The sequence below is a fragment of the Halobium salinum genome (assembly GCF_026586625.1).
GTDB classification, from domain to species: domain Archaea; phylum Halobacteriota; class Halobacteria; order Halobacteriales; family Haloferacaceae; genus Halobium; species Halobium salinum.
Genome location: NZ_JAODIW010000008.1, coordinates 610290 through 777756 on the forward strand (window position 1 = coordinate 610290; position 167467 = coordinate 777756).

General features: G+C 69.3%; 157 protein-coding genes, 6 tRNA genes, 1 other RNA gene and 3 pseudogenes (1 of these 167 running past the window's edge). 73 read left to right on the top strand and 94 right to left on the bottom strand.

From position 1 onward, the window contains the following. From N5095_RS15230 to N5095_RS15240, 3 genes are all read right to left on the bottom strand, one after another. A protein-coding gene (locus N5095_RS15230) for a formyltransferase family protein (protein ID WP_267623837.1) crosses the window boundary here: on the bottom strand, positions 1-199 show its start. 683 nt of this gene lie to the left of the window's left edge; only the first 199 of its 882 coding nucleotides appear in the window; the start codon lies at positions 197-199; the stop codon falls past the left edge of the window. Next, the gene (locus N5095_RS15235; protein WP_267623838.1) at positions 196-1263 is read right to left on the bottom strand and encodes a polysaccharide deacetylase family protein; all 1068 of its coding nucleotides are present in this window, start codon (positions 1261-1263) and stop codon (positions 196-198) included. The genes N5095_RS15230 and N5095_RS15235 overlap by 4 nt, the downstream gene beginning before the upstream one ends. A gap of 408 nt (positions 1264-1671) precedes the next feature. Then, complete coding sequence (locus tag N5095_RS15240) at positions 1672-1866, bottom strand: cold-shock protein (protein ID WP_267623839.1); 195 nt, start codon at positions 1864-1866, stop codon at positions 1672-1674. A 181-nt stretch (positions 1867-2047) separates the two neighbouring features. Between N5095_RS15240 and N5095_RS15245 the strand changes: the two genes are divergently transcribed. Beyond that, positions 2048-2674 carry an Hcp family type VI secretion system effector gene (locus N5095_RS15245; protein WP_267623840.1) on the top strand — a complete coding sequence of 209 codons (627 nt, stop codon included), beginning with the start codon at positions 2048-2050 and terminating at the stop codon, positions 2672-2674. A gap of 134 nt (positions 2675-2808) precedes the next feature. Here the strand turns inward: N5095_RS15245 and N5095_RS15250 are convergent, their stop codons facing one another. Further along, positions 2809-3003, bottom strand: coding sequence for a cold-shock protein (locus N5095_RS15250; RefSeq protein WP_267623841.1), 195 nt, complete (start codon positions 3001-3003; stop codon positions 2809-2811). A gap of 234 nt (positions 3004-3237) precedes the next feature. Beyond that, positions 3238-3723, bottom strand: a complete 486-nt coding sequence (locus N5095_RS15255) for a histidine kinase (RefSeq protein ID WP_267623843.1) — start codon at positions 3721-3723, stop codon at positions 3238-3240. A gap of 186 nt (positions 3724-3909) precedes the next feature. On the opposite strand from N5095_RS15255, the gene N5095_RS15260 reads away from it, so the two are divergent. Beyond that, positions 3910-4404 (top strand): hypothetical protein, encoded by a 495-nt coding sequence (locus N5095_RS15260; protein WP_267623844.1) that lies wholly within the window; start codon positions 3910-3912, stop codon positions 4402-4404. Between the two features lie 33 nt (positions 4405-4437). Here N5095_RS15260 and N5095_RS15265 read toward each other — a convergent pair whose 3' ends face one another. Both N5095_RS15265 and N5095_RS15270 read right to left on the bottom strand, forming a co-directional pair. Then, complete coding sequence (locus tag N5095_RS15265; RefSeq protein ID WP_267623846.1) at positions 4438-4752, bottom strand: DUF7521 family protein; 315 nt, start codon at positions 4750-4752, stop codon at positions 4438-4440. Then, positions 4749-5093, bottom strand: a complete 345-nt coding sequence (locus N5095_RS15270; RefSeq protein WP_267623847.1) for an ArsR/SmtB family transcription factor — start codon at positions 5091-5093, stop codon at positions 4749-4751. The genes N5095_RS15265 and N5095_RS15270 overlap by 4 nt, the downstream gene beginning before the upstream one ends. Positions 5094-5206: 113 nt before the next feature. On the opposite strand from N5095_RS15270, the gene N5095_RS15275 reads away from it, so the two are divergent. After that, on the top strand, positions 5207-5530 hold the full coding sequence (locus tag N5095_RS15275; protein ID WP_267623849.1) for a hypothetical protein: 324 nt from the start codon (positions 5207-5209) through the stop codon (positions 5528-5530). A gap of 81 nt (positions 5531-5611) precedes the next feature. On the opposite strand, the gene N5095_RS15280 is transcribed toward N5095_RS15275, so the two are convergent. The 4 genes from N5095_RS15280 to N5095_RS15295 all read right to left on the bottom strand — a co-directional run bounded on the left by N5095_RS15280 (position 5612) and on the right by N5095_RS15295 (position 10026). Further along, on the bottom strand, positions 5612-7615 hold the full coding sequence (locus tag N5095_RS15280; protein WP_267623851.1) for an alpha-amylase family glycosyl hydrolase: 2004 nt from the start codon (positions 7613-7615) through the stop codon (positions 5612-5614). A gap of 224 nt (positions 7616-7839) precedes the next feature. Continuing rightward, positions 7840-8781 (bottom strand): Gfo/Idh/MocA family protein, encoded by a 942-nt coding sequence (locus tag N5095_RS15285; RefSeq protein WP_267623852.1) that lies wholly within the window; start codon positions 8779-8781, stop codon positions 7840-7842. 428 nt (positions 8782-9209) lie between these two features. Further along, a tRNA-Phe gene (locus N5095_RS15290) sits at positions 9210-9283 on the bottom strand. Positions 9284-9339: 56 nt separating this feature from the next. After that, on the bottom strand, positions 9340-10026 hold the full coding sequence (locus N5095_RS15295) for a hypothetical protein (RefSeq protein WP_267623854.1): 687 nt from the start codon (positions 10024-10026) through the stop codon (positions 9340-9342). Between the two features lie 213 nt (positions 10027-10239). Here N5095_RS15295 and N5095_RS15300 point away from each other — a divergent pair, with 213 nt between their 5' ends. Continuing rightward, complete coding sequence (locus N5095_RS15300; protein ID WP_267623856.1) at positions 10240-10494, top strand: hypothetical protein; 255 nt, start codon at positions 10240-10242, stop codon at positions 10492-10494. A 38-nt stretch (positions 10495-10532) separates the two neighbouring features. Here the strand turns inward: N5095_RS15300 and N5095_RS15305 are convergent, their stop codons facing one another. After that, the gene (locus N5095_RS15305; protein ID WP_267623857.1) at positions 10533-10778 is read right to left on the bottom strand and encodes a hypothetical protein; all 246 of its coding nucleotides are present in this window, start codon (positions 10776-10778) and stop codon (positions 10533-10535) included. A gap of 428 nt (positions 10779-11206) precedes the next feature. On the opposite strand from N5095_RS15305, the gene N5095_RS15310 reads away from it, so the two are divergent. The 4 genes and pseudogenes from N5095_RS15310 to N5095_RS15325 form a co-directional block, all read left to right on the top strand. Continuing rightward, positions 11207-12151: an FAD-dependent oxidoreductase gene (locus N5095_RS15310; protein WP_267623858.1), complete on the top strand. Its 945-nt coding sequence runs from the start codon at positions 11207-11209 to the stop codon at positions 12149-12151. Between the two features lie 589 nt (positions 12152-12740). Next, complete coding sequence (locus N5095_RS15315) at positions 12741-13133, top strand: DUF7522 family protein (protein ID WP_267623859.1); 393 nt, start codon at positions 12741-12743, stop codon at positions 13131-13133. Next, positions 13130-13606: a cation:proton antiporter regulatory subunit gene (locus N5095_RS15320; RefSeq protein ID WP_267623860.1), complete on the top strand. Its 477-nt coding sequence runs from the start codon at positions 13130-13132 to the stop codon at positions 13604-13606. The genes N5095_RS15315 and N5095_RS15320 overlap by 4 nt, the downstream gene beginning before the upstream one ends. A gap of 116 nt (positions 13607-13722) precedes the next feature. Next, a pseudogene (locus N5095_RS15325) lies at positions 13723-14022 on the top strand (sodium:calcium antiporter); the annotation flags it as partial. A 419-nt stretch (positions 14023-14441) separates the two neighbouring features. Here the strand turns inward: N5095_RS15325 and N5095_RS15330 are convergent. The 9 genes and pseudogenes from N5095_RS15330 to N5095_RS15365 all read right to left on the bottom strand — a co-directional run bounded on the left by N5095_RS15330 (position 14442) and on the right by N5095_RS15365 (position 24267). Then, on the bottom strand, positions 14442-15608 hold the full coding sequence (locus tag N5095_RS15330; protein ID WP_267623861.1) for a site-2 protease family protein: 1167 nt from the start codon (positions 15606-15608) through the stop codon (positions 14442-14444). Positions 15609-15683: 75 nt separating this feature from the next. Next, positions 15684-15755: pseudogene (locus tag N5095_RS22445) on the bottom strand (hypothetical protein); the annotation flags it as partial. 598 nt (positions 15756-16353) lie between these two features. Then, positions 16354-16707, bottom strand: coding sequence for a type II toxin-antitoxin system PemK/MazF family toxin (locus N5095_RS15335; RefSeq protein WP_267623863.1), 354 nt, complete (start codon positions 16705-16707; stop codon positions 16354-16356). After that, positions 16704-17075 carry a MarR family transcriptional regulator gene (locus tag N5095_RS15340; RefSeq protein ID WP_267623864.1) on the bottom strand — a complete coding sequence of 124 codons (372 nt, stop codon included), beginning with the start codon at positions 17073-17075 and terminating at the stop codon, positions 16704-16706. Before N5095_RS15340 ends, N5095_RS15335 begins: the two co-directional genes overlap by 4 nt. 204 nt (positions 17076-17279) lie before the next feature. After that, positions 17280-17453 carry a hypothetical protein gene (locus N5095_RS15345; RefSeq protein ID WP_267623865.1) on the bottom strand — a complete coding sequence of 58 codons (174 nt, stop codon included), beginning with the start codon at positions 17451-17453 and terminating at the stop codon, positions 17280-17282. 160 nt (positions 17454-17613) lie between these two features. Continuing rightward, complete coding sequence (locus N5095_RS15350) at positions 17614-18276, bottom strand: helix-turn-helix domain-containing protein (protein ID WP_267623866.1); 663 nt, start codon at positions 18274-18276, stop codon at positions 17614-17616. 64 nt (positions 18277-18340) lie between these two features. Beyond that, positions 18341-18676 (bottom strand): DUF7344 domain-containing protein, encoded by a 336-nt coding sequence (locus tag N5095_RS15355; RefSeq protein ID WP_267624506.1) that lies wholly within the window; start codon positions 18674-18676, stop codon positions 18341-18343. 69 nt (positions 18677-18745) lie between these two features. Continuing rightward, positions 18746-18910 (bottom strand): annotated as a pseudogene (locus tag N5095_RS15360) (helix-turn-helix domain-containing protein); the annotation flags it as partial. Positions 18911-19077: 167 nt separating this feature from the next. Continuing rightward, positions 19078-24267, bottom strand: coding sequence for a GAF domain-containing protein (locus N5095_RS15365; RefSeq protein WP_267623867.1), 5190 nt, complete (start codon positions 24265-24267; stop codon positions 19078-19080). A gap of 556 nt (positions 24268-24823) precedes the next feature. Here N5095_RS15365 and N5095_RS15370 point away from each other — a divergent pair. From N5095_RS15370 to gdhB, 3 genes are all read left to right on the top strand, one after another. Beyond that, a complete protein-coding gene (locus N5095_RS15370) occupies positions 24824-27697 on the top strand; it encodes a bacterio-opsin activator domain-containing protein (protein WP_267623869.1) in 2874 nt (957 codons plus the stop codon). A 136-nt stretch (positions 27698-27833) separates the two neighbouring features. Further along, on the top strand, positions 27834-27977 hold the full coding sequence (locus N5095_RS15375; protein WP_267623871.1) for a rubrerythrin-like domain-containing protein: 144 nt from the start codon (positions 27834-27836) through the stop codon (positions 27975-27977). A 14-nt stretch (positions 27978-27991) separates the two neighbouring features. Beyond that, positions 27992-29302, top strand: coding sequence for a glutamate dehydrogenase GdhB (gene gdhB / locus N5095_RS15380; RefSeq protein WP_267623873.1), 1311 nt, complete (start codon positions 27992-27994; stop codon positions 29300-29302). Positions 29303-29584: 282 nt separating this feature from the next. Here gdhB and N5095_RS15385 read toward each other — a convergent pair. Both N5095_RS15385 and N5095_RS15390 read right to left on the bottom strand, forming a co-directional pair. Beyond that, positions 29585-29659, bottom strand: a tRNA-Ile gene (locus tag N5095_RS15385). Between the two features lie 67 nt (positions 29660-29726). Next, a tRNA-Asn gene (locus N5095_RS15390) sits at positions 29727-29799 on the bottom strand. A gap of 138 nt (positions 29800-29937) precedes the next feature. On the opposite strand from N5095_RS15390, the gene cca reads away from it, so the two are divergent. Further along, positions 29938-31413 (top strand): CCA tRNA nucleotidyltransferase, encoded by a 1476-nt coding sequence (gene cca, locus N5095_RS15395; protein ID WP_267623874.1) that lies wholly within the window; start codon positions 29938-29940, stop codon positions 31411-31413. A gap of 470 nt (positions 31414-31883) precedes the next feature. Here cca and N5095_RS15400 read toward each other — a convergent pair whose 3' ends face one another. The 4 genes from N5095_RS15400 to N5095_RS15415 form a co-directional block, all read right to left on the bottom strand. After that, positions 31884-32891 carry a histone deacetylase family protein gene (locus N5095_RS15400; protein WP_267623875.1) on the bottom strand — a complete coding sequence of 336 codons (1008 nt, stop codon included), beginning with the start codon at positions 32889-32891 and terminating at the stop codon, positions 31884-31886. Between the two features lie 4 nt (positions 32892-32895). After that, complete coding sequence (locus N5095_RS15405) at positions 32896-33327, bottom strand: histone (protein ID WP_267623876.1); 432 nt, start codon at positions 33325-33327, stop codon at positions 32896-32898. A gap of 232 nt (positions 33328-33559) precedes the next feature. Next, on the bottom strand, positions 33560-35074 hold the full coding sequence (locus N5095_RS15410) for a single-stranded DNA binding protein (RefSeq protein ID WP_267623877.1): 1515 nt from the start codon (positions 35072-35074) through the stop codon (positions 33560-33562). A 264-nt stretch (positions 35075-35338) separates the two neighbouring features. Further along, entirely contained in the window at positions 35339-35914 is a 576-nt protein-coding gene (locus tag N5095_RS15415) for a hypothetical protein (protein ID WP_267623879.1), read from the bottom strand. 179 nt (positions 35915-36093) lie between these two features. Between N5095_RS15415 and N5095_RS15420 the strand changes: the two genes are divergently transcribed. Then, a tRNA-Arg gene (locus N5095_RS15420) sits at positions 36094-36166 on the top strand. 494 nt (positions 36167-36660) lie between these two features. On the opposite strand, the gene N5095_RS15425 is transcribed toward N5095_RS15420, so the two are convergent. Continuing rightward, the gene (locus N5095_RS15425) at positions 36661-36963 is read right to left on the bottom strand and encodes a DUF7564 family protein (protein WP_267623880.1); all 303 of its coding nucleotides are present in this window, start codon (positions 36961-36963) and stop codon (positions 36661-36663) included. Between the two features lie 277 nt (positions 36964-37240). Here N5095_RS15425 and N5095_RS15430 point away from each other — a divergent pair, with 277 nt between their 5' ends. After that, the gene (locus N5095_RS15430; protein ID WP_267623882.1) at positions 37241-37405 is read left to right on the top strand and encodes a zinc ribbon domain-containing protein; all 165 of its coding nucleotides are present in this window, start codon (positions 37241-37243) and stop codon (positions 37403-37405) included. Between the two features lie 53 nt (positions 37406-37458). Beyond that, positions 37459-38079 carry a DUF309 domain-containing protein gene (locus tag N5095_RS15435; protein ID WP_267623883.1) on the top strand — a complete coding sequence of 207 codons (621 nt, stop codon included), beginning with the start codon at positions 37459-37461 and terminating at the stop codon, positions 38077-38079. A gap of 30 nt (positions 38080-38109) precedes the next feature. Here N5095_RS15435 and N5095_RS15440 read toward each other — a convergent pair whose 3' ends face one another. Then, positions 38110-39075 carry a hypothetical protein gene (locus N5095_RS15440; protein WP_267623884.1) on the bottom strand — a complete coding sequence of 322 codons (966 nt, stop codon included), beginning with the start codon at positions 39073-39075 and terminating at the stop codon, positions 38110-38112. A 137-nt stretch (positions 39076-39212) separates the two neighbouring features. Beyond that, complete coding sequence (gene azf, locus N5095_RS15445; protein WP_267623886.1) at positions 39213-39998, bottom strand: NAD-dependent glucose-6-phosphate dehydrogenase Azf; 786 nt, start codon at positions 39996-39998, stop codon at positions 39213-39215. A gap of 118 nt (positions 39999-40116) precedes the next feature. Here azf and N5095_RS15450 point away from each other — a divergent pair, with 118 nt between their 5' ends. Continuing rightward, positions 40117-40548: a dihydroneopterin aldolase family protein gene (locus N5095_RS15450; RefSeq protein ID WP_267623888.1), complete on the top strand. Its 432-nt coding sequence runs from the start codon at positions 40117-40119 to the stop codon at positions 40546-40548. Positions 40549-40626: 78 nt separating this feature from the next. Further along, positions 40627-41145 carry a DUF5790 family protein gene (locus tag N5095_RS15455; RefSeq protein WP_267623889.1) on the top strand — a complete coding sequence of 173 codons (519 nt, stop codon included), beginning with the start codon at positions 40627-40629 and terminating at the stop codon, positions 41143-41145. 44 nt (positions 41146-41189) lie between these two features. Here N5095_RS15455 and N5095_RS15460 read toward each other — a convergent pair whose 3' ends face one another. The 5 genes from N5095_RS15460 to N5095_RS15480 all read right to left on the bottom strand — a co-directional run bounded on the left by N5095_RS15460 (position 41190) and on the right by N5095_RS15480 (position 45539). Beyond that, entirely contained in the window at positions 41190-41945 is a 756-nt protein-coding gene (locus N5095_RS15460) for a creatininase family protein (RefSeq protein ID WP_267623891.1), read from the bottom strand. A gap of 429 nt (positions 41946-42374) precedes the next feature. After that, the gene (locus N5095_RS15465; protein ID WP_267623892.1) at positions 42375-43145 is read right to left on the bottom strand and encodes a protein-L-isoaspartate O-methyltransferase family protein; all 771 of its coding nucleotides are present in this window, start codon (positions 43143-43145) and stop codon (positions 42375-42377) included. A 26-nt stretch (positions 43146-43171) separates the two neighbouring features. Beyond that, positions 43172-44110 (bottom strand): class I SAM-dependent methyltransferase, encoded by a 939-nt coding sequence (locus tag N5095_RS15470; protein WP_267623894.1) that lies wholly within the window; start codon positions 44108-44110, stop codon positions 43172-43174. Between the two features lie 86 nt (positions 44111-44196). Then, on the bottom strand, positions 44197-44865 hold the full coding sequence (locus tag N5095_RS15475) for a protein-L-isoaspartate(D-aspartate) O-methyltransferase (protein WP_267623896.1): 669 nt from the start codon (positions 44863-44865) through the stop codon (positions 44197-44199). Between the two features lie 23 nt (positions 44866-44888). After that, on the bottom strand, positions 44889-45539 hold the full coding sequence (locus N5095_RS15480) for an HVO_0476 family zinc finger protein (RefSeq protein ID WP_267623897.1): 651 nt from the start codon (positions 45537-45539) through the stop codon (positions 44889-44891). A gap of 297 nt (positions 45540-45836) precedes the next feature. On the opposite strand from N5095_RS15480, the gene N5095_RS15485 reads away from it, so the two are divergent. Then, positions 45837-46277 carry a protein-tyrosine phosphatase family protein gene (locus N5095_RS15485; protein ID WP_267623899.1) on the top strand — a complete coding sequence of 147 codons (441 nt, stop codon included), beginning with the start codon at positions 45837-45839 and terminating at the stop codon, positions 46275-46277. 66 nt (positions 46278-46343) lie between these two features. On the opposite strand, the gene N5095_RS15490 is transcribed toward N5095_RS15485, so the two are convergent. After that, the gene (locus N5095_RS15490; protein WP_267623901.1) at positions 46344-47336 is read right to left on the bottom strand and encodes an aminopeptidase; all 993 of its coding nucleotides are present in this window, start codon (positions 47334-47336) and stop codon (positions 46344-46346) included. A 232-nt stretch (positions 47337-47568) separates the two neighbouring features. On the opposite strand from N5095_RS15490, the gene N5095_RS15495 reads away from it, so the two are divergent. Beyond that, positions 47569-48627 carry a type II glyceraldehyde-3-phosphate dehydrogenase gene (locus tag N5095_RS15495; RefSeq protein WP_267623902.1) on the top strand — a complete coding sequence of 353 codons (1059 nt, stop codon included), beginning with the start codon at positions 47569-47571 and terminating at the stop codon, positions 48625-48627. A 123-nt stretch (positions 48628-48750) separates the two neighbouring features. Here the strand turns inward: N5095_RS15495 and N5095_RS15500 are convergent, their stop codons facing one another. The 4 genes from N5095_RS15500 to gap form a co-directional block, all read right to left on the bottom strand. Beyond that, on the bottom strand, positions 48751-49239 hold the full coding sequence (locus N5095_RS15500) for a metallophosphoesterase (RefSeq protein WP_267623903.1): 489 nt from the start codon (positions 49237-49239) through the stop codon (positions 48751-48753). A 57-nt stretch (positions 49240-49296) separates the two neighbouring features. Continuing rightward, positions 49297-50526 carry a phosphoglycerate kinase gene (locus tag N5095_RS15505; protein WP_267623905.1) on the bottom strand — a complete coding sequence of 410 codons (1230 nt, stop codon included), beginning with the start codon at positions 50524-50526 and terminating at the stop codon, positions 49297-49299. Positions 50527-50610: 84 nt separating this feature from the next. After that, positions 50611-51444 carry a class I SAM-dependent methyltransferase gene (locus tag N5095_RS15510; protein WP_267623906.1) on the bottom strand — a complete coding sequence of 278 codons (834 nt, stop codon included), beginning with the start codon at positions 51442-51444 and terminating at the stop codon, positions 50611-50613. Positions 51445-51656: 212 nt separating this feature from the next. Further along, positions 51657-52706, bottom strand: coding sequence for a type I glyceraldehyde-3-phosphate dehydrogenase (gene gap, locus N5095_RS15515; RefSeq protein WP_267623907.1), 1050 nt, complete (start codon positions 52704-52706; stop codon positions 51657-51659). Positions 52707-52918: 212 nt separating this feature from the next. On the opposite strand from gap, the gene N5095_RS15520 reads away from it, so the two are divergent. Next, entirely contained in the window at positions 52919-53290 is a 372-nt protein-coding gene (locus N5095_RS15520; protein ID WP_267623908.1) for an Hsp20/alpha crystallin family protein, read from the top strand. A gap of 171 nt (positions 53291-53461) precedes the next feature. Here the strand turns inward: N5095_RS15520 and N5095_RS15525 are convergent, their stop codons facing one another. After that, positions 53462-53908 carry a DoxX family protein gene (locus tag N5095_RS15525; protein ID WP_267623909.1) on the bottom strand — a complete coding sequence of 149 codons (447 nt, stop codon included), beginning with the start codon at positions 53906-53908 and terminating at the stop codon, positions 53462-53464. Positions 53909-53979: 71 nt separating this feature from the next. Then, the gene (locus N5095_RS15530) at positions 53980-54876 is read right to left on the bottom strand and encodes a CPBP family intramembrane glutamic endopeptidase (RefSeq protein WP_267623911.1); all 897 of its coding nucleotides are present in this window, start codon (positions 54874-54876) and stop codon (positions 53980-53982) included. A gap of 126 nt (positions 54877-55002) precedes the next feature. Here N5095_RS15530 and ubaA point away from each other — a divergent pair, with 126 nt between their 5' ends. The 4 genes from ubaA (at position 55003) to N5095_RS15550 (ending at position 57455) form a co-directional block, all read left to right on the top strand. Next, positions 55003-55815, top strand: a complete 813-nt coding sequence (gene ubaA, locus N5095_RS15535; protein ID WP_267623912.1) for an SAMP-activating enzyme E1 — start codon at positions 55003-55005, stop codon at positions 55813-55815. Between the two features lie 201 nt (positions 55816-56016). Then, the gene (locus tag N5095_RS15540; protein ID WP_267624493.1) at positions 56017-56343 is read left to right on the top strand and encodes a NifU family protein; all 327 of its coding nucleotides are present in this window, start codon (positions 56017-56019) and stop codon (positions 56341-56343) included. Between the two features lie 242 nt (positions 56344-56585). Beyond that, positions 56586-56789, top strand: coding sequence for a hypothetical protein (locus tag N5095_RS15545; protein ID WP_267623914.1), 204 nt, complete (start codon positions 56586-56588; stop codon positions 56787-56789). Positions 56790-56999: 210 nt separating this feature from the next. Further along, entirely contained in the window at positions 57000-57455 is a 456-nt protein-coding gene (locus N5095_RS15550) for a PaaI family thioesterase (protein ID WP_267623916.1), read from the top strand. Positions 57456-57546: 91 nt separating this feature from the next. Here the strand turns inward: N5095_RS15550 and fdhF are convergent, their stop codons facing one another. Both fdhF and N5095_RS15560 read right to left on the bottom strand, forming a co-directional pair. Continuing rightward, a complete protein-coding gene (gene fdhF / locus N5095_RS15555; RefSeq protein ID WP_267623917.1) occupies positions 57547-59712 on the bottom strand; it encodes a formate dehydrogenase subunit alpha in 2166 nt (721 codons plus the stop codon). 50 nt (positions 59713-59762) lie between these two features. Next, positions 59763-61343, bottom strand: a complete 1581-nt coding sequence (locus N5095_RS15560) for an SLC13 family permease (RefSeq protein WP_267623918.1) — start codon at positions 61341-61343, stop codon at positions 59763-59765. A 104-nt stretch (positions 61344-61447) separates the two neighbouring features. On the opposite strand from N5095_RS15560, the gene N5095_RS15565 reads away from it, so the two are divergent. Continuing rightward, on the top strand, positions 61448-61756 hold the full coding sequence (locus N5095_RS15565; protein WP_267623919.1) for a DUF6360 family protein: 309 nt from the start codon (positions 61448-61450) through the stop codon (positions 61754-61756). Between the two features lie 9 nt (positions 61757-61765). Here N5095_RS15565 and N5095_RS15570 read toward each other — a convergent pair whose 3' ends face one another. The 3 genes from N5095_RS15570 to N5095_RS15580 all read right to left on the bottom strand — a co-directional run bounded on the left by N5095_RS15570 (position 61766) and on the right by N5095_RS15580 (position 63925). Then, positions 61766-62908, bottom strand: a complete 1143-nt coding sequence (locus N5095_RS15570; protein ID WP_267623920.1) for a S1C family serine protease — start codon at positions 62906-62908, stop codon at positions 61766-61768. Positions 62909-63027: 119 nt separating this feature from the next. Further along, the gene (locus N5095_RS15575) at positions 63028-63462 is read right to left on the bottom strand and encodes a hypothetical protein (RefSeq protein ID WP_267623922.1); all 435 of its coding nucleotides are present in this window, start codon (positions 63460-63462) and stop codon (positions 63028-63030) included. Between the two features lie 43 nt (positions 63463-63505). Then, complete coding sequence (locus N5095_RS15580) at positions 63506-63925, bottom strand: DoxX family membrane protein (protein WP_267623924.1); 420 nt, start codon at positions 63923-63925, stop codon at positions 63506-63508. 148 nt (positions 63926-64073) lie between these two features. On the opposite strand from N5095_RS15580, the gene N5095_RS15585 reads away from it, so the two are divergent. Both N5095_RS15585 and N5095_RS15590 read left to right on the top strand, forming a co-directional pair. Next, the gene (locus tag N5095_RS15585; protein ID WP_267623925.1) at positions 64074-64460 is read left to right on the top strand and encodes a winged helix-turn-helix transcriptional regulator; all 387 of its coding nucleotides are present in this window, start codon (positions 64074-64076) and stop codon (positions 64458-64460) included. Between the two features lie 11 nt (positions 64461-64471). After that, positions 64472-64690: a hypothetical protein gene (locus tag N5095_RS15590; RefSeq protein WP_267623926.1), complete on the top strand. Its 219-nt coding sequence runs from the start codon at positions 64472-64474 to the stop codon at positions 64688-64690. A 49-nt stretch (positions 64691-64739) separates the two neighbouring features. Here the strand turns inward: N5095_RS15590 and N5095_RS15595 are convergent, their stop codons facing one another. The 3 genes from N5095_RS15595 to N5095_RS15605 form a co-directional block, all read right to left on the bottom strand. After that, positions 64740-66167, bottom strand: a complete 1428-nt coding sequence (locus N5095_RS15595; protein ID WP_267623928.1) for an FAD-dependent oxidoreductase — start codon at positions 66165-66167, stop codon at positions 64740-64742. A gap of 109 nt (positions 66168-66276) precedes the next feature. Further along, complete coding sequence (locus tag N5095_RS15600) at positions 66277-67821, bottom strand: hypothetical protein (protein WP_267623929.1); 1545 nt, start codon at positions 67819-67821, stop codon at positions 66277-66279. A 64-nt stretch (positions 67822-67885) separates the two neighbouring features. Then, positions 67886-68920 (bottom strand): alpha/beta fold hydrolase, encoded by a 1035-nt coding sequence (locus tag N5095_RS15605; protein ID WP_267623931.1) that lies wholly within the window; start codon positions 68918-68920, stop codon positions 67886-67888. An 83-nt stretch (positions 68921-69003) separates the two neighbouring features. Here N5095_RS15605 and N5095_RS15610 point away from each other — a divergent pair, with 83 nt between their 5' ends. Then, entirely contained in the window at positions 69004-69681 is a 678-nt protein-coding gene (locus tag N5095_RS15610) for a helix-turn-helix domain-containing protein (protein ID WP_267623932.1), read from the top strand. 10 nt (positions 69682-69691) lie between these two features. Here N5095_RS15610 and N5095_RS15615 read toward each other — a convergent pair whose 3' ends face one another. The 3 genes from N5095_RS15615 to N5095_RS15625 all read right to left on the bottom strand — a co-directional run bounded on the left by N5095_RS15615 (position 69692) and on the right by N5095_RS15625 (position 73332). After that, complete coding sequence (locus tag N5095_RS15615) at positions 69692-70924, bottom strand: MBL fold metallo-hydrolase (protein WP_267623934.1); 1233 nt, start codon at positions 70922-70924, stop codon at positions 69692-69694. A gap of 132 nt (positions 70925-71056) precedes the next feature. Beyond that, the gene (locus N5095_RS15620; protein WP_267623936.1) at positions 71057-72370 is read right to left on the bottom strand and encodes an MFS transporter; all 1314 of its coding nucleotides are present in this window, start codon (positions 72368-72370) and stop codon (positions 71057-71059) included. A gap of 80 nt (positions 72371-72450) precedes the next feature. Then, positions 72451-73332 (bottom strand): winged helix-turn-helix domain-containing protein, encoded by an 882-nt coding sequence (locus N5095_RS15625; RefSeq protein WP_267623937.1) that lies wholly within the window; start codon positions 73330-73332, stop codon positions 72451-72453. A 144-nt stretch (positions 73333-73476) separates the two neighbouring features. Here N5095_RS15625 and N5095_RS15630 point away from each other — a divergent pair. The 3 genes from N5095_RS15630 (at position 73477) to N5095_RS15640 (ending at position 75377) form a co-directional block, all read left to right on the top strand. After that, positions 73477-73562 (top strand) — tRNA-OTHER (locus N5095_RS15630). Positions 73563-73945: 383 nt separating this feature from the next. After that, entirely contained in the window at positions 73946-74503 is a 558-nt protein-coding gene (locus N5095_RS15635) for a SprT family zinc-dependent metalloprotease (protein WP_267623938.1), read from the top strand. Positions 74504-74585: 82 nt separating this feature from the next. Beyond that, positions 74586-75377, top strand: a complete 792-nt coding sequence (locus N5095_RS15640; RefSeq protein WP_267623939.1) for an HpcH/HpaI aldolase family protein — start codon at positions 74586-74588, stop codon at positions 75375-75377. A 41-nt stretch (positions 75378-75418) separates the two neighbouring features. Here the strand turns inward: N5095_RS15640 and N5095_RS15645 are convergent, their stop codons facing one another. The 4 genes from N5095_RS15645 to rnpB form a co-directional block, all read right to left on the bottom strand. Continuing rightward, entirely contained in the window at positions 75419-75706 is a 288-nt protein-coding gene (locus N5095_RS15645; RefSeq protein WP_267624494.1) for a WNWW family protein, read from the bottom strand. 72 nt (positions 75707-75778) lie between these two features. Then, positions 75779-76933: a zinc metalloprotease gene (locus N5095_RS15650; protein WP_267623941.1), complete on the bottom strand. Its 1155-nt coding sequence runs from the start codon at positions 76931-76933 to the stop codon at positions 75779-75781. 192 nt (positions 76934-77125) lie between these two features. After that, positions 77126-79918, bottom strand: a complete 2793-nt coding sequence (locus N5095_RS15655) for a heavy metal translocating P-type ATPase (RefSeq protein ID WP_267623942.1) — start codon at positions 79916-79918, stop codon at positions 77126-77128. 126 nt (positions 79919-80044) lie between these two features. After that, an RNA gene (rnpB, locus tag N5095_RS15660) (RNase P RNA component) lies at positions 80045-80430 on the bottom strand. Positions 80431-80567: 137 nt separating this feature from the next. On the opposite strand from rnpB, the gene N5095_RS15665 reads away from it, so the two are divergent. Beyond that, entirely contained in the window at positions 80568-81170 is a 603-nt protein-coding gene (locus N5095_RS15665) for a TIGR00296 family protein (RefSeq protein WP_267623945.1), read from the top strand. Positions 81171-81317: 147 nt separating this feature from the next. Here the strand turns inward: N5095_RS15665 and N5095_RS15670 are convergent, their stop codons facing one another. From N5095_RS15670 to N5095_RS15685, 4 genes are all read right to left on the bottom strand, one after another. Next, positions 81318-82475, bottom strand: a complete 1158-nt coding sequence (locus N5095_RS15670; protein ID WP_267623948.1) for a nicotinate phosphoribosyltransferase — start codon at positions 82473-82475, stop codon at positions 81318-81320. Positions 82476-82822: 347 nt separating this feature from the next. After that, positions 82823-83569 (bottom strand): helix-turn-helix domain-containing protein, encoded by a 747-nt coding sequence (locus N5095_RS15675; protein WP_267623949.1) that lies wholly within the window; start codon positions 83567-83569, stop codon positions 82823-82825. 78 nt (positions 83570-83647) lie between these two features. Beyond that, positions 83648-84577 (bottom strand): D-2-hydroxyacid dehydrogenase, encoded by a 930-nt coding sequence (gene ddh, locus N5095_RS15680; RefSeq protein ID WP_267623951.1) that lies wholly within the window; start codon positions 84575-84577, stop codon positions 83648-83650. A 288-nt stretch (positions 84578-84865) separates the two neighbouring features. Then, positions 84866-86320 (bottom strand): eIF2B alpha/beta/delta subunit family protein, encoded by a 1455-nt coding sequence (locus tag N5095_RS15685; protein WP_267623953.1) that lies wholly within the window; start codon positions 86318-86320, stop codon positions 84866-84868. Between the two features lie 154 nt (positions 86321-86474). On the opposite strand from N5095_RS15685, the gene N5095_RS15690 reads away from it, so the two are divergent. Together N5095_RS15690 and N5095_RS15695 are read left to right on the top strand one after the other, a co-directional pair. Further along, positions 86475-87230, top strand: coding sequence for a coenzyme F420-0:L-glutamate ligase (locus N5095_RS15690; protein WP_267624495.1), 756 nt, complete (start codon positions 86475-86477; stop codon positions 87228-87230). Then, positions 87223-88224, top strand: coding sequence for a 5,10-methylenetetrahydromethanopterin reductase (locus N5095_RS15695; RefSeq protein WP_267623954.1), 1002 nt, complete (start codon positions 87223-87225; stop codon positions 88222-88224). The genes N5095_RS15690 and N5095_RS15695 overlap by 8 nt, the downstream gene beginning before the upstream one ends. Here the strand turns inward: N5095_RS15695 and N5095_RS15700 are convergent. The 3 genes from N5095_RS15700 to N5095_RS15710 form a co-directional block, all read right to left on the bottom strand. Next, the gene (locus N5095_RS15700) at positions 88187-88426 is read right to left on the bottom strand and encodes a DUF8024 family protein (RefSeq protein WP_267623955.1); all 240 of its coding nucleotides are present in this window, start codon (positions 88424-88426) and stop codon (positions 88187-88189) included. The genes N5095_RS15695 and N5095_RS15700 overlap by 38 nt on opposite strands. A 106-nt stretch (positions 88427-88532) precedes the next feature. Continuing rightward, positions 88533-89393 carry an extracellular solute-binding protein gene (locus tag N5095_RS15705; RefSeq protein ID WP_267623957.1) on the bottom strand — a complete coding sequence of 287 codons (861 nt, stop codon included), beginning with the start codon at positions 89391-89393 and terminating at the stop codon, positions 88533-88535. Positions 89394-89471: 78 nt separating this feature from the next. Continuing rightward, positions 89472-89951, bottom strand: a complete 480-nt coding sequence (locus N5095_RS15710; RefSeq protein WP_267623959.1) for a deoxyuridine 5'-triphosphate nucleotidohydrolase — start codon at positions 89949-89951, stop codon at positions 89472-89474. Positions 89952-90209: 258 nt separating this feature from the next. Here N5095_RS15710 and N5095_RS15715 point away from each other — a divergent pair, with 258 nt between their 5' ends. The 5 genes from N5095_RS15715 (at position 90210) to N5095_RS15735 (ending at position 95480) form a co-directional block, all read left to right on the top strand. Further along, positions 90210-91247, top strand: coding sequence for a YeiH family protein (locus tag N5095_RS15715; RefSeq protein WP_267623960.1), 1038 nt, complete (start codon positions 90210-90212; stop codon positions 91245-91247). Between the two features lie 168 nt (positions 91248-91415). Next, a complete protein-coding gene (locus N5095_RS15720; protein WP_267623961.1) occupies positions 91416-93395 on the top strand; it encodes an aconitate hydratase in 1980 nt (659 codons plus the stop codon). Between the two features lie 481 nt (positions 93396-93876). Beyond that, the gene (locus tag N5095_RS15725) at positions 93877-94461 is read left to right on the top strand and encodes a GNAT family N-acetyltransferase (protein WP_267623963.1); all 585 of its coding nucleotides are present in this window, start codon (positions 93877-93879) and stop codon (positions 94459-94461) included. Between the two features lie 34 nt (positions 94462-94495). Continuing rightward, positions 94496-95020, top strand: coding sequence for a DUF5810 domain-containing protein (locus N5095_RS15730; protein WP_267623964.1), 525 nt, complete (start codon positions 94496-94498; stop codon positions 95018-95020). A 22-nt stretch (positions 95021-95042) separates the two neighbouring features. Next, positions 95043-95480 carry a DUF5809 family protein gene (locus N5095_RS15735; RefSeq protein WP_267623966.1) on the top strand — a complete coding sequence of 146 codons (438 nt, stop codon included), beginning with the start codon at positions 95043-95045 and terminating at the stop codon, positions 95478-95480. A gap of 91 nt (positions 95481-95571) precedes the next feature. Here the strand turns inward: N5095_RS15735 and N5095_RS15740 are convergent, their stop codons facing one another. From N5095_RS15740 to N5095_RS15760, 5 genes are read right to left on the bottom strand one after another with little or no spacing between them, the layout of a single operon-like run. After that, positions 95572-96609 (bottom strand): AbrB/MazE/SpoVT family DNA-binding domain-containing protein, encoded by a 1038-nt coding sequence (locus N5095_RS15740; RefSeq protein ID WP_267623967.1) that lies wholly within the window; start codon positions 96607-96609, stop codon positions 95572-95574. A 2-nt stretch (positions 96610-96611) separates the two neighbouring features. Then, positions 96612-97607, bottom strand: a complete 996-nt coding sequence (gene pstB / locus N5095_RS15745) for a phosphate ABC transporter ATP-binding protein PstB (protein WP_267623968.1) — start codon at positions 97605-97607, stop codon at positions 96612-96614. Continuing rightward, positions 97600-99195, bottom strand: a complete 1596-nt coding sequence (gene pstA / locus N5095_RS15750) for a phosphate ABC transporter permease PstA (protein WP_267623970.1) — start codon at positions 99193-99195, stop codon at positions 97600-97602. The genes pstB and pstA overlap by 8 nt, the downstream gene beginning before the upstream one ends. After that, positions 99192-100271, bottom strand: coding sequence for a phosphate ABC transporter permease subunit PstC (gene pstC / locus N5095_RS15755; protein WP_267623971.1), 1080 nt, complete (start codon positions 100269-100271; stop codon positions 99192-99194). The genes pstA and pstC overlap by 4 nt, the downstream gene beginning before the upstream one ends. Before the next feature lie 54 nt (positions 100272-100325). Beyond that, positions 100326-101519, bottom strand: coding sequence for a PstS family phosphate ABC transporter substrate-binding protein (locus N5095_RS15760; protein ID WP_267623973.1), 1194 nt, complete (start codon positions 101517-101519; stop codon positions 100326-100328). Between the two features lie 452 nt (positions 101520-101971). Here N5095_RS15760 and N5095_RS15765 point away from each other — a divergent pair, with 452 nt between their 5' ends. The 10 genes from N5095_RS15765 (at position 101972) to N5095_RS15810 (ending at position 109618) form a co-directional block, all read left to right on the top strand. Then, positions 101972-103213: a translation initiation factor IF-2 subunit gamma gene (locus tag N5095_RS15765; RefSeq protein WP_267623974.1), complete on the top strand. Its 1242-nt coding sequence runs from the start codon at positions 101972-101974 to the stop codon at positions 103211-103213. 9 nt (positions 103214-103222) lie between these two features. Continuing rightward, positions 103223-103612: a type II toxin-antitoxin system VapC family toxin gene (locus N5095_RS15770; protein WP_390203328.1), complete on the top strand. Its 390-nt coding sequence runs from the start codon at positions 103223-103225 to the stop codon at positions 103610-103612. A gap of 4 nt (positions 103613-103616) precedes the next feature. After that, entirely contained in the window at positions 103617-104189 is a 573-nt protein-coding gene (locus tag N5095_RS15775) for a DNA-directed RNA polymerase (protein ID WP_267623975.1), read from the top strand. Continuing rightward, positions 104190-104387 (top strand): transcription elongation factor subunit Spt4, encoded by a 198-nt coding sequence (gene spt4, locus N5095_RS15780; protein WP_267623977.1) that lies wholly within the window; start codon positions 104190-104192, stop codon positions 104385-104387. 4 nt (positions 104388-104391) lie between these two features. Then, positions 104392-104943 (top strand): GTP-dependent dephospho-CoA kinase family protein, encoded by a 552-nt coding sequence (locus N5095_RS15785; protein WP_267623979.1) that lies wholly within the window; start codon positions 104392-104394, stop codon positions 104941-104943. Between the two features lie 159 nt (positions 104944-105102). Beyond that, entirely contained in the window at positions 105103-106497 is a 1395-nt protein-coding gene (locus N5095_RS15790) for an outer membrane protein assembly factor BamB family protein (RefSeq protein ID WP_267623980.1), read from the top strand. A gap of 115 nt (positions 106498-106612) precedes the next feature. Continuing rightward, positions 106613-106930 carry a 30S ribosomal protein S24e gene (locus tag N5095_RS15795; RefSeq protein ID WP_267623981.1) on the top strand — a complete coding sequence of 106 codons (318 nt, stop codon included), beginning with the start codon at positions 106613-106615 and terminating at the stop codon, positions 106928-106930. Between the two features lie 9 nt (positions 106931-106939). Further along, on the top strand, positions 106940-108565 hold the full coding sequence (locus tag N5095_RS15800) for a bifunctional N(6)-L-threonylcarbamoyladenine synthase/serine/threonine protein kinase (protein ID WP_267623982.1): 1626 nt from the start codon (positions 106940-106942) through the stop codon (positions 108563-108565). 152 nt (positions 108566-108717) lie between these two features. Beyond that, the gene (locus N5095_RS15805; protein WP_267623983.1) at positions 108718-108996 is read left to right on the top strand and encodes a DUF5808 domain-containing protein; all 279 of its coding nucleotides are present in this window, start codon (positions 108718-108720) and stop codon (positions 108994-108996) included. 277 nt (positions 108997-109273) lie between these two features. Next, positions 109274-109618 carry a DUF7573 domain-containing protein gene (locus tag N5095_RS15810; protein ID WP_267623984.1) on the top strand — a complete coding sequence of 115 codons (345 nt, stop codon included), beginning with the start codon at positions 109274-109276 and terminating at the stop codon, positions 109616-109618. 16 nt (positions 109619-109634) lie between these two features. Here the strand turns inward: N5095_RS15810 and N5095_RS15815 are convergent, their stop codons facing one another. Beyond that, positions 109635-110381: a PspA/IM30 family protein gene (locus N5095_RS15815; protein WP_267623985.1), complete on the bottom strand. Its 747-nt coding sequence runs from the start codon at positions 110379-110381 to the stop codon at positions 109635-109637. 153 nt (positions 110382-110534) lie between these two features. On the opposite strand from N5095_RS15815, the gene N5095_RS15820 reads away from it, so the two are divergent. Next, entirely contained in the window at positions 110535-110840 is a 306-nt protein-coding gene (locus tag N5095_RS15820; RefSeq protein ID WP_267623986.1) for a putative quinol monooxygenase, read from the top strand. Positions 110841-110891: 51 nt separating this feature from the next. On the opposite strand, the gene mutL (N5095_RS15825) is transcribed toward N5095_RS15820, so the two are convergent. Beyond that, positions 110892-112595, bottom strand: coding sequence for a DNA mismatch repair endonuclease MutL (gene mutL, locus N5095_RS15825; protein WP_267623987.1), 1704 nt, complete (start codon positions 112593-112595; stop codon positions 110892-110894). After that, positions 112592-115426 carry a DNA mismatch repair protein MutS gene (gene mutS, locus N5095_RS15830; RefSeq protein WP_267623989.1) on the bottom strand — a complete coding sequence of 945 codons (2835 nt, stop codon included), beginning with the start codon at positions 115424-115426 and terminating at the stop codon, positions 112592-112594. The genes mutL (N5095_RS15825) and mutS (N5095_RS15830) overlap by 4 nt, the downstream gene beginning before the upstream one ends. Before the next feature lie 311 nt (positions 115427-115737). Here mutS (N5095_RS15830) and N5095_RS15835 point away from each other — a divergent pair, with 311 nt between their 5' ends. The 4 genes from N5095_RS15835 (at position 115738) to yciH (ending at position 120506) form a co-directional block, all read left to right on the top strand. Then, positions 115738-116709, top strand: coding sequence for an AAA family ATPase (locus N5095_RS15835; RefSeq protein ID WP_267623990.1), 972 nt, complete (start codon positions 115738-115740; stop codon positions 116707-116709). 33 nt (positions 116710-116742) lie between these two features. Further along, on the top strand, positions 116743-117771 hold the full coding sequence (locus tag N5095_RS15840) for a DUF58 domain-containing protein (RefSeq protein WP_267623991.1): 1029 nt from the start codon (positions 116743-116745) through the stop codon (positions 117769-117771). Further along, positions 117768-120059 carry a transglutaminase TgpA family protein gene (locus N5095_RS15845; protein ID WP_267623992.1) on the top strand — a complete coding sequence of 764 codons (2292 nt, stop codon included), beginning with the start codon at positions 117768-117770 and terminating at the stop codon, positions 120057-120059. The genes N5095_RS15840 and N5095_RS15845 overlap by 4 nt, the downstream gene beginning before the upstream one ends. A 153-nt stretch (positions 120060-120212) precedes the next feature. Further along, positions 120213-120506, top strand: coding sequence for a stress response translation initiation inhibitor YciH (gene yciH / locus N5095_RS15850; protein ID WP_267623993.1), 294 nt, complete (start codon positions 120213-120215; stop codon positions 120504-120506). A gap of 117 nt (positions 120507-120623) precedes the next feature. On the opposite strand, the gene N5095_RS15855 is transcribed toward yciH, so the two are convergent. Together N5095_RS15855 and N5095_RS15860 are read right to left on the bottom strand one after the other, a co-directional pair. Further along, positions 120624-120989: a rhodanese-like domain-containing protein gene (locus N5095_RS15855; RefSeq protein ID WP_267623994.1), complete on the bottom strand. Its 366-nt coding sequence runs from the start codon at positions 120987-120989 to the stop codon at positions 120624-120626. 64 nt (positions 120990-121053) lie between these two features. Beyond that, a complete protein-coding gene (locus N5095_RS15860; RefSeq protein WP_267623995.1) occupies positions 121054-121638 on the bottom strand; it encodes an NUDIX hydrolase in 585 nt (194 codons plus the stop codon). A 342-nt stretch (positions 121639-121980) separates the two neighbouring features. Between N5095_RS15860 and N5095_RS15865 the strand changes: the two genes are divergently transcribed. Then, positions 121981-122295 carry a DUF5789 family protein gene (locus N5095_RS15865; protein ID WP_267623997.1) on the top strand — a complete coding sequence of 105 codons (315 nt, stop codon included), beginning with the start codon at positions 121981-121983 and terminating at the stop codon, positions 122293-122295. 280 nt (positions 122296-122575) lie between these two features. On the opposite strand, the gene N5095_RS15870 is transcribed toward N5095_RS15865, so the two are convergent. Beyond that, the gene (locus N5095_RS15870) at positions 122576-124453 is read right to left on the bottom strand and encodes an ABC transporter ATP-binding protein (RefSeq protein ID WP_267624497.1); all 1878 of its coding nucleotides are present in this window, start codon (positions 124451-124453) and stop codon (positions 122576-122578) included. Between the two features lie 189 nt (positions 124454-124642). Between N5095_RS15870 and N5095_RS15875 the strand changes: the two genes are divergently transcribed. Continuing rightward, positions 124643-125344 carry an adenine nucleotide alpha hydrolase family protein gene (locus N5095_RS15875; protein WP_267623998.1) on the top strand — a complete coding sequence of 234 codons (702 nt, stop codon included), beginning with the start codon at positions 124643-124645 and terminating at the stop codon, positions 125342-125344. A 238-nt stretch (positions 125345-125582) separates the two neighbouring features. Here N5095_RS15875 and N5095_RS15880 read toward each other — a convergent pair whose 3' ends face one another. Then, positions 125583-126065, bottom strand: a complete 483-nt coding sequence (locus N5095_RS15880) for a DUF192 domain-containing protein (RefSeq protein ID WP_390203453.1) — start codon at positions 126063-126065, stop codon at positions 125583-125585. A gap of 298 nt (positions 126066-126363) precedes the next feature. Here N5095_RS15880 and N5095_RS15885 point away from each other — a divergent pair. Beyond that, positions 126364-126437 (top strand) — tRNA-Val (locus tag N5095_RS15885). Between the two features lie 329 nt (positions 126438-126766). On the opposite strand, the gene N5095_RS15890 is transcribed toward N5095_RS15885, so the two are convergent. Then, positions 126767-127387 carry a DUF8147 domain-containing protein gene (locus N5095_RS15890; protein ID WP_267623999.1) on the bottom strand — a complete coding sequence of 207 codons (621 nt, stop codon included), beginning with the start codon at positions 127385-127387 and terminating at the stop codon, positions 126767-126769. 132 nt (positions 127388-127519) lie between these two features. Here N5095_RS15890 and N5095_RS22395 point away from each other — a divergent pair, with 132 nt between their 5' ends. After that, positions 127520-128602 carry a PfkB family carbohydrate kinase gene (locus N5095_RS22395; RefSeq protein ID WP_267624001.1) on the top strand — a complete coding sequence of 361 codons (1083 nt, stop codon included), beginning with the start codon at positions 127520-127522 and terminating at the stop codon, positions 128600-128602. A 25-nt stretch (positions 128603-128627) separates the two neighbouring features. Here N5095_RS22395 and N5095_RS15900 read toward each other — a convergent pair whose 3' ends face one another. From N5095_RS15900 to kdgK1, 7 genes are all read right to left on the bottom strand, one after another. Beyond that, positions 128628-129299, bottom strand: coding sequence for a DUF6663 family protein (locus N5095_RS15900; protein WP_267624003.1), 672 nt, complete (start codon positions 129297-129299; stop codon positions 128628-128630). Positions 129300-129508: 209 nt separating this feature from the next. Then, a complete protein-coding gene (locus N5095_RS15905; protein ID WP_267624004.1) occupies positions 129509-130393 on the bottom strand; it encodes a universal stress protein in 885 nt (294 codons plus the stop codon). A gap of 60 nt (positions 130394-130453) precedes the next feature. Next, on the bottom strand, positions 130454-130984 hold the full coding sequence (locus N5095_RS15910; protein ID WP_267624006.1) for a VIT1/CCC1 transporter family protein: 531 nt from the start codon (positions 130982-130984) through the stop codon (positions 130454-130456). 154 nt (positions 130985-131138) lie between these two features. Next, positions 131139-132731, bottom strand: coding sequence for a Na+/H+ antiporter NhaC family protein (locus N5095_RS15915; RefSeq protein WP_267624007.1), 1593 nt, complete (start codon positions 132729-132731; stop codon positions 131139-131141). Positions 132732-132868: 137 nt separating this feature from the next. Next, positions 132869-134341 (bottom strand): dihydrolipoyl dehydrogenase family protein, encoded by a 1473-nt coding sequence (locus N5095_RS15920; protein WP_267624008.1) that lies wholly within the window; start codon positions 134339-134341, stop codon positions 132869-132871. 81 nt (positions 134342-134422) lie between these two features. Further along, on the bottom strand, positions 134423-135865 hold the full coding sequence (locus N5095_RS15925) for a hypothetical protein (RefSeq protein WP_267624009.1): 1443 nt from the start codon (positions 135863-135865) through the stop codon (positions 134423-134425). Between the two features lie 65 nt (positions 135866-135930). Next, entirely contained in the window at positions 135931-136890 is a 960-nt protein-coding gene (kdgK1, locus tag N5095_RS15930; RefSeq protein ID WP_267624011.1) for a bifunctional 2-dehydro-3-deoxygluconokinase/2-dehydro-3-deoxygalactonokinase, read from the bottom strand. A gap of 138 nt (positions 136891-137028) precedes the next feature. Between kdgK1 and N5095_RS15935 the strand changes: the two genes are divergently transcribed. Further along, complete coding sequence (locus tag N5095_RS15935) at positions 137029-137505, top strand: hypothetical protein (RefSeq protein ID WP_267624013.1); 477 nt, start codon at positions 137029-137031, stop codon at positions 137503-137505. 30 nt (positions 137506-137535) lie between these two features. On the opposite strand, the gene mutL (N5095_RS15940) is transcribed toward N5095_RS15935, so the two are convergent. Together mutL (N5095_RS15940) and N5095_RS15945 are read right to left on the bottom strand one after the other, a co-directional pair. Next, positions 137536-140019, bottom strand: a complete 2484-nt coding sequence (gene mutL, locus N5095_RS15940) for a DNA mismatch repair endonuclease MutL (protein ID WP_267624015.1) — start codon at positions 140017-140019, stop codon at positions 137536-137538. After that, positions 140016-140441 (bottom strand): NUDIX hydrolase, encoded by a 426-nt coding sequence (locus N5095_RS15945; RefSeq protein ID WP_267624017.1) that lies wholly within the window; start codon positions 140439-140441, stop codon positions 140016-140018. The genes mutL (N5095_RS15940) and N5095_RS15945 overlap by 4 nt, the downstream gene beginning before the upstream one ends. Positions 140442-140648: 207 nt before the next feature. Here N5095_RS15945 and N5095_RS15950 point away from each other — a divergent pair, with 207 nt between their 5' ends. Then, on the top strand, positions 140649-141668 hold the full coding sequence (locus tag N5095_RS15950) for an NADP-dependent oxidoreductase (protein ID WP_267624018.1): 1020 nt from the start codon (positions 140649-140651) through the stop codon (positions 141666-141668). A gap of 6 nt (positions 141669-141674) precedes the next feature. Here the strand turns inward: N5095_RS15950 and N5095_RS15955 are convergent, their stop codons facing one another. Then, entirely contained in the window at positions 141675-142568 is an 894-nt protein-coding gene (locus N5095_RS15955) for a hypothetical protein (RefSeq protein ID WP_267624019.1), read from the bottom strand. A 181-nt stretch (positions 142569-142749) separates the two neighbouring features. On the opposite strand from N5095_RS15955, the gene N5095_RS15960 reads away from it, so the two are divergent. The 5 genes from N5095_RS15960 to N5095_RS15980 all read left to right on the top strand — a co-directional run bounded on the left by N5095_RS15960 (position 142750) and on the right by N5095_RS15980 (position 147245). Next, positions 142750-143292: a hypothetical protein gene (locus N5095_RS15960; RefSeq protein ID WP_267624020.1), complete on the top strand. Its 543-nt coding sequence runs from the start codon at positions 142750-142752 to the stop codon at positions 143290-143292. A 200-nt stretch (positions 143293-143492) separates the two neighbouring features. Beyond that, a complete protein-coding gene (locus tag N5095_RS15965; protein ID WP_267624021.1) occupies positions 143493-144311 on the top strand; it encodes a DUF8081 domain-containing protein in 819 nt (272 codons plus the stop codon). Positions 144312-144549: 238 nt separating this feature from the next. Beyond that, on the top strand, positions 144550-145386 hold the full coding sequence (locus N5095_RS15970) for an FxLYD domain-containing protein (RefSeq protein WP_267624022.1): 837 nt from the start codon (positions 144550-144552) through the stop codon (positions 145384-145386). A gap of 95 nt (positions 145387-145481) precedes the next feature. Continuing rightward, positions 145482-145853, top strand: coding sequence for a hypothetical protein (locus N5095_RS15975; RefSeq protein WP_267624024.1), 372 nt, complete (start codon positions 145482-145484; stop codon positions 145851-145853). Between the two features lie 129 nt (positions 145854-145982). Continuing rightward, positions 145983-147245: an ABC transporter substrate-binding protein gene (locus tag N5095_RS15980; protein WP_267624025.1), complete on the top strand. Its 1263-nt coding sequence runs from the start codon at positions 145983-145985 to the stop codon at positions 147243-147245. 33 nt (positions 147246-147278) lie between these two features. Here N5095_RS15980 and N5095_RS15985 read toward each other — a convergent pair whose 3' ends face one another. The 4 genes from N5095_RS15985 to N5095_RS16000 form a co-directional block, all read right to left on the bottom strand. Further along, positions 147279-148295, bottom strand: coding sequence for a DUF7544 domain-containing protein (locus N5095_RS15985; protein ID WP_267624027.1), 1017 nt, complete (start codon positions 148293-148295; stop codon positions 147279-147281). A gap of 119 nt (positions 148296-148414) precedes the next feature. Next, positions 148415-148612, bottom strand: coding sequence for a hypothetical protein (locus N5095_RS15990; protein WP_267624028.1), 198 nt, complete (start codon positions 148610-148612; stop codon positions 148415-148417). A 153-nt stretch (positions 148613-148765) separates the two neighbouring features. Next, entirely contained in the window at positions 148766-151513 is a 2748-nt protein-coding gene (mutS, locus tag N5095_RS15995; RefSeq protein WP_267624030.1) for a DNA mismatch repair protein MutS, read from the bottom strand. Positions 151514-151892: 379 nt separating this feature from the next. Continuing rightward, a complete protein-coding gene (locus tag N5095_RS16000) occupies positions 151893-153317 on the bottom strand; it encodes a S8 family serine peptidase (protein WP_267624031.1) in 1425 nt (474 codons plus the stop codon). A gap of 283 nt (positions 153318-153600) precedes the next feature. Here N5095_RS16000 and N5095_RS16005 point away from each other — a divergent pair, with 283 nt between their 5' ends. The 5 genes from N5095_RS16005 to N5095_RS16025 all read left to right on the top strand — a co-directional run bounded on the left by N5095_RS16005 (position 153601) and on the right by N5095_RS16025 (position 158375). Next, entirely contained in the window at positions 153601-154056 is a 456-nt protein-coding gene (locus N5095_RS16005; protein WP_267624033.1) for a DUF6789 family protein, read from the top strand. A gap of 156 nt (positions 154057-154212) precedes the next feature. Beyond that, a complete protein-coding gene (locus N5095_RS16010; RefSeq protein ID WP_390203342.1) occupies positions 154213-155982 on the top strand; it encodes a cbb3-type cytochrome c oxidase subunit I in 1770 nt (589 codons plus the stop codon). Positions 155983-156051: 69 nt separating this feature from the next. Beyond that, positions 156052-157023: an oxidoreductase gene (locus N5095_RS16015; protein WP_267624037.1), complete on the top strand. Its 972-nt coding sequence runs from the start codon at positions 156052-156054 to the stop codon at positions 157021-157023. A gap of 185 nt (positions 157024-157208) precedes the next feature. After that, positions 157209-157838: a DsbA family oxidoreductase gene (locus N5095_RS16020; RefSeq protein ID WP_267624038.1), complete on the top strand. Its 630-nt coding sequence runs from the start codon at positions 157209-157211 to the stop codon at positions 157836-157838. Between the two features lie 153 nt (positions 157839-157991). Then, positions 157992-158375, top strand: coding sequence for a hypothetical protein (locus tag N5095_RS16025; RefSeq protein WP_267624039.1), 384 nt, complete (start codon positions 157992-157994; stop codon positions 158373-158375). On the opposite strand, the gene N5095_RS16030 is transcribed toward N5095_RS16025, so the two are convergent. After that, a complete protein-coding gene (locus tag N5095_RS16030) occupies positions 158372-160000 on the bottom strand; it encodes an alpha-amylase family protein (protein WP_267624041.1) in 1629 nt (542 codons plus the stop codon). The genes N5095_RS16025 and N5095_RS16030 overlap by 4 nt on opposite strands. A 478-nt stretch (positions 160001-160478) precedes the next feature. Here N5095_RS16030 and N5095_RS16035 point away from each other — a divergent pair, with 478 nt between their 5' ends. Together N5095_RS16035 and N5095_RS16040 are read left to right on the top strand one after the other, a co-directional pair. After that, positions 160479-162503 (top strand): glycoside hydrolase family 15 protein, encoded by a 2025-nt coding sequence (locus N5095_RS16035; protein ID WP_267624042.1) that lies wholly within the window; start codon positions 160479-160481, stop codon positions 162501-162503. Between the two features lie 118 nt (positions 162504-162621). Further along, on the top strand, positions 162622-163158 hold the full coding sequence (locus N5095_RS16040; RefSeq protein ID WP_267624498.1) for a sugar O-acetyltransferase: 537 nt from the start codon (positions 162622-162624) through the stop codon (positions 163156-163158). Positions 163159-163509: 351 nt separating this feature from the next. Here the strand turns inward: N5095_RS16040 and N5095_RS16045 are convergent, their stop codons facing one another. Beyond that, positions 163510-164277 (bottom strand): NAD-dependent epimerase/dehydratase family protein, encoded by a 768-nt coding sequence (locus tag N5095_RS16045; protein WP_267624044.1) that lies wholly within the window; start codon positions 164275-164277, stop codon positions 163510-163512. 118 nt (positions 164278-164395) lie between these two features. Here N5095_RS16045 and N5095_RS16050 point away from each other — a divergent pair, with 118 nt between their 5' ends. Then, positions 164396-166576, top strand: a complete 2181-nt coding sequence (locus tag N5095_RS16050) for a beta-glucosidase (protein WP_267624045.1) — start codon at positions 164396-164398, stop codon at positions 166574-166576. A gap of 29 nt (positions 166577-166605) precedes the next feature. Here the strand turns inward: N5095_RS16050 and N5095_RS16055 are convergent, their stop codons facing one another. Then, positions 166606-167274 carry a DUF998 domain-containing protein gene (locus tag N5095_RS16055; protein WP_267624047.1) on the bottom strand — a complete coding sequence of 223 codons (669 nt, stop codon included), beginning with the start codon at positions 167272-167274 and terminating at the stop codon, positions 166606-166608. Positions 167275-167467 lie beyond the last annotated feature (193 nt).

Here is a 167467-nt window from a genome sequence, read left to right on the forward strand (position 1 = left end):
AGTCGACGACCGACCGGTCGTGCTCCGCCTCGCTGATGACGAGGTGCGTGACGGTCGCGTCCGTCTCGGCCACCATCCGCTCGACGGCGGCGGCGGCCCACCCCGGGAGCGTCTCCCCCGGGAGGAGGAGGTGGACCGAGCGCACGTGGGCGGTCCCGTCCCCCTCGGTCGTCTCGTTCGTGACTTCTGTCCCGTTCATGAGTCCGTCCCCCCGTCGGTCGCGGTGCGCCGCAGCTCCTCGCCGGCGGTGTCGACGGTCCGTTCGGCGAGACGGGTCGGCGTCCCGTCCGAACCGGTCGCCGCGTCGTCGCCCGTCAGCCTGACCGGGAGCCGACCGTCGCGGGCGCGCTCGTTCAGCTCTTCCATGGTCAGCAGTTCGATGCGACCGGCGTCGGCCTGTTCTCCCAGCCACCCGAGGAACGCCGCGATGCCGACCCACTGCTCCTCGTTGGCCATGTCGTGGAGGTGACACCAGAGGTGGAGCGGTTCGCCGGTCTCGATAGCCTCCTCGACGCTCCGCCTGAGCGTCCCGAGGTGGTGACGCTGGCGCTGGCTGGTCGAGAGGGGAAGATACCGGAGTGCGGGGTGTGTCTCCTCCTGTCCCTTCGGGAGGAGCGAGGAGATGAGCGAGGCCCGCTTCGAACAGTAGGTGAACACGATTCCGTCGCGGTACTCGAGCGACATCCCATCGTGGGTGCCGAACAGGTGGTCGGAGAACGTCCGCAGCGGCGACTGCTCGGGGGGCGTGCGGGCCATCCGGACGATCTCAATGCCGGCCGCGCGGAGGGCGTCGGTCGGCGGCGTGTGGTGACGCGGCGGGACGAACGAGACGGTGCGCTCGCCGAGGTCGCGCTCGTGAACCGCCTGTGCGAGTTCGAGGTCGCGTCGGACGGTGTCGGCGTCGAACCGACTGCAGTCGATGTGTGAGTACGAGTGCGTGCAGATTTCGTGGTCGACGTCGGTGGCGGTCATCGCCCGGACCATGTCCGGCGCGTAGAACTCCGGGTTCCGTTCGGCGTCGGTCCCGGGGTCGGCGTCGAACCAGTCGGGCGAGCAGTGGTCGCCGTGGGTCCCGTCACAGGACGCCTCGAACAGGTGGCCGACCACGTCGAAGCTGAACGGGACGCCCGCCTCGTCACAGCGCGCCAGCAGGCGGTCGAAGAACTCGGACTCGGCCCGGCGGCCCGGACTGATTCGTTCCTCGTCCATGTCGTGGACCCCCCACGCAAGCTCGACCTCCATGCTCAGTGTGACGACAGTCATGGACACCGAAACGAGCGGTGCGGATAAAAAGCGGTCTCACCGTTCACGTCGGTATGGAGCCGTTACCGCGGATTCGAGCGTCGAGGGCCCGAAGGCGCGGTCGGGTAACCGAACGCAACCTGGCTGCCGGCGGGCGGTACCGAACACCCGAGCCCTTTCGGCGCCGAACGGCCGAGACCGCGGTGGCAGCAGGAAACGGCCGAACGACCGAGACGAGCGGGGAGAAGGCCGGGAGGGGCTCGGTAGGACGTGTCGGCGGTGGGTCGGCGACGAGAGGCGGGCCTCGGTGAGCGTCGTCGACCGAGGACTCGGCGGGCATCGTCGGCTGGGTCGACCGAAGCCGTCGCTTGCCGGTCGGTTCGAAAGAAAACGGGAGTTCGTTCGGTGCCGATTCGGGCGGTGAGCGCCTTACAGGCGCTGCAGGTTCGTCGCGCGCGGGCCCTTGTCGGCCTGCTCGATGTCGAACTCGACTTCCTGACCCTCTTCGAGGTCCGGACCGCCGACGTCCTCCATGTGGAAGAACACGTCCTCGTCCGCATCGTCCGTCGAGATGAAACCGTAGCCGCCAGTGTCGTTGAAGAAGTCAACCTTCCCTTTCGCCATTGCCTCTGGATACAATCGGAGTACACGGATAACCCTTGCGGGATTGGTCTGTGCATGTCAACGGGCGTATCACCCGGTGGCGAACGGTCAGTCCGTACAGACCGCCCTGGAGCGCGTTCCGGGCGACAGAAGACCCATAATCCCGTGGAGCGCTTATTTCTCTCCGTCGCCTTCTCTCCTCGTGACAATCGAGACACCCACCCGGCGAGAGTTCATGGTGTACACCGGCGGTGCGACCGCGGCCACGGGGCTCGCGACTCCCGTCCGGGGGGCTCCCGGCGGCGGCACGGGCCGCTCCGCGGCGCTTCCCGTCGGTGGCACGGGACTACAGATCGGACAGAACAGCACGGGGTACTTCCTCGACGTGCCCGACGTTCCGGGGGAGTCGACGGACAGCGCCCACAGAGACGAGATCGACGTCCTCGCGTGGAGTTGGGGGATGCGAAGAGCTGTCGACGCCGGTACGGGCCGATTGAGCAAACCGGAGTACGATACCCTGTTGGCCACGAAGTACGTCGACCGGTCGACGACGGAGTTGATGCGTCGCTTCGTGGACGGAACCGTGATACGGGAGGACGTGCGACTCAGCGCCGCCGCCCCGGTGGGAGAGAGCCGAGTCGACTACCTGACCGTTCTCCTCTCCAACGTGCTGGTCGTGTCACACGACGTGTCGACCGTCGAAGGCAGTGGTCCGGTCGAGGTCGTCGGTCTCGCCTTCGAGGCCGTCGACGTCACGTACCGGCTCTTCGGGGCCGGCGGGAGCGTGATAGAGGACCGCAACACCGTCTGGGAGACGGCGACCGGATGAGGCGACTCGCGGCCGGGATGGATGCCACTCGAGGCGTGAGTCCGTCCGACCGGCGACGACAGCGGTCGCTATCGGGTCAGGTTCTCGCTAAAATCGTGGGGTCCGTCGGCCGCGGATGCGGCGTCGAGACGTGTTTACAGACGCTGCAGGTTCGTCGCGCGCGGGCCCTTGTCGGCCTGCTCGATGTCGAACTCGACTTCCTGCCCCTCTTCGAGGTCCGGACCGCCGACGTCTTCCATGTGGAAGAACACGTCATCGTCCGCATCGTCCGTCGAGATGAAACCGTAGCCGCCAGTGTCGTTGAAGAAGTCAACCTTCCCTTTCGCCATTGCTCTTGAACACAGCAGAGGACGAGGTATAAGGCTTGTGCGAGACGCGCTACCTCGGAGGTAGGACCGCGGCGGGTTCCGTTCCGCGGGTTCCGCACTCGTAATTCGGTCGGGTCACCGGTTCCAACTCCCTATCGGTCCGCAACGACCGCTTATCCTCCTGGAAACCGCCGAGCCAGCAGTTGTTGTCCTCTCCACTTACTGTCAAATATAAATTGCTTTGGGTCAGGCAAATCACAGCCCTTCGAGGAAGTAGAAGGTGCCCCCGAGCACTGCGCCGTAGATGAGATGCCACGCGAGCAGGGAGGCGGTGACGTTCGGAATCGTCTGAGTCGAGAGGCCGACGGCGTCGAGCCAGATGGGCATGATGGTCCCCGCCGCGAACACCGCGAGCACGAGTCCGTAGACGACGCCCGCGAACACCGTCTTCCAGAACCAGTCGCTCACGCGGAACAGCCCGGGGTCGGCGAGGGTCGCGGCGAACAGCAGGCCGAACAACGTCCCGTGAACGAGGTGGACCGCCCACCCGGCGAGCAGGCTCCCCTCGAACCCGTACAGACCGGCGATGGCGACCCTGAGCGTCTCCAGTTGGACGAGACTGATGGCGACACCCATCACCAGCGCGGCGACGAACCCCGCGACGGCACCGCCCCGCCAGGCCCACCGCGTCTCGAACGGCGACTCTCCCGCGACGTGTTTCTCCCGATGCAGGACTGCCATGGTCGTCTCCGGGCGCAACGCACACCCTATGATAGAGTTTAGCACTCCCGAGAGATAAGGCCGTTCGACGGCCGGTTGGTGAGTTCGACCGCGTGACGGGTCCCAAGCATCGAGGCCGGAACCGAAACGGGAGTCCCCGGACGGCACGACACCCACGCTCTTGGTCGCGCGCCGAGGAGGGGGGACATGCTCCGTAGGCTTCGCGAGACGGCGCCCGCCGGTCTCGTCCCGCTCGCGTGGACGTTCGCGACCGCCGCACACCTCGAACTCCTCGCCGTCCGGACGGTGCTCGCCGGCCACGTCGTCATGGACGTGCTGCTCCTCGCCTTCGCCGTCCTCTCGTGGGACGACATGCGCGACCACCTCGTGCTCCGAGCCTGGTTGGGCGTCATCGTCGTCGGATTCGGTGTCACGCTCGTCGGTACCTACGCGCTCGCGGTCGGGGACGAGAGCCTCGCTCGACTCACGGTGCTCGGCTGGATGCTCCTTCCCGCGCTCGCGCTCCTGTACACCGGACGTGTCCTCCCGGCGGCGGAGCGGGCGTCGCTCTACACGCTGGGCGGCGCGCTCTCCGGCGTCGGCGCCGTCGCGTTCGCCGTCGGCGTCGCACCGGTCGCCGCGCTCGTGGCTGTCGGCGTCGGTCAAACGCTGGGCATCCTCGTCGCGGTCGTCGAGTACTAACGGGCTCGCGTCGTGGTTCGCCGCCCTCGGCTCTCACATCCAGCGGACGGAGAGCACGAGGAGTGCCAACCCGACCGCGATAGTGACGCCCTCGACGGTCCGCAGGAGGAACAGTTCGCGGCCGACGGCGTGCGAACCGGGGTTGAGAAGAAGCTCGTAGGTGGCCTCGACGACGGTTCCGAGCGTGAGACACGCGAAGCCGCCGGCCGCGAGCAGCAGCGCTCGGGCCCGTTCGCGGCGGTAGGCCCGATACGCGACGGCGGAGAGGCCGGCGCCCACGAGGAACGTGAGCAGGTTCGAGGCGACGAACGCCCACAGCTCCGGGGACTGACCGGCGTGTGTCGTCACGACGACCCTCCGAGCGACCGCCACAGCCTGGCGAACTTATCGTCGTCCCGGCGGACCTCGACGTCCACTCGGAACTCCCCGTCCTCGACGGTGAACGTGATTCGGTGGAGGCTGGTCTCGTAGGAGCTGTAGTGGTCCCCGTCGTCGGCCACCTCGGTCCGCTCTTCGAGGAACCCCTGCCCGGTGAGTTCGTCGGTGCGTCGGTACACTGTCGCGAGCGACACGCCGACCTCCGCCTCGAACTCGTCGACGGACATCGGCTCCCGGGACGCCAGGGCGAGGATTTCGCGCGCGTCCTCGCTGTCGATAGACTCGACGACTGACTGGGGGTCGGGGTCCATCCTGCTGTGCTCGTCAACCCGGCCCAGCCCCATGACGCTTGTCGCCACCGTCGCGTTCGCAGTCGTTGCGAACGCGGCCCCGATTGATGTGTCCGACGCTCCGCAGGTCACGTGTGGACACGAACTGGGACTCGGTCACCTGTGACCGCGGCCGCACGGCGGACCGACCGACGCACGTCTCGCTCGAAGGACACGTCGACGACCTCGAGTTCGGCGACGCGCTAGTCGGTGGCGACGACGGTGTCGCCCTCGAACGCATCACCCTCTTCCCCGAACGCGGACCGGCGGACGGGATGGGCGTCGTCGTCGAGGGCCGGGTCGAAGGTGACGACGAGGGGGGCGACGGCACCGAGCGCCGGAAGACCGACCGTGCACCGTCCGGGACGACGGCCGCCGACGCCCGGGAACCACGGTCGGGCGAGCCCGCGAACGACTGAAGCGGCGGGCCGGACCCGGGACCGAACGTCGACGAGACGGGCGAATCCCGGGCGAGCGTCGTCCGAACCCTCTCGGCCTTCTCACACCGAGAACACGCGCACGCCGAAGGGGGCGAGCGAGAGGGTCGCCGTCCCCTCGTCGGCGTCGAACGCGGCCGTCGACTCTCGAATCGGCCCCCCGACCTCGGTCACGTCGTCTTCGTCGCCCCAGTGCCAGGGGAGCTCGTAGTCGTCGTAGCCTCGGGGCCCCACGTTGGCGACGACGACGACCTGCTCTGCCTCGGCTTCGCTCTCACCTTCGTCACTGGGTTCGCCGAGGTCGGCCCCGCCGGTTCGACAGTAGGCGAACACGCGCTCGCCGTCCTCGTCGTCGAGGGTCGGGTCGGTGTGGAAACACTCGACCTCGTTGCGCTGGAGCGCCGCCGTCGAGGTGCGGAGGTCGACGAGGTCGGCCACCGCCTCTCGGAGCTCGGCGTGGCCCGGGTACTCGGCGCGGTGCCAGCGAATGGGGTCTTCCATCTTCGCCTGCCAGTCGGTGTAGTCGAGGTCGTGGAGCTCGCCGAACTCCTCGCCGGCGAGGAACATCGGGACGCCGACGCTCGTCAGGAGGAGGGCGAACGACCCGCGGAGGCGGTCGACCGCCTCCGTGTGGGCGTCGATGCGCACCCCGTCGCCGGCGGCGACGAGGTCGTCGACAAGGTAGCCGACGTTCTCGACGGAGCCGTCGCCGAGTCCCTCCTCGCGAACGACCTCCCCGAGGAAGTGGTTCATCAGGCGCTGTTCGCCCGGTTCGCCCATGTCGTGGGAGGTGAGGTAGTTGACCGCCATCGAGAGGTCTTCGAACCCGGCCTCGAACTCGCGGTCCATCTCGTCCCACGTCCGGTCGCCGGAGACGAGCGCCTCGACTCGGTCGGTCCGGGTCGGCTCCTCTACGTCCGTGTCGACATCGTCGAACAGCAGCCGTCGCGCCTCGTCGCGGAAGTCGAAGTTCCACATGCTGTCGACGACGCTGCGCCCGTCGGGGTTCTCCTCGCGGTCGTGGACGATGTCGGTCCGGCCCCACGAGTCCTCCGCGATGACGACGAACGGCCGGTCCGGAAACGCCTCCTCGTGGGCCGTCCGGACGCGGTCCCGGAACTCCTGGACGAACTCGGGGTGGGCCATCCCTTTGTACTCGTCGACGCGGAACCCATCGACGTGGTACTCCTCGACCCAGAACTCGGCCATCTCGACGAGAAACTCCCGGGCAGGGAAGTAGCCGTCCACCTCCGCGTCGAAGTCGAAGCGCCGCCCGCCCCACTGTGGTCGGTCGGGGTCCTCGTCGGGGTGGAGGAAGAAGCGGTCTCCCGCCAGCGACTCCAGCGGGGAGTCGGTCGCGTGGTTCGGCACCACGTCCATCAGGACGCGAATCCCGCGGCGGTGACACTCCTTCACGAGGTACTTCACGTCGACCGGGCCGCCGAAGTCGAGGTCCGGCGCGAAGAAGAAGCGCGAGCCGTACCCCCAGTTGATGCTCACCGGCGCGTCCTGGATGGGGAGCAGCTCGATGGCGTTGACGCCGAGGTCGGCGATGCGGTCGAGGTGGTCGGTCAGGAGGGCCTGCACGTCGCCGTCGGGGACGTCCCGACGGTGCTCGCCCGACACCGAAGTCGCCCAGCGCAGCGGCAACTCGTAGATTACCATCTCGTGGTTGGCAGGGAGGTCGCCGTCCTCGGGGAGTTCGTCGTCCCACGAGAACGGGGGGCGGAACCGCTCGCCGTCCCTGACGCGGAACGTCCCCCGACGCCCCCGGAACTCGGTCAGTTCCTCGGCGAAGGGGTCGGGAGCGACGGTCGGGTCGTCCTCTCCCTCGCGGTGGACGACGAACTCGTACTCGTAGCGCCCGTCCGTGAGGTCGAGGTCGGTCAGGTCCAGTTCGTACCAGTCGGTCGCGTCCGCGACCGGGGACAGGTCCTCGCGACGCCACTCGTCGGGGTCGAACTCGTCGCGTGCGAGGAGCGGGGCGAAGCGGAGTTCGACTCGCTCGGCGTCCGTCGCGGGCACGCGCAACACGTCGTCTTCTCGAACGTCTGGGTAGGCACTCATCGGTAGGGTCGGAGTTCGACGCTTCTGCCGTCGCGGGTGAAAGCGTACTGGCTGTATTTACGGTGGTAACGGTTTATCGTGCGAGTTTTGCGGACGAACCCTGCCTCCGACGGCGAGAGCCGCTCGGCCGTGTCGCGTCCCGAACGGTCCCCCGTGGAGTTCGGAGCCACGTCTGCCGAGCCTCGGCGACGAGTCGACGCCGTCCCGAGTGTGGTCGGCGGGGCTCACGACCCGTCGAGGGCGGCGTCGACGTCGAGGGTCAGTTCGAACGTCCGGAGGGCGTCGTGATACGGCGACCGGGGGCGCGACGGCTCTCCCGCCTCCACGGCGTCGAGGAACGCTCCGAGCTGGTCCGCGTAGTGCGTCTCTGCCGCCTGCTGTTCGACCGACTCGCCGTCGACGCTCCCCCGGAGCGTGTGCGCGGCCAGATCGAGTTCGAGCCGGCAGCCCTCGCCGGCCAACTCGAGGCTCACGTCCTTCTCCGGCGACGCGGACGTCGACGCGACCTGACTGACGGCCCCGCTCTCGTGGCGCATCGCCGCGACGGAGGAGTCCGCGAAGTCGATATCGTCCGTGACGACGCGCTGCCCACCGTACGCCGAGACCTCCGACACGTCGCCCACGAAGTGCCGAATCAGGTCGAACACGTGGGTCGACTGCTCGACGAGCTGACCGCCCGACTCGCCTTTCTGTGTCCACCACGGGAGCGGGGCGACCGCGTCGACCCACCGTCCCTCCACGAGCCCGAGGGTCCGGTCCTCGACGAGGTCGACCGCGCGCTCGACGACGTCGGCGTAGCGGAACTGGTGACCGACCTGCGTGACGACTCCTGCGTCCCCGACGGCCGCGGCGACCTCGCGGGCGTACTCCCGCGAGAGGGCGAGCGGCTTCTCGACGAGGAAGTCGATGCCGCGTTCCGCCGCCGACAGCTCCTGGCCCGTGTGCGCGAACGGCGGGACGGCGATGAGGACCGCGTCCGGCGCGGTCTCATCGTAGAGCCGCTCGTGGTCGGTGAAGGCCGGCGCGTCGTGCGGCCCCGCCATCGCTGCCGCACTCTCCTCGGTGCGCGAGCAGACGCCGACGACGTTCGCGTCGTGGTCGACGAGGTTCGAGCGGTGGACCTCCATCATACCCCCGGCCCCGACGAGTCCGATGTCGAGTGTCACGCCACCCCGTCGGGGCCCCAAAGGGTTGAAAGGTGGGTCTCCGTCCGTCCTCTCGGCGCGAGGACCCCCTTCGGAGACGAATCGCTCGCTGGTGCCCGCCTCACTCCCCGATTCAAATCCGGTCGGGGGTTTACGTCTCCCCGGCCAACGGTTCACTCGCTTCGCTCGTTCACGATGTCGGCCGTAGAAGGATGCTGTCTCCCGGATTCTGAACCACGGTCGGTCCGCTCGCTGGTTCAAATCCGCTCGCGCAGCACTCCCGGTTCAGACGGCTCGCCACGCTCGCCGGTCGGAGTCAGAGAAGTGCCGCTCCCGGATTTGAACCGCGGTCGCTCGCTGGCGCTCGCTCCCTGATTCAAATCCGGTCACGGATCATTTTCACCGCTCGCAGCTCGGTCGCGTCGCTCCCTCACTGGTTCGCGGGAAAATGCCGCCTCCCGGATTTGAACCGGGGACAGCTCGATCTTCAGTCGAGTGCTCTCCCAGTCTGAGCTAAGGCGGCGCGCACTCTCACCGACGACGATAGGAGCAAAAAGGATTTCGGAATACGGCGGCGGCCTACGCCACTTTCCGCCGCTCGGAGAACGACTGCCGGCCGCCGTCCCAGGTGATGGTCGTCTCGATGGTCACGTATCCGTCGTTGGCCTGGATGCGGGCGCCGTCGAAGTAGCCGATTTCGACTCGGCGCGTCACCGTACGCGACTCCCCGGCCTCGACCCGGTCGAACGGCTGGGTCCCCCGCCACACCTCGTCGCCGTCGGCGAGGAGCCGAACCGCCATCTCGACGTTCTCCGCGTCGGTGCCACCCCGGTTGCGCACCGAGAGGGTCACGTCCCGGCAGGTGGTGCCACAGTCCTCGACGCGGTCCACGTCGAACCGGAAATCCGCCGGCTCCGGCGTTCCGGTCTCGGCGTCGGTCGTGGCGTCTCCGCCGTCGGTGGTGGGCCCCGACTCCGACTCGGTGGCGGGCGCTTCGCCGCTGGCGCCGGCGTCGGTTCCGCCGGTCGTGTCACCGTCGCCGGCGTCGCTCTCGTCGGTCGCTCCACCGTCACCGTCCGACCCCCCGGAGTCGTCCGTAGATTCACCGACGGCCGAGTCCCCGGTCGTCGCCGAGTCGTTCGAATCACCGGGCGTCGGCGACGTCGAGCCGAGCAGTGGCCCGTCGACGATGACCGCGCCGGTGACGAGCGCGGAGAGGAGGACGAGACCGACGACGAGGGGTGTCGAGAGGTCGCGGCCGTTCACGGTACGGATGCCTCCCTCGGCAGGGTCGTGCGGGGTACCATTGACACGTAGTACCGCCCGTCGAACCAAAGACCTGTTGCCGGTTCGCAGTCCGCGCTCGGGGACCGGCGTCTCCGGCCGACACGCGGCGGTCGAGAGCCGACGACACTCGCCGGACCGGCACGGCTCTCGAACCGAAACGTTCACCAGACGACGTGGTCCATCGACCGGTCGATGTCCGAACGCGACCGCTCGCCGTCGACCCGACGAGGGAACACAGCCGCCACACCTGCCACAGCCACCGCGGGCGCCCTCGGCGCCGTCGCGGTCGCGGTCGTCGCCGGCGTCCCGGTCGGCGGGTGGCTGGCGTTCGAGACCGCGTACTGGCGGGGGTTCAAATCAGTCGTCGAGGGGGCGCCGCTCGGGGGGCTCTCCGTGACGGGACTGCTCCTGCTCGTCGCGGTCGGACTGGTCGTCGCCTCGCGCTGAGTCGGCGGAGGTCGGGGCAGTCGGCTCGACAGGTGCGGTCAGTCCGCGGCGGCCGGCGCGTCGCTCCCGCAAGCGTCGTCGACGAGTCGGTCGCCGCGGAGTTTCGGGAGCACGCCGCGACCGTTGAGGTCGAGCGCGTGGTCGTACACGTCGGCGTGGCGGACGGGGTGTTTGTCTGGGTAGTCCGGCCCCTTCGCGACCTCGACCTGCCGGGCGAAGAGATCGAGTTCGGCGTCGGCCGGCGGGAGTCCGTCGAGGTAGCGACTGACGGGCGTCGCCCCCACGAGGCCCTCGACCGCGCGGTCGCCTCCGGGCCAGCGGCAACGACGTACACCGGACCCGCGTCTACCGGCACATGCTCACGGAGCACGACGGGCCGGTCGACCCGACCGACCTGTGCTACTTCTCGCTCCCGGCGTGACCACGACGGCCATCGTCGGCCCCGGACCGCTGAACGAGCGGCCACCGTCGGAGCGGTCGTACGGCCGCACGCCAGACGGTCCTGACCCCGGAGTGCACACCGCAGTCGGACCCGGCTACGACACCCCCTCGAAGCTTTTCGGTCCGCCTAAAATCCGGTACTACTATGTCGTTTTAGGCCAGCCAAAAGGACGTGTTCACCCAGCGGCTCGCCGGCGCGCTGTACGGGGTCGAAGAGCAACTGTGCGACTCGAATCGGGTCACAGAAAGCGTAAGCGGAGGCGTCTGACCCGTGAGTACCCCAGCATCCCGGAGTGAGCGCAACGGGTTCGACTACGACGTCGTCGTCGTGGGTGGCGGCCCCGCCGGCTGTTCGGCCGGCGTCTTCACCGCCCGATACGGGCTCGACACCGCCATCTTCGACCGGGGGCGTTCGTCGCTCCAGCGGTGTGCCCACCTCGAGAACTACCTCGGCTTCCCGGCGGGCATCGACATCGAGACGCTGTACGGCCTGCTACACGACCACGCCGAAGAAGCCGGCTGTGCGGTCGCCCCCGACCTCGTAGAGTCGGTCACGCGAGTCGACGGCGACGGTGACCGTGACGGCGGCGACGGTGGGTTCCTCGTCGAGCCACAGGAGGGCGAGGCCGTCACTGCCGCGCGGGTCGTCGCCGCGACGCGCTACGACGGCGAGTATCTCCGGCCACTCGACGGCGACGAGATGTTCGAGTCGTCCGAACACGACGGCGAGGAGTACGAGCAGTTCGACCGGTCGTACCCCGACGCCGACGGGACGACGCCCGTAGAGGGGCTGTACGTCGCCTCGCCGTCCGCGGAGGCCGACCGCCAGGCCATCGTCGCGGCGGGCCGCGGCGCGCGGGTCGGATTGACCCTCGTCGACGACGTGCGCCGCGAACGTGGCTACTTCGACCCGTTCGACACCCACCACGACTGGGTGCGCAAGGAGGCCGAACTCAACCCCGAGTGGGCGGACCGGGACCGGTGGCGTGAGTACGCCGACGGACAACGGCCCGAGGACCACGACCTCGACGACGAGCGGTGGGCGGCGCTGCGCGAGGAGCAGATCGACCGCCGGTTCGCGGCGTACATCTCCGACGAGGAGGTCGAACGACGCCGCAGACGAGCCCAGAAGCGACTGCTCACGCACCTCGACGACGACGCGGTTCTCGAACGCGCCCGCGAGATAGCGTCCGAAGGTGAAGGCGACCGGGAGTAGCATCCTTCGGAGGCGTCCAAGACGATGCCGAGCCGGGAGCGTCGGAGGCGTGCCCGCTCTGGGCACAGGTGTACCTGTATCTGTTCGGCGAGTCCGAACGGGAAGACGACGAGTCGGAGACGACACAGGGCCGCCCACGGTCGACAGACGAGGCGGACCGAGAGGGGAGTGGCCACCGGGCGGGTACAACCCAGCGCCTCGCCGTCGCTCGGCGCTTCGGATAGGCCCTGACGGATTCGAACCTCGGTCGTTCCGCTCACTTCGTTCGCTCCACTCCCTGGTTCGAATCCGCAGCACGTAGGGTTCGGCCCTTCGCTGTCGCTCGGGGCACTCACACGGGCCCTGACGGATTCGAACCATCGACCACTCGATTATGAGGCGAGACGTGTTCGGAACCGGACGGGTACAGCCGACCCGTGCTCATGGCTACCTAGAGTGGCGTTTTGCCGGCAAGTACTGAGCATTGCTGTGGAAGGCATGCAACCGAGTGCTCCTTGGAACCGATAGTGAGAGCAGTGGTTGTGTGGCCCCCGAAACCGACGAGCGAATTCTCCCACCGGTTTTTGTCTTCGTCCGACGACACACTAGCATGTCGAAGCCGCAGTACGCCACACCCGTCGACTGGCTCCGAGAGGAGCACGACGACCAACTCCGGTGGGTCGCCTCCTTCAACAGCAGGAGCCACTCCTACAAAGTCCAGTACATCCGCGAACACCTCGAGACGGAACTCACCGGTCACCAGCCCGACACCATTATCGACCGGTCGATGGCGGTGTTCAACCGTCGGCACGTCGAAGACGTGTACTCCCACCTCGGCGAAGCGGAGTGTTTCATCGCCCGCCACGAACGGGCAATGGCGGTCCACATCTACCTCTCGGACGTAACTGGCGCCGTCGTCAAGCTCGAGCCGGAGGCGTCGGTCACGCTCCCGGACTTCGTCGAGACGTGTCCGGAGAAACTGCACCCGGAGGGTGTACGATGAGAGTCTTCGAGACGCAGCTTCCGGGCGTCGGGGACCGGTTCACCGTCGAGTTCGAGGGTGGCGGGGAACTCGTGGTCGTCATCCACAACGAAGGGAATCAGGACGTCTACTGGCGGCCGCATCCAGACGACGAGAAAGAGCGCCTGTTCGAGGCCACCGAGCGACAGGCCAGAACTATCGCCGAAATCTTCGACGGGAGCTACTTCGAGCCCGTCGACGAGACGTTCGAGAACGCGCTCCAAGACGCGGCCGTCGAGTGGGTCGAAGTCGCCGCCAACGCCCCCGTCGCCGGTCGAACCATCGGCGAGGCCGACATTCGGAGCGAAACCGGCGCCACAGTCCTCGCCATCCGGCGGAGCAGACAGACGTTCTCGAACCCGGACGCCGGGTTCGGTATCGAGGCTGGCGACGTACTGGTCGTCGTCGGTGACGACGAGGCCCACGACGCGTTGGAACGGTTGCTGGCTGGCTAACTGACTCGTCGGTTCCGTGAGAGCGAAGGGACGATGGTCGACGGAACTCTCCCTGCCTAGTCGTCTTCGCGCTCAGCGTAGGGGCACTCTGGGCCGGTGCGGAACGTTTCGTCAACGACGCGGCGCCCAAGGCGCGCCACTTCGGCCTCTCGGAACTCGTCGTCGGACTCACCGTCGTCGCACTCGGGACGTCCGCCCCGGAGGTCGCGGTCGGCGTGGACGTCGCATTGGTCGGAACCGGTTACATCGCCGTCGCCGACGTCGTCGGCTCGAATCTCTTCAACATCGGCATCGTCCTCGGAGGCATCGCGGCTGCCGTCGAGGTTCGGAGCTCCGGTCACGTAGTCCACCGTGACGGCGCCGTGATGGTCGGGTCGCCCGCGTTGGTGCTGGTGTTCCTCCTCGACCTCCGGCCCACCCGTCTCGTAGGTCTCGTCCTGCTGCTCTACTTCGGAGGGTACCTCACCGCGTTGCTCTTCGGGTCGGGAGGGACCGCCGGTGACGACCACGAGGGGGACCGGCACCAAGGAAGTCGGTACAGTGGGCGTTCGTCTCGTTGTTCGTGGGCCTCGGCGTCGTCGGTAGCGCGCATTTCCTCGTCGAGTCGGCTGTCTCCGTCGCCCGTCTCGCCGACTCCTAATAACCCCGCTCTCGGTCGTCGACACCGCTATCGGGACCACGGCGTGGTTGCTGGGGCTCTCGATGTTGACGGCAGTCCTCCTCGGGACCAGGGGTCGACTCGGTTGCCTCAAAGGAGTCGTCCTCGTGCTGATCAATTCGACCCGGTGGGTACTCGGCCTGCTGTAGTATTCTCACACGGGACGTGCTCTCCGGATCAGGCGAACCCGCCGCGTGCGAGCCCCTTCGGGTCGCGGCCCCGGATACCCTCGATGACTTCGAGTGCCTCGGTGAGGTCCGTCTGCGTGACGATACCGATTAGTCGGTCGTCCTCGGTCACCAGCGCACGGTTGGTCCGATTTTCGGAGAACCGCATCAGCACGTCGAAGGCGTCGGCGTCAGCGTCGATGGTGGCTGGTTCACGGTCCATCACGTCACGAACCGACTTGAAGTACCGCTCGTGGGCGGGCACCGACCGGACGTGGTCGATGGTGGCGAGCCCGAGGATATCGCCGTCCCGGTCGACAACGGGGTAACCGGTGTGACGTTCGGCGAGCATCCGGTCGACTAACTCTGCGATTGTCAGCTCCGCGTCGATGGTCTTGACCTCGCGAGTCATGAGGTCAGATACCTTCACGCCCCGAAGGAGTTCGCGGACGACGGTCGTACGGGATTCGCTGGTCGCTGCGACGTACACGAACATCGCGACCAGCACGAGGATGACGTTGAACGTGAACACGCCGAAGATGGCCATGAACAGCGCGAACACCTTCGCGACGCTGGTCGCGATACTCGTCGCGACGACGTATGGACGTGACCGTGCGAGCAACGCGCGGAGGATTCGGCCGCCGTCCATTGGGAACGCGGGGATCATGTTGAACACCGCGAGCGTGAGGTTGACCAGCCCGAGCCAACCGAGGACGAACGCCACCATCGGGAGCGACTCGGGGACGAACCGCAGCGAGACGAGACACGCGACTCCGAGCAGGACGCTCGTGACCGGCCCGGCGAGGGCGATCCAGAACTCCGCGTCCCAGTTTTCCGGAAGCTCCTTGATGTGTGCGAGTCCGCCGAAGATCCACAGCGTGATCATCGACGTCTCGACGCGGAAACGTCTCGCCGTGAGAGCGTGACCGAGTTCGTGCAGGAGGACGCCCGCGAACAGCCCCAGTGCCCCGACGACGCCGACGAAGAGGAGCCCACCGTTCGTGGCTAACGCTGCCGGGTCGATAGTGTACGGCGACAGCAACGAGACGAGCGCCGCGTAGAACCCGAGTTGGTCGGGTCGCGTAATCAGCCACCCGATGACTGGGAGGAACAGCAAGAGGGTGAGGTTGATGTAAATCGGGATTCCCGAGATAGTCCCGACTCGGAAGCTCTTCATGCCCTATAGACGACCGCTGAGTGAATAAACTAGACAGACGACAGGTGGTTCGGGCCCGCCTCCGACACGTGGCGGCTACTGCTCAGGTCGACCCCGGACGCTCAGCACCGGAATCGCGGACGACCGGACGACGCGTTCGGCGACACTCCCGAACGCGAGACGTGAGAGTCGACTCCGGCCACGGCTCCCGACGCATCTACGAGGTCTCGCCCCCGAGCGTCAACTTCGTCGGCCGCACTCTTCCAGGTGTGCGTCGATGCTCCGTGCGTGGTGAATCTTCCCTTGTCGACGACATGAACGACGTGAACCGTCGCATCGAACGTGGACGCGAGGTCGAGAGCGAAATCGACGGGGGGCACCCGGAGCCGAGCCCGAGAGCACTCGGCACAGTACTTTGCACTCTCTTTTTATCCAATTATCCAATGTAGTGACAGCTCGGGGCACTCACATAGGCCCTACGGATTCGAACCTCGGTCGTTCCGCTCACTTCGTTCGCTTCACTCCCTGCTTCGAATCCTCAGGTCGTGCAGTTCGGTCCCTCGCTGTCGCTCGGGACACTCACATGAGCCCTGACGGATTCGAACCATCGACCACTCGGTTATGAGGCGAGACGTGTTCGGAACCGGACGGGTACAGCCGACCCGTGCTCGCGGCTACCTAGAGGACCGTTTTCCCGGCAAAGAGTGTAAGCATTGCTGTGCAAGGCATGCAGCCGAGTGCTACTCAGGTGCTGTACAGCGTAGCATCAGCCGAGGTAGTCGATGAGCGACTGAACCGCGTCGTCGACGACCGAATCGTCCAGTGTTCCTTGCCAGTGGTCGATGTCCCCACTTCCAATCGACTGGACGCTCCACGGGACGACGCGACTCTCGGCAGGCGTTCCACCGCGAACCCAACTCGCTTCGGGAATCTCGATGAAGTCCTCGTGCCACGTCTTCGTCGTCAGGGTCAGCGCGATGTACTGGTCGCCGTGAAACGGCTGTCCCTCGTGATTCGAGACGACGAGCCACGGACGAGCAGCTTCTCCACCTTTGAACGGGTCGTCACCGTAGACGACATCACCGGGTTCGTAAGTCGGGGACGGCTCTTCGTCCGTCACTCCGTATCCTCCAGACTCGGATGTGGCTCTTCAGGGGCGTGTTCCTGCCACTCGTCCTTGTTCTCACGGCCGAGCCGTTCGTTGTAGAGCGCCGTCGCGCGTTCGTAGCCACTGTACGACCGAAGTCGGTCGTCGTCGGTCGTTACGGCCCAGTAGGTCGCCTTGTGTTCGACGAGGCCGCGTCCCTTCAGCCGAGTCAGTGCGGTACTTACTGCGCTCTCGTCGGGGTCCGTCTGGGCTGCGATCTCGCGTGCTTGGAACGCACGGTCATCGTGTGCGACGAGGAATCCGAGAACCTGGTCCGGAACGGAGAGTTCCGTGAGTTCGTCTTCGCTCGTGTTCTCGAAGGTTTCCCGGTCGATCGACATCGTCGAGTGAAAGTAACGGAGCCTACGGTAAGAGTGTAACTAGTGAAATCGCTGTGAATCAGGTACAGGCCGGCCGTCACTTCTCGTTACCTCTATCGTAATATCGACTACCGGACAACAGTCGCGTGAAACGCACAGAGAGCGTATTCACCACCGGGATCGAGCTAATACGGAACTCGGTGAAAACTCTCCGTCGACACTCCGTCACTTCTTCTCTTTGACGACCGGGAAGAGTTCCATATCCCAGTCGTAGTCGCCATTCGTTGATCGAAGTACGTACCCTCCTTCGATGTCGAGGCCGTTCGACTCTGCGCCGTGAATGAGGGCTTCTATTCGCTCGGCGAACTCCTCCTTGGTCTGCGGTGCTTTGGAGGTCATTGCTATTTATTAGATAGCTTGTCGCATAAACGTCGTTCCTAACGAGTCGAGTATGACGACCTCGGATACGAGAGGAACGTCGCTATCGGCTCCCTCGGGTCCGAATCGTCTCTGCCCACATTCGTGGAACTCTGACCCGAAAGAGCACTCGCTGTGGTCGTCAGTATCGGTCCGAATCCGTCTCGAACACGTCCGCCTCGACGAGGCGTTCGATTCCGCGTCGAAGGCGCTGGGAGAGCGCCGAGTCCGAGATACCCATCTCCTCTGCGAGGGAGGTCAAAGACGCCCTACGTGGAACTTTGAAATAGCCGGCGCTGTAGGCTCGCACGAGTGCTTCCCGCTGGGGCGGCGTGAGCTTGGTCTCCCTACCTTCTGTCGGCGGCACCGCCGGATTGTGAATCGACCTGACGTCCAGCGAGATTCCTCGGTCGGTCGCTCGTTGTTGAAACTCCGACGCCAGTTCGTGGTCTGCGAAGCGAGTCACGAACCGCCATTCGTCGTTCCGACCGACGGCTTCGAGAACCGTCGCCTCCGTCTCGACCAGGCACTCGATGAGGCCGCCGACCTCTTCGCGAAACTCGATGCGGTACAACGACTCGTCGTTCCCCGTGACGAGTTTCTCGGCGTCGACGACGTCGGGGTCCGAGACGAGCCTGTAGCCGATACCGTCCGAGTCGTCCCCCGAGACCCAGATGAACGGTGAGACGACGTTGCCCAAGGGAACTACGCGTTCGATGTGGACCGTCGTTTCGGGGTTGTCAGCCAGCAACTGTCCGAACACGAACTCGTCCGCCGACACGGTCAACGTGACTGTGACTGTCATCGGCTTCTTCGGGTCCCCAGCACTACGTCGAGGCCGACTACATCTGCTGTGAGAGATGGTGTGTTCACGGCCATCCGCTGGGAAGTTCGTCCCGATGGTCGTGCATCAACCGAAGCAGTGGCGCGATGTCCTCGAAGTTCGGCCCCCGTCGAATCGTTTCGGTGTCTTCGTTCCACTCGATGTAGCCTGCGTCGGCTAACTTCGGGAGATGTATTCGGTACAGTTCGTCGGTGAGCATCTCGAGGTCGTCGTCCTCGGTCGCCAACTCGTCGACGGAGAACTCGTCTTCGTCACGAGGATTGTGCTCACTTACGAGTAAGAGGATACGGCGACGATACGGGTGTCCGAGTACGTCGAACATCCTATCGAGGTGACGGGGTGTCTCACTCCCGTCTGTCATGATGGTGGCCGGCGGAGCGGCAAGAACGTCCGTTCCCAACAGGGCCGCACGTATCCCCTTCCGTATCGTCCGGGAGACATCGACTGTCGGTTGGTCGAGGTCGTCGGCGACGTCGACTAACGATGCCGCTCTCGGGTCGTCGAAGTAGCCGAGTTCGAGCGCACGTCGAAGGGTTTCTCGTTCCTTGGCGGTCAACTCGGTCGGATGTTCCGTATCTGATGTCCTCATTTTCATTGGGTTCTCTGAGCGATGGTTCGGGACGGTACCAGCCGGGTGGTTTTAGCTGATTCCCAGGGTGAGCTGAGTACCGAGAGTAGTGCGTGAGGCGAAAGCGTTCGTTCTAGAATATCGGAGTCGGAACTACCGTGTATCGTGATGATGGGAAACTGGCTGTCGACTCGCTACGACGAATTCGGCTCCGTCCCTTCTGACTCGGCGGGAGTGGTCTCGTCGAAGAGGAACTCACAGAGCTTTCGCTCGGCTTCTCGCAAGTGATACGAGAACGTCGACTGAGAGATGTCCAAGAGCTCGGTGACGTCCGTCGCCGAGTTCACACGCGGGGACTCGAAGAACCCGCTCCGGTAGGCCGTCTGGAGGACTTCTCGCTGTCTGTCGGTCAGTTCAGCACCGATCACGGCCGAGATCGTCTGCTGGGTCGAAGGCACCCGCTGACGAGTCCTGCGTGTGAGAAGCTCGAGCTCGGGATAGAACGTACGTAGGTCGTCGAGGAGCGCACCGACTTCGACGGAACTCGAGAGATCGACGACGGCCGTCGCAGTCCCCGCGTCGACCGTGAGCGAGCGGACCACCGCACCGCCAGCGACCAGTCGTGAGGCGATCGTCGGCTCGACCACCCGAGCCTTGAACAGCGTCTCGTCCGCACGCTCTAGAACTGTCTGTACAGTATCGAACACGAGGAGCTGCTCGGCGACGGAGCGGACCCTCTCCGCCGACGTCTCGCTCACCGTGAAGAACACGTCCGGTTCGCCGTCCGAGCGAGAGACGAGTCCCTCGAATTCGATTACGCATTCGGCGCGGCGCGAGAGCTGGCAGAGCGGTGTGTTCGCCTCCGGGAACCGAAGCGTGAGTTCGACCACCGTGTCCGTCTGCCGCGTCGTTGCAGTCTCGGTCGCAGTGATGGCGTGAGCGATGGTCTGCCCGAGCTCCGCCAACACCTCGGTTTCGCGCTCGTCGGGCTGTGGGGTCCGTCCGTACACCACCAGAACGCCGAAAACCGACCCCCGGTACGAGAGCGGGACCGCGACAAGCGAGCGTGCACCCCCTTCGAGCGCCAACTTCCGCCAATCCGCTGCCCGACTGTCCGTTGCGATGTCGGAGACGGTCTGCATCTCGCCGCTCCGGACAGTGGCCGTGAACGGGTTCGTCTCTGGCGTCGACGAGTGTGACGCGTCGATGAGTGTTTCCAGCCGGTGGCTCTCGATACCCGCCCACGCTCGCGGTTCGACCGACTCCGTCCCCGCGTCGTAGTCGCCGATCCACGCGAACCCGAACAGTTCCGAGCCCGCCAGTTGATTACAGACCGCTTCGTCGATTTCATCGACAGTACTGGCCCTCACGAGTCCTTGGTCGATTGCCCGAATGAGCGTGTTGAGGCGGTCGAGCCGGGTCAGCTCCTCGTTCCGTTGTGCTAGCTCCTGCTCGCTGTCGGCGCGATCCCACGTGGTCTTGACGGTGGAGACGACCATCTGCAGGAGGTCGAGGAGCCGAGTGTCGAACGTCTCGGAGTCCTCCGAGCCAACACAGACCACGCCGTGCCGGCCTAACGGCGCGAACACTCGACTTCCCAGCCCCGACGGCCACGGGTCACCGTCAGCGATGTCGAGCGCATTCTCGACGTTGAGTTCGTCACCGACGAACGTCTCCCAGACCTGCCCGTGGGAGACCTCCGCCGGACGAATCGCATCGAAGTCGGTTCCGGGGACCGCGTGTTCGGTGTCCAGTTCGATGTCGCCAGTCCGCGCGTCGTACCTCCAGAGCGCTGCGTACTCGACGTCGAGGACATCGACGACGAGTTGAGCCACCCTCTCGCTGATCGTCTCCGGGTCGGCGTCGATCAGCTGACGACTCACGTCGTTGAGTCGTTCGAGGGACTGATTGGAGCGAGTCAGCGCCTGCTCGGCGCGGGCGCGTTCCACCACCGTCCAAGTACGGTCCGCTACCTCCTCTAGCAGTGATATTTCGGCGACGGTCCAGTCGTGTGAATCGCTGTAAACCGCGTACAACGCCCAGTCTACACCTTCCTCGTCGGTCCGGATCGGCGCGCCGATCCAGGCACCGAAATCGAGTTCGAGGAGCGCCTGCCGTTCTGCCTCGGGGAGCGTCGAATCGTTCGCGACGTCGTGGTATACGGGCGTCTCCGTCCCGATCTGTTGGATGGCTTCTGGAAAGGCCGAGAACGGGTACAGGCCGCTGACCGGGTCAAGGGTGGAAGAATGGTACTCCGGCCCGACCAGCGCCTCTTCGGCGTCGGCGTCGAACCGGACGAAGTAGGCCCTGTCGAGTCCCAACTCCTCGGCGAGCAGTCGCGTACAGGCCTCCCCGATCTCCTGCTCGGTGGTGAGTGTGTGTAGCTGGTCGCTGAGTTCGAGCAGGAACTGTTCGTGCTTCTCTCGGCGCTTGCGCTCGGTGATGTCGTCGTACAGCGCGGCGATCACGTCCCCCTCGCGGGGGAATAGGCGCACGTCGTACCACCGGTCGTTCGCGGGGACGTAGGTCTCGACACGCTCGGGCTCGCCCGTCTCGACGACTCCTCGGCACTGCTCGAAGAGGGACTCGTCCTGTCCGGGGAACACCTCCGTCAAGAGCCGCCCTTCCGCGTCGGTCCGACCGACGCCGGTCAGCTCCTCGAAGGCTTCGTTCAGCTCGAGATACTGCAGATCACTAACCGTTCCGTCGGCGTCACGAACGAGTTCACAGAGGGCGAACCCTTCGTCGATCTCCTCGAACAGCGAGCGATATTTCTTCTCACTCTCCTCGAGAGCCTCGTAGGCCGCCCGCTGCTGCATGAGGTCGGCGACCTGCCGGGAGATCACGTCCAGTAAGTGGAGGTCTCGCTCGGACGGCTCGTGCGTGTCCGCCCAGTGAGTCGAGAACATTCCGAGTAGCTCTCCGCTTCGCGAGACCAGCGGCGTGGACTGCACCGATCGGATTCCGGCCCGGTTGAAGGCTTCGAGGTCGTCGCCGTCTTCGATGAACTCGCACGACTGGACGTCCGGAACGACGACGCGCTCCTCCGTCTGCAGGGCTCTCGCACAACTGCTCGACGTTTCGACACCGACCCGGTCCCAGTGCGCGATCATCTCTCCCGAGAATCCCCGGTAGGCGAACATGTCGAGTTCGCGCGCCTGGGGGTCGAGTCGCTGTATCGTCCCGAACTCGGCGTCCACGAGGTCCATACCGGTGTCGAGAACCGATTCGTACAGGCCATCACCGTCGTCGTGCTGGATCGACCGGGTGCTGACCTCCTGGAGTTGCTTCATTGCCTCCAGTTCGGCAGCGAGTTTCTCTTCGGCCTGTGCCCGCTGGACTGCCTCCCAGGTCCGGTCGACCGTCTCTTCGAGCAAGGCGATGTCCGCCTCAGTCCACTCCCGGGGCACGGAACTGGTCACCGCCATGACCACCGCCGGCTCGCCGTTTTTGACCAGGGGAGTCGACAGCGTGGCACGAACCCCGCGTTGGGCCATCCCGGTCCGTTCACTCTCGCTCAACGCGGGGTCACGTTCCGCGTCGTTTACGATGAGCGAGCGACGACCGAGCCACGCTTCCGCGTGCGCCGGAAAGTCGTCGAAGTGGTATTCACCCACGAGACTCGGGAGCTCGTCGACGTCTTGTCCGCCCCGGTAGTAGTCTCGCGTGATGTCGATGACCGCTCGGTCGAGATCGAGCTCGCCGTACTGCGCTCGCTTGACGTCGAGATGCTCGCCCAAGACGCGACACGCTTCCTCCTGGATCGCTACCGGATCGGTGAGCGAGCGGAGCGCATCGTTCAACTCGACCAGATAGGACTGCCGTTCCTCGCTCTCGCGGAGTTTCTCTTCTATCTCCTTGCGCTCGGTGATGTCGATACCAGTCCCGAAGACGCGAACCGCCCGCCGGTCCTCCCCGTCTCCCTCGAAGAACACCTCGCCGTTCGTGAGCACCCACCGTTCGCTCCCGTCGGGACGCGTCGCTCTAAACTCGAACTCGTAGTCCCCGCTAGACTCGGACTCGAACACCTCTTCCAATCGGTCGACGACCCATTCGTGGTCGTCCGGATGGACGCGCTCCTCGAGCAACGCTGGGCCGACGATAGTCTCGTCCTCGTCGTATCCGAACAGCTCGTTCATTCGCTCGTTTCCACTCACGAGACCCGTCTCGAGATTCCACTCGAAGACAGCGACGTTCGCGATGTCGGTCGCGAGTCGAAGCCGCTTTTCGCTCGTACGTAACGCTGTTTCGGTCTCCTTTCGCTCGGTAACGTCCTGAAAGACGACGGCCACCCGTCGGGGCCCCGCCCCCTCGGGCCTGAACACGTAGAAGTCGTACCAGATGCCGTCCGGCTCGGTGTACAGTTCGTGTCGCTCGTCCTCACCCGTTGTGGCGACGCGGCCGAACACCTCGTACAAGTACTCCTCGTAGTCTGTATCGATCTCGGTCAGCCAGCGCCCCTCGAACTCTTCGCCGACCATCTCGGTCGCCGCCGGGTTCGAGTCTCGATAGAAGATGTCGAGTGGCTCACCGTCGCTGTCGAAGACCACGTCGGCCAGGAAGAACCCCTCGTCCATCGAGTCCAGAACGGTCTGATAGCGCCATTGGGTCTCCTGTTTGCGTTTCTGAAGCGCTGCCTCAGCTTTCACGCGGCCGGTGACCTCCACCGAGACGTTGAACACTCCACCGATGGACCCGTCCGCGACTGGGATAGGGTTGAAACTGGAATCGAACCAGACGTCCTCCACTGTCTCACCACGTTCGAGCGGGAGGTACTTCTCTTCGACTCGAACTGCTCCCTCCCCGGCCATCACCTGCTCGTGCATCGAAGCGAGCGTCTCCCACGCCTCCGGAAACACCTCGCGAGCAGGCCGTCCGAGTGCATCCGGGTGTTTCTTCCCGATTTGCTCCCGCGCAGCGTCGTTGTACAGCAGTATGAGGTCCGTCCCCCAGTAGATGCCAATGGCCTCATCGGACCCCAGCATGATGTCGACGGCGACCCGCAATTCGGGAGGCCACTCGTCTATCGGACCAAGTGGCGTGCTGGCCCACTCGAACTCTCGGATACGCTCGGCCATTTCGCTATCGACAGTAGACGAGGGTGCCTGCCCATCTCGGAGTGAGACCGGGTGAAGTCGGTCACGAGCGCCACCGTTCCGTAGGGCATCACCGTCGACGGGTCGCCACCAGACGCGACTTTTCGCACCGACCTTCTTGGTCTGTAGAATTCCGTCGTCGACGAGCGCGTCCAATCGGTTGTAGATGGTCCGCTGGGTGCAGTCGAACCCGTCGGCGACTTCCGGAGTCGTCACCGGGGTGCCGGGTGGGCCGAGAGCGTCGACCTTCTCCAGCACGTCTTCGGGCGCTGGTGTGGCCGGTGTCATACGGTGGCCACGCTACGGGCGAGTAAAAGCGTTCTGTGGATGGAAAACGTATCGCCAGTTCTCGGAGGTATAGACGGGTATCTCGGAACGACGGACCTTCGGACAGCAACCCAGTACGAGGAACTCAGATTCAAGAACTGAGTGGCGACGGAACGTGGAGAGGTGCCGAGACGGTTCGTTTCGTATGTCATCAGGCGCTGGTGCAGTGGCCGCAAGCGCTCGGCTCGGTGCCTTGCGCTCCGACTTATATGTACTGTCAGGATCGGAGAGAACTCGGCTAATCGATCTCAGAACTCGAATCGCCGAAAATCGGGACGTATGGGCCCTGACGGATTCGAACCATCGACCACCGGTTATGAGGCGAGACGTATTCGGAACCGGACGGGTACAGCCGACCCGTGCTTACGGCTACCTGAACCGTTGATTTGCCGGCAAGTAGTGTAAGCACTGCTGTGCAAGGCATGCAACCGAGTGGTCTTCGCGGCCCAATTCTGGAGGCCTACTCCGACACCCCGACACGAGTGAGGTTTAGTCAGTCGATGACAAAGGGTCGCCAATGGTGACGGCGACAGGTCCCTCGAAACCCCTCTCCGACCGACTATCCGTCCTCGTCGTCGATGCAGCGACCGACGGAAACGATGTCTATAGACACCTCGTCGGAACCGAAGGGATCACCGCGACTAGAGTTACGAACGGTTCGGACTGTCTCGCTCGGCTCGGTTCACGGGGAGAGACAGTCGACTGCATTCTGCTCACCGACGACCTCGCAGAAATGCCATCTACCGAACTAATCGAGGAGGTTCGGGAGGAACACTCGGGGATACCGGTGGTGCTGGTGGCAACAGAGGGTAGCGAAGACCTCGCGAGTCGTGCGTTGGCCGCCGGGGCCACCGACTACCTCCCCGCAGATGCAATCGGCGACGACTTCGATGTAGAACTCCGTAATCGGTTGACGCGGGCTGTAACGACCTATCGAGCCAGGAGAGAGACGACACGGCACGCAAATCAGTTCGACGCGCTGTTCGACGATCAAGATACGTTCCTCTGGGTGGTCGGAACGGACGGTCGAATCAGCCAGGTCAACGATACGGCGACGGCAGCCGTCTCGGAGAACAGAGCGAATCTACTCGGCACGCGATTCGAGAAGTCGCGTTGGTGGGACGGCTCCAGAACCGACCGAGAGACGGTCGAGAACGCGTTTCGGTCCGCGATGGACGGGGACGTCGTTCGGTTCGAGACCGATGTCCGAGCGGCCGAGCGGTTCGTGGAACTCGACCTCTCGTTTCGGCCAGTAACCAATGGAGTCGGTGAGGTAACCAGCGTCATCGTCGAGGGGACGGACATCAGCGAACGTGTCCAACTGGAACGGGACCTTCGGCAGTCGGAGGAACTCCACCGGGTCACGCTCAACAACATGACCGACACGGTCCTCGTGACCGACGACGAGGGTGCGTTCACCTACATCTGTCCCAACGTCCACTTCATCTTCGGCTACTCGGCCGGGGAGATTCGAGAGATGGGGAACATCGACGAGGTGCTCGGTGCGGACCTGTTCGAGGACGAAGAGCTCGAATCGGAAGGTGTCCTCACGAACGTCGAGTGTACCGCGACCGACAAACGAGGGCGCGAACACACACTTCTGGTGAACGTTCGGGACGTCTCGATTCAGGGCGGAACGACCCTCTATAGTTGCCGTGACATCACGAAGCGGAAGGAACGAGAACGCGCACTCACCGCTCTCCACCGGACGAGCCGTAACCTCCTGTACGCGGAGACTGAGGCGGAGGTCGCCGAGATAGCGATCGATGACGCGACCGAAATCCTCGACCTGGACGCCTGTGGCGTCTACCTCTTCGATTCCGAGGCGAACGAACTGTGGCCGGCGGCGGTGACCGGTCGGCGGTTATCCGAATCTGTCTCGCGGCTGAGCTTGGAAGAACCAGGCCCCTCCGGAGAGGCGTTCGTGGAACAGACGGCACGACGGTTCGGCGAAGGTAACCGAGGTGTCGGGGGGACTGCTCCCGACGTCGCCTTCGACGAGGGGATAGCCGTCCCACTGAGCGACCACGGCGTTCTCGTGGTCGGCTCCGACGGCCCCGAGGGGTTCGACAGCGTGACGGAAGAGATCGTCGATCTGCTCGCCGCGACGACCGAAGCGGCCCTCGACCGCGTCGAGCGGGAGACGGAACTGAGAGAACGAGACGTGGAGCTCGAACAGCGGAACCGCCAACTCCTCGAGCTCGACCGGACGAACGAGATCATCAGGGAGATCGACCAGACGCTGATCGCGGCGGACTCGCGTGCCGAGATCGAACACGCCGTCTGTGATCGGCTCACCGGAGACGGCCGGTTCGCGTTCGCGTGGGTCGGCCGTGTCGAACCCGGGTCGGATCGAGTACATCCGAAAGCCTGGTCCGGGGACGGACGAGGCTATCTCGACAGCGTCCGACTGTCGAAGACCGAGAGTCGGGAACCATCCGTGCTGGCGACTACAGATGGCGACACGACTGTGGTTACGAGTGTCGGGAAGGACCTCTCTACAGCTCCGTGGCGGAGGGAAGCGCTCTCCAGAGGGTACCAATCCGTCGTGAGCGTACCACTCTCGCGCGGCGATGCAGCGTATGGCGTACTCACCGTGTACGCCGACCGGCCGGACGCGTTCGAGGACCGTGGGACGGCAATCCTCTCCGAACTCGGCGAGACGACTGCCGCCGCGATTCAAGCCATCGAACGAAAGGAGGCCCTCGTCAGCGACCAGGTGACCGAACTCGACTACCGTCTCACCGACTCGAACTGCGTCTTTCGGACGATGGCCGCCGCAGCGTCGTGCGACATCGAACTGGTCGGCGGCGTACAGCAGACGGAGCACGGCGTTCGACTGCTGGCCAGCCTCGACTCGGCGGAACTGCGCCACGCTATCGAAGCGATGGACGAACTCACGCAGATACAGTCGGTTCGACTCGTATCCGACGACGAGTGCCTGATACAGGTGACGATAGCTGGGGAGTTCGTCGCGACGTTCTTGGCGGAACACGGAGCCGCCGTCGAATCGCTACGTGCGACTCCGGATGCGGCTCACCTCTCCGTCGTCGTTCCACGACCCGTCGACGCTCGAACGATAGACCGTGTACTCACCGGACGGTATCCGAACGCGGAACTCCTCGCACAGCGCACGAACGACCGACCTGCTCTCACAGGTGGACGGTTCCGGGCGCGTATCACCGACCGGCTAACCGACCGGCAGCTGGAAGTCGCACAGATGGCCCACCACAGCGGGTACTTCGAGACTCCACGACGAAACGGCGGTGAAGAGGTCGCGAATCGTCTGGGAATCTCCTCGACCGCCTTCTACGACCACGTCCGGAACGTGCAGCAGAAACTCTTCACAGAACTGTTCAGCGAAACGCAGACCCACCGAGTCGAGGGTTGACTATCCAACCCACCTAACGACTTCCACCGGATAATCCAACTGGTTGCTTCAGGGGCTCTCGCAAATACTGCCAACCGTGGTTCCGCTCGGACAGCACGACGACCGAGAGTCGAGCGGGGAAAATACCACGAACTCCATGAGAGACATCGAATACGACCCGACAACAGAGACGGCGTACGAATGTTTGAACTGCGGAACTGTAATCTCCGTTTCGACCTCTCCGGGCCGGTGTCCGGACTGTGACGGCTCCCTCCGCAACCGCGAGATGCCGTTCGAGTAGTCGGGCGCGAAACCATGTCATCCGATACAGTCAGTTCCGAGACTCCGACTGGGGAGACGTTCGAGGAGTCGAACAGCCGAGACGATGCAGAGTCGGTACTCGCTACCGCGAAGCGACAGTTAGAGCGAGCGGCGGCCCATCTCGACATCGACCCGAACACGATCGAACGACTCCGGCACCCTGCACAGGTGCATCAGGTCACGGTTCCGCTCCGTCGGGACGACGGGTCCGTGGAGATGTTCACCGGCTACCGAGCACAACACAACGGTGTCAGAGGACCGTACAAAGGAGGTCTGAGATACCACCCGGAGGTTACAGCCGAGGAGAGTGTCGGTCTCGCGATGTTGATGACGTGGAAGTGTGCGGTGATGGACCTCCCGTTCGGCGGTGCGAAAGGTGGGGTCGTCGTCGACCCGAAGTCGCTCTCGACCGAGGAGACGGAGCGGCTCACACGGCGGTTCGCACAGGAGCTCCGGTCGGTCGTCGGGCCGAACCACGACATTCCCGCACCGGATTTGGGGACCGACGCCCAGACGATGGCTTGGTTCATGGACGCGTACTCGATGCAGGAGGGCGAGACGACGCCGGGTGTCGTGACCGGGAAGCCACCGCTCATCGGCGGGTCCCACGGCCGCGAGGAAGCGCCGGGCCGAAGTGTCGCGCTCGTTACGAGGGAGGCCTGTGAGTACTACGAAATCGACCTCGGCTCGGCGACGGTCGCTGTACAAGGGTTCGGGAGTGTGGGAGCTACTGCGGCGAAGCTCCTCGACGAGTGGGGGGCGACTATCGTCGCGGTGAGTGACGTGAACGGGGCGGCCTACGACGAATCTGGGCTGGACGTCCAGTCGATTCCGTCTCACGACGTGGAGCCGGAGGCCGTGACGAAGTCCGCCCCCGAGACGATTCCCAACGGAGAACTGCTGACACTCGATGTCGACGTGCTGATTCCCGCCGCCGTCGGGAACGTTCTCACCGAGGCTAATGCCTCGGAGGTCGGGGCGGAACTGATCGTCGAGGGCGCGAACGGACCGACGACGAGTGATGCCGACGAGACGTTCGTCGAACGAGGGATTCCAGTAATTCCGGACGTCCTCGCGAACGCTGGTGGGGTGACCGTCTCGTACTTCGAGTGGTTACAGGACATCAACCGCCGGGCGTGGTCGCTCGAACGGGTCAACCGCGAGCTCGAAGCGGAGATGATGGCGGCGTGGACAGACGTTCGAGCGGTCTTCGACGACCGGGACGTCACCTGGCGCGAAGCGGCGTACGTCGTGGCATTATCTCGGTTAGCCGACGCTCACCGGTTCCGAGGACACTGGCCGTAGGTTGTTCTCGTTCGGCTTCTTTCGCCAGGTGTGTCTTCCGGTGTTGCTCCGAGCCCGTCTTCAACACTCGGCTCGATGCCTTGTCCTCTGACCTATATGCACTATCCGGGTCGGAGAGAACTCGGCTGATTACTCTCAGAATGCGGAACGCCGGAAATCGGGACGTATGGGCCCTGACGGGTTTGAACCTCGGTCGTTCCGCTCACCTCGTTCGCTTCACTCCTTGGTTCGAATCCGCAGCACGTACGGTTCGGCCCCTCGCTGTCGCTCGGGGCACTCACATGGGCCCTGCCGGATTTGAACCAACGACCACTCGGTTATGAGCCGAGCGCTCTAACCAGACTGAGCTAAGGGCCCTCGTCTGTCACAACCCGGGCACGCGTTTTAGCCTTGACGCTCGCCGGCCGACCGACGAAGAAGTGGACGCCGTCGCCAGGGCTCGAACCTGGGACCACCTCGTTAACAGCGAGGTGCTCTACCAACTGAGCTACGACGGCTTCCTGCACTCAACAGTATTCGAGGTTATTTGAAAGGGCTTTCGTTTTCGCCGACGGCGTGCGATTCCGTGACGCAGTTCCACCGCCCCTCCGGTCTACACCGACACCCTTTCGCCCGGCGACGGAAAACGCCGGGCAATGACCGAAGACGACGCCGGCGACGACGCTGACACCGGCACCGACGCCGGCGCCGAAGACGACCTCTCCCGCGTCGTCGCCGGCGTCCGGGACCGGGTGACGCCCGACGTCGAGGAGGCGACGCGCCTCGCCGAGGCCGCCGACGACCTCGTCGCCCGCGTCGAGGCGGCACTCGCGGACCTCCCGGTCGACGTCGAGGACGTCGACACCGTCCAGGTCGGCTCGACCGCCCGCGGGACGTGGCTCGCCGGCGACCGCGATATCGACCTCTTCGTGCGCTTCCCCGGTGAACTCCCGCGAGACGATTTGGAGTCGTACGGTCTGCAGGTCGGCCGCGCGGTGCTCCCGGACGGTCGCGAGGAGTTCGCCGAACACCCCTACGTCACCGGCGCGTACGACGGGTTCGACGTGGACCTCGTCCCGTGTTACGACGTGCCGGACGCGACCGGCATCCGCTCGGCGGTCGACCGGACGCCGTTTCACAACGCCTACCTCGCGGCGAGGCTGGACGAGGACCTCGCCGGCGACGTGCGCGTCTTCAAGCGCTTCCTCAAGGCCATCGGTGCGTACGGGAGTGACCTCCGGACGGAGGGGTTCTCGGGCTACCTGGCCGAACTGCTCGTGTTCGAGCACGGCGGGTTCGTTCCCCTTCTGGAGGCCGCCGCCGACTGGCACCCGCCGGTTCGATTCGACCCGGAGGACCACGGCCGGGCCGCGTTCGACCACCCGCTCGTCGTAATCGACCCGACGGACCCCGAGCGCAACGTCGCCGCCGTATGCTCCGCGGAGAACGTCGCTCGCCTCCAGCACTACGCCCGCGACCTGTTGGCCGACCCCCGGGAAGGGCTGTTCTTCCGGGACGAGTCCGGACCCGAGCATCTCGACGCCGACGCCGTCCGCGAGCACGTCCGGCGACGTGAGACGACCCCGGTCGCCGTCGTGTTCGACACCCCGGACGTGGTCGAGGACCAGCTCTACCCCCAACTGCGCAAGTCCCTCGACGGAATCCAGTCGGAGCTAACTCGTCGCGGGTTCGGTTCGATTCGGGCCGAGACGTTCGCCGCGGAGACGACCGACGAACTCGGGCGACAGGCGTTCGGGCGCGCCGTCCTCCTCGTCGAACTCGAAGTCGCCAAACTGCCGGCCGTCGAGCGCCACGAGGGGCCGCCGGTCCACGTCGACGAGCACGCCCGCGGCTTCTACGAGGCCTACGCCGACGACCCGGACGTGTACGGGCCGTTTCTCGACGGTGACCGCTACGTCGTCGAACGCGAGCGGGAGTTCACCTCCGCGGTCGGGTTCGTCGAGAGCGACTCACTGTTCGACGTCGCGCTCGGCGTCCACGTGGCGGAGTCGCTGAACGAAGGGTACGAGGTCTTGGCGGGGGAGGAGGTGGCCGAGTTGGCCGAACACGACGGTGTCGACGGCGAGGCGTTCGGTGTCGAGTTGGCGCGGTACCTCGACCCCGAGCCGTAGTTCTTCGTTGTTCCCGTCGTCGGTTCTCGGTGGGTTCGTGTTCGGGTGTTTCGAGAGGCACCGGGTCACCGGTTCCGAGCGGAATCACGAAAGTCCCCGCCGTCTCGGCGGTCCCTTTCGGAGTCCCACCCAGCAGTACCGCCGCCTCACGCCTTCCCAGCCTCCGGGCGACCGCGACGAAACGCGGCCGCGGTCCCTCGCACGATTCCTCGCGGCAACGCGAGACCTTCGGTCTCGCTGGCCTCCGTTCGCTTCCTCACAGAGACGACAAGCCGCCGGCGACGAAGCGAGTCTTTCGGTAGATGAGCGACCGAAGGGAGCGAATCGGTTGAGGGGTTGGTCGTGCGGCCGGGTGGAGCTTTCGTGAAGCATCTCGGCGATTCCTCTCCATCTCGAGCAACGGCTAACTACTCCACAGTTCACTCACCGAGAATTCGAAACGGGCCCACCACGAGCGACTACGAGAAAGCTCAGTCCAGTCCGTGTACGCCGCGAACCTCCTCGACCAGCTCGATAACGTCCTCGTCCACGTCCTCGTCCGGTTCGATGGGCGAGCGTCCGTCGAACGTCTCGTGGACGGTCGCCACACCTTCCGAGAGCGTATCCAGCCCGTAGCCGCCCTCGAGGACGAACGCGAGCGGGGCGCCGACCTCGTCGCCGACCGTCTGCATCCGGTCGGTGAGCAGCGCGTACCCCTCGGTCGAGACCCGCATCCGCGAGATGGGGTCGTGACGGTGGGCGTCGAACCCCGCGGAGACGATGAGGAGGCCGGGGTCGAAGCGCGCCAGCGCAGGGAAGAGCACCTCGTCGACGACGTGGACGTAGTCGGCGTCGCCGGCGCCGGCCGGGAGCGGAACGTTCAGCGTCGCCCCCTCGCCGTCGCCGTCGCCGGTCTCGTCGACCTCGCCGGTACCCGGGTAGAGGCCGTCCTCGTGAGTGGAGGCGTAGAACACGTCGCCGCGGTCGTAGAAGATGTCCTGCGTGCCGTTGCCGTGGTGGACGTCCCAGTCGAATATCGCGACGCGCTCCGCTTCGCCCGCGTCGAGTACGTCCTGAGCCGCGACGGCGGCGTTGTTGAAGAAGCAGAAGCCCATGGCGTCGTCTTCGACGGCGTGGTGGCCCGGCGGGCGCCCGAGCGCGAAGGGGGTCTCGCGGCCGTCGGCGCCGTCGAGGGCCTCGTGAGCGGCCCACTGACAGAGCCCGGCGCTGGCGAGGGCGGCGTCCCACGTCTCCGGACAGGCGACGGTGTCGGGGTCCCAGTTGCCGCCGCCGTCCGCACAGAACGACTCGACCTCGTCGACGTAGTCGGCGTCGTGGACGGCGCTCACCGCGGCCTTGTTCGCCGGGTCGGCGTCGACGTACTCGACGCCGTGTTTCTTCTGGAGGCCCCGTCTGATGGCCCGGAGTCGGTCCGCCGTCTCGGGGTGCCGGCCCCCGGTGTCGTGTTCGAGGCAGGTGTCGCTGTAGCCAAAGCGCATGGGTCTATTCGAAGAGCGCGAAGTACGTCTCGATGTCTTCGGCCTGGATGGTACGTCTGTCGGCGTGACGGGCAAGTGTTGCGGCCGCGCCCGCGACGTTGTCGGCGTAGTCCTCGAGGATGTCGGCGAGCGCGATGCGAGCCTCCATCGCCACCCGGTAGCGGTCGCCGATGTGGAGTCGCGCGATACGGTCCACCGGCGCGACGGGCAGTTCGAGCGACGAACGCTCGACCACCTGCTCGACGCCGAAGTCGTCCGCCATCAGGGTCTTGCGGCCCTCGGCCGCGGCCTGCTCGGCGGCGCTCTCGGCGAGCGTCGCGCCGTGGGTCTGGATGCGACGGGCGAGTTCCTCGGCGGCGTCGGCGCTCACCCGGAGGTCGCCGGCGTTGCGCCGGATGATGGCGTCGACCGGGGCGAACGGCAGCTCAACGCTCATGACCTCATACCTGCACGTGCCGGGTATAATGCTTTCCGTTACGGCGTTTCTCCGTCCCCGAGAGCCGATATCGGCGACGCTCGTCGCTCCGCTCGGACCGGGACGAGTGAGGCGAGTACCGCGAACGACTCGGCGGGCTTCAGGGCCTGACGGCCGCGACGAGCCGCCTCAGAACACTCCACGGTGGCGAACGTTCGCGCCACGAAGGCGCTCGCGTCGCGACCGTTCGGGGCTAGAACACCTCGTCGGCGTCGATTCGGCCGTCGCGGACGGGGCCGCGCACCGTCACCTGTTCGCCGAGGCGAAGCTCCGCGTCGGTGTCGACGCTCCGAGTCTCGGTGCCGTTGTCGAGGACGACCGGGGTGCCCGCCTGGACGACGGTGCCGGTGAACTCCTCGGACTCGTCGTCGGCGTCCGCGGTCGAGTCCGACTCGCCTTCGTCCATCGTGACGGCCGCGGCCTCGGCACCCACGTCGCGGCCCGTGTCGCTGTTGCTACTGCCGCCGCCACTTCCGTCACTGTCGCCGCTGAACGCCGACAGTCCCTGGTTCGCGCTGCCCGACCCGCCCGACCCGCCCGAGCCGGCTCCACCCGCGGCCGCGGCGGCGGTGGCCTCCACGTCCACGTCGGCGTCCGCGTCCTGAAGCACGCTCACCGTCGAGCGCCAGCCGGCGGAGGCCTCTAGGTCGTCGCGCCAGCCGTCCTGAATCTCCACGTCGGTGAAGACGACCGTGTCCGCGAGGTCGACGTCCTTGTCGGCCTTGTCACCCCACAGCGCGACGCGTATCTCGCCGGTCTCGTCTTTCAGGCGGACGTTGCGCACCTGCCCGGTCGAGCCGTCGTCGCGGTCGAACGTGCGCTTCTCGTCGACCTCGATGATTCCGCCGGCGATGTCGACGGTCTGGTCTATCTCCAGCGAGCCGATGTCGCTGGTCTCCGGGACGTACTCGATGGTCTCGTCGATCTCCTCGACGGCGCCCCGGTTGCCGACGTGGAGTTCGAGGGACCCGTCGCGCTCGCGGACGTACCCGTCGACGACCTCGACGGAGACGCCGGACTGGAGCTCCTCGACGAGGTCCGCCTTCTCGTCCCAGAGCGTCACCCGAACCCGGCCCGTGGGGTCCCCGAGCGTGAGGTTGGCGACGCGCCCCTCCGAGCCGTCGTCGCGGTCGAACGTCCGAATCGAGTCGGTGTCGAGCACCTTCCCTTTGAGGTTCACGTCCGAGAGGCCGAGCGAGAGGTCCTCGACGCGGTAGCTGTCGAGCACCTGCACTTCGACCGTCTCCTCGGGCGCCGGCTCGGTCTCGTCGACGTTCACCTCGACGCCGTTGTACCCCTCCTTCGGCCGCCCGCCGATGCGGATGACCTGTCCCACTTCGAGTTCCTCGATGGCGGCGTCGGCGAGTTCGTCCCACATCGCGATGCGGATCCGGCCCGTCTCGTCGGCGACCTCGACGTTGACGACGCGACCGTCCTCGGCGTCCTCGCCGTCGCGTTCGAAGGTGCGTTTCTCGCCGACGCTGACGACCTTCCCGAGGAACTCCACCTCGTCCATCCCCGGCTCGATGTCGGCGATGCCGCTCACCTCACCCCCCTGGTCGTCGAGTTCGTGTGCGATGAGCATCGCCGCCGTCTCCTCGTCGGCGAGGCCCCCCATCTGCTCGACTTTCTCCTCGACCGCCTCCCGGAACTCGTCGAGGGATACCTCGGCGTCGAGGTCCTCGTAGACGTCCTCTATCGCACCCATAATCTTGTCAAGAGGCAGGGGAACGCCGCGCTTAAGCGTTGTCCTTGCGCCGATACCACCGCGCTGTCGGGCGATTCCGGGTCACCCGCTCGGCCGCGTCTCCGGGGTCTTCCGTGGGGAGTCACGGGGTGACTGGTACCGTCACCGTACAAAAGTGTCAGCTCGGGTGAGGGCCGGCCGTCGGCGGGGTGGCGAAGACGGCGAAACGACCGAGACGGGGAAACGAGATTACGAGAGCGGCGAGGGCCGGGGCGGTACGCCGCCTCAGCGCTCGACGGTCGCGACCGTCTTCGTCTCACCCATCGCGACGTGGACAACCTCGACCGTCGCCGGCATCCCACCGGACAGCGACACGGTGGCCTCGTAACCGCGGTCGACGATGGCCTGCGTGCAGGCCGTGTCGGCGCCGCCCTCTTTCTCGGTCGTCACCGTAATCCGGAGCGTCTCACCGCTCATCGCCGCGTCCTGCAGTTTCGGCACGTGACAGCCGTTCGGCCCCTGGATACAGCCGACGGCCGTCACCGCGTCGGAGACGAACTCGACGCTGGCCCCGTCGGCCCCGCCGCACTCCTGTTTGGGAGTGAGTTCGGTGTTCGCGACGCTGGGGTTCGACCCGCCGCCGGAGTCGTCGGAACCGTTTCCTCCACCGGTACCGTCGTCGCCTCCACCGGTGCCGTTGTCACCTCCGCCGGCGTCGCCGGCGTCGGAGCCGTCCGTCGGCTCGTCGGTGGTGGCACCCGATTCGTTTCTGGCGTCGCTGCCGCTGTCGCCGGCGATACACCCGGACACCGCGGCGGCGGTGCCGGTCACCATCGCCGCGACGAAGCTACGGCGCTTCATACCCCGACCGACGGGAGGGATTTTGAAAGCGGTTCCGTACGCACAAAGAGCTCTTTGTGCTATGTGGGGCGCCGAGGTCGTCGGCCGGGCGTGAGGCGGCCGGTGGCCGCGTGTGGGCACGGCTCACTGCGGCGGCGGACCGTAACCGACTTATGTGGGTCGGGTGTACTCGAAGATGAGTCCTGGTAGGGTAGTGGACTATCCTCTTGGCTTGCGGAGCCAGGGACCGGAGTTCAAATCTCCGTCAGGACGTTTTCGCGAGACCACAACCGCGAGCGACCTCTGTGTCGCTCGCGCGTTCTGTCGAGCGTATTCGGACGCTATGGAGATTTGAGCAGCGAGCACGCGAACGGAGTGAGCGTGCGAGTGAGTTCAAATCTCCGTCAGGACGTTCACTTCGTTCACGACCTGACGTGCCCCACGCTCACTGCGTTCGCGTGGGACTCCGTCAGGACGTTTCTGCGGGACGCAACGTGACGAGCGCAGCGAGGAACCTGCGTCCCACGAACGGATACTCGGCGATTTGAGCAGCGAACGTGCGAGCGTCGCGAGCGCGTGAGTGAGTTCAAATCCCCGAGAGAGCACGCTCTCACGTGCCCCACGCTCGCTTCGTCGCCGGCGGCCGCGCCGCAGGCTTCCAGCGGGACCGGATGTCCCGCACGGCTCGCGTCGGACTCCGTCAGGCCGTTTTGCTGTCGGTAGAACCGAAGTAGTCACTCACGGCCACCCCCACCGAAACCACAATTTCAGGCGACGACCGGGTCGTCCTCGGTGTCCTCGTCCGGAGCGCCGACCGCCGGCAGGTCGACCGTCGGAGCGTCAACCGACGGCACGTCGAGCGTCCCGTGCTCGTCGGACGGTGGCTTACTCGGCGAGTCGTCGGCGCGCCCCCACCGACGCGACCGACGGTAGCCGGCGCCGACGCTCCGCGGCCGGCCACGGGTCATCGGATGGGTGTCGAGCCAGGTGCGCTGGCACGTCAGGCAGTAGTTCCCCTTGTAAGTGTTCGTGAAGCTGTACGTCGTTCCACAGGCGATACACTGTGACATCCTTCTCACTGGACAGGTCATCCGTCGGCGATGCGCGGTACCTTGTCTCCACGTTCTACTACGCGCCTGAGGTATTCATGCTATCGTGGGACATGCGTCGGTGGCGCACTCCCCCGGAAGCCACGTCCCGGAGCGACCGCGCGGTATCGCGGTTTCCTTGGCCTCACGCCGTTCCGTCGGGGGGAGCGTCGACACGTCGGCACGACGTACGGCCGTCAGGTGGGCCCGCGGTACGTTCTTGCTCGCCCGAGCAGTATCTTCGAGCGAGGTGTGACTCATGGGAATCGTGACCCGAGTGCGGGCGGCCATCGGCCGTGACGGCGACGAGCGGTCGGCGGTGTACCGCTGTGTGACCTGTCAGAGTACGTTCGACGGCCCGGCGGCCGAGGACCGACTCGTCTTCTGTCCGAACTGCGGCTCCGACGCCGTCAAACCGGTCTGAGTCGGTCGCCGCCACACGAAACCGGTTTTTCCGCGGCGGTCCACACGACGACTATGGACGACGCGCTTCGAGCCGGCGTCGCCGTGTTCAACGCCAGCGACTACCACGACGCCCACGACGCGTGGGAGGCGGTCTGGCTCGACCTGCCGGAGGGGAGCGACGACGAGCGCTTCCTCCACGGGCTGATTCAGTTCACCGCCGCCGTCCACCACGCCCGGAACGGGAACTGGACCGGCGCGACCGGACTCGCCGAGAGCGCCCGCGAGTACCTCGCAGCCCTCCCCGACCCCTACCGTGGCGTCGACGTAGGGCGGGTCCGCTCGTACCTGAGCGCTCTCCGCGCCGACCCCGAACGCGCCGAGCGCGCCCGCCCGCCGCGACTCCGAGTGGACGGGCGACCCCTGGCGCCGACCGACCTCGGCTTCGACGCCACCGTCCACGTCGCCCGCCTCCGAGCCGAGGCCGGCGGCTACGACGCGTCGACCGTCGAGACCGCAATCGACCTCGCACGGGAGGAAATCGCAGACGACGCCGGGAGTCGCACTCGCTTCACCGCGCTGGTGATGGACTTCGCCACCGACGGCGTCCACCGCGACCTGGTGTACCAGCGGCTGTCGGAACACGTCGCTCGCCGCGACCGGCGGCGCTCCGACGTGGAGGGCCTCTTCGAGTGAACTCTCCCCGTCGCGCCGAGAGCGGCCGGGTCAGGCCGTCTTCGAGGGAGACGTTCGGGAGAGGCGCCCGCCGGCCGGCTCGTACCCACCGGGAGTGAGCGTGTAGCGGTATCGGCCCTCCGCTCGGACGACGCCCGGGAGCCGTTCGAGCACGTCGAACAGCGGGCCGTGGAGCCACGCGTCGCCGAGGGTGTCGTCGCCCGCCGTCGCCGCGGCGGCGACCGTCAGGAGCGTCTCGCCCGGGACGCCTCGCGGGTCGGTCCGACGGTCGGTGGAGCGACTCCCGTCGGCGGCGTTCGCCCGCCGCTGTTCGCGCTGGAGCCGACCGAGCGCCGCCGCGACGGCGAGCCGGCGGTCGTCGGTGACGCCGAGGTGGACGAGCGCCTCGGTCGCGCAGGCGTAGCTCCGGGGGGTCGTCTCGCCGCGGCCGAAGACGAGGCGTCGACCCGGCTCGTCGAGGTCGGCGACCCCCGGCCGACCCGCGAAGCGCCAGAGACCGACCCCCGCGCTCTCGACGGCGGCGTCGGGCGTCTCGACGCCCGGGAGCCCGACGAGCTGGTCGCGGACGAACCCCTCCCACCACGCCGCCGGCGTCTCGTAGCCGAGGGGGACCTCGCTGAATACGCCGTCGGCGATTTCGGGGCCGGTCGCCGTCCCCCAGTAGCGCAGGAACCCGTAGGCGGCCTCGACGGCGGCCCGCCGGTCGGCGACGAGTCCGCGGTCGTCGAGGGCGCGGACGACCGGGTCGGGAAGCGCCACCGCGTCGTCGGCGTCACCCTCGCTCGGTGCCCGGAGGAGGCGTCGGCCGTCGGCCGTGAGTTCGTACGCGGCGCCCTGACGTCGAACCAGCCCGTTGTCGGCGAGGTAGCGGAGCCGGGCGTGGACGGTCGGACCGCCGGCGTCGCTGACGGCGACGAGCGACGCCGGGGGCGCGGGACCGTCACCGAGGACCCCGAGCAGCTGCCGGTCGGCGGCGGTGAGGGTCGGGTTGTACATACCCACGGTACGTGGTCGACGCGCTTGAGCGGTCGCTATCGTCGGGTAACCGACCGGTCCGGCGGAGGGTAGAGCGAGAGGAAGGGGCGGAAAATCAGGGGTATTCGCCACGCAGCTACCACCCCCACGGCCGGGCGTTACGAGGAAGACGTGGGCTGCTGGTCGGCGAAGTCCGCGGAGTTGTCCGCCGGCTCGTAGCCGAGCACCTCGCGGGCGCGCTCGAGCGAGTAGTACTTGCGGTCGTTGTCGCTGATGCCGTAGACGATTTCGTAGTCGTAGTCGGCGAGCAGACAGCGCTCGAAGAGGTGGGCACAGTCGCGGTAGGAGAGCCACATCGCCTGGCCGCGCTCGTAATCCCACGGGGGGTGTCCGCGGGTGAGGTTGCCGATGCGGACACACACCACGGAGAGCTCGTACTCGTCGTGGTAGTACCGCCCGAGCGTCTCGCCGGCGGCCTTGCTCACGCCGTAGAGGTTGCTCGGTCGGGGGAGTTCCGTCCCGTCGAGGCGGTACTCGTCGTCCGTGCGGTACATCTCCGGAGTTCGCTCGTCGGTCTCGTAGGCGCCGACGGCGTGGTTCGAGGAGGCGAACGCCACCTTCTGTACGCCGGCGTCGACGGCCGCCTCGTACACGGTCTGTGTGCCGTCGATGTTGTTACGGAGCACCGAGTCCCAGGGCGCCTCCGGCCGCGGGTCGCCGGCGAGGTGAATCACCGCACCGACGCCGTCGAACGCCTCGTCGAGCTTGTCGTCGTCGGTGACGTCGGCGACGAACACGTCCGACTCGTCGACGTCGGCCGGGATTCGCTCGCTCGGCAGCGGCTCGCGGTCGAGGAGCCGCCAGTCGAACTCGCCCGCGAGGTCGCGCAGGATGGCCTGTCCGACCCGACCTCCGGCACCCGTGAGCAGCACCGGCTCGTCCATTCACTCGGTGGTCTGCGATGTGAGGCTAAGTAAGGTGCGGTTTCCCCCGGCCGAAGCGGACGCTACTGCCGGTTGTGAGACCCACAGAGCCTTGGACGTTCCCCGTCTCGACACGGATATGGCCGACGACGGAGCGAACACGGATGCCGAAGCCGACGACGCCGAGGCTGGCGAGGCCGACGCGGACGCCTTCACCCCGACCGACCCACAGCAGGCCTGCTTCGAGGCGGGCATCAAGTTCGGCTCGCTGTACCACCAGTTCGCGGGTACGCCCGTCAGCCCGGCGAGCGCCCGGAGTCTGGAACGCGCGATGGCGGAGGCGATAGGGAACCAGCCCCACTGCGAGTCGGTGGCCGTGGAGATTCTCGACGACCGCGTCCGCGAAGCCATCGCGACCGGCGGTGACGCCGGCTACACCGAACTCACGGGCGCCCTGATGAGGGTGGAGATGCACGTCGAGTACGGGACCACGGGGGTCGAGACGCGCATGGAGATGGAAGACGGCTACCCGCTGATGAAGCTCGTTTCGGTATCGGAAGGCGATTCTTGAGGGAGGGCCCCCGTTCGGTCTGATTTCACTTTCACTTTCGGGCGCGTTTTTAAAACCGCGGGAGCCCATACCCCGACCATGGCGAGTCAGTCCACGTTCAACGACGACGAGGAGCTGTTCGGCGAGGCGGCGGCGGAGATGCGCGCGGACGTCGAGGAGCATCTCGACGCCGCGTGGGCGGAACTGCCCGACGGCGACGACGTGTGGGAGACCAGCGCCGACAACGTCCTCGGCGTCCTGAACGGGTTGCGCTCGGCGCTCGACGCGGGCGACGCCGAAGAGCACCTCCGACAGGCCAAGAAGTGGTACACGATGGGCGTGCGCGCCGACGCCTTCGAGGACGCTTCGGACCTCGAAGCCGAGATCGAGGAGATCGAGGAGGTACTCGACGGACTGGAGGAGGCTCGCGAGAGCGTCGGCGGCCTGACGAGCACGCTCCCGGCCCTGCGCGGGACCCTCGACGAGGCCGGCGGCGACCGGGAGGCGGGCAACGCAGAGGACGAACCGGAGGCCGACGCGGACGACGATGCAGACGACGCAGACGACGAATCGGAGGCTGACGCGGACGACGACGAAGAAGAGGACGAAGAGGAGTAAGTCGGCTCCGGCCCGCCTCCGAACCTCCCGGCCCCCGTTCGACCTCAGCGGTGCTCGGGCCGGGACACGTCCCGCTCCGCCACCCCATCGAGCAGCGCCACCAGCGCCTCCGTCGCGAGCGCCAGCAGTTCCTCCCCTCGGTCGGCGTCGCCCCCGGCAGGGTCGCCGACGACGCCGTTCTCCGAGAACTCCGCGGAGTCGTGAGCGAGGTTCACACCCGAGACCCAGTCGCCCCAGCGGTCGCTCCCGCCCTCGCGTGCCTCGTCGACCCGGTCCTCCCGTACCGTCTCGGGGTTCGCGTGTCGGAGGAGCGCGGTCTCCAGGGGGCCGCCGTGGCCCATGTCGCTGGCGTGCTTACCGACGGCCTCGAACCACGTGAACGACACCGCGTAGGCGTCGTCGCGGCGGGTGATGGTCCCCGCGACCTCGCGCAGCGCGGCGACGTTGCCGCCGTGGCCGTTGACGAGCACGACCCGGTCGAAGCCGTGGGAAGAGAGCGCCGCGACGGTCTCGCGGACGTAGTCGCGGAACGTGTCCTCGGTGACCCACAGCGTCCCGGTGAACTGCCGGTGTTCCTCGGCGACGCCGACCGGGATTGCGGGTGCGACGACCACGTCGTGGTCGTGCTCCTCGGAGTAGGCCGCCGCCGCCGCGTCCGCGACGGCCTCGGCGTTGAGCGTGTCCGTCCCCAACGGTGCGTGCGGGCCGTGCTGTTCGGTGGAGCCGACCGGAAGGACCGCGAGGTCGGTGTCGTCGCTCACGTCGTCGACCTCGGTCCAGGTTGCTTCGGCGAGGTGCATTTTCTCGGGTTACTGGTGTGGTCGGTCGGGGCTTGTATGGAGGGGGTCGTGGTGGGATGTCACGGGTGAGGGTAGAGATGTCGGCGAGGTCACCCAGCAGAGCCTTCGCGGCCTCGGTTCGGGTGGTCGCCGGCTCCTGCTCGCGGGAGCGACACGAGGTCGAAGCGCGCCGACGGCCGTTCTGTCGTTCCCGTGAGCCGTGCGGGACCGATGGTCCCCCTGGAAACCGGTGGCGTTGCCACCGGCGACGGAGCGAACGGGAGCCAGCGGGAGCTTTGCTTCCGCGTCGGCCGTCACATCCGTACGAGGTCTTCACGAGCGAAGTGAGTGACGGCTCGGAAGGGGCGCCGCCTCGACTCCGGGAGCTTTCGAGGGCCTTCGAAACGACGCATTCGACCGTCTCACGGACGGGTTCGGTAGAACGAGCGGCTATCGCCCACGAGAGTCGAGCCGCTCGTCCCAATCGAGCCACTCGTACTCCCAGCCGGACTTCGCGAAGTACCCCTGCTCGGCGAACTCGGCGTCCTCGCGCTCCATCCGGTTCCGCGTGACGCGGTCGGCCCGCTCGCCCTCCACGAGCAGCGGCCCGAACAGCACCGGACCGACCTTCTCCACGACGTCGTACCCCGCGGGGTCGGTGTCGTCGACCGCGACTACCGACAGCGTCTGAGCGCCCCCGCCGGCGCCGAGGGGCATCACGAGTCGACCGTCCGGAACGAGCTGGTCGAGCAGGGGCTGTGGCGGGCGGACCGCGGCGGCCTCGACGAGCACGTTGTCGAAGGGGGCGTACTCCGGCAAGCCGGCGGCGCCGTCGCGGCAGTCGACGAGGACGGCGTCGTAGCCGGCGTCGGCGAGGTTGTCGCGAGCCTCGTAGACGGCGCGGCGGTTGATGTCGACGGCGTGGACGTGGCGGGCGCCGACGATTTCGGCGAGGACGCCGGCGGTGTACCCCACGCCGGCGCCGACGAGGAGGGTGTCCTCGCCGGCGTCGGGTTCGAGGGCGGTGAGCAGGCGGGCGACGGTCCGCGGGGCGAGCACGCGCGTCCCGACGCGCTCGCCGGCGCGGTTCTCGTAGGGGTGTTCGGGGACGAACGGCTCGCGCGGGACGTCGCGCATTGCCACGCCGACGGCCTCGTCGACGCGGTCCAGGGCCTCCTCGAGGCCGTCGACCATGTCCTCGCGCAGGACGGCGGAATCCATGCTACGTCGCGAGTCGGGGACGGAGCTTAATGAACGTCGTGCTTGTGCGCGACCGCGGCCACCTCCCCGGTTCCGGGGACGGCGTCGACGGTCAAGGTCTCGAAGCCGGCGGCCTCGGCCCACGCCTCCACGTCGCCGGTGGTGTGGACGCCGCCGTCACCCCGGGCGAGGGCGCGAGTGGCGACGCTGGCCACGCGTTCGGGGTCGGCCCGGTCGCGGAACACGTCGACGAACACCGCCACGCCGTCGGCGGCGAGGACGTTGTAGACGCGGGCGAGGTACGCCTCGCACTCGGCGGGCGCCATCTCGTGGAGCGTCCCGGCGGCGAAGGCGAGGTCGTAGTCCTCCCCGCCGAGGGCGGCGAGGCTCGCACAGGTGGTCTCCACGCGGTCGCCGAACGCGCCGCCGACTATCTCCCGCGTCTCGGGGTCGTCGAGCACCGTCACCGAGCGGCCGCGCTCCGCGAACTCGACGCCGTGAACCCCGGAGCCGCCACACACGTCGAGCACGCGCTCGGCTCCGGGGTGGGCGCGAACCGCGGCCGTCACTCGGGCCCGAACGAGCGCCTCGTCGGTGGCGGCGTGAGCGCCCAACTGGTTCACGCGCCAGTCCTCCGGCAGGTCGGGGCGCTCGCCGGTGCGCATCGTCTCCGGAAGCTCGACGAGGAGGTCCAGTTCGTCGAGCGCGTGGGGGAGTCGGCCGATGGAGCGCACGTCGCGCTTGGCGAGGAAGCCGAGCAGTCGGTTCGTTGGCTCGTACTCGTCGCCGACGCGGGCCAGAAAGCCGAGGTCGGCGAGGGAGTAGACGACGACGCGGGCGGCCTCGTCGGTGACGCCGGCTCGACAGGCCACGTCCTCCGGCGTGCCGGCGGCGTCGGTCAACGCCTCCAGCACGCCGGTTCGGCGGGCGGCCCAGAGCAGGAAGAGCACGTCGGGGCCGTAGCCCGTGTACTCGCGGGTTGGCATACCGCCCCGTTGGAGTCGACAGGGAAAACTCTCGCCCTCGCGGTCGGTGTGTGTGGTGACTCGGGCGGACCGTCGCGAGCGTCGTTCTAGTTCCCGTCGCGCATCGGCACGAACCGCACCGCGCCGTGTTCCTCGCGCTCGACGGAGCCGTCCGTCCGCTTGCGGAGCCTGACGAGCACCTGTCGCCCGCGGCCGACCGGGCCCACGACGACCCCGCCGGGACGGACCTGTTCGATTACGGCCTCGGGAATCGCCTCGGGCGCGCAGGTGAGGTACGCGGCGTCGTACGGGGCGTGCTCCGGCCAGCCGCCGTGGCCGTCGCCGACGCGGACGTGGACGTCGTATCCCAGCCGGTCGAGGCGCGCTTCGGCCTCGTCGGCCAGCACGTCGTGATACTCGACGCTGTAGACGGTGCCCGGTCCGACGACCTCCGCCGTCGCCGCCGCGTGGTAGCCACAGCCGGTGCCGACTTCGAGCACGCGGTCGCCCGGCTCCAGGTCGAGGAGGTCCAGCATGATGCCGACCATGTGGGGCGCGCTGATGGTCTGGCCCTCGTCGATGGGCAGCGGCTCGTCGCGGTAGGCCCGTCCCCGGGAGCCGCCGGGGACGAACTCGTGACGCGGGACGGCCCGCAGGGCGGCGAGCGAGGAGGCGCGCTCGACGTGACCGCGTTCGCGGAGCCGGTCGACCAACCGCTCGCGGGCGCGGGAGAACTCGTCGCGGTCCGCATCACCGTCGTCACCTCGGTCGGTCATGGGCTCTCAGTTCGCTCCGTACCCTACCAGGGCGACCACGCCTGCGAGGACTCGTCGCGGCCGTACACCCGCTTTACGTCCTTCGCGAACGCCATGTCGCCCTCGTGGTCCAGTTTCCCGTGGCGGTACTCCGGTCCCTCCTCGCGGACGACGATGGCCTGCACCTCGAACTTCTCGTCGCCGAACTCGCCGACCTCGCCGACGACGAACTCGTAGTCGCCGGGCACCTGCAGGCGCTCGCTGCGCGACCCCTCGTCCTGCCCACCCTCGGTGTGGACCGTCGCCTTCACCGTGACGTTGTCGACGGCGCGGGTCCAGACGGTTTCGACTTCGCTCGCGGCGGCCTGCTCTGCGCGCATCTCCGGACCGATTTCGACGGACGTGACCCGGACCTGCATGATGGCCTCCGGCGTGTCGACGATGAACTCGTCGCCGACGCCGACCGACTCGTCGGCTTCGGTCTCGACGCGGGCGGTGAGGGATTCCCCGTCCTGAGAGACGACGACGTCGATTTCGACGGTCTCCGGTTCTTCGAGTTCCTCCTTGTGGACGTGGCCGCAGTCCGCACAGCGGACGGTCGCGAGACCGGCCTCCTTCAGTACCTCGTGGGGGGTCGCCGTGTCCGGTGAACAGGACGGACACGCGAGCGCGACCCGCCCGGTGTGTTCGCTCATTACTGGCTCCGTTGGCTATCCGGCCGTAAAAGTCCGTGCTTGTTCGCGTGGGTGCGGGTGGGAGAGTCAGGGTGGGCGATGTTCGGCGAGGACGTGTAGGTCGATAGAACGGAACCCCACCCCGACCGCACCCTCCCCAGCCGGTTCCCTCACCCCTCGCACGACGCCGTTCGGCGACGAAACGCCTCACGGTGCGCGCCACGCGGTCGCCTCGGTACGTCGCTTATCGGACTCGTACCGGGATTTATTGTCGACGGCGGACACCCATGAGAAGTGAACTCGGGGCCGCCCTCGTCTGTGGTCCGCCCCTTCGGCTACGTCGAGGACCACCCGGTCGTCCGGCGAATCGGCGACCGGGACCTCTACCTCGGGAACGCGCACGCCGCCGATCCCGAACGATGCGGCGGGGTCGACTTCGAGCACGTCCTCACCCTCACCGACACACGGTCGGGAACGACCCACCACCACCCGCTCGTGGACGGCGAGGGCACCGAGTGGCCGGCGTTCGAGGCGGCCGTCGACACCGCCCGCGACCTCCACCGGAAGGAGGGAACGCTCCTCGTCCACTGCAAGGCCGGAATCTCGCGGAGCAGTACGGTGCTGGCGACGCTGCTGGCCGCTGAGGAGGGGACGAACTTCGCCGACGCGCTCGCGGAGGTACAGCGGGCGCGACCCCACGCGACGCCGAACCCGGCGCTCGTCGAGTTGGCGGTCTGTTACCTCGCGGCGGGCGCGTGAAACGGGGTGTAGGGCACGACTACTCCCCGGCCCGCGGCAGCGTCACTTCCTCACCGTCTCCCGGTTTCACCGGTCGACCGACGGGAGGTCTACGACCTCCCCGTCCGCGTACACCGTCGGCTCCCGGATGATGCCGTCGAGGTGCAGCGGCGCCTCCACGTCGCCGCCGATGCCGGCGTCGTCGCCGATGGCGATGTGGACCGTTCCGGCGGCCTTCTCGTCTAAGAGGACCGAGCCGACGAGTTCCGTCACGCCGACGTTCGTCCCGATACCGAGTTCGGCGAGGTTGTAGGCGGCGTCGCCGACCGACTCGGCGGCGGCCTCGACCTGCTCCCGGATGTCGTCGTCGGAAATCTCGGTCACCTGCCCGTCCTCGACCTCGAACGTGAGCTCCTGGCCCTCGTCGAGCAGGCCGTGGGGCATCATCGTCCCGTCGACGACGTACGTCCCGTCGGCGGTCTCGGGGCTCACGAACACCTCGCCGGCGGGGAGGTTCGAGAACTCGCCGTCGTTGTGTACCATCCCGGTGTCGGCCAGCCAGTCGCGGTCGCCGGCACGGAACGTGATGTCGGTGCCGGCTTCGGTCGTCACGCGAACCTCCTCGGCGTCGCCGACCTGCTCCAGCACGTCGCGGGAGTGGCCGGCGATGGCGGCGTAGTCGGCGTCGAGACCGAGCACCATCACGCGCTCGGTGATTTCGGGGAGCGTCGACCCCCGGGCGCCGGCCGCGTTGGCCTCGCTGCGGGCGCGGGTGTGACTCAGGCTCTTGGTCGTCGGCGCGAGGAAGGCGTCGACCTCCGTCATCGCCGCGGCGACGGCGGCCGGCGGCTCCTCGCCGTGCTGGTCGCCCGGCGGGTAGCGGACGATGCTCACGTCGTCGGCGACGTCGCGAGCGGCCTCGTAGAGGAACTCCCCGATACGCTCGCGCTCGTCGTCGGTGACGACGAGACAGGACTCGTCGGCCCCGAGGTTCAGACACTGGGTGATGGCGGTCTCGGCGGCGTCCGCGAGCGCCGCGTCGGGCTGTCGGTCCTCGCCGGCCTCGCCTGCGTCGGTCATACCCCTGCTGGCGGGGCGAGCGGGTTAGGTCTTGTCTTGCGCACCGTCGACCGGGCGGCCGGCGCCGGTCTGAAGGTCGGGACACCCGCCTGCTACGCCACGACGTGACGAACGTCCAGAAACTACCCCCGTTCCGAAGAACATCGGCGCGTTACTCGCCACGGAGTTAATTTCTAACCACGTAGACCCGGAATAACTATCCGTCTTCCCGTCGGAACGTCGGACGACCCACATGATCAAGGTCGGCGTAAACGGCTACGGAACCATCGGCAAGCGCGTGGCGGACGCCGTCGTCGCGCAGCCGGACATGGAACTCGTCGGCGTCGCGAAGACCCGACCGAACTTCGAGGCCGAGGCGGCGGTCCGCAAGGGGTACCCGCTGTACGCCGCCATCCCGGAGCGGTCGGACGCCTTCCGCGAGGGCGGCATCGACCTCGCCGGCGAAGTCGAGGACATGGTGATGGCGAGCGACGTGGTCGTCGACACCACCCCGTCCGGCATCGGTGCCGAGAACCGCGAACTGTACCGGCAGTACGACACGCCCGCCCTGTTCCAGGGCGGCGAAGGTGCCGACGTGGCGGACGTGAGCTTCAACGCCCGCGCCAACTACGACGCCGCCGAGGACGCGGAGTTCGTCCGCGTCGTCTCCTGTAACACGACGGGTATCTCCCGCGTCATCGCCCCGTTAGAGGAACACTTCGGCGTCGAGAAGGCCCGCGTCACGCTCATCCGCCGCGGCGGCGACCCGGGTGACTCCTCCCGTGGCCCCATCAACGACATCCTCCCCGACCCCATCACTATCCCCTCCCACCACGGGCCGGACGTCAACAGCATCTTCCCGGAGTTGAACATCGACACCCTCGGCGTGAAGGTGCCCGCGACCCTGATGCACCTCCACTCGTTCAACGTCACCCTCGAGTCCGAGCCGACGGCCGAGGAGGTCAAGGACGTGCTCAGCGACGAGTCCCGGCTGTTCCTCGTCCCCGGCACCGCCGGCATCGACGGCACCGGGAAGCTGAAGGAGTTCGCTATGGACACCGGCCGACCCCGGGGCGACCTCTGGGAGAACTGCATCTGGGAGGAGTCCGTGTCGGTGGAGGACGACGACCTCTACCTGTTCCAGTCCATCCACCAGGAGTCCGACGTGATTCCGGAGAACGTCGACGCGATTCGCGCGGTGCTCGGCCGCGAGACCCAGGAGGACAGCATGGAGCTCACCGACCAGCGGCTCGGCGTCGGCCTCGAATCCGTGTTCGACGGGATGCGAAAGCGGCTCACGCCGTACCAGTAGGCCGTCGGTCGCGTCGTCGCACCTTCGACCGAACGCGGCGACATCGACCATCCGCCGGCCCCTTCTGTTGGTTGGGCCACGAATCCAGTAGCGCCGGCGTCGAGTTCGACGTGACTTGTGAGCCTACAGCTCGTGGAACTCGACCTCGCCCGTGTCGGTGTCGAGGGTCGCGACCGAGTAGCTATCGTCCGCGCCCGGAATCGGCAGGCCACCGGGGTTGAGGTGGACGGTCCCGTCGCGCTCCTCGTGCACCCGCTGGTGGGTGTGGCCGCGGACGACGTAGTCGTAGCTCCCACAGCCGACGAGCGCGTCGACGATGGCCTCGCTCGTCCCGTGGTAGACGGCGAACTCGCGGTCGTCGAGGGTGAGCTCGCCCATCTCGCCGAGGTAGGTGCCGAACTCGTTCACGACCTCCTGAAGCGCCCACTCGCCGTCGTTGTTGCCGCGGACGGCGTAGAACTCGAAGTCGGCGTCGAACGGCGTCGCGGTGAACGGCGCGACGACGTCGCCGCAGTGAATTACGGCGTCGACGCCGGCCTCCTCGAACGTCGAGACGGCGGCGTTCGCGAGGTCCAGGTCGTCGTGGGTGTCCGAGCAGATTCCGACGAGCATGGACGGAGTTGGTCGTCGTGAGGCAAGAAACGCCGGGGTCGGGGGGCGCGAGACGGGTCAGGTGGCCATCCGGTCGGCCGCCGCCTCCAGCACCTGCACGCCGACCAGCGGCTCGCCGGTCAGCGCCCGAATGTACGCCCCGCCGGCGATGGAGACGTGCGAGAAGTCGTCCTCGTCGAGGTCGTACATCTCGATGGCGCGGGAGGTGTCGCCGCCGCCGACGACCGAGAAGCAGTCGGTGTCGGCGATGGCGTCGAGCACGCCGACCGTCCCCTTGCTGAATCGCTCGTCCTCGAACAGCCCGAGTGCCCCCTTCACGAAGACGGCCTCGGACTGCCGAATCACCTGCTCGTACTCCTCGACGGTCATCGTCCCCACGTCGAGGTACGGGCGCGTCTTCTCGTCGATGCCCGAGACGGGCTGTTCGGCGCGGCCGCCGTCCTCGGCCTCGTAGGCGAGGTCGAGCGCGAGACGGATGCTGTCGCCGTGTTCGTCGAGGAGGCCCTCGATGGTCTCCCGATTGGCGTCCCACTGGTCGTCGAAGAGGGCCATGTCGCCCACGTCCGTCCCGACGGGGTAGCCGTCGGCCCGGAGGAACAGTTCGCCGGCGATGCCGCCGAGACAGAAGGTGTCGACTCTCTCCCCCAGCGCCTCCATCACGCCGATGACGTCGGTCGCCTTCGTCCCGCCGACGACCATCGTCACGTTGCCGTCGAACTCCCGGCCGCCGATGGCAGAGTTGGCCTCGTACTCCGTCTGCATCACGCGTCCGGCGTAGGCGTCCATCACGACCGGGAACCCCACGAGCGAGGCGTGCGAGCGGTGGGCCGCCGAGTAGGCGTCGTTGACGTACGCGTCGAACTCGGGGGCGAGCGTCCGGACGAAGTCGGTCTCGGCCTTGACTTCGGGCTCCTCCTCCGGCAACTCCTCGTCGCACATCCGGGTGTTCTCGAGGAGGAGCGCCTCGCCACCGGAGAGGTTCTTTACCGCCGACAGCGCCTCCTCGCCGTACGTGTCGGCGACGAACCCTATGTCCGAGCCGACGTGTTCGGCGAGAATCTCCGCGTGCCCCTCAAGGGAGACGAAGTCGTCGTCGCCGGGACGACCCTGGTGGGCCATCAGGGCGACGGCGTGGTCGGCGGCGAGTAACTCCCGGACGGTCTCGGCGTGGCGCTCGAACCGGCGGTTGTCCTGTACCTCGCCGTCCTCTATCGGAGAGTTGAGGTCGAGGCGGACGAGGACGCGCTGTCCGTCCGCGAGGTCGTCGAGGGTTCTGAAGGTGGACATACGCGGGGCGACGCGCGGCGGGCACTTAGTGGTGCGCGCATCGAGCCGAGCGGCACCGTCGGCCGGCGGCACCGTTCGGCTCGGTCACGCCACCTGCACCACGAACACGCCGGTGTCCTTCCGAGCCTCGAAGGGACCGTCCGCAGTGCGCTCCTCGGCGACTCGCGCGAGCGCCGCCACCTCCGCTTCGCTCCGGTCGGTCATCGACGCGGCGTAGGCGACCAGCGGCTCCGGGTCGGGGACGCGGAGGCCGTTCGGATGACGCTCCACCCGCACGTCCTCGAACTGTGCCCGGAGTTCGTCGCCGGCCGATTCGAGCGTGAACCCCGCCATGGCGCTGTGGAACTCGTGGTCTTCCCCGAGCGCCTCGGTGACGTACTCGCCGAGTTCCGCGAGGTGGGAGTCGCCGTTCGTGGCCGCGTACAGCCGACCGCCGGGCCGAAGTACACGCCGAATCTCGGCGTAAGCTGTCTCCCGGTCGGGGACGTGGTACAGCATGTGGTTGGCGACCACGGCGTCGACCGAATCGTCGTCGACCGGGACGGACGCGGCGTCGACGCGGGCGAAGCGCGTGCCGGGGCGGTCCGAGCCGTCCGGGCCGTCCACCGCGTCGCGGTCGGCGTCGGCGAGCGCATCCGAGACCGCCGTACGGGTCTCCTCGACCATCCCGGCCGAGCGGTCCGTGAGCGTCAGCGTCCACGCCGCCGGCACGCGCTCGGCGTTCTCGACCCACAGGCGCCCGGTCCCGCAGCCGAGTTCGAGCACGTCGGCGTCGCTCGGGAGGTCGTAGCGCTCGAACAGCCAGCGGTGGAGGTCGGTTTCGGCGGTGCTGTAGTTCGCGTGGAGGGCGATTCGGGCGTCGAGGTTGTCGGACTCGGCGTACTGCTCGTCGAGTTCGTCGCGGTCCCAGCGGGGCACAGTCGGTGTTCGGAGTGATTAGATAAAACACTGCGGCGGTTGGCACGGCCGTTCCGTGTCGGACGGAGCAGTCACCATCGACCCCGACTCGGTATCCTCGGAAACTCCCGATGCTGGACGCGTGCGACTCGCTGCGCGCTTCGCCGCTCGCTTCGTTCAGTCGCTCGCGGCTCCGGTGCGTACGTCAAGAGTCGAAAATCGACTCGGAGCGCTTACTCGGACTTGCCGGAGACGAACGCGGCCACGTCGAGCATCCGGTTCGAGAAGCCGTACTCGTTGTCGTACCACGTCAGCACCTTCGTGAACCCGTCGCCGACGACGTTCGTCGACTCGAGGTCGACACAGGAGGAGAACGGCCAGCCGACGATGTCCGAGGAGACGACCTCGTCGTCCGTGTAGCCGAGGACGCCCGCCATCTCGCCGTCGGCGGCCTCGCGGAACGCGTCGTTTATCTCCTCGGCCGTGGGCGACCCCTCCAGCTGGACCGTGAAGTCCGTGATGGAGCCGTTCGGCACGGGGACGCGGATGGCCATCCCGTCGAGTTTCCCCTCCAGTTCGGGGAGAATCTCGGTGGCGGCCTGCGCGGCGCCCGTCGAGGTCGGGACGATGTTCTCGGCGGCGGCGCGACCGCGGCGGGTCTTCGCCTTCGGGCCGTCGATGAGGTTCTGCGAGCCGGTGTAGGCGTGGACTGTCGTGAGCTGTCCGGAGACGATGCCGAACTCGTCGTTCAGCACCTTCGCGACCGGCGTGATGGAGTTGGTCGTACAGGAGGCGTTGGAGACGATCTCCTCGCCGTCGTACTCGTCGTGGTTGACGCCGTAGACCAGTTGTTTGACGGGCTTGTCACCCTTCGGCGGGGCCGAGATGACGACCTTCTCCGCGCCGCCGTCGATGTGGGCCGCGGCGTCGTCGCGCGTGCGGAAGATGCCCGTACACTCCAGTGCCACGTCCACGTCGAGGTCGTCCCACGGGAGGTCGGCGGGGTTCTGCTCGTTGAACAGCGGGACCGACGTACCCTCGAGAGTGAGCTCCTCGCCCTCCAGTTCGACGCCCGGGAGTTCACCCTGCGTGGTGTCGTACTTCGCGAGGTACGCCATGTCCGCGGGGTCCATCACGTCGTTGATGCCGACGAGGTCGATACGAGGGTCGTCCTGCACCGCGCGGAACACGTTCCGACCGATACGACCGAAGCCGTTGAGTCCGACGCGGACGACCTCCTCCTCCGAGACGTCGCCGGCGCCGAGGTATGATTTTTCACTCATAATCGAGTTAGTGCGTACCTGAGAGTACGGCTCTCGGGGTTTAGTGGTTTCGACTACCCCTGTTGTCCGGTCGTTGTCGCCCGAACGGTTTAGCCGTTCCGCGGACGGTGAGTGCTGCCGCCCGACCCGCCGGGGCGGGGTCGACCGCCCGAACAACCGGCGATATTCACCCTGTCAGAAGGTTTTTGCCGAAGAATAGCTTACGGGCGCACATGGACAGAGACGACCGCGACGACCCCTTCCGCAACTTCTTCGACGAAATCGAACGGATGATGGGGGACGTGAGCGGCCGCCGCGGTGACCCCTCCGGGTTCGCGAGCGAGACTCACGTCGACGTGTACGACGAGGGCGCACAGGTCCGCGTCGTCGCCGACCTCCCCGGCGTGGAGAAGGACGGAATCGAACTGAAGTGCGACGGCGAACTGCTCACCATCAGCGCGGTGTCGGACCGCCGCGAGTACGACGAGCGCATCCGCCTCCCGGCCCGCGTCGACGAGCACTCCGCCTCGGCGTCGTTCAACAACGGCGTCCTCGAGGTGACGCTCGACCGATTGGAAGACTCCGCGGCCATCGACGTCGAGTAACGCGGCCTCCGACCCATCGACTTCTCGAGGTCCGTCGAAGAGGAGAGTACGGGCGTCCCTCCGTGGAAGATACAGGTTCTCTTCCGTGGAAGATACAGGTGCCCCTCCCCGGAAGAGAGTCACGCCGGACCGTTCGAAAAACCGTCAGTGCGTACCGCGGACCGTGGCCGCTCAGTTCTTCCAGGCGCGTTCGAGGAATGCGAGCGCCGCGCCCAGCATGGCGACGTTCTTGAAGAACTGGTACTTCTCGACCTGCGCCTGCTGGTCGTCGTCCATCGCCCAGAAGTCGTGCATAACCGGCGTCACGCCCGCGAGGAAGGCGACGACCGCACCGGTCGTGATGCGGGGGAGGCGCCACAGCGTCACGCCGATGCTGCCGACCAGCAGCATCCCGGTGGAGAGCGGGACGAGCTTGTCGGCCTCCTTCAGCCCCTTGGACTCGGCGTAGCCGATCTGTCCCTCCATCCCGCGGAAGTTCTCGACCGCCATGTACCCCAGCACGCCCCCGAATAGGAGCCGCCCGAGCCGGGACGGCGTGTCCCGAGTCGAACCCGCCGTCTCCGACGATGCCGCTGCGTCGTCTTCTGCAGTCTCGATTTCGACCGTGTCTTCGGACATGAGCGCTCGTTCGCCGGGAGTACACTTACCCCTCCGGGTGGGGACGGGCTTTGCCGGCTCTCGCCCGCCCGTCAGATGGCCAGCAGGGCGAGCGAGACGGCGACGAGGACGACGTGGAACGCGGCGTGGCCGACGACCGCCGCCTCCAGGCTTCGGCGCCAGTAGAGCCAGCCGAAGCCGACGCCGGCGACGGCGTTGAGGCCGACGACGACGGCGACGACCGCAGGGGTGAGCGCCGTGATAGTCGCCGCCGCGGGCAGGTGGCCGACGCCGAACAGCAGGGCGGCGACGACGATCGATGCCCACGCGACCCCCGAATCCGGGGCGCCGGTCCGGTCACCGAGTCGGCGGGCGACGGCCCACAGCGCCCACAACACGAGCGTCATGAACCCGAACCGGAGCAGGAGTTCCTCGGTGACGCCGCCGTACAGGAGGCGGAAGGGGAGGCTCCCGACGAGCGCCGCGGCCGCTCCGGTCGAATCGGTGGGCACGGTCGGCGTCAATCCGCCCAGGAACGGCCGGGAGAGCAGGTCGATACCGGCGACGACGGCGAACGTCAGCGCCCCGACGCCGGCCGCGAGTGGGACCTCCTCGCGGAGCCGCCGCTCGGGAGCGGTCCCGCCGCCGACCCACGCGAGCAGGTGTGAACGGAGGCCGACGCGTGGAGTGAGCGCGACGCCGACCGCGACCGCGACCGCCAGCAGGAGCGCGGAGTTGAGGACGGCGGCGACGGCGAGGAGCGCCGGGTCCACGCCGGGGACGGTCGGGAGCCCGACGACGCCCGGAATCACGCCGGCGACGGCGAGTCCGAGGGCGACGACGCCCGTCAGGCCGAGGGCGTACATCGCGCCGAAGCGTTTCAGGAAGCCGGCGGCTCGGGAGCCGCGACTCCCTCGGTCCTCGCGGGACCCGGTGTCGTGAGTCGAGCGGTCCTCGGACTGCCCGCTATCCGTGGAGTAGGAGTTCATCGACGGGGATGACGCTCGCCGAGGGGATAACGTCCGCGTGACACGAGGGGTCAGACCGAGCGACCGGCGGTCGGGTCGAGGGACGGTGACCGTGCGCTTATAGCCGCGCGTCCGGAAGGACAACCCATGAGCGGCCTCTCGCTCGACGCCACGCAACTCGACCGCTACTCCCGGCACATCATCATGGACGAGGTGGGGCCGGAGGGACAGAAACGCCTGCTCGACGGGCGCGTCCTCGTCGTCGGTGCCGGCGGACTCGGCGCCCCGGTCGTCCAGTACCTCGCCGCCGCCGGCGTCGGGGAACTGGTCGTCGTCGACGACGACGTCGTCGAGCGCTCGAACCTCCAGCGACAGGTCATCCACGCCGACGCCGACGTGGGGGTGCCGAAGGCCGAGAGCGCGAAGGCGTTCGTCGAGCGGCTCAACCCCGACGTGACCGTCGAGGCCCACGAGACCCGTCTCGACCGGGAGAACGCCGAGTCGCTCGTCGCCGACTGCGACGCCGTCGTCGACGCCTCCGACAACTTCCGGACGCGCTATCTGGTCAACGACGTAGCACGGTTGGCCGGCGTGCCGGTCGCCCACGGCGCCATCTACAAGTTCGAGGGGCAGGCGACGACGCTCGTCCCTGGTGGCCCCTGCTACCGCTGTCTGTTCCCCGAGGCGCCGGAACCGGGGGAGGTGCCCGACTGTGCGACGACCGGCGTGCTCGGAGTCCTCCCGGGCGTCCTCGGCACGATTCAGGCCACCGAGGCCGTGAAGCTCCTGCTCGGCGCCGGCGACCCGCTCTCGGGGCGCCTGCTGTTCTACGATGCCCTCGAGATGAGCTTCGAGACGGTTCCCTACCGGCAGAACCCCGACTGTCCGGTCTGTGGCGACGACCCCATCGACTCGATAGAGCGGGTCGAGTACACGGGCGGCTGTGGCATCGCCGACTGAGGCGGGCCAACGAGCGACAGATAGGTCGCGACACGACGACCGGGCGGCTAACGCCGTGTGGGGTCAGAACTGAAGAACAACCATTACAATTCGGTGTTTCGGTGACGGAGCGGAGCATCGGTACAGAATTACCGACTGTTCGGGTTTAGGTCGTCCAAATAGCTCAGATTTATTATGATTCCGTCCCTCGTTGCGGACGGGATGAGCGCCCGAAACCTCGAACGACAGACGCGGAGTTTCCTGAGCAACGAGGTCCCGCAGATTCAACAGCACGGCGGCTCCTTCGAGATTCGCGACGTGGACGAGGAGAACGGACGCGTCACCGTCGCCATCGGCGGCGCCTGCTCCGGCTGTGGCATCGCCCCGATGACGATGAAGGCGATTCGCCGCCGGCTCCCGGAAGAGGTCGACGACCTCGCCGAGGTTGAGGTCGTGCGGGCCGGCGGCCCGCGTGCGGCCGTGATGCCCTCCGTCACCGACGAGATGGAGGACATGGAGGAGTACGAGGACTACGACCCGCCGTTCTGAGCCGCGGCCGGACCCGACTCGGGTCACCCTCCCGCGTTCGAGGCGTCTCTTCGAGAACCCCGTGGCGAGCACCGACTACCCTGCGGAAGGCGTGTCGAGCGAGTTGCGATAGCTACTGCGACGTTCGACGGGCGGGAGGAGGTGCGAGGGTCGTCACCTCACCCTCGCCTTCGTCTGTTAAGACCGACTTGAAATAGCAGGCAGAGGGGGAATGCTCTGCGGCCGACCGATGTCCACACGCAATGGGGCAGTACGCGTACACCTGCGTGGACTGTCGGTGGGCGGTCGCCTTCGACGGTGGATGCGAACAGTCGGTCCTCGATGCGGCGCTCGGCCACTTCGAACAGACGGGCCACACCGTCGAGCGGGCCGACGAGGACGCGGCCGACGCAGTCAACGCGACGACCGAAGCGAAGACGCCGGTCGACGACACCGCCGACAGCTGAACACCCGGCGACTGGACGGTCGGTGACGGCGACGGCCAGGGACGACCGGCAACGACGACGACGGGCGACGACCGGCGACCAGCGACGACGGACGGCCGGGGACGACGGACGACACGGTCGACGGCGGACGACGCGGAGCGACCGAGTACCGGCCGGCCGTCGCCACGGCGACTCGACAGCTTTTCGGGTGGTCCCACCCTCTCGTCGGCGATGAGTCTCGCCGAGCTTCTCTCCGCGATGCCCTACGCCGAGCACCTCGGTATCGAGGTCACTGTCGCCGAGGACGGCTACGCGGAGGGCCACCTCAGCCTCGCAGACGAACACTCCTCCGTCCCCGGTCGGCGGGTCGGCCACGGCGGCGTCGCGTACTCGCTCGCCGACACCGTCGCCGGTGCGGCCGTCATCTCGCTTCACTACGCCGCCACGCCGACCGTCGACATGCGCATGGACTACCTCGCGCCCGTCACCGACGACCTCCACGCCGAGGCCGAGGTGGTCCGCGACGGCGGGAGCGTCAGCGTCGCCGACGTGACCCTCACCGACGCCGCCGGGACCCGCGTCGCGGAGGCTCGCGGCGTATTCAAGACCGGCGGCGGCGACGACGACTCCCCGTGGGGTGACGGCCCCGGTGAACTGGACACCGCGTTCGCGGACGAGGGGGAGTGAGACGGCGGCCGACGGACGAGAGCGACTCGCCAGCGCCGCCAAGGGCGAACTGCTTCGCACCGAGCGTTGGCGGAACCGCTTCTGAAGCGGGTCACGCGTCTCGGTTCGGAGCGGAATCCGACCCCTCCGACGCCACCCGAACGTGGACCGCCGAGTGTTTGTACTCCGGAATCTTCGCGGTCGGGTCGAGCGCGTCGCCCGTCAGCCGGTTCGCCAGCGGCTCCGCGAAGTGGAACGTACAGAAGACGGTCCCGCGTCGGACCGCCGGCGTCACTTCGGCGGCGACCTCGACGCGACCGCGGTCGTTCTCGACGACGAGGCGGTCGCCGTCGGCGACCCCTCGCTCCGCCGCGTCCTCGGGGTGAATCTGCAGCGAGTCCTCCCCGCGGAGCCTCGTGAGGACGCCCGAGCGGCGGGTGACGGCGCCGCTGTTGAAGTGTTGGAGCACCCGGCCGGTGGTGAGCACGAGTTGAGTCTCCTCGACCTCGTCGGCGGGGTCGACGTGGTCCACGGGTTCGAGTCGGGCGCGACGCTCCCCGTTCGCGAACGTTTCGGCGTGGAGCACGCCCGTCCCCTCCGTCGCCCCCTCCGGGAACGGCCAGCGTTGGCTCGCGGCACCGATGCCGGCGTAGCTCACCCCCGCGTAGATGGGGGCGACCCGCCGGAGTTCGTCGAACGCGGCCTCCGGGTCGGGGTAGTCGAACCCCGGTGTAGCGAGGTCGGCGGCGACGCCCGTCTCCGCCGCGAGGCGTCGAGCGACCTCGGTCAGCACGTCGAAGTCGCGGCGGGCGTCGCCCGGCGGGTCAGCCGAAGGTCGCGAGCGCTGAATCTGCCGGTCCGTGTTCGTCACCGTCCCGTCCTTCTCCGCGAACGCGGAGCCGGGGAGCACCACGTCGGCGTACTCCGTCGTCTCCGAGGGGTAGATGTCGTGGACGACGAGGAAAACGTCGTCGAGCGCGTCGGCGACCCGGTTCGCGTTCGGCTCGGTGACCGCCGGGTTCTCGCCGAAGACGTACGCCGCGCGCACCTCGTCGCCGAAGCGGTGGGTCAGTTCGACCTCCGTCAGTCCGGGTTCGGCGGGCGGGGAGACCCCCCACACGTCGGCGACGGCGGCGCGGGCGTCGCGGTCCGTCACGGGGCGGTAGCCGGGGAGGACGTTCGGGAGCGCCCCCACGTCGCCGGCGCCCTGGACGTTGTTCTGACCGCGCAGGGGGTTGACGCCCGCTCCCCGCTTCCCGACGTTCCCCGTCAGCAGTGCGAGGTTCAGCAGGGCGTGGACGTTCGCCGTCCCGCAGTGGTGCTGGCTCGTCCCCATCCCGGTGAACGCGGCCGCGCGGTCGGCGCCGCCGTACAGTCGCGCGGCGGCCCGGAGGTCGGCCGGGTCGACGCCGGCCCGCTCGGCCGCCGCGTCGACGTCGAACCCGTCGAGGTGCGCCCGGAGGGCGTCGAGGCTGTCGGCGTCGATGCGAGCGTCGAGGAACGCGTCGCCTTCGAGGCCCTCATCGAGGACGACGGCGCACATCGCGTTCAGGAGCGGGATGTCGTACCCGGGGCGGACCGGGAGATGCACGTCGGCGTGGCGCGCCGTGGCGGTCTCGCGGGGGTCGACGACCACGAGGTCGGTGCCGCGTTTCAGCGCCGGGTAGAGGTAGGAGGAGAAGATGACCGGGTGCTGTTCGGCGGGGTTGGCCCCCCAGACGAGAAAGCAGTCGGCCTCGCCCACGTCGTCGAGCGTGTTCGTCATCGCGCCCGCGCCGAAGCGGCCGGCCATCGCGGCGACCGTCGAGGCGTGACAGAGCCGGGCGCAGTTGTCGACGTTGTTGGTGCCGAGCACTCGCGCCAGCTTCCCGAGCACGTAGTTCTCCTCGTTCGTGCAGTTCGAGGAGGCGAAGAAGGCGAGCGCGTCCGGGCCGAACTCGTCGCGGACGCCGGCGAACTCGTCGACGACGCGGGAGAGCGCCTCGTCCCACGACGCCTCGCGGAGGCCGCCGCCCGGCGCGTCGCGGACCATGGGAGCCGTCAGCCGCTCGTCGTCGCCGACCACGTCGTAGGCGGCGACCCCCTTCGGACAGAGTTCGCCGCGGCGGTTCACCGCGCCCTTCGCGCCGACACCGACCCCACGGCGCTCGTCGTACCGGAGCGCACAGCCGACGCCGCAGAAGGGACAGACAGCGTGGTCGGGGGCGGACGCCGGGGCCGGGTCGACGTCGTCGCCGGTCGAGTCGGTGTCGTCGCCGGTCAAGTCGTCCGAGGCCATGTGACCCGTATACACGGCGACTGGCTAATCGGTACCGGCGCGGGCGGCGGCTACGTCACGAACGTCAGCCCGGCGGCGAACAGCCCGTAGAGGAGCGTGGTCGTGACGACGGCCATGAGCGCGTCGAGGAGGAGCCCGGCCCGGAGCATCTCCCGGCGGGTCACCGCGCCGGTGCCGAAGACGACGGCGTTCGGGGGTGTGGCGACCGGGAGCGCGAACCCGTAGCTCGCGGCGACCGCGCTGGCGACCGCGAGCGTCGCCCCCGCGACCTCGGGTGCGAGCCCGTACGCCGGCCCGCGGGCGACGCCGATTGCGACGAGGACCGGTGCGAGCACCGCGACCGTGGCCGTGTTCGAGGCGAGTTCCGAGAGCAGGACGGTGAGGACGACGACGGCGAACAGCAGTGCGAACAGGGGAACCCCGGCGAGCGTGTCGAACACCGCCCCGGCGAGCCACTCGGTCGCACCGGTCGAGCCGAGCGCGTCGGCGAGCGAGATGCCGCCGCCGAACAGCAGGAGGGTGTTCCAGTCGATGCCGGCCACGTCGTCGGCGTCGGAGACGCCGAGCAGGACCAGCGCCGGCACCGCGAGCACGGCGACGACCGCGAAGTAGAGCACGCCCTGGTGGTCGCCGGCGCCGAGGAGGCTCGGTCCCGGCCCGCCGAACAGCGTGACGTAGAGAGGCCCCGGGAGGACGTTCTCGAACAGGAAGCCGACCCCGCCGAGCAGCCACAGCACCGCGACGGCGACGAACACCGACGCGGCCCGACGACCGCCCGGCCCGAGCGGCGGACGGTCGGTGGTCGAGACCGACGGCGTGGAAGCGTTCGACCCTCCCGACGACGGCGGGTGGAGTCGAACGAGGAGGAGCCACGCGAGCGGGAGCGTGACGGCGACGAGCGGGAGACCGAGCGCCGCCCACTCCAGGAAGGTGACGCTGACGCCGAGTTGAGCGTCGAGGGCGGCGACGACGATGGCGTTCGGCGGCGTGCCGACGAGCGTTCCCAGCCCGCCGATACTCGCGGCGTAGGCCACCCCGAGCAGCGTCGCGGTTCGGAGGGACGACGGCGGCGTCTCGGCCGCGTCACCGGCGTCAGCGTCGGTCGAAGGCGCGGGAGCGGGGTCGGCGACGCCGACCGCGTCGGCCCCGGCCCCCTCTACCTCTCGCACCAGTCCGAGCGCGACGGGGACCATCATCGCCGCCGTGGCGGTGTTCGAGACGACCATCGAGAGGAGCGCGGTGGCGAGCATGACGCCGAGGACGAGCCGACGCGGCGACGTGCCGACGGTCGCGACGAGCGCGAGCGCGACCCGACGGTCGACGCCGTGGCGCGACAGCGCGTCCGCGAGGACGAACGTCCCCAGGAAGAGGAAGATGACGGGGTCGGCAAAGCCCGACAGCGCCGCCTCGAACTCGGAAACGACGCCGAGGGCGACGAGCCAGACGGGGACGAGCAGACCGGTGACCGATAGGGGGAGCCCGCCTGACACCCACAACGTCCCCGCGAAGGCGGCCGTCGCCAACGCGTACTGTCCCTCGACGGAGAGACCCTGAGGTGCCGGGAGCGCGGCGACGAGGAGCGCGAGGGCGGTCGCGAGGGCGACCAGCCCGGCGTCACGTCGACCGGTCATCACGTCCTCGAAGCGGGCGCCGTGAGCGAAAGCCTACCGGTCGGTTCACCGGGGACGACGGCGACGACGACAGCCATTTGCGCCCGCACCCCCCACGGACACGCATGCCCGACCGACTGCTGAAAATCAACGCGTACACCACCTTCGACATGCTCGACGGGACGGCGAGAGGCCACGAGTTCGAGGAGTCGGCGTTCGCGGTGCTCAACGTCACCGCGCCGCGGAAGAACCCACAGGACGTGACCCTGGAGCTCGAACTCGACAACACCGGACTCGACCACCTGCCGGCCCACGCAGACCGGGTGACCCTGTCGGCCGAGCAGGCGCGGACGCTCGCCGCCGAGTTGGAGAAGTACGCCGGGCGCGTCGAGGCGGCGCAAGCGAGCGCCGAGAGCGACGGCGAGACCGAGTAATCACCGTACTCAGAGCGCCGGGAGCGCCCCGGCCTCGACCTCGACGTCCCGACGTTCCCCGTCCCGGAGCACCGTGAGCGTCACCGTCTCGCCCGGCGTCGTCTGCAGTTCGAGGTACTCCGAGAACTCCTGTCGGGTCGACACCTGCTCGCCGCCGACGGCGAGAATCACGTCGCCGCCGACGGGCACCTCGAACCCGGCGACCTGCTCGGTGCCGGTGGCGGGTTGGAGCGTTCCGGCCGCGGGCGACCCCTCGGCGACGCGGGCGACGAGCAGGCCGCGGGTTCGGTCCAACCCGTTCGCCTCGGCGACCACGTCCGTCACGGGGAGGAGGGTAAGGCCGAGCGTCGGATGGCTGTAGCGCCCCTCGTCGACGAGGGCGGCGACGACCTTTCGAGTCAGCGGGGCGGAGATGGCGAAGGCGATGTTCTCGCCGCCGCCGGAGTTGACGACGCCGAGGACGGTGCCGTCGAGGCCGACGAGGGGGCCGCCGCTGTTGCCGGGGTTGACCGCCGCGTCGGTCTGAATCCCGTTCGGGATTCGGTAGTCGCTCTCCGCGGGGCTCGGCACGAGACGGTCGACGCCGCTGACGACACCGGTCGTGAGCGAGCCCTGTAGACCGTAGGGACTGCCGACGACGGCCACTTTGGTGCCGACCGGCGGCTCCGACTCGGCGAGGTCGAGCGGGTCGGCGTAGTCAGGCTTCGAGCCGACGCGGACGACCCCGAGGTCGGCTCGGGGGTCGGTGCCGACTACTCGCCCCCGGACCGACTCCCCCTGACTGAACTGCACGCTGACGGCGTCCGCACCGGCGATGACGTGGTGGTTCGTCACGACGTGCTCGCCGTCGTACAGCCAACCGGACCCCTGCGACCCCTCCGGCGTCCGCAGGAGGACGATCGAGCCGACCACCGACTCGTAGAGCTGCGTGTACACGTCCTCCTCGCCCGCGGTCGCGTCCGCGGCCGACGTTCGGTTCCCCTCGGTCGCGGCGGCGCTCGTCGTCGCGTTCTCGCTGCCGGTTCCGGTCGCGTTCGCCGACGACCCGTTCGTTCCCGAACCGCTGGTGCCGCCACAGCCGGCGACGCCGACGGCGAGCGCCGTCCCCACCCCGCCGAGAAGCCGCCGTCTCGAGATGTGTCGCTCCGACATATCACCGAGTTGGGCCGCGCGTCGGAAAGGGGTACTCACCGATACCCCCCGAACGTTGCCGCGAGGGCGGCGGCGGGTCGGCGGCGTCGCGACGCTCGTGTCCGCGTCGCCGACGCGTTCTACCCGTCCACGGCGTCGTGGCGGTCGAACCCGTCGGCCCGGGCCCGCCACTCCCGCTGTTGGGCCCGCTCGCTGACGTGGGTCCGGCCGTCCGCGAGGTCGTCGCGGACGGACGCCTCGAACGCCGTAATCGGGTCGAGGAAGTCGCGCTCGAACGCCTCGACGACCTCGTAGCTCCAGCGGTCGTCGACGATGCCGGCCGGGAGGTGTCGGTCGCGGAGTCGGTCGGCGAGTTCGTCGTGGCCGGCCGCTCTGAGGCTCGCCTCGGCGGCGTGGAACCGGTCCATCGCGTGACCCACCCGGTGGTGGAAGTCGAGGAGCGACCCGTACGCCCGGTAGACGTGTTCGATGCCGAGTTGACAGTGGTGGAGGGCGTCCCGTTGTTCGGCAGTGAGGTCGACGCCGTCGGGAGGGGTGGTCGGCTCGTCGGTCATGCAGGACAGTTCGAGCGGCGAGGAGAAAGCGGTTGTCGGGGGGTTACCAGACGCCGACGTTCAGCGCGTACGCCCACTGGGTGCCGCCGAGGGCGAGCAGGGCGAGCGCGGCGCCGGCCAGCGCGACGTTCTTCAGGAACTGCGTCATCTCGGTCTGCTGTTGGTCCTCGGGGACGGCCCAGAAGTCGTGAAACACCAGCGCGGAGACCACCAGGAAGACGGCGAGCGCCCCCGCCGCGAGGACGGGGAAGACGCCGAAGACGAGGCCCAGCCCGCCGAGAACGAGGAGCACGCCGGAGCCGACGACGCCGAGGCGCGGTGCGGGAAGCCCCTTCGCCTCCGCGTATCCCGTCATCGCGTCGGTGTTCGTGAAGTGGTTGAGCCCGGTGAACGCGAGGACGCCGCCGAACAGCAGGCGTGCGAGCAGCAGGAGCTCCGAGGCGAGGGGCGCTTCGAGCGCCATCAGGCGGTCACCTCCGCGGCCGCGGCTCCCGGACTAGGTGGCGAGTCGACACGTGCTTCGGTTTCGTACTCTGGTTGCATCGTGTTACTTGGTTCGTTCCGGAACCCATATAGCCGTTCGGCGACAGTGATAGCACCAGGTGACACCGATGCCAGTAGACGCAGGCGGCGACGACGGGCCCTGCTCGGTCGTCGACTCGCTGACACAGATCGGCTCGCAGTGGCGACTCGTCGTGCTCCACGACCTGCAGGACGGGGAGAAGCGCTTCAACGAACTGAAGCGCTCGACCGGCGCGAGCTCGCGGACGCTCTCGCGCGTGCTCGACGACCTGCAGGAACTCGGCTTCGTCGACCGCCGGATGGAGGAGGACGCCCCGGTGGCGACGTACTACTCGCTCACGCCGAAGGGCGGGTCGCTCTGTCCGGTGTTCGACGAAATCGAGCGGTGGGCGGACGAATGGCTGGAGGTCGGTGTCGAGGCGGACGGCGAGGGCGGGGCCGACGCGGACGCGACGGCACCCGAGACCGCCGACTGAGGGTGGAGACAGTGCCGACCGACGAACGCGGGAGCGACGCGCGGTCGACGGCCGAACGCCGACGACGCGAGGACCGACTGGCCGCCGAGTTCGAGCGAGTCGCCGCCGAACTCGGAAGCGGCGAGGCCGCCCTCCACGGCTACGACGTGACGCTCGACCCGGCGCACGAACGCGGTGGGGTCCGGTTCTCCGGTGGCTGGCTCCGGTTCGACCTCGCCGCAGAGGAGTGAGTCGAAGCCGTCGACCGCGTCGACAGCGCCGGCCGACGCGGCCGGCGCGCTACAACCGTCCGTTCAGCACCTTGGCGGCGACCAGCACCGGGTCCCAGACGGGGCTGAACGGCGGGGCGTACGCGAGGTCGAGGCGCTCCACCTCGGCGACGGTCATCCCCGCTTCGAGCGCCGTGGCGACGGTGTCGATTCTGATGGCGGCACGGTCGGCGCCGACGATGGTTCCGCCGAGCAACCGACCCGTCTCGCGGTCCGCGGTGAGCGTCACCGTCGTCTCCGCGTTGCCGGGGTAGTACCCCGAGCGCGACCCGGCCGTCACGGTCTCGCTCACCGGCTCGAAGCCGTACGTTCGCGCCTCGTCGTGGTCCGTGACCCCCGAGCGGCCGCACTCGAGGTCGAACGCCTTGAGGACGGCCGTCCCGGCGACGCCGCCGAGGGTGGTCGGGTCGCCGGCGACCGTCTGCCCGACCGCCCGTCCGGCGCGGTTGGCGGTCAGACCGAGCGGGACCCACGCCGGTTCGCCGGTGACGACGTGGGGCATCTCGGCGCAGTCGCCGGCGGCATACACGTTCTCCCGGTTGGTCCGCCCGAACTCGTCGATGGCGACGGCGCCGGAGTCCCCGAGTTCGACCCCGGAGCCGTCGAGCAGGTCGGTGTTCGGCCGGACGCCGACGCCGACGAGTGCGAGGTCGACCGGGAGCGACGAGTCGGGACAGACGACCTCTGCGACGCGGTCGTCCCCGTCGGAGTCGAGTCGTACCACCGCCTCGCCGAGGTGGAGCGTCACCCCCTGCTCGCGGAGGTGGGCCTCGACGCGCTCGGCGACCGGCTCGCCGAACGGCCCGAGGAGGTGGTCGCCGCGCTGGAACACGTGGACGTCGAGGTCGTGGGCGGCGAACGCCTCGGCCATCTCGACACCGACGTACCCGCCGCCGACGACCGCCACCGTCTCCGGCGGGTCGGCCCGGAGATGCGATTCGACGGCGTCGGCGTCGACGAACCCGCCGCCACCGAGGTCCTCGACGGTCGCCGTCTCGGGGTCGAGGAGGGCCGCGCGCAGGGCCGCCGCGGAGTCGAGGCCGTGCATCGTGTAGACGCCGTCGAGGTCGGCTCCCGCGACCGGTTCGGTGGCGGCGCGAGCGCCGGTGGCGACGAGCAGGTCGCCGTAGGGTTGCTCGACCGTCTCGCCGTCGCGTTCGACGGAGACGACGCGCTCGTCGGGGTCGACGGCGACGACCTCGTGCCCGCGCCGGAGGTCGATACCGCGCTCCTCGATACGGTCGGGGGGCAACGAGAGCAGGTCGGTGAGCACCGGTACCTCGCCCTTCACGTAGTAGGGCATCCCGCAGTGGGCGTAGGAGGCCCAGTTTCCCTTCTCGAAGACGACGACCTCGCGGTCGGGGTCCTCGCGTTTCAGCTTGCTCGCGGCGCTGAGGCCGGCGGCGTCACCGCCCACGACGACGAACGGGTCGGACATGGTCGACGTGGTTCGTCGGGCGAGACGTAACTACTGCGGTGGGGTAGACGCGACGCACGGGTGGATGCGACGCACAGGTGGATGCGACGCGCGGAAGACGGGCGCGCAGTCAGTCTCCGCTTCCGATACCGTCGTCGTTTCCGACGCCCTCGTCGGTCCCGGCGTCTCCGCTCCCGTCGCCGAGCGCCACTCGGTAGTCGTCGTAGAGGTCCGCGTCGAGCAGGTCGCGGAGGGCGTCCTCGTCCTCGCCGCCCTCTGTCGCGAGGCCGTAGGCCGCCCCGAGCCCGCCGCCGAGGAGGGCTCCCGAGCCCGCCGAGCCGAGGTCGATGTCGTCGCGGTCGCGGGCCGCGCCGGCGCCGAGTTCGGCCCCGCGGGCGACGGTGTCGAGGTCGACGTCGGCGAGCCAGTGGGCGTACTCCTCGGGGGTGACCTGCCCGGCGACGTAGGCGCCGGCGCCGAGGACGCTCCCCATCGCCTTCCCGTTCAGGTTCGACCGGCCGCGGTTCGCGGCGGCCACCCCGTTCGCGTTGCGGGCCATCTCCAGCGGGTCGAGGTCGTCGAGGACGGTCCCCTCGTGACTGCTGGCGTAGGCGCCGACCGCGGTGCCGCCGAGGACGGCGCCCGACAGCAGAACCGCGGTGGAGTAGCCCGCCGCGATAGCCGGGTTCGCGAGCGTCGCGCCCGTTGCCAGCCCCCAGATGGCGGCCTGCTTGGGGTCGGCGTTGCGCACGGTGTACTTCAGGTCGGCGACGCCGGACCGCGCTCGGTGTCGGGCGCGGGCGAGGGTCCGGCGCGTCGCCTCGCGGTCGGGGACCGGGAGCGCCGGCTCGCCCGCGGGGGGAGCCTCACCGCGGTCGGCGGCGGGCCGACCGTCGACGTCGTCGGTGGCACCGGCCGGTTCGACCGTGTCTGTGTCGGTGGCGTCGGTGTGGATGTCGTCGGTGTCGTTGGTGCCGATGTCGTCGGTCTCGCCGGTGTCGTTGGTGTCGATGTCGCCGGTGTCGTCGAGGCCATCGGTCGACTCGGCGTCGTCGGTCGCGTCGACGACGTCTGCCGAGCCGACCGTCGCTCCGTCGCCTGTTTCCGCCTCGGTCACGTCGATGGGCTCCGAGTCGGCGTCCTCGGCGCCATCGGCAGTGTCGGGTGCGTCGACTGAGTCCGACAGGTCGCCGGTGGTCCCGCCGTCGCCGGCGGTAGCGGGGTCGCCCGCGTCCTCGACTCGGTCGCGGAGGCCGCCGATGCCGGACTTGAGCCGACCGAGGGCGCCGCTGCCCGCCGCGGCCGCCGTCTCTCCGGCGCGCGCCGCGGTCTCGCTGGCACGCGTCGCGGTCTCCACGGCGCGGTCGCGGTCGACGCCGACGCTCGGGAGGTCGCGGTCCGCTCGGTCGTCCCCGTCGACCCGGTCGCCGTCCGTCTGCTCCGCCAGCACGGCGCGGAGTTCGGCGACGGAGTCGGCGTCTTCGACCGGGTCGACCGTTTCGGCTGTCTTCCCTTCTTCGACCAACTCTTCGAGGTCGGCGACGAGCGCTTCGGCGCTCTCCGCGTCGCGGACCGCCGCGTCGGCCGCGGGTTCGAGCCCCTCCGGGACGGCGGCGACCAGGTCGGCGAGGGTCGCGAGCGTGTCGTCGCCGTCGGACGTCGAGTCACCGTTCATCGGTGGCACCTCGGGGCGACCGGGGTTAAACTCGCTGGCGGTCGGGCCGGTGAGCCCGCGAGAATCAGCCGTCGCCGGTGCCGGTCGAGTCGGAGGGCTGGTCGCCGTCGCGGTCGAGCACGTGGGCGCGACTCCGGAGCAGGCTCCCGAGGTGGTCCGCGCCGTCGAGGACGGTCAGTCGACCGTCGGGGAGCCGGTCAGCGAGGCGTCGCGCGCCGCCGACCGGGACGTTCGTGTCGCGGTCGCCGTGCCAGAGCCGGACCGGAGCGGAGACTCGGTCGAGGTCGGACCCCCACTCCGCGGCGTGCAGGCGGCTCTCGACCACGACGCCGCTCCGGCTCCGGGCGAGCGCCTCGACGAAGTCCCGCCCGACGAGTTCGGCGACCGGCTCCGGAACCGGGTCGCCGTCCGCCGACGTGTACTGCGAGACGACCGCCGACGCGTCGGTGCGCTCGACGACCCAGCGCTGGCCCCGGAGCATCGCACCGAGGAGCCGCGGCGTGCGGGACGCCATCGTTCCGAGGAGTCGCTGGACGGTCGGCGTGGTCGACTGCACGGCGGGCGGGACCGCACCCCCGACGGCGTCGACGGTCGTCACTCGGCCCCCGTGTGTCGCGGCGAACGCGAGCGCGTGGGGGCCGCCGCCGGAGAACCCGACGACGCGGGCGCGGTCGACGCCGGCGTCGTCCAGGACGGGAACCAGGAACGCGCCCGCGTCGACCAGCGACCGCGTCGGCCACGGGGTCGACGCACCGTATCCGGGCCGGTCGGGAGCGAGAACGCGAACGCCACGGCGGCGCGCCGTCCGGTCGTACAGCGCGCCCAACAGGCGCGACCCCGGCGTCCCGTGTAGGAAGAGGAGCGGCGTGCCGTCGGGGTCGCCGTACTCGGCGTAGGCGACCCGCCGTCCGTCGGCGTCGGTAGCGGTCCTGGTGGTCGCGTCGGCACGGGTCACGGCGTGGAGGGCGTCGTCGGCGTGGAGGGTGTCGTCAGCGGGGGCCGACCCGTCGGGGAGACGACTGTCGGCGTCGGTGAAACGGCCGTCGCCGTCGGGGAGGAACGTGTCGCCGAAGTCGTACGCGGTGACGCTCGCGTTCACACCCTCCCTTTGTCGTCCCCCGGGAGTGTACCCTCCGCCGCATCGATGCGGCGTTTTAAGTGACGGGGCCCGGTGCGGCCCGCATGAAGCACGTCGCGTTCTCGGTGACGTACCCGCCGGAGTCGGCGCATCCCGTCCACCAGGGGCTGATGCGGGAGGAGGTGCTCTCGCGCGCAGAGCTCTTGGTGTGGGGGCCGACCGACCAGGTCACGACCCTCGTGTGGTACGACGGCGACCGCGAGTCGGTGCGGCGGGTGCTCGACGGCGTCGACAGTCTGGTCGAGGCCAGTCTCGTCCCCGGCGACGGGGGCACGTACGCCTTCACTCACCAGACGGCGTTCGAACTGCCGGCGGCGGTCGTCGACCTCGTCGCGCGGGCGAAACTGGCGTTCCTCCCGCCAGTCACGTTCCTCGACGACGGCACGGCGCGGTTCGAGGCCGTCGGCGAATCGCGCTCGCTGAGTGAGTTCCACGTCCGCCTGAGCGACCTGCTCGGCGCTCGCATCGAGCGAGTCCGCGAGTTCGACCGGGCGCCGTCGGCGGCGACGCTCACCGAACGCCAGCGGGCCGCCCTCGAGGCAGCCGCGGCGGTGGGTTACTACGACGTGCCGCGGACGGGGAGCGTGGCGGACGTCGCCGAGCGACTCGACTGCGCGCGGAGCACCGCCGGCGAACTGCTCCGGAAGGCGGAGTCGGCGGTCGTATTCGATGTGCTCGACGGGCTGGACGGGCACAACGACCTCGACGGCGGCGCGGTGTAATCTCGGGCGGCTACAGTTCGACCGTCTCGCCCAGTTCCGGCGCACGGGCGTCGTGACCGTCCGCACGGAGGTCGGCGGCGAAGCCGGCGGTGTCGTCCCCGTGGTTCACCAAGACCTCGCAACCGTGGTAGCCGTCGAGGAAGGAGCGGAGACCCTCGGCGTCGGCGTGCGCGGAGAAGTCGTACTGCTCGGCACGAGCGGCGACGGGCATCACGCGGCCGTCGATCTCCGCGCGGCCGCGTTCGAGCAGTTCCCGGCCCGGCGTCCCTTCGACCTGGTAGCCCGTCATGGCGATTTTGTTCGTCGGGTCGCCGCGGATTTCGGGGATGTAGGTCATCGCTGGGCCGCCCGACAACATGCCGCTGGTCGTGACGATGACCGTGTTCTGCTCGGCGATTCGCTTTCGCTGGCCGTCGCGGCCGGTGACGACGCGGGCGTTCGACATCGCGCTCCGGAGGGCCTCGGCGTCGCGGACGTACTCGGGGTGTCGGCGGAGCATCTTCGCGACGCCGACGCCCATCCCGTCGACGTAGCAGTCCACGTCGTGGGCGTCGAGTACGTGCAGAATCTCCTGGGTGCGCCCGATGGCGAACGCGGGGACGACGACGGTCCCGCCCTCCCAGAGCGTCGTGCGGACGGATTCGACGAACTGTCGCTCGACCTCGTCGCGGGGCGGGTGGTCCACGTCGGCGTAGGTCGACTCACAAATCACGACGTCGGCGTCCGGACGGTCGGTGGTGCCGGCAACGAGCCGTTGGTCACCGGTGTGGAAGTCGCCGGTGTACAGCAGGCGCGTGTCGCCGTCGTCGACGAGGACGTGGGCGCTGCCGGGGATGTGGCCCGCGTTGTAGAACGTCACCTCGTAGCCCGCCGCGTCGAACGGGTCGCCGTAGCCGTGGCGCTCCGAGACCTCCGAGAGGCGCCGGACGTGCTCCTCGGTGAACGGGCAGTCGTACGTGCCGCCGTGGAGCTTGATGGTGTCGCGGGAGAGTGTGTGTGCCAACTCCTCAGTCGGCGGCGTCCAGTGGATGGGCGGGCGGGCGTCGCCGGCGAGCAGCGTCGGGAGGTTGCCCACGTGGTCGAGGTGGCCGTGGGAGACGACGACGGCGTCGGGGTCGGGGCGGGCGACGGGGTACTGCGGCGGGTTCCCCGTCAGCGTTCCGTAGTCGAGCAGGAGCGAGTCGTCGACGAGAATCGCGCTCCGGCCGACCTCCTCGGCGCCGCCGAGGAACTGGAGTTTCATTGCCGACGGGTAGCCGCCGGCGACGTTTGGGTCGCTCGGTTCGGTTCGAGGACTGACAATGGAGGAACGGGTACCTGGCCAGGTCTGTGGTTCACGGAAGCCCCCGTCGGACGGGACTCGTCCGTTCGCTCCCTACTCGGCCGCCAACGTCGACACCGCGTCCACCCGGGGGAGCCGCCGGAGGGAGGGGACGGTGAGTACGTAGAGGCCGTAGACGGCGAAGCCGACCGCGCCGCCCCAGAGGACGACCGAAGTCGACGTAGCGGCCGCCACGGCGCCGCCGACGAGCGCCCCGACCGGCGTCATCGCGGCCGAGGCGCTGCCGAGCACCGAGGAGACGCGCCCGAGCAGCCCCTCGGGGACGAGCGCCTGCACCATCGACGCGATGAGCACGTTCACGACTCCGGCGGGGACGAACGCGAGCGCGAACAGCGCCGCGGTGGCGGGGAGCCAGCCGACGGTGACGGCACCGGCCCACACGACAGCGCTCAGGAGGGTTCCGACGACGGCGACGACGCCGAACCGGAACCGGTCGAGGACGTTTCCGGCGAGGGCCCCGACGAGGAGACCGACGCCGATACCGGCCGTGAGAATCCCGTACGCGCTCGCGCCGCCGAGTTGGTCGCCGTACGCCGGGAGGACGGCCATCACGCCGCCGAGGGTGAAGTTGACCACGACCGCCCCGGCGAGGAGTTTCGCTACGACGGTCCCTCGGAGGAAGGCGATGCCCTCGCGGAGGTCGGCGAGGTAGGAGTCGTCGCCGTTCGAATCCGAGTCCGCGTCGTCGACGCCGCCGTCCGCGACCGCTGCGTCCGAGTCGGTATCGGGGTCGCCGTCGGTCGGCGGCGACGGACCGGCGTCCCCGGTCGTGCTCGCGGCCGGGATTCGGAGTCCCGCGAACAGCCACACCGCGACGGCGAAGGTCACGGAGTCGACGAGAAAGAGGGTGACGCCGCCGACGGCGGCGATGAGAACCCCACCGAGGGCGTTGAACGCGGCGTCGACGCCCTGGTACGCGAGCGTGAACAGGGAGTTGGCGGCGACGAGTTCGTCCTGCTCGACGATTCTGGGCAGGGCGGCCGACTGCGCCGGGTACACCGGCTGGTTCAGCAGGGAGAGCAGCGGCATGACGGCCAGGAGGAGCGGCGCGGAGAGCGCGCCGACGTGAGCCGCGGCGGGGACGACGAGGACGAGCACCCCCTGGAGGAGTTGGGTGCCGACGAACACCTGCCGGAGCGGGAGCCGGTCGACCAGCGGGCCGAAGAGAAACTGGAGCGCCGCCGGCGCCATGACGAGGAAGCCGGCGACGCCGGTGTACAGCTCCGAGCCGGTGAGTTCGTAGACGAGCCACATCGCGGCGACGTAGTAGAGGCTGTCGCCCGCGTTCGTCACCAGCCGTCCGAGGAAGAGCCGGCGGAACGTGGGGTTCCGAAAGAGGGCGTGCATGAGGGGATTGAGAGCCGTCCACCCCATCAATGTAAGCAGAAAGACAGTTCTGTCCGGCGCCGGACAGAAGATTCGTTCTGTCAGCGCCCGGTTATTTCGGAGCCGACCACCGACAGCGACTCGTCGACGACGAGAGTGAGTTCGTCGCCGTCGACACGGTACGTGACCGCTGCGCGGCGCGGGTCCTCGGTCACGAACCGGGCGCGTTCGTCGACGGCGGCGAAGTCGAGCAGCGAGGTCTCCCGGAGGTCGACCCCGCGGTCGTGGTAGAAGCCGGCCACGGGCGGGCGGCGGTGGAGCGCGGCGCCGAGGTCGGCGGTGATGGTCTGTCCGCAGCGGTCGCAGGCGTACTCCACGAAGGGGACGCCCTCGAAGCGCTGGTCGTCGAAGCCGGCCCCTCTGGCCGAGGACAGCGACGGGACGATAGGACCCTCACAGACGGAGCAGAACCCGTCGTCGGCGCGGACGACCAGCGCGCGCATGTACCGTTCGGCGACCGCCGGATACACCTCGTGGTCGTGCGCGGCGAAGACGCCCGGGGGGATTCTCCACTCCATCGTCCAGTGGCCGCAGTCGTCACAGGTGATTTTGACGCGCTCGTCCTCGTAGCGGAAGGTCATCTGACCGCCACAGAGCGGGCAAGACTCGCCGAACGGGAGCGGGTCGGCGTGGCCGTCCTGCGTGACGCTGCCCGAAAGGACGGCGCCGATGACTTGGATTCCGGCGAGTCGAAGCTTGTACCCATCATCCGTCTTCCGGACGAAGCGGTTGGTGAGCTTTCCGACGTGGTAGTTGAACCGCCCGGAGTCGTCTACCCCGACCGCCGACCGGAGTTCCGAGAAGGGGAGTTCACGCCCGTCCGCGTCCCAGAGTGCCTGTAGAATCGCGACGCGCGTTGGGTCCGACAGCGCCGCGAACGCCTCGGCGGGGTCGGCGGCGTCGGCGGGCGTGGAGGAGTCCATGCGTGCACCTGACGTGAGGTCCCTATCAGCGTACCGGCGTGTCGCGGACGTCAGTGGTTCGGCGGTAATCGGAGATTTATACAATTTTGTGATATTCAGTGCAAGAATAACAAAGTGGGTGCCGGGCGTCGTATCGATTGCAGTGGAAGGGTCGCTCAGTGGCAGAGCACCGTTCGGTCGGCGGACGGGAGCCGTTCAGGCTTCGTGTGGTTCGAATCCCACCCCTTCCGTTTTCCGAGGAACGTAGCGAGCGACCGACGGGAGCGAGCCAGTGAGTCGTGAAAACGACTCGGGAAGGGTTCGAATCAGGGAGTGAAGCGAGCGTCAGTGAGCGGAACGACCGTGGTTCGAATCCCACCCCTTCCGTGCCGGCGCGAACGACAGTAAGCGCCGGCCGAGTACGGTGGCGATTCGAACCCTGTCAGTCGCAGCGTCCGAGTGAAACGAGGGCGACCGTCTGACTCCGGTTCGAATCCCACCCCTTCCGTTTTCCGAGGAACGTAGCGAGCGACCGACGGGAGCGAGCCGGTGAGTCGTGAAGGCGCCTTCCACACCCTCCTCCCACCGTCGACGACCGCGAAGTTCATGTTCGGTCGCCGACCTCACCAATCCGATGCAGCCGCCAGCCGACGCCAGCCGCGAGGAACTCCGCGAGTGGGCGCGGGCGTACGCCCGAACGGTCGACGTCGACGTGGACCACGACCGGCTCTCGTGGACGGTGTCGACGCGGGCGAAGCGCCGCGCCGGGGTGTGCCTGTACGACCGCGACGCCGAAGAGGCTCGCATCCGACTGGCGTGGCGCGCCTACGAGGCGTTCGACCCCGAGACGTTCGCGGGAGTCGTCCGCCACGAACTCGTCCACGCGTGGGAGTTCCAGCGCTTCGGCGAGTCGAGCCACGGCGAACGCTTCCGCCGTGTCGCCGCCGACCTAGACGCTCCGCTCCGGTGTCCGCGGTTCACCGACGGCCGACTCCGGCTGGTCTGTCTCGACGGCGACTGCGACTGGGCGGCCCACCGTCATCGAGCGTCGAAGACCGTCACGCGGCCGGGTGACCACCGCTGTGGCGCCTGCGGCGGGCGCTACGAGGTCAGACACGTCGCTACCGGCGAGGGGTGGCGAACCGCCGACGGGTACGAGTCGGCGCGGACCCGAATCGGCGCCGACTGGTGAGTCGGGACGACGGGACGACGCCGAGCGGCGGACACGCGACGGGCCCAGCAACGTGATGCTCGTTCGCGTCCAACGGAGTGGGATGACCGACTCCCCCCGCAGCAACGGTCTCCGCGAGACGATGGCCGACGGCGTCGCCTTCGGCGTCCTCGACAACACCTACAGCCCCGCGCTCGTCGAGCTGTACGGCGAGATGGGCTTCGACTTCGTCTGGTTCGACCTCGAGCACGGCGGCCCCAGCCCGTGGGACGCGACGGCACTGGAGGACGCTCTCCGCGCGGCCGAACTCACGGACACCGAACTGCTCGTGCGCCTCCCCAGCGCCGACCCCGCCATGGTCCGGAAGGTCCTCGACGCCGGCGTCAGGAACCTGTTTGTCTCCCGGGTGTGGAGCGCCGAGGAGGTTCGGACCGTCGTCGAGGCGGCCCGGTTCGAGTACGCCGGCGAGCCGGGCGAACGCGGCCTCGGCTCCCCTCGCGCCAGCCGGTGGGGGCTCGCCGGCGACGACTACGTCCCCGTCGAAGACGAGGAGATTCTCGTCGGCGTCACCGTCGAGACCGAGGCGGCCGTCGACGCGATAGACGAGATTCTCGCCGTCCCCGAACTGGGGTTCGTCTTCGTCGGGCCGTTCGACCTCTCGGTCGCGCTGGGTCACCCCGGTGAGGTCGACCACGAGGCCGTGCAGGCGGCGGTCGAGACCGTCCGCGACGACGCTCTCGACGCCGACGTCTCGCTCGGGGGACTGGGCTTCGGTGACGACGACGTGCGCTCGAAAGTCGAGCAGGGGTACTCGATGCTCAACGTCGGGAGCACGGTCGGCGCGATTCGGGGAACGTTCCCCGAGAAACTGGAGGCCTACCGCGACGCTGTCTGAGCGTCACCGGGGCACCCGACAGCCCACCCCCGTTCGACAGCTCACTCCCGTTCGACGGCCTGCACCTGGAACTCCCGGTAGCCGCCGTAGGCGACCTCCAACGAGCCGAGCCACCAGTTCCAGCGCTCCGGGACGGTGCAGTCGGCGGGTGCGTCGCCGAGGTGGTCGAGGAGCTCGTCGACCGTGAGGGGGAAGCCGCGGTCCGCGTCGTGTTTCCCCGAGTCGGCGAGGTCGCGCGCCTGTCGGACGACGACCCGGCGCTCCGCGTCGGTGCCGCCGAACGCCTCCCGGAGGATGACCTCGAGCGTCTCGGGGCCGAGTTCTGACACGGGGGCCGCGTCGTCTGCGGTCACGGTCACACTCGGTCGGCGACGATTATCAGTGCTGGGTCGGGGTCGGGGTCACGTCCACCAGGCGCCGCGTCGCTCGCGGTAGCCGGCGTCGCGGAACGGCGGCGGGCGCTCCTCGGGCGCCTCCATTCCGAGACCGTAGGCGAGCCAGTTGCCTACGTGCCAGCCGACGGCCTCCGTGTCGAGGTCGACGAGCACGACCGTCAGCCGGGTGTACGTCTCGATGGCGTCGTCGCCGTCGGGGTCCGGGCCGACGGTCGTGAAGCAGGAGCCCGAACCCTCCCCGCAGGGGGAGTCCTCGGCGAACTCGACGACCACGTCCGCCGCCTCGGGCGAGTCGACGAAGGTGAAGCTGAGGTTCGATGGAGCGGAGCCGTTCGCACCGCGCTCGTAGTACGAGAGGGCGTGGCGAACTTGCTCGCGGACGCCTTCCGGGTCGGCCGCGTTCTCGTCGTCGACGTAGACGCCGAACTCGGTGTCGCCCCACGGGAACGCGCGGTCGGTCGCGTCCGGCCGCGGTTGGGTGTACAGCACCGACTTCGCCTTCATTACGTCGGTCGGCGCGTCGTCGTGGCCGAGTCCGAGCGTGTGACCCAGTTCGTGTTGCAGGACGAGCGTCGTCGACGACGCCGACAGACCGGTTCGGACGAGAACGCGCTCGGGCCGATCGACCTGCCCCGCCCGCTGAATGAACGGCGCACAGCCGGCGGCGTCCGTCACCTCGCCACACGACGGCACCTCGTCGACGAACCGTACGACGAGGTCGGGGTTCGGCGCGTCCGGACGGACGACGTACTCCACGTCGAAGCCGGCGTACCGTCGGGCGTGCTCCTCCCAGTACGCCGTCGCGGCCTCGACCTGCGGAACGTAGTTACGGGTCTCCGAACCCCGGTTCTCCACCGCGACGACGACCGGTTCGGTCCCCCACGGGTTGTCGCGCGCCGGGGCCGGGTCCGGGGGCGCCGCCGTCGACGCCTCGGCGGTGTCGGTCGACGACGAGGACGTGTGGGAGTGAGAGTGCGAATCGGAGTTCGAGTGGGAGGTCGTGGTCGGCGACGGCGTCGCCGTCGACGTGTTACCGTCGTCCGCAATCGTATCGGCCGCGTCGGTTACCCCGGGGAGGTTGGTCCCACCCAACGACGGCGCTACACAGCCCGAGAGAACGAGCAGGAGCGCGAACGCCGTCGGGAGGGCCGATGACCGCATCTACTCAAACGAGAGTCATACCCACTTATGAGGTTTCTGGTGATACATGCGAGTTGACTTGTCTGGAATTTTGAACGGAGAACGGAGAGCGGCGACGTGCGACAGACCCGGTCGGACCGGTCGACCGGCTACCCGTGTGTCCCGGAGTCTTCGACGTGCAGCGTCGTGTGCCCGACGCCACGCATCTTTGGCTCAGTCCGCCGCGGCGGCGACCTCGCCGTCCGGTTCCGGGGACGCGACCCCGTCCGGTTCCGCGGGCGAGACGCCGGCCAGTCGGAGCGCGTTGCTCGTCACGCCGAGGCTGGCGCCCATGTCGCCGATGACGATGGCGACGATGACGTCGACGAGGCCGAACGGCGCCGCGACGGCGAGGACGGCCTTCACGGCGAGCGCGGCGTAGACGTTCTGCCGGATGACGCTCGTCGCGCGCGAGGAGAGGTCGTAGAGGTACGGGACGCGGGTGAGGTCGTCGCCCATCAGCGCCACGTCGGCGGTGTCGAGGGCGGTGTCGGTGCCCGCGGCGCCCATCGCGACGGCCACGTCGGCGGTCGCCAGCGCGGGCGCGTCGTTGACGCCGTCGCCGACCATCGCGACGTGGCCGTAGCGCTCCCGGAGTTCCTCGACCGCGTCGACTTTCTCCTCGGGGAGGAGGTCCGCGCGTACCTCGTCGACGCCGACCTGTTCGCCGATGGTCCGCGCGGTGCGCTCGTTGTCCCCCGTCAGCATGGCGACGTGTTCGACACCCAGTTCGCGCAGACGGGAAACGGCCCACGCGGCCTCCGGCCGGACGGTGTCGGCGACGGCGACGACCCCCTCCAGTTCGTCCTCGGTGCCGACGAGGACGACCGTCTTCCCCTCGCTCTGGAGCCGAGGGACGGTCTCGTTGACGAGGTCGAGGTAGGTGCCCTCGTCGTGCTCACAGTCGGCGGCGTCGGCGAGGAGTTCGCCCCCCTTCGTCCTCACACCGCCGTCCGTCCGCACGTGCGCGTGTTCGAGGTCGAACCCGAGGTCCTCGAACAGCCCCGGCTTCCCGGCGTAGTGGGTGACGCCGTCGAGCGTCGCGCTGACGCCCTGGCCGGTGAGCGCCTCGAAGTCGGCGGTTTCGCGGTCGGGGACGCCGTGGTCGTCGGCGTGGGCGACGACCGCCGCGGCGATGGGGTGCTCGGAGCGACGTTCGAGCGCGGCCGCACAGCCCAGGAGCTCGGTCTCGTCGGTGCCGTTGAGGGCCACCACGTCGGTGACCGACAGCTCGCCCGTCGTCAGGGTCCCGGTCTTGTCGAAGGCGACCGCGTCGACGGCGCCCATCGCCTCCAGCCGGTCGCCGCCCTTCACGAGCACCCCGTTCCGGGCCGCCGCCGTCACGGCGGAGACGACGGAGACGGGCGTCGAGATGACGAGCGCGCAGGGGCAGGCGACGACGAGGAGGGTCAGCGCCCGGGTGAACGCCGCCTCCCAGCCGATGCCGAACACGAAGGGGGTCGCGAGGAACGTCGCGACCGCCACGGTGACGACGAGTGGCGTGTACCAGCGGGCGAACCGGTCGACGAACTGCTCGTAATCGCTCCGGTTGGCCTGGGCGTCCTCGACCAATTCGATGACGCGCTGGAGCGTCGACTCGTCGGCGGTGGCGGTCGCCTCGAACTCGAAGTAGCCGCCCTCGACGACGCTCCCGGCGTACACCTCGTCGCCGGCGGTCTTGTCGGCGGGGACGCTCTCGCCGGTGACGGGGGACTCGTCGACCGCGCTCTCGCCCTCGCGGACGACGCCGTCGACGGGGATGCGGTCACCGGGCCGGACGACGACGCGGTCGCCGACGGCGACTTCGGCGGCCGGGACGGTGTGTTCCTCGCCGTCGCGCAGGACCGTCGCGGTGTCGGGCGACAGCGCGGCCAGTTCCTCGAGGGAGTTGCGGGCGCGGTCCATGGAGAACCGCTCCAGCAGCGCCGCGACCGAGAACAACACCGACAGCGTCGCCGCCTCGAACGGCAGGTCGACGGCGACGGCGCTGACGATACCGATGGACATCAGCAGGTCGATGTCGAGGTTCCGGTTCCTGAGCGAGTAGTAGCCCGCCCGGAGGATGGGGACGCCGGCGACGAGGACGGCGCCGAGGTAGGCGCCCCACGCGACGGTCAGTTCCCGGCCGAACGCGGCGGCGAGGGTCACGTCGAGGCTCGTGAGAGCGAACTCGACGACGATGCCGACGAGCAGGAACGCGGCGCCTGCCCACGTCCGGAGCCCGCGCGTGCTCGTCCACACGTCGTGAGGCGAGCCGCCCGGCTCGCCGTCGTCGGCCTCGACGGGGTAGCCGGCCCCCTCGACGGCCGCGACGAGCGACCCCCTGTCGGTCCGTCCGGGGTCGTATCGGACGACGACGGTGCCGCTCGTCGGACGGGTATCCACGCCGAGCACGCCGTCGCGGTCGCGTAGGGCGTTCTCGACCTTCCCGGCGCAGGAGGGGCAGTCCATCTCCGGCACCGACAGGGTGGCCTCCTCGTCGCGCTTGACGGCGTAGCCGGCCCCCTCGACCCGGTCGGCGATTTCGTCGGCCGTCACGGCTCCCGGGTCGTACGTCACGCGCAGCGTTCCGCTCGTCGGTCGAGGGTCCACGGAGTCGACGCCGTCGACGCCAGCCAGCGCGTTCTCGACCTTCCCGGCACAGGAGGGACAGTCCATCTCCGGCACCGAGAGGGTGAGCGTCTCGCCGCCGTCGTCGGGAGTGCGGTCTTCGGCGCTGTGAGCGTGACCTTCGGCGTCGTCGTGGGCGTGGTCCTGCTCCGTGGCACAGCAACCAGTCTCCTGTTGCGGACCGTCCCCGTGTGCCTGGTCGCGTTCAGTTCTGTAGTCGTCGGCACAGCACGCGTCGCTCGTGCTCTCGGATTCACAGCACGCGTCGTCCGTGCTCTCGGCTACGGGGTCGTGGCCGGCGCTCGGGACCTCCTCGACCCCGTCGTCACAGCAGCCGCAGTCGTCGCCGGCAGTCATTGGTGACTTCTAGTTCCCTTCCGCTTATTAATCCGGCTGCCACGAACGCGGCGTGAATTAGGAGCCATTGATAAAGAACGCCGGTGAGGTTATTAACTCGGTACAGTCGCTCGGCGTCGTGAGAGCGGCTGAGAGGAGTAAGCCCCCTTCTGTTCGGCCCGACATTCGGCTGAGCGTCCGCGCTCGGCCTTGCGGCGCGTTCGGACTACCTTCGAACGCGGACTTGCACCGGTGAGGGTTCGCCGTTCCATCCGTTCTCGACCCGGTCGCGTCCGAGGACGCGCCCTCGGCGGGTTAGCTCCCTCCCCTTACGGGTCGGTTCGCGCGCCCGGGGTCGCCGGGCGCCGGGGCGGCCGAAGCCGCCGCCGCGCCTCATCGGTCGGGTCGAGGGGTCTCGTTTCTGTTCCAGAGCCAGCCGTCTCCGACTCCGGGCTTACACCCGGTCACCTGTCCGGTCGGTGGGGGGACTTTCCTCATGGGTCTTCACCCACGGGGGTCGGGCTCTCTCTGCCGTCTCGTCGTACGGCGGTCCTCGGGAAAAGTCGTTCGATTCGACGGGTAGCGGGCGGTTAACGAACGATTAACCCCGTGGCAGACAGTGTCTGACCGAAGGGACACGTTGAAGTCCGTCCGTCGCATGTGTGGGAGTATGTCCGAGGCGCAGGCCGTTCACCTTACCTACGAGGACGGGGCTCGGGCGGTCGAACTGGCGCGGGAATCGGTAGAGTCGTTCGTTCTGCAGGGGCAACGGGAACACCCCGGCAGCATGCGCGACGCCTTCTACAACCGAACCGGCGCGTTCGTTCGACTGCAATCGACCCGTGGGCGAGGACGGCTTCGAGGCTGTGCGGGCGCGTATCGAGGGAAAGACCAGCTAGGCCACGCCATCGTCGACGCGGCCATCCAGGCCGCCTCCGGCGACTCCTGTGGCTCCGAGGTGGAGCCGGCGGAACTCGACAGCCTGAAAGTCTCGGTGTGTCTCGTCCGCGACTATCGGGTCACCGACGACCCGCTCGCCGACCTCGAGCTCGGTCGCCACGGCGTCGCCGTCGAGAACGGCCCCAACAAGGGGTGGCTCTACCCGACCGTCCCGCTCGAGAACGGCTGGAGCGCCGAGGAGTACCTCACACGCACCTGTCGGAAGGCGGGCCTCTCACCCTTCGCCTGGAAGGACGACGACACCACCGTCACCCTCTTCGACGGCCAAGTGTTCCGCGAGCGACCAGAGGGCGGAAGCGTCGAACAGCTGTAACGCCCCGACGCGGCTACGACTCCTCTTCGACCACGCCTCACGGCCGTCACCGGCCGGTATCACGTCTGAAACACCTGGAAACCCCTCGTTTATTGCCGCAACGTCGGTCCACGGTCGACTCCGGCGGGTCGGAGACCGACCCCCGACTCAGTGCGCTCGTTCGCCGAACCCCGTCAGTTCGGCGTCCTCGCGTGCCCGGTCTGTCGCCGCATCGAGGTCAAAGTCGGCGACGACCTCGCCGTCGCGGACGAGTGGCTCCATCAGCGACTCGGCGCCCTCCGGGCCGTCCTCGCCGCGGAGGCCGACGTGGTGGGCGCCGTCTCTCGTCCGATACACCTCCTTCACGCCCGAGAGCTTCCCGCGCTTGGCGACCGCCTCGCCCGCCCGCTCGACGATGTCGAGCGCGAAGTCGACGGGCGTGGCGTTGGAGACGTACCCCCCGACGCCGAAGCCGTCCGCCACGTCGCTCAGTTCCCGGAGGTCGTCGGGACCGAGGCCACCGCTGACGAACACGTCCACGTCCTCCCGGCCGCGGGCGCGCAGTTTCCACTTCACCTCGCGGACGATGTGGCGCATGTCGCCGCGCCGTGAGGAGGTCGTGTCGAGACGGACACCGGAGAGTCGGTCGCCCAGCGCGTCGACGGCACGGAGCACCTCGTCCACCTCGTCGGAGTAGGTGTCACACAGCGCGATGCGGGGCACGTCGTCGGGGACGGCCTCGTCGAACGCCGTCCAAGCCTCCTCCTGCTTCCCGGCGCCGAAACATATCATGAGCGCGTGGGGCATCGTCCCGCTCGCCTCCCGACCCAGTACCTCGCCGGCGGCGACGTGCGAGAACCCGTCCAGCCCGCCCATGAGGGCCGACCGTTCGACGACGGCGGCGATGCTCGGGTGGACGTGGCGCGCGCCGAAGGAGAGGACGTTCGAGTCGGGCGCGGCCCGCCGGACCTCGAGGGCGGCGGTGGCGATGCCGGACGCGTGCGAGAGAAAGCCCAGTAGCGAGGTCTCGAGGCGTGCGAACTCCAGGTAGTTCCCCTCGACGCGCATCACCGGGCCGCCGTCGAACAGCCGGCCCTCGGGAATCGCGTCGGCGTCGAGGTCGTGACCGGCGAGGAGGGTCGCGGCGTCTTTCAGCCCTGCGAACAGCTCGAACTCCCCGTCGGGGAACTGGTCGGCCGTCACCTCGGCGACGACGCGGGGGTTCCGGTCGGCGTGGCGTAGTGTCGTCTCCGTCCGCTCGAAGTAGGCGTCGGTCGCGCGACCCGAACGGATCGCCTCCTCGCCGACGACGTCGAAGGGTGGCATGGCCGGAGTTGGGTGCGGCGCGTCAAAAGTTCCGACGGTCGACGGTCGGTCGTAGTCGGCCCCCCGACCGGGAGTCTGTCACGCCTGAAAACCCCGGGGCGGGTGCCCCGGGACCGTTCCTCGGAAGCGGCTTCGATCGGCGCCATCGGGGGTCGCGGTGGTGGGTTCGCGACCCGAGCACGGGTGGGCGGCGGGCGACCGCCCGAACCGATGGGCCGTCCCATCGTTGCGTGTGAACTCGCGAGTGCGTTTCCGTTCGCGAATGAAGCCCTTTATTAATCGACGCGCTAGGAGAACGTTTCTGACGGGCACAAGTCGGCCCCCAGTCGGCGGCCGAGTTCGACTCCTCAGCGGGCCCGGTCCGTGCGCGGTTCGTCGACCACAGTCGTCTCGACGAGCGTTGCGACGGCCCGGCGAAGCCGCTGTGACACCGCCTGGTCCGACACGTCGAGTCCGGTGGCGATGTCGCCGAGAGTCACCCGCCGCGGGGTGTCGAAGTAGCCGGCCTCCCAGGCGTCGACGAGGGCCTCGCGCTGTTTCGCAGTGAGAAGCGGGTCTGTCCCGGGAGTGCCGTCCTCGTTGACGAGTCGGTCGAGCGAGAACCGGACCTCCCGCTCGGCGGCCGCCGCTCGGAAGTCGGTCAGGGCGCCACAGTCGGGGAACCGAGCCCGAATCCGGAACCGCTCGGCCGTCGCGTCGAAGTCGAGGGCGACGGCGTCGGCCGCCGCGGCCGCGTCGTAGAGCGAGGCCCGCCTCCCCACGTCGGTCAGGCGGAACCGGTAGAGCTGCCGGTCAGGGAGCGCCGCGAGCCGCCGCTGGTCGGTCACGTCCGGGTCGGCCTCGAACACCCGGTCGAACGCGTCGGGGTCGGCCTCGAAGTCGAGGCCGGACACCCAGTAGAAGTAGACGACGGTCGCGCCGTCTGCCCCCTCGTCGTCGCCCACCGGCCCCTCGTCCGCCTCCGGTTGGAAGTCGCCGTCGCCCTCCGTCATCACACAGTTGACCGCTTCCAGTTTCAACTCGACCGACGGGAGCGACTCGAAGGTGTCCCGGAACAGCGGCAAACCGAGTTCGAACGTAGCGACGACGCTCATCGGCGCGTCTTCCCCGTGGAGCCACCAATAGCTTCGGGTTGCTGTGTCCGAAACAGCAGGAGGGACGTCGTCCCTTGGTCAGTCGACGCGATTCACGAGGTCGCCGCCGGCGCGCCACCGTTCGAAGTTGGTCCGGACGAGGTCGGCCACGTCGGCGTGGTACGCCCGCGTCATCGCCGCCGCGTGGGGCGTGACGATGACGTCCTCGCGGTCCCAGAGCGGCGACCCGGGCGGGAGCGGCTCCGACTCGAACGTGTCGAGGGCCGCACCGTCGATACCACTCGCCTCGAGGGCCGCGACGAGGGCGTCCTGGTCGACGACCGCGCCGCGGGCGACGTTGACGAGATAGGCGTCCTCGCGCATCGCCGCGAGCTCCGCCTCCCCGACCAGCCCCGTCGTCTCGTCGGTGAGCGGTACCGCGAGCGCGACGAAGCGCGCGTCGGCGACGGCCTCCGGGAGCGCGTCGGGCGTGTAGACTCGCTCGACACCCTCGACGGGCTCCCCGGACCGCCGGACGCCGACGACCTCCATCCCGAGGCCGGTCGCACGCTCGACGATGCCCCGTCCGAGCGTCCCGAGGCCGACGACGCAGAGGCGCTCCCCGTCGAGGGTGAAGGGCTCGCCGTAGGGTCGGCGTTCCCACGTCCGAGCCGCCTGCTGGTCGCGGTAGACGTGGAGGCGTCGGGCGAACGCGAGGAGGTAGCCCGCGACCGTCTCGCCCACGGTCGTCCCGTGGATACCGGTGCTGTTGGTCAGGACGACGCCGGCCGCCCGGTAGGCGTCCACGTCGAACTCGTCGTAGCCGGCGCGGATACAGTGGACCCACCTGGCGTCGAGGAACCCCGGTTCGGGCCCGAAGGCGACGACGGCGTCGGTCGGCGCCACGTCGTCACCCGTCAACCGTTCGACGGGCACGGGCAGGTCCGAGAGCGCGTCGACGAGCGTCCCGGGCGGGAGCGCCTTCCCGACGGACTCGTGGACGACGGCGCGTTCGATTTCGGTCTCCATGGTCGTGTGGGTCGACCACGGGCGATAAGGGCGTTTCTGTCCGTGCGGACGACCGGAAATCGGCGTCGGCGAGCAGCGGGTGGGGGTGCACGGACGACCGGCGATGGACGACCGACGGTGGCGGTCGCTCGCCGGTGTGGAACGGGCGGCTCGGGTGAAGTCCATCGTCACACGGGGCTCGGTGGGGGTAACCCTCGTCACTGCCGCCCGGTCGAGCGTTGGCGAGCGCCCCGTTTCACGCTTGTCATCGCGGACGCCGGTCCGGACGCCGCCGGCCCCGTGGCGGAGTTACCCCACTCTCTCGTTCCAGCGGGCCAGTTCGGCGTGGTCGGCCGCGACCGCGGCCACGTCGTCGCCGTCGAGGACGCCGTCCTCGGTGACGACGCCGGAGACGAGGTCGCCGGGCGTACGGTCGAAGACCGGGTTCCACACGTCGAGGTCGGCGTCGCCCTCGTAGATGGCCGCGTCGGGGCCGAACTCCTGGCCGGGGACGATGCCGGGGTCGGCACCTGCGTCGGCGTCCCGGGCGCCGTCGGCCCCCCCGTCTTCGGCTCCTTCGGGCGCGACCTTGTCGCGGGCGGCGGCGACGTAGACCGGGACGCCCTCGCGGGCGGCGGCGAGCGCGAGCGCCCGGGTTCCGACCTTGTTGACGACGCTCCCGTCCGCGAGCACGGTGTCGGCGCCGACGAGCAGGGCCTCCGGGGCGACGCTCGAATCGACCCCCACGTCCGCGGAGCACGCGAACCCGGCCGCCGCGTCGGTCGTCAGCGTGACGTCGAGGCCCTCCCTCGCCAGCTCCTCGGCCACGTCGACTCCCTCCCGCGCGGTCCGGGACTCGGCGACCAGCACGGCGGGGCGAGCGGACCGGAGCGCGTCGAGCACGGTGCCGGAGCGCGAGAGGGTGCAGACGCGCTCGACTCCTTCCGCTCGGAGCAGGTCGGCGGCGTTGTCGGCGGCCGCGTCGTCCGCGTCGACGGCGTCGTCCACGGCCCGCATCGCCCGGTCGAGGACCGCCTCGGGCGTGCGGTCGGCTTCGGCCATCACGCGGTTCACGCGGGTCGCGAGCGCCGCCATCCCGGGCCGCGCGTCACGGAGGTCGCGGGCGACTTCGGCGACCGCCTCCCAGTCGTCCCCTCGTTCGGTCGCCGCGGCGGCGCGGTCCCGGAGTACCTCCAGTGCGCGCAGGGAGACGGCGGCGGAGCCGTGGGTCTCGTCGGTCCGCACGTCGTCGACGGTGGGCGCGACGGCCTCGTAGGCGGCCCACAGCGCCGGGACCGTCTCGCGGGCGAGGATTCCGGGGGGTTGGACCCACTCGGTCGACGCGATTTCCTCGTTCGTGTCGAGGTCGGGGCGGTCGTCGGCCGGGAGGTCGAAGAGGAACGGGTGGACGGTGAACTGCCCCTGCTCGTCGTCAACCTCGACCGCGTCGCCGGCGCGGACCAGGGTCGCCTCGTGGACGCCGACCTCCTCGGCGAGCTCGCGGCGGGCGTCGGTGAGTGTCGGAGGCGACCACTCGCTGTCGCCGGAGTCGAGCGTCGAGGGCGGCCATCCGCTGTCGTCGGAGTCGAGTGTCGGAGGCGACCGCTCGCTGTCGCCGGAGTCGTGTATCGGACCGGGCGACCCGCCCTCGACGTACCCCGAGACGCCGCCCCACTTCCCCTGGTAGGTACCGATGGCGTCGCTACGCTGAACGAGGAGAACCTCGCCTCGGTGGCGGAGGAAGGCGGTGACGACGTGGGTCATCTTCAGTTCGAATGTTTCGTTCGGGACCGGTAAGTGGTTTCGTGGTCGATTAGCCCGGAAAGCGACGAACCGAGAATCCACGAACCGAGCCACGACCAGCGCGCTTTTCACGCGACTCCCCCGACCTCAGAGCATGAACGCACACGGGACGGGGATGGAACTGTTCGCGGTGCCCGACCTGCCGGAGGTGCGACCGGGCGACGACCTCGCCGAACTCGTCGAGGAGCGCGTCGACCTCCGACCCGACGACGTGGTCTGTGTCGCCTCCACGGTCGTCTCGAAGGCCGAGGGCCGCCACGCCGACCTCGACGACTTCCCGGCGGGACCGCGTGCGAGGGAAATCGCCGCCACCCTCGAGGAACTGGCGGGCGAGGAGAAGGACCCGCGGTTCGCCCAGGCCGTCCTAGAGGAGTCGACCGACCTCGTGATGGAGGCCCCGTTCCTCCTCACCGAGACGCGCTTCGGCCACGTCGGCGTCAACGCCGGCATCGACCGCTCGAACGTCGCCGACGCCGACCTCCTGCTCCTCCCGAAGCGACCGAGCGAGAGCGCAGAACGCATTCGCGCCGGCCTCTCGGCCGACCGCGTCGTCGTCACCGACACCTGCGGGCGACCCTTCAGACACGGGCAGCGCGGCGTCGCCATCGGCTGGGCCGGGATGCCCGCGAGTCGCGACTGGCGCGGCGAGCACGACCGCGACGGCCGCGAGATGGGCGTCACCGTCCAGAGCGTCGTCGACGAACTCGCCGCCGCCGCGAACCTCGTCGCCGGCGAGGGCGCCGGGGGGACGCCCGTGGTGGTCGCCCGCGGGTTCGAGTTCGGCGACCTCGGGGGGAGCGACAACCTCTATCGCGACCTGGACGGCGACTTCGTCCGCCAGGCGTTGCGGGGGTGGTCGTTCGATGGGTAGCGACTCGAACCGACCGGAACTCGCCGTCGAACTCGCCCCCGAGCACCCGGTCGACCGCATGGCCGAACTCGGCGTCGCCGCCGAGGACGCCGGCTACGACGCCGTCTTCTCGGCGCACCACTACAACAACCGGGACGCGTTCGCCGCCCTGCACCGCATCGCCGCCGAGACCCGGGACATCAGCGTGGGTCCCGGCGTCGCCAACCCGCTCGAGGTCCACCCGGTCACCCTCGCCTCGAAGATGGCGACGCTCGCCGAGGCGGCCGGGGAGGGTCGCGGCGTGTTCGGCATCGGCCCGGGCGACCCCTCGACGCTGGGGAACCTCGGGCTCGACGACGACCGCGGACTCCGTCCCGTGCTCGAAGCGTTCTCGGTCGCACGCAGACTGTGGCAGGGGGAGCGCGTCGACCACGACGGCACCTTCGAAGCGACCGACGCCGGCCTCAACTACGAGCCGCCGGGGGAGATTCCGGTGTACGTCGGCGGCGAGGGGCCGCACATGTGCAAGATGGCCGCGAAACACGCGGAGGGCCTGCTGTTCAACGGCTCGCACCCCGACGACCTCGCGTGGGCGCGCGAGCAGGTCGAATCGCAGAACCAACGGCTCGACGCGCTCGGCGAGTTCGACCTGCTGGCGTACGCGAGCGTGAGCGTGGCCGACGACCGGGAGAAGGCGAGGGAGGCCGCCCGCCCGCCGGTCGCGTTCATCGCCGCCGGGGCGGCCCCGCCCGTTCTGGAGCGTCACGGGGTCGACCGCGAGCGCGCGAGCGAGCTGGGCGAGCACATCGGCGCCGGCGAGTTCTCCGAGGCGTTCGACCTCGTCACGGAGCCGATGCTCGACGCGTTCTGTGTCGCGGGTACCGAAGCGGACGTGGCAGAACGGTTCGCGGCCCTGCGCGAGCACGCCGACGGCATCGTCGTCGGCTCGCCGCTGGGACCGGAGCCGGAACGGGCGCTCAGTCTCGCTGCGGCGGCTGCCGACCGATCCCGCTAGAGCCGCCGCCGAGGCCGTCGGCGAGGGCGCCGAGAGCGAGGTAGCCGAGCACGCCGACCGAGGCGGTGATGACCGCCCCGCCGACGAGAATCGTGACGATGGAGAGCGGGTTGCTCAGGATGTTCACGATGGCCTCGACGATGCTAATCTGCAGTAGCACCGACGCTGCGAGCGCCGACCCGAGTGTGAGAGACGCGACCATACCGGCGGTTGGGAGGGCGGGTACTTGACGATGCAGGGTTCCGACGGGCGGGGTCGGCAGGGGCCAAGGACCCGGGGACGCAGGGACGACCCGAACCCGTCACCAATCAGTCCACCCGGACCCGCCGCGGGTGCTCCCCAGGCACCGTGAACCCGCGCCGTCGGAGGCGGTCGGTCCCGTTCACGAGCGCGTCGTGCCACTCCCGACCGGCTTCGGTCAGCGGCGCGGCGGCGTAGCGGATGGGTGCACCGCGGACGGTTCGGTCCTCCAGTTCGAGCGAGACCGAAGCGTACGTCTCGGCGTGCGCCGGGTCCGAGAAGTCGATACGCGCCGGGAGGTCGAGATAGGGGAGGTCGCGCTCCTCGGCCATGCTCCGGTAGACGAACGCGGCGTCGACGGCGCCGGCTTCGAGGTTCCGCAGGAGGGCGGTCTCGGGGAAGACCTGTGAGCCGTCGAGAGCCGAGCGGTCGGCGACTCCGAAGCGCTCGGCGAGGTCGAGCACGAGCACGGTCCGGTAGCCGAGCGGGTCGGTCTCGGGGTCGGTCCGCCCGAGGACGACCTCGTCGCGTGCGAGCGCACTCGACCAGTCGGCGGCGACCGCGTCCGCGTGCTCCGACGCCGGGTCGTAGGCGACCACGAGCGCGTTAGTCGCGAACAGCGTCGCCCGGTCAGTGAGCCCCGCGAACAGCGGCGGGTCGGCGAGGGCGACGACGTCGGGGTCGCGTGCGTCGCTGACGACGAAGCGTCTGACCGCGAGGCTCCCGTGGGCCTCGACGGCCGCACCGGGCGTCGACTCGGCGACGCCGAGGAGGCTCCCGGCGACGAGCGCCGACGGGTCGCCGGCAACGTCGCCGGCGCGGTCACCGCCCACCGACCCGAGGACGCCCGCGCCGACCGAGAGCCCTCCGGCACCGACCAGCGCCGCGCCGGCCCCGCGCCGGAGCAGTCGGCGTCGAGATTCTCCCATCGGACGAAGTGGAGTCGGTTACGGGTAAACGGTTTCGTAACCGTCAGCAGTTACGAGCTGTCCGACCGCGACCGGGGGTCAGTCGAGGTTCTCCCCCTGGTAGCTCCCGTCGTAGGTCCCCTCGTGGTCGGCCTCGGCGAGGACCAGTTGGGCGATTCGCGCGCCGCGTTCGATTTCGACGTCGTGGTGGACCTGCAGGAGCCCCTCGCCTCTCCCCTCGTAGCCGGCGTCCCAGACGGCCGTGTTGAGCATACAGGAGTTGCGCAGCAGGGAGGAGCGGGGGTAGACGAAGCCGACGTGCTCCTCGGGGATGGAGATGGTCTCGGCGTAGCGGACGACGTACCCGCCGGGCGGTAGGTAGTAGGCGTCGGTGTCGTCGTCGCGCTCCTCGGGGTCGACCGGGCGACGCTCGCCGACCTCTTTGTCCTCGCGGCCGATGCGACCCGGCTCTCGGCCCTCGAACACGGCCTCGAGCGTGAGGTCGACGCCGTTGGGCTGGACCTGTTCCTCGGACACCGGGTCGACGTGTTCCGCGACGTACGCGCCTGACTCGTACATTGCCGGGAGATGGCCGAGAGCGAACCTTTGCTCTGTCGTTCCGCGTCGTCTCCCGAGACGACCCGTCGCGGGTCCCGCCGGCGAGACCTCGAGCCGGGAGTCGGCAGGGGTTGCCGACGTCTCCGACCGCGCACGACAACCGTTATGCGGAGCCACCTGCACGCCTAGAACAGTGACCAGAGTTTCCGGTTGGTGGAGTACCACCGAGGAAGCGGCCGCCGTTGCCGATACAGCGGCGGGTCGACGACAGCCCCCCGCGTGACCCCGAGCCGTCCCTCAGCGCCGACGCTCGCCACCCGACTTCCCGGGCTGGCACTGCTCGGCGTGCTCGCCGGCGGTGCGGCGCTTCTCGCTCCGGTCGTCCCGGGTGTCGGCCCGCTGGTGCTGGCCATCCTCTTCGGCGCGCTCCTCGCCAACACGGTCGGCGTCCCGTCGTGGGCGGGACCGGGGGTGGTAACCCACTCGCGTCTCCTCGAACTCGGAATCGTCCTCCTCGGGGCCAGCCTCTCGGTCGGGGACGCCCTCGCGGCCGGCCCGCGCCTGTTCGCGCTCGTGGCCGCGACGGTCGTCCTCGGCCTGCTCGTGGTGGAGGCGCTTTCGCGCTTCGCGTTCGACCTGCCGGCGAAGACCGGGTCCGTGCTGGCCGGCGGGGCGAGCGTCTGTGGCGTCTCCGCCGCGGCGGCGGTGAGCGGCGCCGTCGGCGCCGACGAGGACCAACTCGCCTACGTCGCCGCCGCCATCCTCCTGTTCGACGCCGGGACCATCCTGCTCTTTCCCGCGCTGGGCCACCTGCTCGACCTCCCCGCGCGGACGTTCGGCGTCTGGGCCGGCCTCGCGATGTTCAGCACGGGCCCCGTCGCCGCCGCCGGGTTCGCCTACGGTCCGGTCGCCGGACAGTGGGCCACCGTGACGAAGCTCGTCCGCAACGCCGCCATCGGCGTCGTCGCCGCCGGCTACTCGCTGTACTACGCCCGACGCGAATCGGCGGCGGACGAAGCGGGGGAGCGCTCCGCCGAGCGCGTCGGCCTCCGGGGAGTCCTGACTTCCTTCCCGACGTTCCTGCTCGGGTTCGTCGCCGTCGCCGCCGTCGTCAACGCGGGAGCCCTCCCTCCCAGCGCGGTCGCCGGCCTACAACGGGGCGGCGACTGGCTGTTCGCGCTCGCCTTCGCCGGACTCGGACTCGACGTTCGGCTCGCCGCGATGCGGGCGGCGGGGCTGAAACCGCTCGCGGTGCTCGGTCTCTCGCTGCTGGTCGTCGGGACGACGACCCTCGCGGCGACGGCACTCCTGTTCTGAGCCGGTCCGCGGGGCTCCTCCCGGGCTCCGGTTCGAATAAACGACTACTCGGACGCGAGTTACTACCATGAACGGCCGCGAAAATTGCCGGACCGCGCCGGTTCCACACGGTCGATGGGTCGGAAACTCGCCGGATTTATATCTCCGCGCGGTCGAAGTTCGGACGATATGGGACAGACGCTGACGGAGAAGATTCTCGACGACCACCTCGTCGAGGGCGAACTCGAACCCGGCGAGGAGATCGGCATCGAAATCGACCAGGTCCTCACACAGGACACGACGGGGACGATGGTGTGGCTCCAGTTCGAGGCGCTCGACCTCGACGAGGTCCAGACCGAACTCGCCGCGCAGTACTGTGACCACCAGACCTACCAGTTCGACTTCAAGAACACGGACGACCACCGCTTCCTCCGCTCGGCCGCGGGGACGTTCGGTGCGCACTTCTCGCGACCCGGCAACGGCATCTGCCACCAGGTCCACAAGGAGCACTTCGCCGCACCCGGCAAGACCCTGCTCGGGTCGGACTCCCACACGCCGACGCCCGGCGGCATGGGCGAACTCGCCATCGGTGCCGGCGGTCTCGACATCGCCGTCGCCATGGGTGGCGGCCCCTACTACGTCGAGATGCCCGAGGTCACGAACGTCCGACTCGAGGGCGAACTCCCCGAGTGGGCGACCGCGAAGGACGTCATCCTCGAGCTGCTCCGCCGGCTCTCGGTGAAGGGTGGCGTCGGCAAGGTGTTCGAGTACACCGGCCCCGGCGTGGAGAACCTCACCGTCCCCGAGCGGACGACCATCACGAACATGGGGACCGAGCTCGGCGCGACCTCCTCCATCTTCCCGACCGACGAGCAGACGAAGGACTTCCTCAAGCGCGTCGGCCGCGAGGACGAGTACGTCGAGCTCCAGCCCGACGACGACGCCGAGTACGCGGAGGAGATCACCGTCGACCTCTCGGACCTCGAGCCGCTCATCGCGAAGCCCTCGATGCCCGACAACGTCGTGCCCGTCCGCGAGGTCGCGGGCGAGTCCGTTGAGCAGGTCATCGTCGGCTCCTGCACCAACGGCGCCTACGAGGACATCCTCCCGGTCGCGAAGATGCTCGAGGGGCGCGAGACGGCGAAGCACACCGAGACCATCATCGCCCCCGGTTCGAAGCAGGCGAGCGAGATCCTCGCCCGTCAGGGCTGGACCGCGGAGCTGATGGCGGCCGGCGTCAACTTCTCCGAGGCGACCTGCGGGGCCTGCATCGGCATCGGCCACGTGCCGGCCTCCGACTCCGTCTCGCTGCGCACCTTCAACCGCAACTTCGAGGGGCGCTCCGGCATCGAGGACGACTCCGTCTACCTCTGCTCGCCGGAGGTCGCCGCCGCGGCGGCCATCAAGGGCGAGATCGTCGACCCGCGCGACCTCGCCGACGAGCTCGGCGACATGGACGCGCCCGGCCTCGAGATGCCCGACGAGTACAACGGCTCGAAGGCCGACCTCATCGCGCCCGACGAGGCCATCGACGACGAGCTCATCAAGGGCCCGAACATCGGCGACGTGCCGCTCAAGGACCCCCTCGACCCGCACCTCGAGGGCGGCGTCCTGCTGAAGATGACCGACAACATCACCACGGACCACATCATCCCGGCCACGTCGGACATCCTCAAGTACCGCTCGAACGTTCCGAAGCTCTCCGAGTTCACGCTGTCGCGCGTCGACGAGAGCTTCGCCCAGCGCGCGCTGGACGCCGACGGCGGCTTCCTCGTCGCTGGCGAGAACTACGGTCAGGGCTCCTCGCGTGAGCACGCCGCCCTCTGTCCGATGTACCTCGGCATCGAGGGCGTCCTCGCGCAGTCCTTCGCCCGCATCCACAAGGCGAACCTGTTCAACTTCGGCCTCGTCCCGCTGACCATCGACGAGGAGACCTACGAGAAGATCGAGCAGGGCGACGACGTGGAGATCGTCGACGACGTGGGTGAGGGCGTCCGCGACGGCAAGGAGGAGTTCACGGTCCGCGTGAACGACGACTGGGAGGCCACCGCGCGCCTCGACGCCTCCGAGCGCGAGCGCAAGATTCTCGCGGCCGGCGGCAAGCTCTCGTACACCCGCCAGCAGTACGACGAGAAGTCCGGCAGCGGCGCGTCCCCGGCGGACGACTAGAGCCCACCTTTTTTCGGCCTCGGGTGGCCTTCGGCCACCGCTCGGCCAAAAAAGCTGGATCAAAAAAGGGCCGCTCGCTCGGCCCTTCGGGCCTCGCTCGCGGTTCGACTTCTTTGACTGCCGCACCGCTCAGCGACAGCACCGCCGACCACGACGCCCGACCGTCGCCACACAGCGACTGCGACCGCACCGCCGGCAGCGATAGCCTTGCTCCCACCGTCGACGACCGCTGACCAGTCACTTCGGGTGGGGCTCCGGAAGGGGCCGGGCTGTCGACGAGTCCGACGAAGTAAGCACCGCAGCGAACGAGCGAAGCGAGTGAGTGAGGCGCGCAGCGAGTCAGACGAGTCGACAGCTCGGGGGCTTCCGAGGGTCATCGCCTCCAGAAGTCACGAGACGCAGATTGTGATGTTTCCAGTTCATACCCTCGATTCTCCTGAGAGCCGCCGTACTTATCACGAACAATCGCAAACGTCGCGGTGTGACAACCCCGGCCACCGAACCGGACGCCGAGCGGGACAGCACGGTGACGGTTCGGCAGGCCGAACAGGCGGACGTCCTCGCCGTCTACCGTATCGAACAGCGCACCTTTCCCCAGCCGTGGCCCTTCTCGGCGTTCGACAGCTTCGTCGGCGAGCGGGGGTTCCTCGTCGCGACGAAACCGGGCGACGTGGTGACGGCGGGGAGCGACGCGAAAGGGGGCGTCGACACCCCCGACACGGTCGTCGGCTACGTCGTCGGCGACGTGGTGCCGAACCACGGTCGCGACATCGGCCACATCAAGGATATCGCGGTCGACGCGGCCCACCGCGGCGCCGGAATCGGCCGCCGACTGCTCGTCGAGGGGCTCACGTCGCTGGTGATGCAGGGCGCGGCCGTCGTCAAACTGGAGGTGCGCGAGGGAAACGAGCCCGCGCTCTCGCTGTACCGCGAGTTCGGCTTCGAACCCGTCCACCGGGTCCCGCGCTACTACGGCGACGGCGAGGCGGCGCTGGTGATGGTGCTCGACGTGAACGAGTGGATGGGTCACAGCGTGGCGGACGCGGACGACGGCGACGCGGAGTAGCACCCTTTTCCGACTCGGCCCCGAACGCGAAGCCATGAGCAGCGGCTACGCCTGTCCGGTCTGTGACGCCCCCCAGCGTGACGGGGAACACCTGGCGAACCACCTCGCGTTCACCGCCATGCTCCGGGGCGAGGAGCACGAGGAGTGGCTGGACGAACACGTCCCCGACTGGGCGAGCGGGAGCCCGGACGACCTCGCCGAGCGCGTCGTCGAGTTCGCCGACGCGGCGGAGTACGAGGAGGTCTTCGAGGACACCGTCCACGACCACGGCGGACACGGCCGGAGCGGCGGCCACGACGACCAGCACGACCCCGCACACGGCCACCCCGAACAGGGCCGCCCCTCCGTCGACGCCGCGGCCCCCCGGAGCCGAGGCGGTGCCGGCGAGCAGGGCGAACTGAGCGGGGAAGCCGCAGCCGTGCTGGAGGAGGCCCGCCGGATGACCGAGGAGATGTACGAGGACGACGACCCCGTCGTCGAGGAGGACGGGTCGGTCGGGGACGCGTCGGACGACGAAACCGACGCCGCCGACACCGACGACGAAGGACAAGAATCCTAAGCTGGCGGGGCGAACGCCGACCATGGAGACGGAAGGCGTGTTCGCCCCGGAGACGGTCGAGGAGGCCCGCGAGCAGTACGAGAACGTCGGCCCCGCCGCGCAGGTGGTCGTCCGCGAGACCGTCCGCGCGATGGCGTTCGACCGCAAGGAGTACAAGGAACGGGTGACGAGCGACGTGGTCGAGACCGCCCGCGACGCGCTGTTCGCCTCGCTGCTCGTCGTCCACGTCGGCGACCGCGCCGAGTTCGAGGCGTGGTGTGAGGACCACCCCGACTACGACGTGACGGAGGTCGGTAACGAGAACGTCGAGCGCGTCGTCTGGCACGCCGCCCCGTTCGCCGGGGAGGTCGCGGCCGCGACGTTCCAAGAGGAGCGTACCGCGGCGGTCGGCACCCTCCGTCGACAGGCGTTCGGACGCATCTACCGCGACCGACTCGGGGCGACGAACGGCGCCGAGTGACGACGCAGAAACGCCGGACGGTGAACGACTAACGGCACAGAAACGCCGAACGTCGAACGACCGGCGCGCAGGAACGTCGAACGACCGACGGTCAGTCCCCCGCCTCGACACGGGGCTCGACCCGCGGCGAGTGAAGCGAGGTCTTCACCGCCCGGTCGGCGACGTCGCGGCCGGCGTCGGCGCTCCGGCGGAGCGCGGCGATGGCCCGAGGCGGGACCCCGGCGTCCGCAAGTTCGTCCACGGCGATTCGACACGCCTCGGCGCGCTCCCGAACCTCCCGCGCCTCGTCGAGCGAGGCGCCCGAGAGCACGGCGTCGACGCCGTCCTCGAGGAGGTCGTGGACTCCGGTGCTCGCGTCGTGGAACGCCGCACACCCGACCGGGGCTTCCAGCTCGTCGCCCTCTCCGAGGCCGTCGACCAGCCCGGCGAGCCGGTCGGCCTCGGCGGCCACCTGGTCGAGCCGGTCGGCGACGACGACGTGGTCGAACCCCTCTAGGCGGCCGGACTCCTCGAAGTCGAGGAGGGTTCGACGGAAGCGGCGCTCGACGGCCGCGAGCTCCGCTCGCACGTCCCGGTGCCGGTCGTCCATCCCGCGGACGAGGGCCCCGTCGCCGGTGCGTAGCGCCGCCGTCGCGTCGCGGTGCATCGAGAGGGCGGCGAACTGGAGCTTCGACAGGAGTCGGTCGGTCGACAGCTCCTCGGTCGCGAGCAGGTCGCGACAGACGAACCGCCCGTCGGCCTCGACGGCCACCTCGAGACCAGCGAGCCGGTCGGTCGCCGTGCGGACCGCTCGCCGAAGCGCGGGGTCGAGACCGTCGGGTTCCGGGGCACCCTCTTCGGTGCCGTCGCCGACGCCGACGTGAACCTCGAACTCCGCACAGCCGAGCGTGTAGAACGCCCGGAGGACCCGGGTCACGTCTTCGGGCGAGACGTCCTCGAACCGGCCGAGGTCGACCGTCGTCCGCCCGTCCGGCGTCACCTGGTCAGCACCGACGATGAGCGCCCCATTGCCGCTCGGGCGGAGTTCGAGCCGCTGGCCCGGCTCGATACCCTGTTCGACCGCCCACCCCTTCGGCAGCGAGATGGTGAACGTCGAACTCCCCGTGAGCTGGACCTTTCGCGTCTCCATCGTTACCCGAACTTGCCGCTGATGTAGTCCTCGACGCGCTGGCTCTCGGGGTTCTCGAAGATTTTCTCGGTGTCGTCGTACTCGACGAGTTCGCCGCCGGTGAGGAAGACGGCGGTCTGGTCGGAGATGCGTGCCGCCTGCTGCATGTTGTGGGTGACGACGACGACCGTGTACTCCTCCGCGAGGTCCGTGATGAGGTCCTCGATCTTCGAGGTCGCGATGGGGTCGAGCGCCGACGCCGGCTCGTCCATCAGGATGACCTCCGGGTCGGTGGCGAGACAGCGGGCGATGCAGAGGCGCTGTTGCTGCCCGCCGGAGAGCCCGAGCGCGTTGTCGTCGAGGCGGCCGCTCACCTCGTCCCACAGCGCGGCGTCGCGCAGCGAGCGCTCGACGAGTTTCTCCTCGGCCTCCTTGTCGCTCCGCCCCACGAGCCGCGAGAGCAGGCCCGTGTTGATGTCGCCGTGCTTGCGCGGGCCGTAGGAGATGTTGTCCCGGATGGACTTCGGGAACGGGTTCGGCGACTGGAACACCATCCCGACGCGCTTGCGGAGTTCGACGAGGTTCGCGTTGTCGTCGTAGACGTTCTGGCCGTCGAGTTCGACGCTCCCGTCGATGCGAGCGGCCTTAATGCGGTCGTTCATCCGGTTGAGACACCGGAGGTACGTCGACTTCCCGCAGCCCGAGGGACCGATGAGCGCGGTGACGCTCTCCTCTGGAATCTCCATCGAGACGCCCTTCAGGGCGTGCTCGTCGCCGTAGTACACGTCGAGGTCGTGGACCGAGAGCTTCGACTCGCCGTCGAAGTCGTACTGGACCCACTCCGGCCGCGTGGTCTCGTCGGTCTCACCCGCGACGGTCGTGCGTTCGGTCGACGGCTCCGGTCGGCTCGCGGACTCGGTCGTCGCGGTCGCCGTCGAGGGCGCCGCGTCCGGCTCCGTCGCTTCCGCGGCTCTCTCGCGATCCGGCTCCGTCTCGGTCTCCGTCTGGTGTTCACTCATGGCTTATCTTCCTCCGGAAGTACGTTCTGGTGGCGATACCGATGGCGTAGAAGCTGAGGACGACGAGCAGCAGGACGAACGCCGTCGCCCACGCGAACTCCAACGAGTTCTCGATGTTCGAACTGCTCAGCCCCGCCGTGATGATGGCGTAGAGCTGGTAGGGCAGCGCCGACGAGGCCTCGAACAGCGCCGGGTTCGAGACGTCGAGGAACGGCGGCCCCATCACGACGTCGACCTGGAAGCTCCGCAGCACGGCCGGCGCGTTCTGCTTCGCCGGGAATATCTCCCCGGCGGTGACGAGCAGCAGCGGTGCCGTCTCGCCCGCAATGCGGCCGACGCCGAGGATGACTCCGGTGACGACGCCCGGCATGGCCGCCGGCAGGACGACGCTCCGGACGGTCTCCCACCGGCTGACCCCGAGCGCGGCGCTCGCGTCGCGGTACTCGTCCGGGACGGACTTCAGTGACTCCCGACTGGTGATGAGCACCAACGGGAGCAGCATGAACGAGAGCACGAGCATCCCCGCGAACAGCGACTTCGTGTTGCCGAATCGGGGGACGAGGAACGCGTAGCCGAACAGCCCGAAGACGATGCTCGGCGTGCTCCAGAGCCCGTTGGTCGCGACCTCGACGACCTGCGTGAACCGACCCTGTTCGGCGTACTCGGTGAGGAACACCGCCGCCCCGATGCCGAGCGGGACGGCCATCATCACGGCGCCGACTACCAGCCAGACCGTGCCGACCACGGCCGGCCAGATGCCCGGCGACTGCTCCATCAGCGAGACCCCGTTGGTGAGGAACGGCCAGTTGAACGACAGGCCCGGACCGAAGCCGATGCCGGCGAACGCCCGGCCGGCCCCCTTCATCGTGACGAACGCGAGCAGGTACAGCAGGACGGTGAGGACGAGCGCGGCGAGCAGCCAGATGGCCATGTACGCCGCGCGCTGTCGGCCCCGCCGGCCGAACGCGCCGTGAGCCTTGGCGGCCCCCCAGGCGGTCACCAGCGAGCCGACGATGCCGACGACCGGGACGACGACCGGCGCGGTGAACGACGCCTGGAGGTCCGGCGGCGACCAGGACCAGCCGGTGCCGACGGTTCCGGTCAGGAAGACGGCCCCGGCGAACAGCGCCAGCGCGCCGCCGGGAAGCGTCGACCCGAGGTCCTCCTTCGGGAACACGGCGCCGAACAGCACCGCGACCCCGACGGCGAGCGTGGCCGGGAGCCAGACGACGACGCCGAAGCCGAGGCTCTGTGAGACGACCAGGCCGGCGACGACGGCCCAGAGCAGTCCGAACGCCCCGGCCGTCACCAGTCCGGCGTCGCGGTCGGGGGTCGTCTCCACGACGCCGACCGCGGAGACGACACCGATTCCTATCGTGACGACGCCGAGCAGGCTCAGAATCGCCCCGAACACGGTCGGCATCGCGATGCCGCCCAGCCCGCCCTCGAACGGAACGATTTCCGCGAGCGTCAGGAAACTGAGCGTCGAGGTGAGGACGCCGACGGCGGCCGTGGCGGCGGCTATCACCTCGTAGGTGGACGTGTCGGACTCGACGAGTTCCGAGCGCGTCGCGTTTCGGTTGCTCATACGTCACCTCCGAGTTTGCGCTGCATGCGCGCCTCGACGTACTGCGCGGCGATGCTGAGCCCCATCACGGTGACGAACAGGACGACGCCGGCCGCGAACAGGGTGTTCATGTGGAGCCCGAACGCGCTCCCGTACTGGGCGGCGATGGCCGAGGTCAGCGTGATGGTGTTGCCGAACACGTCGTAGAGGGGGTCGGGCAGTTCGACGACGGTGCCGAGGATGACCGTCGCGGCCATCGTCTCGCCGATGGCCCGCCCGACGCCGAGCAGGATACCGGCCGAGACGCCCGACAGCGCGGTCGGGAGCGTGACGCTCTTCATCGTCTGCCAGTCCGTCGAGCCGAGCGCCAGCGACCCGCTCTTCATCGACTCGGGGACGCTCGCGATGGCGTCTTCGGCGACGGAGACGGTGGTCGGCAGCGCCATGAACCCGATGACGATACCGGCGAGGAACAGACTCCCCTGCCCCGCGAGCAGGAACTTCTCGGTCATGTACGGGTTGAGCACGGTGAAGCCGATGAACCCGTAGACGATGGAGGGGATGCCGGCCAACACCTCCACCGCGGGCTTGATTATCTCGCGGACGGTCCGCGGGGCGATTTCGCTGATGAACAGCGCCCCCGCGACGCCGAAGGGAGCCGCGACGAGGGTTGCGAGAACCGTCGTGACGAACGTCCCCCACATCAGGGGCACGAGCGAGTAGACGTGCGTCTCGGTGTTCCACAGCGGCTGTTCCAGGCGCGTCAGGAGTTCGACGACGCCCATGTTGGCGAACGCCGGCGCCGCCTCGAGGAACACGTAGAACGTGATGAGCCCGAGGACCGTGACCGTCGACACCGTCGCGACGAACATCAGCGTGCGCGCGGTCTCGGCCTGGTGTGCGAACCAGCCGTAGGCCGTCACGCCGACGAACCCGAGCAGGAACGGGACGGTGAACGGCATCGACAGCAGGAAGCTGGCGAACGCGCCGACGAGACAGACGCCGGCGACGACGCTCACCGCGATGCCGCCGGTAGCCGCCCCGTCGAGCGCCTCCTGTAGTCTCGTCAGTTGGTCGTCTTCTGTTACTTGTGACATTGGTATGAGTAAAAATCGGCGGTCGGACGTGCTGCGAGTCGCGAAGCGGCCGCGTCAGTTCGACTGGCTCGCGAGCTTCGAGCGCTGGTTCTCTATCTCCGACTGTGGGAGCGGGAAGTAGTTGTTCCCCTGCACGAACAGCTCCTGCCCCATCGGGCTGAGCATCATGTTGATGAACGCCGACTCGCGCTTGTCCGTCTCCTCCCACGTGTACATGTGGAGGTCACGGTTGAGCGGGTAGTCCGACGCACCGAGCCCCGGGTCCTCGCCGAGTTCGTAGACGGTGCCGTCCTCCGACTCGAAGGCGACGGCCGGGACCTGGTCGCTGACGAACGCGAGCGCCATGTAGGCGATGGCGTTGTCCGACTGCTGGACGAGCGTCTGGACCTGCTGGTTCTGTCCCTTCCGAGTGTCGACGCCGGACATGGAGGCGTTCGCGTCGCCGAGGAGGTTCGAACGGAACGCGGTGTCCGTCCCGGAGCCCTCGGCACGACCGACGGCGTATATCTCCTTGTCCTCACCCTCGTAAGAGTCGATCTCGGACCAGTTCGTAATCTCGCCCTGGTATATCTGAGTGACCTGCTGTGCGGTGAGCTTCGTGACGCCCGCGTCGTATATCTGCTTGCTGACGACGATGGGCTGGCCGTCGCGGCCGACGACGTGGTCTTTGAACTTGTTCAGCGTCTCCTCGCTCGGGTTGTCGAGTTCGGCCTCGACGGGCGCGCTGGAGTTGCCGATGTCGACCTGCTCCTCCATGACCGCCTTCACGCCGGTGCCGGAGTGGCTCAGACCGACCTGAACCGGGAACGGCGGGTTCGCGGTCTCGCCCGTCGCCTCGAAGCCGTAGAGGCCGGCGAAGTAGTCGGCGAGGCGCTTGTCCGTGTCGATGTCGTACTGACCCGGACCCCAGTACTCCTCGTCGTCCGCCGGCGGGTTGGAGTTCCAGTAGGACGACGCGGTGTTCGAGATGGGGTACACGGTCGAGGACCCTTCAGCCGAGACACGACTCGGCTGTGACTCCTCGCTCTCGGCGGTCTCGGTCTCGCCAGACGCGGCCTCGGTCGTCTGGTCGCTGGACCCAGTCGTGGTGCTCTCGCTTCCACCCGAGGACTCGGTCGTCGAATCGCCGCTACCGCCACCGGACTCACCGGAACAGCCGGCCACGGCCGCGACACCGGCTGCACCGACGCCAGCGAGGAATTTCCGTCGCGATTCGATGGATGAGTCGCCCTCGTCTCGGTCAGACATCACCTGAACAACGCCGAGTGACACTCAAAACGGCTGCTATGATGGGTCTATCCGGTCATTTTCGGTACCCCGTGGTAACGAGCTGCACATTGTAGAAATGTGTCTATATACCGGTCTGACGGCCGCCCCGCGCCGCTGCCGACTGGAGTGTTCGGAGACCGACGCATAGTTCTTTCCCCAATATACTATTTCGCAATCAACACATTCCATCGGCCTGGTCGACGGGGACGGCCGAGCGTCGGGAGCGAGGTCGGCGAGGGTCCGAACGGTGGACCCGGGACCGGCGGGCGCCACTCGCGGTACCGAGTCGGAGAGTGACCGGCGCTACCCGGCGAATCCCTGGCTCACGACGGGTCGTGGCTGGGAATACGAGCGGCCGCGACGAGGAGAACAGCAACTTTATCAGGCGTTCGGGGCGAATCCCACACAGAAACCTTGCTCTCAGGAGGCCAATGGTGACAGAGACACCAACACAACCGGAGGTGAACATCGGACTCGTCGGCCACGTCGACCACGGAAAGACGACGCTCGTCCAGGCGTTGAGTGGGTCGTGGACCGACCAGCACAGCGAAGAGATGAAACGCGGTATCTCCATCCGACTGGGCTACGCGGACGCGACGTTCCGCCAGTGCCCGGAGGAGGAGGCGCCCGACTGCTACACCGTCGAGGAGACGTGTGGCGAGCACGACACGGAGACCGAGGTCGTGCGCACCGTGTCGTTCGTCGACGCGCCGGGCCACGAGACGCTGATGGCGACGATGCTGTCGGGGGCCGCCCTGATGGACGGCGCCGTGCTCGTCATCTCGGCGACCGAGGACGTTCCCCAGGCACAGACCGAGGAACATCTGATGGCGCTCGACATCATCGGCATCGACAACATCGTCATCGCCCAGAACAAGGTCGACCTCGTCGACCGCGAGCGCGCACGGGACAACTACCGGCAGATACAGGAGTTCGTCGAGGGGACCGTCGCCGAGGACGCCCCCATCGTCCCGGTGAGCGCCGGCCAGGAGGTCAACCTGGACCTCCTCATCGACGCCATCGAGCGCGAGATTCCGACCCGGGAGCGCCCCGCGGACGAGGACGCGCGGATGTACGTCGCGCGCTCGTTCGACATCAACCGGCCGGGGACGACGTGGGAGAACCTCTCCGGCGGCGTCGTCGGCGGGTCGCTCGTCGCCGGCAAGATGGAGAGAGGCGACGAGATTCAGCTCCGCCCCGGCCGCGAGGTCGAACACGGCGGGAAGACCTCGTGGGAGTCCATCGAGACCGACATCCGTTCGCTCCAGGCGGGCGGCAAACAGGTCGACGAGGTCACCCCCGGCGGCCTACTCGGCGTCGGCACCGGTCTCGACCCCAGCCTGACGAAGGGGGACGCACTCGCCGGGCAGGTCGCCGGCGAACCCGGGACGCTCCCGCCGACGCGGGAGTCCTTCGAGATGGACGTCGACCTGCTCGACCGCGTCGTCGGCGGCGACGAGGAGATCGAGGAGATTTCGACGGGCGAACCGCTGATGCTCACGGTCGGCACCGCGACGACGGTCGGTGCGGTGACCAGCGCCCGCGAGGACGAGTGTGAGGTCAACCTGAAGCGGCCCGTCTGTGCGGAGGCGGGCGCGAAGATCGCCATCAATCGGCGGGTCGGCGCCCGCTGGCGACTCATCGGCGTCGGCACGCTGAACGAGGACGCGTAGGCTCCAGCCGTGCCCACACCGACCGTCGTCATGGACACGAACGCGCTGATGCTGCCCGTCGAAGGGGGCGTCCGAGTGTTCGAGGAACTGGACCGACTGTTGACGGCCTACGAGCTCGTCACACCCCGCGCGGTCGTCGACGAACTCGAGAAGCTCGCCGATGGCAATGGCGAGGAGGGCGTCGCGGCGTCGGTCGGCCTCGACCTGGCGACGGAGCGCTGTCGGACTGTGGACACCGAAGCATCGTACGCGGACGACGCGGTCGTCGAACTCGCCGCGAGCGGCGAGGCGGACCTGGTCGTCACGAACGACCGACCCCTGCGCGACCGACTGCTCGAACGTGACGTTCGGGTAATCGGTTTAAGGGGCCGGGACAAACTCGCGATAACGGAACCCTGAGGACATGTACAAGAAGGTCAGACTCAAGGACACGGTCGAGGTGCCCCCGCGGCACCTCGCGGACGTCTCGACGGACCGGGTGAAGCACCTGCTCCAGGACAAGCTAGAGGGGCGAATGGACGAGGACGTGGGCAGCGTGGTCAGCGTCGTCGAAGTGCACAACATCGGCGACGGCGCGGTGCTGCCGAACCGCCCCGGCGTCTACTACGAGGCGGAGTTCGACGCCATCACGTTCGACCCGCAAATGCAGGAAGTGGTCGACGGCAACGTCGTCGAGGTCGTCGAGTTCGGCGCCTTCGTCGGCATCGGTCCCGTCGACGGGCTGCTCCACGTTTCCCAGATTTCGGACGAGTACCTCGCCTACGACGGCGAGAACCAGCAGCTCGCCTCCACGGAGTCGAACGACACCCTCGGCGTCGAGGACTCGGTGCGCGTGCGCATCGTCACGAAGAGCATCGACGAGCGCAACCCGCGCGACTCCAAGATCGGGCTCACCGCGAAACAGCCCGGCCTCGGCAAGCACGGGTGGCTCGAACAGCGCCGGGAGAGTCAAGAGGCGACGACGGAGGGGAACTAGATGGCCGAGAAGCGCCTGGCCTGCCGGGAGTGCCACCGCGTCAACGAGCCCAACGCGACCACGTGTGACTCGTGTGGCTCCTCCTCGCTCACCGAGGACTGGGCCGGCTACGTCGTCATCACCCACCCGGAGGAGAGCGAGGTCGCAGTCGAGATGAACGTCGACGAGGCGGGCAGTTACGCGCTCAAGGTCCGCTGAGCCGATGTCCACGCTCCTGCGTCTCCCCGACGACCTCCGCGAGGCGTTCAAAGAGCCGATGGGCCGCGTCTACACCGACCCGGCGAACCTCCTGCGCGACGCGAAGACGAGCGGCGACGGTCCCGTCGTGACCGTCGGCGACGTGGTCACCTACCACCTCCACAAGACGGACCACGAACCCGCCGTCGCGTTCATCGACGGGAAGACCGAACGGGAGGCGGTGAACGACGAGGTGGGAGCGACGCTCGCCGAGAGCGACGCCGAACGGGTGAACGTCGAGAACCCGCCCGCCACCCTCTCCGAGGCGCTTCTGCGGGCGCTCCGCGAGTCGCTCGACGACGGCGGCCCGACGGTCGTGTTCGTCGACGGCGAGGAGGACCTCGCGACCCTGCCGGCCATCGTCGCCGCGCCCCTCGGGGCGAGCGTCGTCTACGGCCAGCCCGGACAGGGGATGGTTCACGTCCCCGTCACCGAGGAGTCCCGAGCGGAAGCTCGCGACCTCCTCGCCCGGATGGAGGGCGACGTGGACGCCGCACTCGCTATTCTCGAGGGCTGACCCCGAGCGGGTTCCACACGCGACGCGGGCGACACTCGCGCGACGACCGCCGCTCGGAAGCCGACGTACTGTCATCTCAAGATACATTAATTCGTGCAGACCCGTCCGACGCAAAACCTATAAGTGAAGCCGAGAGACCCGTCTATCGAGACAGTTCGCATGCGTTCACGCACACGCCGTGACGCGTTGCGTCTCGGTGCCGCGGCGCTCGGTACGCTCGCGGGGGGGTGTCTCGGGGTCGGTGGTGGGCAGGTGCCACGGGAGTCGGAGACGACGACCGAAACGGCGGAGCCGACGACGACGTCGGAGTTCACACTGCCGCCGCCCGCTACCGCCACCGCGCCGGAGGACCCGGTCCCCCTCCCGGTCGACTCCGAGTGGCCTCGCTACCAGGCCGACGCGTCCAACACGGGACATCGGAGGGGAACGACCGCCGTACCGACGGCGCCGGCGCTCCACTGGCAGTTCGCCGTCCGCGCGACGACGCCGGTCGTCGCGGGTCGTCGGCTGTTCACCGTCGAGACCAGGCGCGACGAGCGGGTGGTCTGTTCGCGCCGGGCCGCGACCGGCCGAGTCGAGTGGGAGCGCTCCGTCGACGGCGGTCCGGCGACCGCCCCGGTCGTGACCGAACGGCGGGTGTTCGTCCAGAGCCGCCAGCGCCTCCACGCGTTCGACCGCGAGACGGGCGAGCGCCGCTTCACGACGGACCTCGGTAGGGGCGAGCCGAGCGTGCCGGCCGTCAAGAACGGCGTCGTCTACTGCTGTGCCGGCGCCCGCGAGTCGTGGCCGACGACCGTCTTCGCGGTCGACGCCGAGATGGGCAGTCGCCGGTGGGCCGCCGAGGTCGACGGGCGGGTGTCCGGGTCGCCCGCCGTCAGCGGCGGCGCGGTGTACGTCGCCACGAACGGGGTGGCCGGCGAGGACGGCGAGACGGGGCGGCTTCAGGCGCTCGGCACCGTCGGCGGCGGCGTGCGCTGGCAGGTCGACCTCGGGGCGCCGGCGGCGGGGTCGCCGCTGGTGGCTCGGGAGATGCTGTTCGTCCCCACCGAGTCGCGCCTGCAGTCGTACTGGGTGGAGGACGGCCGAGCGCGGTGGTCCACGCGGGTCGGCCGAGTCACGGGCGACGCCCTCGCGTTCGCCGGCGATTCGGTGTACGCCGGCACCGAGCACGGCGTCCACGCGCTGAAGTGGGCGACCGGCGAGGAGCTGTGGCGCCACGAGACCGCGGCGCCGACGACCGCACCCACGGTCGACCGCGAGGCGGTGTACGTCGGCGAGCTCACCGGGACGGCCCCGGCCGTCGTCGCCGCCGACCGCGACACCGGCGAGGAGCGCTGGCGCTACGGGACGAAGACACGGGAGGCCGAAGGGGCGCGCCGCGCCGGCCTCGTCGGCCCGCCGACCCCGGTCGAGGGCGGGGTGTACGCCGTCGCCGCCGACGGGATGTACGCGTTCGGACCGCAGTCGGTCGCGGGCGCGAACGGAGCCGACTCGAACGCCAGCGAGCCGGCGAACGCGACGACGACCTCGCGTTCGAGCTCGGCCGCGGAGTAACGCCGGCGGTTCCGTCCCCGCCGGGGCGACGAGAGTCGGCCGTCGCTCGGAATCGCGGCGTCACGAGGTCGAAATCCTTTTACTCGCTTCCCCGGGATGTACGGACAACTGACCCATGGAAGTCGACATCATCTCGGAAGAGGAGAACCCGATGCTGCACCGAACCGACGTCCGCTTCGAGATCGTCCACGACGACGCGAGCCCCTCGCGCCTGCAGGTCCGCGACAGCCTCGCGGCGAAGCTCGACAAGGGCTCCGACGAGGTCGTCGTCCACAAGCTGGACACGAAGTTCGGCATGCGCCACACCGTCGGCTACGCCAAGGTGTACGACTCCGCCGAGTTCGCCCGCGACGTGGAGCAGGACTACATGCTCGAGCGCAACAAGATCAGCGCCGCCGACGAGGACGCCGACGCGGAAGCCGAAGAGGCATAAGCGGGGTAGATGCGCGTTCTCGGCATCGAGGGGACGGCCTGGGCCGCCAGCGCCGCCCTCTACGATTCGGAACGCGACGACGTCGTTATTCAGTCCGACCCGTACGAACCGGAGAGCGGCGGCATTCACCCGCGCGAGGCCGCAGAGCACATGGGGGAGGCGATTCCTCGCGTCGTCGCCGCCGTACTCGACCACGCCGAAACGACTGCCGATGATGACGGCACGGGGCCCGGAATCGACGCAGTTGCCTTCTCCCGCGGCCCCGGCCTCGGCCCGTGCCTCCGCATCGTCGGCACCGCCGCCCGGGCGCTGGCGGGGGCACTGGACGTGCCCCTCGTCGGCGTCAACCACATGGTGGCCCACCTCGAGGTCGGCCGCCACCGGTCGGGGTTCGACTCGCCGGTGTGTCTGAACGCGAGCGGCGCGAACGCCCACCTGCTCGGCTACCGCGACGGCCGGTATCGAGTGCTCGGCGAGACGATGGACACCGGCGTCGGCAACGCGCTCGACAAGTTCACCCGGCACGTCGGCTGGTCACACCCCGGCGGACCGAAGATAGAGGCCGCCGCCGAGGACGGCGAGTACGTTCCCCTCCCCTACGTCGTGAAGGGGATGGACTTCTCGTTCTCGGGCATCATGAGCGCCGCGAAGGACCGCTACGACGACGGCCACTCGGTCGAGGACGTCTGTTTCTCCCTCCAGGAGCACACCTTCGCGATGCTGACCGAGGTGGCGGAGCGAGCCCTCTCGCTGACGGGTACCGACGAACTCGTCCTCGGCGGCGGGGTCGGACAGAACGCGCGCCTGCGGGAGATGCTCGCGGAGATGTGTGCGGCACGCGGCGCCGAGTTCTACGCGCCCGAACCCCGCTTCCTCCGGGACAACGCCGGGATGATTGCAGTTCTGGGGGCGAAGATGTACGCGGCCGGCGACACCCTTCCGGTCGCCGAGTCGGCTATCGACCCGAACTTCCGGCCCGACCAAGTGCCCGTCACGTGGCGCGACGGCGAGGAGGACGTGGCCCGAAGCCTCGACGTAGGCGACACCGTCCGCGGCGCCGAGGCCGACGTGACCCTCGGCGACGACGCGACGAAGGCTCGCGTCCCCAAGACCTACCGCCACTCCGCCCTCGACGAGCGCCTGCGCACCGAGCGGACGGTCGCCGAGGCACGCCTGCTGAACGAGGCGCGGAAGGCCGGCGTCCCGACGCCGCTGGTTCGCGACGTGGACGTGCCGGCGGCAACGCTCACGATGCAGCGCGTCGGCGACGCCGACCTCGCGACCACGCTGACGCCCGACCGCGCCCGCGACGTGGGCCGATTCCTCGCCCGGCTACACGACGCCGGGGTGGTCCACGGCGACCCGACGACGCGGAACGTCCGAGTGGTCGACGCGGCGACTACCGAGGGCAGAGACCACCCGGACACGTTCCTCATCGACTTCGGCCTCGGCTTCCACACCGGTCACGTCGAGGACCACGCGATGGACCTCCACGTGTTCGCCGGGAGCGTCGAGGGGACCGCCGCCGACCCCGAGCGGATAATCGAGGCGTTCGAGGCCGGCTACGCCGAGGAGGGCGACGAGGCCGTCCTGGAGCGCCTCGCCGAGGTGCGTGGGCGGGGCCGGTATCGGTAGGCGAAGGGTCGGCGGACGACGCTCGGCCGACCGGCCGCCTCGGGTGAGGCCCCTTTCGAGGGGCATCACGACCGACGTACATCTCTCGAAACCAGTGCAGAATCCGAACGCCAGCCCAAACGCTTTATCCCAGTCCGCTGTACCGTTCCGGTATGGTAGAGAAGCCGCAGTCCGGTGAGATTCTCGGCGTGCCGTACAACTTCGACCGACCCAGCGTCGGGCGGATGCTCTCCTCATACTTCCAGCCCGGCGAGGGGATGCTCGTCAAGAAGCCCTTCGGCATCGGCTACACGCTGAACCTCGCCTCGTGGCGCTCGTGGGTCGTCCTCCTCGTCGCCGGCGCTCTGCTCTGGCACGAGCAGAAGGGCAAGACGGCCTCCGAGTCGAACGACGACGACGGTCCCGTCGAAGTAATCGTCGACGACGACTGAGCGCCAGGACGCCCGCGCGTTCGTGCGCGGCCGACTCGCTGACGCGGTGGTGTAGACGATTACGACGACTGAGCGCAACGTGAGTGGGCCGTCTCGTCGGCTCACGACGCGCTGACGCGGAGGGACGACTGAACGCAACGACGCGCGGCGGCTCATCGCCGCGTATCTCGCTGACGCGGCGGTGCGGACGATTACGACGACGACGACCGACTTCTGCCACGCACGAGCGACCTCCGGAGTCGCCACCGCTAAACAGCCACGTCGCGCAGTGGCGACCATGAGCGGGGACCGGAGTCTCGACGAGTTCGCGACGGGGGCGGAGACGGCCGAGTCGGAGGCGAGAGACGAGGGCGAAGCCGACGTGGAGGAGGGCGGCACCGACGCCGACGCCGCGGCCGACCCGGTCAGCGAAGCCGGAGAATCCGACGAAGCGGACGTCGCTGACGGCGAGGAGGACGCGGAAGCGAAGACGGAGCATCTCGACGCCGACGCGGTCGACCCGGCGACGCCGACGATGCGGCACGACCCGGCGGGCGTCGCCTGTGGCGCCTGTGGCGAGACGGTCGAGCGCCGCTGGGAGGAGGACGACGCGTTCGTCTGTGCCGACTGTAAGGCGTGGTGAGGGTGGTCGACGGGGGTCAGTTCCCGCCGTCGTCGCCGTCGTCTTCACCGTCGCCCGCGTCTACCGCCCCAGCCTCGTCTCCCTCCTCGTCATCGTCGACGCCCATCTCGGCTCTGAGCGTCGCGAGCTCGTCTTCGATTTCGTTTTCGGCCTGCACCCGGTCGAGTTCCGCACCCGGGTCGTCCTCCTCCCCGTCGCCGAAAAAGCCCGACTCCTCCAGCTCTTCGAGGGCGGCCGCGCGAGCCTCCTGTTCGTCGATTTCGTCCATCGCGTCCGCCGTCCGGGGTGCGGACTCTGGGTCGCCGCTCGCGACACCCTCGGCGCGGGCGGCGGCCTCCTCGGCGTCGAGGCGGGCGCGCTCCGCGCGGTAACGTGAGACCCGCCGCTCCATCTCCTTCGCGCGGTCGACGAGCTCCTTCTGGGCCGATTCGAGGTCGTCGATTTGGCCCTCCAGCTCGTCGAGTTCGGTCACTTCGGTCGTCTTCTTCCGGAGGATGTCGCGGGCGAGGTCGTCCCGGCCGGCCCGGACGGCCTCGCGGGCGTCGCGGTTTCGCTCCTCGATGGTCGCTTCGAGGCGGTCCCGTCGTCGTTCGAGGCGCTTCTTCTCGGTGACGAGGTCGACGACGGACTCCTTGATGGCGGCGAGTTCGTCGTCGAGGCGCTCGTAGGTGTACTCGCGGCTCTCCTTCGGGTCCTCCAGTTCGTCGAGGAGGGCGTCGAGCTTGACACGGAGCGTCGATTCGGTGCGGTCGCGGAGTCCCATGTCGCTAGGGAGGGATGTCGGAGGGCTTAGGCTTTTGCCGACGGGCGGCGGCCCGCGGGTGTCGATTCACAGGGGCGTATGGCTCCTCCGGTTCCGGCGATTCGACACCCCACACGGGAGCTTATTCGGCGGCAGTCCTACCCGTGAGACGAGATGCCAAACTCCCAGTACGCACTGCAGGCACACCTGCAGGCCAAACCCGACAAAGCCGAGGAGGTCGCCGAGTTCCTCGAGTCCGCCCTGTCCGCGGCCGAGGAGGAAGCGGCCACCACGACGTGGTTCGCGCTCCGGTTCGACGAGACCACGTTCGGCATCTTCGACACGTTCCCGGACGAGGAGGGACGACAGGCCCACCTCGACGGCGAAATCGCAGCCGAGCTGATGGGCCGGGCCGACGAGCTGTTCGAGGAGGAGCCGCGCATCGACGAAATCGACGTGCTCGCCGCGAAACACCCGTAGCGGCGGCCGGAGACGTCCCGAGCCGGCCGTCGCACCGCCCGCTCGCTCCGTCTACCCTAGCCGCGCGTGTCGGTCGAACCCGCGAATCAGCGCCGACTCCTCGACGGTGAGGACGGTCGGTCGGCCGTGCGGGCAGTCGAACGGCCGCTCGCAGGCCGCGAGGCGGTCGCGGAGCGCCGTCGCCTCGGCCTCGCCGAGGGCGTCGCCGGCCTTCAGGGACGGGTGGCAGGCGAGGTCGGCGAGCAATTCCTCACGGCCGTCGTCCGGGTCGCCGCCGGCGTGAAGCGCCGCGACCGTCTCACGGAGCGCGTCGAGGTCGGCCACCCGGCCCAACGGAGCCGGCACCGACCGGACCCTGAAGGTCCCTCCTCCGAAGGGCGCCACGTCGAAGCCGAGTCCGGCGAGGGTCTCGCGCTCGGCCTCGACGGTGGCCGCCTCGCCCGGCGGGAAGGAGACGGTCTCGGGCGGGTCGAGGGGTCGGGTCGGGACCCCCTCTTCGGCGACCGCCGCCCGCAGGCGCTCGTAGTTCACCCGCTCGTGGGCGGCGTGCTGGTCGACGACGAGCAGGTCGTCGTCGGCCTCGAACAGGAGGTAGGTCCCCCGGAACTGCCCGACGTACGTCGCGCCGGCGAGCCGGGAGTCCGACTCCCCCTCGGCGGGAGCGAGCGAGGAGTCGAGGTCCATCGCCACGTCGCCGGCGCGCCGGAGGTCGGCCGTGGAGAGCGCGTCTCGCACCGCCCGCTCGACGACCCCCGCCACCGCGTCGGCGTCGGCGTGGGCCACCTCGCGCTTCGCCGGGTGGACGTTCACGTCCACCGTCTCGGGCGGCACGTCGAGACGGGCGACCGCGACCGGGTGGCGACCGTCCGGGAGGAGCGAGCCGTACCCGGAGTCGACGGCCCGCCGGACCGCGTCGTCGCGGACGAGTCGCCCGCCGACGGCGACGTGGATGTGCTCGCCCGAGGCGCGCGTCACGGAGGGGTAACAGAGCAGCCCCTCGACGCGGACCTCCCGCCGGCGGCCGTCGAGGTCGACTTCGGCTTCGGCCTCGAACGTCGTCGACCGCGAGGCGACCGTCCGGTCGTAGACGGCGAGTGCGGCGTCCACGTCCCCGCCGGAGCCGGGCGAGGCGAACGTCTCGCGGTCGTCGTGGGTGAGTCGAAAGCGCACGTCCGGCCGGACGAGCGCGTAGCCGGCGACGAGGTCGCTGACGCGGGCGAACTCCCGTTTCGGTCCGCCGAGGGACTTGCGGCGCGCGGGCCGGTCGGCGAACAGGTTCCGGACCTCGACGGTGGTGCCGGGGGCGCGGCCGGCGTCGGAGACGTCGGGGCCGTCGTCGCCGACGGCGAGGCGGGTCGCGGGTCCGTCTCCGTCGCCGCTCCCCGCCCCGTCGGCCGGCGCCGTCGTCAGCGTCAACTCGCCCGCCTCGGCGATGCTCGGCAGGGCCTCCCCGCGGAAGCCGAGCGTCCGAACCCCTCGGAGGTCGTCGTCGGCCCGGAGCTTACTCGTCGTGTGACGCTCGACGGCCAGACGTGCGTCTTCACGGGCCATTCCGTGCCCGTCGTCGGCGACACGAATCAGGTCGGTTCCGTCGCCGACGACGTCGACCTCGATTGATTCGGCGCCGGCGTCGAGGGCGTTCTCGACGAGTTCCTTGACGACCGCCGCGGGCCGGGTGACCACCTCGCCGGCGGCGATGCGCTCGACGGTCCGGTCGGGGAGGCGTTCGACTCCCCGACCACTCCCGTCGGTCATCCCCCGTCCTCCGCTCCCTCCAGCCGCCGCTGGAGGTCGTGCAGGGCGTTCAGCGCCTCCAGCGGCGTCGTCCGGGCGAGGTCGAGGTCCGCGAGGTCCGCGAGCACGTCGGCGTCGACACCGTCGTCGGTCTCGGCTCCCTCAACCACCGGCTCGGTCTCGACGTGTGCGCCCCCGTTCGTCGCCGCCGCGTCGGCGAGCGTGCGCTGGCGGGAATCGGCGGCGGGTTGCCGCGAGGCGGCCTGGGTCTCGGTCGCTTCGTCCGCACCGTCTGCGCCGTTCACATCGTCCGCGCCGTCCCGTTCGGCGTCGACCAGCGCCCGGGACCGGGAGACGACGCGTTCGGGGACGCCGGCGAGTTCCGCCACCTCGACGCCGTAGGAGGAGTCGGCAGCCCCCTCCCGGACCCGGTGGAGGAACGTCACCGACTCCCCGTCGCTCTCGGGGTCGCGGCTCGCCGCGAAGTGGAGGTTGAACACCGAGTCGAGGTCCTCGGCGAGGTCCGTCAGTTCGTGGTAGTGGGTGGCAAAGAGGGTGTAAGCGCCCACCGCCTCGGCGAGGAACTCGGTCGTCGCGCGGGCGATGGCGCGGCCGTCGGCGGTCGACGTCCCCCGGCCGACCTCGTCGAGGAGGACGAGCGACTCGTCGGTGGCGTCGTGGAGGATGTCCGTCAACTCGCTCATCTCCCGCATGAACGTCGACTGCCCGCCGGCGATGTCGTCGCTGGCGCCGACGCGGGTGAACACGCGGTCGAGTATCGGCAGTCGGGCCGCGTCGGCCGGGACGAACGAGCCGGCCTGTGCGAGCACGACGACGAGGGCGACCTGCCGCATGTACGTCGACTTTCCGCTCATGTTCGGTCCGGTGACGACGGCGATTCGGCCGCGCTCGCCGTCCTCGCTATGTCGGCCCCCGAGCCGCGCGTCGTTGGGGACGAACTCGCGCCGGGTGCGCTCGACGACCGGGTGGCGACCGTTCTCGATGTGGATTCCCTCGTCGTGGCTCCCGAACTCGGGGCAGACGTAGTCGTTGGCGACCGCGACGGCCGCGAACGACGCGAGCGCGTCGAGGTCGGCGACGGCGTCCGCGAGGCGCTGGATTCGGTCGGTCTCGGCGGCGACCCGCTCTCGCACCTCGACGAACAGGTCGTACTCCAGCGAGTCGGCGCGCTCCGCGGCGCCGAAGATTTCGTCCTCCCGTCGCTTCAGTTCGGGCGTGTAGAACCGCTCGGAGTTCTTCAGCGTCTGCCGGCGCGTGTAGTCGTCGGGCACCCGGTCGAGGTTCGGGTTCGTCACCTCGATGTAGTAGCCGTGGACCTGGTTGTGCCCGACCTCCAGCGAGTCGATGCCGGTCCGCTCCCGTTCGCTCGCTTCGAGGTCGGCGACCCACTGGCGACCCTCCCGTTCCGTGGCGCGGAGGTCGTCGAGGTCGGCGTCGAACCCCTCGCGGATGACCCCGCCCTCGGTCACCTCCATCGGCGGCTCCTCGGCGATAGCCGAGCGAAGCAGGTCGCGCACGTCGTCGAGGGTGTCGAGCGCGTCGAGGAGGTCGCAGAGGTGGTCGGACGCGACGTGGTCGGCGTCGTCGCCGACCGTGTCACTGCTTCCCTCCAAGGCCGCTCGCAGTTCGGGCACCGTGTCGAGCGTCGTCAACAGCGAGCGCAGGTCGCGGGCGTTCGCCCGGCCCCGCGAGACGCGGCCGACGAGGCGCTCCACGTCGTACACCTCGGCGAGCAGTTCGCGGAGACGTTCCCTGAGCAGGGAGCGCTCGACGAGTTCGGCGACGGCGCCGTGGCGCGCCTCGATGCGCTCGCGGTCCAGCAGCGGGCGACGGAGCCAGGCGCGGAGCCGCCGCCGACCGGGCGCGCTCGCGGTGTCGTCGACCACGTCGACGAGCGGCCGGCCCCGCGAGTCGCCGCGGGTCTCGAACAGTTCGAGCGAGCGCAGTGCGGTGGCGTCGAGGCGGAGCGACTCGCGGGGGTCGTAGCGCGTGATTCGCGAGACGTACTCCAGTCGCTCGTCGCCCTGCGTGTACTCGGCGTAGGCGAGGACGGCGCCGCAGGCCCGGACTTCGACCTCGGCGTCGAGCACGGCGTCGGGCGAGGGGACGTACGCGCCGACGCGCTCGCGGGCGGCGTCGAAGCCGAAGGCGTCGGGGTCGTGGGCGCTCTCCATCGCCGGAAGCGAGCGGTCGTCCGGGAGGTCGACACCGGGGCCGAGGAGGAGTTCGGCCGGCGCGAGTCGTTCCAGTTCTTCGACGCAGCGCTCGGCGTCGGGGAGGCTCGTGACGAGACACTCGCCGGTGGAGACGTCGACGGCGGCGAGGGCGTAGGGGCCATCGGCGTCGGAGGCGCCGCCGGCGCCGCCGGTCCCGACGTCGGAGCCGTCCCCCCGCGCCACGGCGGCGACGTAGTTCGCGTCGGCGGCGCCGAGGAGTTCGTCGTCGGTGAGCGTCCCGGGCGTGACGATACGGGTGACGGCGCGGTCGACCAACCCGGACGCTTCCTCGGCGTCCTCGACCTGGTCGGCGACGGCGACGCGGTAACCGGCGTCGAGCAGACGGTCGAGGTAGGAGGCGGCGTTGTCGATGGGGAGGCCGGCCATCGGATACGTCCCGGTGGAGTCCTCGCGCTTCGTGAGAGTCACCTCGCACGTACGAGCGACGACCTCGGCGGCCTCGCAGAACGCTTCGTAGAAGTCACCGACCTGAAAGAGGACGAGCGCGTCGTCGTAGCGCTCACAGAGCTCGTAGTACTGACTCAGCATCGGCGTGAGCTCGTCCCTGACCTCGGTCATCGACGGAGGCGGGCCGAGGGCGGATTCCGAGGGCATCGCGTTACCCTATCGGCGGCGACCGAGGGCCATGAGGGTTTGGGAGTCGGCCGACGGCGACTCGGTCGAGGTGCCGGCGACGACTCGGCCGAGGTGTCGGTGACGGCGGGAGCGGCTGACCACCGGGCGGCTCGCTCGTCGCCGGCCGAGCGCCCCCGTTGCGGCCGAACTGCCCACACCCGGCAGATATACGTGTATTCCGCCCTCAGGGAGGCCTGTGAACGACCTGCACGGACGTGTCGACCGCCAGGTAGCGACCCAAGACATTTGCCGCCGCCGACTGTGTCTCCGGCAGGTCCCCGAGAATGCCAATGAGTGACGGAGAAGCGACAGCCGTCCCCGACGCCGGCACCGACGGAGCGCTCCCGGTGGGGGAGGCCGCAGACCTGACGGACCGCATCACCGACAACGTCGAGCGCGTCATCGTCGGCCACCACGACGCCATCAAGCACATCGTCGTGACGATGCTCGCCCGGGGCCACCTCCTGCTGGAGGACGTGCCCGGGGTCGGCAAGACGATGCTCGCCCGAGCGATGGCCCGCTCGGTCGACTGCTCGTTCAAGCGCGTCCAGTTCACGCCGGACCTCCTTCCGGCGGACGTGACCGGTGTCAACGTGTTCAACCAGAAGAGCCGGGAGTTCGAGTTCCAGCCCGGCCCCGTCTTCGCGAACGTCGTCCTCGGCGACGAGATCAACCGCGCGCCGCCGAAGACCCAGTCCGCGCTCCTGGAGGCGATGGAGGAGAGCCAGGTGACCGTCGACGGCGAGACCCGTGCGCTCCCGAACCCCTTCACCGTCATCGCCACGCAGAACAACGTCGAGCAGTCCCGCACCTACGAACTGCCGATGGCCGAGACCGACCGTTTCACGAAGAAGCTCAAACTGGGCTACCCGACCGAGACCGACGAGACGGAGATGCTCGGACGGGTCGCCGGCTCTCACCCCATCGAGTCGCTCGACCCCGTCGCGTCCGTCGAGGACCTCGTACGCGCCCGCGACACCGTCTCGAAAGTCGAAGTCTCCGAACCGGTCCGTGGGTACGTCACCCGACTCGCCGGCCACACCCGCGAGAACGCCGAACTCGGCGTGAGTCCCCGCGGCTCCATCGCCCTCGTGCGGACCGCACAGGCCCGTGCGGTGCTCGACGGCCGGGACTACGTCATCCCCGACGACGTGCAGGCCGAGGCGCGGACCGTCCTCGCACACCGGGTGGTTCCCGGCGGCGGGGCGCGGACCGGCCTCGACGTGGTCGAGGACGCACTCGACGCCGTCCCGGTGGAGTGAGTCAGGGGGACCGAGAATGAGGGCCCTCCTCCCATGAGACTCACCCGCCGCGGCGGCGGCGTGGTCGTCGTCGCCGCCGCCGGATTCGCGCTCGCCGGCCTCTTCGGCGCCCGCGCCATCAACGCCGTCGTCCTCCCCGCGGCGGTCGCGATGGCGGCCGCCTACCTCCAGCTGCGCACGTTCCCCGTCCCCGACCTCGCCCGCGACCTCCCACCGGACGACTTCGTCGGCGAGACCGCCACGGTCGAACTCCGCTTCGAGGGCGTCTCGCGCCCGTTCGCCGGCCGCGTGACCGACGAGCTGAGTGAGGGGCTCTCGGGTGACGCCGCCGGCGACGTCGCCGTCGGCGGCGACCCGTTCGTCTACGAGGTGACCTACGAACGGCGGGGCGTCCACACGCTCGGTCCGGCGACGGTCGTCGGCCGCGACGTGTTCGGCCTGCTCGAACGCGAGCTGCGCGTCCCGAACACCGACGAGCTACTCGCCTACCCGACCGTCTATCGGCTCGGCAGGGCCGCCCAGCACGAACTGCTCGGTCTGCGCGAGACCGAGCGCAGCGAAGAGCGCGACGAGTTCGACCGTCTGCGGGAGTACGACCGCGGCGACGCCCTACGCAACGTGAACTGGAAGGCGAGCGCGAAGCGCGACGAACTCGTCGTCACCGAGTTCGCCGCCGCCGCGGACGTGTCGGCGGTCACCGTCGCCGCGAGCGCGAGCGCCGAGGGCGCGGACCGGATGGCCGAGGCGGCCGCCAGCGTCACCCTCGCGCTGCTCGACGTGGACGTGCCGGTCCGGCTCGTTCTACCCACCGAGACCGTCGAGGTCGAGTCCGGCGTGACCGGCCGGCGTCGCCTGCTCGAGGCGTGTGCGTTGACGACCGCCGGGAGCGCGGCCGACGCCGACGCCGACATCGTCCTGCGGGCGACGGGCGACGGCGTGACGGTCGCCGTCGACGGGCTGGAACACGACTTCGACGGGCTCCGGGTCGGGTCGGGACCGCGGAGTCGCCCGATTGCCGAGGACGGGAGCCGGCCGGACGACCACGAGGAGGTGGCGGTGTGAGCGAATCCGGCCCGAGCGACGTGCAGTCCGCACGCGAGGCCGCCAGCCGCTACGTCGGCCTGCGCGACCCGGCGCTCGTCGGCGCCCTCCTGCTGACGCTCTCGTACGTGAGCGTCCTGTATCACGTCACGGACGTGGTCGGCGGCAGTCGCGACTTCGCGCTCGCCGTCGGCGGGGCGTTCCTGCTGGCGACCGTCCTCGGACGGTTCCTGCGGCTCCGAACGGCGGTGCTCGTCACGGCCGTCCTCGTCGCCGGTGGGGCCGCCGTCTACTACTTCGCGGTGCCCGAAAGCAACCGGGCGCTGTTCACGACGGCGCGCGTCGTCGACGACACCGTCGCCCTGCTGACGGGGCTCTCCGTGCTCAGACTCGCGAAGGCAGGGGTGTGGGCGCTCGCGATGGCCCCCGGCCCCGTCTTCCTCTCCTGGTACCTCGCCCTCCGCGGGCGCTACGTCGGGAGCGTGCTCGTCGGCGGCGCCGCGCTCGCCTTCTTCGTCCTGACGGGCGACGCGGGGGTGCTGGTGACGCTCGTCGGCGTCGTCGGCGCCGCGGCCGCGGTCGGCCTCGGGACGCTCGGCGAGGTCGGCGCCGTCTCCGCCCAGTGGGACACCCTCGCCGTCGTCGTGGCGGCGATGGTGCTCCTCTCGGCGACGCTGACGGTCGTCCCCGGCGGCGCCGCCCAGCCCCTGCTCGCGGACCGCGGGGCGCCGACGATGCAGGGGAACCTCGTCGGGAGCGCCGCCAGCACCGACAGCGTCACGGTCCAAGGCTCGATTCGACTCTCCCCGGAAGTGCAGTTCACGATGGAGAGCGAGGAGGGCCACTACTGGGGCGTCGCGGCGTACGACCGCTACACCGGTAGTACCAGCGGCGGGACGTGGGTCCGGACCGGCGAGGCCGAGCCGTACGACGGCCGGTTGGGCGGACCGCCGGGCGACGCCCGAGAGGTCGAACAGACCGTCACGGCGCGCAGCCGCATGAACGCCCTCCCCTCCGCGTGGCGGCCGGTCGCCGTCGACGACTCGGTCTCCTCGGCTACCGAAGTGACCGGTCAGGGGTACCTTCGACCGACGGGCACCGTCCGGACGAACCAGAGCATCTCGGTGGTGAGCGAGGTCCCCGAGTACACCCAGCGTGAGCTCAGGGAAGCCGACGGCGACGACTACCCGGCGAGGGTGAGCGAGGCGTACCTGCAGCTCCCCGAGAGCACCTCCGAGCGCGTCCGGCAGCGGACCGCCGAGGTGACCGCCGACGAGGAGACGGCCTACGACAAGGCCGTCGCCATCGAGCGCTACCTCGAGTCGAACAAGCAGTACTCGCTCACCGTCGACAAGCCCGACGGGGACGTCGCCGACGCGTTCCTCTTCGAGATGGAGTCGGGCTACTGCGTCTACTACGCGAGCACCATGGTCGTGATGCTCCGCACGCAGGGCATCCCGGCACGGTTCGTGACGGGGTACACCTCCGGCCAGCAGGTCGAGAACGGGGAGTACGTCGTCCGCGGACTGGACTCCCACGCGTGGGTGCAGGTGTACTTCCCCGACGTCGGCTGGGTGAACTTCGACCCGACGCCGTCCGGACCGCGGGAGTCGAGCGAGAACGCCCGCGTCGAGGAGGCCCGGCAGAACGGGAACCCGAACGTCGACGTCGACGGCTCCGAGCAGACGACGACGGCGACGACGGTGGCGCCCGACTCGCCCGAGACGAACACGACGACGACGGCGACGACCACGACCGAGGCGGACGGCAACGCTACCAACGGGACGGACAGCAACGCTCCGCGCGGCCCGAGCGACGAGATCGTCGGTCAGGAGCCCGGGGTCGGCGGCAACGTCACGACGGCCGACGAGGGCATCGGCGGTAGTCTTCCCTCGATACCCTGGCCGCCGACCCGCGAACAGGTCGGCATCGGGTTGGCGCTGCTCGTCGGCCTGGTGGCTGGCGGCCGCCGATTCGGCGCGTTCACGGGGACCTACCGAACGCTCTGGCTCTACCGCCACGGCGCCCGGACCGAGCCACGGGCGGACATCGAGCGGGCCTACACCCGTCTCGAACACCTGCTCTCGCGGGAGTACCGCGACAGACGCCCCGGGGAGACGCCGCGTTCGTACCTCCAGTCGCTCGGCAACGTCGGACTGGACGACCGGGCCGTCGAGGTCGGTCGACTGTACGAGCGAGCCCACTACGGCGCGACGGTCGACCGGGCGGACGCCGACCGGGCGGTCCGGACGGTGAACGAACTGGTGTGGGAGCGGACGCCGCTCGTCGGTCGTCTCCTGCGGAACTGAGCGCGACCACGACGTGCCGTTCGGCGTCGACGGTCGGGACCGCTGTGCGAACCGACCACCCCAGTCCGGTCGCTCGAACCCGCCGACTGAACGCGGGACCGACCCGTGTTCCCGACACTGTTTAATATCCGTATCGTGTAGGCTAGGATTGTAATGTCGGAAGTCTGCTCGACGTGCGGGCTCCCTGAGGAACTCTGCGTCTGCGAGGACGTGGCCAAGGAGTCTCAGGAGATCAACATCCGCATCGACGAGCGCCGCTACGGAAAGGAGGTAACGATCATCGAAGGGTTCGACCCCAGAGACGTCGACATGGACAGCCTGTCCTCCGACTTGAAGTCGAAGTTCGCCTGCGGTGGCACGGTCGAGGACGACTCCATCGAACTCCAGGGGAACCACACGGGCCGCGTGGAGGACTTCCTCCGCGACAAGGGCTTCAACGTCGCCTGATCGTGGTCGGCACCTGACTTCCGCGCGTCGAGCGCGTCACGCGACTTTTTATCGGACGGTCGAATCGAGGAGCCACTGCGTCGCCGGTCGACTCCCCGCGTCCGGCGGAGAGCGCGGTCAGAACGGCGCGTCCGGCCCCTCGTCGGCGTCGGCCGCCGCCGGTTCGGCGGCCTCGATTTCGCCGCCCCACGCCTCCAGCCCGCCCGCCATGCTCTCGACGAGCGCGTCGGCGGTCCCCTCGTAGGACTTGATGAGCCGCGCGGCCTGCTGGCTGGCCTGCCCGTGCGGACAGACCGTGACGATGCGCTCTGCCCCTTCGAGCGAGGCGATGCGGTCCGCGAGCTGGTCGAACGGGACGTTCTCGCTACCCGGGATGTGACCCCGGTCGAAGGCGGGCTTCGAGCGGATGTCGACCACTCGAATCCCTTCGCCGTTCGCGTCGAGTCGCTCCGCGACCTCCTCGGGGGAGACTTCGCCGTCCATGCGCATCCGTACCGCCTCACGGCCGATAAGCCCCTCGGAGGCGGACGCCGTTCGGACGCTCGGACTACAACAGCCCTTCCGCGTCGGCGAGCAGGACCCCCTCGACGGTCGCGTCGTTGGTCGGCGTCTCGCGGGCGGTCGAGACGGCGTCCTCGACGGGGACGGCCTCGGGGGTGAGGAACTCGTTGTCGTCGAGGTTCGCCTCGACCGGCTCCAGCCCGTCGGCGTAGACGAACGCGCGCTTGTGGCGGAGCAGGCCGGTCGTGCACCACACCTCCTGGAGGAGCGTCGTACTCGACGGCTCGAAACCGGTCTCCTCGGCGAGTTCGCGGGCCGCCGCCGTCGTGTAGGACTCCCCGGCGTCGACGATACCGGCCGGAAGTTCGAGTTGGGTCTCGCGGATGGTGGGGCGGTACTGCTCGACGAACAGCAGGTCGTCGCCGGCGCGGGCGACGACGACGACCGCCGTGGCGAGCTCCGCCCAGTAGTAGCGCTTCGTCGAGCCGTCGGGCTGTTCGACCTCGTCGTACCCGCCGACGAACCAGCCGGTCTCGTACTCGGTCTCCGATTCGAGGACCGGCCACTCCGGGTCGGAGAGCGATTCGTGACGGCGACCGTCGTCGGGATGTGAAGGGTCGTGACCGGGCATCGCTCTCCACCGAGGGACGGTAGGGGCTTAACCGCCCGGATAGGAGAGAAGCGACTCGCTCGGAGGGAAACGCGTGGCGGACAGGCGACACAGGCCGGCTCGGCGGTCGCAGGGTGTCGTGTCGCACACGTCGGGTCGGTGTCCCCATCGAGGTCGGCCGGAGTACCGGCGACGGCGGCGATGGCGACAGTAACCGACGACGGTCGGGAACCGTCACGAGCCACCCCGCGGTGGCGGTCAGCGCACGGCGAGGGTGGTCCCGGCCTCGTATTTGAACCTTCTCGCCGCCGGCGCTCGAATCGGGCACAACCCGTTTGACCCGGGCGGCCGTAGGCCGGAGCGATGAGCGCATCCAACGACGACCGCGAACAGGGCGTCGACTTCGGCGACCTCGACGACGAACTGGACGGACACGACTACCCGGCCGAGAAGGACGAACTGGTCGAGGAGTACGGCGACCACGAACTCAAACTCCCCGGCGGAGAGATGACCTTCGAGGAGGCACTCGAGGGGTACGAGCCGACCGACGGCGAGTTCGAGGACGCCGACGCCGTCCGCTCGGCGGTCAAGAACATGGTCGACTCGGAGGCCGTCGGTTCGGAGGGGTACTCCGACCGCGGCACCGGCACCGCGGGCGAAGAGAGCGACTCGGTCTGAGCCGGCGGCGACTTCTCTTCTACGACGACGCACGGTCATCGCGAGGCAACCGTCTCCGTGTAGTCTCGAACACCGCCGCGTCGTCGTGTTGCTTCGCCCATACCATCACGTCAGCGAGTCGCGGGCGGACGGGACCGCCAGCGTCGTGGCGCTCAGTCGTCACACCATCGCGTCAGCGAATCGGCCGCGCACGAACGCGCGGCCGTCGTGGCGCTCAGTCGCACCTCCGCGACGGCGCGTCGCGGCGCCAGAGGGACGCCGCAGCCGCGGTCGCTCCGGCCTAGTCGTCGCCGGCCTCGGTTCGTGCCTGCCGCCGACTCGCCCGCTCGATGAACTCCTGTGGGAGTTCGTCGATTTCGCCGGCCTGCACGCCCCAGAGATGCGCGTACAGCCCGTCGTTCTTCAGTAGGTCGTCGTGGGGGCCGCGCTCGACGATGCGTCCGTCCTCCAGCACGACGATTTGGTCGGCGTCGCGGATGGTCGAGAGGCGGTGAGCGATGGCGAACGTCGTCCGGTCCGCGGTGAGTTCGTCGAGACTCCGCTGGATGAGCATCTCGGTCTCGGTGTCCACGTCGGAGGTGGCCTCGTCGAGGACGAGAATCTCGGGGTCCTTCAGAATCGCGCGGGCGATGGAGAGGCGCTGACGCTGGCCGCCCGAGAGCTTCACGCCGCGCTCGCCGATTTCGGTGTCGTACCCCTCGGGCAGGTTCCGGATGAACTCGTGAGCCTCGGCGGCCTTCGCGGCCGCGACGACGTCCTCGTCGCTCGCGTCGAAGGTGCCGTAGCGGATGTTCTCTTCGACGGTGCCGTAGAACATGAACGTCTCCTGGCTCACGTAGCCGACCTTCTCGCGGAGGCTCGGGATGGTCACGTCCCGGATGTCGGTGCCGTCGACGCTGATGGCGCCGTCGTCCACGTCGTACATCCGGAGGAGAAGCTTGAGAACGGTCGACTTTCCGGCGCCCGTGGGGCCGACGAGCGCGAGCGTGTCGCCGCCCTCGACGGTGAAACTCACGTCCTCGACGATGGTCTCCGCGTCGTCGTAGCCGAAGGTCACGTCCTCGTACTCGACGCGGCCGTCGCCGACGACGAGTTCGTCGGCGTCGGGGTCCTCGGCGATGCGGGAGGGCTCGTCCATCAGCCCGAAGATGCGCTCGGCGGAGGCGCGGGCGCGCTGGTACATGTTGATTATCTGTCCGAATTGGGCCATGGGCCAGACGAACTGTTGGGTGAGGAGGATGAACGTCGTGAACTCGCCGACGCTGAGCGTCCCGGTGAACGGTCCCGGCCCGGTGCCGGTGAGCACCCAGAGCCCGCCGACGAGGAACGTGGCGGCGAAGCCGACGCCGGCGATGATGCGGAGCGCGGGGAAGAACTTGATGCGCGTGTTGATGGCGCCCCAGTTGGCGTCGAAGTAGTCCATCGAGGTGTCGTCGACGCGGTCGGACTCGAAGTTCTCCGTGTTCGCGGTCTTGATGACTTGGATACCCCCGAGGTTGTTCTCCAGCCGGGAGTTCAGCTGGCCGACCGACGAGCGCACGTCGCTGTACTTCGGCTGGATTATCTTGATGAACTGCCAGGTGAACAGCCCGATGACGGGGACGGGAAGCAGGGCCACCAGGGCGAGCTGCCAGTTGTAGCTGAAGAGGATGGCCGCGATGGCGACGACCATCACCGACAGTCGGAAGAAGGAGTTCATCCCGTCGTTGAGAAAGCGCTCCAGGCGATTGACGTCGTTCGAGAGGATGGACATCATCTCGCCGGTCTGCTTGTCGGCGAAGAAGTCCATGTTCAGCCGCTGCATCTTGTCGTACGTGTCCGTCCGGATGTCGTGTTGAATCTCCTGTGCGAAGGAGTTCCACCCCCAGTTGCGCACCCAGTGGAACGCCGCACCGCCGAAGAAGCCGACGCCGATGAGCCCGACCGCGAAGTAGAACTGGCCGGTGGCGTCGGCGGGGACGTACGGGGCGACCCACTCGGTCGGGACGAGCGGGAGCCCCTCGGCGAAGGACTTGTCGTCGTTGAAGACGGCGTCGATGGCGAGGCCGAGGATGACGGGCGGGAGGAGGTCGAGGACGCGGGCGGCGACGCTGGCGAGGACGCCGACGACGAACTGGAGGGCGTTGTCGGCGCCGTACTCCGAGAAGAGCCGTCGCATGGCGTTCTCGGTCCCCTCCCGCTGTTCCTCGAAGGGGTCGTCGTCGTCGAGAGAAGCGTTCACTGTCTCGGTTCAGGGTCGGTCGGCTAAAAAGCGTTCCCTACGAATCGAAATACCCGAGTCGGCGACGACTCCCGCCGACGGGCCAGCGGAACTTTACATGCGTTGTCCGTCAACTCCACCGAACGGATGACCGAAGAGACCCTCTTGATTCCGGTCGAGTTTCCCGACCCCATGGCGCTCCCCTCGACGTTCGTCAGCGGGTTCACCGACTGCCGCGTGCTCCTCGTCGGCGTCTACGAGACGCCGGACGATATCGACCCCGACGAGCGACAGCGCCGCGAGATAGAGGCGTACAACACGCTGTACTCCTACGCCAACCAGTTCGTTCGCGCCGGGGACGTCGCGGAGGTCGAGCTGGTGATGGGCGAGGACGTCGCCGACGCTCCCTCCCGAATCGCGGAGGAGCGCGACGTCGACGCGCTGCTCGTCCCCAACCCCATCACCGCGCTCGACGACGTGCTGATATCGGTCCGGGACCCGGAGTTCGTCGACCCCATCGGAAGGTTCGTCGGGATGCTCGACGAGGACGTCCTGCTTCACTCGACGCTGTTCTCCGCCGCCGAGTCCGAAGCGGCGGTCGAGGAGAAGCGGGGGCTGCTCGGCGAGCTCGAGGACCGGATGGTGGAAGCCGGCTTCAACAGGACGACCATCGACGCCGAGGTCGCGGTGTCGGACGACCCCCCGTTCGCCATCAGCGAGGCCGCGCGGGACCACGACCTCATCATCATGGGCGAGACGCAGGACTCCGAGTTCGAGCGGGTCTTCGGCGCGACCTACCAGTCCATCGCCGACGAGACGGACCACCCCATCGTCGTCGTCCGGAAGTAGTCGGTCACCGGTCCCGACCGACCTCCCGGCGTAAGAGTAATATATCAGTATACACTACTGTCTGTGTCCGCAACCCATCGCTGGGGGTGGGTGGGCGGACGCCGTCGTCCGAGGTTCCCTCGGGACGGCCTTGTGCGTGTCCGTGTGCCCACACGGACGCTTTTCTGGACGTGTCACTCCGGGAGCGACGCCGCTCGCGGTCGACGCTCGTCGGGACGAATCGAACGAGGGAGGGGCCTCAGGCGGTTCCGTTAGGAATTACGAGCCGGTCACCGACCTCGATTCCGGTCTCGTTCGCGTAGCCCATCGGGACTTCGAGGACGTACTTCCCGGTGCCACGGTAGCGTTCCAACTCGTTGCCGCTGGTCCCCTCCGGCGGCACCGGGGCGTGGTGGATGGTCGTGATGGTCCCGTTGGCGTCGACGAAGAGGATGTCGAGCGGGAAGTCCATCTTGCGCATCACGTACGCGTGTCGTCCCTCTTCGTCGTGGACGAACAGCATCCCCTCGCCGGAGTCGAGGGATTCGGTGTCGCTCAGTCCGGTGTAGCGCTTCTCGTAGGTGTCGGCGATTCGCACCTCGATGGTCGCCAGCGTGCGGCTCCCGTTCTCGACGCTGACGGTCTCGCGGTCGTAGGTCGGGCCGTCGGTCGCGGTCGTCGTGGCGGTGGCGGTGGGGGTCGCAGTAGTGGCCGCGGTAGCGGTCTCCGTCCTGTCGGTCACGGTCGCCTGCTCGTCGGTCCCGGTTCTGGCCGCGGCGTCGGTCGGCTCGTCGGGGGACGCGGTTCCGGTCTCGTCGACGACGGTGACGGTCGTTCGGTCGTACTCGCCGCGCTCCAGAAATCCGAGGTCGGCGGCGACCGCGACCCCGCCGGCGACGGCGACGAGCGCCACGGCGAGGGCGAGGAGGGCCCGTTGGTTCATACCGACGGGAAGACCGGGTCGTCGGTAAGCGTTCCGGGACCCGGCACTCGGTGCGAAGGGAAACGGTTATTCGGCCACGTGGGGTGAAATCGGGTACGGGCTCGTAGTCTAGTTGGTTATGACGCGGCCTTTACAAGGCCGAGATCGGTGGTTCGACTCCGCCCGAGCCCATGAAACTCCGCGAGCGACAGCGAGCGTAAGTTTCTGCCGTGAGGTGTGGAGTCGAACCCTACAAGTCGCGCGCAACGAGCGGAGCGAGTGAGCACGTCTTGCTCCGGTTCGACTCCGCCCGGGCCCATACGAGTGCCCGAGCGACAGCGAGGGCCGAGTACGTTCGTGAGGCGGCGTCGAACCAGGGAGGTCGCAGTCTCGCGAGCGTCAGCGAGCGAGGAAGCGTCCGAGTGAGGTTCGACTCCACCCGGGCCCATACGGGTGCCCGAGCCCACTACTTCAGTGCGAGCGACAGCGAATACGAATTCGTGACGACGCGTCGGGGCCGATTACGCCGTCCGCCCACCCCGACGTGACTCCACCCGACCCGGCAGGTAGTGATACCCGAGAACGGCGACGGCGACTCCGGCGACCGCTCCAACCGGGAGCCCGACCAGCAGCGACGGCCAGATGTAGGGGTCGAGCACGGCAGTCGTGCCGACGGCGACGGCCCCGAAGGTCACCAGTCCGGCGACGAGGCTCCCGGCGACGCGGAGCGTCCGGCCGGTTCGGTCGTCGTCCGTCCCGACACGGTGGTCGGCTTCGAGGGTTCCACCGAGCGCACCCCCGACAGCGGCGACGACGCCGCTCCCTGCGAATCCGACGACGGTGAGGACGCCACCGACGAGGAGGCCGGCGAGGGGGACCTCCCCGAGGTTCTCGAACGGAACGGTACCGAGGTTCAGGAACGCGCCGACCGTCGTCAGTACGGCGGTGACGACCGCGAGGAGGACGCCGGTGAGGGCGCCGATGAGGGCGCCGCGTTTCGCGCCGGCGCGTTCGAGGTAGCCGGCGACGCCGCCTCCGAGCAGGGGCGCGACGAGAGCGACGACGGGAACGAACCAGGCCGCGAAACCGACGACGAGCCCCGCGAGGACGCTCCGAGCGGTGCGAGTTGACGTGTCGTTCATGGGTGGGGATACGCTCGCCGACGACGACTCGGTAGCGGTGGTTCCCGAGGGCGGAGAATCGGAGGGGAGCGCCGGCCGTCGAGGTCCGGGACGGCCGTCGGCTCTTTCCACCCCTCTCACCAATCACGACCCGTGCCTTACGACCGCCTCCGCGAGCGCCTCGACGACGGCCTCCCGTCGCCCACCCTCACCGCGCTCCCCGACGGCAGCGTCGACCGCTACTGCGACGTGCAGGTGGGAATCGGCGCCGACGTGGCGTCGGCCCCGGACCTCGGCGAGCTAATCGCGGCAGGGACGGTCGGCTCCGTCCACGCCCAGGAACACACCGAGCGCGCCGGCGGGCAGGCGGTGAACCTCGCCGACGGCGCCCACGCCCTCGGCGCCGACGTGACTCTCTACGGCCTCCTCGACCACCCCATTCACGACGGCTACCCCTACGAGACCGTCTCGATGGGCGAGCCGATCGAGATTCTCGTCCTGGAGTTCGAGGAAGACGCGTTCTTCGTGGCGAACGACTCGGAGGACAGTCAGGAGTGGACGTTCGCGACGCTCGCCGAGGCCGCCGAGGCGGCCGGACGCGACCTCGACGCCGACCTGACCGCGGACGGCGTCGCGCTGGTCAACTGGGTGTCGTTCCCGGGGCTGGCGGACGCGGTCGGGGAGATGGCAGAGCGGGCCGCCGTGACGGGCGGTGACGGCGACACCGACGGCGCCGACCCGACGCCGCTCCTGTTCGACGCCGGCGACGTGGGCGGGAGCGACCCCGACTCGCTCGACGCCCTCCTCGACGGGATGCGGACGCTGAGCGAGGGGTACGACCTCCTGTTCAGCGCCAACGAGACCGAGGCCCGGGTGCTGGGCGAGGCCGCCGGCTGTGACGGCGACGACCCCGTCGACTGTCTCCGGGCCGTTGCGGAGTCGACGGACGGCGCGGCCGTCCTCCACGCGAAGAAGGGGGCGGTCGCGGTCGAAGACGGCGAGACGTACCGCCTCGCCGCACCCAAAATCGAGGAGCCGGACCGACCCACCGGCGGCGGCGACACCTTCGGCGCGGCGCTGTTGCACGCCCGCGCCGCCGGCTGGGAGTGGGAGCCGTCGCTCGAACTGGCGAACGCCGCGACCTCGTACTACGTCGAATACGGCGAGCACGCCGGCGTCGACGAACTGAGCGAACACCTGGTGGGCGCCGAGCTCGCCGACTTCGAACAGTGCTGACTCGGCCGGCGAGAACGGTCTCGACCTACTTCGTCGGGTAGTCGCCGTCCGGCACGTCGACTTCCTCCAGTCCCGAGAGCGAGAGGCCCGACCCGGAGCTACCGGACCCCTCGGCGTCGAGGCCGTACTTCTCCCGGACGGCGCCCGCGAGCCGGCCGTCCTTCTCGAAGACGACGTACACACAGACGCAGGCGCCGTCGGCGGGTCGGAGCACGAACACGTCGTGGTCGTCGTCGCGCTGGTCGTTGACGCGGTCGACCAGCGGGTCGAGCGGGCGCTCGCCGTCGCGGAACTCGGCGAACAGGTCGGCGGCGCCCGGCTGTTCGGCGAAGACGTACAGCGCGCCGTTGGGCTCGCCGTCGGTGTCGTGGGTGGTCTGCGAGCCCATCCCCTCGCCCGCCGAGAGAGCGGCCTGCCACGTCGATTCGGCCGCCGAGAACAGTTCGGGGACGGCGTCGACGAAGGTGAATCGCGTCCGCTTCAGGACCGAGAGGTCGGTCACACGCGGCTCGTCGCCGTCCCACTCCACCGTCGCGTCGACGAGGTTGCCCGGTTCGAGGTCGTCGAGCACCGCGGGGTCGACGCCGTGGTCGCCGCGGGGGACGTACAGCGGGTCGAACGTCTCCCGGTCGAGGAGGAGCCAGTCGTCGCCGTCGCGGGGGCCGTCGAGGACGCGGTACGTCCCGGTCGTCGTCATGCCCGAGGGTAGTGGACCACGACCCAAACCCGTGTCGGAAGTGGACGGGCGGGCGTCGGTGGGGTCAGTTCAGTCGGAGACCCTCTCGAAGCGAGGGCCGCGAACTCACGCTGCCGACGCCGGCGTCACGGTGTGGCGTTCGTGCAGTTCGCGGTCGCTTGGGAGCCGTCGGCGACCCAGGGGCGACGGTTTCGACGGCGGGCCGTAGCTCACTCCCGTCCGGATGGGCTCCGAACGGTGAGCACCGGCCGTGTCGCCCCCCGGAGTACCTTGCTCGCGGTGCTCCCGAGAAGCAGCCGCTCCGTTCCCCGTCGTCCGCGGGTCCCCATCGTGATGAGGTCCGCGCCGACTTCGGTCGCGTAGTCGAGAATCTCGCGGGCGGGAACGCCCTCCCCGATTGCCGTCTCCGTGGAGATTCCTTCGGCGTCGAGCGTCGCCGCCGCCGCGTCGGCGTACCGTTCGCTGAGTCGCGCCAGTCCGCCGAGGAGACCGACCACCACGTCGGGGTCGAACACGCTCACGTCAGTGACGGCGAGAACGTGAACGGGGGCGTCGAACTGCCGCGCCAGCGCCGCCGCGTGCGGGAGCGCCGCGAGGGACCCCCGGCTCCCGTCGGTCGGGAGGAGTACCGCCGTCACGTCTGCGAACCCGTCCGCACCCGTCGCCGTCAGCACCGGGGTCGTCGCCTCCCTGACGACCCGTTCGGCCGTGCTCCCGAGGAGGAATTCGGGACGGTTCGTCCGACCGTGGCGTCCGACCACGACGAGGTCGGCCCCTACGCGGTCGGCGTGTTCGAGGACGACCCGATGCGGGCGGCCGCGTTCGACCGCCGTCTCGACCCGCAGGCCGCGCTCCCGAGCCGTCGTCTCCGCGTCGTCGACGGCCGCTTCCGCGGAGGTCGCCAACGCGGCGGCCGCGTCGTCGAGAGGCGGTCCGGAGTCACCCGTCGCCGACGCCGAGCGTCGGCCGGGCGTCGGGACGACGCTCACCACGTGAAGCGTCGAGCCGAACGCCGCCGCCAACGTCACGGCCTGTGCAGTCGCGACTGCGGCGCCCACACTGCCGTCGGTCGCGAGCAGGACCCGTTCGTACATGCGGGTAGTTGGCGGCGGACGGACAAGACCGTAGCGTGGGGCGTCGACCGGTGGTCGCTTTCAGACGAGCCCCTCGATGAAGAACCCGGTGGCGAAGGCGACGCTCGCCGCGAGCATCCCGACGACGAACATCTCGACGCCGTTTCGCACCCACCAGCGGTTCGTCACGAGCGTCCGGCTCGCGCCGACGGTGAAGAAGGCGACACCGGTGACGGCGACGGAGAAGGAGAAGGTCGGTCGGAGGTCGAGGACGTACGGCAGCAGCGGGGTCCACCCGGCGACGACGAACGCGAGGAAGGTGACCAACGCCGTCCGACCGGGCGTCCGGTCGTCGTGGACGGCGTTACCCGTGGCGGCGGCGTAGTCGCGCTCCGAGCGGGTACTGAGGTAGTTGCTCATCCCCATGGAGAAGCCGTCGGCCAGGAGGTTCGCCACGCCGAGCACGAGAACGATAGTCGGGTCGAGCGCCGCCCCGGCGACGCCTGCGACGACCGCGAAGGTCGTAACGATTCCGTCGTTCGCGCCGTAGACGACCTCTGCGATGTACCGGCCCGCATCGTCGACCTCGTCACCTAGGAGCCGTTCGAGCATCGGGTACACCTCGGTAGCCCCTGGTCAATGGCGTTTCGGGAAGTCGACAGCGGCCGAACTCCTGTCCTCGGTCGGGGAGGGTGCGACCGCGACGGTCGCCGACACCACCGCGTCAGCGATGCGGGCGCGCACGAACCCGCGCCCGTCGTTGCGCTCAGTCGTCCGTCCCCACCACGGACTTCGCGGCCCCGACCACGCCGGCCTGTGTCTCTTCGGCCCGCCGGGTGATTCGCCACCCGGTGACGCCCATCGTCACGAGGATGAGCGGCGAGAGAAAGCCGAGGAAGTAGTAGGGCGCGTACGCGAGCGTCGGGACGCCCAGCACCGTCGCCATGTACACCCCGCCGGCGTTCCAGGGGACGAGCGCGCTGGTGGTCGTCCCGGCGGCCTCGACGGCCCGGGAGAGGTTGCGCGACTCCAGTCCCTCGTCGTCGTACAGTCCGCGGAGGCTGAGCCCCGGGACGACGATGCTCATGTACTGCTCGGCGGCGAGGACGTTCATCCCGAACGCCGAGACGGCGGTGCCGGCGATGAGCACGGCCACACGGTCCGTGAGGCTGTCGACGGCGTCGCCGACGGCGTTGACCGGGCGAGCGAGCGTCCGGCCGAACGACGAGCCGGGCTCGATCCGAGGCGTCTCGTACTCGCCGAGCCACACGATGCCGCGCCCGAGGTGGTGGGCGATGACGGCGAGACAGCCCGTCCGTTCGAGGAGGCCACCGAGGGCGAGGGCCGCGACGACGACGGTGATGGTCCACGAGGAGCCGATGAACCCGCCGGTGGAGAGCAGGTCGTTGGCGAGCGCCAGGCCGGTCTCGGGTCCGGTCCCGTTCTGAACCACGTCCCACGCGCCGACGAACCCCTCGACCGAGAGCGGACCCTGTACGAATATCTGGGTGAAGACCCCGGCGAACACGCCCGCGAGAAGCGAGGGGAGCGCCGGGTACCCGCGGAGCGCGAGCCCGAACGTGACCAGCAGCGGGAGGAACACCAGCGGCGTCACCGAGTACGCGCCGGTGATGGCCGACTGAATCTCGGCGACGCGGCCGACCGGGATGTCGCCGGTGGCCGCGAGACCGAGGTAGCTGTAGCCGACCAGCGAGAGCAGGAGGGCGATGCCCGTTCCGACGCGCATCGTGCGAATGTGGGTGTAGAGGTCGGTGTTCGTCACCGCCGCCGCGAGGTTCGTCGTGTCCGATAGGGGCGAAATCTTGTCGCCGGTGTAGGCACCCGTCAGGACGGCCCCGGCGGTCATCGGCTCGGGGACCCCGAGGCCGGCGCCGATACCGACGAACGCGACGCCGAGCGTCCCGGCCGTCGTCCACGAGGAGCCGACCGCGAAGGCGACTCCGGTCGCGAGAAGCGCCGCGACGGGCAGGAAGATGGTCGGGTTCAACAGCTCCAGCCCGTAGTAGATGAGCGCCGGGATGGTGCCCGCGCCGGTCCACGTCGCGATGAGCGCGTAGATGATGAAGATGATGAGAATGGCCTGCATCCCCATCCGGAGCCCGTCGACCACACCCTCGTACATGCGCTCCCAGGGGACGCCAATCCAGTAGCGTCCGACCAGCCCGGTCAACACCATCCCCCACAGGAGGGGGATGTGCGCGTCGAGTTCGAGGATGATGGCCCCGACGCTCAGAAAGGCGAGCATCCCGACGACGGGGACGAGCGCCTGCAATAAGGTCGGGCGCTCCGCCTCGGAGAGGTCGTCGTACGTCAGCGGCTCGAACGATAACGTCGCCATGTGGCCGACGATATTCGCTTGGCGCATTTTAATTGCACGCTCTAATGCACGGTAGGCATGTGTTGACGTGGGAGCCGGTACCGGAGCGCAGATTCGGCCGGACGGGAGAGTGAGACCGACCGACAGGAGCCCGAGACTCAGTCCAGTTTCGCCTTCGCCTCGCGGAACAGCCCGTCGAGAATCTCCGGGGTCGTCGGGTGGTACGCTCGGTCGGGCAGGTCGCGGACGTCCATCCGCTCCTTGACGGCGACCTGCATCGTCTTCGCCATCACGTCGGCGTGGTAGTGCAGCCCCTGGTAGCCGAGCACCGTCCCGTCCGCGGCGTCGACGACGAGCGTCGCCCGGCCGCGGGAGGCGTTCTTCGTCTTGAACACGCCGTCGTCCGCGGCCTCGCGGGAGACGGCGAGGTAGTCGAGGTCCCGCTTCTCGGCCGTCCGCCGGGAGTGGCCCACGCGGGCGAACGGGTACACCGCGGCCCCCGAGAACATCACGTGGTGGTGGAGCGGCTGGTACTCCTCGAGGGGCTCCCCGCGCACGTCGGCGAGGATGTTGTCTGCGGCGGCGTACCCCTGTTCTTTGGCGACGTGGAGTATCGGCTCCTTCCCGTTCACGTCGCCGACGACGAACGTCCGGTCGTCGTCGCGGGCGCGCATCGTGTCCTCGACCCACCCTTCCTCCGGTTCGAGGGGCGTGTGCTCCAGTCCGAGTCGGTCGACGGTCGGGCGTCGACCCGTGAAGAGAAACAGTTCGTCGGCGTCGACCACCCGCTCGGTCGGCTCGGCCAGCGCCGACCCGTCCCCGTGGTGCTCGACGTGGAGCCTGACGCCGCCGTCGTCGGTCCGCTCGACCGACTGCTCGTGGGTGTTGGTCAGCACCTCGACGTCCCACTCCTCGCGGTACATCGAGAGTAGCTCCTCTCCGAACTCGGGGTCGGCCTCGTCGAGCGGCCGGTCGTCGTGTTCGACGACGGTCAGGTCGACGCCGGCCTCCGCGAGGTACGGGACGAGTTCGATGCCGACGTAGCCGAATCCCATCACGACCCCGGAGTCGGGCAACTCGGTCGCGTCGAGTACGTCCGCGCTGGTCAGGAAGTCGACGTCGTCGATGCCGTCGAGGTCGGGGACGTTCACCGAGGAGCCGGTGGCGACGACGACGTAGTCGGCGTCGACCTCGTACGGCTCCCGGCGGTCGACCGTGCCGCGTCCGTCGTCCGTCGGGTCGATGCGTACCCGGTGGTCGTCGACGAACGCACCCGTCCCGTGGACGAACTCGACGCCGTCGCGCTCGGCGATGGAGTGGACGGCGCTCCGGCGGTGGCCCGCGAAGTTCGAGATATGTTCGTCCTTCCGCGAGACGACGGCGTCGAGGTCCATCTCGGGTGGCTCGCCGACGAGGCGCTCGTCGTGACGGGCCTGATAGCGGTGACTCGCGGCCGACAGCACCTCCTTCGAGGGCATACAGCCCCGCAGGATACAGAGCCCGCCACCCGGCTCCCCGTCGTCGACGAGCGTCAGTCGGTCGAGTTCGCGGTTCTCTCCGACGTGGCTCGACAGTCGCTCGGCGACGGCGACGCCCGCACTCCCGTAGGCACCGATGATGACGACGTGCATGAAGGGAGGTGCGAGCGGGGGAAATTAGTCGTTGTGTCCGTTGTGCGACCGGGGCGCACCGGTGTCGCCGTGCGGGGCGAACTACCGCACCCGACCGCGCAGGCCGGCCGCGAGCGCGACCGCGGCGACGGCGAGAAGCGCGACGAGCGCCCCGAATCCGGGTGACGTGGCGCCGGTGCTCTCACCGCCGGTGCCGTTGCCGACCGAGGTGTTCGTCGTCCCGGTCGAGCCGTTCGGGGCGACCGTCCCGTTCGAACCGTTCGACCCGTCGGGCCCCTCCGCGGTGGTCGTCGCCGTCGTCGTCGCGTTCGTCCCGTTCGCCTCCAACCCTCGAATCGTCACCTCGCGGGCCGAGAAGTGGTTGATGGCGATGGCGACGTCCGCGACGGCGCCCGGCTGTGTGCTCGGAGAGACCTTGTAGCGGGACTCCGGTCCGTTGTTCGCGGCGACGCGGAGTTGAGCGTAGGTCCGGGCCGTGGGAACGGTCTCACCGTCGACGAGGACCGTCACCTCCTCCGGCCGGTCGGCGACCGTCTCGGTGACGCTCGTGAACACCACGGCGCCCTGCTTCTGCGAGCGGTCGACGGTGAGGTTCACCGTCCCGTTCGACGCCGAGGCGTTCAGCGTCGTCTCGTTCTCGTAGACGACCGTGTCGACGACGGTGCCGTTCGCGCGGTCCATCACGTACACCTCGCCGGTCGCGACGCCGTCGGCGACGAACTGCTCCTGTCTCCGGTCGTCGGTGCCGCGCTTACCCTGGTAGGCGCGGACGACGAGGATGCCGTCCCGGCCGAGTTCGGCGACGACGTTCCCCTCGTCGTTGACGCCGACGCTCCCGTTACCGACGACGGTGACGGAGGCCTCCGCTCGCTCCTCGTTGGTCACGATGACCTGCGAGTCGCCCTCGTAGGCGGCCTCGGCCTCGCCGGAGACGTTGGCGAGGACGTACTGGGTCCCCCGGTTCGAGCGGACGACGACGATACCGTGTTCGTTGTCGTGGACCGACAGCGCCGCGCCCGAGCCGGTCCGGAGGTCCAGGTTCGCCTCCGTCCGCGAGGTCACGGTGAGGTTCGCGCCCGGCAGCGTGTTCAGCGCCGGCAACGAGACGCCGATGTCGGCGAGACCGGCCGCCTGTGCGTCGGTTCGGGACTGGACGGCGAGGGAGTCGAAGTAGGTCGTCCCGTCGACCGTGTAGTCGGTCAGGGTCGTCGGCTCGACGCCGACGCCGACGTGGGCGCCGTCGTAGGACTCGATGGCCCCGACCCCGTCGTCCGTCGGAGCGTCGGTGTCGTTGCCGGGTCCGTCCCCGGCGGCCGAGCCGTTGCCGGCGCTGTCGTTCCCGCCGGGCGTCGTGGCGGTCTCGTTCGGCGTCTCCTGGACGACTGCGGCGCCGGCCCCCGGTGACGCGCCGGCGGACTGGCCGGCACCCGACCCACCGGGTGCGGCGAGGACGACGCCGACCGGGGCCGCCATCGCCACCGCGACCACGGCCACGGCGAGCGTCGAACGCGAGATGACACTCATCGTCCCGGCTACGGGCGTCGGCGGCGTCAGTGTTCCGGCCCCCGTGACTCGACGGTCGCCGTCGCCTACCGCGAGATGCCGGCCGTCTCCTCGTCGACGACTCGCTGGACTTCCTCGGGGGTGAGGACGGCCATGTCGCCGGCGATGGTGCGCTTCAGCGAGGCCGTGGCCGCCCCGTGTGCCAGTGCGACGGGTACGTCTCCCCCGTCGAGACGCTTCGCGAGGAACCCGCCGACGAAGGCGTCGCCGGTGCCGATGGCGTCGCGCGTGTCGGCGGCGTACGCCGCCTGCTCGTAGGTCTCGCCCTCGTGGTAGGCGAGCGCCCCCTCGTCGCCCCGGGTGACCACGACCGTCTCGAAGCTGTGTGCGTCGGCGAGGTCCGCGGCGATATCGGCGGCCGAGCCGTCGACACCGAGCACCTCGCGGGCGTCGCGTTCGGCGACGACGAGGACGTCCACGAAGGGGAACAGTCGCTCACAGCCCCGTTTCGCCTCCGGCGCCGACCAGAGCTTCGCGCGGTAGTTGAGGTCGAACGCCGTCGTCGTCCCGTTCTCGCGGGCCGTCGTCAGGAGCTCCTTCGTCGCCTCCGCGGCCGCGTCGGAGAGCGCGGGCGTGATGCCGCTCGTGTAGAAGGTCCGCGCGTCGGCGACGACGCCGGTGGGGAGCGCCTCGGCGTCGACGGTCGTGATGGAGGCGTCGGTGCGGTCGTAGACGACGTTCGTCCCGCGGGGTTCGCCGCCGTACTCGAGGTAGTACGTGCCGAGTCGGGCGTCGTCGGCGTCGTCCCAGTCGATACCCGTCCGGACGCCGTTGGCGCGGAGTTCGCGGACGATGCGCCGCCCCAACGGGGAGTCGGGCAGTTTCGAGAGCCACACCGTACTCTGTCCCAACTGGGCGGCCGCGACGGCGACGTTCGACTCGGCGCCGCCGGGTCGGGCCTCGAACCCGTCGGTCGTCTCCAGGCGCTCCCCCTTCGGCGGGGAGAGCCGCAGCATCGTCTCCCCGAAGGTGACGAGGTCGGTCATACCCCGACGTTCACGCGATGGGACATAAATTGAGGCGGTGGCGAGCTGACGGCCGGGAGTCGACCACGAGCGCCGACCCACCGCCGGCGCGACGGTCGACCGGACGGTTCATGAGACAGGAAGCTAGCCTGTCGGCGTATGCCCTCCAGACGACGGCTGATGACGACGCTCGGCGCCGCCGGCCTCGCGGGACTGGCCGGCTGTAGCGGCTCCGGTAGCGGCGGCTCCGATACGCTCGACTGTCAGAGTGGGGTGGTCGACCGCGGCGACGGCGACGTGCTCGCACACGGCGCGGTGGCCGGCGTGGACGGGGAAGACGTGCGCCTCGTCGTCCCGCTTTCGGTCGAGAGCGTCCAGCGGGCCGGCGTCGAGCGCCTCGCCGTCCACGACGCATCCGACGACCTCGCGTACGTCATCCCGGTGTCCGCCGGCGACGCGTCTCTGATGGCGAACAAGGGCGGCGTGAGCGAGGGACAGCTACGGTACGAGCAATACCTCGGGAAGCGCCCGTTTCACGGGGAGTACCGAGTCGTCGCCGAGAACGGGCGCGGCGAGGCCGTCGACTCGGTCACGGTGGCGTTCAACTGCTTCCCCGAAGTGACGCGTTCGGAGTGAGTCGGCGCCGTGGGGCCGCGAGGCCGCCCGCTACTCCGCCCGCCGACCCGCGTGGCCCGGGTAGTCCCGCTCGAAGCGGTCCTCGATATCCTCACGGGTGAACCGAATCAGGACCGGCCGGCCGTGCGGACAGGCGTACGGGTTCTCACAGGCGTCGAGCGCCGAGAGGAGGTCGACGACCGACCCCTCCGTCAGCGACGTGTTCCCCGTCACCGACGGGTAGCAGGCGAGGTCCGCGAGCAGTTCGTCGGCGACGGAGTCGACGGTGTCGCGGCCCCCCTCCCCGTCGCCGTCGTCGGCGACGAACGCCGAGAGCGCGTCCCGCAGGAGTTCGGGGTCGAGCGCGGACGCGAAGACGGCCGGCACCGCCCGCACCTCGACGCGCCGGGAGTCGACGCGCTCGGCCTCGAAGCCGAGGTCCGCGAGGTCGGCGGCGAAGTCCGCGAACAGCGCCGCCTCCCGGGCGGTGAGTTCGAGCGAGACGGGGTCGGCGAGCGCCTGCGTCTCGGTCGCCCCGTCGAGCACCTCGCGGCGCAGACGCTCGTAGTGCACGCGCTCGTCGGCGGCGTGCTGGTCGACGAGCACGAGGCCGTCGTCCGTCTCGGCGACCACGTAGGTGTCGTACAGTTGGCCGAGCACGCGCATCGACGGGAGGCTGTCCAACCCGACGTCGCCGACGGTCTCGCCGTCGAGCCCCCGCTGTTCGGTCGGCCCGACGACGCCGAAGGGGTGGTCCGGGCGGTCGTCGGGCGACGAAGCGCCGTCGGCGGTGCCCGTCCCGAGTGAGGACTGTCGTTCCGTACGGCCGTGGTCGGCCGAGTCGTCGCCGTCCGGCGCCTCCGACGGGTCGGACCACGTGGGGCCTTCCCCCGTCGGCGGCGACGGCGTCGACGACGCTCCCGTAGCCTCCGTTTCGGCGCGCTCGCCCGGCCCCACGTCGACGCTCCACGGGTCGTGGTCGGTGTTGCCGGTGTCGGCAGTGTCGGGAGTATCGCCGGTAGTGGCAGTGTCGCCGGTAGTGGCAGTATCGCCGGTAGTGCCAGTGTCGCCCGTGCTGTCGGTGCCGTCTGTGTCCGCCGCCTCGGTGCGGTCGGCGTCGACGGCTTCGCCGTCGGCGGCGTCGACAGCACCGGTCTCGGCGGGGGCGTCCGAGGTGGCTGTCGTCGTCGGCTCCGACGTCGGCGCCGCAGTATCACCGGCGGTGGGCTCGGTGTCGACCGCCGACCGCGACGCGGAGGAGTCGCGCTGTGACGGACCCCCGTGGGACCCCGTCGACCGCGACCCCGACTGGGACCGAGACACCGACGAGCGTCGGGACCGCTCCGAACCGGACGACTCCGACCCCTGCCGCGTCGTCTCCCGTCCCGCCCCGCCGACCACGTCGTCGCTGTCGTGGGCGGGCGACACCGCGGCCTCGTCGGGCGCCGACCGGCCGCGCGGGGCCGTCGAACGCAGGAGCCCGTGGTCGAGCAAGGCCTCCTCGACGGCCTCGGAGACGGCGCGCTTGACCGTCCCCTCGGCGTCGAATCTGACCTCTAATTTTCGCGGGTGGACGTTGACGTCGACCGCGTCCGGCGGCACCTCGACGAACAGCACGGCGAAGGGGTAGCGGTTCGGCGCCAGTTGGCCGCCGTAGGCGTCGAGGACGGCTTCCCGGAGCACCGAGGCGGTGACGTACCGGCCGTTGACGAACGTCGACATGTACTCCCGGCCCGCGCGGGTGGTCTCGGGGTGGCTGACGAGTCCGGACACCGACGCGACGGCGTCCGGTTCGGGCTCTTCGTCGACCCGCACCATCGACTCCGCGACCTCCCGGCCGTACACCGAGAGCACCGCGGATTCGAGGCTCCCCCGGCCCTCGGTGGCGAACACCTCGCGGCCGTCGTGGTCGAGCGACACCGCCACGTCCGGGTTGGCGAGGGCGTACTGCGTGACGACGGTGTTCACGTGGTCGAACTCCGTGGCATCGGTCTTGAGAAACTTCTTTCTCGCGGGCGTGTTGGCGAACAGTTCGTCGACTTCGACGGTGGTTCCTTCTGGACAACCCGCAGGCCGGACCTCGCCTGCGTCGCCGAATTCGACGGTGAGTTCGTTGCCGGCACCTGCGCTTCCGCGGGCTTTCGAGCGGACGGTCAACTCGGAGACGGCGCCGATGGTGTACAGCGCCTCGCCGCGGAAGCCGAGGCTCTCGACGCCGCCGTCTAAGTCGTCGACGCCGCGAATCTTGCTCGTCGTGTGCTCCTCGACGGCGAGTTCGAGCTCCGAGGCCGTCATCCCGACCCCGTCGTCGCGCACCCGAAGCCCGTCGACGCCGCCGCGCTCGACCGCGACGGCGACCCGCGAGGCGTCGGCGTCGAGGCTGTTCTCGACCAACTCCTTCACCGCGGAGGCGGGGCGCTCGACCACCTCGCCGGCGGCAATCTTCCGGACGGTGGACTCGTCGAGCGCGCGGATGGCGGAGGCACCGTCGTCTCCATCTCCGTCTCCCTCCGCCGCCTCCTCTCCGTCGCTCATCGGCGGATACGACCGTCGGTCTCGACGACGGTCCGCGCGCGGTCGACGGCCACACCCTGCGTCTCGCTCAGACGCTCGGCGGCGGTCGCCGGCGGGAGCCAGTCGAACTCGGTGTGCTCCGGACTGAGCGACACCGCCCGGCGCTCGACGCGACAGACGTAGTAGACGGCGAAGCGCCCGCGACCGGTTCCGTCGCTCCGCCACGCGTAGGTGTGGACCGGCTCGGCGACCGACGGGTCGAGACCGGTCTCCTCCTCGACCTCACGTCTGAGGCCCCGTACCGTCTCCTCGCCGGCCCCGAGGCGGCCGCCCGGGAGCTCCCACCCGTCGTCGCTGGCCCGTCGGACGACGAGCACGTCGCCCTCCGGTCCGAACAGCACGCCGCGCTGACTGACGGTCGCGCGGAGCGGTTCGTCGGTCATCGGTGCCGCCCCCCGGCGGTGGTCGTCCGTCGAATCCTCGACGGTCGATGTAGAGAGATTCCCCAGACCATGCCCGAAACGACGGGAGGGTGGCGTATGAATGCTGTCCTCCGACGCTCGGCTTCGGCGTTCGACGCCCGCTCGGTGGCCGACCCAGCCTACCGCTTCCGACGGTCACTTCCCGGAGACGAGGGTAGTGGCGAGCACATGGCCGACAGAAACCGGAAGTTCCTGCTGGCGAAGCGTCCCGAAGGCCGACCCGACCGCGACACGTTCGACCTCGTGGAGGAGGACGTGCCGGAGCCGGGGCCGGGCGAGGCGCTCGTCCGGACGCTGTACCTCTCGGTCGACCCGTACATGCGCGGACGGATGGACGCCCGCGAGTCCTACGCCGACCCGTGGGGCGTCGGCGAGCCGCTGCAGGCGGGCGTCGTCGGCGAGGTCGTCGAGTCCAACGGCGCCGGCTTCGAACCCGGCGACCTGGTCGCGGGCAACCTGGAGTGGGCCGACTACGCGACCGCCCGCGGCGCCGAACTCCAGCCGGTGAACCCCGACCACGGGCCGATATCGACCGCACTCGGCGTCCTCGGGATGCCGGGTCGGACGGCGTACTTCGGCACCCGCGAGGTCGCCGAGGTGCGGGCGGGCGACACGTTCGTCGTCAGCGGGGCCGCGGGCGCCGTCGGCTCCGTCGCGGGCCAGATTGCGAAGCTCACCGGCGCCCGCGTGGTCGGCTTCGCCGGCTCCGACGAGAAGGTCGCGTTCCTCGAGGACGACCTCGGCTTCGACGCCGGCATCAACTACAAAGAGACGGACGACTACCGCGCCGCGCTGGACGAGGCCGCGCCGGACGGCGTCGACGCCTACTTCGACAACGTCGGCGGCCCCATCACCGACGCGGTCTTCTCGCGGCTGAACGTCGACGCCCGCGTCGCCGTCTGCGGGCAGATTTCGCAGTACAACGCCGAGGAGCTCCCGACCGGCCCGCGCAAACTCGGGACGCTCATCGAGAAGCGCGCGCGGGTCGAGGGGTTCCTCGTGAACGACTTCCAGCCGCGCTTCGCCGAGGCGTCGAAGCAGCTCGGACGGTGGGTCGCCGCCGGCGACGTCGACTACCGCGAGACGGTGACCGAGGGGCTGGAGAACGCCCCCGACGCGTTCCTCGGGCTGTTCGACGGGGAGAACGTCGGAAAACAGCTCGTGAAGGTCGGCGAACGCGAGGCGTAGGTCGACTCACGGCCGGCGGGACGGCCGAGTCCCGCGTGGGAGCCCGCGCCGACCGGTGGTCGCCGGGACCGTACTGAGGCGACCGACGCCGGCCGCCCGCGGCACCGACTGTCCGAGCCCGCGTCGTGCAGGCCGCGCGGGTCGCGTCGGCCGCGTGGCCCGGCCCCGGGGTCGGTCACTCGGCGTCCGGGCGGTCGAGCCGGGCCCGTCGTCCCTCGAGGCGGTCGGGTCGGGGGAGCCGGTGCCTTCGTCGTCAGCGACGACCTCACGAACCGCCGAGACGATAGCGTCCGAGACCGTGCCGTCTCCGTCGTCCCCTTTCCCTTCCCCCTCGTCTACCTCCCCGTCACCCCCCGAGACGCTCGACTCGTCGCTCCCGCCGAGTCGACCGGGGAGGTACTCCCGGAGTTCGTCGACCTCGGCGTCGAGGTCGCGTTTCGCGCGCAATAACTCCCGGAGGTTCGTCGCGCCGAGGAGCCCGGGGAGGTCGACGGCGCCGAGGAGGTTCTCGGCGTGGACCGTCTCCCAGGCGTCGCCGCTCCGGAACGCGCCGACGACACCCGGCGGGTTCACGGCGCTCGCCAGGCGGCCGGCGTCGACCGCCTCGACGACCGACGGCAGGTGGACGGTGCCGGCCAGCCGCCGAACCCCCTCGACTACGTCGCGGGCGTCCTCCCCGACGTGTTTCTCCGCCTCGCCGCGACCGGAGCCGAGACGCCCGTCGAGCGCTCTGCCGAGGCGGGCTCGTGTACCGTCGTCGTCGACTTTCTCGCGGTCCTCGCAGTCCTCACCGTCCTCGCGGCCGTCGGCGGTAGCGTCCTCGCGGTCCGGCCGGTCCGCTCGTCGGTCGTCCGCGTCTCGGGTCGGTGGGTCGTCCTGTGGGGTGGTTCGGGGTGACATCGGAGGGAGTGACGGCCGGTGGCCGACGCTCGCAGGGACCGTACGTCGCCGGCGAGAATCAACACCGTGGCCGATACGTCGAAGCCGCCGGCCTTCGCCGCGGTTGGCCCGGCGACCCCGAAGCGAACGAGCGCCGGGACCGGGGGAAGGGTTTCGGCGCTGGCGCCCGTCCCTCTAGACGATGGTTCTCGCAGTCGACCCGCTGCCGGTCGCGTTCGTCCTCGGGCTGGCGGCCGTCCTCTGTGCCGTGGTCGGCGTCGTCCACGTCGTCGCCTTCTCCGGGCCGTCGCGGACGGCCACGGAGTGGCGCGCCGAGGCGTCGGCACTGACAGCGGAGGTGGAGGCGGCCGCCGAAGCGGCGGAGCCCGAGCGCTGGGCGGCGGGCGAGACGACCCAGCGACCGAGGCGGCTCGTCCCCCTCGCGAGTCGGCTGCAGGGACACCTCCGGGGCGCGCCGCCGGCGGTCGACCCCGGACTGACGCAGGCGCTGTTCGAGCTGAGTATGGACTGCCAGTCGGTCGGCTTCGAGACGGCGAGGCGAGGGGCGACGACGCTCGACGCGATGGAAGACCTCGAAGCCGTCGCCGACGACGCGGCCGCACTCGGACGCAGACTCTCGGTGGAGTCGACAGGCTCGGCGGACTCGTCGGGACCCCCGGAACCCACCGAGGACGGCGAGGCACCACCGGAGACGCCCCCGCGGGGGGACGACCCACGGCCGTGAGAATACACAAAGTACTTACCGGGAGACAGTTCAGGAACCGGTACGGTTCGCGGACGGCGAGGGCTCACGGGTAGGGGTACACGAGAGCCACCGTCGGACACCGCGACTTCTATCGGAGCCGACCGGCGAGCCGCGGCCGTCGCGCGACCGCCGGCCGCGGAGGGGTGGATTCATGTGGCTCCCCCGCCCGGGTGGAGCCGATGGAGGAGGCCGAATCGGGCTACCGCGTCGCGGTCAAACCGTCGGCGAGGGCGGCGAACGAGGCCGTCGAGTCGTTCGTCGGCGAGCGGGGCGAGCAGGTCGACTTCACGAGCGAGGCGCAGGCGGACGCGGTCGCGCGTCGGCTCTCGACGGCGGGCGAGACGCCGGTCGGGGTTCAGTGCGCCGCCCCGCAGGACCCGACGCCCGTCGACGCCTACCTCGTCGCCGACCCCGAGCGCCGGACCGAGGTGCCCACGGGGTCGGCCGAGTCGGGGCTCACCTTCGACGTGAGCGGGAACCAGTACGGCGCGCTCGGCGAGGCGCTCGTGTTGAGCCGGCGGAGAGACCCGCCGCTCCTGACGCACGTCGTCCGCGAGGACCCGGCGCTCGACCTCTCGCCGGGCGAGACGGAGCGCCTGCACGTCGTCGTCGACACCGACCCCGAGCCGGTCTGCTGTGTCGACCCCGAGACCGGCGAGCGACGCGAGTGGCGCCCCGACTGTCGGGCGGTCGCGAGCCTCGGCGCCGACGGTCGAACCCTGACCGAGTACTGGTGTGAGGTGAAGACCGGCGCGGCGTCGTTCCAGCGCGGCCAGCGGGCGGCGATGGAGACGAAGGCGCGGGAGGCGCCGGTGCTCGCGATTCGGGTCGACGTCGACGACCTCCCCGACTCGTACACCGCGCGGGTCGAACGGGTGTCGCCGGCCGACGGAGACGACCCCGTCCCGAACGGTGACGGCGGGACGATGGTCGTCCGGTCGTCGACCGAGGGGGCGCAGGGGGGAACGCGCGAGGGCACGCTCGACGAGTTCACGTGACACCGCGCCGCTCCCCCGTGAAGCGAGCGTCGCCACCCGCTCGGCGGCCACCAATCTCACGTTGAGACGCGTTTCGGACCGCCTACCCGTACCGTCGGTCGTGACGACGCGGGGCTCCGCCGACCGCCGTGTCGACCGTCAGCACTGACGGTCGCGCCCGAACCGGCGAGTAGACGGGCCGGCGAGGGCGGAGTAACGGGGCCATTCTTATTCCGTCGGCTGCCGAGGGACCTGCGTGATGCACCGACGAACGTTCCTCGCGCTCGCGGGCACCGGCACGGTCGCCGGCTGTCTCGGCGGCGGGGAGACGACAGGTGAGCCCTCCACGACGACCGGCGCCGGCGACGGCACCACGACGGAGAACGGCGACGCGACGACGACCACGGGCGACACGGGGACGGAGACGACGACCGGGACCGGCGGCGAGTCGGGCACCGGCAACGAGTCGGAGGCCGGCAACGACACTACGGGGTCGCAGTCGACCCCGATGGCTATCGGTCGGGGTGCGAGCGTCACCGAACACGAGTTCCGGTCGGAGGTCGCCGGCGGCGACGCCTCGCCGGGCGTGTTCGCGACCGTCCTGTACGAGGGTGAGGGGCACTCGGGGCGAATCACGCTGACCGTCGCGTTCCTCGACGAGGCGGGCGAGACCCTCGACGAGGTCGAGGCCACCGTCGCCGACCTCGCCCCCGAGGAGTCCTGGGAGGCGTACGTTCCCTTCGAGGGGGACGCCGGCGCCGTCGCCGACTACGAGGTCTCGGGCACCATCATGGACGAGACGCCGAGTTTCAACCCCTCGGAGATGAGCTTCGAGTCGTTCTCGCTGAAGCGCACCGACGAGGAGGTGTACTTCGTCGCGACGGTGAAGAACAACGGCGAGGAGGCCTTCGAGTTCCTCCAGGCGAACTGTTACTTCCACCGAACCAAGGAGGTCGTCCTCGGGTCGAACACGACGACGAAGGAGGGGCTGGGCCCGGGCGAGACGTGGACGTTCGAGGTCCCCTCGGAGATGCCCGCCTTCCGACGCGAGCAGATCGGGACGAAGACGGGGAGCCTCTCGACCGTCGAGTTCTGAGCGGGGCGGGGGCGGGGCCGCGTCGGAGGCGGCAACCCCCGTCGTGGTCATCGGCTGTTTTTTCTTCGACGGTCACGTAAGGTCCGTACTACCTCATGGTGGACGACAGCCCGCCCGACCACCTTCCGCGGGAGGAGGTGCTCCGTCGGGTCGCCGTACTGGAGCACAACGTCCGCGAACTCCGGGCCGCCGCGCGGGCGCTCGCACGGGAGCACGGGGACGGCGACGACAGCGAGCGCGACGGAGGCGTCGACGGCGAGCTCGACCCCGAGGCGTTCGAGGCCATGGACCGCGTCCTCGAGGACGCCGAGGCCGCCCTCCCCGACGCCGACAGCACCGACGAGGAGTTGACACGCGGCTACGAGGCCGTGCTCCACCGACTCCAGAACGTACGCGGCTCGTTCGACGAGGCGATAGTCGCCGCCGTCGACGAGGCAGTCGAGGGACGGCTCGACACCTGGGCCTGAGACCGACGGACGGGTCTGGAACCGGGTGACCGACGCGGGCCGGCGTGGAGCAGTCGAACGGTCGGCAGGCGGTCGGCGGTCGTCCGAGAACCAGCACGCTTTTCACTGATTTAGGCGTGCCTAAAACATATGCACGACGACCGACGGGCGTTTCTCGGGGCCGCGGCGGCGACCCTCTCGGGGACCGTCCTCGCCGGCTGTACCGGCAACAGCGGCGAATCGAGCGACGGGACGACGGCGAACGGCTCCGGGTCGGCGACGTCGACGACGGCCGCGGACACGACCGAGTCGGGCGGAAACGGAACCGCCGCCGAGGACACGGGGGAGTCGGGCGGGAGCAGTTCGTACACTGTGACCGCCTCGCCGATGGGCGAGGTTGCGTTCGACGTCGTCCCCGAGTCGGCGTTCACCGTCTTCACCCAGTACCCGGATATGCTGGTGGCGCTCGGGCACGGTGAGAAGGTCGACGCGATGTACGTGCCGGAGATGGCCGGCACGACGATGAACCGCTACTACGAGCGCCTCGACGGCGTCTCGTTCGATTGGGAGGGGCTCTACGACCCGCTCGCGGACGGGCTCTCGAAGGAACGGCTGCTCGAACTCGACAGCGACGTCCACCTCGCGGACCCGGCGTGGGCCTCGACGCAGAACAACTGGGAGCAGGCCGACGTGGAGGAGATCGGCTCGCAGGTCGCTCCCTGGTTCGGGAACTTCTACAGCGGAACGCAGGCGCCCGCGCCCGAGGGGTACTCCGACTACCAGTACTACTCCCTCTGGGAGCTGTTCGGCAAGGTCGCCGAGGTGTTTCGGGAGCGAGAGCGCTTCGAGGCGCTGAACGCCGTCCACGCGGACCTGCTCTCGACGGTCGAGGCGGACCTGCCGCCGAAGGAGGAGCGACCGACCGCCGTCCGCGTCACGCTCGCGGCCGACGACCAGTCGTTCTACACGTACCACCTGAACAAGCCGGGGTACTGGCTGGCCGACACGCGGCCGCTGGGTGCGAACGACGCGTTCGCCGAAGAAGACTGGGAGAGCCTCTGGGGGACCGTCGACTACGAGACGATGCTCGAAGCGGACCCTGACGTGATTCTCCACCTCTGGGGGATGACGCCGAACTACGACATGTCGTCCGTGCGCCGGACGCTCGCGGACGACCCCGTCGGCGGTCAGTTGAACGCGGTAGAGAACGACCGCGTCTACGCACAGGGGATGCGATATCAGGGCCCCATCATGAACCTCTTCCAGACCGAGATGACCGCGAAACAGCTGTACCCCGACGTCTTCGGCGAGTGGCCGCGCTACGAGGCCGGGTCGCCGTATCCCGAGATTCCGGCCGAGGAGCAGTTGTTCGACCGTCGGCGGGTCGCGGATATCGTCGCCGGGTCGAACTGAGACCCGAGCTCTCGGTCCTCGACTGCTCCGCCTTCAGACGCTCTCGCCCGACGGGCCGGCGCTCCGGACGGCGGCGCGCTGTTCGGCTACGAGGTCGAGGTCGGCGTCGACGTCGCCGAGCACCATTAGCGCGTAGTAGCGCAGGTACGTCTGGACGGGGACCTGAACGAGCGCCGCGACGGCGAGCAGTGTCACCCCGAAAGCGACCCCGACGACGACGAGGACGCCGATGCCGACCGGCTCGGCGACGGCCAGCGCGCCGATGCCGAGCGCGAACAGCAGCCCGAACGGAATCAGTAACACGACGGCCGCCACGACGGTGACCACCCCGACGAGCACCCCGCCCAGAATCGAGAGCAGGAAGCTGACGACCGCGTAGGCGAGGTACTGCGTCCAGTGAGCGACGACGGTCGGCCAGAGCCGCCGCCACCCCGCCAGCACGCCGCCGCCCCGGAGCATCATGACGGGGACGACGAACACGGTGGTGAACCCGTTCACCAGCCCGGCGACTAGCGCGAGGACGACGAACAGCGGCACGAGCACGACGAGGAGGACGACCGGGAACGCGCCGTCGAGCCCCCCGACGCCGAACAGCGAGAGGAGGAGCGGGGCCGAGAGGAGCAGGACGCTCCCGAGGACGAACAGGCCGACGACGAGGCGGAACCCGAACAGTCGCAGCCCCTGTCGCCAGTATCGGCTCCAGTAGCGCCGGACCGTGACCGTCTCCGTCCGGAGCGACTCGACGAAGACGAACTCCATCACCGACCCGACGACCGCGAACGCGAGCGCGACGACCAGCGCCACGGCGACGGCGGCGGCGACCACCAGCCAGAGGTCGGCCCCCAGACCGGGAATCGGCTCGCCGGGCGGCACTCCGCCGTTGCCGTCACCGCCGACGGTGTACTGCACGGAGTTGGCGTTCGCACCCGGTCCGCCGATGAAGAAAGCGACGACGGCGAGTTTCACCCACACCGACCGGTCGACCGGGGTGAGGAACCCTCGGGTGACGTCGAGCGCGTCGTCGAGGTCTTCGAGCGCGTAGAGGGGCATGTGGGAAGGTACGCGCCCGAAACGTAAGAGGACGAACACGTATCGCACGGCGTGAGAATCGTCGAAGGGGATGGGCAGCAGTTGCCGTGGCTCAACCCCCGGGCCGGCCACTCACGTCATCAGACCAACAGGAGAACCGTCCCGAGGACGAGGAGGCCGACCGCGACCCCCGTACCGACCAGCAGGAGCGCGAGACGGCGTTCACGCGGGGTGAGCGAGCGCCCGTCCATCGACCGCTCGAACGCGACACCGAGCGCGGGCCCGGCGGCGGCGACGACGATTACAGCCGGTACGGCCTCACGGGAGACGACCCACACGACGAACCCGGCGACGAGCGCGAGCGCGAAGCCGGCGGCCTACCCCGTTCCCGCCGGGAGTCGCGAACCCGTTGCCTTCGTTACCATACGTCACAGTAGGGCCGCAACCGACCGCAGGTCGTCTCCGGTCCCGTCTGGCGGGAACCGGAACGGTCACGCCCCGTCGAGTTCGCCCTGCCACTCCTGGACCCGCGCCATGAGTTCGAGGGGGGAGAGTTCGTTGACGTTCGTCCCCCGGAGCTCCTCCAACACCGCCTCGGTTCCGGGGTCGAGCGCGGATGCCGCCGGCCCGTCGTCGGCGTCGGCGTCGGTGGTGTCGCCCGCGTTCCCGGCGTCGACCGCCCCGCCGTCGGCGCTCGCTGCCGTGTCGGTTCCCGCCGCACCCTGGAACCCGCCGCTTCCCAGGTCGAAGACGGCCTGCTTCGTCCCGCCAGCGCCGTTCGACCCACCGGCACCGCCCGTCCCGCCCTTCGCCTCGATTGCCTTCTCGTCGCGGAGCTTGGCGAGCACGTCGCCGGCGCGGGACACGACCGGTTCGGGGACGCCGGCGAGGTCGGCGACGTGGATGCCGTAGGAGCGGTCGGTCGGCCCCTCCTCGACGGTGCGGAGGAACGTCACGTCGCCGTCGCGCTCGTCCGCCGCGACGTGGACGTTGTGAACCCGCGGGAGGTGGTCGGCGAGCGCCGTGAGTTCGTGGTAGTGCGTCGCGAACAGCGTCTTCGCGCGCACCTCGTTGTGGAGGTACTCCGTCGCGGCCCACGCGATGGAGATGCCGTCGTACGTGGCGGTGCCGCGGCCGACCTCGTCCAGAATCACGAGGGAGTCCTCCGTCGCGGAGTGGAGGATGTTCGAGAGCTCCTGCATCTCGACCATAAAAGTGGAACGACCCTGCGCGAGTTCGTCGAGCGCGCCGACGCGGGTGTAGATGCCGTCGACCAGCCCGACCGTGGCCGACCTCGCGGGGACGAAGCTCCCCACCTGCGCGAGCAGGGTGATGAGCGCGGCCTGTCGCATGTACGTCGACTTCCCGCTCATGTTCGGCCCGGTGACGATGAGGAACCCCCGCTCCTCGTCCATCCGGAGGTCGTTCGGCACGAACTCCGTCGTGCGCTCGACGACCGGGTGGCGGCCGGCCTCGACCTCCAGCGGGCCGGGCTCCGTGAGTTCGGGGCGGACCCAGTCGTTGGCGGCGGCGTGGGCCGCCAGGGAGACGAGGGCGTCCACCTCGGCGACGGTGCGGCCCACGTCCTGGAGGAGTTCGGCACGGTCGCCGACCCTGTCCCGGAGGTCACAGAACAGTTCGTACTCCAGGTCGCCCCGGGCCTCCTCCAGTCGCAGAACCTCGCGCTCGCGCTCCTCGAGTTCGTCGGTGACGAACCGCTTCGAGTTCTTGAGGGTCTTGATTTCGCGGTAGTGCTCCGGGACCCCGTCCGCGACGGACTTCCCCACCTGGATGTAGTAGCCGTCGGTCTTGTTGCGGTCGACGGAGACGTGCGAGAGGCCGTGGGCCCGCTTCTCGCGCTCGGCGAGCGTGTCGAGCCACTCCAGCGCGGCGTCGTGGCGCTCGATGAGGTCGTCGAGTTCGTCGTCGTAGCCGACCCGGAACATCCCCCCTTGCTTGACGGTGTTCGGCGGGTCCGGTGCGAGCGCGTCGTCCAACTCGTCGTGGAGCGCGCGGGCGGCCTCGCGGTCAGGTCGTTCGACCACGTCGGCGAGCGGGGAGTCGACGAGCCGGGAGCCCTCGACGGCCTCGGCGACCGCCGGCAGGGTCTCGAGGGTCTCCTTCACCGAGAGCAGGTCGGTCGCGTCGGCGCGGCCGCCGACGGTCCGGGAGGCGAGGCGTTCGAGGTCGTATCCGCCGTCGAGGGCGTCCTTCACGCGCTCGCGAGCCAGCGCCTCCGAGGCGAGGGCTTCGACGCAGTCCCCGCGCCTCGTTAGCTCCGCCCGTTCCCGTCGCGGCCGGGTGAGCCACTCCCGGAGCAGGCGCCCGCCGGGACTGGTGACGGTGTGGTCCAGCGTCGACAGGAGGGAGCCCTCCTTCCCGCCGTGCATCGTCTCGGTGAGTTCGAGGTTGCGCTGGGTGGTGGCGTCGAGGTCGAGGTGGTCGTCCGGGCGGTACGCCTGCAGGCGGGTCATCGACCCGAGCACGCCCGCGCCGGTCTCCGCGACGTAGTCGAGGACGGCGCCGGCGGCGGCGATGCCGGCTTGGGAGTCGAGACCCACGCTCCCGAGCGTCTCGGCGCCGAACTGCTCGCGAAGGCGGTGGCGGGCGCGTCCCGGCGCGAACGCCTCGGCGCCGTGGAGGGTGGTCTTCGCGTCGAGGCCGTCGCGGAGGCGGTCGAGGAACGCGTCGTCGCTCCGGAGGTTCGGGCCCGGCAGGACTTCGACGGGGTCGAAGCGGTACAGTTCGGCGTCGGCCGCCTCGAGGTCGGGGACGGCGGTGACGAGGAACTGCCCCGTCGTCACGTCGGCGAAGGCGAGGCCGTACTCGGCGTCCGTCGCGCTCCCGCCGCTCCCCGTCCCGTCCTCGGGACGCACGACGGCCGCGAGAAACTGGGCGTCGGCGTCGGCGGTCTCGAGGAGGGTGCCCGGCGTGACGACGCGGACGATTTCGCGGGCGTGGCCGCCGTCGTCGGTGTCGTACTGGTCGGCGACGGCGACGGAGTAGCCGCGCTCGACGAGCGCCTTCACGTACGGCGTGAGTTCGCTGAGGGGGACGCCCGCCATCGGGTAGGAGGAGCCGTGCGAGGACTTCTGGGAGACCTTCAGGTCGAGTTCGCGGGCGACGAACTCGGCGTCGTCCCCGAAAAACTCGTAGAAGTCGCCACACTGCATGGCGAGCAGGTCGGCGTCGGTCTCCTCCTTGAGAGCGAGGAACTCCCCGACGATTCCGGTCGGCATGTCTACCCACTCTGGGAGCGTCGGCGGCTAAAGTACTGCGGGTTCGTCCTGTCTCGCGGTTCGTACGGTCGGCGACCGCCGTCGTTTCGCCCGCCTCTCGACGTTCTACCGGTGGTGTCGCGAGCCGCCCGCAGAAGCCCCTACCCCCTCCGGACGACGCGACGGCCGGTAATCGGGGAGGTGGCGCTTGTATCTTTCCACGCGTCTGACGTTTCGGTCGTGCTCGTCGATGCGAGTGGCGAGCGAATCGGCTGAGGAGGCTGTGGCGGAGCGGTAGAGGCTCCAAAAGGGGCCGGGGCTTTCGAAGGCAGTCACCGATGGAAACCCGAGCGAGCGCGAAGGAGAAGACGAACCCGCCGAAATCAGCTATCCTCCGCAATCAAGGCAGCGTGACTTCGGAGTACGCCGCCCAGTCGCCGGTCTCCGCCCGACTCACGAGCGAGGTCGCGTCCACGAAGCCGGAACCGACGTTGTACGGCGTGTAACTCGACAGGGCCTTCTCGGCCTCCGCCTCGACGGTGTAGATGACGTCTTCGGGCGCCGGCGTCCCCGAGTTGTTCCGATTGTAGGCGTCGTAGGCGAGCGTCGCGATGCCGGCGACGGCCGGACAGGCCATACTGGTCCCGCTGATGGTGGCGTAGTAGAGCCGGCCGTCGTCGGAACTCGACGCCGCGAGCGGGTCCGCCGGGTTCATCGTGCTCACGATAGCGTTGCCCGGCGCGCCGACGCCGGGCCGGTAGATTCCGAGCGTCCCCGACGCAGAGCCGGTGTCGCGGTAGCTCCGGAGGTTCGACAGGGCGGCGGCGCGGTCGTAGTTCGCGTCCTGTCGACCGCGCGAGGAGAACCCCGTCACGGCCTTCTCGTCGTTCGTCGCGGCGACCCCGAGCACGTTCGGGGCCTTGGCGTACTGGTTCAGCGTCCCCGTCCCGGGTCCGGAGTTGCCGGCGGCGAACACCGAGAGGAGGTCCCGCTCGAACGCCTCCCAGGTGGCGACGTTCAGCGGCCCGTCCGGGTTGAAATCCTCGCCGTTCGAGGAGCCGTAGGAGTTCGAGACGACCTGCACGTCCGTCTCGCCGTCGCGGACGCGGGCGAGCAGGTGGTCGTACGCCGCGACCGGCTTCACGACGAGGAGGGTGAGTCCCGCGGAGTAGACGGTGAGGTCGGCGTCGGGGGCCATCCCCTCGAACTCCCCGTCGCTCGCGCTCCCGTCGCCGGCGACGGTGCCCGAACAGTGGGTGCCGTGACCGTTGTCGTCGGTGTCGAGCGGGCCGGCGTCGACCCACAGCGTCGGCTCGCCGAGCGGGTTGCCCACCCAGCGGTAGTTGTGCACGAGGTTCTCCTGGTGGTCCGGGTGAGCGCCGTCGATGCCGGAGTCGATGACGGCGGTGTGGACGTTCTCGCCCGTGTACCCCTCGTTCGCCTGCACCTGGTCGGCGCCGGTCACGTCCGCGGCGTCGTCGTTGTAGTACTCGAGTTCGACGTTCTTGCGGACGAAGCGCACCTCCTCCCAGTCGGCGACGGTCGTCAGCTGGTCCGTGGAGAGCTCGGTGTACCCCACGGGGAGGACCTCGAACCCGTGGTAGCCGTTCGCGAGGTCGAGCTCCCCTAGCCGGTCCACGTCGTCGTTCGAGTCGAAGACGACGAGCGACTCCTGGAGCGCCGAGGTGGCGAGGTCGAAGGCGTCGTCGAGGAGGCTCCCCGACTCGGCCGTCGCGGTACCCGACATCCCGGCGGCGCCGAGGACGCCGACCGCGCCGAGCGTCTTGAGTGTGGTACGCCGGGAGATGCCCGTTTGTTCCTCCATATTCTAGCGAGAATCGAATAGATTAATACAAAAAGATTACTATTCGTGTCGTGCACGTAAACACAGAATTCGGACGGCAGTCGCTCCCGGCCACGTCGGGGACCTTCGTGACGGCTCCGCCCGTGGCTGTCAGTCTCGCAGACGGGGGGTCGGCCGAACGGCACCGCCTATCCGAATAGGTCCGGTTCGGCGCACGGAGGTGGGCGTCGGGGGTCTCGTCGCAGGGCGGTCCTCCGGACCCGGTGCCGGTGTCTTTATTCGCCACAGGGCCGAAACCGGGAGCATGAACAGGTGGCTCAGCGCCGTCGCCGGCGGCGTCGCGGGCATCAGCGTCATGTCGGTCCTGCTGGTGTTGCTCGACACGGAGACGCGCTCGGCGGTCGGCATCTTCGACGCGGTCGCTCGGTTCGTCGGCATGCCCGGCGACACGGCTCTCGGGTTCGTCCTCTTCTTCCTCGCGGGTGCGCTCCTCTGGCCGCCCGTGTTCGTCGCCGTCGAGGATTACCTCCCCGGCGGCCCGGACCCCGGCTGGCGCGGTATCGCCTTCTCGATTCCCCTCTGGGTGGCGTTCCTCGCCATCAACCTCACGAGCGTGACGGGTGCCATCGTCATCCTGTTCACGCTGTACACGTTCGCCGCCCACGCCATCTACGGGTTCACGATGGGCGCGGTGTACGCCCGTCTCACCCGGTCGGGACCCGCCTACGAGGGCGGCCCGGGCGTGGCGACCTCGCGGTAGGTTCCGCATCGGGGTGGTCGGGCGAGACGGCGCACGATTACGGCCATCCCCGCCGGGTTCTTGCGGTTTTGAAGCTGTGGCGGTTAGCTATTTCCGGGCTCGCTCCTAAGCACGGCTAATGACCAGTTGTCGGCTGTCGCGACCGTCTGCGGAGGTGTGCGTGTGGTAGCGGTCTCCGGACTCCTCCTCGTCCTCGCCGGATTCCTCGTGCTCGCCCTCGTCGGCCTGTATCGGCGGGGCTGGCCGCCCGAGACCCTCTCGACCGACGGCGGGTACCTCCCCGGCTACTCGCTCCCGACCGAGAAGCCGCTCGGGCTGTTCCGGTGGGTCACCACGGTGGACCACAAGGACATCGGCATCATGTACATCGTCTTCGGCGTCGTCGCCGCGCTGTGGGGCGGCACCGACGCGATGATGATTCGCACCGAACTGCTGACGCCGGGTGCGACGGTGTGGGAGCCCCAGACCTACAACGCCCTGTTCACCACTCACGGGCTCACGATGCTGTTCTTCTTCGTGACGCCCGTGTTCTTCGGGGTCGGGAACTACTTCCTCCCGCTCATGATCGGCGCCGACGACATGTCGTTCCCCCGCATCAACGCCATCGCGTTCTGGCTGCTCCCGCCGTCGCTGGTGATGGTCCGCGCCGGCCTCGTCACCGAGGTGCTCGGGAAGATGCTCCGCATCTTCGGCCTGCAGGTCGGGTTCCTCTTCGCGCTCGAACCGCCCTGGACCGGCTGGACCCTCTACACGCCGCTGTCGACGACGATGGTGAACCCGCAGGTGGACGTGATGTTACTGGGGCTGCACCTCTCGGGGCTCGCGACCGTGATGGGCGCCATCAACTTCATCGTCACCATCGTCACCGAGCGCAGCGAGGAGGTCGGCTGGTCGAACCTCGACATCTTCTCGTGGACGCTCCTGACGACGAGCGGCATCGTGCTGTTCGCGTTCCCCGTCCTCGGGTCGGCCCTGCTGATGCTCGTGCTCGACCGCAACTTCGGGACGACCTTCTTCGCGTTCCAGGACGGCGGTGCCATTCTCTGGCAACATCTGTTCTGGTTCTTCGGCCACCCGGAGGTGTACATCCTCGTCTTGCCGGCGTTCGGGCTGGTGAGCCTCATCCTCCCGAAGTTCGCCCGCCGCTCGCTGTTCGGGTTCAGGTTCATCGTCTACTCGACGCTCGCCATCGGCGTGCTCTCATTCGGCGTCTGGGCCCACCACATGTTCGCGTCGGGTATCGACCCGCGCCTGCGCGCCTCGTTCATGGCCGTCACCATCGCCATCGCCATCCCCTCCGCGGTGAAGACGTTCAACTGGATAGCCACGCTGTGGAACGGCCAGATTCGGGTGACGGCGCCGATGATATTCTGCTGTGGCGGCATCGGCCTGTTCATCATCGGCGGCATCACCGGTATCTTCCTCGCGTCGATTCCGGTGGACCTCGTGCTCCACGACACCTACTACGTCGTCGGACACTTCCACTTCATCGTCATGGGGGTCATCGCGTTCTCGATGTTCGCGGCGTCGTACTACTGGTTCCCCATCCTCACGGGTCGGATGTACAACCAGACGCTCGCCCGCGTCCAGGCGTACCTCGCCATCGTCGGCGTGTTCGTCACGTTCATGCCGATGATGCTGGTCGGCCAGATGGGGATGCCCCGGCGGTACGCCACCTACCAGCCGGACTTCTGGTTCACCGCGCTTCAGCAGCTCTCCTCGGTGGGCGCGTTCATCATCGGTCTCAGCGCCGCCCTCTGGCTGCTGAACTTCGTCCAGTCCTACCGGCTGGGGACCATCGTCACCGACGCCGACGTGTGGGACCTCAAGGAAATCGGCCAGTTCACCGGCGAGTGGCAGTGGTTCGAGCGGAAACTGGAGGAGCGCTCGGGTCGCTACCGGCGGAACCGCCCGCCGGACGAGTGACTCGTCGCAACACCTGACCAGTACGGCACGCTTCCTTTGCCCGACGACGACGTACCCCGTACCGACACCATGAGTCACGACTGGACCCCCGACCGAATGTCCGACCTCACCGACCGAACCGTCGTCGTCACCGGCGCGAACAGCGGCATCGGCCGCGAGGCCGTCCGGGAGTTCGCCCGCGCCGGCGCCCGGGTCGTCCTCGCCTGTCGCGACACCGAGAAGGGCGCGGCGGCCGCCCGCGACATCCGCCGCGACGCCCCCGACGCCGACCTCGACGTGCGCGAACTCGACCTCGCCGACCTCGACTCGGTCGCCGCGTTCGCCGCCGACTTCGAGGCCGAGTACGACGACCTGCACGTCCTCGTCAACAACGCCGGCGTGATGGCCATCCCCCGGAGCGAGACCGCGGACGGGTTCGAGACGCAGTTCGGCGTCAACCACCTCGGTCACTTCGCGCTCACGGGCCACCTGCTCGACCGCGTCGTCGACACCGCCGAGCGCGACGGGGAGGCCCGCGTCGTCACCGTCAGTAGCGGCGTCCACGAGCGCGGCGAGATGAACTTCGACGACCTGCACGGCGAGCGCGACTACGGCCGGTGGGAGGCGTACGCCCAGTCGAAGCTCGCGAACCTCCTCTTCGCCTACGAACTCGACCGGCGACTCCGCGCGGCGGGACACGACCGGGTGAAGAGCGTCGGCTGTCACCCCGGGTGGGCCGCCACCAACCTCCAGCGCCGCGGTCCGGAACTCGCCGGCTCGAAACTAGGCGAACGACTCACCGAGGTCGGCAACCGCCTGTTCGCCCAGAGCGCCGCGCAGGGCGCGTGGCCGACGCTGTACGCCGCCACCTCGCCGGACGTGCGCGGCGGCGACTACGTCGGGCCGAGCGGGTTCATGAACATGCGCGGCCCGCCCGCCGGGCAGCGCTCCAGCGTCGCGTCCTACGACCGCGACGACGCCCGGCGACTGTGGGCGTACTCCGAGGAGGCGACCGGCGTGACCTACGACCTGCCGGCGGTCGAGGCGAGAACGGCGGACTGACCCGGAGCGACGGACCGGGCAGAGAACGAACGACGCTCAGCTGACCCACCGGCAGGGTGGGGCCCCTTCCGTGGGACTCAGTCGGCACGGGTCCAAGACAGATGAAGGCGGAGAACGGCGCTCGTGCACCGGCAACCCACGCCCGCATCGCCCTCTTTTCCCGTGGCGACGAACAACGGACCAGTATGAGCCAGCAGCAAGCGGAGACCGTCACCGTATTCTCGGACTACGTCTGTCCGTTCTGCTACCTCGGCCGGCACTCCCTGCAGCAGTACCAGGAGCAGCGGGAGGACGAGTTGGAAATCGACTGGCATCCGTTCGACCTCCGCGCGCAAAAACGCGGCCCCGACGGCGAAATCGACCACTCGGTCGACGACGGGAAAGACGACGACTACTACGCGCAGGCGAAGGAGAACGTCCGGCGCCTCCAGGAGCAGTACGACGTGGAGATGACCCTCGAAATCGCCACCGACGTGGACTCCTTCGACGCGCAGGTCGCCTCCCACTACGTCAAAGAGGAACACCCCGACGCGTGGCTCGACTTCGACTGGGCGGTCTTCGAGGCGCTGTGGACCGAGGGCCGGGACATCGGCGACCACGAGGTGCTCGCCGACCTCGCCGCGGACGCCGGTCTCGACCCCGACGAAGTGCTGGACGCCGTCGACGACGAAGAACGGCGCGACCGCCTCCGCGCGCTGTTCCAAGAGGCGCACGGACAGGGCGTGACGGGCGTGCCGACGTTCGCCTACGAGGGGTACGCCGCCCGCGGCGCTGTCCCGCCCGAACAGCTGAAGCGGCTGGTCGAAGGCGCCTGATTCGGGTCTGCGAGTAGCGCGTCGGGGAACGGTCGCGTCGCCGCCTCACACGGTCGACCCTCTCCCGCCGCAGTCCCCGTCTCGGCCGTCCACACCGGGCCTCCGCCGTGGAGCAACGCTCACGCCCTCGGGACGCGACTAGGAGGTATCGACGTGTCTCACCCGTTCCTCGCCGCCTCCACCGTCGTCAGCGCTCTCACCCTTCTCCAGCCACGGGGCGTCTTCGGCGTCCCCCACGGCCTCCTCTCCTCGGCCGACGAGCGGGCGGCGTTCGCCATCGGGCTCGTCGCCCTGCTCTGTGTCTTCGCCTACGACCTGCTCGTCGACGGCGACCTGGACCTCCGGCCCGTACGCTCCGCAGCCGCCGTCGGCGTGGCCGTCTCGCTGGGGGTCTCCGCCGCGGCTCCGCCGCGGGTCGCCGACGAGTGGCACGTCGCCGTCGTCGTCGTGGTGCTGTTCGTCGGCGCGGTCGTCGTCTTCCGGCGCCGGAGACGCGAGAGGGGACCGGTGGGCGCCGGTCCGTCCGAGGAGCGTTAGGGTCGCCCTTCCCGCACCCAGCAGTACTCGTAGCGGTCGAGCGTCACGTCCCCGTCCTTGATGCTCGCGCGGCCGGCGACGCGGACCCCGCCCGCCCCCGGGAGGTCGACCGTCGTCGCCTCGGTCCCGAGGTTGTGCAGGCAGACGACGCCGTCGTCCTCCCAGTCGTAGCGGTGGGCGAACACGTTCTCCGCGTCGGTGTCGGCGCCCGCGCCGGCGTCGACGTCGAGGACCTCGTGGACCCCCTGTTTGAGCGCCGGTAGCTCGTCGCGGGCGCGCGAGAGCCGGGCGATACGGTTGAGCAGCGAGTCCGGGTCGACCCGCTGGGCGTCGACGTTCACTCGGTCGTAGCCGAACGCCCCTTCGTCGATGACGGGCCGGACGAGCGCGTCGGCGTCGGCGGTGGAGAAGCCGGCGTTCGGCGCGTCGCCCCAGTGGATGGGCGTCCGCACCGGGTTGCGGCCCGGGAGCGAGAGCTCGTCGCCCATGCCGATTTCGTCGCCGGCGACGACGACCGGCGTCCCGGGAAGCGAGAAGAGGAGGCTGTGGGCCATCGCGATGCGGTCGCGGTCGCCCTCGAGCATCGCCCCGAGGCGCCGGCGGATGCCGCGGTCGTAGATGCGCATGTGCTCCTCGGGGGCGAACGCCTCGTAGGTGACCTCCTGGTCTGCCTCGTCCAGCCGGCCGAGGTTGAGTTCGTCGAAGTTGCGCAGGAAGTTGGCGAACCGCCCGCGGTCGCCGGGGTCGGGGAGGCGTTCGAGCCCCTCGACGATGGGCTCGGCGCTCCCGGTGGCGAGCGCGTGGGTGACGTGGGCGTTGAGGACGAAGTTGAGCATCAGGTCCATCTCGTCGCCGCCCTCCCCGAAGTACTCCCCGAGCTTCGCGGGTTCGTCGTCGGCTTCCGCGAGGAGGATGCCGTCGGCGCGGGCCGACCGGACGGTGCGCTTCATGCGCTTGAACACCTGGTGTGGGTTCTCGATGACGAGGTCCCCCTCGCCTTTCGGCTCTATCATCAGCGTCGCGGCGTCGACGCGGAACCCGGAGACGCCGAGGCTCATCCAGAAACGCAGTATCTTGTAAATCTCCTCGCGCACCGCAGGGTTGGCGATGTTGAGGTCCGGCTGGAAGTGGTAGAACCGGTGGTAGTAGTGCGCGTCGGCGACCTCGTCGTAGCGCCACACGTCCTCCTCCTCGCCGGGGAAGACGAGCGTCCGCTCGGGGGCGTTCTCGGGGTCGTCGGTCCAGACGTAGTAGTCGCGGTACTTCGAGTCGGGGTCCTCGCGGGCGCGCTGGAACCACGGGTGCTGGTCGGAGGTGTGGTTCACCACGAGGTCAGCGATGACGCGGATACCGCGCTCCTCGGCGGCGTCGACGAACTCGGTGAAGTCGCCCAGGTCGCCGAGTCGGTCGTCGACGCCGTAGTAGTCCTCGATGTCGTACCCGTTGTCGCGGTTGGGCGTCGGGTAGAACGGGAGGAGCCAGATGCAGTCGACCCCCAGACGGTCGATGTGGGGGAGTTTCTCTCTGAGCCCGCGGAAGTCGCCGACGCCGTCGCCGTCGGCGTCGTAGAACGTCTCCACGTCGACGGAGTAGACCACCGCGTCCTCGTACCAGTCGGCGCGCATGGGAGTTCCTTACACTGGCAGGCGGAAAAATACTGGCGGGGGGACGACCGTCGCCCCGACCGACCGGTCGTGCCGGCGGACGATGGGTCACCCTCGAGGCCGTCGACGCCGGCAGGTCGGCCGCTCTCGCGTCCGGAGCCGGGTCGCTCGGGTCGGCCTCGTCGGCCGCCCCGGTCAGACCGGCGTCTCACACCGCGGACACGCCCGTAGCGAGTCGAGGGCGACGGGCCGGAACCCACAGTTGGGACACTCGTACCACGCCACCCGTCCGTCGAACGCCTCCTTTCGCTCCATGCGGGAGGTACGGCCGGTGGCGCCATATCGTTTCGTTCCGCGAATCCGGCCGGTCGCCGACGGACACCGAATCGGTCGTCGTCGCCGACGCGGCCCGCCGAAACGTTGAATCGGGTGCCGGTCGGCATGAGAGTATGAACGGGTCTGGTGGGCGCGCGGACGCCGAGCGACGAGGCCGGCCGGCATGACGACGTACACACCCATCGAGCGCTACGGGTTCGTCGGGAACTTGGAGACCTGCGCGCTCGTCAGCGACGAGGGGTCGGTCGACTGGCTCCCCGTCCCGCATCTGGAGTCGCCGAGCCTCTTCGCGTCGATTCTCGACGCCGAGCGCGGCGGCTCCTTCGAGATTTCGCCGGTCGGCGACTACGACAGTGAGCAGCGCTACGTCGACCAGACGAACGTTCTGGAGACGCGGTTCCGGACGACGAGCGGCGTCGTGGTCGTCACGGACTTCATGCCGGTGAAAAACGAGTACCCCGCCGCCGTCCCCGAGCGAGCGCTGTACCGGAAGGTCACCTGCGTCGAGGGGGCGATGGACCTCGCCTGCGAGTTCCGCCCGCGCTTCGACTACGCCCGCGGGGAGACGCGCCTCGAGCCGAACGGTGCCGGGTTCGACGCGACCGGCGAGGTCGGCGGCGGGGACGAGACCGTCGGCGGCGACGCCCCCGAGGAGGAGACGGTCCACCTCGTCGGCGACGCGACGTTCGAACGCGGGACGGCCGACGGCACGGACGACCCCATCGCGGGCGGCGCGTCGGCGACGGCCACGATGGCGATGCGGGAGGACGAGACGCGCTGGTTCGTGCTCTCGTGGGACGGCGACGTCGACCTCGACCCCGCCGCCTGCGAGGACGCGCTCGACGCGACCGTCGACTACTGGCACGGCTGGTCGCACGCGTGCGGGGAGGACGGCAACGAGCCCTGCGTCGCAGAGGGGCCGTGGCACGACCTCGTCGTCCGCTCCGAACTGGCCCTCAAACTGCTCATCCACCACCGCGTCGGCTCCATCAGCGCCGCCCCGACCACGTCGCTACCCGAGGAGGTGGGTGGCGTCCGTAACTGGGACTACCGATACAACTGGGTGCGCGACGGCGCCTTCACCGTGCTCTCCCTGCTCCACGCCGGTCACCGCAAGGAGGCACAGGACCACGTCGAGTGGTTCCTCCGCCTCTCGCAGTCGGAGCGCCCGGAGGACATCCAGCCCCTGTACAGCCTCCACGGCGAGACCGACACCAGCGAGCGCGAACTCGACCACCTCTCGGGCTACCGCGACTCGGCCCCCGTGCGGGTCGGCAACGCCGCCAGCGACCAGCGTCAACTCGACATCTACGGGGAGTTCGTGCTGGCCATCTACAAGGCGTTCGAGGCCGACGGCGGGCTGACGAGACAGGACTGGGAGTCGGTGCGCGCCATCGTCGACTACGTCTGCGAGATATGGGACGAACCCGACAAGGGCATCTGGGAGGTGCGCGGCGAGGACCGCCACTTCGTCTACTCGAAGCTGATGTGCTGGGTCGCGCTCGACCGGGGCATCGCCATGGTCGACGAGTGGGACCGAAACGGCCCCGTCGAGCGCTGGCGCGAGGTGCGCGAGGAGATTCGCGAGGACGTCGAGCAGAACGGCTACGACGAGGACGTGGGCGCGTTCACCCAGTCCTACGACGGGGACGCGATGGACGCCACGGGTCTCCTGATTCCGCTCGTCGGCTTCCTCCCCGCCGACGACGAGCGCGTGCTGAACACCATCGACGCCGTCCAGGAGCGTCTCGCCGAGGGGCCGTTCGTCCACCGCTACGACGGCGACGACGGCCTCCCCGGCGAGGAGGGCGCCTTCCTCTTCTGTTCGTTCTGGCTCGTGCAGGCGCTCACCCTCGCCGGACGCGTCGAGGAGGCACGCGAGGTGTTCACCGAGGTGGTCGAGCACGCCGGACCGCTCGACCTGTTCGCCGAGGAGATAGATGCCGACACCGGGACGTTCCTCGGGAACTTCCCACAGGCGTTCAGCCACGTCGGCGTCCTCGACGCCTGCGTTTACCTCGCCCACGCCGAGGGACGCGGCCACGAGGGGTCGGTACCCATCGGCATCGAACTCCAGGAGCGGTTCTCCGAGGACGCCGACGAGGCGTGGGCGGAGTCCACCGCCGACGACGCCTCGTGGGGCGACGAGCGCGACGAGGACGGCTGGAGCGACGCGGTCGAGGAGTAACAGGGGACGACGTTTTAATACCTCCGGACGCGTCGACCGGTGCGTGACCGACGACCGGACCGAGAGCGAGAAGCGCGACGACCCCGCCGACCCCGACGACCGAACGGAGAAGGAGAAGATGCTCGCCGGCGACCTGTACGACCCGAGCGACGCCCAACTGGTCGGCGAGCGCCGCGAGGCACGGCGGCTCGTCCGCGACCTGAACGCGACGACCGAGGACGAACTGGACGAGCGAGCCGACCTCGTCGAGGCGCTGTTCGGGTCGACCGGTGCGGAGCCGTTCGTCGAGCCGGCCTTCCGGTGTGACTACGGCTACAACCTCCACGTCGGCGACGGCTTCTTCGCGAACTTCGACTGCGTCTTCCTCGACGTCTGCCGAATCGAGTTCGGGGACCGCTGCATGCTCGGTCCCGGCGTCCACGTGTACACTGCTACGCATCCGCTGGACGCGGCGGAACGCGCGAGAGGACCGGAGTACGGGAAGCCGGTGACCGTCGGCGACGACGTGTGGGTCGGCGGCCGGGCCGTACTCAACCCGGGCGTGACCGTCGGCGACCGCGCGATGGTCGCCTCCGGCGCGGTCGTCACCGAGGACGTGCCCGCCGACGCCGTCGTGCAGGGGAACCCGGCGGAAGTGGTGAAACGGCTGGACTGAGGCCGAGTCGACGCCGTCGGGTAGGCGCCTCACCGGTCGGAGTCGGACCGACGACCGGCCCGCTGGCCGTCCCCGGGCGGGAATTCGGACGGGGCCGGGGGCTCGGCGAAGCGCGTGGTTCGAGAGGTGCCAACGGCCCTCTCGTCGTTGCCGGACTGGGTCCGGCAAGCAGCCGGAGCCAACGGCTCCGGCGACGTCACGAAGGGTGCGGAGCGCCTCGCGAACGACAGCGAGCCGCCCGAGTCGAGCTATCGGGGACTGCCGTGGGCAACACGTCCCCCGGCTCGCTAGCTTGCCGCTCGCAGTTCGGCAAATCGATTCTGCCGCCCGAACGTGAGCGTTCGAGGTCGATTACTCTCCGACGACCTCGCTCGAATCGTCGCGCGGGCGGTAGCCGACCGCCTGCTGGGTCTCCGACAGCGACATCACCCGGTCGGCGTTGCGCGAGATGCCGTGGAGGGTGACCGGGTTCTCCGGGAGCTCCGCCGTCGAAGCCTTCTCGACCACGTCTCGACAGTCCCGCGGGGAGAGCCACATGGCGCGGGCGAAGCGCGCCTCGCTCTCGGGGGCGTCCGCCTCCTCGCGCAGCTCGTCCGCCTCCATCAGCCAGCCGATGCGGAGGTTCACCGCCTCCACGCCGTGGCGGACGGCGTAGTAGCTCGCGACCCCCTCGCAGGCGTCCTTGCTGATGCCGTAGAAGGAGTCGGGCCGGCCCTTGTCCTCGGGCGTGATGACGGAGAAGTCGTCCGTGCGCATGGTCTCGGGGTCCTCCGGGTCCTCGATGTTGTACGTGCCGACGGCGTGGTTCGAGGAGGCGAAGACGACGCGGTCGATGTCGTTCTCGACGGCCGCGTCGAAGACGTGTTTCGTCCCGTGGACGTTGACGTCGACGACGGCGTCCCACTCAGCCGAGGGCGAAGAGGCCCCCGCGAGGTGGACGACGACGTCGAACCCGTCGAGTTTCTCCGCCACGTCGTCGGGGTCGGTGACGTCGAGCAGCGTGGAGTCGACGTCGTCGTGCTCGCTGTGTGTGAACGCCTCCACCTCGTGGTCGTCGAACCCGTCGAGTAGCGCGCGACCGACGTTTCCGGCGGCGCCGGTAACAGCGACGTGTGCCATATACTCGAAGGGTCACACGGCGGGCAAATGTAGGTCGTGGCCGGCGACGGTCGGGACCCGGGCGGACGACACGACCGCTAGACGAACCACTAACACGGTCGCCGCCGTGGCCGTGACCATGCACGAGCGCGTCGCCGAGCTGGTCGCCGAACTTACACGCGAGGAGAAGCGTCGACTCGTCCGCGGGGCCGTCGACCCGGACGGCGTGGCGACCGGGTACGTCCCCGGCGTCGAACGACTGGGAATTCCTCCGTTCAGTCTCGTCGACGGGCCGCTCGGCGTTCGCGCGGACGACGGTGGACGGGCGACCGCGTTTCCGGCCTCGCTCGCGCTGGCGGCGACGTTCGACCCGGACCTCGCCCGCGAACAGGGTGCGGCGATGGCCCGGGAGGCGCGGGCGCACGGACAGGACGCGCTGCTCGCGCCCGGCACGAACCTGCTTCGAGTACCCCACTGCGGGCGCAACTTCGAGTACTTCTCCGAGGACCCCGAGCTCGCCAGCCGTCTCACCGCCGGCGTCGTCGAGGGAGTCGAGTCGGAGGACGTAGTCGCGACGGTCAAACACTACGTCGCCAACAACCAGGAGCGAAACCGGACGGGCGTGAGCGCCGAGGTCGACGAGCGGACGCTCCGGGAGCTGTATCTGCGGCCGTTCCGCGCCGCGGTCGACGCCGGCGTCGGCTCGGTGATGACGGCGTACAATCGGGTGAACGGCACGCACATGAGCGACCACGGGTATCTCGTCGGCGACGTGCTCAAAGACGAGTGGGGGTTCGAGGGGTACGTCGTCTCCGACTGGTACGGCCTCGAGACGACGGTCGGCGCCGCGAACGCCGGCCTCGACCTGGAGATGCCGGGCGTCGCCTCGTTCGACCCGGAGGAGACGGACGCGGACGTCGACGGCGACGACTTCGGCGCCGGCGACCTGGACGGCCTCCCGGACCCGACGAAGGCCGACATGTTCGGCGAGCCCCTGGCCGACGCCGTCGACCGGGGTGAGGTCCCCGAGAGGCGGCTCGACGACATGGTCGGGCGCGTCCTGGGGCAGATGCACCGAATCGGGCTGCTCGACGGGGACCAGCCGGATGGGGCGCTCGACACGACCGAACACCGGGAGCTCGCCGAGCGCATCGCCGCCCGTGGGACGGTGCTGCTGAAGAACGAGTCGGTCGGCGGGGGCGACGACGGCGGAGCCGACGCTGCGCGTGACGACCCCGTCCTCCCCATCGACGACGAGGCGTCGGTCGCCCTCGTCGGCCCGAACGTCCACGAGCCGAAACTCGGCGGCGGGGGCTCCTCGGAGACGACGCCGTTTCATTCGGTCAGTCCGCGGGAAGGGGTCGAAGCCCGCGCGGAGGGGACGGTGACTGTCGTCCGGGGCCACTCCGAAATCGAAGACGAGTCGCTGTTCGACCGCCTCGCGTTCGTCGAGGAGGTCGACGAGTCGGACACGGAGGCCGGGACGGGGCCGGAGGACGAGGACACGACGGTCGACGACGCGGTCGCCGCGGCCGAGGCGGCCGACGTGGCCGTCGTCGTCGTGCGCGACGCCACGTCCGAGGGACGGGACAAGGACGACCTCCGGCTCCCCGACGAGCAGGACGCGCTGGTCGAGGCCGTCGCTGCGGCCAACAGCCGAACCGTCGTCGTCGTGAACTCGGGCGGCCCGGTCGAGATACCGTGGCTCGACGACGTAGCGGCGGTGCTCGCCGCGTGGTACCCCGGGCAGGCCGACGGCGACGCCGTCGCCTCGGTGCTCTACGGCGACCGCGACCCCGCCGGCCGACTCCCGACGACGTTCGCACCCGAAGACGAGTACCCCGCGACCGACGAGCGTCAGTACCCCGGCGTCGACGACGAGGCCCACTACGAGGAGGGCGTGTTCGTCGGCTACCGGCACTTCGACGCGCGGGGCGCCGAGCCGACGTTCCCGTTCGGCCACGGCCTGTCGTACGCCGCGTTCGAGTACGGGGACGCCGACGTCGTGGCTGACGAGAGGAAGCATCGCGTCCGCGTCGCGGTCGAGAACACCGCAGCGCGGCCGGGACGGGAGGTCGTACAGGCGTACGTCCGCCCGCCCGAGGTCGACGGCGTCGACCGGCCGGTCCGCGAACTCGCCGGCTTCGCGGCGGTTTCCGTCGACGCCGGCGCGACGGAGACCGTCGAACTCGACCTCGACGAACACGCGTTCGCCCGCTACGACGCCGAGGAGGGGTGGACGACCGACCCGGGGAGCTACAGGGTCGAGGTCGGCCGGTCCTCGCGGGACGTGCAGGCGACGGTAGAGGTGGAGCGATAGACGGCAGGGTAGGGAGCGGAGACTGCGAATCAGGTCGCCGGCCTCGGCCGCTCGGATCGACCCATCAGGTAGCCGCCGAAGCCGACGACCCACATGAGAACCGGGTAGACGACCCACCGCTCGACGCCGCCGAGACCGAGCACCATGAGCGGGTTCGACTCGCCGAGGAGGAGAGCGCTCGCGAGGACAGTCAGGGCGACGGCGCCGAGGACGGCGGAGAGGTATCGGAACGGGGCGTCGGCGGCTCGCGACGCGACGAGGGCCGAGACGCCGCCGGAGACGAACGTGAGCAGGGCGAACAGTCCGTGCCACGGGGCCTCGCTCCCGTCGAAGACGCCGACGCCGAAGACGCCGGCGCCGAACAGCGCGAGGACGGCGGTGAGTCCGCGTCGGCCGTACGCTCGGTAGACGAACGGGACGGCGACGAGGACGAGGGCGCCGGTCAGGAGCATCGTCGTGTTGAATATCGTCGCCGACGGCTGGACGATGACGCTGTTCGGCGGCCGGGTCGCGCCGAGGTCGCTGATCTCCATCAGCGTGCTGTATCCGGGGTACAGCACCTCCGCCGTGATGATGCCGAGGAGGGCGACGGTGCCGGCTGCGAAGAGAAGCGCCCCGGCGACGGCTTCGTTACGTACGTCTCTGAACAGGGCGGCGAGCGACTCGCGAGTCAGTAATCGGGTCCGAATGGTGGACATCTCTCTCACCTCGTCCAAACGGACGTGCCCGGAAGACGTAGGTCGCGACGGTGATTGTCGAAACGTGAGAAGGAGGTTCGACTGAACGTCCGCGAGAGCGCGGTCGTACACGGCGCTGTGTGGTGGCGGTAGTCAACACAGAGTAGAACCGCGAGCGAGGCCGGAGGCCGAGCGAGCGGCTTTTTACTCCAGG

Bases quoted from the DNA above. Each gene is read 5' to 3' on its own strand.
- N5095_RS15235 (WP_267623838.1), bottom strand. From the start codon at position 1,263: ATGACTGTCGTCACACTGAGCATGGAGGTCGAGCTTGCGTGGGGGGTC.
- N5095_RS15240 (WP_267623839.1), bottom strand. From the start codon at position 1,866: ATGGCGAAAGGGAAGGTTGACTTCTTCAACGACACTGGCGGCTACGGT.
- N5095_RS15250 (WP_267623841.1), bottom strand. From the start codon at position 3,003: ATGGCGAAAGGGAAGGTTGACTTCTTCAACGACACTGGCGGCTACGGT.
- N5095_RS15255 (WP_267623843.1), bottom strand. From the start codon at position 3,723: ATGGCAGTCCTGCATCGGGAGAAACACGTCGCGGGAGAGTCGCCGTTC.
- N5095_RS15260 (WP_267623844.1), top strand. From the start codon at position 3,910: ATGCTCCGTAGGCTTCGCGAGACGGCGCCCGCCGGTCTCGTCCCGCTC.
- N5095_RS15270 (WP_267623847.1), bottom strand. From the start codon at position 5,093: ATGGACCCCGACCCCCAGTCAGTCGTCGAGTCTATCGACAGCGAGGAC.
- N5095_RS15280 (WP_267623851.1), bottom strand. From the start codon at position 7,615: ATGAGTGCCTACCCAGACGTTCGAGAAGACGACGTGTTGCGCGTGCCC.
- N5095_RS15300 (WP_267623856.1), top strand. From the start codon at position 10,240: ATGTCCGAACGCGACCGCTCGCCGTCGACCCGACGAGGGAACACAGCC.
- N5095_RS15315 (WP_267623859.1), top strand. From the start codon at position 12,741: ATGTCGAAGCCGCAGTACGCCACACCCGTCGACTGGCTCCGAGAGGAG.
- N5095_RS15320 (WP_267623860.1), top strand. From the start codon at position 13,130: ATGAGAGTCTTCGAGACGCAGCTTCCGGGCGTCGGGGACCGGTTCACC.
- N5095_RS15330 (WP_267623861.1), bottom strand. From the start codon at position 15,608: ATGAAGAGCTTCCGAGTCGGGACTATCTCGGGAATCCCGATTTACATC.
- N5095_RS15340 (WP_267623864.1), bottom strand. From the start codon at position 17,075: ATGTCGATCGACCGGGAAACCTTCGAGAACACGAGCGAAGACGAACTC.
- N5095_RS15345 (WP_267623865.1), bottom strand. From the start codon at position 17,453: ATGACCTCCAAAGCACCGCAGACCAAGGAGGAGTTCGCCGAGCGAATA.
- N5095_RS15350 (WP_267623866.1), bottom strand. From the start codon at position 18,276: ATGACAGTCACAGTCACGTTGACCGTGTCGGCGGACGAGTTCGTGTTC.
- N5095_RS15355 (WP_267624506.1), bottom strand. From the start codon at position 18,676: ATGACAGACGGGAGTGAGACACCCCGTCACCTCGATAGGATGTTCGAC.
- N5095_RS15365 (WP_267623867.1), bottom strand. From the start codon at position 24,267: ATGACACCGGCCACACCAGCGCCCGAAGACGTGCTGGAGAAGGTCGAC.
- N5095_RS15370 (WP_267623869.1), top strand. From the start codon at position 24,824: ATGGTGACGGCGACAGGTCCCTCGAAACCCCTCTCCGACCGACTATCC.
- N5095_RS15375 (WP_267623871.1), top strand. From the start codon at position 27,834: ATGAGAGACATCGAATACGACCCGACAACAGAGACGGCGTACGAATGT.
- gdhB (WP_267623873.1), top strand. From the start codon at position 27,992: ATGTCATCCGATACAGTCAGTTCCGAGACTCCGACTGGGGAGACGTTC.
- cca (WP_267623874.1), top strand. From the start codon at position 29,938: ATGACCGAAGACGACGCCGGCGACGACGCTGACACCGGCACCGACGCC.
- N5095_RS15400 (WP_267623875.1), bottom strand. From the start codon at position 32,891: ATGCGCTTTGGCTACAGCGACACCTGCCTCGAACACGACACCGGGGGC.
- N5095_RS15405 (WP_267623876.1), bottom strand. From the start codon at position 33,327: ATGAGCGTTGAGCTGCCGTTCGCCCCGGTCGACGCCATCATCCGGCGC.
- N5095_RS15410 (WP_267623877.1), bottom strand. From the start codon at position 35,074: ATGGGTGCGATAGAGGACGTCTACGAGGACCTCGACGCCGAGGTATCC.
- N5095_RS15415 (WP_267623879.1), bottom strand. From the start codon at position 35,914: ATGAAGCGCCGTAGCTTCGTCGCGGCGATGGTGACCGGCACCGCCGCC.
- N5095_RS15425 (WP_267623880.1), bottom strand. From the start codon at position 36,963: ATGTCACAGTGTATCGCCTGTGGAACGACGTACAGCTTCACGAACACT.
- N5095_RS15430 (WP_267623882.1), top strand. From the start codon at position 37,241: ATGGGAATCGTGACCCGAGTGCGGGCGGCCATCGGCCGTGACGGCGAC.
- N5095_RS15435 (WP_267623883.1), top strand. From the start codon at position 37,459: ATGGACGACGCGCTTCGAGCCGGCGTCGCCGTGTTCAACGCCAGCGAC.
- N5095_RS15440 (WP_267623884.1), bottom strand. From the start codon at position 39,075: ATGTACAACCCGACCCTCACCGCCGCCGACCGGCAGCTGCTCGGGGTC.
- azf (WP_267623886.1), bottom strand. From the start codon at position 39,998: ATGGACGAGCCGGTGCTGCTCACGGGTGCCGGAGGTCGGGTCGGACAG.
- N5095_RS15450 (WP_267623888.1), top strand. From the start codon at position 40,117: ATGGCCGACGACGGAGCGAACACGGATGCCGAAGCCGACGACGCCGAG.
- N5095_RS15455 (WP_267623889.1), top strand. From the start codon at position 40,627: ATGGCGAGTCAGTCCACGTTCAACGACGACGAGGAGCTGTTCGGCGAG.
- N5095_RS15460 (WP_267623891.1), bottom strand. From the start codon at position 41,945: ATGCACCTCGCCGAAGCAACCTGGACCGAGGTCGACGACGTGAGCGAC.
- N5095_RS15465 (WP_267623892.1), bottom strand. From the start codon at position 43,145: ATGGATTCCGCCGTCCTGCGCGAGGACATGGTCGACGGCCTCGAGGAG.
- N5095_RS15470 (WP_267623894.1), bottom strand. From the start codon at position 44,110: ATGCCAACCCGCGAGTACACGGGCTACGGCCCCGACGTGCTCTTCCTG.
- N5095_RS15475 (WP_267623896.1), bottom strand. From the start codon at position 44,865: ATGACCGACCGAGGTGACGACGGTGATGCGGACCGCGACGAGTTCTCC.
- N5095_RS15480 (WP_267623897.1), bottom strand. From the start codon at position 45,539: ATGAGCGAACACACCGGGCGGGTCGCGCTCGCGTGTCCGTCCTGTTCA.
- N5095_RS15490 (WP_267623901.1), bottom strand. From the start codon at position 47,336: ATGACCGACGCAGGCGAGGCCGGCGAGGACCGACAGCCCGACGCGGCG.
- N5095_RS15495 (WP_267623902.1), top strand. From the start codon at position 47,569: ATGATCAAGGTCGGCGTAAACGGCTACGGAACCATCGGCAAGCGCGTG.
- N5095_RS15500 (WP_267623903.1), bottom strand. From the start codon at position 49,239: ATGCTCGTCGGAATCTGCTCGGACACCCACGACGACCTGGACCTCGCG.
- N5095_RS15505 (WP_267623905.1), bottom strand. From the start codon at position 50,526: ATGTCCACCTTCAGAACCCTCGACGACCTCGCGGACGGACAGCGCGTC.
- gap (WP_267623907.1), bottom strand. From the start codon at position 52,706: ATGAGTGAAAAATCATACCTCGGCGCCGGCGACGTCTCGGAGGAGGAG.
- N5095_RS15520 (WP_267623908.1), top strand. From the start codon at position 52,919: ATGGACAGAGACGACCGCGACGACCCCTTCCGCAACTTCTTCGACGAA.
- N5095_RS15525 (WP_267623909.1), bottom strand. From the start codon at position 53,908: ATGTCCGAAGACACGGTCGAAATCGAGACTGCAGAAGACGACGCAGCG.
- N5095_RS15530 (WP_267623911.1), bottom strand. From the start codon at position 54,876: ATGAACTCCTACTCCACGGATAGCGGGCAGTCCGAGGACCGCTCGACT.
- ubaA (WP_267623912.1), top strand. From the start codon at position 55,003: ATGAGCGGCCTCTCGCTCGACGCCACGCAACTCGACCGCTACTCCCGG.
- N5095_RS15540 (WP_267624493.1), top strand. From the start codon at position 56,017: ATGAGCGCCCGAAACCTCGAACGACAGACGCGGAGTTTCCTGAGCAAC.
- N5095_RS15545 (WP_267623914.1), top strand. From the start codon at position 56,586: ATGGGGCAGTACGCGTACACCTGCGTGGACTGTCGGTGGGCGGTCGCC.
- N5095_RS15550 (WP_267623916.1), top strand. From the start codon at position 57,000: ATGAGTCTCGCCGAGCTTCTCTCCGCGATGCCCTACGCCGAGCACCTC.
- fdhF (WP_267623917.1), bottom strand. From the start codon at position 59,712: ATGGCCTCGGACGACTTGACCGGCGACGACACCGACTCGACCGGCGAC.
- N5095_RS15560 (WP_267623918.1), bottom strand. From the start codon at position 61,343: ATGACCGGTCGACGTGACGCCGGGCTGGTCGCCCTCGCGACCGCCCTC.
- N5095_RS15565 (WP_267623919.1), top strand. From the start codon at position 61,448: ATGCCCGACCGACTGCTGAAAATCAACGCGTACACCACCTTCGACATG.
- N5095_RS15570 (WP_267623920.1), bottom strand. From the start codon at position 62,908: ATGTCGGAGCGACACATCTCGAGACGGCGGCTTCTCGGCGGGGTGGGG.
- N5095_RS15575 (WP_267623922.1), bottom strand. From the start codon at position 63,462: ATGACCGACGAGCCGACCACCCCTCCCGACGGCGTCGACCTCACTGCC.
- N5095_RS15580 (WP_267623924.1), bottom strand. From the start codon at position 63,925: ATGGCGCTCGAAGCGCCCCTCGCCTCGGAGCTCCTGCTGCTCGCACGC.
- N5095_RS15585 (WP_267623925.1), top strand. From the start codon at position 64,074: ATGCCAGTAGACGCAGGCGGCGACGACGGGCCCTGCTCGGTCGTCGAC.
- N5095_RS15595 (WP_267623928.1), bottom strand. From the start codon at position 66,167: ATGTCCGACCCGTTCGTCGTCGTGGGCGGTGACGCCGCCGGCCTCAGC.
- N5095_RS15600 (WP_267623929.1), bottom strand. From the start codon at position 67,821: ATGAACGGTGACTCGACGTCCGACGGCGACGACACGCTCGCGACCCTC.
- N5095_RS15610 (WP_267623932.1), top strand. From the start codon at position 69,004: ATGAAGCACGTCGCGTTCTCGGTGACGTACCCGCCGGAGTCGGCGCAT.
- N5095_RS15615 (WP_267623934.1), bottom strand. From the start codon at position 70,924: ATGAAACTCCAGTTCCTCGGCGGCGCCGAGGAGGTCGGCCGGAGCGCG.
- N5095_RS15620 (WP_267623936.1), bottom strand. From the start codon at position 72,370: ATGCACGCCCTCTTTCGGAACCCCACGTTCCGCCGGCTCTTCCTCGGA.
- N5095_RS15625 (WP_267623937.1), bottom strand. From the start codon at position 73,332: ATGGACTCCTCCACGCCCGCCGACGCCGCCGACCCCGCCGAGGCGTTC.
- N5095_RS15635 (WP_267623938.1), top strand. From the start codon at position 73,946: ATGCAGCCGCCAGCCGACGCCAGCCGCGAGGAACTCCGCGAGTGGGCG.
- N5095_RS15640 (WP_267623939.1), top strand. From the start codon at position 74,586: ATGACCGACTCCCCCCGCAGCAACGGTCTCCGCGAGACGATGGCCGAC.
- N5095_RS15650 (WP_267623941.1), bottom strand. From the start codon at position 76,933: ATGCGGTCATCGGCCCTCCCGACGGCGTTCGCGCTCCTGCTCGTTCTC.
- N5095_RS15655 (WP_267623942.1), bottom strand. From the start codon at position 79,918: ATGACTGCCGGCGACGACTGCGGCTGCTGTGACGACGGGGTCGAGGAG.
- N5095_RS15665 (WP_267623945.1), top strand. From the start codon at position 80,568: ATGTCCGAGGCGCAGGCCGTTCACCTTACCTACGAGGACGGGGCTCGG.
- N5095_RS15670 (WP_267623948.1), bottom strand. From the start codon at position 82,475: ATGCCACCCTTCGACGTCGTCGGCGAGGAGGCGATCCGTTCGGGTCGC.
- N5095_RS15675 (WP_267623949.1), bottom strand. From the start codon at position 83,569: ATGAGCGTCGTCGCTACGTTCGAACTCGGTTTGCCGCTGTTCCGGGAC.
- ddh (WP_267623951.1), bottom strand. From the start codon at position 84,577: ATGGAGACCGAAATCGAACGCGCCGTCGTCCACGAGTCCGTCGGGAAG.
- N5095_RS15685 (WP_267623953.1), bottom strand. From the start codon at position 86,320: ATGACCCACGTCGTCACCGCCTTCCTCCGCCACCGAGGCGAGGTTCTC.
- N5095_RS15690 (WP_267624495.1), top strand. From the start codon at position 86,475: ATGGAACTGTTCGCGGTGCCCGACCTGCCGGAGGTGCGACCGGGCGAC.
- N5095_RS15695 (WP_267623954.1), top strand. From the start codon at position 87,223: ATGGGTAGCGACTCGAACCGACCGGAACTCGCCGTCGAACTCGCCCCC.
- N5095_RS15700 (WP_267623955.1), bottom strand. From the start codon at position 88,426: ATGGTCGCGTCTCTCACACTCGGGTCGGCGCTCGCAGCGTCGGTGCTA.
- N5095_RS15705 (WP_267623957.1), bottom strand. From the start codon at position 89,393: ATGGGAGAATCTCGACGCCGACTGCTCCGGCGCGGGGCCGGCGCGGCG.
- N5095_RS15710 (WP_267623959.1), bottom strand. From the start codon at position 89,951: ATGTACGAGTCAGGCGCGTACGTCGCGGAACACGTCGACCCGGTGTCC.
- N5095_RS15720 (WP_267623961.1), top strand. From the start codon at position 91,416: ATGGGACAGACGCTGACGGAGAAGATTCTCGACGACCACCTCGTCGAG.
- N5095_RS15730 (WP_267623964.1), top strand. From the start codon at position 94,496: ATGAGCAGCGGCTACGCCTGTCCGGTCTGTGACGCCCCCCAGCGTGAC.
- N5095_RS15735 (WP_267623966.1), top strand. From the start codon at position 95,043: ATGGAGACGGAAGGCGTGTTCGCCCCGGAGACGGTCGAGGAGGCCCGC.
- N5095_RS15740 (WP_267623967.1), bottom strand. From the start codon at position 96,609: ATGGAGACGCGAAAGGTCCAGCTCACGGGGAGTTCGACGTTCACCATC.
- pstB (WP_267623968.1), bottom strand. From the start codon at position 97,607: ATGAGTGAACACCAGACGGAGACCGAGACGGAGCCGGATCGCGAGAGA.
- pstA (WP_267623970.1), bottom strand. From the start codon at position 99,195: ATGAGCAACCGAAACGCGACGCGCTCGGAACTCGTCGAGTCCGACACG.
- pstC (WP_267623971.1), bottom strand. From the start codon at position 100,271: ATGTCACAAGTAACAGAAGACGACCAACTGACGAGACTACAGGAGGCG.
- N5095_RS15760 (WP_267623973.1), bottom strand. From the start codon at position 101,519: ATGTCTGACCGAGACGAGGGCGACTCATCCATCGAATCGCGACGGAAA.
- N5095_RS15765 (WP_267623974.1), top strand. From the start codon at position 101,972: ATGGTGACAGAGACACCAACACAACCGGAGGTGAACATCGGACTCGTC.
- N5095_RS15775 (WP_267623975.1), top strand. From the start codon at position 103,617: ATGTACAAGAAGGTCAGACTCAAGGACACGGTCGAGGTGCCCCCGCGG.
- spt4 (WP_267623977.1), top strand. From the start codon at position 104,190: ATGGCCGAGAAGCGCCTGGCCTGCCGGGAGTGCCACCGCGTCAACGAG.
- N5095_RS15785 (WP_267623979.1), top strand. From the start codon at position 104,392: ATGTCCACGCTCCTGCGTCTCCCCGACGACCTCCGCGAGGCGTTCAAA.
- N5095_RS15790 (WP_267623980.1), top strand. From the start codon at position 105,103: ATGCGTTCACGCACACGCCGTGACGCGTTGCGTCTCGGTGCCGCGGCG.
- N5095_RS15795 (WP_267623981.1), top strand. From the start codon at position 106,613: ATGGAAGTCGACATCATCTCGGAAGAGGAGAACCCGATGCTGCACCGA.
- N5095_RS15800 (WP_267623982.1), top strand. From the start codon at position 106,940: ATGCGCGTTCTCGGCATCGAGGGGACGGCCTGGGCCGCCAGCGCCGCC.
- N5095_RS15805 (WP_267623983.1), top strand. From the start codon at position 108,718: ATGGTAGAGAAGCCGCAGTCCGGTGAGATTCTCGGCGTGCCGTACAAC.
- N5095_RS15810 (WP_267623984.1), top strand. From the start codon at position 109,274: ATGAGCGGGGACCGGAGTCTCGACGAGTTCGCGACGGGGGCGGAGACG.
- N5095_RS15815 (WP_267623985.1), bottom strand. From the start codon at position 110,381: ATGGGACTCCGCGACCGCACCGAATCGACGCTCCGTGTCAAGCTCGAC.
- N5095_RS15820 (WP_267623986.1), top strand. From the start codon at position 110,535: ATGCCAAACTCCCAGTACGCACTGCAGGCACACCTGCAGGCCAAACCC.
- mutL (WP_267623987.1), bottom strand. From the start codon at position 112,595: ATGACCGACGGGAGTGGTCGGGGAGTCGAACGCCTCCCCGACCGGACC.
- mutS (WP_267623989.1), bottom strand. From the start codon at position 115,426: ATGCCCTCGGAATCCGCCCTCGGCCCGCCTCCGTCGATGACCGAGGTC.
- N5095_RS15835 (WP_267623990.1), top strand. From the start codon at position 115,738: ATGAGTGACGGAGAAGCGACAGCCGTCCCCGACGCCGGCACCGACGGA.
- N5095_RS15840 (WP_267623991.1), top strand. From the start codon at position 116,743: ATGAGACTCACCCGCCGCGGCGGCGGCGTGGTCGTCGTCGCCGCCGCC.
- yciH (WP_267623993.1), top strand. From the start codon at position 120,213: ATGTCGGAAGTCTGCTCGACGTGCGGGCTCCCTGAGGAACTCTGCGTC.
- N5095_RS15855 (WP_267623994.1), bottom strand. From the start codon at position 120,989: ATGGACGGCGAAGTCTCCCCCGAGGAGGTCGCGGAGCGACTCGACGCG.
- N5095_RS15860 (WP_267623995.1), bottom strand. From the start codon at position 121,638: ATGCCCGGTCACGACCCTTCACATCCCGACGACGGTCGCCGTCACGAA.
- N5095_RS15865 (WP_267623997.1), top strand. From the start codon at position 121,981: ATGAGCGCATCCAACGACGACCGCGAACAGGGCGTCGACTTCGGCGAC.
- N5095_RS15870 (WP_267624497.1), bottom strand. From the start codon at position 124,453: ATGCGACGGCTCTTCTCGGAGTACGGCGCCGACAACGCCCTCCAGTTC.
- N5095_RS15875 (WP_267623998.1), top strand. From the start codon at position 124,643: ATGACCGAAGAGACCCTCTTGATTCCGGTCGAGTTTCCCGACCCCATG.
- N5095_RS15890 (WP_267623999.1), bottom strand. From the start codon at position 127,387: ATGAACGACACGTCAACTCGCACCGCTCGGAGCGTCCTCGCGGGGCTC.
- N5095_RS15900 (WP_267624003.1), bottom strand. From the start codon at position 129,299: ATGACGACGACCGGGACGTACCGCGTCCTCGACGGCCCCCGCGACGGC.
- N5095_RS15905 (WP_267624004.1), bottom strand. From the start codon at position 130,393: ATGTACGAACGGGTCCTGCTCGCGACCGACGGCAGTGTGGGCGCCGCA.
- N5095_RS15910 (WP_267624006.1), bottom strand. From the start codon at position 130,984: ATGCTCGAACGGCTCCTAGGTGACGAGGTCGACGATGCGGGCCGGTAC.
- N5095_RS15915 (WP_267624007.1), bottom strand. From the start codon at position 132,731: ATGGCGACGTTATCGTTCGAGCCGCTGACGTACGACGACCTCTCCGAG.
- N5095_RS15920 (WP_267624008.1), bottom strand. From the start codon at position 134,341: ATGCACGTCGTCATCATCGGTGCCTACGGGAGTGCGGGCGTCGCCGTC.
- N5095_RS15925 (WP_267624009.1), bottom strand. From the start codon at position 135,865: ATGAGTGTCATCTCGCGTTCGACGCTCGCCGTGGCCGTGGTCGCGGTG.
- kdgK1 (WP_267624011.1), bottom strand. From the start codon at position 136,890: ATGACCGACCTCGTCACCTTCGGGGAGACGATGCTGCGGCTCTCCCCG.
- N5095_RS15935 (WP_267624013.1), top strand. From the start codon at position 137,029: ATGCCCTCCAGACGACGGCTGATGACGACGCTCGGCGCCGCCGGCCTC.
- mutL (WP_267624015.1), bottom strand. From the start codon at position 140,019: ATGAGCGACGGAGAGGAGGCGGCGGAGGGAGACGGAGATGGAGACGAC.
- N5095_RS15945 (WP_267624017.1), bottom strand. From the start codon at position 140,441: ATGACCGACGAACCGCTCCGCGCGACCGTCAGTCAGCGCGGCGTGCTG.
- N5095_RS15950 (WP_267624018.1), top strand. From the start codon at position 140,649: ATGGCCGACAGAAACCGGAAGTTCCTGCTGGCGAAGCGTCCCGAAGGC.
- N5095_RS15955 (WP_267624019.1), bottom strand. From the start codon at position 142,568: ATGTCACCCCGAACCACCCCACAGGACGACCCACCGACCCGAGACGCG.
- N5095_RS15960 (WP_267624020.1), top strand. From the start codon at position 142,750: ATGGTTCTCGCAGTCGACCCGCTGCCGGTCGCGTTCGTCCTCGGGCTG.
- N5095_RS15965 (WP_267624021.1), top strand. From the start codon at position 143,493: ATGGAGGAGGCCGAATCGGGCTACCGCGTCGCGGTCAAACCGTCGGCG.
- N5095_RS15970 (WP_267624022.1), top strand. From the start codon at position 144,550: ATGCACCGACGAACGTTCCTCGCGCTCGCGGGCACCGGCACGGTCGCC.
- N5095_RS15975 (WP_267624024.1), top strand. From the start codon at position 145,482: ATGGTGGACGACAGCCCGCCCGACCACCTTCCGCGGGAGGAGGTGCTC.
- N5095_RS15980 (WP_267624025.1), top strand. From the start codon at position 145,983: ATGCACGACGACCGACGGGCGTTTCTCGGGGCCGCGGCGGCGACCCTC.
- N5095_RS15985 (WP_267624027.1), bottom strand. From the start codon at position 148,295: ATGCCCCTCTACGCGCTCGAAGACCTCGACGACGCGCTCGACGTCACC.
- mutS (WP_267624030.1), bottom strand. From the start codon at position 151,513: ATGCCGACCGGAATCGTCGGGGAGTTCCTCGCTCTCAAGGAGGAGACC.
- N5095_RS16000 (WP_267624031.1), bottom strand. From the start codon at position 153,317: ATGGAGGAACAAACGGGCATCTCCCGGCGTACCACACTCAAGACGCTC.
- N5095_RS16005 (WP_267624033.1), top strand. From the start codon at position 153,601: ATGAACAGGTGGCTCAGCGCCGTCGCCGGCGGCGTCGCGGGCATCAGC.
- N5095_RS16015 (WP_267624037.1), top strand. From the start codon at position 156,052: ATGAGTCACGACTGGACCCCCGACCGAATGTCCGACCTCACCGACCGA.
- N5095_RS16020 (WP_267624038.1), top strand. From the start codon at position 157,209: ATGAGCCAGCAGCAAGCGGAGACCGTCACCGTATTCTCGGACTACGTC.
- N5095_RS16030 (WP_267624041.1), bottom strand. From the start codon at position 160,000: ATGCGCGCCGACTGGTACGAGGACGCGGTGGTCTACTCCGTCGACGTG.
- N5095_RS16035 (WP_267624042.1), top strand. From the start codon at position 160,479: ATGACGACGTACACACCCATCGAGCGCTACGGGTTCGTCGGGAACTTG.
- N5095_RS16040 (WP_267624498.1), top strand. From the start codon at position 162,622: ATGCTCGCCGGCGACCTGTACGACCCGAGCGACGCCCAACTGGTCGGC.
- N5095_RS16045 (WP_267624044.1), bottom strand. From the start codon at position 164,277: ATGGCACACGTCGCTGTTACCGGCGCCGCCGGAAACGTCGGTCGCGCG.
- N5095_RS16050 (WP_267624045.1), top strand. From the start codon at position 164,396: ATGCACGAGCGCGTCGCCGAGCTGGTCGCCGAACTTACACGCGAGGAG.
- N5095_RS16055 (WP_267624047.1), bottom strand. From the start codon at position 167,274: ATGTCCACCATTCGGACCCGATTACTGACTCGCGAGTCGCTCGCCGCC.